157 protein-coding genes, 1 tRNA gene and 1 pseudogene (1 of these 159 running past the window's edge) are annotated in these 172575 nt (G+C 71.4%); 90 read left to right on the forward strand and 69 right to left on the reverse strand.

Features of this window, described 5'->3' with window-relative positions; all coding sequences use genetic code 11:
- From ACGFW6_RS14770 to ACGFW6_RS14780, 3 genes are all read right to left on the reverse strand, one after another.
- On the reverse strand, positions 1-543 hold the 5' portion of the coding sequence (locus tag ACGFW6_RS14770; RefSeq protein ID WP_393508378.1) for a thioredoxin domain-containing protein. 270 nt of this gene lie to the left of the window's left edge; only the first 543 of its 813 coding nucleotides appear in the window; the start codon lies at positions 541-543; the stop codon falls past the left edge of the window.
- Positions 544-620: 77 nt separating this feature from the next.
- A complete protein-coding gene (locus tag ACGFW6_RS14775) occupies positions 621-1319 on the reverse strand; it encodes a hypothetical protein (RefSeq protein ID WP_393508381.1) in 699 nt (232 codons plus the stop codon).
- 89 nt (positions 1320-1408) lie between these two features.
- A complete protein-coding gene (locus tag ACGFW6_RS14780; protein ID WP_393508384.1) occupies positions 1409-2734 on the reverse strand; it encodes a DUF2252 domain-containing protein in 1326 nt (441 codons plus the stop codon).
- A gap of 201 nt (positions 2735-2935) precedes the next feature.
- On the opposite strand from ACGFW6_RS14780, the gene dnaE reads away from it, so the two are divergent.
- Positions 2936-6475: a DNA polymerase III subunit alpha gene (dnaE, locus tag ACGFW6_RS14785; RefSeq protein WP_393508387.1), complete on the forward strand. Its 3540-nt coding sequence runs from the start codon at positions 2936-2938 to the stop codon at positions 6473-6475.
- A gap of 85 nt (positions 6476-6560) precedes the next feature.
- On the opposite strand, the gene ACGFW6_RS14790 is transcribed toward dnaE, so the two are convergent.
- Positions 6561-6725: a hypothetical protein gene (locus ACGFW6_RS14790; protein ID WP_163017019.1), complete on the reverse strand. Its 165-nt coding sequence runs from the start codon at positions 6723-6725 to the stop codon at positions 6561-6563.
- Positions 6726-6970: 245 nt separating this feature from the next.
- Here ACGFW6_RS14790 and ACGFW6_RS14795 point away from each other — a divergent pair, with 245 nt between their 5' ends.
- The 4 genes from ACGFW6_RS14795 (at position 6971) to ACGFW6_RS14810 (ending at position 11049) form a co-directional block, all read left to right on the forward strand.
- Positions 6971-8191 (forward strand): NYN domain-containing protein, encoded by a 1221-nt coding sequence (locus ACGFW6_RS14795; RefSeq protein WP_393508390.1) that lies wholly within the window; start codon positions 6971-6973, stop codon positions 8189-8191.
- 183 nt (positions 8192-8374) lie between these two features.
- Positions 8375-9349 (forward strand): ABC transporter ATP-binding protein, encoded by a 975-nt coding sequence (locus ACGFW6_RS14800; RefSeq protein WP_393508393.1) that lies wholly within the window; start codon positions 8375-8377, stop codon positions 9347-9349.
- Between the two features lie 82 nt (positions 9350-9431).
- Positions 9432-10256: an ABC transporter permease gene (locus ACGFW6_RS14805; RefSeq protein WP_393508396.1), complete on the forward strand. Its 825-nt coding sequence runs from the start codon at positions 9432-9434 to the stop codon at positions 10254-10256.
- A 34-nt stretch (positions 10257-10290) separates the two neighbouring features.
- The gene (locus ACGFW6_RS14810; RefSeq protein ID WP_393508399.1) at positions 10291-11049 is read left to right on the forward strand and encodes an AAA family ATPase; all 759 of its coding nucleotides are present in this window, start codon (positions 10291-10293) and stop codon (positions 11047-11049) included.
- A gap of 162 nt (positions 11050-11211) precedes the next feature.
- On the opposite strand, the gene ybaK is transcribed toward ACGFW6_RS14810, so the two are convergent.
- From ybaK to ACGFW6_RS14830, 4 genes are all read right to left on the reverse strand, one after another.
- On the reverse strand, positions 11212-11718 hold the full coding sequence (gene ybaK / locus ACGFW6_RS14815; protein WP_393508401.1) for a Cys-tRNA(Pro) deacylase: 507 nt from the start codon (positions 11716-11718) through the stop codon (positions 11212-11214).
- Between the two features lie 28 nt (positions 11719-11746).
- Positions 11747-12484 (reverse strand): LON peptidase substrate-binding domain-containing protein, encoded by a 738-nt coding sequence (locus ACGFW6_RS14820; RefSeq protein WP_393508404.1) that lies wholly within the window; start codon positions 12482-12484, stop codon positions 11747-11749.
- Positions 12485-12495: 11 nt separating this feature from the next.
- Positions 12496-13542: a hypothetical protein gene (locus tag ACGFW6_RS14825; RefSeq protein ID WP_393508406.1), complete on the reverse strand. Its 1047-nt coding sequence runs from the start codon at positions 13540-13542 to the stop codon at positions 12496-12498.
- A gap of 167 nt (positions 13543-13709) precedes the next feature.
- On the reverse strand, positions 13710-15299 hold the full coding sequence (locus ACGFW6_RS14830; protein WP_393508409.1) for an oxidoreductase: 1590 nt from the start codon (positions 15297-15299) through the stop codon (positions 13710-13712).
- Positions 15300-15471: 172 nt separating this feature from the next.
- On the opposite strand from ACGFW6_RS14830, the gene hisD reads away from it, so the two are divergent.
- From hisD to ACGFW6_RS14880, 10 genes are all read left to right on the forward strand, one after another.
- The gene (gene hisD / locus ACGFW6_RS14835) at positions 15472-16797 is read left to right on the forward strand and encodes a histidinol dehydrogenase (protein WP_393508412.1); all 1326 of its coding nucleotides are present in this window, start codon (positions 15472-15474) and stop codon (positions 16795-16797) included.
- Positions 16794-17900 carry a histidinol-phosphate transaminase gene (locus ACGFW6_RS14840; protein ID WP_393508415.1) on the forward strand — a complete coding sequence of 369 codons (1107 nt, stop codon included), beginning with the start codon at positions 16794-16796 and terminating at the stop codon, positions 17898-17900. The genes hisD and ACGFW6_RS14840 overlap by 4 nt, the downstream gene beginning before the upstream one ends.
- A complete protein-coding gene (gene hisB, locus ACGFW6_RS14845; RefSeq protein ID WP_030951295.1) occupies positions 17897-18490 on the forward strand; it encodes an imidazoleglycerol-phosphate dehydratase HisB in 594 nt (197 codons plus the stop codon). The genes ACGFW6_RS14840 and hisB overlap by 4 nt, the downstream gene beginning before the upstream one ends.
- A gap of 3 nt (positions 18491-18493) precedes the next feature.
- A complete protein-coding gene (locus ACGFW6_RS14850; protein WP_393508419.1) occupies positions 18494-18658 on the forward strand; it encodes a hypothetical protein in 165 nt (54 codons plus the stop codon).
- Positions 18649-19293, forward strand: a complete 645-nt coding sequence (gene hisH, locus ACGFW6_RS14855; RefSeq protein WP_393508422.1) for an imidazole glycerol phosphate synthase subunit HisH — start codon at positions 18649-18651, stop codon at positions 19291-19293. The genes ACGFW6_RS14850 and hisH overlap by 10 nt, the downstream gene beginning before the upstream one ends.
- Positions 19294-19297: 4 nt before the next feature.
- A complete protein-coding gene (gene priA, locus ACGFW6_RS14860) occupies positions 19298-20023 on the forward strand; it encodes a bifunctional 1-(5-phosphoribosyl)-5-((5-phosphoribosylamino)methylideneamino)imidazole-4-carboxamide isomerase/phosphoribosylanthranilate isomerase PriA (RefSeq protein ID WP_393508425.1) in 726 nt (241 codons plus the stop codon).
- On the forward strand, positions 20020-20412 hold the full coding sequence (locus ACGFW6_RS14865) for a RidA family protein (RefSeq protein WP_393508428.1): 393 nt from the start codon (positions 20020-20022) through the stop codon (positions 20410-20412). Before priA ends, ACGFW6_RS14865 begins: the two co-directional genes overlap by 4 nt.
- 15 nt (positions 20413-20427) lie before the next feature.
- The gene (gene hisF / locus ACGFW6_RS14870; protein WP_393508431.1) at positions 20428-21183 is read left to right on the forward strand and encodes an imidazole glycerol phosphate synthase subunit HisF; all 756 of its coding nucleotides are present in this window, start codon (positions 20428-20430) and stop codon (positions 21181-21183) included.
- A 117-nt stretch (positions 21184-21300) separates the two neighbouring features.
- Entirely contained in the window at positions 21301-21891 is a 591-nt protein-coding gene (locus ACGFW6_RS14875) for an ArsR/SmtB family transcription factor (RefSeq protein ID WP_393508433.1), read from the forward strand.
- Between the two features lie 10 nt (positions 21892-21901).
- Positions 21902-23158, forward strand: a complete 1257-nt coding sequence (locus ACGFW6_RS14880) for an MFS transporter (protein WP_393508436.1) — start codon at positions 21902-21904, stop codon at positions 23156-23158.
- Positions 23159-23161: 3 nt separating this feature from the next.
- Here ACGFW6_RS14880 and ACGFW6_RS14885 read toward each other — a convergent pair whose 3' ends face one another.
- Complete coding sequence (locus tag ACGFW6_RS14885; RefSeq protein WP_393508439.1) at positions 23162-23797, reverse strand: TIGR03085 family metal-binding protein; 636 nt, start codon at positions 23795-23797, stop codon at positions 23162-23164.
- A 130-nt stretch (positions 23798-23927) separates the two neighbouring features.
- On the opposite strand from ACGFW6_RS14885, the gene hisI reads away from it, so the two are divergent.
- The 11 genes from hisI (at position 23928) to lgt (ending at position 32844) form a co-directional block, all read left to right on the forward strand.
- Positions 23928-24335 (forward strand): phosphoribosyl-AMP cyclohydrolase, encoded by a 408-nt coding sequence (hisI, locus tag ACGFW6_RS14890; RefSeq protein ID WP_393508442.1) that lies wholly within the window; start codon positions 23928-23930, stop codon positions 24333-24335.
- Between the two features lie 11 nt (positions 24336-24346).
- Positions 24347-25834 carry an anthranilate synthase component I gene (locus ACGFW6_RS14895; RefSeq protein WP_393508445.1) on the forward strand — a complete coding sequence of 496 codons (1488 nt, stop codon included), beginning with the start codon at positions 24347-24349 and terminating at the stop codon, positions 25832-25834.
- A gap of 70 nt (positions 25835-25904) precedes the next feature.
- Entirely contained in the window at positions 25905-26549 is a 645-nt protein-coding gene (locus ACGFW6_RS14900; RefSeq protein ID WP_393508448.1) for a TIGR02234 family membrane protein, read from the forward strand.
- A gap of 219 nt (positions 26550-26768) precedes the next feature.
- On the forward strand, positions 26769-27020 hold the full coding sequence (locus tag ACGFW6_RS14905) for an HGxxPAAW family protein (protein ID WP_393508451.1): 252 nt from the start codon (positions 26769-26771) through the stop codon (positions 27018-27020).
- 78 nt (positions 27021-27098) lie between these two features.
- Positions 27099-27545 (forward strand): DUF2752 domain-containing protein, encoded by a 447-nt coding sequence (locus ACGFW6_RS14910; RefSeq protein ID WP_393508454.1) that lies wholly within the window; start codon positions 27099-27101, stop codon positions 27543-27545.
- A 135-nt stretch (positions 27546-27680) separates the two neighbouring features.
- Positions 27681-28490: an indole-3-glycerol phosphate synthase TrpC gene (trpC, locus tag ACGFW6_RS14915; protein WP_393508457.1), complete on the forward strand. Its 810-nt coding sequence runs from the start codon at positions 27681-27683 to the stop codon at positions 28488-28490.
- Positions 28491-28511: 21 nt separating this feature from the next.
- The gene (trpM, locus tag ACGFW6_RS14920) at positions 28512-28718 is read left to right on the forward strand and encodes a tryptophan biosynthesis modulator TrpM (RefSeq protein ID WP_393508460.1); all 207 of its coding nucleotides are present in this window, start codon (positions 28512-28514) and stop codon (positions 28716-28718) included.
- A 68-nt stretch (positions 28719-28786) separates the two neighbouring features.
- The gene (gene trpB / locus ACGFW6_RS14925) at positions 28787-30073 is read left to right on the forward strand and encodes a tryptophan synthase subunit beta (RefSeq protein WP_393508463.1); all 1287 of its coding nucleotides are present in this window, start codon (positions 28787-28789) and stop codon (positions 30071-30073) included.
- Positions 30070-30888 (forward strand): tryptophan synthase subunit alpha, encoded by an 819-nt coding sequence (trpA, locus tag ACGFW6_RS14930; protein ID WP_393508466.1) that lies wholly within the window; start codon positions 30070-30072, stop codon positions 30886-30888. The genes trpB and trpA overlap by 4 nt, the downstream gene beginning before the upstream one ends.
- A 128-nt stretch (positions 30889-31016) precedes the next feature.
- Entirely contained in the window at positions 31017-31790 is a 774-nt protein-coding gene (locus ACGFW6_RS14935) for a DsbA family protein (RefSeq protein ID WP_393508469.1), read from the forward strand.
- Between the two features lie 76 nt (positions 31791-31866).
- Positions 31867-32844, forward strand: a complete 978-nt coding sequence (gene lgt, locus ACGFW6_RS14940) for a prolipoprotein diacylglyceryl transferase (protein WP_393508472.1) — start codon at positions 31867-31869, stop codon at positions 32842-32844.
- A gap of 203 nt (positions 32845-33047) precedes the next feature.
- Here lgt and ACGFW6_RS14945 read toward each other — a convergent pair whose 3' ends face one another.
- From ACGFW6_RS14945 to ACGFW6_RS14975, 7 genes are read right to left on the reverse strand one after another with little or no spacing between them, the layout of a single operon-like run.
- Complete coding sequence (locus tag ACGFW6_RS14945; protein ID WP_393508475.1) at positions 33048-33902, reverse strand: HpcH/HpaI aldolase/citrate lyase family protein; 855 nt, start codon at positions 33900-33902, stop codon at positions 33048-33050.
- Positions 33899-35113, reverse strand: a complete 1215-nt coding sequence (locus ACGFW6_RS14950) for a CaiB/BaiF CoA transferase family protein (protein ID WP_393508478.1) — start codon at positions 35111-35113, stop codon at positions 33899-33901. Before ACGFW6_RS14950 ends, ACGFW6_RS14945 begins: the two co-directional genes overlap by 4 nt.
- The gene (rbsK, locus tag ACGFW6_RS14955; RefSeq protein WP_393508481.1) at positions 35110-36003 is read right to left on the reverse strand and encodes a ribokinase; all 894 of its coding nucleotides are present in this window, start codon (positions 36001-36003) and stop codon (positions 35110-35112) included. Before rbsK ends, ACGFW6_RS14950 begins: the two co-directional genes overlap by 4 nt.
- Positions 36000-37523, reverse strand: a complete 1524-nt coding sequence (locus tag ACGFW6_RS14960; protein ID WP_393508484.1) for an ADP-ribosylglycohydrolase family protein — start codon at positions 37521-37523, stop codon at positions 36000-36002. Before ACGFW6_RS14960 ends, rbsK begins: the two co-directional genes overlap by 4 nt.
- Positions 37511-38686, reverse strand: coding sequence for an ADP-ribosylglycohydrolase family protein (locus ACGFW6_RS14965; RefSeq protein ID WP_393508487.1), 1176 nt, complete (start codon positions 38684-38686; stop codon positions 37511-37513). The genes ACGFW6_RS14960 and ACGFW6_RS14965 overlap by 13 nt, the downstream gene beginning before the upstream one ends.
- A gap of 8 nt (positions 38687-38694) precedes the next feature.
- On the reverse strand, positions 38695-40155 hold the full coding sequence (locus tag ACGFW6_RS14970; RefSeq protein WP_393508490.1) for an ADP-ribosylglycohydrolase family protein: 1461 nt from the start codon (positions 40153-40155) through the stop codon (positions 38695-38697).
- The gene (locus tag ACGFW6_RS14975; RefSeq protein WP_393508493.1) at positions 40152-41213 is read right to left on the reverse strand and encodes an ADP-ribosylglycohydrolase family protein; all 1062 of its coding nucleotides are present in this window, start codon (positions 41211-41213) and stop codon (positions 40152-40154) included. The genes ACGFW6_RS14970 and ACGFW6_RS14975 overlap by 4 nt, the downstream gene beginning before the upstream one ends.
- A 272-nt stretch (positions 41214-41485) precedes the next feature.
- Here ACGFW6_RS14975 and ACGFW6_RS14980 point away from each other — a divergent pair, with 272 nt between their 5' ends.
- The 3 genes from ACGFW6_RS14980 to ACGFW6_RS14990 all read left to right on the forward strand — a co-directional run bounded on the left by ACGFW6_RS14980 (position 41486) and on the right by ACGFW6_RS14990 (position 48640).
- Complete coding sequence (locus ACGFW6_RS14980) at positions 41486-42217, forward strand: VIT1/CCC1 transporter family protein (RefSeq protein WP_393508496.1); 732 nt, start codon at positions 41486-41488, stop codon at positions 42215-42217.
- Between the two features lie 371 nt (positions 42218-42588).
- Complete coding sequence (gene gltB, locus ACGFW6_RS14985; protein WP_393508822.1) at positions 42589-47187, forward strand: glutamate synthase large subunit; 4599 nt, start codon at positions 42589-42591, stop codon at positions 47185-47187.
- Positions 47180-48640 carry a glutamate synthase subunit beta gene (locus ACGFW6_RS14990; protein ID WP_393508499.1) on the forward strand — a complete coding sequence of 487 codons (1461 nt, stop codon included), beginning with the start codon at positions 47180-47182 and terminating at the stop codon, positions 48638-48640. The genes gltB and ACGFW6_RS14990 overlap by 8 nt, the downstream gene beginning before the upstream one ends.
- Before the next feature lie 195 nt (positions 48641-48835).
- On the opposite strand, the gene ACGFW6_RS14995 is transcribed toward ACGFW6_RS14990, so the two are convergent.
- Entirely contained in the window at positions 48836-49744 is a 909-nt protein-coding gene (locus tag ACGFW6_RS14995) for a chitosanase (protein ID WP_393508502.1), read from the reverse strand.
- Positions 49741-50694, reverse strand: a complete 954-nt coding sequence (locus ACGFW6_RS15000; protein ID WP_393508825.1) for a rhomboid family intramembrane serine protease — start codon at positions 50692-50694, stop codon at positions 49741-49743. The genes ACGFW6_RS14995 and ACGFW6_RS15000 overlap by 4 nt, the downstream gene beginning before the upstream one ends.
- Before the next feature lie 144 nt (positions 50695-50838).
- Between ACGFW6_RS15000 and ACGFW6_RS15005 the strand changes: the two genes are divergently transcribed.
- Together ACGFW6_RS15005 and ACGFW6_RS15010 are read left to right on the forward strand one after the other, a co-directional pair.
- Positions 50839-51561, forward strand: coding sequence for a vWA domain-containing protein (locus ACGFW6_RS15005; RefSeq protein ID WP_393508505.1), 723 nt, complete (start codon positions 50839-50841; stop codon positions 51559-51561).
- A gap of 88 nt (positions 51562-51649) precedes the next feature.
- Positions 51650-53299, forward strand: coding sequence for a cytochrome bc complex cytochrome b subunit (locus tag ACGFW6_RS15010; RefSeq protein WP_393508508.1), 1650 nt, complete (start codon positions 51650-51652; stop codon positions 53297-53299).
- Here ACGFW6_RS15010 and ACGFW6_RS15015 read toward each other — a convergent pair.
- Both ACGFW6_RS15015 and ACGFW6_RS15020 read right to left on the reverse strand, forming a co-directional pair.
- Positions 53274-54242 carry an acyl-CoA dehydrogenase family protein gene (locus ACGFW6_RS15015; protein WP_393508511.1) on the reverse strand — a complete coding sequence of 323 codons (969 nt, stop codon included), beginning with the start codon at positions 54240-54242 and terminating at the stop codon, positions 53274-53276. The genes ACGFW6_RS15010 and ACGFW6_RS15015 overlap by 26 nt on opposite strands.
- Positions 54242-55417: an acyl-CoA dehydrogenase family protein gene (locus ACGFW6_RS15020; RefSeq protein ID WP_393508514.1), complete on the reverse strand. Its 1176-nt coding sequence runs from the start codon at positions 55415-55417 to the stop codon at positions 54242-54244. Before ACGFW6_RS15020 ends, ACGFW6_RS15015 begins: the two co-directional genes overlap by 1 nt.
- Before the next feature lie 67 nt (positions 55418-55484).
- On the opposite strand from ACGFW6_RS15020, the gene ACGFW6_RS15025 reads away from it, so the two are divergent.
- The 3 genes from ACGFW6_RS15025 to ACGFW6_RS15035 are packed head-to-tail and all read left to right on the forward strand — an operon-like array spanning position 55485 to position 58081.
- A complete protein-coding gene (locus ACGFW6_RS15025; protein WP_393508517.1) occupies positions 55485-56270 on the forward strand; it encodes an SDR family oxidoreductase in 786 nt (261 codons plus the stop codon).
- Between the two features lie 15 nt (positions 56271-56285).
- Complete coding sequence (locus ACGFW6_RS15030) at positions 56286-56897, forward strand: TetR/AcrR family transcriptional regulator (RefSeq protein ID WP_393508520.1); 612 nt, start codon at positions 56286-56288, stop codon at positions 56895-56897.
- Positions 56898-56923: 26 nt separating this feature from the next.
- Positions 56924-58081: an acetyl-CoA C-acetyltransferase gene (locus ACGFW6_RS15035; RefSeq protein WP_393508523.1), complete on the forward strand. Its 1158-nt coding sequence runs from the start codon at positions 56924-56926 to the stop codon at positions 58079-58081.
- 130 nt (positions 58082-58211) lie between these two features.
- Here the strand turns inward: ACGFW6_RS15035 and ACGFW6_RS15040 are convergent, their stop codons facing one another.
- Genes ACGFW6_RS15040 through ACGFW6_RS15055 form a run of 4 tightly spaced genes read right to left on the reverse strand, consistent with a single transcriptional unit; the run spans position 58212 to position 61623 of the window.
- Complete coding sequence (locus tag ACGFW6_RS15040; RefSeq protein WP_393508526.1) at positions 58212-59258, reverse strand: NAD(P)H-dependent flavin oxidoreductase; 1047 nt, start codon at positions 59256-59258, stop codon at positions 58212-58214.
- Positions 59258-60022 carry a CoA-transferase subunit beta gene (locus tag ACGFW6_RS15045; protein WP_393508828.1) on the reverse strand — a complete coding sequence of 255 codons (765 nt, stop codon included), beginning with the start codon at positions 60020-60022 and terminating at the stop codon, positions 59258-59260. The genes ACGFW6_RS15040 and ACGFW6_RS15045 overlap by 1 nt, the downstream gene beginning before the upstream one ends.
- Complete coding sequence (locus ACGFW6_RS15050; protein WP_393508529.1) at positions 60019-60864, reverse strand: CoA transferase subunit A; 846 nt, start codon at positions 60862-60864, stop codon at positions 60019-60021. The genes ACGFW6_RS15045 and ACGFW6_RS15050 overlap by 4 nt, the downstream gene beginning before the upstream one ends.
- A complete protein-coding gene (locus ACGFW6_RS15055; RefSeq protein ID WP_393508532.1) occupies positions 60865-61623 on the reverse strand; it encodes an enoyl-CoA hydratase family protein in 759 nt (252 codons plus the stop codon).
- A 54-nt stretch (positions 61624-61677) separates the two neighbouring features.
- On the opposite strand from ACGFW6_RS15055, the gene ACGFW6_RS15060 reads away from it, so the two are divergent.
- Both ACGFW6_RS15060 and ACGFW6_RS15065 read left to right on the forward strand, forming a co-directional pair.
- On the forward strand, positions 61678-62418 hold the full coding sequence (locus ACGFW6_RS15060; protein WP_393508535.1) for an SDR family oxidoreductase: 741 nt from the start codon (positions 61678-61680) through the stop codon (positions 62416-62418).
- Between the two features lies 1 nt (position 62419).
- Positions 62420-63325, forward strand: coding sequence for an SDR family oxidoreductase (locus ACGFW6_RS15065; RefSeq protein ID WP_393508538.1), 906 nt, complete (start codon positions 62420-62422; stop codon positions 63323-63325).
- 119 nt (positions 63326-63444) lie between these two features.
- On the opposite strand, the gene ACGFW6_RS15070 is transcribed toward ACGFW6_RS15065, so the two are convergent.
- Positions 63445-64341 carry a hypothetical protein gene (locus ACGFW6_RS15070; RefSeq protein ID WP_393508541.1) on the reverse strand — a complete coding sequence of 299 codons (897 nt, stop codon included), beginning with the start codon at positions 64339-64341 and terminating at the stop codon, positions 63445-63447.
- A 161-nt stretch (positions 64342-64502) separates the two neighbouring features.
- On the opposite strand from ACGFW6_RS15070, the gene ACGFW6_RS15075 reads away from it, so the two are divergent.
- Positions 64503-65300: a S1 family peptidase gene (locus tag ACGFW6_RS15075; RefSeq protein ID WP_393508544.1), complete on the forward strand. Its 798-nt coding sequence runs from the start codon at positions 64503-64505 to the stop codon at positions 65298-65300.
- Between the two features lie 21 nt (positions 65301-65321).
- On the opposite strand, the gene ACGFW6_RS15080 is transcribed toward ACGFW6_RS15075, so the two are convergent.
- A complete protein-coding gene (locus tag ACGFW6_RS15080) occupies positions 65322-67097 on the reverse strand; it encodes a beta-galactosidase family protein (RefSeq protein ID WP_393508546.1) in 1776 nt (591 codons plus the stop codon).
- 88 nt (positions 67098-67185) lie between these two features.
- On the opposite strand from ACGFW6_RS15080, the gene ACGFW6_RS15085 reads away from it, so the two are divergent.
- The 8 genes from ACGFW6_RS15085 to ACGFW6_RS15120 all read left to right on the forward strand — a co-directional run bounded on the left by ACGFW6_RS15085 (position 67186) and on the right by ACGFW6_RS15120 (position 77296).
- Complete coding sequence (locus ACGFW6_RS15085) at positions 67186-68085, forward strand: helix-turn-helix domain-containing protein (RefSeq protein ID WP_393508831.1); 900 nt, start codon at positions 67186-67188, stop codon at positions 68083-68085.
- Between the two features lie 11 nt (positions 68086-68096).
- A complete protein-coding gene (locus ACGFW6_RS15090) occupies positions 68097-68444 on the forward strand; it encodes a chorismate mutase (RefSeq protein WP_393508549.1) in 348 nt (115 codons plus the stop codon).
- 140 nt (positions 68445-68584) lie between these two features.
- Positions 68585-69121: a two-component system response regulator gene (locus tag ACGFW6_RS15095; RefSeq protein ID WP_393508552.1), complete on the forward strand. Its 537-nt coding sequence runs from the start codon at positions 68585-68587 to the stop codon at positions 69119-69121.
- A gap of 56 nt (positions 69122-69177) precedes the next feature.
- Entirely contained in the window at positions 69178-71685 is a 2508-nt protein-coding gene (pepN, locus tag ACGFW6_RS15100) for an aminopeptidase N (RefSeq protein ID WP_393508555.1), read from the forward strand.
- A 191-nt stretch (positions 71686-71876) separates the two neighbouring features.
- Positions 71877-73400 carry a pyridoxal phosphate-dependent decarboxylase family protein gene (locus tag ACGFW6_RS15105; RefSeq protein ID WP_393508558.1) on the forward strand — a complete coding sequence of 508 codons (1524 nt, stop codon included), beginning with the start codon at positions 71877-71879 and terminating at the stop codon, positions 73398-73400.
- On the forward strand, positions 73397-74848 hold the full coding sequence (locus ACGFW6_RS15110; protein ID WP_393508561.1) for a lysine N(6)-hydroxylase/L-ornithine N(5)-oxygenase family protein: 1452 nt from the start codon (positions 73397-73399) through the stop codon (positions 74846-74848). Before ACGFW6_RS15105 ends, ACGFW6_RS15110 begins: the two co-directional genes overlap by 4 nt.
- A gap of 386 nt (positions 74849-75234) precedes the next feature.
- Positions 75235-76911 carry a hypothetical protein gene (locus tag ACGFW6_RS15115; RefSeq protein ID WP_393508564.1) on the forward strand — a complete coding sequence of 559 codons (1677 nt, stop codon included), beginning with the start codon at positions 75235-75237 and terminating at the stop codon, positions 76909-76911.
- 4 nt (positions 76912-76915) lie between these two features.
- Positions 76916-77296: a hypothetical protein gene (locus ACGFW6_RS15120; RefSeq protein WP_393508567.1), complete on the forward strand. Its 381-nt coding sequence runs from the start codon at positions 76916-76918 to the stop codon at positions 77294-77296.
- 49 nt (positions 77297-77345) lie between these two features.
- On the opposite strand, the gene ACGFW6_RS15125 is transcribed toward ACGFW6_RS15120, so the two are convergent.
- Positions 77346-79154, reverse strand: coding sequence for a bifunctional metallophosphatase/5'-nucleotidase (locus tag ACGFW6_RS15125; RefSeq protein ID WP_393508570.1), 1809 nt, complete (start codon positions 79152-79154; stop codon positions 77346-77348).
- Positions 79155-79292: 138 nt separating this feature from the next.
- On the opposite strand from ACGFW6_RS15125, the gene ACGFW6_RS15130 reads away from it, so the two are divergent.
- Positions 79293-80006 (forward strand): SIMPL domain-containing protein, encoded by a 714-nt coding sequence (locus tag ACGFW6_RS15130; RefSeq protein WP_393508573.1) that lies wholly within the window; start codon positions 79293-79295, stop codon positions 80004-80006.
- 140 nt (positions 80007-80146) lie between these two features.
- A complete protein-coding gene (gene pyk / locus ACGFW6_RS15135; RefSeq protein WP_393508576.1) occupies positions 80147-81583 on the forward strand; it encodes a pyruvate kinase in 1437 nt (478 codons plus the stop codon).
- Positions 81584-81656: 73 nt separating this feature from the next.
- On the opposite strand, the gene ACGFW6_RS15140 is transcribed toward pyk, so the two are convergent.
- Positions 81657-81731 (reverse strand) — tRNA-Leu (locus ACGFW6_RS15140).
- Positions 81732-81832: 101 nt separating this feature from the next.
- Between ACGFW6_RS15140 and ACGFW6_RS15145 the strand changes: the two genes are divergently transcribed.
- On the forward strand, positions 81833-82489 hold the full coding sequence (locus ACGFW6_RS15145; RefSeq protein ID WP_030949406.1) for an ANTAR domain-containing response regulator: 657 nt from the start codon (positions 81833-81835) through the stop codon (positions 82487-82489).
- Between the two features lie 79 nt (positions 82490-82568).
- Here ACGFW6_RS15145 and ACGFW6_RS15150 read toward each other — a convergent pair whose 3' ends face one another.
- The 8 genes from ACGFW6_RS15150 to ACGFW6_RS15185 all read right to left on the reverse strand — a co-directional run bounded on the left by ACGFW6_RS15150 (position 82569) and on the right by ACGFW6_RS15185 (position 92066).
- A complete protein-coding gene (locus tag ACGFW6_RS15150) occupies positions 82569-83285 on the reverse strand; it encodes an ABC transporter ATP-binding protein (protein WP_030949404.1) in 717 nt (238 codons plus the stop codon).
- Complete coding sequence (locus ACGFW6_RS15155; RefSeq protein WP_393508580.1) at positions 83282-84154, reverse strand: ABC transporter ATP-binding protein; 873 nt, start codon at positions 84152-84154, stop codon at positions 83282-83284. The genes ACGFW6_RS15150 and ACGFW6_RS15155 overlap by 4 nt, the downstream gene beginning before the upstream one ends.
- A gap of 5 nt (positions 84155-84159) precedes the next feature.
- Positions 84160-85989: a branched-chain amino acid ABC transporter permease gene (locus tag ACGFW6_RS15160; RefSeq protein ID WP_393508583.1), complete on the reverse strand. Its 1830-nt coding sequence runs from the start codon at positions 85987-85989 to the stop codon at positions 84160-84162.
- A 5-nt stretch (positions 85990-85994) separates the two neighbouring features.
- Positions 85995-86924 carry a branched-chain amino acid ABC transporter permease gene (locus tag ACGFW6_RS15165; RefSeq protein ID WP_150503540.1) on the reverse strand — a complete coding sequence of 310 codons (930 nt, stop codon included), beginning with the start codon at positions 86922-86924 and terminating at the stop codon, positions 85995-85997.
- Between the two features lie 111 nt (positions 86925-87035).
- Positions 87036-88265 (reverse strand): branched-chain amino acid ABC transporter substrate-binding protein, encoded by a 1230-nt coding sequence (locus tag ACGFW6_RS15170; protein ID WP_393508586.1) that lies wholly within the window; start codon positions 88263-88265, stop codon positions 87036-87038.
- Positions 88266-88745: 480 nt separating this feature from the next.
- Positions 88746-89153: a hypothetical protein gene (locus ACGFW6_RS15175; RefSeq protein WP_393508589.1), complete on the reverse strand. Its 408-nt coding sequence runs from the start codon at positions 89151-89153 to the stop codon at positions 88746-88748.
- A gap of 92 nt (positions 89154-89245) precedes the next feature.
- On the reverse strand, positions 89246-89734 hold the full coding sequence (locus ACGFW6_RS15180) for a hotdog fold thioesterase (protein ID WP_393508834.1): 489 nt from the start codon (positions 89732-89734) through the stop codon (positions 89246-89248).
- 52 nt (positions 89735-89786) lie between these two features.
- Positions 89787-92066: an FdhF/YdeP family oxidoreductase gene (locus tag ACGFW6_RS15185; protein ID WP_393508592.1), complete on the reverse strand. Its 2280-nt coding sequence runs from the start codon at positions 92064-92066 to the stop codon at positions 89787-89789.
- 181 nt (positions 92067-92247) lie between these two features.
- On the opposite strand from ACGFW6_RS15185, the gene polA reads away from it, so the two are divergent.
- Both polA and ACGFW6_RS15195 read left to right on the forward strand, forming a co-directional pair.
- A complete protein-coding gene (polA, locus tag ACGFW6_RS15190; protein ID WP_393508595.1) occupies positions 92248-94974 on the forward strand; it encodes a DNA polymerase I in 2727 nt (908 codons plus the stop codon).
- 529 nt (positions 94975-95503) lie between these two features.
- Positions 95504-95848 carry a hypothetical protein gene (locus ACGFW6_RS15195; protein WP_393508598.1) on the forward strand — a complete coding sequence of 115 codons (345 nt, stop codon included), beginning with the start codon at positions 95504-95506 and terminating at the stop codon, positions 95846-95848.
- On the opposite strand, the gene ACGFW6_RS15200 is transcribed toward ACGFW6_RS15195, so the two are convergent.
- The gene (locus ACGFW6_RS15200) at positions 95763-96623 is read right to left on the reverse strand and encodes a DUF4184 family protein (protein WP_393508600.1); all 861 of its coding nucleotides are present in this window, start codon (positions 96621-96623) and stop codon (positions 95763-95765) included. The genes ACGFW6_RS15195 and ACGFW6_RS15200 overlap by 86 nt on opposite strands.
- 315 nt (positions 96624-96938) lie before the next feature.
- On the opposite strand from ACGFW6_RS15200, the gene ACGFW6_RS15205 reads away from it, so the two are divergent.
- From ACGFW6_RS15205 to ACGFW6_RS15215, 3 genes are all read left to right on the forward strand, one after another.
- Entirely contained in the window at positions 96939-98672 is a 1734-nt protein-coding gene (locus ACGFW6_RS15205; protein WP_393508603.1) for a lytic transglycosylase domain-containing protein, read from the forward strand.
- Positions 98673-98842: 170 nt separating this feature from the next.
- A complete protein-coding gene (locus ACGFW6_RS15210; RefSeq protein ID WP_190070545.1) occupies positions 98843-98977 on the forward strand; it encodes an SPW_0924 family protein in 135 nt (44 codons plus the stop codon).
- A 26-nt stretch (positions 98978-99003) separates the two neighbouring features.
- Positions 99004-99996, forward strand: coding sequence for a DUF3068 domain-containing protein (locus ACGFW6_RS15215; RefSeq protein WP_393508606.1), 993 nt, complete (start codon positions 99004-99006; stop codon positions 99994-99996).
- On the opposite strand, the gene hrpB is transcribed toward ACGFW6_RS15215, so the two are convergent.
- The gene (gene hrpB, locus ACGFW6_RS15220; RefSeq protein ID WP_393508609.1) at positions 99986-102466 is read right to left on the reverse strand and encodes an ATP-dependent helicase HrpB; all 2481 of its coding nucleotides are present in this window, start codon (positions 102464-102466) and stop codon (positions 99986-99988) included. The genes ACGFW6_RS15215 and hrpB overlap by 11 nt on opposite strands.
- A gap of 4 nt (positions 102467-102470) precedes the next feature.
- Positions 102471-103346 (reverse strand): class I SAM-dependent methyltransferase, encoded by an 876-nt coding sequence (locus tag ACGFW6_RS15225; protein ID WP_393508611.1) that lies wholly within the window; start codon positions 103344-103346, stop codon positions 102471-102473.
- Between the two features lie 416 nt (positions 103347-103762).
- Here ACGFW6_RS15225 and rpsA point away from each other — a divergent pair, with 416 nt between their 5' ends.
- The 4 genes from rpsA to ACGFW6_RS15245 all read left to right on the forward strand — a co-directional run bounded on the left by rpsA (position 103763) and on the right by ACGFW6_RS15245 (position 107613).
- Positions 103763-105262 (forward strand): 30S ribosomal protein S1, encoded by a 1500-nt coding sequence (gene rpsA, locus ACGFW6_RS15230; RefSeq protein ID WP_381453629.1) that lies wholly within the window; start codon positions 103763-103765, stop codon positions 105260-105262.
- 243 nt (positions 105263-105505) lie between these two features.
- A complete protein-coding gene (locus tag ACGFW6_RS15235) occupies positions 105506-106444 on the forward strand; it encodes a PAC2 family protein (RefSeq protein WP_393508614.1) in 939 nt (312 codons plus the stop codon).
- Positions 106445-106534: 90 nt separating this feature from the next.
- The gene (gene coaE / locus ACGFW6_RS15240; protein WP_393508616.1) at positions 106535-107152 is read left to right on the forward strand and encodes a dephospho-CoA kinase; all 618 of its coding nucleotides are present in this window, start codon (positions 106535-106537) and stop codon (positions 107150-107152) included.
- A gap of 80 nt (positions 107153-107232) precedes the next feature.
- Positions 107233-107613 (forward strand): tetratricopeptide repeat protein, encoded by a 381-nt coding sequence (locus ACGFW6_RS15245; protein WP_393508619.1) that lies wholly within the window; start codon positions 107233-107235, stop codon positions 107611-107613.
- 135 nt (positions 107614-107748) lie between these two features.
- Here ACGFW6_RS15245 and ACGFW6_RS15250 read toward each other — a convergent pair whose 3' ends face one another.
- Positions 107749-108087 (reverse strand): DUF6343 family protein, encoded by a 339-nt coding sequence (locus ACGFW6_RS15250; protein ID WP_393508622.1) that lies wholly within the window; start codon positions 108085-108087, stop codon positions 107749-107751.
- A 54-nt stretch (positions 108088-108141) separates the two neighbouring features.
- On the opposite strand from ACGFW6_RS15250, the gene ACGFW6_RS15255 reads away from it, so the two are divergent.
- Positions 108142-109053, forward strand: coding sequence for an acyltransferase domain-containing protein (locus tag ACGFW6_RS15255; RefSeq protein ID WP_393508624.1), 912 nt, complete (start codon positions 108142-108144; stop codon positions 109051-109053).
- Between the two features lie 89 nt (positions 109054-109142).
- Positions 109143-109607, forward strand: a complete 465-nt coding sequence (locus tag ACGFW6_RS15260; protein ID WP_393508627.1) for a DoxX family protein — start codon at positions 109143-109145, stop codon at positions 109605-109607.
- A 196-nt stretch (positions 109608-109803) separates the two neighbouring features.
- Here the strand turns inward: ACGFW6_RS15260 and ACGFW6_RS15265 are convergent, their stop codons facing one another.
- A complete protein-coding gene (locus tag ACGFW6_RS15265; protein ID WP_393508630.1) occupies positions 109804-110382 on the reverse strand; it encodes an RNA-binding S4 domain-containing protein in 579 nt (192 codons plus the stop codon).
- Positions 110383-110432: 50 nt separating this feature from the next.
- Between ACGFW6_RS15265 and ACGFW6_RS15270 the strand changes: the two genes are divergently transcribed.
- Complete coding sequence (locus tag ACGFW6_RS15270) at positions 110433-111230, forward strand: uracil-DNA glycosylase (RefSeq protein ID WP_393508633.1); 798 nt, start codon at positions 110433-110435, stop codon at positions 111228-111230.
- 37 nt (positions 111231-111267) lie between these two features.
- Positions 111268-112230, forward strand: coding sequence for a prolyl aminopeptidase (gene pip, locus ACGFW6_RS15275; RefSeq protein ID WP_393508636.1), 963 nt, complete (start codon positions 111268-111270; stop codon positions 112228-112230).
- Here pip and ACGFW6_RS15280 read toward each other — a convergent pair.
- A complete protein-coding gene (locus tag ACGFW6_RS15280) occupies positions 112227-112922 on the reverse strand; it encodes a GntR family transcriptional regulator (RefSeq protein ID WP_393508639.1) in 696 nt (231 codons plus the stop codon). The two genes, pip and ACGFW6_RS15280, sit on opposite strands and share 4 nt — an antisense overlap.
- A gap of 183 nt (positions 112923-113105) precedes the next feature.
- Here ACGFW6_RS15280 and ACGFW6_RS15285 point away from each other — a divergent pair, with 183 nt between their 5' ends.
- Together ACGFW6_RS15285 and ACGFW6_RS15290 are read left to right on the forward strand one after the other, a co-directional pair.
- Positions 113106-114596: an NCS1 family nucleobase:cation symporter-1 gene (locus ACGFW6_RS15285; protein ID WP_393508642.1), complete on the forward strand. Its 1491-nt coding sequence runs from the start codon at positions 113106-113108 to the stop codon at positions 114594-114596.
- Positions 114597-114601: 5 nt separating this feature from the next.
- The gene (locus ACGFW6_RS15290) at positions 114602-115336 is read left to right on the forward strand and encodes an aspartate/glutamate racemase family protein (RefSeq protein WP_393508645.1); all 735 of its coding nucleotides are present in this window, start codon (positions 114602-114604) and stop codon (positions 115334-115336) included.
- On the opposite strand, the gene ACGFW6_RS15295 is transcribed toward ACGFW6_RS15290, so the two are convergent.
- Together ACGFW6_RS15295 and ACGFW6_RS15300 are read right to left on the reverse strand one after the other, a co-directional pair.
- Complete coding sequence (locus tag ACGFW6_RS15295; RefSeq protein WP_393508648.1) at positions 115324-115791, reverse strand: GNAT family N-acetyltransferase; 468 nt, start codon at positions 115789-115791, stop codon at positions 115324-115326. The genes ACGFW6_RS15290 and ACGFW6_RS15295 overlap by 13 nt on opposite strands.
- A complete protein-coding gene (locus tag ACGFW6_RS15300) occupies positions 115788-116213 on the reverse strand; it encodes a RidA family protein (RefSeq protein WP_393508651.1) in 426 nt (141 codons plus the stop codon). The genes ACGFW6_RS15295 and ACGFW6_RS15300 overlap by 4 nt, the downstream gene beginning before the upstream one ends.
- Positions 116214-116550: 337 nt before the next feature.
- Here ACGFW6_RS15300 and ACGFW6_RS15305 point away from each other — a divergent pair, with 337 nt between their 5' ends.
- From ACGFW6_RS15305 to ACGFW6_RS15325, 5 genes are all read left to right on the forward strand, one after another.
- The gene (locus ACGFW6_RS15305) at positions 116551-117036 is read left to right on the forward strand and encodes a hypothetical protein (protein ID WP_393508654.1); all 486 of its coding nucleotides are present in this window, start codon (positions 116551-116553) and stop codon (positions 117034-117036) included.
- A gap of 37 nt (positions 117037-117073) precedes the next feature.
- A complete protein-coding gene (locus ACGFW6_RS15310) occupies positions 117074-118204 on the forward strand; it encodes a hypothetical protein (RefSeq protein ID WP_393508657.1) in 1131 nt (376 codons plus the stop codon).
- The gene (locus ACGFW6_RS15315; protein WP_393508660.1) at positions 118201-118443 is read left to right on the forward strand and encodes a hypothetical protein; all 243 of its coding nucleotides are present in this window, start codon (positions 118201-118203) and stop codon (positions 118441-118443) included. The genes ACGFW6_RS15310 and ACGFW6_RS15315 overlap by 4 nt, the downstream gene beginning before the upstream one ends.
- A gap of 98 nt (positions 118444-118541) precedes the next feature.
- A complete protein-coding gene (locus ACGFW6_RS15320; protein ID WP_393508663.1) occupies positions 118542-119309 on the forward strand; it encodes a nucleotidyltransferase domain-containing protein in 768 nt (255 codons plus the stop codon).
- Positions 119310-119490: 181 nt separating this feature from the next.
- Positions 119491-121389: an FUSC family protein gene (locus tag ACGFW6_RS15325; protein WP_393508666.1), complete on the forward strand. Its 1899-nt coding sequence runs from the start codon at positions 119491-119493 to the stop codon at positions 121387-121389.
- Positions 121390-121417: 28 nt separating this feature from the next.
- On the opposite strand, the gene ACGFW6_RS15330 is transcribed toward ACGFW6_RS15325, so the two are convergent.
- Complete coding sequence (locus tag ACGFW6_RS15330) at positions 121418-122371, reverse strand: endonuclease/exonuclease/phosphatase family protein (protein WP_393508669.1); 954 nt, start codon at positions 122369-122371, stop codon at positions 121418-121420.
- A 175-nt stretch (positions 122372-122546) separates the two neighbouring features.
- On the opposite strand from ACGFW6_RS15330, the gene ACGFW6_RS15335 reads away from it, so the two are divergent.
- The 4 genes from ACGFW6_RS15335 to ACGFW6_RS15350 all read left to right on the forward strand — a co-directional run bounded on the left by ACGFW6_RS15335 (position 122547) and on the right by ACGFW6_RS15350 (position 126226).
- Positions 122547-123911 (forward strand): amidohydrolase, encoded by a 1365-nt coding sequence (locus tag ACGFW6_RS15335; protein WP_393508672.1) that lies wholly within the window; start codon positions 122547-122549, stop codon positions 123909-123911.
- A 22-nt stretch (positions 123912-123933) separates the two neighbouring features.
- Positions 123934-125115 (forward strand): cytochrome P450, encoded by a 1182-nt coding sequence (locus ACGFW6_RS15340; RefSeq protein WP_393508675.1) that lies wholly within the window; start codon positions 123934-123936, stop codon positions 125113-125115.
- A gap of 82 nt (positions 125116-125197) precedes the next feature.
- Complete coding sequence (locus ACGFW6_RS15345) at positions 125198-125887, forward strand: DUF899 domain-containing protein (protein ID WP_393508678.1); 690 nt, start codon at positions 125198-125200, stop codon at positions 125885-125887.
- A gap of 153 nt (positions 125888-126040) precedes the next feature.
- Positions 126041-126226 carry a hypothetical protein gene (locus tag ACGFW6_RS15350; RefSeq protein ID WP_393508681.1) on the forward strand — a complete coding sequence of 62 codons (186 nt, stop codon included), beginning with the start codon at positions 126041-126043 and terminating at the stop codon, positions 126224-126226.
- A 22-nt stretch (positions 126227-126248) separates the two neighbouring features.
- Here the strand turns inward: ACGFW6_RS15350 and ACGFW6_RS15355 are convergent, their stop codons facing one another.
- The 3 genes from ACGFW6_RS15355 to ACGFW6_RS15365 all read right to left on the reverse strand — a co-directional run bounded on the left by ACGFW6_RS15355 (position 126249) and on the right by ACGFW6_RS15365 (position 129405).
- On the reverse strand, positions 126249-128111 hold the full coding sequence (locus ACGFW6_RS15355) for an ABC transporter ATP-binding protein (protein ID WP_393508838.1): 1863 nt from the start codon (positions 128109-128111) through the stop codon (positions 126249-126251).
- A gap of 233 nt (positions 128112-128344) precedes the next feature.
- A complete protein-coding gene (locus ACGFW6_RS15360) occupies positions 128345-128779 on the reverse strand; it encodes a hypothetical protein (protein ID WP_393508684.1) in 435 nt (144 codons plus the stop codon).
- Complete coding sequence (locus ACGFW6_RS15365; RefSeq protein ID WP_393508687.1) at positions 128770-129405, reverse strand: ATP-binding protein; 636 nt, start codon at positions 129403-129405, stop codon at positions 128770-128772. The genes ACGFW6_RS15360 and ACGFW6_RS15365 overlap by 10 nt, the downstream gene beginning before the upstream one ends.
- A 282-nt stretch (positions 129406-129687) precedes the next feature.
- On the opposite strand from ACGFW6_RS15365, the gene ACGFW6_RS15370 reads away from it, so the two are divergent.
- The 3 genes from ACGFW6_RS15370 (at position 129688) to ACGFW6_RS15380 (ending at position 131674) form a co-directional block, all read left to right on the forward strand.
- Positions 129688-130548: a helix-turn-helix transcriptional regulator gene (locus ACGFW6_RS15370; protein WP_393508690.1), complete on the forward strand. Its 861-nt coding sequence runs from the start codon at positions 129688-129690 to the stop codon at positions 130546-130548.
- Positions 130549-130803: a DUF397 domain-containing protein gene (locus ACGFW6_RS15375; RefSeq protein WP_019757219.1), complete on the forward strand. Its 255-nt coding sequence runs from the start codon at positions 130549-130551 to the stop codon at positions 130801-130803. It abuts the gene before it with no gap.
- Positions 130804-130885: 82 nt separating this feature from the next.
- Positions 130886-131674 carry an SAM-dependent methyltransferase gene (locus tag ACGFW6_RS15380; RefSeq protein WP_393508693.1) on the forward strand — a complete coding sequence of 263 codons (789 nt, stop codon included), beginning with the start codon at positions 130886-130888 and terminating at the stop codon, positions 131672-131674.
- 84 nt (positions 131675-131758) lie between these two features.
- On the opposite strand, the gene ACGFW6_RS15385 is transcribed toward ACGFW6_RS15380, so the two are convergent.
- The 4 genes from ACGFW6_RS15385 to ACGFW6_RS15400 form a co-directional block, all read right to left on the reverse strand.
- Positions 131759-132463 (reverse strand): dual specificity protein phosphatase family protein, encoded by a 705-nt coding sequence (locus ACGFW6_RS15385; RefSeq protein ID WP_393508696.1) that lies wholly within the window; start codon positions 132461-132463, stop codon positions 131759-131761.
- A gap of 134 nt (positions 132464-132597) precedes the next feature.
- On the reverse strand, positions 132598-133518 hold the full coding sequence (locus ACGFW6_RS15390) for a hypothetical protein (protein WP_393508699.1): 921 nt from the start codon (positions 133516-133518) through the stop codon (positions 132598-132600).
- Positions 133515-135812 (reverse strand): PEP/pyruvate-binding domain-containing protein, encoded by a 2298-nt coding sequence (locus ACGFW6_RS15395; protein ID WP_393508702.1) that lies wholly within the window; start codon positions 135810-135812, stop codon positions 133515-133517. The genes ACGFW6_RS15390 and ACGFW6_RS15395 overlap by 4 nt, the downstream gene beginning before the upstream one ends.
- A gap of 694 nt (positions 135813-136506) precedes the next feature.
- Positions 136507-137991, reverse strand: a complete 1485-nt coding sequence (locus ACGFW6_RS15400) for a PLP-dependent aminotransferase family protein (protein WP_393508705.1) — start codon at positions 137989-137991, stop codon at positions 136507-136509.
- A gap of 47 nt (positions 137992-138038) precedes the next feature.
- On the opposite strand from ACGFW6_RS15400, the gene ACGFW6_RS15405 reads away from it, so the two are divergent.
- Positions 138039-138560, forward strand: a complete 522-nt coding sequence (locus ACGFW6_RS15405; protein ID WP_393508708.1) for a carboxymuconolactone decarboxylase family protein — start codon at positions 138039-138041, stop codon at positions 138558-138560.
- A 112-nt stretch (positions 138561-138672) separates the two neighbouring features.
- Here ACGFW6_RS15405 and ACGFW6_RS15410 read toward each other — a convergent pair whose 3' ends face one another.
- The 3 genes from ACGFW6_RS15410 to ACGFW6_RS15420 form a co-directional block, all read right to left on the reverse strand.
- Positions 138673-140160, reverse strand: coding sequence for a glutamate synthase subunit beta (locus ACGFW6_RS15410; RefSeq protein ID WP_393508711.1), 1488 nt, complete (start codon positions 140158-140160; stop codon positions 138673-138675).
- 318 nt (positions 140161-140478) lie between these two features.
- On the reverse strand, positions 140479-140958 hold the full coding sequence (locus ACGFW6_RS15415) for a DUF1772 domain-containing protein (protein WP_393508714.1): 480 nt from the start codon (positions 140956-140958) through the stop codon (positions 140479-140481).
- Between the two features lie 371 nt (positions 140959-141329).
- Positions 141330-142025, reverse strand: a complete 696-nt coding sequence (locus ACGFW6_RS15420; protein WP_393508717.1) for a DUF2293 domain-containing protein — start codon at positions 142023-142025, stop codon at positions 141330-141332.
- Positions 142026-142230: 205 nt separating this feature from the next.
- On the opposite strand from ACGFW6_RS15420, the gene ACGFW6_RS15425 reads away from it, so the two are divergent.
- The 3 genes from ACGFW6_RS15425 (at position 142231) to ACGFW6_RS15435 (ending at position 143911) form a co-directional block, all read left to right on the forward strand.
- Positions 142231-142872, forward strand: coding sequence for a uridine kinase (locus ACGFW6_RS15425; RefSeq protein ID WP_393508720.1), 642 nt, complete (start codon positions 142231-142233; stop codon positions 142870-142872).
- Between the two features lie 55 nt (positions 142873-142927).
- Positions 142928-143341: a PPOX class F420-dependent oxidoreductase gene (locus ACGFW6_RS15430; protein ID WP_393508723.1), complete on the forward strand. Its 414-nt coding sequence runs from the start codon at positions 142928-142930 to the stop codon at positions 143339-143341.
- A 132-nt stretch (positions 143342-143473) separates the two neighbouring features.
- Positions 143474-143911, forward strand: coding sequence for a CBS domain-containing protein (locus tag ACGFW6_RS15435; protein WP_393508726.1), 438 nt, complete (start codon positions 143474-143476; stop codon positions 143909-143911).
- Between the two features lie 96 nt (positions 143912-144007).
- On the opposite strand, the gene ACGFW6_RS15440 is transcribed toward ACGFW6_RS15435, so the two are convergent.
- Positions 144008-145135, reverse strand: a complete 1128-nt coding sequence (locus ACGFW6_RS15440) for a magnesium and cobalt transport protein CorA (protein ID WP_393508729.1) — start codon at positions 145133-145135, stop codon at positions 144008-144010.
- A 336-nt stretch (positions 145136-145471) separates the two neighbouring features.
- Between ACGFW6_RS15440 and ACGFW6_RS15445 the strand changes: the two genes are divergently transcribed.
- Complete coding sequence (locus tag ACGFW6_RS15445; RefSeq protein ID WP_393508732.1) at positions 145472-146266, forward strand: methyltransferase; 795 nt, start codon at positions 145472-145474, stop codon at positions 146264-146266.
- A gap of 61 nt (positions 146267-146327) precedes the next feature.
- Here ACGFW6_RS15445 and ACGFW6_RS15450 read toward each other — a convergent pair whose 3' ends face one another.
- Together ACGFW6_RS15450 and ACGFW6_RS15455 are read right to left on the reverse strand one after the other, a co-directional pair.
- A complete protein-coding gene (locus tag ACGFW6_RS15450) occupies positions 146328-147272 on the reverse strand; it encodes a carbohydrate kinase family protein (protein WP_393508735.1) in 945 nt (314 codons plus the stop codon).
- Entirely contained in the window at positions 147269-148177 is a 909-nt protein-coding gene (locus ACGFW6_RS15455; RefSeq protein WP_393508738.1) for a pseudouridine-5'-phosphate glycosidase, read from the reverse strand. Before ACGFW6_RS15455 ends, ACGFW6_RS15450 begins: the two co-directional genes overlap by 4 nt.
- 100 nt (positions 148178-148277) lie before the next feature.
- Here ACGFW6_RS15455 and ACGFW6_RS15460 point away from each other — a divergent pair, with 100 nt between their 5' ends.
- On the forward strand, positions 148278-148706 hold the full coding sequence (locus tag ACGFW6_RS15460) for a VOC family protein (RefSeq protein WP_393508741.1): 429 nt from the start codon (positions 148278-148280) through the stop codon (positions 148704-148706).
- Between the two features lie 59 nt (positions 148707-148765).
- Here the strand turns inward: ACGFW6_RS15460 and ACGFW6_RS15465 are convergent.
- The 4 genes and pseudogenes from ACGFW6_RS15465 to ACGFW6_RS15480 all read right to left on the reverse strand — a co-directional run.
- Positions 148766-149500, reverse strand: a pseudogene (locus ACGFW6_RS15465) (zinc-binding dehydrogenase); the annotation flags it as partial.
- A gap of 169 nt (positions 149501-149669) precedes the next feature.
- Complete coding sequence (locus ACGFW6_RS15470; protein WP_393508744.1) at positions 149670-150956, reverse strand: MFS transporter; 1287 nt, start codon at positions 150954-150956, stop codon at positions 149670-149672.
- 173 nt (positions 150957-151129) lie between these two features.
- Positions 151130-151684, reverse strand: coding sequence for a methylated-DNA--[protein]-cysteine S-methyltransferase (locus tag ACGFW6_RS15475; RefSeq protein WP_393508747.1), 555 nt, complete (start codon positions 151682-151684; stop codon positions 151130-151132).
- Positions 151685-151741: 57 nt separating this feature from the next.
- A complete protein-coding gene (locus tag ACGFW6_RS15480) occupies positions 151742-152611 on the reverse strand; it encodes a glycerophosphodiester phosphodiesterase (RefSeq protein ID WP_393508749.1) in 870 nt (289 codons plus the stop codon).
- Positions 152612-152888: 277 nt separating this feature from the next.
- Between ACGFW6_RS15480 and ACGFW6_RS15485 the strand changes: the two genes are divergently transcribed.
- The 7 genes from ACGFW6_RS15485 (at position 152889) to ACGFW6_RS15515 (ending at position 161740) form a co-directional block, all read left to right on the forward strand.
- On the forward strand, positions 152889-153755 hold the full coding sequence (locus ACGFW6_RS15485; protein WP_393508752.1) for an MHYT domain-containing protein: 867 nt from the start codon (positions 152889-152891) through the stop codon (positions 153753-153755).
- 39 nt (positions 153756-153794) lie between these two features.
- The gene (gene uvrB, locus ACGFW6_RS15490; protein WP_393508755.1) at positions 153795-155942 is read left to right on the forward strand and encodes an excinuclease ABC subunit UvrB; all 2148 of its coding nucleotides are present in this window, start codon (positions 153795-153797) and stop codon (positions 155940-155942) included.
- 198 nt (positions 155943-156140) lie between these two features.
- Positions 156141-156719, forward strand: coding sequence for a TerD family protein (locus ACGFW6_RS15495; RefSeq protein ID WP_380851736.1), 579 nt, complete (start codon positions 156141-156143; stop codon positions 156717-156719).
- A gap of 64 nt (positions 156720-156783) precedes the next feature.
- Positions 156784-158853, forward strand: coding sequence for a TerD family protein (locus ACGFW6_RS15500; RefSeq protein ID WP_393508758.1), 2070 nt, complete (start codon positions 156784-156786; stop codon positions 158851-158853).
- Between the two features lie 225 nt (positions 158854-159078).
- On the forward strand, positions 159079-160080 hold the full coding sequence (locus ACGFW6_RS15505; RefSeq protein WP_030967239.1) for a TerC/Alx family metal homeostasis membrane protein: 1002 nt from the start codon (positions 159079-159081) through the stop codon (positions 160078-160080).
- Positions 160081-160221: 141 nt separating this feature from the next.
- Complete coding sequence (locus ACGFW6_RS15510) at positions 160222-160524, forward strand: hypothetical protein (RefSeq protein ID WP_393508762.1); 303 nt, start codon at positions 160222-160224, stop codon at positions 160522-160524.
- A gap of 115 nt (positions 160525-160639) precedes the next feature.
- Positions 160640-161740, forward strand: coding sequence for a calcium:proton antiporter (locus ACGFW6_RS15515; RefSeq protein WP_393508764.1), 1101 nt, complete (start codon positions 160640-160642; stop codon positions 161738-161740).
- A 23-nt stretch (positions 161741-161763) separates the two neighbouring features.
- Here ACGFW6_RS15515 and ACGFW6_RS15520 read toward each other — a convergent pair whose 3' ends face one another.
- Positions 161764-163038 carry an MFS transporter gene (locus ACGFW6_RS15520; protein ID WP_393508841.1) on the reverse strand — a complete coding sequence of 425 codons (1275 nt, stop codon included), beginning with the start codon at positions 163036-163038 and terminating at the stop codon, positions 161764-161766.
- 98 nt (positions 163039-163136) lie between these two features.
- Positions 163137-164183 (reverse strand): S66 peptidase family protein, encoded by a 1047-nt coding sequence (locus tag ACGFW6_RS15525; RefSeq protein WP_393508767.1) that lies wholly within the window; start codon positions 164181-164183, stop codon positions 163137-163139.
- Positions 164184-164287: 104 nt separating this feature from the next.
- On the opposite strand from ACGFW6_RS15525, the gene aroQ reads away from it, so the two are divergent.
- Positions 164288-164761 carry a type II 3-dehydroquinate dehydratase gene (aroQ, locus tag ACGFW6_RS15530; protein WP_393508770.1) on the forward strand — a complete coding sequence of 158 codons (474 nt, stop codon included), beginning with the start codon at positions 164288-164290 and terminating at the stop codon, positions 164759-164761.
- Positions 164762-164826: 65 nt separating this feature from the next.
- Here aroQ and ACGFW6_RS15535 read toward each other — a convergent pair whose 3' ends face one another.
- From ACGFW6_RS15535 to ACGFW6_RS15555, 5 genes are all read right to left on the reverse strand, one after another.
- On the reverse strand, positions 164827-165555 hold the full coding sequence (locus ACGFW6_RS15535; protein ID WP_393508844.1) for an amino acid ABC transporter ATP-binding protein: 729 nt from the start codon (positions 165553-165555) through the stop codon (positions 164827-164829).
- 35 nt (positions 165556-165590) lie between these two features.
- On the reverse strand, positions 165591-166508 hold the full coding sequence (locus tag ACGFW6_RS15540; RefSeq protein ID WP_393508773.1) for an amino acid ABC transporter permease: 918 nt from the start codon (positions 166506-166508) through the stop codon (positions 165591-165593).
- A complete protein-coding gene (locus tag ACGFW6_RS15545; RefSeq protein ID WP_393508776.1) occupies positions 166505-167389 on the reverse strand; it encodes an ABC transporter substrate-binding protein in 885 nt (294 codons plus the stop codon). The genes ACGFW6_RS15540 and ACGFW6_RS15545 overlap by 4 nt, the downstream gene beginning before the upstream one ends.
- 443 nt (positions 167390-167832) lie before the next feature.
- Positions 167833-168489, reverse strand: a complete 657-nt coding sequence (locus tag ACGFW6_RS15550) for an MBL fold metallo-hydrolase (RefSeq protein ID WP_393508779.1) — start codon at positions 168487-168489, stop codon at positions 167833-167835.
- A 43-nt stretch (positions 168490-168532) separates the two neighbouring features.
- The gene (locus tag ACGFW6_RS15555; RefSeq protein WP_393508782.1) at positions 168533-169219 is read right to left on the reverse strand and encodes a maleylpyruvate isomerase family mycothiol-dependent enzyme; all 687 of its coding nucleotides are present in this window, start codon (positions 169217-169219) and stop codon (positions 168533-168535) included.
- A 252-nt stretch (positions 169220-169471) separates the two neighbouring features.
- Between ACGFW6_RS15555 and uvrA the strand changes: the two genes are divergently transcribed.
- On the forward strand, positions 169472-172525 hold the full coding sequence (gene uvrA, locus ACGFW6_RS15560; RefSeq protein ID WP_393508785.1) for an excinuclease ABC subunit UvrA: 3054 nt from the start codon (positions 169472-169474) through the stop codon (positions 172523-172525).
- Positions 172526-172575 lie beyond the last annotated feature (50 nt).

Here is a 172575-nt window from a genome sequence, read left to right on the forward strand (position 1 = left end):
GGACTCCGCCGGGTGCCACTTGGCCGAGTACATCGCGGCCTTGTACTGGAGGAACGCCTCGTCGCTGACGTTCAGCGCGGCGCCCAGGGCGCTGAGGGCGTTCTTGGAGCCCTCGCCGCCCAGGCCGTTGTCGAGGAAGGTCGCGCCGACGTACTGCATCTTGAACTTGCCGTCCTCGACGCCCTTGTCGACCGTCGTGCCGACGGCCTGCTCGAAGGAGGCGCAGACCGGGCAGCGCGGGTCCTCGTACATCACGAGGGTCTTCTTGGCGCTGTCCTCACCGATGGTGACCGTCGTGCCGTTCTTGCCCGAGGTGTTGGCCGGCTTGACGAGCTTGTCGTCCTTCGCGGCCTCCCAGTAGCCGGGCTTGTTGCCCTGGACGACCGCGTAGCTGATGCCGCCCGCTATCGCGAGGACGCCGACGATGGAGCCGGCGACGATCAGTTGGCGCTTGATCTTCGCCCGCTTCGCCTCGCGCTCGCGTTCGATGCGCAGCCGCTCCCGGGCCGCCGTCTTCGCGGCCTGGCTGTTCCGCTTGCTCATGTTGGTGATCTCCATGGGGACACGCACACGTCGTGTGCGGGATTACGTATGGGTGGGCCGTGCTGCTCAGCTGCCGTTCACGCGCAGGTGAAGGCGGGGGAGCGAGGCGGTCCACGTCGTCCCAGGGAGTGCACGAGGAGGCGGCTGCGGGCGCCGCCCGTCCGGTCGGTGGGGCGCGGCAGGCGGCGGGCGGGGGCGGCCGGCGGGACCGTCACCGCGGCGACCGCCATGAGCAGCGGCCGGAACGTGGTCGCCGTGACCGCGCTCAGCAGCTGCGCCAGCGCCCGCTCGCCTCGGCGCAGCCAGGCCGCGGCGAGGAGTCCGACGCCGACGTGGGCGCCGAGCAGGAGCCAGGAGGTGACCGGGTCGACATGGGCGAGCAGGCCGCCGAGCCGCTCGGGGTCGGTGCCGGTGACCTGGGCCAGCGGGGCCCCCACCTGGGTGCCCTCGCCGCACAGCACGTCCCAGCCGACCGACGCCAGGGGACCGGCGACCGGGCCGCCCGCCCTGCCGTAACAGACGTGCTGGCCGGTGGTGAGGACCGTGTCGGCGGCCAGCTCCAGCGGCACCAGCAGCGCGGCGATCCGGCCGAAGGTCCGCTCCCGCCCGGCCAGGGCGTAGGCGAGGACGAACACGGTGGCCGTCAGCAGGGCCACCGTGTTCAGCGGCAGGGGTGCCCGGGACAGCAGCACGTGCGACGCGGTGCTCAGTGTCACGACGAGTGCCGTGAAGAGCGCCGCGCGTACGGCTCGAAGCTGGGTCCCGGATATGTCCATAGCGGTGGAGAGTGTGTCACGTGCTCCTGTAAGAGACCCCTAAAGGGTGCCTGTGAAGGGCCGGGGAGCGACCGTGAGTGACCTGTCCGTCACAGACCCGGGATCCGGCCGTTGCGGAACAGGTCCACGAAGGTCTGGTGGTCGGCACGCGCGCGGGCGCCGTAGCCGTGGGCGAAGTCGACCAGGAGCTCCCCGAAGCCGTCCTCGTCGGCCGCGATGGCCGCGTCGATGGCGCGCTCGGTGGAGAACGGCACGAGGGACTCGCCGGAGGTGTCGTCCGCCGCCGCGTGCATGGTGGCCGTGGCCCGGCCGAGGTCGGCGACCACCGAGGCGATCTCCTCCGGGTCGTCGATGTCGCCCCAGTCCAGGTCCACGGCGTACGGCGAGACCTCGGCGACCAGCTGGCCGGCGCCGTCCAGCTCGGTCCAGCCCAGCCACGGGTCGGCGTGCTGCTGCAGGGCGCGCTGGGAGATCACCGTGCGGTGGCCCTCGTGCTGGAAGTAGTCCCGCAGCGCCTGGTCCGTGATGTGCCGGGAGACGGCCGGGGTCTGGGCCTGCTTGATGTAGATCACGACGTCGTTCTCGAGGGCGTCGGTGTGGCCCTCCAGCAGGATGTTGTACGACGGCAGCCCGGCCGAGCCGATGCCGATGCCGCGGCGGCCGACGACGTCCTTGACCCGGTAGGAGTCCGGGCGGGCCAGGGACGCGTCCGGCAGCGTCTCCAGGTAGCCGTCGAAGGCGGCCAGGACCTTGTAGCGCGTGGCCGCGTCCAGCTCGATGGAGCCGCCGCCCGGGGCGAAGCGGCGCTCGAAGTCACGGATCTCCGTCATGGAGTCCAGCAGCCCGAAGCGGGTCAGCGCGCGGGCGTCGCGCAGCGCGTCCAGCAGCGGGCCCTGGGCGGTGTCCAGCGTGAACGGGGGCACCTCGTCGCTCTTGGCGCCGGTGGCCAGGGCGTGCACGCGCTCGCGGTAGGCGGCCGCGTAGATCCGCACCAGCTCGCTGATCTGGTCGTCGCCGAACGCCTTGGCGTACCCGATGAGGGCGATGGAGGCGGCGAAGCGCTTGAGGTCCCAGGTGAAGGGGCCGACGTAGGCCTCGTCGAAGTCGTTGACGTTGAAGATCAGCCGGCCGTTGGAGTCCATGTACGTGCCGAAGTTCTCCGCGTGCAGATCGCCGTGGATCCACACGCGCGAGGTGCGCTCGTCCAGGTACGGGCCGCCGCGCTTCTCGGCGTCGAGGTCGTGGTAGAAGAGGCACGCCGTGCCGCGGTAGAACGCGAAGGCCGAGGCCGCCATCTTCCGGAACTTCACGCGGAACGCGGCCGGATCGGCGGCCAGGAGCTCGCCGAAGGCGGTGTCGAAGACGGCGAGGATCTCGTCGCCGCGCTGCTCGTCGTTGAGCTGGGGGACCGACATCGCTGGGTGCCTCCTGGTGCATGTGTACGACAGCGTTTCTGTCGTATCCAACGGGTGGACCGACCGGAAAGTGCCCGCGGCCCTCGCTGTGAAGGTACGCGGGGGAGCCCCGCGAGTGTCAGTGCCGAGGCATAGACTTCGACGCTGTCCCCAGAAGTGTCCGTCCGCCTGTCACCGAGCGTTTTCCATGGAGGCCAAGCCGTGTCAAAGCCGCCGTTCACGCACCTGCACGTCCACACCCAGTACTCGCTGCTGGACGGTGCCGCGCGGCTGAAGGACATGTTCAACGCGTGCAACGAGATGGGCATGACGCACATCGCCATGTCCGACCACGGCAACCTCCACGGGGCGTACGACTTCTTCCACACCGCGAAGAAGGCCGGAGTCACCCCGATCATCGGGATCGAGGCGTATGTCGCCCCCGAGTCCCGGCGCAACAAGCGCAAGATCCAGTGGGGCCAGCCGCACCAGAAGCGCGACGACGTGTCCGGTTCCGGTGGTTACACCCACAAGACGATGTGGGCCGTGAACAAGACGGGCCTGCACAACCTCTTCCGGCTGTCCTCGGACGCGTACGCCGAGGGCTGGCTCCAGAAGTGGCCCCGGATGGACAAGGAGACGATCTCCCAGTGGTCCGAGGGGATCGTCGCCTCCACCGGCTGCCCCTCCGGTGAGCTGCAGACCCGGCTGCGCCTCGGCCAGTACGACGAGGCCCTGAAGGCGGCGGCCGACTACCAGGACATCTTCGGCAAGGACCGCTACTTCCTGGAGCTGATGGACCACGGCATCGAGATCGAGCACCGGGTCCGCGACGGCCTCCTGGAGATCGGCAAGAAGCTCGGCATCCCGCCGCTGGTCACGAACGACTCGCACTACACCTACGCGCACGAGGCGACCGCCCACGACGCCCTGCTGTGCATCCAGACCGGCAAGAACCTCTCCGACCCCGACCGCTTCAAGTTCGACGGCACCGGCTACTACCTGAAGTCCACGGACGAGATGTACGCCATCGACTCATCGGACGCCTGGCAGGAGGGCTGCGCCAACACCCTCCTGGTCGCCGAGATGGTCGACACCGACGGCATGTTCGAGGCGAAGAACCTCATGCCGAAGTTCGACATCCCCGAGGGCTACACCGAGGTCACCTGGTTCAAGGAGGAGGTCCGGGCCGGCATGGAGCGCCGTTTCCCGGGCGGTGTCCCCGAGGACCGGCAGAAGCAGGCCGAGTACGAGATGGACGTCATCATCCAGATGGGGTTCCCGGGCTACTTCCTCGTCGTCGCCGACTTCATCATGTGGGCCAAGAACAACGGCATCGCGGTCGGCCCCGGCCGAGGCTCCGCGGCCGGCTCGATCGTCGCCTACGCCATGGGCATCACCGACCTCGACCCGATCCCGCACGGCCTGATCTTCGAGCGGTTCCTCAACCCCGAGCGCGTCTCCATGCCCGATGTCGACATCGACTTCGACGAGCGCAGGCGCGTCGAGGTGATCAGGTACGTCACCGAGAAGTACGGCGCCGACAAGGTCGCCATGATCGGCACCTACGGCAAGATCAAGGCGAAGAACGCCATCAAGGACTCCGCGCGCGTGCTGGGCTACCCGTACGCGATGGGCGACCGCCTCACCAAGGCGATGCCCGCCGACGTCCTCGGCAAGGGCATCGACCTCGACGGCATCACCAACCCCTCGCACCCGCGCTACAGCGAGGCCGGCGAGATCCGGGGGATGTACGAGAACGAGCCGGACGTCAAGAAGGTCATCGACACTGCCAAGGGCGTCGAGGGCCTGGTGCGGCAGATGGGCGTGCACGCCGCCGGCGTGATCATGTCCAGCGAGCCCATCGTCGACCACGCCCCGATCTGGGTGCGGCACACCGACGGCGTGACCATCACGCAGTGGGACTACCCGCAGTGCGAGTCGCTCGGCCTGCTGAAGATGGACTTCCTCGGCCTGCGCAACCTGACGATCATGGACGACGCCGTCAAGATGGTGAAGTCCAACAAGGGCATCGACCTCGACCTGCTGTCCCTGCCGCTCGACGACCCGACGACCTTCGAACTCCTCCAGCGCGGCGACACCCTGGGCGTCTTCCAGTTCGACGGCGGACCGATGCGTTCGCTGCTGCGGCTGATGAAGCCCGACAACTTCGAGGACATCTCCGCCGTCTCCGCGCTGTACCGTCCGGGCCCGATGGGCATGGACTCGCACACCAACTACGCCCTGCGCAAGAACAAGCTCCAGGAGATCACCCCGATCCACAAGGAGCTGGAGGAGCCCCTCGAAGAGGTCCTGGCCGTCACCTACGGCCTGATCGTCTACCAGGAGCAGGTGCAGAAGGCCGCCCAGATCATCGCCGGGTACTCGCTCGGCGAGGCCGACATCCTGCGCCGCGTGATGGGCAAGAAGAAGCCCGACGAGCTGGCGAAGAACTTCGTCCTCTTCCAGAAGGGCGCCCGCGACAAGGGCTACAGCGACGAGGCCATCCAGGCCCTGTGGGACGTCCTGGTCCCCTTCGCCGGCTACGCCTTCAACAAGGCGCACTCGGCCGCGTACGGCCTGGTCTCGTACTGGACCGCCTACCTCAAGGCGAACCACCCCGCCGAGTACATGGCCGCGCTGCTGACCTCGGTCAAGGACGACAAGGACAAGTCGGCCGTCTATCTGAACGAGTGCCGGCGCATGGGCATCAAGGTGCTCCCGCCGAACGTCAACGAGTCGGTGCACAACTTCGCCGCGCAGGGCGACGACGTGATTCTGTTCGGCCTGGAGGCCGTGCGCAACGTCGGCACCAACGTCGTCGAGTCGATCATCAAGAGCCGCAAGGCGAAGGGCAAGTACGCCTCCTTCCCCGACTACCTCGACAAGGTCGACGCGACCGCGTGCAACAAGCGCACCACCGAATCGCTGATCAAGGCGGGCGCGTTCGACAGCCTGGGGCACACCCGCAAGGGCCTCACCGCGCACTTCGAGCCGATGATCGACAACGTGGTCGCGGTCAAGCGCAAGGAGGCCGAGGGTCAGTTCGACCTCTTCGGCGGCATGGGCGAGGAGGAGAGCAACGAGCCCGGCTTCGGCCTCGACGTCGTCTTCACCGAGGACGAGTGGGACAAGACCTATCTGCTCGCCCAGGAGCGGGAGATGCTCGGTCTGTACGTCTCCGACCACCCGCTCTTCGGCCTGGAGCACGTCCTGTCCGACAAGGCCGACGCGGGCATCGCCCAACTCACCGGCGGTGAGCACGCGGACGGCGCCGTCGTCACCATCGGCGGCATCATCTCCGGCCTGCAGCGCAAGATGACCAAGCAGGGCAACGCCTGGGCGATCGCCACCGTCGAGGACCTCGCCGGTTCCATCGAGTGCATGTTCTTCCCGGCCACGTACCAGCTCGTGTCGACCCAACTCGTCGAGGACGCCGTCGTGTTCGTCAAGGGCCGCCTCGACAAGCGTGAGGACGTGCCGCGGCTGGTCGCGATGGAGCTCCAGGTCCCCGACCTGTCCAACGCGGGCACCAACGCGCCGGTGATCCTCACCATCCCGGCCACGCGGGTCACCCCGCCGATGGTCAACCGGCTCGGTGAGATCCTCAGTCACCACAAGGGCGACAGCGAGGTCCGGATCAAGCTGCAGGGCCCGACCAGGACGACCGTTCTCCGGCTGGACCGGCACCGGGTGAAGCCCGACCCGGCGCTGTTCGGTGATCTGAAGGTGCTGCTCGGACCGTCCTGCCTGGCCGGCTGAGCCACGTCGTACGAGAGGGGCGCACCCCGCGCGCGGGTGCGCCCCTCTTCGTGTACCCGGGCCGCAACGGCCCGGCATTCGGATGTCAGTTGTGGCCGAAGCGCTTCTGCTTGCCCTTGCGTGCCATGTCGGCGGGAGTGACCTGCGGCATGTGCTGCTCGGTCTGCGTCTCCATCGAGGAGTGCTGCGCCTGCTGCTGGGCACGCTCGGACTGCGGCTGCTTGCGGTCCTGCTTCTTGTTCTTGGCCATGGTGATCTGCCTCCTGTGGGGACTAGGGGCCAGGGCCGGGACCAGATTCACATAGGCTGATAAAGAACGCATTTCGGATAATTACCGTCTGTGACAGCGGTTGTCGGGGCGTGAGGCATGGCGCGCCGTGGGTCCCATGCCCCGAAACGCCACGCCGAAGATCGAGTTCGGCCCGTTAACCCCCGCGCGGTCGGGCAGACTCGAAGGAAGCCCGAAGCAAACCTCCCGGGAAGAGGGTGAGTCGCGTGGACCGCTGCATCGTCCTGGTGGACGCCGGGTATCTGCTGGGGGCCGCCGCCAGCCTGCTCGCCGGGGAACCCTCCCGCTCCCGGATCACCGTCGACCACACCGCCCTGATCCACGGGCTGCGCGAACGCGCCGAGTCCGACACCCAGCAGCCCCTGCTGCGGATCTACTGGTTCGACGGCGCCCCCGACCGCGTCCCCCAGCCCGAGCACCGCCGACTTCGTGTGATGCCCCGGGTCACCGTCCGGCTGGGCGCCCTGACCCGCAGCGACGGCCGCTGGGCGCAGAAGGGCGTGGACGCCGCGATGCACGCCGAACTCACCGAGCTGGCCCGCAACCGCGCCTGTTCCGATGTGGTGCTGGTGACCGGGGACGGCGATCTCCTGCCGGGCATGATGGCCGCCAAGGAGCACGGCGTCGCCGTACATCTGTGGGCCGTGCAGGCCGCCGACGGTGACTATAACCAGTCCGAGGACCTGGTCGCCGAGGCCGACGAACGGCGCGTCCTGGATCGTACGTGGATCACCAAGGCCGTACGCGCCAAGGAACTCACCGGGGTGTGCGCGCCGCAGCCCGCGCCCCGGCCGGAGATCGCCGCGATCCTGTCCGCGCCGCTGCCCGACTCCGCCCTCGGCGCGGCGACCGAGCGGTCCCCCGCGGAGGTCGAGCACACCACGCCGGTCACGGCCTCGGAGAACGGCACCCAGGAGCGGGTTCCGGCGCCCAAGGGCGTGCCCACGCCGAAGGATCTCGCCGCCCTGCGCGCACCGGGGGTGCAACCGGCCCAGCACCCGTCGAACGCGACGCTGCGCTGGTCCTCCGACAAGGGCTGGGTCGACCGGCCCGGCGTCGCGGCGGAGTCGGCCGAGGCCGCGTCCATGCCGACGCTGGCACAGCTGACCTCCGCCGAACAGCGCTGGGCGGACCGGGAGGAGGACATCACCACGGTCGGCGGCGATCCGTACGAGGTGGGGCAGGTGTTCGCGCGGCGGTGGATGGCGCGGCTCGGGGACCAGGGCCATTTCCAGCGGCTGTCCGGGATGTATCCGCGGATTCCGCATCGCATCGACGGCGAGCTGCTCCGCTACGCGGCCCGGTTCGGGCTCCTCGCGCACAAGGACGACCAGATTGACGAGCACGACCGGTACGCGATCCGGGCCGGGTTCTGGCGCGAGATCGATGTCCGGACCGCCGCGGAGCACGCGCCCGCGGGTGAGTGAGCCGCACGGCGGCGCCCGGGCCCGGCACGTCGGACCACGCCGTGCGGCGAGCGGCTTTATGGCGGTGAGCGGCCGATTTGTGCCGAGTGGCCGCCCCGAGGACGGATCGGGCCCGTGGACCCCGTAGTCTCGTCCCTTGTGAGTACGCGCGCGGCACAGGTATTTCGGCACGAGAGTGACGTCGTGTGTGCCGTGCGCGGGCTGACCAAGACCTACCCGGCCGTGCGCGCACGGCGCGGGGCGCCCGGGACTCCCGAGGTGCGCGCCACCGACGACGTACGGCTGGACATCCGGCGCGGCGAGATCTTCGGACTGCTCGGACCCAACGGCGCCGGCAAGACCACCCTCGTACGGCAGCTGACCGGGCTGATGCGGCCCGACGCCGGCAGCGTCGAGATCCTCGGGCACGACATCGTGCGCCACCCCGAGCGGGCCGCGCGCATCCTCGCCTACCTCGGGCAGGAGTCGACCGCCCTCGACGACCTGACCGTGTCGCTCGCCGCCGAGACGACCGGACGGCTGCGCGGCCTGGACGCGCGCCAGGCCCGCGGCGAGCGGGACGCCGTACTCGACGAGCTGGGCCTCGGGCCGCTCGCCGGGCGGCCGATCAGGAAACTGTCCGGCGGACAGCGCCGGCTCGCCTGCTTCGCCGCCGCGCTGGTGGGGGAGCGGCCGCTGCTCGTGCTCGACGAGCCGACCACCGCCATGGATCCGGTGGCGCGGCGGGCCGTGTGGTCGGCCGTGGACCGGCGACGGGCGCAGCACGGGACGACCGTCGTCCTCGTCACCCACAACGTCATCGAGGCCGAGACCGTCCTCGACCGGGTCGCCGTCCTCGACCGGGGCCGCGTGATCGCCTGTGACACGCCGTCCGGGCTCAAGGAGCGCGTCGCCGGCGAGGTCCGGGTCGAGCTGCTGTGGCGGGAGCGGGCGCCGCTGGACGTGCCCGAGGTCGCCGCGCTGCAGGACCGGGTCGTGGAGTCCGGCCGCCGCTGGACGCTGCGGCTCGCCCCCGAGGAGGCCCGCGCGGTCGTCGCCACCGTCACCGGCGGGGCCGCCTTCGCCGCGCTGGACGACTTCACGCTCGCCACGCCCAGCCTGGAGGACGTCTATCTGTCGCTGGGCGGAGCCGCACAGCAGGGGCTGGTGAAGGCGTGAGCACGCAGACCGCCGCATCCGTACAGAAGGCCGTACGGGCCACCTCCCCGGTGATCCCCCGTGTGAAAGGGAGCAGCGCCACGTGAGTGTCGTACCCGCCGAGGTTCTGCCGGGCAGCGCCCTGGCCGTGGACGAGACGGCCGGCCGGGCCGCGGCCGAGCTCGGGCCGCGCGCGCGGCTGTGGCCGTCGCTGTGCGCCGTGTACCGGGCGCAGCTGTCGCGGGCCCGGGTCGCGCGCATCCCGCTGCTGTTCGTGGCGACCTTCCAGTCGATCGGGATCATGATCCTGATGCGCGGGGTCGTCGACGGCGGCGCCGAGGCGCAGGCCGTGGTCGCCGGTTCGGCGGTACTCGTCGTGGCCTTCGTCGCGCTGAACCTGCTCGCCCAGTACTTCGGGCAGCTGCGGGCCAGCGGCGGGCTCGACCACTACGCCACGCTGCCGGTGCCGCCGGCCGCGGTCGTCCTGGGGGCGGCGGGGGCGTACGCGTCCTTCACCGTGCCGGGGACCGTGGTGACCGCCGTCTTCGGATGCGTGCTGTTCGGGCTGCCGATGGCACATCTGTGGGTGCTCGTCGCGGTGATCCCGCTGGCCGGAGCCGCGCTCGCCGGCCTCGGGGCGGCGCTCGGGCTGCTCGCCCCGCGCCCCGAACTGGCCACGCTGCTCGGGCAGCTGGGCATGTCGGCGGCGCTGCTGCTGGGGGTGCTGCCCGCCGACCGGATGCCCGAGGCCGTGCGCTTCGCACGGGACCTGCTGCCCTCGACCTACGGCGTGGAGGCCTTCGCGCGGACCTTCGGGGAGCGGCCGGACTGGGCGTTCGTCCTCGGTGACCTGGCCGTGTGCGCGGTCGTCGGCGTCGTCTCGCTGGCGGTGGCCACCTGGGCGTACCGTCGAGCGGCCGTCCGGTGACGCGCCGCACAGGTCGGCCTGGCACGATGGCAGAGTGACCGCTCCGCTGACTCCTCCACCGCCGCCGCGTGAACCGTCCCCGAACGGGGGATGGCAGCAGCCCGCTGCCCGGCACGCGGCCGCCGTGCCGCCGCATGACGCGATATCCGGTGCCCCGGGCGCGATACCCGGGCATCCCGGCTCTCACGGCCCGTACGGCATGTATGGCTCGTACGAACAGGACGGTCCCGGCATGAAGACCGAACTGCGAGAGGCCGCGATCGTCACGGTGGTGGTGGCGCTCCTCGGCGCGCTGCTCGGGGTGCTGTGGTGGCGGCTGGCGCCGAGCGTGCCGCTGGTCGGGGACGTCGTCGACAACGGCTGGGTCGTCTACTTCAAGGATTCCGAGGGGGAGCAGGCCATCGGGGTGGACGGAACGTTCACTCTGCTCGCGCTGGCGTTCGGTCTGGTCAGTGCGGTCGCCGTCTTCCTGTGGCGGCGGCGCGGGGGTGTGCCGCTGGTGATCGGGCTGGCCGTCGGGGCGTTCCTCGGGTCGCTGCTCGCCTGGTGGCTCGGTGTGCGGCTGGGGCCCACGCAGGACGTGATCGCCCACGCCAAGGAAGTGGGCAAGGGCGTCGCCTTCTCCGCTCCGCTGAAGCTGGGAGCCAAGGGCGCGCTGCTGGCCTGGCCGCTGGCCGCCCTGGTGGTGCACCTCGGCCTCACGGCGCTGTTCGGCCCCCGGGACGCCGATCCGTATCAGCAGCATCCCCAGGAGCCCGGCAAGCAGGGGCCGCACGGGGCGCCGCAGGCCTAGCGCCCGGGGTGGCCCAGGGGGCTCGGGCCCCCTGGGACGGTGGAGGTCATGCCGGGCGGCGTCCGTGGTTCGAGCGGCCCTTCTTGATGCGCCACTTCCGTTTCCGCGTTTTCTTCGACATGTCCCTCGTACTTAACCGAGGACACCCCCGCCGTCGAGAGGTCACGCACGCCCGATGGGCGCCAGGACCGCTTCCGTGAGCTTCGCGAGGTCCTCGGGGGACAGCTCGACCTCCAGGCCGCGCCGGCCCGCCGAGACGCAGATCGTGGCGTGCGCGGAGGCCGAGGCGTCCAGGACCGTGCGGAGCCTCTTGCGCTGGCCCAGCGGGGAGATGCCGCCGCGCACATAGCCCGTGGTGCGTTCCGCCAGGGCCGGATCGGCCATCGCGGCGCGCTTGCCGCCGACCGCCGACGCCAGGGACTTGAGGTCCAGCTGTCCGGCCACCGGGACCACCGCCACGGTCAGAGTGCCGTCCACATCCGCCACCAGCGTCTTGAAGACCCGGTCCGGGGACACCCCCATCGCCTCCGCGGCCTCCTCGCCGTACGAGGGGTGCGCGGGGTCGTGGTCGTAGGAGTGGACGGTGTAGGCGACACCCGCGGCCGTCAGGGCGACCGTCGCGGGAGTGCCGCCGCTCTGCTGCTGGTTCTTCTTGGACTTCTTCGCCATGGTGGCCGGTTTCCCCAGGGGTCGTGCGTCAGTTGAGACTCGTCGGGCCGCGCGTCAGGTCCGACGACGGCAGCGACGGCAGGCTACGGATGATCGAGGTCTCGGTGCGAAGGAGTTTCAGCTCGTCGCGCAGCCGGGACGCGGTGTCCGGGGCCTGGAGCAGGCGCTGCTTGGTCGGGGTGTCGAGCATCATCGCGGCCGCCACCAGGTAGGAGACCACCGAGGGCTGGTCGGGCAGCTCGGTACCCGTGGACAGGGAACGTTCACGGGCGCCCGCCAGCCGCTTCTGGTATTGCCGGAACGCGCGTAGCACGCCCTCAGCCAGCGCCCCCGCCTCGTCGCCCGGCTCCTCCGCGAGCTCCTCGAGCTCCGCCGTCAGGAACGGGCCCGAGGCGTCCACCGACACCAGCCGTACCCGGGTCGTCCCCGTCGCCAGCACCTCGAAGGTGCCGTCGGCCCGCTCCCGGATCGTCGCCGCGTCCGCCACACAGCCCACCCCGTGGAAGGACTTGACCGGGTCCGCGCCGAAGCCCGCGGTGGGCCCGCGCTCGGGCAGCGCCGTGGGGTCGGGCATGCCGGGAGCGCTCGGGGCCACCTCGTGGCCGTCGCGGATCGCCACGACGGCGAAACGGCGCGGCTCCTCCTCGGGGGTCTTCAGCAGCTCGCGCATCATGGCGCGATACCGCTCCTCGAAGATGTTGAGCGGCAGCACGAGTCCCGGGAACAACACCGAGTTCAGGGGAAACAGCGGAAGGCGGACGGTCACGGCGCCAAAGCCTAGTGGTCGCCGGAGTGAACGCGTCCGCCGCGCCCACTCCGTGGATGTCCGCCGGTGGCCGCCCGCGCGGTGCCGGTGGCCGCCCGGCGCCGTACCTCGTCGCGCATCTCCAGGAACCGGCCCAGCGGATCGTCCGAGAGCCTGCTCCACGGGAAGGAGGTGGCGTGCGGCCCGATCAGCGTGAGCTGCTCCAGGGCGTCCTCCCAGCGGCCCAGCCGTACCAGGACGTACGTGAGCTTGTTGCGGATCGCGGCCGGCCACAGATCGGCCGCCGGGAACCGGGCGGACAGCGCGACGGCCCGGTCGGCCGCTTCGTCCAGCCGCTCGCGCGGCACCCCGGGACCGCAGTCGTCGTCCAGGTAGGCGAGGGCGGCCCGGGTCGGCAGCGCTTGGACGAGGGAGTCGGCGGGGGCGTCCTGCGCGGCCCGGTCGGCGAAGTCCAGGCACTCGCGGTGGGAGCCGTGCCAGGAGGAGGCCAGGTAGCGCAGGGCCGCCACGTGGCAGCCGTAGTGGAGCGGGGCGCGGCGCAGCGCCGCCTCCCACAGCTCCCCGAAGTAGGTGTGGCCGGCACGTGAGCCGCGCGCGTGGTCCAGGGCGATCCGCCAGGGCACCGGGTCGCGGTCGTCGGTGCGCGCGGCCGCGGTGATCAGCGGGCTCACCCCGCGCAGCACCTCGGCCCGGGCCGGTGAGCTCCAGGCGTGGTCCACCGCGAGCTGGGCCCTGATCAGCAGCACGTCCGGATCCTGCGGGGCGGCCGCGTACCAGGTCTGCAGCCACTCCGTCCGCGAGCGCGCGAAGGCCGCCAGACGCAGCGTGTAGCGGTCGCGGTACTCCCACTCGGCCCGCTGCCGGGTGCCGGCGAGCAGGGCGGCGGCGGGCTCGTACTCGCCGCGCCCGGCAGCGACCAGGGCGGGGCCGAGACGGTCGTCGGGCGCGTCGAGAAGCACCTCGTCGTCGGCGGGGAGTGCGACGGCGGGGTGCTCCGCGGTTCTCGTCGTTCGGGACGCACGGCCGAACGGAAGCATCAGAGCCATGGTGTCGACCATTGAAAGACCGCTGGTCACGCCGCGCCAGAGGGAACGGCCAACATGTCGAAAGTTGTACGCCCGCAGGTCAAGAACGGGTAAAGGTCAACTGTTCAACAACTGTCCGACATCGGAGTCTTCGCCTCAGTGGTCCCACACGTCCCACCGGCCCCACGGGTCTGCGCGGATCAGTTCCTCCGCAGCATCCGCGTGGCCCCCGTCGCCACCGTCGTCGCCAGGATCCAGCCGAGCAGGATCATCGCCGCCGCCAGCCACTGCCAGGCCCCGCGCAGCTGCCAGAACCCGACCTGCCCCAGGTCGATGACGGGAAGCAGCAGGTCCAGGGCGAACAGCGGCGGATTCCAGGCCGGGTGTTCGCCGCCCTTGATCGGCGGATGGTCGGCGTGTGCGAACGCCACCGAGCTGGCCGCCCAGAGCACCGCCATCCACACGGCGGCCCGCCCGGGCCGGTATCCGTAGGCGACCATCCAGTCCTGGGCGTAGCCCCACAGTTTGGCCGCCGGCGGCAGCGTCTCGCGGCGGCGGCGCTGCTTGGCGAGCAGCACCTCGCGCGCGTCCTCGTCCTCGCCGCCCGCCCGCAGCACGGAGGCGAGCCGCTCGTACGGCTCCGGGTTGTACTCGGCGGTCGCGGCGGCCACCCACTGGAGCCGCCGCTCCAGCGGGAACGGTCCGCGCGGCACGAGGTTCTCGTACGTGAAGCCGTTCATGTGCAGCAGCCCGGGGTCCGGCCAGGCGTCCGCGCGGTCCATCAGGTTCACCGTCCGCGCCCCCGACAGCACCACCCCGCCGCGCTCCGGCCGCTCCCCGAGGAAGCGCAGCTCGGGCGTCTGGATGCGGCGCAGCGACAGTTCCTGCTCGTCGGTGAAGGTGAACCGGGCCCGCTCCAGGTCGACCGCGTCCCCGAACCGCCCGTCGTCCAGCCGCACCCCGCCCTGGCACTCGAAACGCTGGATGCGCGTCCCGCGCGCGGGCGTACGGCCGCTCAGCAGCGGACTGCCGACGCCGGCCGGGGTCATGTACAGCGTGCGTCCGACGGTCAGCTGGGGCGCGTTCAGTGCGAGCCGGGTGTACGGGTTGACCAGCCGGGCGCCGCGCAGGCTCAGCGACACGCCGATGCTGGCGCCGCGCAGGCTCAGCTCGCCGTGCGACTCCAGCATCTCGGCCTGGAGGTCCTGGCCGACGCTGATGCCGTCCGCGGCGATCGAGCGCCCGCTGCGGTCCCGGTAGACGATCGCCTGGTTCAGCAGCAGATCCGTGCCGATGTGGGCGTCGGTGAGCCGTACGCCGTTGTGGAACCGGCAGCGCGGCAGATGCAGATCGCCCTCCGTGTGCACCCGGGCCGCCTCCAGCCGCGGCACCGCGCAGTCCACCAGCCGGACGGTCGTGAAGCGGGCCTCCGGCAGCAGGATCTCCCGGTCGAAGCGGCAGCCGCGCAGCTCGACGTACGGCACGACCGTGCCGCCCGCGAGGTCCATCGGGTCGCTGACGCGCACGCCGACCAGCTTCAGCGAGGACACCCGGCCCGCGAGGGCGGGCGGCCCGTCCAGCAGCAGCCAGCAGATGATCCGCGCGCGCACGGTCCGCTCCGGGCCCCAGGGATGCCCGCCGTGCGGGTCGTCGACGATGGTGTCGCCGCTGCTCAGGTCGTACACGCTGCCGTTGCGGAAGGCCTGCCACATGCCGAGCTCGGCGGCGGTCAGGTCGTTCGGCAGGTCGTCCGGCAGGTCCCCGTCGCGGAGACCGCCCCGTTCGGTCACGTTTCGCCCATCCCCCCTCAGCTACTCGCGGGTTTAGTACAACCGTTCATGCCCGCTGAGTGACGCCCCGAACGCTAGACGTGAAGAGGATCTTCCGGGTTCCGGCAGCGTTCTGTATCAGCCATTGATACGCGCGAACGACGCCGGACCCGGGTCTGAGAGAATTGCACCCGTGATCTCCCGAATCGATCTGCGCGGCGACGCCCTCCCCGAGGGCCCCGCCCTGCGCGACCTGCTGCCCCGAGCCGACTTCGACGTCTCGGCCGCCCTGGAGAAGGTGCGTCCGATCTGCGAGGCCGTGCATCATCGGGGCGACGCGGCGCTGATCGACTTCGCGGAGAAGTTCGACGGGGTCAGGCTCGACCAGGTGCGGGTGCCCGCCGAGGCCCTCGGCAAGGCCCTCGCGGAGCTCGACCCGGCCGTGCGCGCGGCCCTGGAGGAGTCCATCCGCCGCGCCCGTCTCGTCCACCGCGAACAGCGCCGTACGACGCACACGACCCAGGTCGTGCCGGGCGGCTCGGTGACCGAGAAGTGGGTGCCGGTCGACCGTGTCGGGCTCTACGCGCCCGGCGGCCGCTCCGTCTACCCGTCCTCCGTGATCATGAACGTGGTCCCGGCCCAGGAGGCCGGCGTCGAGTCCGTCGCGCTCGCCTCCCCGGCCCAGGCCGAGTTCGGCGGCCTGCCCCACCCGACGATCCTCGCCGCGTGCGCGCTGCTCGGCGTCGACGAGGTGTACGCCGCCGGCGGCGCCACGGCCGTCGCGATGTTCGCGTACGGCACCGAGTCCTGCCCGCCCGCCAACATGGTCACCGGCCCCGGCAACATCTGGGTCGCCGCCGCCAAGCGCTACTTCACCGGCAAGATCGGCATCGACGCCGAGGCGGGCCCGACCGAGATCGCGATCCTGGCCGACGCCACCGCCGACCCGGCGCACGTCGCCTCCGACCTGATCAGCCAGGCCGAGCACGACCCGCTGGCCGCCGCCGTCCTCGTCACCGACTCCGTCGAGCTCGCGGACGCGGTGGAGAAGGAGCTGGAGCCGCAGGTCGCGGCCACCAAGCACATCGAGGACCGGATCGTGCCCGCCCTCAAGGGCAGGCAGTCCGCGATCGTCCTGGTCGACGGTGTCGACGAGGGCCTGAAGGTCGTGGACGCGTACGGCGCCGAGCACCTGGAGATCCAGACGGCCGACGCCGCCGCCGTGGCCGACCGCGTGCGCAACGCCGGCGCGATCTTCATCGGGCCCTGGGCACCGGTCTCGCTCGGCGACTACGCCGCCGGCTCCAACCACGTCCTGCCCACCGGCGGCTGCGCCTGCCACTCCTCGGGCCTGTCCGTCCAGTCCTTCCTGCGCGGCATCCACATCGTCGACTACACGAAGGACGCGCTGGCCGAGGTCGCGCATCACGTGGTGACGCTGGCGGAGGCGGAGGACCTGCCGGCGCACGGCGCGGCGGTCAGGGCGAGGTTCGGCTGGAAGGTACCCGAGAGCAAGTGACCGGCATCGACGATCTCCCCGTACGGGACGAGCTGCGCGGCAAGTCCCCCTACGGCGCGCCCCAGTTGGACGTCCCCGTACGGCTGAACACGAACGAGAACCCCTACCCGCTGCCCGAGCCGCTGGTCGAGCGGATCGCCGAGCGCGTCCGCGAGGCGGCCCGCGACCTCAACCGCTACCCGGACCGGGACGCGGTGGAGCTGCGCACGCGGCTGGCCCAGTACCTCACCGACACCTCCGGCCACGAGGTCCACCTGGCCAACGTCTGGGCGGCCAACGGCTCCAACGAGGTCATCCAGCAGCTGCTGCAGACCTTCGGCGGCCCCGGGCGCACGGCCATCGGCTTCGAGCCGTCGTACTCGATGCACGGGCTCATCTCCCGCGGCACCGGCACGGGCTGGATCTCCGGCCCGCGGCGCGACGACTTCACCATCGACGTCGAGGCCGCCACGAAGGCGATCACCGAGCACCGCCCCGACGTCGTGTTCATCACGACGCCCAACAACCCCACCGGCAACGCGGTCCCGCGCGAGACCGTCCTCGCGCTGTACGAGGCCGCGCAGGCCGCCAGGCCGTCGATGGTCGTGGTCGACGAGGCATACATCGAGTTCAGCCACGGCGACTCGCTGCTGCCGCTCATCGAAGGCCGGCCGAATCTCGTCGTGTCCCGGACGATGTCGAAGGCCTTCGGCGCCGCCGGCCTGCGCCTCGGCTATCTCGCCGCGCACCCGGCGGTGGTGGACGCCGTCCAGCTCGTACGGCTGCCGTACCACCTGTCGGCCGTCACCCAGGCGACCGCGCTGGCCGCCCTGGAGCACACCGGGACGCTGCTGAAGTACGTGGAGCAGCTCAAGGCGGAGCGGGACCGGCTGGTGACCGAACTCCGCGCGGTCGGCTACGACGTCGTCGAGTCCGACGCGAACTTCGTGCAGTTCGGCAGGTTCGAGGACTCGCACACGGCCTGGCGGAAGATCCTCGACCGGGGCGTCCTGGTCCGGGACAACGGCATCCCCGGGTGGCTGCGGGTGTCCGCCGGAACCCCCGAAGAGAACGACGCGTTCCTCGACGCGGTACGTGAACTGAAGAAGGAGCAGAGCGCATGAACCGCGTAGGCCGCATAGAGCGGGTGACGAAGGAGACCTCGGTCCTCGTCGAGATCGACCTCGACGGATCCGGCAAGGTCGATGTGTCGACCGGCGTCGGCTTCTACGACCACATGCTCGACCAGCTCGGCCGGCACGGTCTGTTCGACCTGACCGTGAAGACCGAGGGCGACCTGCACATCGACTCCCACCACACCATCGAGGACACCGCCCTCGCGCTGGGCGCCGCCTTCAAGCAGGCCCTCGGTGACAAGGTGGGGATCTACCGCTTCGGCAACTGCACGGTCCCGCTGGACGAGTCCCTCGCCCAGGTCACCGTCGACCTGTCCGGCCGCCCCTACCTCGTGCACACCGAGCCCGAGAAGATGGCGCCGATGATCGGCGAGTACGACACGACGATGACCCGCCACATCCTGGAGTCCTTCGTCGCCCAGGCCCAGATCGCGCTGCACGTGCACGTGCCGTACGGGCGCAACGCCCACCACATCGTGGAGTGCCAGTTCAAGGCGCTCGCGCGGGCCCTGCGCTACGCCTCCGAGCGGGACCCTCGCGCGGCCGGCATCCTTCCCTCGACGAAGGGTGCGCTGTAACCCATGAACGGGCTGTCCACCATCCTGATCGTCGTCGGTCTCTTCCTCGTCGGCGGCATCATCTCCTTCGCCAAGCAGGGGATGCCCAAGAGCCTCATCACCCTGCTCTCGATAGGCGCCGCGATGTGTCTCCTCGCGGGCGTCCTGAGGCTGGAGGTGTGGAATTGAGCACCAGGAAGGTCGTGGTCTTCGACTACGGCTTCGGCAATGTGAGGTCGGCCGAGCGTGCCCTCGCGCGCGCGGGCGCCGACGTCGAGATCACCCGTGACTTCGACAGGGCCATGAACGCCGACGGGCTGCTGGTGCCGGGCGTCGGCGCCTTCGCGGCCTGCATGAAGGGGCTCACCGAGGCCCGCGGCGACTGGATCATCGACCGCCGGCTGTCCGGCGGACGCCCCGTGATGGGCATCTGCGTCGGCATGCAGATCCTCTTCGCGCGCGGCATCGAGCACGGCGTCGAGACCGAGGGCCTCGGCGAGTGGCCGGGCTCGGTGGAGCCGCTCCAGGCCGACATCGTGCCCCACATGGGCTGGAACACCGTGGACCCGGCCGCGGGTACCGAGCTGTTCGCCGGCCTGGACGCCGACGCGCGCTTCTACTTCGTGCACTCCTACGCCGTCCACGACTGGGCGCTGGAGGTCCGCAACCCGGCGATGACCCCGCCCAAGGTCACCTTCTCGACGCACGGCAAGCCCTTCGTGGCCGCCGTGGAGAACGGCGCCCTGTGGGCCACGCAGTTCCACCCCGAGAAGTCCGGCGACGCCGGAGCGCAGCTGCTCACCAACTGGATCGGAACCCTGTAGAGACATGGCCAAGCTCGAACTCCTCCCCGCCGTCGACGTCCGCGACGGCCAGGCCGTCCGCCTCGTGCACGGCGAGTCCGGCACCGAGACGTCCTACGGCTCCCCGCTGGAGGCGGCCCTCGCCTGGCAGCGCTCCGGCGCGGAGTGGCTGCACCTGGTCGACCTGGACGCCGCCTTCGGCACCGGCGACAACCGTGAGCTGATCGCCGAGGTCGCGAAGGCGATGGACATCAAGGTCGAGCTGTCCGGCGGCATCCGCGACGACGCCTCCCTCGCCGCCGCGCTCGCCACCGGCTGCACGCGCGTGAACCTCGGCACCGCCGCCCTGGAGACCCCGGAGTGGGTCGCCAAGGTCATCGCCGAGCACGGCGACAAGATCGCGGTGGGCCTGGACGTACGGGGCACCACGCTCCGCGGCCGGGGCTGGACCCGCGACGGCGGCGACCTCTACGAGACGCTGGAGCGCCTCAACAACGAGGGCTGCGCGCGGTATGTCGTCACGGACATCGCCAAGGACGGCACGCTCCAGGGCCCGAACCTGGAACTGCTGAAGAACGTCTGCGCGGCCACGGACCGCCCCGTCGTCGCCTCCGGCGGCGTGTCCTCGCTGGACGACCTGCGGGCCATCGCCGAGCTGGTCCCGCTCGGTGTCGAGGGCTCCATCGTCGGGAAGGCCCTGTACGCGAAGGCGTTCACCCTGGAAGAGGCCCTGGAGGCTGTGTCGTCATGACCGAAGCCGTACGGCGCGTGCAGAGTGGTAGTCCCTGGGAAGAGTCCTTCGGGTTCGCACGCGCCGTCGCGGCGGGCGACCGTGTCCTGGTCGCAGGCACGACCTCCTTCAAGGGCGACGTGCTGTACGGCGAGGGCGACCCGTACGAACAGGCCAGGGTGGCGTTCACCAACGCGGTCGAGGCGATCGGGGAGTTCGGACTCGGCGTCGAGTCGGTGATCCGTACCCGGATGTACCTGACCCACGCGCGGGACGTGGACGCCGTGGGCCGGGCCCACAAGGAGTTCTTCGACGGGGTGCGCCCGGTGGCGACGCTGCTCGTGGTGGAGGGCTTCGTGGACTCGCGCATCCTGGTCGAAGTGGAAATAGAAGCATTCAGAGGACGTTAGAGGAGCCGTGGATTCATGACCCTGGCGGTCCGAGTCATCCCCTGCCTGGACGTGGACAACGGCCGGGTCGTCAAGGGCGTCAACTTCCAGAACCTGCGCGACGCGGGCGACCCCGTCGAGATGGCCAAGGTCTACGACGCCGAGGGCGCCGACGAGCTGACGTTCCTGGACATCACCGCCTCGTCGGGCAACCGCGAGACGACGTACGACGTGGTGCGCCGCACGGCCGAGCAGGTGTTCATCCCGCTCACGGTCGGCGGGGGTGTCCGTACGGCCGAGGACGTGGACAGGCTGCTGCGCGCGGGCGCCGACAAGGTGGGCGTCAACACCGCCGCCATCGCCCGTCCCGACCTGATCCGGGAGATCGCCGAGCGCTTCGGGCGGCAGGTGCTCGTGCTGTCGGTCGACGCGCGGCGCACTGGCGAGGGGACCTTCGAGGTCACCACCCACGGCGGCCGCAAGGGCACCGGCCTCGACGCCGTCGAGTGGGCGCACCGGGCCGCCGAGCTGGGTGCGGGCGAGATCCTGCTCAACTCGATGGACGCCGACGGCACCAAGGACGGCTACGACCTGGAGATGATCCGGGCCGTGCGGAAGCACGTGACGGTCCCCGTGATCGCGTCCGGCGGCGCCGGCAGGCTCGCCGACTTCTCCCCGGCCATCGAGGCGGGCGCGGACGCGGTGCTGGCCGCCTCGGTGTTCCACTTCGGCGATCTGCGGATCGGCGAGGTGAAGGACACGCTGCGGACGGCCGGCCACGCCGTGCGCTGACGCACGCCGCTCCGAGCCCCGGCCACCGGGTGGCCGGGGCTTTCTGCCGGGCAGATCCGAAAGGGAAGTTGCGCAAAATATGTTGTGCAATTTTTCTTTCGTAACTACGGTGGCGACATGACGGGCAAAGAGCGGGACCGCCGCATCACCGACCTGGGCACGCTCAAGGCACTCGCGCACCCCCTGCGGATGCAGCTGCTGCGAGGGCTGACGATCGCCCGGGTCGCCACCGCCTCACAGCTCGCCGAACAGGTCGACGAGGCGGCCTCCCTGGTCAGTTACCACCTGCGCAAGCTCGCCGAGCACGGGCTCATCGAGGAGGCCGAGCCGCGCAGCGCCGACGGGCGGGAGCGCTGGTGGCAGCCCGCCTCCGACGGCGTGAGCATCCGGGACGAGGACTTCCGCGACGCCCCCGAGAAGGCCGCGGCACACACGGCGGCGAGCAGGCTCTTCGCCGAGCAGCGCACCGGCATGTACCGGCGCTGGCTCGACGAGCGGGCGCACTGGGGCCCCGAGTGGAACCGGGCCGCCGCCTCCTCCGAGTCCAGCCTGCGTCTCACGGCGGACGAACTGACCGAGCTGAACCGGGAGATGCTCGCCCTCCTGCGCAGGTACGACGAGCACGGCCGGGCCGCCGACGCCACCGGCGACACCGAGGGCCGCGAGACCGTCGCGGTGCACACGTACTCCTTCCCGTTCCGGCCCTGAGAGGACCGACGTGCCTTCGACGCTCACCGCACCCGAGACCGCACCGGCCGCGCAGCGCCCCGCCCATCGCGACCCCAACGTCCTGCGCTGGCTCGGCGCCTACACCTCCTCGATGATCGGCGACAGCGTCTACTACATCGCCCTCTCCTGGGCGGCCGTACAGAGCGGTTCGCCGTCCCAGGCCGGAGTGGTCATGGCGGTCAGCGCCCTGCCCAGGGCGCTGCTGATGCTGGGCGGCGGAGTGATCGCGGACCGGCTCGGGCCGCGCAGAGTCGTCATCGGCAGCGACGTCGTGCGGTGCGCGGCCGTCCTCGCGGTCGCGGGGCTGCTGTTCCTCACCACGCCGGGCCTGTGGCCGCTGGCCGTGCTCGCCCTGGTCTTCGGCACGGTCGACGCCGTGTTCATGCCCGCCGTGGGCGCACTCCCCGCGCGCGTGACGACACGCGACCAGCTCGCGCGCGTGCAGGGCATGCGGGGCCTGGGGATCCGCTTCGCGAGCGTCGTCGGCGCTCCGCTCGGCGGCCTGGCCGTCGCGTACGGCGGCGCGGCGGCCGCGTTCGGCCTCGCCGGCCTGCTGATCGCCGTGTCGGTGCCGCTGCTGATCTCCGTGCGGGTGAGGGAGCTGCCCGCCGACGACACGCCGGCCGCCCGGGGCGGCACCGCCTGGCGCGACCTGACCGCCGGCCTTCGCCACATCCGCCGCCACCGGGTGCTCGCGCCGCTCATCCTGGCCATCGCCCTCGGAGACCTCGGCTTCGTCGGCCCGCTCAACGTCGGCCTGACCCTGCTCGCCGACGAGCGGGGCTGGGGCGCCTCGGGCATGGGCTGGGTGCTCGCCGGATTCGGCGTCGGCGCGGGCGCCGTGTCCCTGCTGCTGACCGTGCGCGGACGCCTGCCGCGCGCCGGGCAGGTCGCCGGGGGCGCGATCCTCGCCGGATCGTGCGCGATCGGCGCCCTGGCCTTCGTGCCGGGCGTGGCCGCGGCCGTCGGCGTCGCCCTGCTCATCGGACTGCTCGCCGGGCTCAGCGGCGCCATGTGCGGCGCCCTGCTGCAGACCCAGGCCGACCCCGCGTACCTGGGGCGCGTCACCGCCGTCTCCGGGCTGGTCAGCCTCGGATTCGCGCCGCTGAGCATGCCCCTGTCCGCCGCCGCCGTCGGCCTGTGGGGCACCGGCCCAGTCTTCGTCGTCAGCGCGGCGGTGTGCGGGCTGGGCGGGGTGATCGCCCTGAGCGTGCCCGGCCTGCGCCGCGCCGAACTGCCGAAGTGACCCTCAGATGCCGAGCTGCTTGGACTCGTGCAGCTTGGCGACGGCGTTCTCGTCGCCGTCCAGCTCGACCTTGGCGGCGTTCTGCCGGCCGTAGGCGAACAGGAGCAGCTCCGAGGGCTCGCCGGTCACCGTGACGACCGGCGTGCCCTTGTGGGCGACCGCCGTCTGGCCGTCGGGGCGGCGCAGCACCAGCCCGGTGGGGGCGCTGCGGCCCACCAGCCGGGCCGAGCGCTCGAAACGGGACCACAGGGCGTCCTGGAAGACCGGGTCGAGCTCGCGCGGCGTCCAGTCCGGCTGGGCACGGCGGACGTCCTCGGTGTGGACGTAGAACTCGATGGTGTTCGACGCCTCGTCGATCTGCTTGAGCTGGAAGGGCGAGAAACGCGGCGGTCCGGTACGGATGAGCTGGATCAGCTCCTCGTACGGCTTCGCCGCGAACTCCTCCATCGCCTTGTCCAGGCGCGAGGCGAGCGGCTTGATCAGCAGACCGGCGGCGGCGTCGGGGCGGCGCTCGCGCACGACCACGTGCGCGGCCAGCTCACGGGTCTGCCAGCCCTCGCAGAGGGTGGGGGCCTCGGGGCCCTCGGCCTCCAAGAGGTCGGCGAGCAGAAGTCGTTCACGCTGGGCGAAGGTCGACATACAGTCAGCCTACGACCCCCCTCCCGGTCCGCCCACCCGTCACCCGGCCACCACCTCCCGACGGGGCGCGAATACGCCGCCCTCCCAATCAGTGGACAGCGGACGGTCACTGTCAGTCGCGCGCGGCACAATGGCAGGCATGACCACGAGCACGCCCCGCCGCCCCAGCGGGCTGGACCCCGAGATCGCCGCGCGCCTCAAGCGCAGCGCCGACGGGCTCCTGCCCGCCATCGCCCAGCAGTACGACACCCAAGAGGTGCTGATGCTCGGCTGGATGGACGACGAGGCGCTGCATCGCACCCTCACCACCGGCCGCTGCACCTACTGGTCCCGCAGCCGCCAGGAGTACTGGGTCAAGGGCGACACCTCCGGCCACTTCCAGTGGGTGAAGTCCGTCGCCCTGGACTGCGACGCGGACACCCTGCTCGTCCGGGTCGACCAGGTGGGAGCCGCCTGCCACACCGGCGCGCGGACCTGCTTCGACGAGGACGTGCTGCTCAAGGACGCCGATTCCGGCCCCGCGGCCGCGGATCAGTAGGGTCAGCCGCCATGGACCTCGAGACGTTCCGCAAGCTGGCCACCGACCGCCGGGTCATCCCGGTCACCCGCAAGCTCCTCGCCGACGGCGACACCCCGGTCGCCCTCTACCGCAAGCTCGCCGCCGAGCGCCCCGGCACCTTCCTGCTGGAGTCCGCGGAGAACGGCCGCTCCTGGTCCCGCTACTCCTTCGTGGGCGTCCGCTCCGCCGCGACGCTGACCGCCCGCGACGGCCAGGCCCACTGGCTCGGCACCCCGCACGTCGGCGTCCCCGCCGAGGGCGACCCGCTGGCCGCCCTGCGCGCCACCATCGAGGCCCTGCACACCCCGCGCGACCTCGCCCACGACCTGGGCCTGCCGCCCTTCACCGGCGGCATGGTCGGCTACCTCGGCTACGACATCGTGCGCCGCCTGGAGAAGATCGGCCCCGGCGAGCGGGACGACCTGGGGCTGCCCGAGCTGACCATGCTCCTCACCAGTGACCTCGCCGTCATGGACCACTGGGAGGGCTCCGTCCTGCTGATCGCCAACGCGATCAACCACAACGACCTCGACACCGGCGTCGACGAGGCGTACGCCGACGCGGTCGCCCGCCTCGACGCCATGCAGGCCGACCTGACCCGCCCGGTCGCCCAGCCCCCGGCCGTCCTGCCGCCCTCCGAGCTGCCCGAGTACACCGCCCTGTGGGGCGGCGAGGACTTCCAGGAGGCCGTCGAGGACATCAAGGAGCGCATCCGGGCCGGCGAGGCCTTCCAGGTCGTCCCCTCCCAGCGCTTCGAGACGCCCTGCACGGCGAGCGCGCTGGACGTCTACCGGGTGCTGCGGGCGACCAACCCCTCCCCGTACATGTACCTGTTCCGCTTCGACGGCTTCGACGTCGTCGGCTCCTCGCCGGAAGCGCTCGTGAAGGTCGAGGACGGCCGGGCCATGGTGCACCCCATCGCCGGCACCCGGTGGCGCGGGGCGACCCCGCAGGAGGACCAGGCCCTCGCCGACGAACTGCTCGCCGACCCCAAGGAGCGCGCCGAGCACCTGATGCTCGTCGACCTGGGCCGCAACGACCTGGGGCGGGTCTGCGAGCCGGGCTCCGTCGAGGTCGTCGACTTCATGTCCATCGAGCGGTACTCCCACGTGATGCACATCGTCTCGACGGTGACCGGCCGCGTCGCCCCGGGCCGCACGGCCTTCGACGTCCTCACCGCCTGCTTCCCGGCCGGCACCCTCTCCGGCGCCCCCAAGCCCCGGGCGATGCAGATCATCGACGAACTGGAACCGTCCCGGCGCGGCCTGTACGGCGGCTGCGTCGGCTACCTCGACTTCGCGGGCGACTCCGACACCGCCATCGCCATCCGCACCGCCCTCCTGCGCGGCGGCACGGCCTACGTCCAGGCGGGCGCGGGCATCGTCGCCGATTCCGACCCGGTCGCCGAGGACACCGAGTGCCGCAACAAGGCGGCGGCGGTCCTGCGCGCGGTGCACACGGCGAACCGGCTCGGATGAACCCACGCGGGACGACGTAGGCCGTCTCACATGAACCCCGGGTGACCGATCGCCCGGGGTTCGGGTGATAGTGGAGTACGTGACTGCTGTTCCGCACCCCCGTTCCGAAGCCCCCGGCTCCGCCCGGGCCGGCCGTATGAGCCTCGCCGTAGCCCTGCTGTGCGGGGCGGTCGGCGCGGCCGTCGCGCTCCTCGCCACCCGGCAGCGCTGGTCGGAGGGCACCGCCACGGTGGCCGGCGGCCCGTTCCCGCTGACCGCCAGGGGCAGTGACGTCACCGGCGTCCCCGCGGCCCTGGCCATAGTGGGGCTCGCCGCGCTCGTCGCCGTCTTCGCCGTCCGCCGGGCCGGCCGCTTCATGGTCGCCGGTCTGCTCGCGCTCTCCGGCGCCGGCACCGTCGCCGCCGCCCTGCTCGGCGCCTCCGACAGCACCGCGCTGGACGAACAGGCCGCCCGGGCGTCCGGCGACACCTCGGCCACCGTCGAGACCCTCACCCACACCGCCTGGCCGTACGTCGCGGCCGTGGGCGGGGCCCTGCTCCTGCTCGCCGGGCTGCTGGCCCTGCGCTACGGCCGGCTGTGGCCCGGCATGTCCGGCCGCTACGAGCGCAACGGCACGCCCCGGCCGCGCCGCAGGGCGCAGGCCGCCGTGGACCCCGACCGGCCCGAGGAGCTCTGGAAGGCGCTCGACCGGGGCGAGGACCCGACCGGCGCGTAGCCGCTCCGCGGGAAGGCCCGTGACGCGTCCGCCGGTCGGAGGGGGCCGGCCGCGTCCACGCGGCGGAGCCGCATATCGGTACAGCCCCGCGCCCCCGGGGCGTTGCCCCTCGTGGCGTCGAACCACTCGGGCTACCCCCGATCACCGCGGCCGTGCGCATGCGGGACAATGACAGCGAGCGTCCGGCTCGACACGTACTTCAGCAACGAGGAGCAAGCAATGGCGGGCAGCAGCCACGGTCACACCCCGGCCGCCTGGACCGGTGTCTCGATCGCCTTCATCGGTTTCTGCGTATCGGGCGTCTTCATGGTGCTGGCCGAGCCCGCGGGCTTCTGGGCCGGCATGGGCGTCGTGGTCCTCGGCGGCATCGTCGGCTGGATCATGAGCTCGATGGGCATGGGCCAGTCCAAGGACGCGCACAAGGCGCTGCTCATGTCGCAGGAGCGCGAGGCGGCGAGCGTCCAGAGCTGACAGCCGTACGACTTCGCTGAGGGGCGACCCGGCACCGATGGGTGCCAGGGGGCGCCCCTCTCGCATGTGCGGGGCACAATGCATGACGTGAACACCGACAGCCAGAGGGTGACACAGCCCGGTACCGGCGCCCGGTGGGGGCGTCTGGCCGTCCCGGCGGGCGTGCTCGCGGCCGTCGCCGGCGCCTTCGCCTACGTCGGCGCCGTGGACCCGAACGAACCCGGCCACTACCCGGCCTGCCCGCTGCTCCAGTACACCGGCGTCTACTGCCCCGGCTGCGGGGGACTGCGCAGCGCGCACGCCGTCGTGTACGGGGACTTCGCGGCGGCGCTCCAGGACAACGCGCTCGCCGTCGCGGGCTACGCGGTCTTCGCCGTGATGTGGACCGTCTGGGTGGTCCGCACGGTACGCGGCCGGCCCCTGCGCATCGATCTGGGGCCGGTACAGCTGTGGGCGGCCGGTGTGTTGCTGCTGGTCTTCACCGTTGTCCGGAACCTGCCCTTCGGTGGCTGGTTGCATCCTTGATCAACTGAGGATCGTCCAGGTACTGGGACCGGCGTCAACCGGATGTGAGGCCTACGCCCTGCTCCGGATACCATCGCAGTGACCGGCGGTTTCGTACCGCTTTCACAGCCCACCGTCTGAAAGGGGGCCGCTCGCGTGAGTGTGCTCGACGAGATCATCGACGGAGTCCGTGCCGACCTCGCGGAGCGGCAGGCGCGCGTCAGCCTCGACGAGCTCAAGGAGCGCGCGGCGAAGGCTCCCGCGGCCAAGGACGGTGTGGCCGCGCTCAAGGGCGACGGCGTCAAGGTCATCTGTGAGGTCAAGCGGTCCAGCCCCTCCAAGGGCGCGCTGGCCGCGATCGCCGACCCCGCCGGACTGGCCGCGGACTACGAGGCGGGCGGCGCCGCCGTCATCTCCGTCCTCACCGAGCAGCGCCGCTTCGGCGGCTCCCTGGCCGACCTGGAGGCCGTCCGCGCGCGCGTGGACATCCCGGTCCTGCGCAAGGACTTCATCGTCACGTCGTACCAGCTGTGGGAGGCCCGCGCGTACGGCGCCGACCTCGCGCTGCTGATCGTGGCGGCCCTCGACCAGTCGGCCCTGGAGTCCCTCATCGAGCGCGCGGTGTCCATCGGACTGACCCCGCTGGTCGAGGTGCACGACGAGGACGAGGTCGAGCGTGCCGTGGACGCGGGCGCGAAGATCATCGGCGTCAACGCGCGCAACCTGAAGACCCTGGAGGTCGACCGCGGCACCTTCGAGCGGGTGGCCCCGGAGATCCCCGACACCATCGTCAAGATCGCCGAGTCCGGTGTCCGCGGCCCGCACGACCTCATCGCCTACGCCAACGCCGGCGCCGACGCGGTCCTGGTCGGCGAGTCCCTGGTGACGGGGAAGGACCCCAAGTCCGCCGTCTCCGACCTGGTCGCGGCCGGCGAGCACCCCGCTCTTCGGCACGGCCGGGGCTGATCACCCGGTAGGCTGAGCCCGATGACTCCCACCGTGACCACCGTGGACCGGTACGCCCGCCTCGCGCGCGGCTGCCGCCCCAGGGGCTGCCGAGCCCCGGCGAGGCGTGTCCACGGTCGTCGGGTGCGGTACGTCATCGGTGACGAGCCCGGGCAGGTCAACGGCCGCCGATGGCAGCGCGCCCCTCAGGGGCGCGGGGAACTGCGCGACCAGCCACACACGGCCTGAGTCGTACCACAGGCTCCGCCCCCACGGCGAACAGTGTCTTTTCCACACACTCACCGTGAGGTTTTCGCATGCCCAGCGATTTCTTCTTCCCTGACTCCACCGGTCAGGTGCCCAGCGCCGAGGGCTACTTCGGCGCGTTCGGCGGCAAGTTCATCCCGGAGGCCCTCGTCGCCGCCGTGGACGAGGTGGCCGTCGAGTACGACAAGGCCAAGCACGACCCCGAGTTCGCGCGCGAGCTCGACGACCTCCTGGTCAACTACACCGGCCGCCCCAGCTCCCTCACCGAGGTGCCGAGGTTCGCCGAGCACGCCGGTGGCGCCCGGATCTTCCTGAAGCGGGAAGACCTCAACCACACCGGCTCGCACAAGATCAACAATGTGCTCGGCCAGGCCCTGCTGACCAAGCGCATGGGCAAGACCCGGGTGATCGCCGAGACCGGCGCCGGTCAGCACGGCGTGGCGACGGCGACGGCCTGCGCGCTGTTCGGCCTCGAGTGCACGATCTACATGGGTGAGATCGACACCCAGCGCCAGGCCCTCAACGTGGCCCGGATGCGCATGCTCGGCGCCGAGGTCATCGCCGTGAAGTCGGGCAGCCGCACCCTGAAGGACGCCATCAACGAGGCGTTCCGCGACTGGGTCGCCAACGTCGACCACACCCACTACCTCTTCGGTACGGTCGCCGGCCCGCACCCCTTCCCCGCCATGGTCCGCGACTTCCACCGCGTGATCGGCGTCGAGGCCCGCCGCCAGCTCCTGGAACGCGCCGGCCGGCTCCCCGACGCGGCGATCGCCTGCGTCGGCGGCGGCTCCAACGCCATCGGCCTCTTCCACGCCTTCATCCCCGACACGGACGTACGCCTCATCGGCTGCGAGCCCGCCGGGCACGGCGTCGAGACCGGCGAGCACGCGGCGACGCTGACCGCGGGCGAGCCCGGCATCCTGCACGGCTCCCGCTCCTACGTCCTGCAGAACGAGGAGGGCCAGATCACCGAGCCGTACTCGATCTCGGCCGGTCTGGACTACCCGGGCATCGGGCCCGAGCACTCCTACCTCAAGGACAGCGGCCGCGGCGAGTACCGCGCGGTCACCGACGACGCGGCGATGCAGGCCCTGCGCCTGCTCTCGCGCACCGAAGGCATCATCCCGGCGATCGAGAGCGCCCACGCGCTCGCCGGAGCCCTGGAGGTCGGCAAGGAACTGGGCAAGGACGGCCTGATCGTCGTCAACCTGTCCGGCCGTGGCGACAAGGACATGGACACGGCCGCGCGCTACTTCGGCCTGTACGACACCGACGCCGAGGTCGCCGCCGACGCCAATGGCGGCGCTGCCGAGATCCAGGGGGACGCCAAGTGAGCGGGAACATCCAGCTGTTGACGGACACCCTCAAGGCCGCGAAGGCCGAGGGCCGCTCCGCGCTCATCGCCTACCTCCCGGCCGGGTTCCCGACCGTGGACGGCGGCATCGAGGCGATCAAGGCCGCGCTCGACGGGGGCGCGGACGTCGTGGAGGTCGGGCTGCCGCACAGCGACCCCGTCCTCGACGGCCCCGTCATCCAGACCGCCGACGACATCGCCCTGCGCGGCGGCGTCAGGATCGCGGACGTCATGCGCACGGTCCGCGAGGCGCACGAGGCCACCGGCAAGCCGATCCTCGTGATGACGTACTGGAACCCGATCGACCGCTACGGCGTCGAGCGCTTCACCGCGGAACTGGCGGAGGCGGGCGGCGCGGGCTGCATCCTGCCCGACCTGCCCGTCCAGGAGTCGGCGCTGTGGAGGGAGCACGCCGAGAAGCACGGCCTCGCGACGGTCTTCGTCGTGGCGCCGAGCAGCAAGGACGAGCGGCTCGGCCGGATCACCGCGGCCGGCAGCGGTTTCGTGTACGCCGCCTCGCTGATGGGCGTCACCGGCACCCGCGAGTCCGTGGGCGCGCAGGCACAGGACCTGGTGGAGCGCACCCGGGCCACCGGCACCGACCTGCCCGTGTGCGTCGGGCTCGGCGTCTCCAACGCCGACCAGGCCGCCGAGGTGGCCGGCTTCGCCGACGGCGTCATCGTCGGCTCGGCCTTCGTCAAGCGGATGCTGGACGCGCCGGACGACGCGGCCGGAGTCGAGGCCGTCCGCGCCCTCGCCGGTGATCTGGCGAAGGGCGTGCGCCGGCAGGCATAGCCCTGACCTGCGACGGACCCCCTCCGTAGGGGACATCTTCAGAAGAAGGGCCTTCCGTACGAGTCGCTCGAACGGGTGGTCCTCAGGCCGGGGAGGCGCGCTGCGCCTCCCCGGTTCGTTCTGCGGGTGTGAGCGAAAAGAATCGTGAGGGAAAGCGGACCGCCCGTGAGCGGCTGGCGGTCGAGCGTGAGAAGCAGAAGGCCGCCGACAAGCGGCGTCGTGCGCTGATCGTGGGCGCGAGCGTCGTCTGCGTCCTCGGACTCGCGGCGGTGATCGGCGTCGTCGCGGCCAACGCCGGCAAGGACAGCGGTAGCGAGGCGGGGCCGGTCGTGGGGCCCTCGGGGGCCCAGGGCAAGGACGGTCTCGCGATCCCGGTCGGCCAGGAGAGCGCCAAGTCGACGCTCACGGTCTGGGAAGACTTCCGCTGTCCGGCCTGCAAGTCCTTCGAGGACGCCTACCGGTCGACGATCCACGAGCTGACGGACTCCGGCAAGCTCAGGGTCGAGTACCACCTGGCGACGATCATCGACGGCAACATGGGCGGCACCGGTTCGCGCAACGCCGCGAACGCCGCGGCCTGTGCCCAGGACGTCGGGAAGTTCACGCAGTACCACGACGTGCTGTACGAGAACCAGCCGCCGGAGGTCGACGACGCCTTCGCCAAGAACAGCAAGCTCTTCGAGCTCGCGGGCAAGGTCAAGGGCCTGGACACCCCGGCCTTCCGCAAGTGCGTCGAGGACGGCACCCACAACAGCTGGGTGGAGAAGTCCAACGACGCGTTCAAGAGCGGCGGCTTCAGCGGCACCCCGACGGTCCTGCTCAACGGCAAGAACATCTACCAGGACCAGACGATGACGCCGGCCAAGCTGAAGCAGATGGTGGAGGAAGCCGACAAGGGCTGAGGGCGGCGCCTGTTATGGACCCGTAGCCGGGCTGCCTGACATCGGTGCCGCCCGGCAGGGTAGCGTCGACCTTGCCATGGAACTTGCCTACATTCCCAGCCCGTCGCGCGGGGTGTACCACCTCGGTCCCATCCCGCTGCGCGGCTACGCCTTCTGCATCATCATCGGTGTCTTCGTAGCCGTCTGGCTCGGCAACAAACGCTGGATCGCCCGGGGCGGGCGGTCCGGCACGGTGGCCGACATCGCGGTCTGGGCCGTCCCGTTCGGACTGGTCGGCGGGCGCCTCTACCACGTGATCACGGACTACGAGCTGTACTTCAGCGAGGGCCGTGACTGGGTGGACGCCTTCAAGATCTGGGAAGGCGGCCTCGGCATCTGGGGCGCCATCGCGCTCGGCGCGCTCGGCGCGTGGATCGGCTGCCGCCGCCGCGGTATCCCGCTGCCCGCGTACGCCGACGCCGTCGCGCCCGGCATCGCGCTCGCCCAGGCGATCGGGCGCTGGGGCAACTGGTTCAACCAGGAGCTCTACGGCCGCGCGACCGACCTCCCGTGGGCGCTGAAGATCACTTCCTCGACCGACGGCCGGATGCCGGGCACCTACCACCCGACGTTCCTGTACGAGTCGCTGTGGTGCATCGGTGTCGCGGTGCTGGTGATCTGGGCCGACCGCCGCTTCAAGCTGGGACACGGCCGGGCGTTCGCGCTGTACGTCGCCTCCTACTGCGTGGGCCGGTTCTGGGTCGAGTACATGCGCGTCGACGACGCCCACCACATCCTCGGGCTGCGGCTGAACAACTGGACCGCGCTCATCGTGTGCCTGCTCGCGGTGGCCTACATCGTGATCTCGGCGAAGAAGCGGCCGGGCCGGGAGGCCGTGGTCGAACCCGGCGCCGGTGACTCCGCAGATGCGGTCGAGGACGACGCGGACGCCGTCGCCGTCGCCGACGCCGAGGTGAAGGACGAGGACGTCAAGGACGAGGCCGGGCGAGAGGCCGGGGAAGACGTCGAGGAAGACGTCAAGGACGAGGCCGGGTCGGCGACGAAGAAGACCTGAGGTCTGTCTCCACGACGATGAGGGCGCCCGGATGTCCGGGCGCCCTCTGCTGTGTGCGGGTGGTGCCGCGGTGGGTCGGACACCGCCGGAACGCGCCGTCGTGGCTGTGCACCGCCGCGGCGGAAAGAGAAGACGGCGGCATCAGGTGCGGCGGAAAGAGGGGACGGCGGCATCAGGTGCGGCGGAAAGAGGGGACGGCGGCATCAGGTGCGGCGGGCCAGGGACAGGGTCCGTTGCGCCGCCGACACCACCGCCGCGTCGATGAACGTGCCGTCCTTGAGGGCCTGGGCGCCCTGTTCCGTCGTGGCCGCCTTGATGATCGTCTCCGCGTGTTCCAGTTCCTCCTCCGTGGGGAGGTAGGCCCGTTCGATCACCGGGAGCTGGCGCGGATGGATGGCGGCCCGGCCGAGGAACCCGAGGGTGCGGCCGTGGGCGCAGGAGGCCGCCAGACCCTCCAGGTCGCGGATGTCGGGGTGGATCGACTGCGAGGGCGGGGGCAGACCCGCCGCACGTGCGGCAACCACGACCCGCGAGCGGCACCAGTCGAGGCCCGCGTCGCCGCGCACGCCCAGGTCGGCCCGGAGATCCGCCTCGCCGAGGGAGATGCCGTGCAGGGCGGGGTGGGCGGCGGCGATGGCGTGGGCGCGCTCGATGCCCAGGGCCGATTCCAGCAGGGCGTGCAGCGGGGTGGTGCCCGGAGCGGTGGGCGGGGTGGTCTGCGCGAGATGGATGATCTGCTCGGCGGAGGTCACCTTCGGCAGGCGCAGCGCGGCCAGACCGGGCAGGGCGGCCAGGATCGCGAGGTCCTTCGCCGCCGGCGGGGTGTCCAGGGCGTTCACCCGGACATGGACGGGGACGGGGTGCTCCGGGTCCGCGAGCAGGTCGGCCGTGGCCGCCCGCGCGTAGTCCTTGCGGTCCGGCGCGACGGCGTCCTCCAGGTCCACGATGACGGCGTCGGCGCCCGACCGGAGCGCCTTGGCCACCACATGCGGACGGTCGCCGGGGGCGTACAGCCAGGTCAGCGGGTAGGAGGCGGCGGTTGCCGCCCGGACGGTCACAGGGCGCCTTCCTCGCGCAGGGCCGCCAGGTCGGCGGGGGTCAGGCCCAGGCCGGTGAGGATCTCGTCGGTGTCCGCGCCGTGCGGGCGGCCGGTCCAGCGGATCGTGCCGGGGGTGGCGGAGAGCCGGAAGAGGACGTTCTGCATGCGCAGCGGGCCGAGTTCGGGGTCGTCGACGGTGGTGATGGTGTCCAGGGCCGCGTACTGCGGGTCCGTCATCACCTCCCGTACGTCCTGGATCGGGGCCACCGCGGCCTCCGCCTTCTCGAAGGCCGCGAGGACATCGGTGCGGGTGTGGCGGGCGATCCAGTCGCCGACGGCCAGGTCGAGGACGTCGGCGTGGCGGGCCCGGTCGGCGCCGGTCGCGAACCACGGTTCGTCGATCAGGTCCGGCCGGCCCACCAGGCGCATCACCCGCTCGGCGATCGACTGGGCGGAGGTGGAGACGGCGACCCAGGTGCCGTCCGCGGTGCGGTAGGTGTTGCGCGGGGCGTTGTTCGCGGAGCGGTTGCCGGTGCGTTCCTGGACGTAGCCGAGCTGGTCGTACCAGGTGGCCTGGGGGCCGAGCGCCAGCAGCATCGGCTCGATCAGTGCCATGTCGACGACCTGGCCCTCCCCGGTGCGCTCGCGCGCGGCCAGGGCCGTCATCACCGCGTACGCGGTCGCGAGGCCCGCGATCGAGTCGGCCAGGCCGAACGGCGGCAGCGTCGGGGGCGCGTCCGGTTCGCCGGTGAGGGCGGCGAAGCCGCTCATCGCCTCGGCGAGGGTGCCGAAGCCGGGACGGTGGGCGTAGGGGCCGAACTGGCCGAAGCCGGTGACGCGGGTGAGGATCAGCCGGGGGTTGGCGGCGGAGAGCTCCGGCCAGCCGAGGTCCCACTTCTCCAGGGTGCCCGGACGGAAGTTCTCGATGACGACGTCCGCGGTGGCGGCGAGACGCAGCAGGGTGGCGCGGCCGCCGGACTTGGACAGGTTCAGGGTGATCGTGCGTTTGTTGCGGCCGAGGACCTTCCACCACAGGCCCACGCCGTCCTTCGACGGCCCGTGGCCCCGGGACGGATCGGGCTTGTCGGGGTGCTCGACCTTGACGACCTCCGCGCCGTAGTCGCCGAGCATCGTGGCGGCGAGGGGGCCCGCGAAGAGGGTGGCGAGGTCGAGGACGCGCAGGCCGGACAGCGGAGCGGGGGGCAGCGGGCGGGTGCCGGGGGCGCTCATGACGCGTACGCCTCCTCGATCTCGGGGCGGTACGGCATCGCCACCGAGGCGCCCTCCCGCTGGACCGACAGCGCGGCCGCCGCGGCCGCCCACTTCAGGGCGTCCGGCATGGGACGCCCCTCGCCGAGCGCCACCGCGAGCGCGCCGACGAAGGTGTCGCCGGCGCCGGTGGAGTCGACGGCGGTGACCTTGGGGGCGGGCACCGTCACGGGTTCGGCGCCGCGGGTGACGTACAGACTGCCGACGGGGCCCAGGGTGACGACGACCTCGGGCACCTGCTCCAAGAGGGCGGTGGCCGCCTCGCGGGGGTCGGTACGGCCGGTGAGGGCGGTGGCCTCGTGCTCGTTGGGCACCAACAGGTCGACGGCGGCGAGGAGTTCGTCCGGGAGGGACCGCGCGGGGGACGGCGTGAGGATCGTACGGACGTCGTGGCGGCGGGCCGCCTTCGCGCCGGCGAGGACGGCGGCGAGCGGGATCTCCAGCTGGAGCAGCAGGGTGCCGGCGTCGGCGATGACGCCCTCGTCGCCGGGGCCGAGGTGGTCGAGGGTGCCGTTCGCGCCGGGGATCACGACGATCGCGTTGCCGCCCTCGTCGTCCACGACGATGTGCGCGGTGCCGGACGGGCCCTCGGCGGTGCGCAGGTCGTCGGTGTCCACGCCGGAGTGTTCGAGGTTGGCACGCAGCCGGGTACCGAAGGCGTCGTTGCCGACGGCGCCGATCATCGAGACCATGCCGCCGGCGCGGGCCGCCGCGATGGCCTGGTTGGCGCCCTTGCCGCCGGGGATCGTGCGGAACTCGCGGCCCGTGACGGTCTCACCGCGCTGCGGGGCCTTCTCGACATAGGTGACGAGGTCCATGTTCGTGCTGCCGAGCACGACGATGTCGGTCATGGGCGAGGTGCCTCCCGGGGGGTGTGCTGGTGGGTGAGGTCGTGGGTGAGCCGGGCCAGTGCGTCGAAGCCGGTGCCGTTGAAGTCGGCGACGGAGGTGGCGAGGCGGTTCTTGAGGGGGGCCGTCCAGCGGTCGGGGAGTGCGGCGGGGCTGCCGGCGAGGAGGGCGGCGACGCTGCCGGCCGTCGCGCCGTTGGAGTCGGTGTCCCAGCCGCCCGACACGGCACGGCAGACGGAGCCGGTGAAGTCGCCGTTCGCGTGGGTGAGGGCGGCGGCGATCAGGGCGGTGTTGGGGACGGCGTGGACCCAGTGGTGGGCGGGGGCATGGAGGGCGTGGAGCTCGTCGACGACCGTGTCGAAGTCCTCGTGGAGACGGGCCAGCCGGACCGCGTGCTGCACGGCCTGCGCCAGCCGTGACCTCGGCGGGATCACCGTGAGGCCGGCGTGCAGGCAGGCGTGGACGTCGTCGGGGGCCGTCGCCACCGCCGCCTCGGCGATGACCGCGGCCGTGAACATCGCCGCGTAGACGCCGTTGGCGGTGTGCGTGAGGGTGGCGTCGCGGTGGGCCTGCTCGGCGGCGGCGCCGGGGTCGCCGGGGTTGGTCCAGCCGTGGACGTCCGCGCGGATGAGGGCGCCGATCCACTCCCGGAAGGGGTTGCGCCGGCGGGCCGTGTACGGCGGCTCGATGCCGAGGAGGAGGTTGCGGTACGCGACCCGCTCGGCGGTGAAGGTACGGCCGGCCGGTAGCTCGTCCAGCCAGAGGCGGGCCACGTCGGTGGTGGTGAAGGCCCTGCCGTGGCGCTGGAGCAGGAGCAGGTCGAGCAGGGGGTAGTTGAGGTCGTCGTCCTCGGGCATGCCGTCGATGTTCTCGGCGAGCGAGGTGGAGGCGGAGCGACGGTTCCAGGGGTGGGCCGCGAGGAGTTCCGGGGGGACGCCCCTGGCCGTGAAGTACGTGTTCAGCGGCCGGTTGCCGGTGGCCGCCGCGAGCCTGCGGATCGCTTCCAGGGGGAGCTTCTCGACCGGCTTGCCGAGCAGACAGCCGACGGCCCGGCCGAGCCAGGCGGCCTCGTAGCGGGACACGGGCGGCGCGGCCGGGGGCGGGGTCGGTCGGGATGCGGTCGGTTCGGTCGCGGACGGGCGCGGGGTCGGTCGGAGTGCGGTCGGTTCGGCGGCCGGTGGCGGGGCGGGGCGGGGTGCGGTCGGTTCCGTCGCTCCTCGCCGGCTGGACGGGGGCGGGGCGGGCCAGGACGGGCAGCTTGCCTTGATCCTCGCGAGGTCGGTGGGCTCGCTGTCCGCCAACCTGCTCGGCAGGTCCGCCAGTTCGTCCAGCAGGTCCTCCGCCAGGGTCCGCAGATATCTCGACGTGGGCTCCGGTGACGCTCCCGCGCGCAGCGGCGCCTCCCCGCCGCCGGCCGCCCGCCACCTCGCCGCGATCCGTGACGGCTCCCGGCCGTCCAGGGCCGCCTGGCGCAGCTCGTGGCCGATCAGGTCCTCCGGCTGGACCCAGGTCAGTCGGAGCACGGTCGGCCCTCCAGGCTTGCGAACGCCGCCTCGTGGGCGCGGCGCCGGCGTACGTCGCGGGCGTGGATCTCCCGCGTGACCTCGGTCAGGGTGCGCGGCGGCTCCCACAGGTCCAGTCGGCTGGCCTCCGCGACCGCCTTCGACCACTCCTCCGGAACCGGTGAGCCGAGTGCGCCGGCCAGGGCGCCGGCCATCGTCGCGATCGAGTCGCAGTCACGGCCGTAGTTCACCGCGCCCAGGACCGATGTGCGGTAATCGCCGTCCGCGATCAGCAGCATGGCGAGTGCGACGGGGAGTTCCTCGATGGCGTGCAGCCGGGAGGGGCGGCGCGCGCCGAGGGAGGGCCGGCGGTAGTCCGGGCCGACGGTGTCGTACGGGGCGACGGCCTCCCGGAGCGGGATCAGCGCCGACTCGAAGTCCTGGTGGGCGCGCGCCACTTCGCAGACCTGCTCGATCGCCGTCCTCGTGCCGTCCTTCGCCAGGGACAGACAGGCCGCGACGACCGACTCCGGTGACGCGCCGGGTGCGCAGGCCGCCGCCACCGCCGCCGCGAAGACGCCCGCCGCCTCACGGCCGTACGACGACTGATGGGCGCCCGCGATGTCCAGGGCCTCCGTGTACGCGGCTCGCGGGTCGGCCGCGTTGACCAGGCCGACCGGGGCCATGTACATCGCCGCACCGCAGTTGACGATGTTGCCGACGCCCGCCTCCCGGGGATCCACGTGCCCGTAGTGGATGCGGGCCACGAGCCATTTCTCGGCCAGGAAGACGCGGTGCAGGGGGAGCGCCTCCGCCTGAAGTTCCGGGATCCAGCGCGGGTTCGTCATCAGGTCCGGGACCAGGTGGTCGGCGATCGCGTACGCGTCGAGGTGGTCGCGGACGGCGCCGTAGACGCGGACCAGCGCGTGCGTCAGCAAGGTGTCGTCGGTGACGTGCCCGTCGCCCTTGTGGTACGGCGCGATGGGGCGGGCCGTGCGCCAGGCGTCGCCGTTCCAGGGGCCGACGATGCCGTGGACCCGGCCGCCGTGGCGCTGCAGGATCTGGTCGGGGGAGTAGCCCTCCACCGGGCCGCCGAGGGCGTCGCCGACCGCCGCGCCGACCAGGGCGCCGGTGATCCGCTCGTCGAGACGCGGACCACTGCTTTCTTCTGCTTTGGGCGTCATGCCCCGAATCATCCTCCTGGTCGGGCCGGTTGTGTGGCTTCCAGGAGTTCGGCGAGTTCCACCAGGTCGGTGCCGGTGAGGCGGGGGAGTACACAGCCGGAGAGGGTGCGGCAGGTGTCGCGCCAGGACGCGGGGATCGACGCGCCGCCGCCCAGTGCGCCGGTCAGCGCGCCCGCCAGGGCCGGTGCCGAGTCGGCGACCCGGGACAGACACGCGGCGGCGGGGACCGCCTCGGCGATACGGCCGTCCGCGGCGACGGTGAGGGCGAGGGCGACCGGGACCGTCTCGGCAGCGGCGATGCCGTAGCTGTAGACGTGGTCCACGATCTGGTGTTCCAGGAGGGGGATCAGGGCGAAGGCGCTGTCGGCGGACCGGGCGAGGTGCAGGGCGTGGCGGGCGTTGCGGCCGATCTCCGTCTCCTCGGGGAGTTCGGCGAGGGCGGCTGTCACGCAGGCCGCGGCGTTCGCGCCGGTCAGGGCCAGGGACATGGCCGCCGCCATCGCCCTCGCGCCGTGCACGCCGTCGCCGTCCTGGGTGTAGCGGGCGTCGAACTCGGCGAGGTCGGCGGCGCGGCGGGGGTCGCCGGGGTGGGCCACGGCGAGGACGCAGGCGCGGACGCAGGCCGCGTCGTCGAAGTAGTGCGGGTTGTCGTGGCCGGTGGCGGGCGGGCGCAGGCCGGTGGCGAGGTTGCCCAGGCCGGCGCGGACGGAGATGCGGGCGCGCAGGGGGAGGATGGCGGACTCGATCTCCGGGGCGCGGTCGGCCGCGGCGGCGACCTCACTGGCGACGGCGTTCCAGGTCAGGTCGATGGCGGCTCGGGTACGGCGTTCCCGGCTGAGGTCGCCCAGGGCGGTGTCGTCGCCGGCCCTCAGTACGGCTTCCGCTGCGAAGGTCGCCCATTCCGCGTCGTCCGAGGGGCCGAGGCGGAGCGGCTCGGGGGGTTGGTTGAGGGCGATGGGGACGGGGAGGGTCGTTGTCGCGTTCTGCTCGGCGAAGGTGTCGAGTTCCCGGGTGAGGCGGCGGGTCCATTCCGGCATGCGGGCGGCGCGGTGGCGGGCGGCGGGCCAGCCGGCGGCGTCGCCCGCCGCGAGGCCGAGGAGGAGGCCGAGGACGCGCTGACCGGCCTCGGCTCCGCCTTCGGCCTGCTGCCTCCCACCCGCACCGCCCGTGCGGCTTTCGTCGTCGGGTGCGGGTGGCCCTGGTGGGGGGTGCTCGCCGTCGGCGGGTGCGGGTGGGTGGGGCGGCGGCGTTCGCAGGTCGCCCGGGGCCGTGAGCAGCGTGGGGCCGGTGTCGGTGGGGGCGTTTGGGGTCGGCAGGGGCGTGGGGGCGGTGTCGGGGGAGTCGGTCGGGGGCGTCAGTGGTGCGGGCTCTGTGTCCGTGGGGGTCGGGGGGTGGGCCAGGAGGGTCGGGTCCGGGTCCGGTGGGGGTGTTGGTGGGGTTTCCTCGGTCCAGGGGGTCGGTGGGGTCATCGGGCCGTTCCTTCGGGAGATGTCGAGAGGGTGGAGAGGCCGGCTGTTGCCCACTTTCTGTCCTCGCCCGGGACCAGGAGTTCCGCCACGTCCAGGACGTGGTGGCCGGCCATGGACGGCAGGCAGCTGCCGCGGGCCGGGACGATCGCCGCCGCCCAGTCCGGGGGGATCGCCGATTCGCCCTGGGTCGCGCCGGCCAGCGCTCCCGCGACCGCGGCCGTCGTGTCGGCGTCGCGGCCCATGTTCACCGCCGTCAGGACCGCCTGGACGAAGTCGCCGTCCGCCGCCGCGTACGCGCCGAAGGCCAGCGCGACCGCCTCGGGGGCCAGGTCGGTCCAGGGGTAGCCGCCGATGACGACGGCGGAGCGGACGGCGCGTTCGCCGCGGTGTGCCACCGCCACCGCCCGGCGCAGGGAGCGGGCCGTCCAGGAGTCGTCCGGGACCACGGCGAGGGCCGAGGCGACCACGGCGATCGTCGGCGCCCCCGCCATCGCCGCGGCGACGCCCGCCGCCACGGCCTGGCCGCCGTAGATGCCCTCGCCGTCGTGGCTCACCGAACCGTCGATCGCCACGAGGCGCGCTGCCTCCGCGGGCCGCCCGGCGGCGAAGACGCCGAAAGGGGCCGCCCGCATCGCGAGACCGTCGCTCCAGGCGTGCCGGTGCTGGGCGGAGATGGGGGCGGCCAGGCCCCGGCGGAGGTTCTCCAGCGTGCCGCGTTCGCTGAAGCCCGCGCCCCGGAAGGGGCCCTCGGCCCGGTCCGCGATCCACTCGTGCCAGGCCCCCTCCACATGGACCGGCGTGAGGGCCGAGCCGTGGCGGGCGAGGAGGAGGCCGGAGAAGATCGCGTACTCGGTGTCGTCCGTGCCGCAGGGGTTGTCGGTGACGAATCCCGTGACGCGGCCCCAGCGGGCGCGGATCTCGGACGGCTTCATGTTCTCCGCGGGAGCCCCGAGCGCGTCGCCGACCGCCAGGCCCAGCAGCGCGCCGCGCGCCCGTAGGCGCAGTTCGGCGGCGTCACCGGGCGCCGGAACCGAGGGGATGCAGGCGATCGATGCCATACGCGGCCTCTCCTCCGGGGGCTCCACCCAGGGCGCGGAGCCCTTTGCGGATGTGTCCCACCGTCGGCGGTTGACCTGAGCCTCGGAAGCCTCAGAGTCACCCGGTCGACATCTGAGCGCACCCGTACACGAATGATCGTTCTAGGTAAAACCGCAGGTTAGACGAGCCTTAGCTTGCTGGCGGGGTGGAATTTCCCGGCGTAGATTTGGCGTTGTCAAAGAGTAGAACTCGTCTAAAGACAGCCTTACCTGAGTACCTGGGGGACACCTTCATGGCCATCATCGAAACCGAGGCCGCGCTCCACGAGGCGCACCGTGACAACCACACGCACCGCGATGTGAACGGCGGCTGGCTGCGCCCCGCCGTCTTCGGCGCGATGGACGGCCTGGTCTCCAACCTCGCTCTGATGACCGGTGTCGCGGGTGGCGCGGTCAGCCACCAGACCGTCGTGCTGAGCGGTCTCGCCGGTCTCGCCGCCGGTGCCTTCTCCATGGCCGCCGGCGAGTACACCTCCGTCGCCTCGCAGCGTGAGCTCGTCGAGGCCGAGCTGGACGTCGAGCGCCGCGAGCTGCGCAAGCACCCCAAGGACGAGGAGGCCGAGCTCGCCGCTCTGTACGAGGCGCGGGGTGTCGAGCCCGGGCTCGCGAAGGCCGTCGCCGAGCAGCTCTCCCGCGATCCCGAGCTGGCCCTTGAGATACATGCCCGTGAGGAGCTCGGCATCGACCCCGGCGATCTGCCGTCGCCGCTGGTCGCGGCCGTCTCGTCGTTCGGCTCGTTCGCGCTGGGCGCCCTGCTGCCCGTACTGCCGTATCTGCTCGGTGCGACCACGCTGTGGCCGGCCCTGCTGCTGGCGCTCCTCGGGCTCTTCCTGTGCGGTGCGGTCGTGGCCAGGGTGACCGCGCGCAGCTGGTGGTACAGCGGATTGCGGCAGCTCGCGCTGGGTGGTGCCGCGGCCGGTGTGACGTACGCCCTGGGCAGCTTCTTCGGAACGGCCGTAGGATAGATCGGCTGGAACTTATGCGTTGGGCCGCATAAGTAGCCGTTACTCGCTGGTTTCGGATGCGTGACCACCGGGCATGAGCCGTAAGCGCTGTGGGCAATGACGCCTGGGGCGCACTCGCGGGGTCGGCGACGTCGCCTCCTCCGCCCCCAGGATCGTCGGACATGGACCTGTCCCGCTCGGTCCCCACATACTTCGAGCCATGTGCGCGGAACCCTTGCCGCAGCCTGTGGTGTCCGCATGGTGGAACGGATTATCCCGCTTCCCGAGAACCGCCCCATCATGTAACCTGCACGAAATTTTGCACTCACGCAGAGGGCCAACGTCGTCCCTCGGCAATTTGCATATGCCAGATGACGACGACGGGAGAGCCGATGCGTACGCCGCGCCAGCCGTCCCAGCACTCCACGAATGGCCAGAACTGGTCGTTCATGGATGCTCGCCCTGCTGCGCAGGGTATGTACGACCCCCGCAACGAGCACGACGCCTGTGGCGTCGGCTTCGTGGCCACCCTCACGGGCGAGGCGAGCCACACGCTGGTCGAGCAGGCGCTCACCGTTCTGCGCAATCTCGAACACCGCGGCGCCACCGGCTCCGAGCCCGACTCGGGCGACGGCGCGGGCATCCTTTCCCAGGTGCCGGACGCCTTCCTGCGCGAGGTGGCCGGATTCGAGCTGCCCGAGGCCGGTGCGTACGCCGTCGGTATCGCCTTCCTGCCGGAGGAGGGGACCCAGGACGCCGTCTCGCAGATCGAGACGATCGCGTCCGAGGAGGGTCTGACCGTCCTCGGCTGGCGCGAGGTGCCCGTCGCCCCCGAGCTGCTCGGTGCCACGGCCCGCTCGACGATGCCCGCCTTCCGCCAGGTCTTCGTCGCGGACGGTGCCTCGAAGGACATCGCCCTCGACCGCAAGGCCTTCGTGCTGCGCAAGCGAGCCGAGCGCGAGGCCGGTGTCTACTTCCCGTCGCTGTCGGCCCGCACCATCGTCTACAAGGGCATGCTGACCACCGGCCAGCTGGAGCCCTTCTTCCCGGACCTGTCCGACCGCCGCTTCGCCTCGGCCGTCGCCCTCGTCCACTCGCGCTTCTCGACGAACACCTTCCCGTCGTGGCCGCTGGCGCACCCGTACCGCTTCGTCGCGCACAACGGTGAGATCAACACCGTCAAGGGCAACCGCAACTGGATGCGCGCCCGCGAGTCGCAGCTCGTCTCCGACCTGTTCGGCTCCGACGGCAAGGCTCTGGAGCGCATCTTCCCGGTGTGCACCCCGGACGCCTCCGACTCCGCGTCCTTCGACGAGGTGCTCGAACTCCTGCACCTGGGCGGCCGTTCGCTGCCGCACTCCGTGCTGATGATGATCCCGGAGGCGTGGGAGAACCACGACTCCATGGACCCGTCCCGGCGCGCCTTCTACCAGTTCCACTCCACGATGATGGAGCCCTGGGACGGCCCGGCCTGTGTCACCTTCACCGACGGCACCCAGGTCGGCGCCGTGCTCGACCGCAACGGCCTGCGCCCCGGCCGCTACTGGGTCACCGACGACGGCCTCGTCGTCCTCGGCTCCGAGGTCGGCGTCCTCGACATCGACCCCGCGAAGGTCGTCCGCAAGGGCCGCCTCCAGCCCGGCCGCATGTTCCTCGTGGACACCGCCGAGCACCGCATCATCGAGGACGACGAGATCAAGGCCCAGCTCGCCGCCGAGCAGCCCTACGCGGAGTGGCTGGAGGCCGGCGAGATCGAGCTGTCCGACCTGCCCGAGCGTGAGCACATCGTGCACACCCACGCCTCGGTCACCCGCCGCCAGCAGACCTTCGGTTACACCGAGGAGGAGCTGCGCGTCATCCTCGCGCCGATGGCCAAGGCCGGTGCCGAGCCGATCGGCTCGATGGGCACCGACTCGCCGATCGCCGCGCTGAGCGAGCGCCCGCGTCTGCTCTTCGACTACTTCACCCAGCTGTTCGCGCAGGTCACCAACCCGCCGCTGGACGCCATCCGCGAGGAGCTCGTCACCTCGCTGAACTCCTCGCTGGGCCCGCAGGGCAACCTGCTCGACCCGACGGCCGCGTCCTGTCGCAGCGTCACCCTGCCCTTCCCGGTGATCGACAACGACGAGCTGGCCAAGCTCATCCACATCAACGCCGACGGCGACATGCCCGGCTTCAAGGCCGCGACCCTCTCCGGTCTGTACCGGGTGCACGGCGGCGGCGACGCGCTGGCCGCGCGCATAGAGGAGATCTGCGCCGAGGCCGACGCCGCCATCGAGAACGGCGCCCGGCTGATCGTCCTGTCGGACCGCCACTCCGACGCCGAGCACGCGCCGATCCCGTCGCTGCTGCTCACCGCGGCCGTCCACCACCACCTCATCCGCACCAAGCAGCGCACCCACGTGGGCCTGCTGGTCGAGGCCGGCGACGTCCGCGAGGTCCACCACGTCGCGCTGCTCATCGGCTTCGGCGCCGCCGCGGTCAACCCGTACCTGGCCATGGAGTCGGTCGAGGACCTGGTCCGCGCCGGTACGTTCCTGACCGGCATCGAGGCCGAGCAGGCGATCCGCAACCTGATCTACGCCCTCGGCAAGGGCGTCCTGAAGGTCATGTCCAAGATGGGCATCTCGACGGTCGCCTCCTACCGCGGCGCGCAGGTCTTCGAGGCCGTCGGTCTCGACGACGCCTTCGTGGAGAAGTACTTCAACGGCACGGCCACCAAGATCGGCGGCGTCGGCATCGACGTCATCGCCAAGGAGGTCGCCGCCCGCCACGCCAAGGCGTACCCGGCTTCGGGGATCGCGCCCGCGCACCGCGCGCTGGAGATAGGCGGCGAGTACCAGTGGCGCCGTGAGGGCGAGCCGCACCTGTTCGACCCGGAGACGGTCTTCCGCCTCCAGCACTCGACGCGGGCGAACCGCTACGACATCTTCAAGAAGTACACGGACCGCGTGAACGAGCAGTCCGAGCGGCTCATGACGCTCCGCGGACTGTTCGGCTTCAAGTCCGACCGGCAGCCGATCTCCATCGACGAGGTCGAGCCGGCATCCGAGATCGTCAAGCGCTTCTCCACCGGCGCCATGTCGTACGGCTCCATCTCCAAGGAGGCGCACGAGACCCTCGCCATCGCCATGAACCAGCTGGGCGGCAAGTCCAACACCGGTGAGGGCGGCGAGGACCCGGACCGTCTGTACGACCCGGCCCGCCGGTCGTCCATCAAGCAGGTCGCCTCCGGCCGCTTCGGTGTGACCTCGGAGTACCTGGTCAACGCCGACGACATCCAGATCAAGATGGCCCAGGGCGCCAAGCCCGGCGAGGGCGGCCAGCTGCCCGGCCACAAGGTCTACCCGTGGGTCGCCAAGACGCGTCACTCGACGCCGGGCGTGGGCCTGATCTCCCCGCCGCCGCACCACGACATCTACTCCATCGAGGATCTGGCCCAGCTGATCCACGACCTGAAGAACGCCAACCCGCAGGCCCGCATCCACGTGAAGCTGGTCTCCGAGGTCGGCGTCGGCACGGTCGCGGCCGGTGTGTCCAAGGCCCACGCGGACGTCGTGCTCATCTCCGGCCACGACGGCGGCACGGGCGCCTCCCCGCTGACCTCGCTGAAGCACGCGGGCGGCCCCTGGGAGCTCGGCCTCGCCGAGACCCAGCAGACGCTGCTGCTCAACGGCCTGCGCGACCGGATCGTCGTGCAGACCGACGGCCAGCTGAAGACCGGCCGTGACGTCGTCATCGCCGCGCTGCTCGGCGCCGAGGAGTTCGGTTTCGCGACCGCGCCGCTCGTCGTCTCCGGCTGCGTCATGATGCGCGTCTGCCACCTGGACACCTGCCCGGTCGGCATCGCCACCCAGAACCCGACGCTGCGCGACCGGTTCACGGGCAAGGCCGAGTACGTCGTGAACTTCTTCCAGTTCATCGCCGAGGAGGTCCGCGAGATCCTCGCCGAGCTGGGCTTCCGCACCATCGAGGAGGCCGTCGGCCACGCCGAGACGCTGGACGTCACGCGTGCCGTCGACCACTGGAAGGCGCAGGGCCTGGACCTGGAGCCGCTGTTCCACGTGCCCGAGCTGCCCGAGGGCGCGGTGCGCCACCAGCTGATCGAGCAGGACCACGGTCTGGAGAAGGCGCTCGACAACGAGCTCATCAAGCTCGCCGCCGACGCGCTGGCCGCGGACTCCGCGACCGACGCCCAGCCGGTGCGCGCCCAGATCAAGGTCCGCAACATCAACCGCACGGTCGGCACCATGCTCGGCCACGAGGTGACGAAGAAGTTCGGTGGTGCCGGTCTGCCCGACGACACCATCGACATCACCTTCACCGGGTCCGCCGGCCAGTCCTTCGGCGCCTTCCTCCCGCGCGGTGTCACGCTGCGCCTGGAGGGCGACGCCAACGACTACGTCGGCAAGGGCCTCTCCGGCGGCCGTGTGATCGTCCGCCCGGACCGGGCCGCCGACCACCTCGCCGAGTACTCGACGATCGCGGGCAACACCATCGCCTACGGCGCGACCGGCGGCGAGCTGTTCCTGCGCGGCCGCACCGGCGAGCGGTTCTGTGTCCGCAACTCCGGCGCGACGGTCGTCTCCGAGGGCGTGGGCGACCACGGCTGCGAGTACATGACCGGTGGCCACGCGGTGGTCCTGGGCGAGACGGGGCGCAACTTCGCGGCCGGCATGTCCGGTGGCATCGCCTACGTCATCGACCTCGACCGCGACAACGTCAACGTCGGCAACGTCGGCGCCGTCGAGGCACTCGACGACACCGACAAGCAGTGGCTGCACGACGTGGTCCGCCGCCACCAGGAGGAGACCGGCTCCACGGTCGCCGAGAAGCTGCTGGCCGAGTGGGACACCGCCGTCGAGCGCTTCAGCAAGATCATCCCCAGCACCTACAAGGCAGTGCTCGCCGCCAAGGACGCCGCCGAGCGAGCCGGTCTCTCCGAGACCGAGATCACCGAGAAGATGATGGAGGCGGCGATCAATGGCTGACCCGAAGGGCTTCCTCAACCACGGGCGCGAGGTCGCCAAGTCCCGTCCGGTCGACGTGCGTCTGAAGGACTGGAACGAGGTCTACGTCCCCGGCTCCCTGCTGCCGATCATCAGCAAGCAGGCCAGCCGCTGCATGGACTGCGGCATCCCGTTCTGCCACAACGGCTGTCCGCTCGGGAACCTCATCCCGGAGTGGAACGACTACGCCTACCGCGAGGACTGGGCCGCCGCCAGCGAGCGGCTGCACGCGACCAACAACTTCCCGGAGTTCACCGGTCGCCTCTGCCCCGCTCCCTGTGAGTCGGCGTGTGTGCTCGGCATCAACCAGCCGGCCGTCACCATCAAGAACGTCGAGGTCTCCATCATCGACAAGGCGTGGGACACCGGCGATGTCGCGCCGCAGGCCCCGGAGCGCCTGTCGGGCAAGACCGTCGCGGTCATCGGGTCCGGCCCCGCCGGTCTGGCCGCCGCCCAGCAGCTCACCCGGGCCGGCCACACCGTCGCCGTCTACGAGCGCGCGGACCGCGTCGGAGGTCTTCTCCGGTACGGCATCCCCGAGTTCAAGATGGAGAAGCGGCACATCAACCGCCGTATCGAGCAGATGCGCGCGGAGGGCACCCGCTTCCGCACCGGCATCGAGATCGGCCGCGACCTCAAGGCGACCGACCTGAAGAAGCGGTACGACGCCGTCGTCATCGCCGCCGGCGCCACGACCGCCCGTGACCTCCCGGTCCCCGGCCGTGAGCTCAAGGGCGTCTACCAGGCGATGGAGTACCTGCCGCTGGCCAACAAGGTCCAGGAGGGCGACTACGTCACCTCCCCGGTCTCGGCCGAGGGCAAGCACGTCGTCGTCATCGGCGGCGGCGACACCGGCGCCGACTGCGTGGGCACCGCCCACCGGCAGGGCGCGGCCTCGGTGACGCAGCTGGAGATCATGCCCCGTCCGGGCGAGGACCGGGCGCCGCACCAGCCGTGGCCGACCTTCCCGATGCTCTACAAGGTCACCTCCGCGCACGAGGAGGGCGGCGAGCGGGTCTACTCCGTCTCCACCACCCACTTCGAGGGCGACGAGGACGGCAACGTCCAGTGGCTGCACCTCACCGAGGTGGAGTTCATCGACGGCAAGCTGACCCCGAAGCCGGGCACCGAGCGCAAGATCCCGGCCCAGCTGGTCACCCTCGCCATGGGCTTCACCGGCACCGACCGGGAGAACGGCCTGGTCGAGCAGTTTGGTCTGGACCTGGACGAGCGGGGTAACATCGCCCGCGACGCCGACTTCCAGACCAACGTCCCGGGCGTGTTCGTCGCCGGTGACGCGGGCCGTGGTCAGTCGCTCATCGTGTGGGCCATCGCGGAGGGCCGCTCGGCCGCCCGCGGCTGCGACCGCTTCCTGACCGGCGCCAGCGAACTGCCGGCCCCGATCAAGCCGACGGACCGCTCGCTGATGGTCTGATCCGGAGGATCACCGAGAACGTCCCGTACAACGGCGTACGGAACACTGACGGCGCCTGCCCCTTGTCCCCGACCGGACGAATGGGCGGGCGCCGTCGCCTTTCCAGCGTTCCTCGACATGCCGTGGTTCGTCTGCGGCGCCGTCGTGGCCGGTCGCGCAGTTCCCCGCGCCCCTTCAGGGCGTTGCCCGACCCGTTCAGGACACCTCGTACGGCTCCCCGTACACCTGCCACCGCAGCGGCGTCCGCAGCTGGAGGTTGCCGTCGTACAGGAACTGCCGCTGGGCGGTGTCGATGCGGCTGGTGTCGGTGCCGGGACGTTTCTCCTTCATGGCCTCGCGACGGATGTCGAGGAAGATGTCCAGATACGCCTTCTCGGAGCCGCCCTGGGACGGGGAGTCCGCCTCACGCAGGGCACGCTCGCGCAGGACGTAGAAGCCGTCGTCGTCGATGCCGGGGCCGTGGAAGACCATCGCGTCGAAGTAGATGAACTGGCCCAGCGTGCCGAGGCCGTCGAGCTTGGCGAGGCGGACCGCCGGTTCGAAGTAGGAGCGGTCCCGCTCGTCGAGCTGGGCCTGCTGGAACGCCGGCCGCTCGGCCTCCGCCTTCCACGCGGCCGTGAAGCCGGGGTCGAGGCCCTCGTGGGAGTCGGTGCCGTCGACCGCGCGCAGGGCCGGCAGGTACTTGGCGAGCCCGTTGTCCGGGTGGTCGGCCGTGTAGCGCTCGACCAGGGTGAGCAGGTCGTTGGTGCCGGTGCAGAAGCCGATGACACCGGCCGTGTAGCCCTGGCCGTCGCCGATGTCCTCGATGTAGCCGAAGGCGCTGCGCCAGTTCAGGGTCGAGTTCTCGGCGCTGGACACCAGTTGCTGGGCCAGCGTCTTCTTCGCCGGGGCGGCGAGGCCCAGCGGCAGGCCCGCGATCAGCTTGTCGTCGGCCGACCGCTCCTGCTCGGCGCGGCTCTTGGCCTCCTGGCGGGAGGTCTGCTCCGCGGTGACGACGGAGGGCTCGGCCGGGCCGCCGGCGGAGTCGGTGGGGACGAGGAAGTAGGCGGCCGCGGTGATGGCCACCGGGACGGCCGCGAACAGCAGGATGCCGGTACGTCTCACTGGGCCACGCCTCCACCGGTCAGCTCGGACACCTTGGCGAACGCGACCGCCGCCAGCAGTACCAGCACGCCCACGCAGGCGGCCGTCTGGATCAGGGCCTGCCGCGGTCCGCGCGGGGCGTAGGCGTAGGCGAACGTCACCGCCGCGCCGGTCAGCAGTCCGCCGAGGTGGCCCTGCCAGGAGGTGAGGCCGGCGGACAGCAGCAGCCACAGCAGCAGGAAGACCATGAACCGGTTGACGGACCGCATGTCGGCGCCGACCCGGCGGGCGAGCACGTAGTACGCGGCGCCGAGGCCGAAGATCGCGCCCGAGGCGCCGACCGACTCCACGTTCACCTCGGTGAGCAGCAGCTCGAACACCGAGCCGCCCAGCGTCGCCAGCAGATACAGGGCGATGTAGCGGATCCGGCCGAGCATCGGCTCCACGACCCGGCCGAGCTGCCACAGCGAGAGCATGTTCATCACGATGTGCAGCAGCCCGAAGGTGCCCTCGGTCGGTGGCAGATGCAGGAAGCCGCCGGTGAGCAACCGCTCCCACTGTCCGGCGACGACGCCCTCGGCATGGAAGTCGGCGGGGTAGCCGGACTGGTAGAGGTAGAAGCCGCCGTCCGGCCCGACCAGCCGGGCGCTGAGCATCGAGAACCGGTCCAGGATCTCCGGGCGCACCACCTCGGCCAGATAGGCGAGGACGTTCAGCCCGATGAGCACGGACGTCACGAGCGGGGTCGCGGCGATCCGGCCGCCGACCACCGTCCGCGCCTGCCGCACCGACCGGGCGCCCTCCTTCACGCACTCCACGCACTGGTGGCCGACGGACGCCTCGCGCATGCAGTCCGGGCAGATGTACCGGTCGCAGCGGGTGCAGCGGACGTGGGACTCGACCTTGGGATGGCGATAGCAGGTCGTGACGGTGGGCCGCACGGACTCGGACTGGGTGGACTCGGGCTCCACAGCCGGCTCCTCGATGAACTGGACGAACGGTGAGCCGGTGGGGACGGCGGCGAACAAAATATCGAACACCTGTGGACGGAGGGAGGGGCGGGGCCATGGTGTCGTAATCTCGGCAGCCAGTGTGACGCGCGAGGGGGAAAGCATATGGCGGCGATCAGTCTGAGCAAGGTGGAGGAGACCGCGCCCGCGCTGGTCAACCTGTACAAGAGCGCCGGGGTGTCGCTCCGCAAGCACGGGCTCGACGGGGTGCGGGCCGCGGTCTATCTCGTGGTCGACTACTCCGGTTCGATGAAGCCGTACTACAAGGACGGCAGCGTGCAGGCGCTCGCCGACCGGGTGCTCGGGATGTCGGCGCACTTCGACGACGACGGCACCGTTCCGGTGGTCTTCTTCTCCACCGACGTCGACGCCGTCACCGACATCGCGCTCGCCGACCACCGGGGCCGGATCGAGCGGATCGTGGCCGGGCTCGGGCACATGGGCAAGACCAGCTACCACCTGGCCATGGACGCCGTCATCGACCACTACCTGGACAGCGGGTCCACGGATCCCGCCCTGGTCGTGTTCCAGACCGACGGCGGCCCCATCAACAAGCTCGCCGCGGAACGCTATCTGTGCAAGGCGGCCCGGCTCCCGCTGTTCTGGCAGTTCGTCGGGTTCGGGGATCCGACCAGCAAGCAGTTCGACTTCCTGCGCAAGCTCGACGACCTGGCGGTGCCGCGGAAGCGGGTGGTCGACAACGCCGGCTTCTTCCACGCCGGCGCCGATCCGGGCAAGGTCTCCGACGCCGAGCTGTACGACCGCCTGGTCGGGGAGTTCCCGAAGTGGCTGGTGGCCGCACGGGCGCAGGGGATCGTACGGCCGTAGAGGAGCAGACTTCCGGCCGTCGCACCGTTGGCCGGGCCCGTACCGCCATGTCACCCTGTGAGGTGATCCGACGGGAGGGCGACGATCTATGGACGGCGCGGGATCGGGGTACGGGGCGGCCGGGGCGCGACGGGCCGCTCCGCCGGGCAAGGGCGAGCGGGTCGCGGACTGGGCGGACGGGCGGCTCGGACTGTACGCGCTGGCCAAGGCCAACATGCGCAAGGTGTTTCCGGACCACTGGTCGTTCATGCTGGGCGAGGTCTGCCTCTACAGCTTCCTGGTGCTGATCCTCACCGGCGTCTACCTCACCCTGTTCTTCGAGCCGAGCACCGCCGAGGTCGTCTACAACGGCACCTACGAGCCGCTCAACGGCGTCCTGATGACCCGGGCCTACGAGTCCACGCTCGACATCAGCTTCGACGTGCGCGGCGGGCTGCTGATCCGGCAGATCCACCACTGGGCGGCGCTGGTCTTCGTCACCGGCATGCTCGTGCACATGATGCGGGTGTTCTTCACCGGCGCCTTCCGCAAGCCGCGCGAGCTGAACTGGGTGTTCGGCTGGACGCTGCTGATGCTCGGCATCATCACCGGGCTGACCGGCTACTCCCTCCCCGACGACCTGCTCTCCGGCACCGGCCTGCGGTTCGCGTACGGCGCGATCCTGTCGGTGCCGATCGTGGGGACGTACCTGGCGTTCTTCCTCTTCGGCGGGGAGTTCCCCGGCGAGGACTTCATCGCGCGGCTGTACCCGGTCCACATCCTGCTGCTGCCCGGGATCATGCTGGGCCTGGTCGTCGCCCATCTGATCCTGGTCTTCTACCACAAGCACACGCAGTACCCGGGGCCCGGCCGTGACCAGAAGTCGGTCGTCGGCATGCCGTTCCTGCCGGTGTACATGGCCAAGGCGGGCGGCTTCTTCTTCCTGGTCTTCGGCGTGCTGGCGTTCATGGGCGCCATCGCCGGCATCAACCCGGTGTGGGCGTTCGGGCCCTACCGGCCCGACCTGGTGACCACGGGCGCCCAGCCGGACTGGTATCTCGGCTTCTCCGAGGGACTGATCCGGGTGATGCCTGGATGGGAGCTCAACGCCTGGGGCCACACCCTGGAACTGGGCGTCTTCATCCCCTTCTCGCTCTTCCCACTGATCCTGCTCGCCCTCGGGCTGTACCCCTTCCTGGAGGCGTGGGTCACCGGCGACAGACGGGAGCACCACATCCTCGACCGGCCGCGCAACGTGCCGGTGCGCACCGGGCTCGGCGCGGCCTGGCTGAGCCTGTACGCGGTGCTGCTGATCGGCGGCGGCAACGACATCGTGGCCACGCATCTGCATCTGTCCATCAACGTGATCACCTGGTTCGTGCGGATCGCGGTCTTCGTGGCGCCGGTCCTGACCTACGTCGTGACCAAGCGGATCTGTCTCGGGCTGCAGCGCCGGGACCGGGAGAAGGTGCTGCACGGCCGGGAGACCGGCACCATCAAGCGGCTGCCGCACGGCGAGTACATCGAGGTGCACGAACCGCTCACGCAGGGGCAGTTGCACACCCTCACCCAGCACGAGCAGCATCCGCCGTACGAGATCGGGCCGACGGTCGACGCGAACGGCGTCCGGCGCCGGGTCACCCCGTCCCAGCGGATGCGGGCCCGGCTGGCGCGGGTGATGTTCGGGTCCGCCGCGCGGATCGAGAAGCCGACGGTGGAGGAGTACCGCGAGGTCACCAGCGGCGAGCACCACCACTGAGCACCTCGGCCCGGCACTCCTGCGGGCTGCCCCACGCGGTGCGCAGGACACGGGCCTTGGTCAGCCACAGCGACAGGTCGTACTCCGCGGTGTAGCCGATCGCGCCGTGCAGTTGCAGTGCGGTCCGGGCGGTGGCGTACGCGGCCTCGCAGGCGGTGACCTTGGCGGCGGCCACATCGGCCGGCTCCAGGGTGAGGGCCGCGCCGAAGAGCAGGGGGCGGGCGAACTCCAGCTTGATCCTCGCGTCCGCCAAACGGTGCTTGACCGCTTGGAAGGAGCCCACGGGGACGCCGAACTGGGTGCGCTGCTTGACGTACGCGACGGTCTTGTCCAGGAGCGCGAGGCCGACGCCGAGAGCCTGGGCGGCCGTGGCCAGCCGGGCCCGGGTGAGGACCTCCGCGGTGGGCGGGCCGGGGCCGAGGAGCTCGCCGCCCGGCTCCAGCGGGGTGAGGCGGCGGGCCGGGTCCAGGGACGCGCGCACGGAACCGTGGCCGGGGGAGAGGCGCACCCCCTCGGCGGTGAGCGCGAGGCGTGTCGTGGCCACGTCGCCGTCCAGGGCGTACGGCGTCCGCCAAGCCAGCGTGGCCATGGCCTCGCCCGCCGCCAGCGCGGGCAGGAGCCGCTTCGCCGGGCCGGGATCCGGCAGGCCGGCCAGCAGTGCCGCCGCCGCGACCGTCTCCACCAGCGGCCCCGGAACAGCATGGCGGCCCAGCTCCACGAAGGCGACGGCAAGTTCGACGGGCCGTACGCCCAGCCCTTCGTGGGCCTCGGGAACCGCCAGCCCGAACACCCCCGCGTCGGCGAGCCGCAACCACAGCGCACGCCCTCTCGCGTGCTCGCCCCGGCTCCACTCCCGCACCGCCGACGGGGTGTCCGCCGCCGTCAGCATCGCGTCCAGGGAGCCGGCGAAGGCACGCTGCTCGGCGTCGAGGAGGAACCTCATCAGCGGCGGCCCTTCGGCAGGCCGAGCAGCCGCTCGGCGATGATGTCGCGCTGGATCTCGTTCGTCCCGGCGTAGACGGGCCCGGCCAGGGAGAAGACGTACCGCTCGGACCAGTCGGTGCCGGCCAGCTCGCCGTCGGCGCCCAGGAGATCGAGGGCCGTCTCGTGCAGCGCGATGTCGTACTCCGACCAGAAGACCTTGTTCAGGCTGGACTGGGGGCCGATCTCCCCCACGCTCGAATCCGCTCGCGCGGGGGGACCCCCACCGCCGTCGAGGAAGCGGGAGGCGGCGGCGTAGGTGAAGAGCTGGTAGGCGCGGGCTCCGATCAGGGCGTCGGCCACGCCGTCGTGTGCGCTCCGCGGGCTGCCCTGCGCCTGCCAGAGGCGGTGCAGACGGTCGGCGCTCGCGAGGAAGCGGCCGGGGGAGCGCAGCATCAGACCGCGTTCGTTGCCCGCCGTGGACATCGCGATCCGCCAGCCCTGGCCCGGGCCGCCGATGACGTCCTCGTCGGGCACGAACACCTCGTCCAGGAACAGCTCGGCGAAGGCGGGCTTCCCGTCGAGGCGGGCGATGGGGCGGACCGTGACCCCGGGGGCCCGCAGGTCGAACATCAGGTACGTCAGGCCCTGGTGGGGCTTCGGGGTGTCCGGGTCGGTGCGGAACAGGCCGAACGCGCGGTCGGCGAAGGCGGCGCGTGAGGACCAGGTCTTCTGGCCGCTGAGCAGCCAGCCCCCGTCCGTGCGCACGCCCCGGGACCGCAGCGAGGCCAGGTCCGAGCCGGCCTCCGGCTCGGACCACGCCTGGGCCCAGACCACCTCGCCGGTGGCCATGGACGGGAGCACGCGCGCGCGTTGCTCCTCGGTGCCGTGGTCGAAGAGGGTCGCGGCCAGGAGGCTGACGCCGTTCTGGTTGACGCGGCCCGGCGCGCCCGCCGCGTAGTACTCCTCCTCGAAGAGGAGCCAGCGCACCAGCGAGGCGTCCCTGCCGCCGTACTCGGCCGGCCAGTTCACCACCGACCAGCAATCCGCGGCCAGTTCGGCCTCCCAGGCGCGGTGCGCCGCGAAACCCCTCTCGGTCTCCAGGGAGGGGAGCGGGTCGGGCGGCACATGCGCGTCCAGCCAGGCGCGGGCCTCGGCCCGGAACGCCTCGTCGGCGGACGAATGGCGAAGATCCACGTCGAGCTCCCTCCCTGCGGGGCCTGGTCGGTTCCCTAACAAGTGTTTGGTAGGTTAGCGTGCTGCCATGACAAACGTCGAGGCGCCGACGTACGTTCCCGGGCACGGACTGCTCCGCGGGCGCACGGCCGTCATCACCGCGGCGGCCGGGGCCGGCATCGGCGGGGCGACCGCCCGCCGCTTCCTCGAAGAGGGAGCGCGGGTGCTGATCAGCGACGCCCACGCACGCCGGCTGAAGGAGCACGAGGCGGAACTGGCCCGTCAGTTCGAGGGCGCGGTGAGCTCCGCGGTGTGCGACGTCACCGACGAGGCGCAGGTGCGCGCGCTGTTCGACACCGCCGTGCGGGAGCACGGCCGGCTCGACGTAGTCGTCAACAACGCCGGGCTCGGCGGGACTTCTCCCCTCGTCGACATGACCGACGAACAGTGGACGAAGGTCCTCGACGTCACCTTGAACGGCACCTTCAGATGCACCCGGGCCGCCCTGCGCAGGATGCGTGACACCGGCGGCGGGGTGATCGTCAACAACGCCTCCGTCGTCGGCTGGCGCGCCCAGGCCGGACAGGCGCACTACGCCGCCGCCAAGGCGGGCGTGATGGCGCTGACCCGGTGCGCGGCGATCGAGGCGGCCGAGTACGGCGTGCGGGTCAACGCGGTCTCGCCGTCCCTCGCCCTGCACCCGCACCTCGCGAAGGTGACGACCCCCGAACTGCTGCAGGAGCTGACCGCGCGCGAGGCGTTCGGGCGGCACGCCGAGCCCTGGGAGGTGGCCAACGTGATCGTCTTCCTGGCCTCGGACTACTCCTCGTACATGACCGGAGAGATCGTCTCCGTCAGCAGCCAGCACGCCTAGGACGACAATGGACCCGTGCCGACCAAGAAGAAGCCCCAGGTGACCGCCGCGGCCGCACGGCGTCGCGAACTCCTCGAGACAGCCGCCGAGGTCTTCGCCGAGCAGGGCTACAACGCCACCACCGTACGCAAGATCGCCGACCACGCGGGCATGCTCGCGGGCAGCCTCTACTACCACTTCGACTCCAAGGAGTCGATGCTCGAAGAGATCCTGCGGACGTTCCTCGACGAGCTGTGGAGCGGCTACGACGCCGTCCTGGAGGCCGAGCTCGGCCCGCGCGAGACGCTGGAGGCGCTGGTCACCGAGTCGTTCCGGGAGATCGACCGGCACCGGGCCGCCGTCGCGATCTACCAGAAGGAGAACCGGCAGCTCGTCGCGCAGGAGCGGTTCGCGTTCCTCGCCGAGTCGCAGCGCAAGTTCGAGAAGGCGTGGCTGTCCACGCTGGAGCGCGGGGTCGCGGCCGGGGTGTTCCGCTCCGACCTCGACGTCCGGCTCACCTACCGGTTCGTGCGCGACACGGTGTGGGTCGCCGCGTCCTGGTACCGGCCCGGCGGACAGCACAGCCCCGAGGAGATCGCCCGGCAGTACCTGTCGATGGTGCTGGACGGGATCGCCGTACGCACATAACCCACTGTTCCCACCGGGGAGTTGCCATGGCCGAGGCCTACATCGTCGAAGCGGTCCGTACGCCCGTGGGGCGGCGCGGAGGAGGGCTCAGCGGGGTCCATCCGGCCGACCTGGGCGCGCACGTCCTCAAAGCGCTCGTGCAGCGCGCGGGCATGGACCCCGCGGCCGTCGAGGACGTCGTCTTCGGCTGCCTGGACGCCGTCGGGCCGCAGGCCGGGGACATCGCGCGGACCTGCTGGCTGGCGGCGGGGCTGCCCGAGGAGGTGCCGGGGGTGACCGTGGACCGGCAGTGCGGGTCCTCGCAGCAGGCCGTGCACTTCGCCGCGCAGGGCGTGCTGTCCGGCACCCAGGACCTGGTGGTCGCGGGCGGCGTGCAGAACATGTCGATGATCCCCATCGCCTTCGCCACCCGGCAGGCCGCCGAACCGCTGGGGCTGACCGCGGGGCCCTTCGCGGGCAGCGAGGGCTGGCGGGCGCGGTACGGGCAGAAGCCGGTCAACCAGTTCGTCGGCGCCGAGATGATCGCGGGCAAGTGGGGGATCACCCGGCAGGACCAGGAGGAGTTCGCCCTGCGCTCGCACCGGCGGGCGCTGCGCGCGATCGACGAGGGCCGCTTCGAGCGGGAGACCGTGGCGTACGGCCGGGTCGCCGTCGACGAGGGGCCGCGCCGGGACACCTCGCTGGAGAAGATGGCCGGGCTGAAGCCGGTCGTCGACGGCGGCACGATCACCGCCGCGTGTTCCTCGCAGGTCTCCGACGGCGCGGCGGCGATGCTGCTGGCCTCGGAGCGGGCGGTGCGCGAGCATGGGCTCACGCCCCGGGCCCGGGTGCACCACCTCTCGGTGCGCGGTGAGGATCCCATCCGCATGCTCACCGCCCCGATACCCGCCACCGCCCACGCCCTGAAGAAGACCGGCCTGTCGATCGACGACATCGACCTCGTCGAGATCAACGAGGCGTTCGCACCGGTCGTCCTGGCCTGGCTGAAGGAGACCGGGGCGGATCCGGACAAGGTCAACGTCAATGGTGGGGCCATCGCGCTGGGGCATCCGCTGGGGGCGACGGGTGTGAGGCTGATGACGACCCTGCTGCACGAACTGGAGCGCACGGGGGGCCGGTTCGGGCTGCAGACGATGTGCGAGGGCGGGGGACAGGCGAATGTGACGATCATCGAGCGGGTGTGAGACGCCGACGGGAGTGCCGCGAGGGGGCTCAGGGCGGCCGCGGGTCCGCGGTGGCCGGTCGCGCCCACGCGGCGAAGCCGCATGTCGATACAGCCCCGCGCCCCTTTGGCGGCGCTCACGGGCCGTGCCGTCAGAGTTCTGCCAGTCGCTGCCGTGTCTCCTCCGCCTCTTTCATGATCCGTTCCACCAGTTCCCCGCACGACGGCAGGTCGTCGATCACTCCGGCGACCTGCCCGGCCGCCATCACGCCCAGGTCCGTGCGGCCGTCCACCATCGACGCCTTGAGCAGCATCGGGGTGTTCGCGGCGAGCAGCACCTGGCTCCAGGTCAGGTCCTTGCCGTGCCGCAGCGCCCGGCCGTCGAGGAGCATGCGGCGCCAGCTCGTGCCGGAGAGCTTGCGGTAGCCCGCGGCCCGGCGGACCGCCTGGAGGAGCGTCCGCGCGCGGCCGGAGCGCTCCAGCGCGTCGACCAGGTCGGTGCGCAACATGCGGTGGGGCAGGCCGTCCACGGCCGTGGTGACCGTGACGTCCCGTACGGTCGCCGCCAGATACCGCGCCTTCACCGCGTCCGGCACCGTCGAGTCCGACGTCAGCAGGAAGCGGGTGCCCATGGCCACGCCCGCCGCCCCGTAGGACAGCGCCGCGACCAGCCCCCGCCCGTCGAAGAAGCCGCCCGCCGCGACGACCGGTAGGTCCACGGCGTCCACCACCTGCGGCAGCAGCACCGTCGTCGCCACCTCGCCGGTGTGCCCGCCGCCCTCGCCGCCCTGCACGATCACCGCGTCCGCACCCCAGGCCGCCACCTTCTCGGCATGCCGCCGGGCACCGATCGACGGGATCACGACCACGCCCGCGTCCTTGAGCCCGGCCATCAGCTCACGGGACGGCGCGAGCGCGAAGGACGCCACCCGGACCCCCTCCTCGATCATGACGCGGACCCGGTCGCCGGCGTCCGAGGCGTCCGCCCGCAGATTGACGCCGAACGGCGCGTCCGTACGGGACTTCACCTCCCGGATCGCCGTGCGCAGCCGGTCGACGGTCATCGTCGCGGAGGCCAGGATGCCCAGCGCCCCCGCGTTCGCCGTCGCCGAGACCAGCCGGGGCCCCGCCACCCAGCCCATCCCCGTCTGCACGATCGGGTGGCGCACCCCGACCAGCCGGGTCAGCGGCGTCTCCATCAGGCACCGACCTCCCTGGCGCGGGTGTTGTCCGGGTCGATCACCTCGCGGATCAGCCGCAGTTCCTCCGCGGTGGGCGGGCGGGTGCTGGGCACGTCGTCCGGTACGGCCAGGTCGAACGACGTCGCTTCCTCGACCTGCTCCACGGTGACGCCCGGGTGGAGCGAGGCGAGCCGCATCGAGCGGTCGGGCGTGGCGAAGTCGAAGACGCCCAGGTCGGAGACGACACGGGGGATGCGGTGGTACCGGGCGCCCGCCGCGTGGTCGTGTCCCACCCCGCACACCAGGTCGACCTTCTCGACGAAGACCCGCCGGGAGTGCCTGGGAACCCAGTAACTCGTCGGATTGTTCAGCGTGTTGACCGGTGCTCCGCGCACCCCGAGCAGCTGCCGCTTCGGCCGCTCCCAGTCGCCGATGCACGAGATGTTCTGGTTGCCGTACCGGTCGATCTGGCTCGCGCCCATCATCACGTGCCGCCGGCCCCCGGTGACCAGGGCGAGGTGCTGACGGTACGGCAGCCAGCCCTCGACGGTGCCGTCCGCGGTGACCAGCAGTGCCTCGCCGTCGGTCAGCAGCAGGTCCGGCGCGAAGGTGAGGCGGGCCAGCCGGGCCCCGATGGACGGGATCAGGCCCATCGGGCTCGCCAGCACCTCCCCGGCGTCCCGCCATGCCTCGGCGCACGCGATCACGCACGTCTCGGCTCGGGTGGCCGGCGCGGACCCGGCGCCGCCGGCCTCGGCGACTCCACCGCCGGACTCCGTCATGCCCGCCACGTCCCCTCCCTGACCGCCGACTGGTACGCCTGCTCGTCCCCGCCGAGGAACCGTGCGGCGAAGTCCGCCCAGGGCGTCGTCGCGTACGCCTTCTGGAACACCTCGTCACGGCCGTAGTCGGGGGCGCAGGACGTGAAGTGCGCGCCGTTCGGGGCCTCGACGACCCCCGTCACCGTGTGCCGCTTGATCAGCAGCGACTGCGGGGCCGCCTCCTTGGTCAACTCGGCCGTGTCGACGATCCGTTCGCACGAGACGTACGCCGTGTCCGCGGCCTCGCAGAACAGGTCGTCGAAGTAGGGGTCGGGGCCCAGGTACCGGCCGTTGCCCTGCCGGTCGGCGCGGCCCACGTGGACCAGGGCCGCGTCCAGCCGCAGGGCGGGCACGGCCACGAACGTCTCCCCGTCGTCGTACGGCGACGTCACGGTCCGCAGTCCGGGGTTGACCCGCATGACGTCCGAACCGAGCCCGGCGCGCACCGGCAGGAACGGCAGCCGGTTCGCGGCGGCGTGCAGGCCCCACATGAACATCGCCTCGTCGATCTCCATGAGCTCGAAGGCACCGCGCTCACGGGCCGCCCGGTAGTGCGGTTCCAGCGGGATCGAGTCGAGGGTGACGAAGGGGGTGACCAGCTTGCGGATCCGTCCCGCGGCGGCCAGCATGCCGACGTCCGGGCCGCCGTAGGAGACGATCGTCAGGTCCGTGACGTCGGAGCGCAGGACCGCGCGCACCAGGGCCATCGGCTTGCGGCGCGAGCCCCAGCCGCCGATGCCGAGCGTCATCCCGCTGCGCAGCCGCGCCGCGACCTCGTCCGCGGTCGTCCTCTTGTCGCTCACTCAGCCACCGTCCCTTCCGAAGGTGTCCCGGACCCGGTCGGCGACCCCGCTGAGGCCCGCCTCGAAGGTGAAGCCCTGCTCGAAGCGGTAGCTGCGGCGGACGTCGACCGGGTCGATGCCGTTGATCGCGGCCTTGGCCAGGCGCAGCAGCCGCCCGTCCTTCGCGGCGATCTCGCGCGCCAACTCCATCGCACAGGCGCGCAGTTCCGGGCGCGGCACCACCCGCCACACCGAGCCGTGCGCGTGCAGCTCGGCCGCGGTCGCCGTGCGCGAGGTGTAGTACAGGGCGCGCATCAGATGCTGGGGGACCAGGCGGGCGAGATGGGTGGCCGCGCCCAGCGCGCCCCGGTCCAGCTCGGGCAGCCCGAAGACGGCGTCCTCGCTCGCCACGATGGCGTCCGCGTTGCCCACCAGGCCGATGCCGCCGCCCAGACAGAAGCCGTGCACCGCCGCCACCACCGGCACCTCGCACGCGTACACCGCCGCGAAGGCGTCCGCGCAGCCGTGGTTGACGCCGATCAGCGCGTCGTTCCCGTCCCGCTGGAGCTCCTTGATGTCCACGCCGGCGTTGAAGCCACGCCCCTGCGCCGCGAGGACGACACACCGGACCTCCGGGTCGCGGCCCGCCGCCCGCACCGCGTCGGCCAGGGCGAACCAGCCGGCCACCGGCAGGGCGTTCACCGGTGGGAAGTCGACCGTGACGACGGCGATTCCCTCATCTTCGGACCCCTTTTCCGGGGACGAGGTGGAGACACCCATGGCCGCATCAGCTACCTTTCCACCAAACGTTTGTTAGGTGAAGGGTAGCCGCCGATGGGGCTGGACGGGAAGGTCGTTGTCGTCACGGGGGGTACCCGCGGCGTCGGCGCGGGGGTGACGAGGGCCTTCGCCGAGGCCGGTGCGCGGGTCGTGGTCTGCGCCCGCAGACCGCCCGAAGTCCCGCTCGCCGGAACCGAGTTCAGGCCGCTGGACCTGCGCGCCCCGGTTGCCGTACGGGACTTCTTCGCCGCGCTGCCCCGGCTGGACGTGCTCGTCAACAACGCGGGTGGCACACCGTACCGGCGGTTGACGGACGCGGACGCCGAGCGGCACGCGCGCGTGATCGAGCTGAACCTCGTCGCCCCGCTGACGGCGTCCCTGGCGGCCCACGAGCACCTGGAGCGCTCGCGGGGGTCCGTCGTGATGATCGGCAGCGTCAGCGGCGGGCGCCCCTCACCAGGGTCGGCGGCGTACGGGGCGGCCAAGGCCGGGCTGGAGAACCTGGCCCGCTCGATGGCGGTGGAGTGGGCGCCGCGGGTGCGCGTCAACACCCTCGTCGTCGGCATGGTCCGCACCGAACTGTCCCACCTCCACTACGGCGGCGAGGACGGTATCGCCGGTGTCTCGCGCACCGTCCCGCTCGGTCGCCTCGCCGAACCGGCCGACGTCGGCGCGGCCGCCGTCTTCCTCGCCTCCGACGCCGCCGCCTACATCAGCGGGGCGAGCCTGCATGTGCACGGCGGGGGCGAGAAGCCCGCGTTCCTGGACGCCGCAACGGTCAACAAGGAGGCATGAGATGAGCCGGATGTGCGAGGGACGGGTCGTCGTCGTCACCGGGGCGGGCCGGGGGCTCGGCCGCGCGCACGCGCTCGCCTTCGCCGCCGAGGGGGCGCGGGTCGTCGTCAACGACCTGGGCGTCGGCCTCGACGGCACACCGGCCGCCGACGGTCCGGCCCTGCGCGTGGTGGAGGAGATCCGCGCGGGGGGCGGCGAGGCGATCGCGCACGGCGGCGACGTGGCGACGAGCGCCGGGGCCGCGTCCCTGGTGACCGCCGCGCTGGAGGCGTACGGGCGGCTCGACACCCTCGTCAACAACGCCGGGTTCCTGCGGGACCGGATGCTGGTCAACCTCGACGAGGACGACTGGGACGCCGTCGTACGCGTCCACCTCAAGGGCCACTTCCTCCCCCTGAAGCACGCCGCCGCGCACTGGCGGGCGGAGACGAAGGCCGGCCGCGCCCCGGCGGCCCGGATCGTCAACACCAGCAGCGGGGCCGGGCTGCTCGGCTCGGTCGGGCAGGCGAACTACAGCGCCGCGAAGGCCGGCATCGTCGGCCTCACCCTGGTCGCGGCGGCCGAACTGGCCCGCTACGGCGTCCAGGTCAACGTGATCGCCCCGGCCGCCCGCACCCGCATGACGGAGCGCGCCTTCGCCGACACGATGACCGCCCCCGACTCCGGCTTCGACGCCATGGCCCCCGAGAACGTCTCCCCGCTGGTCGTCTGGCTGGGCTCGGAGGCGAGCGCCGGGGTCACGGGCCGCGTGTTCGAGGCGGAGGGCGGCCGGATCACGGTGATGGAGGGATGGCGGGCAGGCCCGACGGCGGACAAGGAGGCGAGGTGGACGCCGCAGGAGGCCGGAGATACGGCACTGAAGCTGCTGGGGGAGGCGGAGACACCGGGACCGGTATACGGGGCCTGACCCGAACGCCGTGAAGGGGCGCGGGGCTGTATCAGTATGCGGCTCCGCCGCGTGGGCGCGACCAGCCTCGCAGGACCCGCAGCCGCCCGACGACACAAAGCGGCAACCCCGTCAGGCGCTCAGGTGTCACACTCGAGCACCGTCCGGCACAGCCCGCACCGCGCCCGCACCCGCCCCTTCACCGGCACCCGGATCCGCTGCTGACACGTGGGACACGGAAACGACACCCGCAACGGCCCGTGCCCGTCCGGCGTGAACGTATAGGCAACCCCGGCCTGGGGACCGGCCTCCTGATGGTCCTGCGCATGCCGCCGGTCCCGCGCGTACCGCCGGCGCCCCGCCCACCCGGCCGCCGTCAGCGGAGGCTGCTGCTCGTCGCGCCGGGCCTGCGCCACGCCCTTCCCGTACGCCGTGTACGCCTGCGGGCTGGTGAACCAGATCGACGGGTCCTCGGCGAAGACCTGCGCCCGCTTGGCCAGGACGTACCCGAACTCCTCCGGCGTCAGATAGCCCAGCTTCTGCGAGGACGCCGAGTCCTCGCGGTACGCGTCGAGCAGCAGCCAGCCCGCGCCCAGATACGTGGTCACCGTGTCCGTGAGGATCTCGTTGTCGCGGGTGCCCGGGAAGGACAGGCCGAGGCGGTGCAGATAGACGTGCGTCACCTCGTGCGCGAGGGCCGCGCCGATGTCCCGGCGATGGGTGCGGAAGCGGTCGTTCAGCTCGACGAAGTACTCGGGTCCGGCGGCGAGTTCGACGTTCGCCGCATGGCTCATCTCCCGGAAGCCGACGATCAGCCGGGCGTCCGGCAGCCGGTAGTGCCGCACCAGTTCACGGGCCACCCGCTGCGCGCCCAGATGAAGGTCGTCCGTGTCGCAGAACGCCACGTCGGCCGGGGCCACGCTGGTCGCGAAGGTCTGGACGGTGTCGTACGAGAGCCGTCTGTAGAGCGCGGTGATCGAGGCCCGCACCGTCTCCAGGTGCGGGAAGCCGTGCTGGACCGGTCCGCCGTTCGCCACGCCCGTACCCCCAAGACGCCTGGAAACCGATTCCACTCTACGGGGATGTGAGGGGATTTTCCCTGGTGAGGTTCCATGCCCGGGCCGTGAGATCCGTCCTTGCCATGGACCCCCCTTGATCTTCATACTCCGGGATCGCTCAACCCCCCACGAAAGGACGAATGTTGAGCCATCACATATCCCGGAGAACCGGCATCTCGCTGGCGAAGAGAGCCGCCGCGGTCGGCGCCGTCGCGCTCGCGGTCGCCTCCCTCCAGCCGGTCAGCGCGCAGGCCGCGTCCACCCGTATCGTCGGGGGAACGGCCGCCGCGCAGAACGAGTTCCCGTTCATGGTCCACCTCTCCATGGGCTGCGGCGGGGCGCTCTACAAGAAGGACGTCGTCCTGACCGCCGCCCACTGCATGGAGGGCTCGGGCAACAACACCAGCATCACGGTCACCGCGGGTGTCAACGACCTCAACTCCTCGGCCGCGATCAAGGTGAAGTCGAAGAAGGTCAAGGTCGCCCCCGGCTACAACGGCAACGGCAAGGACTGGGCGCTGATCAAGCTCGCCCGGCCCATCGACAAGCCGACGCTGAAGATCGCCACGACGGACCAGTACAACCGCGGCACCTTCACGATCGCGGGCTGGGGCGACACCGAGGAGGGGGCCAACACGGGCACGACCAAGCTCCGTAAGGCCAGTGTTCCCTTCGTCGCCGACCGCGTGTGCAAGCGCCACTACGGCAACCGGCTCGTGTCGAAGGAGGAACTGTGCGCCGGCCTGCAGAGCGGCGGCATCGACACCTGCCAGGGCGACTCCGGCGGTCCCATGTTCCGCAAGGACGACGCGGGCAAGTGGATCCAGGTCGGCATCGTCAGCTGGGGCGACGGGTGTGCCCGCCCGGGTGTGCCCGGCATCTACACCGAGGTCAGCCACTTCGCGAGCGACATCGCCCGCGCGGCGGCCGCCCTGTAGGCAGCCGCCGCGGCATGGTCGTCAGACGGCCCGCAGGACCGGGGTTCCGGCTTCGCCGGGCCCGGTCCGGGCCGTCCCTTCCAGCTCCAGCACCCACAGCTCGTTGCCGCCCTCGCGCAGCACGGGCCCCGGCACGTACAGGGTGCGCTGCGGGCCCGCGGACCAGTAGCGGCCCAGACCGAAGCCGTTGATCCACACGAATCCGCGGGTCCAGCCCGGCAGCTCAAGGCGGGCGTCACCGGCGCCCCGCACCGTGACGGTGCCCCGGTAGAGCCCCGGGGCACCGTCCTCGGGCAGCTCCCGCGACGGCACCGCCCGCACCGCCTCGGCGTCGTCCAGCGCCTCCAGCCGCAGCCCACGCGCGCGTACGCCGTGCAGGAACTGCCGCTCGTGCAGGACACCCCCGGTGATCCCCTTGGACTCGCCCAGCCGCGGCCCGTAGTTGACCCGGCCCAGGGACTCCACCCACAGCTCCACGCGCGCGTGCCCGGCGACGGGCTCCTTCAGGCACGGCTCCTCCTCGGTGAGCACCCCGGCCCGCTCCCCGTCGACGTACACCACGGCGAGATCCCGCAGCCCGCGCACCGACAGCGGATACGGCTCGCGCGGCCCCGGCACCGTCACCTCGTAGCGCACCAGGCCCCGCTCGATGCCCAGTTCCTCGAAGGTGGCCGGGACGGGACCGGACGCCTCCGGGCCGCCCAGCGTCTCCAGTACGTCCGGCAGGGGCGCCCAGCCGGTCAGGACGGCCTCGGCCGGGGCGCCCAACGGCACCGGTGCGGGCGGGACTTCGGGCAGCGGGCCGTCGGCGTACGCGGCGAGTACCTCGCGCAAGGCCCGGAACTTCTCGGTGGGGCGGCCGTACTCGTCGATCGGGGCGTCGTAGTCGTACGACGTCACATCGGGCTCCAGCGGCCCGTCGTGCAGCGCGCCGCCGCCCCGGTTGGCGCCCGCCCAGCCGGCGAAGCTCGTGCCGCCGTGCGCCATGTACAGGTTGACCGAGGCCCCGCACTCGAGGATCTCGCGCAGGGCCGCCGCCGCGTCCCCGGGATCCCGCACGGTGTGCTCGCCGCCCCAGTGGTCGAACCAGCCGCACCAGAACTCCATGCACATCAGCGGCCCTTCGGGGCGGTGGCGGCGCAGGGTCTCGAACGCCTCGCGCGCGTGCGAGCCGAAGTTCACCGTCGCCAGGATCCCGGGGACCGAGCCGCCGGAGAGCATGTGGTCCTCGGGGCCGTCCGAGGTGAACAGCGGGACCGTGACGCCGAGTTCACGCAGCAGACCGGCCAGGCGGCGCAGATACGCGGCGTCCGAGCCGTAGCTGCCGTACTCGTTCTCGACCTGCACCATGATCACGGGTCCGCCGCGATCGATCTGCCGGGGCGCGATCTCGGGCAGCAGCCGCCCGAACCAGTTCGACACGTGCTCCCCAAAGCGCTCGTCACAGGTACGCGCGCGTGCGCCCACCTCGGCCGTCAGCCAGTACGGCAGCCCGCCGTTCTCCCACTCGGCGCAGATGTACGGCCCCGGCCGCACGATCGCCCACAGCCCGGCCTCCCGGGCCGCGTCCAGGAACCGGCCCAGCGCGGCCACGTCCCGGGTCCGCCCCGGCGCCGGCTCGTGCAGGTTCCACGGCACGTACGTCTCCACGCAGTTCAGGCCCATCGCCCGCAGCATCGCGAGGCGGTGCCCCCACTGCGCCTCGTGCACCCGGAAGTAGTGCAGCGCGCCGGACAGCAGCCGCACCGGCCGGCCGTCCAGCAGAAAGTCTTCGTCCCCCACCGTGAACTCGCTCATGCGCCCACCCTCGCCCCTGGCGCAGGTCAGGGTCCATGGACAAAGATCGGCGCTGCTTGGACCGAAGCGATCGACGGGAGGTACGGGCATCTACCACACCTGGATGCGGTTCTTCACGCCCGGCCCCGCCCACCACCGCCTCGGCCTCGTCTGCCTCGGCGTCGGCCTCCAGTACGGCGCCCTGCCCACCGTCGGCCCCCGGGTCCTGGACCACCACGTCGCCGTCGTCATCAGCACCGGCACCGGGTGGTACGCCGACCCCGACGGCCGCCGCACACCCGTCACCGCGCCCGCGCTGCTGTGGCTCACCCCCGGCGTCCCGCACCACTACGCCCCCGACCCGGGCACCGGCTGGGACGAGGGCTTCGTCGACTTCGCCGGGCCGGCCGCCGCCTCGTACACCGAACTCGGCTACATCGAGCCGGACCGCCCCGTGGTGCCCCTCTCCGATGCCGCGGGACCGCGTGCCGTCATCGGGCGCATGGCCCGCGCCGCGCGCCGCGACAGCCCCCTGCTGGAGGTCGAGACCGGCGCCGCCGTCCACGAACTCCTCGTCGCCCTGCGCCGCGCCCGCGCCGACCTCGCCCCCGACGGCGAGGCGGTCCTGAAGGTCCTCGCCCGCGACGCCTGTCTGCCGCTGACCGTCGCCGACCACGCCGCCCGGCACGGCATGACCCCGGCCGAACTGCGCTCGGCCGTCCGCAGGGCCGCGGGATGCAGCCCCAAGGACTATCTGCTCGGCATCCGACTGGGCCGCGCCAAGGAACTCCTCGCCGCCACCGACCTGCCCGTCGCCGCCGTCGCCCGCCGCGTCGGCTACGACGACCCCGCCTACTTCTCCCGCCTGTTCACGCGCCGGGTCGGCATGGCACCGGTCCGCTTCCGCGGCCGGCAGAGCCGCGCCGTGCCCGGCGGCTGGAGCAACCAGGTCCCCGATCCCGACGATCCACCGGTGATCGGCCGAACGACGACCGAGACGGCCCCGTAGGCTGAGCGCTCATGACCAGCAACACGTCCCCAGGCGATGTCGACCCCGCGGTCCGTGAGGAGCTCGCCCGGCTGCGCGACAGCATCGACAACATCGACGCGGCCGTCGTCCACATGCTCGCCGAACGCTTCAAGTGCACCCAGCAGGTCGGCCACCTCAAGGCCCGCCACGCCCTCCCGCCGGCCGACCCGGCCCGGGAGGCCCGGCAGATCGCCCGGCTGCGCATGCTGGCCGAGAACGCCAAGCTCGACCCGGCGTTCGCCGAGAAGTTCCTGGGCTTCATCATCGCCGAGGTGATCAGGCACCACGAGAGCATCGCCGAGGACACCGTCAACGACGCTGCGCCCACGGCGAACTGACGCCGGCCGACCGGCCCGGGGGGTGACACGGCGGCCCGCGCGGTGCATGCTGCGCTGTGCACCGCATGCAGGCTGACGAGCACGCTCCGTCAGCACCCCCGGACATACCCAGGATGTCCACGCGGGAGGGACGTCGGGCCATGCCGTCGGATGCCAAGATCCTCATCGTCGACGACCACGAGGAGACGCTGTACGCCCTGGAGAGCGCCCTGGCCCCGCTGGGCTACCGGCTCGCCCGCGCCACCAGCGGAGACGAGGCGCTCAAGCAGGTGCTCCGCGGCCAGGTGGGCCTGCTGCTCCTGGACGTCCGCATGCCGGGCGTCAGCGGACTGGACGTGGTGCGGTACATGCGGCGCGTCGAGCAGACCCAGAACATTCCGGTCATCCTCCTCACGGGCTTCGGCGCGGACCAGGAACTGACCGCCACCGCCTACGGGCTCGGCGTCGCCGACCTCGTCCTGAAGCCCACCGACCCCTGGGTGCTGCGCACCAAGGTCCGCTACCTCTACGACGCCTATCAGCGCCAACGGGCCCTGGAGGAGGAGGTCCGCGCGCTACGGGCCCTGGTCAAGGGTCCCGCCGACGCCCCGGAGCCGCGCCGGCGCCCCGCTCTGCCCCACCCGGACACACGCCTCCCGCCCCAGCGCGACAGCCCCGCCGCGAAGAACCGGACATAGCGCACGTAGTGATCCACCCCTGTGCCTGGTCAGCGGCATCAGGCAGCATGTCGTGCATGTCCGTACTCACGCGCGACGAAGCGCAGACTCGTGCCCAGCTCCTCGACGTCCACCGCTACACGATCGAACTCGACCTGACGACCGGGGACGAGACCTTCGACTCCCGCACCGTCATCGCGTTCACCGCGCGCACCGGCGCGGACACCTTCGTCGAGGTCAAGCCGGCCGAGCTGCGCTCCGTGACGCTGGACGGCCGGCCCCTGGACCCGCAGACCCTGGACGGGAACAGACTGCCCCTGAAGGACCTGGCCGCCGGTGAGCACGAGCTGCGGATCGACGCGGCCATGCGCTACTCCCGCACCGGCGAGGGCATGCACCGCTTCACCGACCCCACCGACGGCGAGAGCTACCTCTACACCCAGCTGTTCATGGAGGACGTCCAGCGCGTCTTCGCCGCCTTCGACCAGCCCGACCTCAAGGCCGTCTTCGAGCTGTCCGTGACCGCCCCCGAGGGCTGGACCGTCCTCGCCAACGGCCGCACCGAGCACACCGGCGACGGCCACTGGCAGGCCGCGCCCACCCCGCTGATCTCCACCTACCTCGTCGCGGTCGCCGCCGGCCCCTGGCACTCCGTGCGCACCGAGCACCGCGGCCTGCCCTTCGGCCTCCACTGCCGCCGCTCCCTGGCCCCGCACCTGGACACGGACGCCGACGAGCTCTTCCAGGTCACCCGGCAGTGCTTCGACCGCTTCCACGAGAAGTTCGACGAGCCCTACCCCTTCGACTCCTACGACCAGGCGTTCGTCCCCGAGTTCAACGCCGGCGCCATGGAGAACCCCGGCCTGGTCACCTTCCGCGACGAGTTCGTCTACCGCTCCGCCGTCACCGACACCGAGCGGCAGACCCGCGCCATGGTCATCGCCCACGAGATGGCCCACATGTGGTTCGGCGACCTCGTCACCCTGCGCTGGTGGGACGACATCTGGCTGAACGAGTCGTTCGCCGAGTACATGGGCTACCAGATCTGCGCCGAGGCCACCCGCTTCACCGACACCTGGACCGACTTCGGGGTCGCCCGCAAGTCCTGGGGCTACGACGCCGACCAGCGGCCCTCCACCCACCCCGTGGCCCCCGAGGCAGTCGACGACACGGCCTCCGCCATGCTCAACTTCGACGGCATCTCCTACGCCAAGGGCGCCTCCGCGCTGCGCCAGCTGGTCACCTGGCTCGGCGAGAAGGACTTCCTCGCCGGCATCAACACCCACTTCGCCCGGCACAAGTTCGCCAACGCCACCCTCGCCGACTTCATCGACTCCCTCGCCTCCGCGACCGACCGCGACGTCCATGACTGGGCCGACAACTGGCTGCGCACCACCGGCGTCGACACCCTCACCCCGCAGGTCGCACGCGGCGACAACGGCACCTACAGCCTCACCGTCGACCACGCGGGCAGCCGCCCCCACCGGGTCGCCGTGGGCCTGTACGACCTGGACCTCGGCGACGACGCGGGGCGCCGGCTCACCCTGCGCCAACGCCTGGAGATCGACGTCCCGCAGAGCACGCCGCTGCCCGTCGGCAAGCGCCCGGCCCTGCTGCTGCTCAACGACGGCGACCTGACCTACGCCAAGGTCCGCTTCGACGCCGAGTCCTTCACAACCGTCCGTGAGCGCCTCTCCGGGCTGCCGGACCCGCTCACCCGCGCGGTCGTCTGGAACGCCCTGCGCGACGCGGTCCGGGACGGCGAACTGGCGGCCACCGCCTATCTGGAGGCCGCCCGCGCCCACCTGCCCCGCGAGACCGATCTCGCCGTCGTGCAGGGCGTCCTGGCCTTCGCCACCGGCCAGATCGCCGACCGCTACCTCCCCGCCGAGGAGCGGCCCGCCGCCCTGGCCACGCTGTCCGCCCTGTGCCGCGACCTGATCCGCCGCACCGAGGACGGCGACAACCCCGGCCTGCGGCTGATCGCCGTACGCCACTTCATCTCCGTGGCCGCCCATCCGGACACCATCGCCGCCTGGCTCGCCGACGGCACGGTGCCCGGCGGACCCGAGCTCGACCCCGAGCTGCGCTGGCGGGTCCTGGGCCGCCTCGCCGTCCTCGGTGCCGTGGACGAGGCCGCCATCGCCGCCGAGCTGGAGCGCGACCCGAGCGCCACCGGCCAGGAGGGCGCCGCCCGCTGCCGGGCCGCCCTGCCCGACGAGGCGGCCAAGGCACGGGCGTGGGAGGCGCTGTTCACCACCGACGAGAGCAGCGACCTGTCCAACTACCTCTTCACCGCGACCGCCCAGGGCTTCTGGCAGCCCGAACAGGCCGACCTCGTGGGCCCGTACGTGGCGCGCTTCTACAAGGACGCCCTCGCCCTCGCCGCCCGCCGCGGCCCCGCCATCGCCGACGCCGCCGGCCGCTACGCCTTCCCGGTGCACGCCGTGGACGCCGAATCCCTGCGGCTGGGGGAGGAGTGCCTGCGCGACGGCGAGCCGATCCCGGCGCTGCGCCGCAGGCTCGCCGACCAACTCGACGACCTGGCACGGGCGTTGAGGGTGCGGGAGGGCCACAAGGGCTAGTACGTCCGACGTAGGGGGCGCCGGTCGTGCCGGCCGCCCCTTACTCCGCCGAAGTCCGCACACCGGCTCCGACACGCTTTCCTCGCACGGAAGTACCCCCTTTCGGGTTCCGGTCATTGGGCTTTTCGGGCGCCGTCGTCCATCCGGGTACAAGCTGGAAGTCCTTCTCGCCCAGCGCCCGGGAGGACACGATGAGCACGCCTGCGTCGCTCGCGTCAGGCCCCGAAGGTCCGCACGCCCTGCGGCCGTTGCTGGACACCGTGCTCGACGCGCTGGACGAGGGCGCGCGGGCGCGCCGGGGGCCACTGCCGGCGGGCGGGCCGGACGCGGTGGCCGCCCGGATGCGGGCCGCGGTCGGCGACGTCCTGCCGGACCGGGGCGATCCGAACGCCCTGCACACCGTCGTCCGTGCCCTCGCTCAGACCGCGGCCGACCCCGCCGACCCCTTCTGCACCGCCCATCTGCACTGCCCGCCCCTCGCCCTCGCCACCGCCGCCGACCTCGCCGTCTCCGCCCTCAACCCCTCCCTCGACTCCTGGGACCAGGCGCCGGGCGCGTCGGAGCTGGAGGCACTGGTGACCGGGGCGCTCGCGCGGGAGGTCTTCGACGCGGGGGACCGGTCCCCCCGAGGGACGGTCGGGGACACGGGGCACCGCGAGGACGCCGGCGACCGGGCGACGCCGCTGCCGGACGGCGTCGACGGCACCCGGGCCCCGGCACCGAACGGCTCCGCCGGGGGGAGGCGCCGCGCCGCTGCCGTCCAGGAAGCCCCCGCCGCCCTGATCACCACCGGCGGCACCGAGTCCAACCAGGTCGCCCTGCTGCTCGCCCGGGAGGCGTGCGGGGCCGGGGTACGGCTGGTGCACGGGGCCAACGCCCACCACTCGCTGCCGCGCGCCGCCTGGCTGCTCGGGCTGGCCGAGCCCGTCGTCGTGCCCGCCCCGGCCGGCGCCCTCGACCCCGCGGCCCTCGACGAGGCCCTCACCGCGCTGCCCGGCCCGCACCTCGTCGCCGCCACCGCCGGCACCACCGACGCCGGGATCGTCGACCCCCTCCCGGAGATCGCGGCCGTGTGCGCGGCACACGGCGCACGGCTGCACGTGGACGCCGCCTACGGCGGCGGCCTGCTCTTCAGCGACCGCTACCGGCCCCTGCTGACCGGCCTCGCCGCGGCCGACACCGTCACCCTCGACCTGCACAAACTCGGCTGGCAGCCCGTCGCCGCGGGCATCCTCGCGGTCCGCGACGCGGCCGACCTGGCGGTGCTCCACCACCGCGCCGACTACCTCAACGCCGACGACGACACCGACGCGGGCCTGCCCGATCTGCTCGGCCGCTCCCCGCGCACCAGCCGCCGGCCCGACGCCCTCAAGATCGCCGTCACCCTCAAGACCCTCGGCCGCCGCGGCCTCGGCCGGCTGGTCGAGCAGGTCTGCGACGGCGCCCGCGAGTTCGCAGCCCTCGTCCACGACCACCCCGGCTTCGAGCTCCACGACCGGCCCACCCTCAGCACGGTCCTGTTCCGGCCCGCACACGCCGCCGACGACGACGTCGCGGCCGTACGCCGAAGGCTCCTCACCGACGGCCGAGCGGTCCTCGGCCGGGCCCGCGCGGACGGGCGCCTGTGGTTGAAGGTGACCCTCCTCAACCCCCGTACGCGCCCGGACGACCTGGCCGCCCTCCTGAAACTGGTGGAAGGAAACACCCCCCGATGAGCCCGCAGTCGAACCCCCCTGCCGACCCGCACCCCAACCCCCCGGGCCAGGACGCCGACACCCCCCGAGACCTCGTCGGCATCGGCATCGGCCCCTTCAACCTCTCGCTGGCCGCCCTCGCCCAGCCGCTCGCCGAACTCGACGCCGTCTTCTACGAGCAGCGCACCGCCTTCTCCTGGCACCCCGGGCTGCTCATCGACGGCTCCCGGCTCCAAGTGCCCTTCCTCGCCGACCTGGTGACGCTCGCCGACCCCGCCAGCCCCTGGTCGTTCCTGAACTACCTCAGGCACCGCGACCGGCTCTTCCCCTTCTACTTCGCCGAGCGCTTCCACATCCAGCGCGCCGAGTACGACGCCTACTGCCGCTGGGTCAGCGAGAGCCTCACCGGACTGCACTTCGGCCACCAGGTCGACGCGGTCCGCTTCAACCCCGAACGCGACGTCTTCGAGGTCGACTTCACCCAGATCGCGCCCGACGGGGAGGCCGAGGCGCTCGGACGCACCTACGCCCGCAACATCGTCCTCGGCATCGGCACCGAGCCGTACGTCCCCGACCCGCTGCGGCCCCTGGTCGAGGCGCCCGCCGTGCCCGTCATCCACGCCGCCGACTACCTCGACCACCGTGAGACCCTGCTCGCCGCCGAGCACATCACCGTCATCGGTTCCGGACAGTCGGGTGCCGAGATCTTCCTGGACCTGCTCCGGCACCGCCCCGCCGGCCGGGAGAGGCTGCACTGGCTCGGCCGCACCGAGGCGTTCGCGCCGATGGAGTACTCCAAGCTCGGCCTGGAGCACTTCACCCCCGACTACACCCGCTACTTCCACGCCCTCGCCGAACCGGTCCGCGACCAGCTCCTCGACTCCCAGTGGCAGCTCCACAAGGGCATCGACGCCGCCACGCTCGCCGCCATCCACGACGAGCTGTACCGCCGCACCACACACGGCGGCTGGCCCGACACCGTCCTCACCCCGGGCGTCCGCGTGCGCACCGCCGGCCGGATCGCCACAACCAAGGTCGAACTGCACCTGGAGCACCTCCAGCAGAACACCCGCTCGCGCCTGACCACCGACGCGGTCGTCCTGGCCACCGGCTACCGCGAGCGTTCCCTCGACCGCATCCTCGCCGGCCTCGACCCCTACATGCGCCGCGACAGCCGGGAGCGTCCCCGGATCGACGACCAGTACCGCCTGGTCATGGACCCGAGCGTCACCGGCTCCGGCTGCCATGTCTACGTCCAGAACGCCGAGCGCCACACCCACGGCATCGGCACGCCGGACCTCGGTCTGGCGGCCTGGCGCAGCGCCGGCATCCTCAACTCCGTCACCGGCAAGGAGACCTACGCGCTGCCGGGCCGCACCGCGTTCACCACCTTCGGCCTCGAACAGCGGCCCCGCATCCCGTCCGCACGCCAGGCACCGGTGCTCACCCCGCTGGTCGACAGGCGGTGACGACGGAGCCTCGGGGAAAACTGTGCGACCGGGGTGAAGAACCGTGGAAGGGGACGCGGAAAAGGCCGCACGGATATCCCGTGCCCCTCCCGTCCTCACGGGCGCGCTGATACCTTCCGATTCATGCGGCGGCAACGGGCGCGTCCGATCCGGGAAACGATCCTTTCGTCCGGAGGCCGGCCTGCCGATGCCACCGGCGTCGGCAACCTCCCTGCTCCGAGCGTGATCTCCGGCCCCGGCCGGTTCCCTCGCCGCCTTTTCCACGAGCGCGTGTCCGATCACCGGAAATGGCTGATTTCCGTCGTCGTCCGAATCCGAATGACGCCGCCGCTTTCGAAACGGACGCGTACGACCTGAGCGCGAAAACCGAGAGGAGGAAGAAAGCCATGACCACTCCCACCCTGAAATGCCCGCGCTGCCGCGCGGACAACGCTCGCGACTACACCGTCTGCGCCGGCTGCGGCCTCTTACGTGGCGCCGACCCGACTCAGAGCCCGGACCCAGCCCCGCCCACCGTCCCGGCCGTACCGACGCAGCCGCCTCACGCCGTCCGCCGCGGCGCCGCACCGCCGGCGCCCTCCCACGCCCCGGACACGGCCTCGTCCACCCGGTTCGCCCCGGACATCACCCGGTACCTGTGCACGGCCGTCCACACGGACACCAGGTTCGCCCGCCGGGCCGTCGAGCAGATCGTGGAGGAGCCGCGCCGCGCGGTCGCCTCCTCGCCGGGCGTCGACCTCGGCTGTGTACTGCGGCACGCCCTGGCGGCCCGGCGCCGCCAGGTGGGACGGGACGTCCTCCTCGCCGTGCTGCTGCTGATCGTGGTGATCATGCTGCCGGTCACCTTCGGCTCGGCGGTGATCCTCGGCTGGCTCGTGGCCTGGATCATCGTCGCCGTCGAGTCCCTCTCCGTGCACTACGGCGTCGTCGCCAAACAGCTCAGCCGGGAGAACTTCGCCCCGGACAAGGCCCCTGAGCCGGCCGGTCCGGAGAACCGGCGGCGGATCCAGGAGATCGAGCGGCGCGACCGCGGCAACGTCGTGATCTCCTCGATGTACGCGCCCTTCGTCGGGTACGGCGAGACGACGAGCACCTGGTCGTTCGCGCTCGACACGGCACGTCCCGCGGAGGGCAAGCAGGTCGTGCCGTTCACCGTGCACGAGCTCAACGCCCATCTCGCCGCCCGGGTCGGCGAACTGAAACTGCCCGGCGTCCACGTCGAGAACCTGCTGCTGGTCAACGGCAAGGACCTGCAGTACGCGGTGGACGACCGCACCCGCTCCGAACTGCTGCCGAACCCCGCCGGACCACCCAGCGCGAGTGTCTCGCCGGACCTCCTCGACGCGCTGCGCGAGGACGGCGCGGGCCGGGCCCGCCCCTATCTGGCGATCCGGGTGACCGGCTGGAGCGGCGAACTGGCCATCACCTTCTTCCTGCGGTGCGCGCTGATGTCCGACCGCAAGATGCTCTTCATCGAGGGCAGCAGTTCCCTGCTCGCCCCGGTGCGTGAGCGCTACCGCATCGCGGACCAGCTGCTCGACTCGCCCACCTTCCGCCAGTGGTGGGCCCTGGTGGCCCAGGCCGCCGTGCGCGCGCCCCTGCTGCTGGTCGGCTCGCCCTTCTCCGTGGCCGCGGGCGTGCTCGGGCCGCTCAACCAGCACGGCAAGCAGCGCCGCCAGGCCCAGGAGATCCGCCACCGCACCTTCAACTACGGGGCGTCCTTCAGCATCAGGGACGCGGCCAGTGACCGGCTCTACTACCGCTACTTCCAGCAGCTCGACCGGGAGTTGTACGCGAAGACGGTGGAACACCGCGTACTGGACGCCCTGGTGGAGTTCCTGGAGGACCATGACATCGACACCAACGAACTGATCCAGCGTCAGACCGCGATCTACAACACCGGCTTGTACGCGGGCGGCGACGTCACCCTCAACGGGTCCGCCGTCGGCGTCGGCGGCAGCGTCGCCGGGGTGTTCCGGCGCGGCCAGGCGACGGGAGCGGCAGGGCAACCGGCGTCCGCTCCCTCTCCTGCCGCCGCTCCGCCCGCCAACCGAGGAAGGTGACGACATGGCAGAGACCGGCGCCGGCGACAACAGCGGCATCCGGGCCGGCGGTGACATCCGCATCGACGGCAGCGCGGTCGCCGTCAACCGTTCGACCGCGACCACCGGCGCCCCGGCCGGCGTCGACCGCGAGGCGGCGGTGGCCGAACTGCGCGCCGCGGCACGGCTGCTGCTCGAACAGGTACGCGGCCACCGCGACGAGTACGAGGACGGCGAGGAACTCGTCGAGGCCGCCGAGCGCGTCGAGGCCGAACTCGCCCAGGACGAGCCCCGCCGGGGTGTCCTGTTGCGCTGGCTCGGCTTCCTCGCCCCCGGCGTGGCGGCCACGGCCGCCGTCGCGGGCGATGTGGCGGCCATCCAGGACAGCGTGACGAGCCTGTTCTGAGCGGAGCGGAGGGCCGGCGGCCGATGCGCCGCCGGCCCTCCGGCCCGTACTAGAAGACGGGTGTGCCGTTACGCGTCAGCTTCCAGTCGACGGACGCGAAGTCCTTCGGGTCCAGCACACCCTTCGCGGTCACCCACTCCGCGATCCGGGTGCGGATCTCCGTCGACTCCGACCACAGCTCCTGGGCCGACGCCACGTGCGGGAACGCGCCGCCGCCGTTGGCCCGGTAGTTGTTCACCGCGAACACGAACTTCTGCGCGTCGTCGAGAGCGGCACCGTTGTAGGTCACGTTCTTGATCCGCGAGCCGGCCGCCTGCGCGATGTCGATGTCGTACGACAGCCCGGAGACGTAGTCGTAGTTGTAGTCGGGACGGTTGCCCGCGTTCGTCAGCTTCTCGACGTCGACGGCGGCGTCGGGGGCGGTCTGCACGAAGTACTCGGCCGAGTACTCCAGGTACGCCTTGAGCTGCGCGCCCGTCATCAGCTTCGCGACCAGCGTGTTGTCGTACACGTACAGGCTCGACAGGTCCCGGATCGTCACCTCGCCGGCCGGGATCTCCGAGGTGCGCGAGAACGGGGACGCCTGCGCGATGACGGGCAGCGAGGCGTACTCCGTGCTCGCCAGGGCCGCCTTGACGACGTCCTCCTGGACCTTGGTGATCAGGTCGATGATCGGGGCGTCCTTGTAACGGGCGTCGACCGTGGTCAGGGTCGCGGTGGCGGTGCCGACGACCTGGTTGACGTACGCGACGACCTTCTCGTGCTCGTCGGAGAGCAGCTTGGTGATCTTCGGGTCGTCCTCGACGGTGTTGGAGTTGAGGACCGACGCGGCGACCTTCTCGACCGTCCAGCGGCCCTTGGCGAAGGTCAGCTCGATGTCGAACAGCGACAGCCGCTCGGCGAAGCACAGCGGCTCCGACAGCACGACGTCCTTGCCGGTCCTGGCGTTGGTGACCCGCAGCTCCGGGATCTCCACGTGCGCGTGACCGACCAGGATCGCGTCGATGTCCGGCACCTGCTGCGCGACCAGCGCCGCGGAGTTCTCGATGTACGGCAGCTGGTCACCGTAGGAGGAGGTGCCCGAGGAGCCGGAGTGCGCGGAGACGATCACCACGTCCGCGCCCATCGCCTTGAGCTTCGGCACCCACTTGGCGGCCTGCTCCTCCAGACCCGGGAAGGTCAGCTTGCCCTGCACATAGGCCTTGTCCCAGATCGCGATGCCGGGGTTGGTCAGACCGAGGACGGCGACCTTCACCGGCGGGGCGCCCTGCACCCGGAAGCTCTTGATGAAGTACGGCGGGAAGGCGGGCTTCAGTGTCTTCGCGTCCAGCGCGTTCGCACCGAGCAGCGGGAAGCGGCACTGCTCCTCGAACTTGCGCAGGGTCTCGATGCCGTAGTTGAACTCGTGGTTGCCGAGCGCCACCGCGTCGTAGCCGATGGCGTTCATCGCCAGCGCCATCGGGTGCACCGGGCCGCCCTTGGCGGTGATCGGGTCGACCTTGGCGTAGTAGTACGTCAGCGGCGTGCCCTGGATCGTGTCGCCCGCGTCGATCAGCAGGGTGTTGCGCCGGCCCCGCTCCTCGCGGATCCGGTTCACCAGCGTCGACACCCGGGCCAGGCCCTGCGCGTTGCCCTTGGCGTCGGTGTAGTCCGCGTTCTTGAAGTAGTCCCAGTTGAAGACGTGACCGTGCAGGTCGGTCGTGCCCAGCACCGTCAGCGAGTACCGCTTCTCGCACTTCTTCGCCGTCATGGCCTCCGCCTCCGCCGCCTGTGCCGTCGGCGCCGCCGCACCGGCCAGTGCCACCCCCGCCCCGGTCACGGCGGACTTCTTCAGGAACTTCCGGCGGTTCAACGGCATGAGTGCTTCTCCCGTGGGAATGGTCGACAACGCGCGTAGATTCTGACCTGCTCATGGCGAGCGGCAACAGACCTCTGAGGTTTCGATCTGGTGACCCACGGGGGCCGTAACCAAGCAAGCGATGACAGAGTGGGACGTATGACCGTGCCCTCAGAGGAACTTCAGCCGGCCGTCCCCTACGGCACCCCCGACGCCCCGCGCATCGCCGTGCGCGGCGAGGCACGTCTGGAGGTCGACCCGGAGATCGCCCGCATCGGCATCACCGTCACCTCGCGCGGCAAGGACCGCCGCGCCGCCCTCGACGACCTCACCCGCCGCAACGCCGCCGTCCTCGACCTCGTCAAGTCCTACGGCGACGCGGTCGAACGCCTGGAGACCGGCGCCTTCTCCATCAGCCCGGAGCTGAAGGACAAGGGCCGCGGTGAACGCGTGCACGCCTACCACGGCCGCGTCCACATCACCGCCGTCCTCACGGACTTCACCGCGCTCGGCGAACTGACCACCCGTCTGGCCGACTTGGACCTCACCCGCGTGGACGGCCCCTGGTGGGCCCTGCGCCCCGACTCGCCGGCCCATCGTCAGGCCCGCCAGCAGGCGGTACGGGAGGCCGTGCAGCGGGCGCGGGAGTACGCCGAGGCGCTGGGTTCGTCCCTGGCGGCGCTGGTGGAGCTGGCCGACATCGGCGCGGAGAACGCCCCGCCCTATCCGCAGGCGCCCGGCGGCCGGATGCGCTCCATGGCCTACGCCGCCGCCGAGGACGAGGCGGCGGCCCCGCTCGATCTGGAACCCCAGCGCCAGCATGTCCACGCCCAGGTCAATGCCCGATTCACCATGACGCCGCCGCAGCTGTGAATTGCCGGGGGGTATTTCGAACGCTCATCGGAGCACCCCGCCGCACAATTCAACACTTGTCAATAGCCCTTCACGCAAAGGTTGTTGAGTAGTCACGCTGGGCCAATTCTCTACCCGCCGGTAAGTCATAGAGTCGAAACATGCGCCGAGCAAAGATCGTCTGCACCCTGGGCCCTGCCACCGACTCGTACGACCAGATAAAGGCACTGGTCGACGCCGGAATGGACGTCGCCCGCTTCAACCTCAGCCACGGCAGCCATGCCGACCACGAGGAGCGCTACCAGCGCGTGCGAAAGGCCTCCGACGAGACCGGCCGCAGCGTCGGCGTGCTCGCCGACCTTCAAGGCCCGAAGATCCGCCTCGGCCGCTTCACCGAAGGACCTGTACTCCTTGAACGCGGTGACTCCTTCGTCATCACCGTCGAGGAGGGCGCGGAGGGCGACCGGGGGCAGTGCGGCACCACCTACTCGGGCCTCGCCGCCGACGTCACCGCCGGTGAGCGCATCCTCGTCGACGACGGCAAGGTCTGTCTGGAGGTCACCTCCGTCGACGGCCCCCGGGTGCACACCACCGTCGTCGAGGGCGGCATGGTCTCCGACAACAAGGGCCTGAACCTCCCCGGCGTCGCCGTCTCCGTCCCCGCCCTCTCCGAGAAGGACGAGGCGGACCTGCGCTGGGCGCTGCGCACCGGCTTCGACGTCATCGCCCTGTCCTTCGTGCGCAGCGGCCGGGACATCGAGGACGTCCACCGCATCATGGACGAGGAGGGCCGCCGCCTCCCGGTGATCGCCAAGGTGGAGAAGCCGCAGGCCGTCGAGGCGATCGACGGCATCGTGGCCGCCTTCGACGGCATCATGGTGGCCCGCGGCGACCTGGGCGTGGAGATGCCGCTGGAGCAGGTGCCGATCGTCCAGAAGCGCGCCGTCAAGCTCGCCAGGCGCAACGCCAAGCCGGTCATCGTCGCCACCCAGATGCTCGACTCGATGATCGACAACTCCCGCCCGACCCGCGCCGAGGCCAGCGACGTCGCCAACGCGGTCATCGACGGCACCGACGCGGTGATGCTGTCCGGCGAGACCAGCGTCGGCAAGTACCCGATCGAGACGGTCCGCACGATGGCGAAGATCGTCGAGGCCGCCGAGGAGGACCTGCTCGCCAAGGGCCTGCCGCCGCTGACCGAACGCAACAAGCCCCGCACACAGGGCGGCGCGGTGGCCCGTGCGGCGGCCGAGATCGGCGACTTCCTGGGCGCGCGGTTCCTGGTCGCCTTCACCCAGTCCGGCGACACGGCCCGGCGGCTGTCCCGCTACCGCTCGCCCATCCCGCTGCTGGCCTTCACCCCGGAGCCGGCCACCCGCTCGCAGCTGAATCTGACGTGGGGTGTGGAGACGTTCCTGGGCCCGCACGTGGACTCCACGGACGCGATGGTCGAACAGGTCGACGAACTGCTCCTGAAATACGGCCGTTGCCAGAAGGGCGACACCGTCGTCATCACCGCCGGATCGCCGCCCGGGGTTTCCGGTTCGACGAACCTGGTCCGCGTCCACCACATCGGCGAGGACGACAGCCCCCGATAGAGAATCCCGGAAAAGCTTTAGGGCCCCTCCTACCCGAGGGGCCCTAATTGCGACCTTGAAATCGAAGGAAAAGTGCCCCGGGTCGGACTCGAACCGACACTGTACGGGTTTTGAATCCGTTGCCTGCTGCCAATTGGGCTACCGGGGCTCGAAGAATCCAAGGTTTCCCCCGACCCTCCGCGCGTCCACCTTACCGTAGCTAGGTAGGCTCTTGTCAGCAGCACCCATGCCCCTGAACGAGGAGCCTTCGTGACCGCCCCCGAGTCGCCCCAGCCCGTAGACGCGCCCGACGACGACAAGTCGCACGTGCCTCCGCTGACGACCCGCGTCGTCATCGCCGAGGACGAGGCGCTGATCCGGCTCGATCTCAAAGAGATGCTCGAAGAAGAGGGGTACACCGTCGTCGGCGAGGCCGGTGACGGCGAGCAGGCCGTGGAGCTGGCCCGCGAGCACCGGCCCGACCTCGTCATCCTCGATGTCAAGATGCCGAAGCTGGACGGCATTTCGGCGGCCGAGAAGATCGCCGAGGAGAGCATCGCCCCGGTGCTGATGCTGACCGCGTTCTCGCAGCGCGACCTCGTAGAGCGGGCCCGGGACGCCGGCGCCATGGCCTACCTGGTCAAGCCGTTCAGCAAGAGCGACGTCGTGCCGGCGATCGAGATGGCCGTCTCCCGCTTCACGGAGCTGAAGGAGCTGGAGAAGGAGGTCGCCGACCTCACCCTGCGCCTGGAGACCCGCAAGCTGGTCGACCGCGCGAAGTCCATCCTCCAGACCGAGTACGGCCTGACCGAGCCGGCCGCGTTCCGGTGGATCCAGAAGACCTCGATGGACCGGCGCATGTCGATGCAGCAGGTCGCCGAGGCCGTCATCCAGGACGCGGACGAGAAGAAGGCCGCCAAGGGCTGACGTACCCGCGCACACGAACGAGGCCCGTGCCCCTGACCGGGGGGCACGGGCCTCGTTCGTTGGGTGATCGGCCGGGTGATCAGTCCTCGCCGAGGTAGGCCTTGCGCACCGACTCGTCGTGCAGGAGGTCCTGCCCGGAGCCGGAGAGGACGATCTTGCCGACCTCCATCACATGGCCGTGGTCGGCCAGCGAGAGCGCGGCCTGGGCGTTCTGCTCGATGAGCAGAATGGTGGTGCCCGCGGCCTTGAGCTCCTGGATGGTCGCCATGATCTTCTGCATCATGATCGGCGACAGACCCATGGAGGGCTCGTCGAGCATGAGCAGCTTCGGCCGGGACATCAGCGCCCGTCCCATGGCGAGCATCTGCTGCTCACCGCCGGACAGGGTGCCCGCGGCCTGCTTCCTGCGCTCCCCGAGGATGGGGAACAGGTCGTAGGCGCGCTGGATGTCCTTCTCGATGCCCTCCTTGTCGGAGCGCAGGAACGCTCCGAGGCGGAGGTTGTCCTCGATCGTCATGCGCGGGAAGATGTGCCGCCCCTCGGGGGAGTGGGCGAGCCCCAGCGAGACGACCTTGTGCGCGGGGACCTTCTTCAGCGACTTGCCGTCGAACTTGATCTCGCCGGACAGCGGCTGGAGCAGACCCGACAGGGTGCGCAGGGTCGTGGTCTTGCCGGCGCCGTTGGTGCCGATGAGGGTGACGACCTCGCCCGCGTCCACCTTGAACGAGATGCCCTTGACGGCCTCGATCTTGCCGTAAGCGACCCTGAGGTCCTCGACCTCGAGCAGTGCGGTCACTTGTCGTCCCCTTCCGTGGTGCTCTGCGCGTCAGCCTCCGCAGCCTCGACCTCGGCGGCTTCCGCCGCACCCGGCGCGCCCTCGAAGGGCGTGCCGAGGTAGGCGGCGATGACGCGCTCGTCGGCCTGGACGACCTCGGCGGGGCCCTCGACGATCTTCTCGCCCTGGACCAGCACGGCGACCCGGTCGCAGAGGTTCATGATGAACCGGATGTCGTGCTCGATGACGAGGACGGCGATGCCCTGGTCCCGGATGGCGAAGATGAGCTCCTCGGCCGCCCGGGTCTCCTGCGGGTTCATACCGGCGGTCGGCTCGTCGAGGAGGAGCAGACCCGGCTCGCTCGCCAGCGCCCGGGCGATCTCCAGCTTGCGCTGCTCACCGTAGGGCAGGTTGCGGGCGAGGTGGTCGGCCTTGGCGGCCAGACCGGTGAACTCCAGCAGCTCCATGGCACGGGCCCGGGAGGCGTCCTCGGCCTTCTTGAAGCCGGGCAGGCGCAGCAGCGCCGACCAGAGGCCTTCCTTGGTCCGGGTGTGCCGTCCGACCAGCACGTTCTCCAGAACGGTCATGTTGGCGAAGAGCCGGATGTTCTGGAACGTACGGGCGATGCCGGCCTGGGTGACCAGGTGCGGCTTGGGCGGCAGGACGGTGCCCTTGTAGGCGACCTTGCCCTCGGTCGGCACGTACAGACCGGTGAGGCAGTTGAAGAAGGTCGTCTTGCCGGCGCCGTTGGGGCCGATCAGGCCGACGATCTCTCCGGTGTTCACGGTGAGGTCCACGTTGCGTACGGCGGTCAGGCCGCCGAAGCGCATGGTGACACCGCTCGCGTCGAGCACCGTGGTCGTGCTGGGTGCGGTCGTGGTGGTCGTCATGGCGGTCACGCCCCTGCCTTCGCGACGCCGGTCGCGCCTTCGGGCAATGGCTTGTCCTCCGGTACGTCGAGCTGTCCGGTCTCGTGGAATTCGAGCTGCTTCCTGCGGTCGGCGACCAGGCCCTCGGGACGGAAGCGCATCAGCAGCATCAGCGCGAAGCCGAAGAGCAGCAGCTGGTACTCCGCCATGAACTGGAGCTTGGCCGGGATCAGGTAGAGCAGCGCGGCGCCGATCAGCGGGCCGCTGATGGTGCCCATGCCGCCGAGGATGACGGCGGCGAGCAGGAACGCCGAGTTCGGCGGGACGGAGCCGGCGAACTGGTACTGCTCGGGGGTCACGCTGTAGGACACGTGCGCCTGGACGGTGCCCGCGAGACCGGCGAGGGAGGCGCCGAGCGCGAAGGCGAGGAGCTTCAGGCGGAAGCCGTTGATGCCCATCGCGGTCGCGGCCGTCTCGTCCTCGCGGATGGCCACCCACGCGCGGCCGATGCGGGACTCCGCCGAGCGGCGGAAGACCATCACGACGATCGCCGTGAACAGCAGCATCAGCAGGTAGTAGTTGGCCGAGCGGGTCAGCTCGTGGCCGAGGACGTTGTGCGGGACTCCGAGGTTGAACCCGAAGATCTCCAGGTCGGGGATCTGCGGGATGCCGTTGGAGCCGTTGGTGACGTCCGGGCCGCTGTTGCCGTTCAGGTTGTTCATGGTGATGCGGAAGATCTCACCGAAGCCGAGCGTCACGATGGCGAGGTAGTCGCCGCGCAGCCGCAGGGTCGGAGCACCGATCACCACGCCGAAGATCAGCGAGGCGGCGGCGCCGGTGAGGACGGCCGCCCAGAACGGGAAGTGCACGCCGATGGTCGACGCGGGGGAGCCGGAGACCAGGGCGGCGGCGTAGGCGCCGACACCGAGGAAGGCGACGTAACCGAGGTCGAGCAGGCCGGCGAGGCCGACGACGACGTTGAGACCCAGGGCGACCGTGGCGAAGATCAGGATGTTCGCGCCGATGAGGGCGAACTGGTCGTTGGACTGGGTGAAGGGGAAGCAGATCGCCGCAGCGAACGCCGCCGTGAGGGTGACGTTGCGGTGCTTGGCGGTCAGGGCCGACAGCCGCTTCAGCAGACCGGCGCGGGTGACGGCGGTGAAGCCGAAGGCCGCGACGATCAGGAAGCCGATGAACAGCTCGGAGTACTCGGTGCTGATGCCGTACGTGAAGACGTACAGGCCGACGCCGAAGCCGGCGGCGATGACCAGGATCTCGACCCAGTTGGGCAGTTCCTTGGCGCGGCCGGGGTCGGGCGCGGTGAGCGAGTGACGGATACGGCCCCAGAGGTTCGGGGTCGGGTCCGACGGGTCGTAGGGCTGGTCGACGGGGAGGCCGAGTGCGCCGAGCACGGCGACGAGCGCGCCGATGCCGGAGACCCAGGCGCCCGGCTCCAGGTTGACCAGGCCGCCGAGCTCCTGGGTGATGGCGCCGATGGCGTAGCCCGTGGTGCCGAACACGCCGAGGGCGGCGAGGAGCACGGGGCTGTTCTTGCCGCCGGGGGTGAGCCAGCCCAGGCCGCGGATGCCGTAGCCGGAGAGGGCGAACAGCAGGGTCAGCAGCGAGCCGAAGAGGGTGAGGACCTGAAGGCCGCCCGGGTAGCCGGTGACGGTCAGGTTGCCCGGGAACTCCTCGGTCCAGGTCCAGGCGAGGAAGGTGCCTATGAGGGCGAGGGCGGAGCCGCCGACCGCCAGCCCGCGAGCCACGGCCTGCGGCAGCGGGATGATCGGGGTGGCCTCCGTGGTGGACACCTTGACGGTGTCGGAGGTCTTGTCCATGGGGATCTCGGTGGTCATGGGTATCACGCCCGATCCGCGACGCGTTCGCCGAGCAGACCTTGTGGCCTGAACAGCAGTACGAGGATGAGCAGAGCGAACGCCCACACGTCCTTCCAGGCGCCGCCGCCGAAGAGGTCCATGCCGGGGATGTCGCCGATGTAGCCGGTGGCGAGGGACTCGGCGACGCCGAGCACGATGCCGCCGAGCATGGCGCCGTAGATGTTGCCGATGCCGCCGAGGACGGCCGCGGTGAAGGCCTTCAGGCCCATCAGGAAGCCCATGCGGAAGCCGACCTGGCCGTTCTTCAGGCCGTAGGCGACGGCCGCGACGGCGGCGAACGCGGCACCGATGGCGAACGCCATGACGATGATGCGGTCGGTGTTGATGCCCATCAGCTTGGCCGTGTCCGGGTCCTGGGCGGTGGCCTGCATACCGCGGCCGGAGCGCGTCTTCGTGACGAAGAAGCCCAGGGCGAGCATGCACAGCGGCGCGGCTATGAGGACGAAGAGGTCACCGCGCTGGATGTTGGCGCCGAGGATCTCGATGGGGCCGCCGTGGAACTGCGGGAAGGGGTGGTCCTTCTTCGCGTCCGGGTACCACATCCACACGGCCTGCTGCAGGACGATGGACAGACCGATGGCGGTGATGAGGGGTGCCAGCCGTGGCGCGGTGCGTAGGGGACGGTAGGCGAAGCGTTCCGCCGCCGTGCCGACGGCGACCGAGACGAGGACGCCGCCGATGATCATGAGGGGGACTGCTGCCCCGAGGCCGAAGCCCTCGGGGAGTACCAACCAGACGGTGAGGGCCCCGAAGCCCCCGACCATGAAGATCTCGCCGTGGGCGAAGTTGATGAGCTGGACGATGCCGTAGACCATCGTGTAGCCGATCGCGATGAGTCCGTACATCGCGCCGAGGATGAGTCCATTGGCCAGCTGTTGCGGCAGTTCGTTCACCGCAGGGCCTCCGTGGAGTGGTTCGGATATGGCGCCGCGCGGGAGCGCCGATGGACGCTTCCCGCGCGGCCTGGATCAATGTGTGAGTGGGGAGTCTCTACTCGTCCCTCGTCAGCCGAGCTTGGGTTCGCCGCTGAACTCCGGCGCCCAGGCGTTGCTCTTGACCTTGTACGCGGTCATCGTGTGGTTCGTGGTGTCACCGAACTCGTCGAACGAGATGGTGCCGGTGACGCCGTCGAACTTGACCTTGGCCATGGCGTCCAGGACAGCCTTGCGGCCCTCGGACGGAACCTTGCCGTCGTTGCCCTCGACCGCCAGCTTCACGGCCTCGATGATGGCCCAGGTGGCGTCGTAGGTGAGGCCGCCGTACGCCTCGTACGCGTCCTCGTAGCCCGCCGCCTCGTAGTCCTTGATGAACGTCTTGGCGGAGTCGAGCTGCTCGACCGGCTTGCCCACGGAGGTCGCGAGGTCACCCTCGGCCTTCTTGTTCAGCTTCGGGAACTCACCGGAGTAGATGCCGTCGCCGCCCATGAGCGGGATGTTCTGGCCGCTGTCCTTGAGCTGCTGGCTCAGCGGACCGGCGGCCGGGTACTCGCCGCCGTAGTAGAGGGCCTGGGCACCGGTCTTCTTGATCTTGGCGACCACGGCGTTGAAGTCACGGTCGTCGGGGTTCACGTGGTCGGAGCCCACGATCTGGCCGCCGAACTTGGTGAAGTTCGCCTTGAAGGAGGCCGCGAGGCCGGCGCCGTAGGTCTTCTGGTCGTCGATCAGGTAGACCTTCTTCAGCTTCGCCTGGTTGTACAGGTAGTCGGCTGCGAAGGCGCCCTGGATCTCGTCCGTGGTGGCCGTACGGAAGAAGGTCTTGAACTGGCGGACCGAGTCGCCGGTCTTCCAGCCGTCGCCCTGGGTCAGCTCCGTACCGGTGTTGGCCGGGGAGACCTGGGTGAGGCCGGCGTCGTTGAACGGCTTCTGCATCTGCTGCGAGACGCTGGAGTTCAGCGGGCCGACGACACCGAGGACGTCCTTGTCGCTGATGAACTTCTGGGCGTTCTGCTGGCCCACGGAGGGCTGCGCCTGGTCGTCGAGAGCCTCGATCTTGAACTCGACGCCCTTGACGTACTCCTTCTTGTTGGCCGTCTTGGCGGCCAGGTCGGCGGAGTTCTTGATGCCGAGGCCGAGGGCCGACAGGTCGCCGGTCAGCGGGGCGTCGACACCGATCACAACCGTGGTCTTGTCGCCGTTGCTGCTGCCGCCGTCGTCGTCACGCGACCCACAAGCCGTGAGTGTCAGCGATCCCGCCGCGAGCGCGGCGGTTATGGCGATGATCGAACGTTGACGCACGAATCAGGTCCTTTCCCTGGCACGGCGGCTCCCCATGGAACTCGCCGAGTCGAGCGCTGGGCCGAAGTGACTTCGAATCCGATGGCGCGGTGACTGGCGGTGACTCTAAGCGGGGGTGGGGAACATGGAGGAGGCTCTGACCAATGCTGTGACGCTCTTGTTATGACACGGGGTAACCCTGAGCGGTACTCCGTGGGGGGAAGAGCGGATTTCCGGCCGATTCGCCCTGTCCACATTGTGAGAACTCGCAGCGTTCGCGCGTAGCTTCTTCACGAGTGTTCACGCGTTTTGGTGATTACCGGGGTCGTTGCCGGAGGCGACCAGGGGGGTGTGGGTGGCCTGTGCGAAAGAGGATCACGGCAGAGGAACTCTTGGTTCGTATTGCACCGGTATTACGCAGCGTTACGAATGTGAAAGGCGTTCGGCGCGCCCGGTCTTTTTCGTGCATAGGGCACCGAAATTGGAATGTCATTGCCTCGCTCAGCCCCATGGACCTCCGGTCGGCTCGCCCTCGCGGTACCGCTCCACGCACAACTCCCGTGCCCTGCGGTCGATCAGCCGGTCCGCCGCCCGCTCGTCCGCGCTCGCGCGCTCGGTCCGCGCGGCGTCGACGACCTTGCGCAGGATCTCGTACTGGCCGTCGGACAGGCCCATCGACTGGTAGTCGCCGTAGGTGTCGCCGGTCAGGGACCGGCGCGCCCAGTAGCCGATGAGCCGCGCGCACAGCCGCGCCGGTGAAGTGGCCGACGGAGAGGGGGAGTTGGCGCTCGCCCGGGGCTCGGAAGCGTTGCTCCCGGGTCCGGGGTCGCCGCAGCCGGCCACCGATACGGCGGCCAGCAGCGCCAGTCCGAGCGCGGCCCCCTTGCGGCGGGGCCCTCCCGTCGTCATGTCCCCGACGTTATGCCGTGGGGCGCCGGCGTTTCAACGGTCCGCGGGCGCAAGGGGGTTGTGGTCACATCGTCGTCGTCGGGGCGTAGGCGTCAGTTCGCCGACCGGAGGTGCTCCCCGTCGCCCGGCTTCACGTCCCGCAGCAGACAGGTGAGCCGCGCGCTGCACACCCGCCGCCCCTGCTCGTCGCTGATCACGATCTCGTACGTCGCCGTCGAGCGGCCCTGGTGCAGCGGCGTGGCCACGCCCGTCACCAGGCCGGAGCGCACCCCCCGGTGATGGGTGCAGTTGAGGTCGACACCGACCGCGATCTTGGAGCTGCCGGCGTGCAGCATCGACCCCACCGAACCGAGCGTCTCGGCGAGCACCGCCGAGGCGCCGCCGTGCAGCAGTCCGTAGGGCTGGGTGTTCCCCTCCACCGGCATGGTCCCCACGACCCGCTCCGCGGACGCCTCCACGATCTCCACGCCCGTGCGCGTACCGAGGTGCCCGGCGGAGAACAGTCCCGGCAGGTCGACGCCGAGCGCGGCGTACTCGTCGATGACCTCTTGCGGGAACTTCACGTGCTGCTGCTCGCCCATGGGCTCGGCTCCGTTCATGTGCTCAGTCGCTACGGGACGACTGAGCAAACGCTCAGTCGGTCGCCGATTGTTCCAGACGGACGACGACGGACTTGCTGGCCGGGGTGTTGCTGGTGTCCGCGGTGGCGTCCAGCGGGACCAGCACGTTGGTCTCCGGGTAGTACGCCGCCGCGCAGCCGCGGGCCGTCGGATAGTGCACCACCCGGAACCCGGGCGCCCGCCGCTCGACGCCGTCCTTCCACTCGCCGACCAGATCGACGTACGAGCCGTCGGCGATCTTCAGGCGCTGTGCGTCCTCGGGGTTGATCATGACCACCCGGCGGCCGTTCCTGATGCCGCGGTAACGGTCGTCGAGCCCGTAGATCGTGGTGTTGTACTGGTCGTGCGACCGCAGGGTCTGCAGCAGCAGCCGCCCCTCGGGGACCTCCGGGTACTCGACCGGGGCCGCCGTGAAGTTGGCCTTGCCGGTCGCCGTCGGGAAGCGGCGTTCGTCGCGCGGGGCGTGCGGGAGCGTGAAGCCGCCCGGTCGCGCCACGCGCGCGTTGAAGTCCTCGAAGCCGGGGATCACCCGCGCGATGCGGTCGCGGATCGTCGCGTAGTCCTTCTCGAACTCCTCCCACGGCGTGACGCTGCCCTCGCCCAGCACCCGCCGGGCCAGACGGCATACGATCGCCGGCTCCGACAGCAGATGCGCGCTCGCCGGCTCCAGCCGGCCGCGCGAGGCGTGCACCATGCCCATCGAGTCCTCGACGGTCACGGACTGCTCGCCGCTGCCCTGGAGATCGCGCTCGGTGCGGCCCAGCGTCGGCAGGATCAGCGCGCGGGCGCCCGTGACGACGTGGCTGCGGTTGAGCTTCGTCGACACGTGCACGGTCAGCCGGGCGCGGCGCATCGCCGCCTCGGTGACCTCCGTGTCGGGCGTGGCCGCCACGAAGTTGCCGCCCATCGCGAAGAAGACCTTCGCCTCGCCGTCACGCATCGCGCGGATGGCCCGTACGACGTCGAAGCCGTGCTCCCGCGGAGGCGCGAAGCCGAACTCCTTCTCCAGGGCGTCCAGGAAGGCAGGGGCGGGCCGCTCGAAAATGCCCATCGTGCGGTCGCCCTGCACGTTGGAGTGACCGCGCACCGGGCACACGCCCGAGCCCGGACGGCCGATGTCGCCGCGCAGCAGGAGGAAGTTGACGACTTCGCGGATCGTGGGCACCGAGTGCTTGTGCTGGGTCAGGCCCATCGCCCAGCACACGATGGTGCGCCGCGAGGCCAGGATCATCGACATGGCCTTGTCGATGTCCTCGCGCGTGAGGCCGGTCGCCGTCAGCGTCTCGTCCCAGTCCGCGGCACGGGCGGCCGCGGCGAACTCCTCGTAGCCATGCGTGTGTTCGCGCACGAACTCCTCGTCGACCGCGCCGTCCGTCTCCAGGATCAGCTTGTTGAGGAGCCGGAACAGGGCCTGGTCGCCGCCGATGCGGATCTGCAGGAACAGGTCCGTGAGCGCGGCGCCCTTGAGCATGCCCTGCGGCGTCTGCGGGTTCTTGAAGCGCTCCAGGCCGGCCTCGGGCAGCGGATTGACGGTGATGATCTTCGCGCCGTTCGCCTTGGCCTTCTCCAGGGCGGACAGCATGCGCGGGTGGTTGGTCCCCGGGTTCTGGCCGGCGACGATGATCAGCTCGGCCTTGTACAGGTCGTCGAGCAGGACGCTGCCCTTGCCGATGCCGATCGTCTCCGACAGCGCCGACCCGGACGACTCGTGGCACATGTTGGAGCAGTCCGGCAGGTTGTTCGTGCCGAGCTCGCGCGCGAAGAGCTGATAGAGGAACGCCGCCTCGTTGCTGGTGCGGCCCGAGGTGTAGAAGACGGCCTCGTCGGGGGAGCCGAGCGCGTCGATGTCCTCGGCGACGATGTCGAAGGCCCGCTCCCAGGTGACCGGCTCGTAGTGCGTGCCGCCCTCCGGGAGGTACATGGGATGCGTCAGCCGGCCCTGCTGTCCCAGCCAGTACCCGCTGCGCGTCGCGAGGTCCGCCACCGAGTGCGCCGCGAAGAACTCCGGAGTGACCCGGCGCAGGGTCGCCTCCTCGGCCACCGCCTTGGCGCCGTTCTCACAGAACTCCGCCTTGTGCCGGTGCTCCGGCTCCGGCCAGGCGCAGCCCGGGCAGTCGAAGCCGTTCTTCTGGTTGACGCTGAGCAGCGTCAGCATGGTCCGCTTCACGCCCATCTGCTGCTGCGCGATGCGCAGGGTGTGCCCGATGGCAGGCAACCCCGCCGCCGCATGCTGCGGCTCGGCGACCTGCGGCGCGTCCTGAACCGGATCACCCTTGGGCGGCTTGCTGGCCATCGCGCACTCCTCTTCACGTACACGTGTGAGCTACATCTCCGATCCTCGCACGCGGCACGGACAACACGGCGCGGGGTCCCGGCACCTGAGATCTCCCACCGCACGGGCCCGCACATCCCCTCCACAGCACCGCACCCCCGATGGGGACCGACTGTCAGTGGGGCGTGGCAGGATCGGGGGCGTGGCAGAGACAGCATCGAAGAAGACCGACAGCAACCCCGGGGGCAGCCGGCCCCGCCTGATGCTCATGGACGGGCACTCGCTGGCCTACCGCGCGTTCTTCGCGCTCCCCGCGGAGAACTTCACGACCGCGACGGGCCAGCCGACGAACGCGATCTACGGCTTCGCGTCGATGCTGGCCAACACGCTGCGCGACGAGGCGCCCACGCACTTCGCCGTGGCCTTCGACGTGTCCCGCAAGACCTGGCGCTCCGCGGAGTTCACCGAGTACAAGGCGAACCGCTCGAAGACCCCCGACGAGTTCAAGGGCCAGGTCGAGCTGATCGGCGAACTCCTCGACGCGATGCACGTCTCGCGCTTCGCGGTCGACGGCTTCGAGGCCGACGACGTGATCGCCACCCTCGCCACCCAGGCCGAGGCCGACGGCTTCGAGGTGCTGATCGTCACCGGCGACCGCGACTCCTTCCAGCTGGTCAGCGACCACACCACGGTGCTGTACCCGACGAAGGGCGTCTCCGAGCTGACCCGCTTCACCCCGGAGAAGGTCTTCGAGAAGTACGGACTGACACCCGCCCAGTACCCCGACTTCGCGGCCCTGCGCGGCGACCCGTCCGACAACCTCCCGGGCATCCCGGGCGTCGGCGAGAAGACCGCCGCGAAGTGGATCAACCAGTTCGGCTCGTTCGCCGAGCTGGTCGACCGTGTCGAAGAGGTCAAGGGCAAGGCCGGCCAGAACCTCCGCGACCACCTGGACGCGGTCAAGCTCAATCGCCGCCTCACCGAGCTGGAGCGCCAGGTCGAGCTCCCCAAGACCGTCACCGACCTCGCGCGCGAGCCGTACGACCGCAAGGCCGTGTCGATGATCCTGGACACCCTGGAGATCAGGAACCCGTCCCTGCGCGAGCGGCTCTTCGGCGTCGACCCCGGCGCGGAGGAGGCCGAGGCCACCCCGATCGCCACCGACGGCGTGGAGATCGACGGCGCGGTCCTCGGCACCGGCGAGCTGGCTCCCTGGCTGGCGGAGCACGCGGGCGAGGTGCTCGGCGTCGCCACCGTGGACACCTGGGCGCTGGGCACCGGCTCGGTCGCCGAGGTGGCGCTCGCGGCGGGCGGCGGCGCGGCCGGCTGGTTCGACCCGTCGCAGCTGGACGAGGCCGACGAGAAGGCGTTCGCGGCCTGGCTGGCCGACGCGGGCAGGCCGAAGGTCTTCCACAACGCCAAGGGCGCGATGCGCGTCTTCGCCGAGCACGGCTGGAGCATCGACGGCGTCCGGATGGACACCGCGCTAGCCGCGTACCTGGTCAAGCCGGGCCGCCGCTCCTTCGACCTGGACGCGCTGTCCCTGGAGTACCTCCACCGCGAGCTGGCGCCGGCCGCCGCGGCCGACGGCCAGCTGGCCTTCGGCGCGGACGACGGAGCCGAGGCCGAGGTGCTGATGATCCAGGCCCGCGCGGTCCTGGACCTGGGCGAGGCCTTCGAGGGCCGGCTGCAGGAGGTGGGCGCCGCGGACCTGCTCCGCGACATGGAGCTGCCGACCTCCGCGCTGCTGGCCCGCATGGAGCGGCACGGCATCGCGGCCGACCGGGCGCACCTGGAGGCCATGGAGCAGATGTTCGCGGGCGCCGTGCAGCAGGCCGTGAAGGAGGCGCACGCCGCGGCCGGACACGAGTTCAACCTGGGCTCGCCCAAGCAGCTCCAGGAGGTCCTCTTCGGCGAGCTCGCGCTGCCCAAGACGAAGAAGACGAAGACCGGCTACACCACGGACGCCGACGCCCTGGCCTGGCTGGCCGGCCAGACCGACAACGAACTGCCGGTCATCATGCTGCGCCACCGCGAGCAGGCGAAGCTGCGCGTCACCGTCGAGGGCCTGATCAAGACGATCGCGTTGGACGGCCGTATCCACACGACGTTCAACCAGACGGTCGCGGCGACCGGCCGCCTGTCCTCGACCGACCCGAACCTGCAGAACATCCCCGTCCGCACGGACGAGGGCCGGGCGATCCGCCGGGGCTTCGTGGTCGGCGAGGGCTTCGAGTCCCTGATGACGGCCGACTACAGCCAGATCGAGCTGCGCGTGATGGCCCACCTGTCCGAGGACGAGGGCCTGATCGAGGCGTTCACCTCGGGGGAGGACCTGCACACCACGGCCGCCTCACAGGTCTTCTCCGTGGAGCCGACCGCGGTGGACGCGGAGATGCGGCGCAAGATCAAGGCCATGTCCTACGGCCTGGCGTACGGCCTGTCGGCGTTCGGCCTCTCGCAGCAGCTGAACATCGACGCGGGCGAGGCCCGCGCTCTGATGGACGCCTACTTCGAGCGCTTCGGCGGCGTACGCGACTACCTCCGCCGCGCGGTCGACGAGGCACGGGCGACCGGCTACACGGCGACGCTCTTCGGTCGCCGCCGCTACCTCCCCGACCTCAACAGCGACAACCGCCAGCGCCGCGAGGCGGCCGAGCGCATGGCCCTCAACGCCCCCATCCAGGGCACGGCGGCGGACATCGTCAAGATCGCCATGCTGAACGTGGACCGGGCCCTGCGCGAGGAGAACCTCACCTCCCGCATGCTCCTGCAGGTCCACGACGAAATCGTCCTGGAAGTCGCCCCCGGAGAACGCGAGGCGGCCGAGACCGTGGTCCGCCGCGAGATGTCCGACGCCGTCCACCTCAGGGTCCCCCTGGGCGTCTCGGTCGGCGACGGCCCGGACTGGGAATCAGCAGCGCACTGACGCCTCCGGCCCCCGAACAGACACCCACCCCGCGCCCCACAAGGGGCGCGGGGAACTGCGCGACCGGCCACGACGAACCGGCGGTCACATCGGAACCCGGCCGGCCTCCGGCACGCCCAAGGGGCGCGGGGAACTGCGCGCCCAGCCACGACGTACCGGCAGCCGCAAAACCACAGCAGCCCGCCGGTCACATCGGAACCCGGCCGGCCTCCGGCACGCCCTAGGGGCGCGGGGAACTGCGCGCCCAGCGACAACGGACCGGCAGCCGCAAGATCACCGCGCGCCGCCGGTCACATCGGAACCCGGCCAGCCTCCGGCATGCCCTAGGGGCGCGGGGAACTGCGCGACCGGCCACGACGAACCGGCAGCCGCAAGACCACCGCGCGCCGCCGGCCACGACGGACCCGCGGTCCCAGAACCACAGCACCCGGCAGACGCAGCGGGACCCGGCCCCACCCCCGGAGGGACCGTCACCCACGTGGCCCCCGCAAACACGCTCCCGCCACCCCCCGCCCGTAAGGATGCGGGCATGGGTATACGCACGCTCCACCGCCGGACGGCACCGGCACCGGCGAACGTGGACAGCCAGGACACCCCCTCCACCAAGCCGCCCTCGGTCCCACCGTTCGCCGCCGACGCCGGCACCGCCCGCATCCCGACCGACCGCACGGCCCCCCTGCGGCGCACGGCGGCAGCCCTCCGCGACCGGCTGACCCTCGCCCGCACCGCGCTCCCGCGCTACCGCCCCGTCCGCGTCATCACGGTGTTCCTCGCGACCGCCCGTGCCCTCAGCGAGCAGCAGGGCGGCTCGGCTCCCGCCCCGCCCCACCGGCCCCCGCACTGCCCGGGCGCGGAAGAGGACGCCACACCCTGACCCCGAGGGCGTACAGCACCAGCCCGAGGACGAGCCCCGCGCCCGCACCGAAGCACAGCGTCGGAATCAGCTCCCAGTACTTCGCGGTCGATCCCCAGGACGCCCACCACCGCGACGCCCGCTGCCCGGCGGCCACCGCGGCCAGGCCGCCGATCACGGCGCCGGCCCACCAGCGGTCCCGTACGGAGAGCGCGGGAACCCCGACCGGCGCGGCCGGAACCGTCCGCCCCAGGGCCACGACCACGAACGCGGCGATGACGACCGCCGCCACCGCCGAACCGCCGTACTGGAGGTACCAGTACAGCGGCGACCCCGCGATCTCCTCGCCCAGCACGGGGAACAGCCGCATGCCCCAGCGGTCGAGATGCGTGAACGCGTCCCACACGACATGCGTCAGCGCGCCGAGCACGGCCGAGACGTACCAGCGCGCCGCCATCGAAAGCCCCACACGCGTGCGTGGCGCCCCGCAGCGCAGCAGCGTGGCCACCCGGGCCTGCCGCCCGGCCGGCAGCAGCGCCACGAGCGGTTCGCGCAGCAGGAGCCACAGGCCCACCAGCGCCCAGGCGACCACCACGTCGACCGTGAACACACCCCCGAACGAATGCGTGACGTCGCCGAACTCCATCGCCCCGGGCAGGACACTCGCCGCGTAATAGGTCATGTCGGGAGCGAACGAACCTGCCACCAGCACGGCCGGTACGAGCGTGCCCCGGCCGGTTCCGTCGGTGCGCACGCCCGGCAGCACCGCCGCCGCATGGCTGAGTGTGAACGGCAACGGGGCTCCTTGCGCGGGGTGTTGCGGGACCTGTACGTCCAGGTCGTCGGAGTAGCCAGTATGGGGGGCGTACGACGGACAGCTCTCACATGGCCAAGGGGTAAAAATCGGGCGCCAACGGGTGACCCTGCAAAGGAAGTTGTCGTAGGGTCGCCTGGGTCGCCGCGGCAGGGCATGCGGTCGAACAGATGAACAGCGACGAAGGTGCGCCGCGAGGGCAACTGTCGGGGCCGGTCGATCGTCACTACAAAGGCGAGCGCAGCGGCTCGGCAGACAGAGATGGGCGCTCGGGCGTCCGCGGGAGGGGTCCATTTCATGGCGGCGCAATTCGGCAGGCTCCGCAAGGGCGCGGTGAACACCACGGTCGCCGCGGTCGTGGTCGCGGCACTGGCCGCGTCCCAGGCTCCGGGCGTGACGACCGACGACGCCGGCAGAAAGGTCACCACCGGCACCCAGCCGTCCCCGGACACGCCCGCCGAGAACAGCGCGACCGGCAACTCGCCGTACTACACGGACCTGCCGCCGCTCAACAGCCCCAATCCCTCGCCCACCACCGGCACGCCGGCCACCCAGGGCACGAGCGAGGCGGGCATCCCCGCGACCGTCCTCGACGCCTACAAGAAGGCGGCGACCGCGCTCCAGCAGGCCAAGCCCGGCTGCAACCTCCCCTGGGAACTGCTCGCCGCCATCGGCAAGGTCGAGTCGGGACAGGCACGCGGCGGCCGGGTCGACGCGATGGGCAACACGCTCTCCAAGATCCTCGGCCCGCAGCTCAACGGCAACGGCTTCGCGAGCATCAGCGACACCGACGGCGGCGCCTACGACGGCGACAGCTCCTACGACCGTGCCGTCGGCCCGATGCAGTTCATCCCGTCCACCTGGGAGTGGGCCGGCCGCGACGGCAACGGCGACGGCAAGAAGGACCCCAACAACGTCTACGACGCCGCGCTCGCCGCCGGCCACTACCTGTGCCGCTTCGGCTGGGACCTGTCCACCCAGGCCGACCTCGACAGCGCGATCCTCAGCTACAACAACTCGCAGGACTATCTGAACCTCGTCCTGACGTGGCTGGAGTACTACCGCAAGGGCACCCACGAGATCCCGGACGGCACGGGCACCCTCCCGTCCGACCGCAGCGACGACACGGCGGGCGCGAGCCCCACGCCGACGACGCCCGGCACGCCGACCACGCCGGCGTCGCCGAGCACCCCGAAGCCGGGCGGCGGCACGACGAGCCCCGAGCCGACCTCGCCGCCGAGCACGACTCCGCCCAGCACGCCGTCGCCCACCCCCACCGACACCGTCCACCACCTGGAGGACGCGGGGACCGCCAAGCTCAGCGCCATGGCGGGCGACGCCTTCACCGAGAAGATCACCGCCCGCGCCGAGACCAAGGCCGGCAAGGCGGTCCCGAAGGTGCGGATCCGCTTCGCGGTCATCGGTGCCACCGACGCCGCCTTCAGCACCGGCGAGAAGTACGCCACGGTCCTCACCAACAGCATCGGTGAGGCGGTGGCGCCCGCGCTCAGGGCCGGCGAGAACACCGGCGAGTTCGTCGTACGCGCCACCGTCGTCGGCCGTACGGTCGCCGGCCTCGACTACACGGCCACCGTCACCGAGCGCGCCGCCGACACCCTCGCCCGTATCGGCGAGGCCGCCCTGACCTGCACCCCGGGCGGCGAGTTCGCCGACCAGGTCGAGGTGAAGGCGACCTACAAGGGAGCCGTCGCGGACAAGGTCGCGGCCACCGCCACGCTCATCAAGTCGGCGGACGACCCGGCCGAGAACGACAAGGGCCCCTACTTCAAGGACGCCGACGGCAAGACGGTGCGCACTCTCACCGGTCTGACGACGGACGCGAACGGCCTGCTGAAGCTGCCCAAGCTGTACGCCGACGACACCACCGGCACGTTCCTGCTCCGCATCAACACCGCGGGCGGCGCGACCCTGACCGTCGAGCTGAAGGTGGCGGCCGAGACGACGCCGACGCCGACCCCCTCGGAGTCGGAGTCCGGCTCGGCCACGGCGAGCCCGAGCCCCAGCGCGTAACGCCACCGGCACCCGCACCCGTACGAAGGGCGCTCCTCCGCTCCGGCGGACGGGCGCCCTTCGTCTGTGTGTGCAACGTGTTCTCATCTCGCCCGCGCGTTGCTACGGTGCCGGACCTGACGATGTATCAGATGAATGCCGCATCAGTTCCGCGGTTCCGGGAGGCCCGTATGCGCGCCCTGATCGCCGCCGCGACCGGTCTCGCCGCCGCGCTCGCCCTGGTCCTCGCGGTCACCGCGATGGGCTCGCCGGCGGGCGAGACCTCCCCGAAGCCACTGCTGACGACGGTGCCCGCACACCCGTAACCGCCCCGTCCGGGAGGGAGGCCGAGATGCGCCGCAAGGCCGGCCTGATCCTGCTCGCCCTCGCCGTGTTCTTCGCGGCCCTGTCCCCGCTGCTGCGTTGGTACGCCTTCCCGCGCCTGGCGAAGATCCCCGCGAACCAGTACCAGGACATGGTCCTGGAGGCGAAGGACGCGACCCTCCTCGACTACGGCACGATGCAGGCCCGCAAGGTCCCCAAGGTCACCATCGTGCAGACGCTGAAGGGCAACGTCGAGGAGTCGGAGAAGATCGAGAAGACGGCCGGCAAGGACGTCGTCGTCTGGGACGGCCTGTCCTATGTCGTGGGCCCCGACGGCAAGATGGTCTCCAAGATCCCCGAGCGCTACATCTTCGACGCCCACAGCCAGGAACCCGTGCACGCCACCGGCGAGATGGTCGACGGCGATCCGGTCAGGCGGCAGGGCATCGAGTTCAAGTGGCCCTTCCTGACGGAGAAGCGGGACTACGAGTACTTCGACGCCCAGGCGCGGATCACCGCCCCCATCCACTACAAGGGCACGCAGGACTTCCGCGGCGTCGAGGTCTACTACTTCGAGCAGACCATCCCGTGGACCAAGGTGACGTTCCCCAGGACGATGCCGGTCGAGGGCATCACACCGGAGTCCGTCGCCAAGACCGGCACCACCCGCTGGTACACCACCGTCCGCAAGTTCTGGGTCGAACCCCTCACCGGCGCCCCCGTCTACGGCGAGGAGATCCACAAGGAGGAACTGCGCGGCGGCACCCTGCTCGGCGGCCGCGACAAGGTGACGGCATTCGCGGGCCACGTGAAGATGCGCGAGGACTACATCGAGCACACCGTCGACCTCGTCAGCTCCAACCGCACCCTGGTCCTGCTGCTGACGTCGTACCTGCCCTGGGGCTTTCTGACCCTGGGCGTCCTCCTCCTCCTGCTCTCCCTCTATCTGGAGGCACGCGGCCGCCGCCCCGGCGACCCGGAACCGACGAGGGACACCGAGCCGGAGCCGGTCACCGCCTGAGCCGGGCGTTGGTGTGCCGGGTCGGCTCGGCGCCGGCCGGGTCCTCGGGCCACGGATGCTTCGGATAGCGACCGCGCAGCTCCGCCCGTACGCCCTTGTAGCCGTCCTTCCAGAAGGAGGCGAGGTCGGCCGTGACGGCCGCGGGCCGCCCGGCGGGGGAGAGGAGATGGACCAGGAGCGGCACCCCGGCCACGGCCGGCGACTCGTGCAGGCCGAACATCTCCTGCAGTTTCACGGCGAGCACGGGCTGCTCCGGATTGCCGTAGTCGATCCGGATCCTGGACCCGCTGGGTACGGTGATCCGCTCCGGGGCCAGCTCGTCCAGCCGCCCGGCCTCCCCCGAGGCCCACGGCAGCAGCCGCGTGAGCGCCTCCCCGGCGTCGATCCGCGCCAGATCCCCGCGCCGCCGCGCCCGTCCCAGCTCGGGCTCCAGCCACTCGTCCACACGCGCGTGCAGCGCCCCGTCGGAGACGTCGGGCCACGGCTCCCCGAGATGCAGCCGCAGAAAGGCGAGCCGCTGCCGCAGCACACCGGCATCGGCGGACCACCGCAACAGGCCGAATCCTTCCTGCCGCAGCCCTTCGAGCAGCGCGTCGCGTACGAGGCCGGGGTCGGCGTCGGTCAGGGGCCGCACCGCGAGCTCGATCGCCCCGAGCCGCTCGACCCGCCGGGCGACGACGTCCCCGTCGGCCCAGTGCACCTCCTGGCCCGAGTGATACAGCGAGGCCGCCGCCGAGCGCGCCGTGTCCTCGTCCACCACGGCGGCGAGCTGCACGCGTGCGTGCCCCTTGCCGACGGGCCGGTCCGCCACAGCGACGGCGATCCACGGCGCCCCGCGCAACGGACTCCCCTCACGGAGCTCGGCCCGCGTCCCGGAGGCCATGAGATAGGAACCCCCGTCGGCCTTGGCGACCCGCTCGGGAAACGCGAGGGCGGCCACCAGCCCGGCGACGCGGTCGTCCCCGCCGCCCCGTGCCTGCGTACTCCCGTCGTTCGCCCGCAGTCGCCGGACCTCCGCGCGCCAGCGGCCCGCGTAGGTGTCACCGCCGCGTCGGGCCGTCCGCAGGGCGGCTGCCAGGTCGTCTCCGTAGTCCCTCGGGGGCTCCTCGCTCAGCAGGGCCACGGCCTCGGCGCCCTCACCCGACGCGTCCAGGAGTGCGCGGCCCAGCCGGGGATGCAGCCCCAGGCGGGCCAGTGCGGTGCCCCGTGGTGTGGCGCGCCCGTCGGTGTCCACCGCCCCGATGGCCGTCAGGACGCTTCTCGCCGCCGCCATCGCGCCGCCGGGCGGCGGATCCAGGAGGGCCAGCCCCGTCGCCTCCGGGTCGCCCCAGCACGCCGCCTGCAGAGCGAACGCCGTCAGGTCGGCCACCTTGATCTCCGGCGACGGGAAGCGCGGCAGCCGTACGTCCTCGGCCTCCGCCCAGCAGCGGTACACCGCGCCCGGCGCCTCACGTCCGGCCCGCCCCGCCCGCTGCCGCCCGGCCGCCTGCGAGGCCCGTACCGTCGTCAGCGCGCTCAGCCCGCGCGCGTGGTCGACGCGGGGCTCCCGCGCCAGCCCGGCATCGACGACCACCCGCACCCCGGGAACCGTCAGCGACGACTCCGCCACGGACGTCGCCAGCACCACCCGGCGCCGCTCACCGCCGGCCAGCACCGCGTCCTGCACGGCCGCCGGCGCCCGCCCGTGCACCTGCAGCACCTCGACGTCCCCGAGGTCCCCGAGCTGCCCGGCCACCCGCGCGATCTCGCCCGTGCCCGGCAGGAAACACAGCACGTCTCCGGCCCGCTCGGCCAGCGCCCGCCGCACCACCGACGCCACATGCGTCAGGAGCGCCGGGTCGACCCGCATGCCGTGCGGCGGCCGCACGGGACGCGCCGGCGGCGCCCAGACCACGTCCACGGGGTACGAGGCGCCCTCGGCCTCGACGACCGGCGCGTCGCCCAGCAGCCGCGCCCACCCCTGCGCGTCCGTCGTCGCGGACGCCGCCACCAGCCGCAGCTCCGGCCGCAGCGCCTGCCGTACGTCCCACAGGAACGCCGCGACCGTGTCCGCGTCCAGATGCCGCTCGTGGCACTCGTCGAGGATCACGACGTCGACGCCCGCGAGCTCCTGGTCGCGCTGCAGGCGCTGGAGCAGCACGCCGGTCGTGACGACCTCCACACGCGCGTGCCGTCCGACGACCCGCTCCCCGCGCACCGTGTAGCCGACGCTCTCGCCGACCTTCTCGCCGAGCAGCCACGCCATCCGCCGCGCGGCGGCCCGGGCGGCGATCCGCCGCGGCTCCGCGACGACGACCCGCCGGCCCGGCCCCTCGCCGAGCAGCCCGGCCAGGGCGAGCGGCACCAGCGTCGTCTTGCCGGTGCCGGGCGGTGCGACCAGTACCGCCGTGCCGTGCCCGTCCAGGGCGTCGGTCAGACCGGGCAGGGCACCGCGTACGGGCAGCGCGTCCAGGGCGTCGTAACGGATCACCCGCTCAGTCTCTCCCCCGGCCTCCGGCCGGGAGCGCCCCCGTCTCGCTCCGCTCGCAGACGAAGATGGCCGTCCCCGGGATCAGGTTCCCGCGCAGCGGCGACCAGCCGCCCCACTCGGAGGTGTTCCAGGCCGGCCACTCCGGCTCGACCAGGTCCACCAGCCGGAACCCTCCGGCCACCACGTCCCGCACCCGGTCGCCGAGCGTGCGGTGGTGCTCGACGTAGACCGCGTTGCCCTCGTCGTCCTGTTCGACGTACGGCGTGCGGTCGAAGTAGGAGGCGGCGACGGACAGGCCCTCCGGGCCGGGCTCGTCGGGGAAGGCCCAGCGGATCGGATGGGTGACGGAGAAGACGAAACGGCCGCCCGGCCGCAGGACCCGCCGCACCTCACGCAGCACGAGTACCGGGTCGGCGACGAACGGCAGCGCGCCGTACGCCGAGCACGCCAGGTCGAAGGAGCCGTCGGCGAAGGGAAGGGCGCCCGCGTCGGCGCACACCAGGGGGAAGGCGCCCCCGATGCGCAACGAGTGCTGGAGCTGGCGGTGGGAGATGTCCAGGGCGACCGGACGGGCCCCCTGCGCGGCCAGCCAGCGCGAGCACTGCGCCGCGCCGGCGCCGATCTCCAGGACGTCCTTGCCCTCGAGCTCCTCCGGCGGGCCGAGCAGCTCGGCCTCCACCTCGTCCAGACCCTCCGGGCCCCACACGAAGCGGTCGTCGCCGAGGAAGGTGCCGTGCTCGACCTGGTACTCGTCGGCGTTGCGGTCCCACCAGCCCCGGTTGGCCCGGGAGCTCTCGGTGACATCGGCCTGACGCCGGGTGGCCTCCGGTTGGAAGGAGGCGTCGGAGGCGCCGGGTGCGCCGGGGACGCCGGCCGGCACGTCGGACGCGATCTCGGGCGATACGGGCTCTTGGATGATCGGCTCCCTCGTCGTACTCTTCCGTCACCTGAATGGCGCGGCCCCTCCCGGCGGTGTCACGAAAGGGACTGCCCAAGGCCCGCGTGGCCTCAAGAGACAGGTTTTGTGCCGGGTATGGGGCGATCCGCCCCGGGTGTGCGGCTTCGCGCATTGACCCTGTCCGGCTGCCCCCGTATGCTACAAGTTGCGCTGCGGGCCTGCGCACCTCAGACGTAGCAGGCTGCGCTCGCATCTGTTGTATGTCCCCTCGGTTGTCGAGGCGTCATCACCTTCACCGGTGGGGCGCTTCCTTGGCTGTCCGGCTTCTTCAGAGCGATACGGGCTCCCGGCGTAGCAGTACCTACGACTTCAATGTCCGTACCGGAGCCCTTTCCCACATGACGAGCAGCACCGAGACCACCGCCACCACCCCGCAGGTTGCGGTCAACGACATCGGTAACGAGGAAGCCTTCCTCGCCGCTATCGACGAGACGATCAAGTACTTCAACGATGGCGACATCGTCGACGGCGTCATCGTCAAGGTTGACCGGGACGAGGTTCTCCTCGACATCGGTTACAAGACCGAAGGTGTCATCCCGAGCCGCGAGCTCTCGATCAAGCACGACGTCGACCCCAACGAGGTCGTCGCCGTCGGTGACGAGATCGAAGCCCTTGTTCTCCAGAAGGAGGACAAGGAAGGCCGCCTGATCCTCTCGAAGAAGCGCGCCCAGTACGAGCGTGCCTGGGGCACCATCGAGAAGATCAAGGAAGAGGACGGCATCGTCACCGGTACCGTCATCGAGGTCGTCAAGGGTGGTCTCATCCTCGACATCGGCCTCCGCGGCTTCCTCCCGGCCTCCCTGGTCGAGATGCGCCGTGTTCGCGACCTCCAGCCCTACGTGGGCAAGGAGCTCGAGGCCAAGATCATCGAGCTGGACAAGAACCGCAACAACGTGGTCCTGTCCCGCCGTGCCTGGCTGGAGCAGACCCAGTCCGAGGTCCGCCAGACGTTCCTCACCACCCTCCAGAAGGGTCAGGTCCGTTCCGGCGTCGTCTCCTCGATCGTCAACTTCGGTGCCTTCGTGGACCTGGGTGGCGTCGACGGTCTGGTCCACGTCTCCGAGCTGTCCTGGAAGCACATCGACCACCCGTCCGAGGTTGTCGAGGTCGGCCAGGAAGTCACCGTCGAGGTCCTCGACGTCGACATGGACCGCGAGCGTGTCTCCCTGTCGCTGAAGGCGACGCAGGAAGACCCGTGGCAGCAGTTCGCCCGCACCCACCAGATCGGCCAGGTCGTGCCCGGCAAGGTCACGAAGCTGGTTCCGTTCGGTGCGTTCGTCCGCGTGGACGAGGGCATCGAGGGTCTGGTCCACATCTCCGAGCTGGCCGAGCGCCACGTGGAGATCCCGGAGCAGGTCGTCCAGGTCAACGACGAGATCTTCGTCAAGGTCATCGACATCGACCTCGAGCGCCGTCGCATCAGCCTCTCGCTGAAGCAGGCCAACGAGGCCTTCGGTGCCGACCCGGCGACGGTCGAGTTCGACCCGACCCTGTACGGCATGGCCGCGTCGTACGACGACCAGGGCAACTACATCTACCCCGAGGGCTTCGACCCCGAGACCAACGACTGGCTCGAGGGCTTCGAGTCCCAGCGTGAGGTGTGGGAGAACCAGTACGCCGAGGCGCAGACCCGCTTCGAGCAGCACCAGCAGCAGGTCATCAAGAGCCGCGAGGCCGACGCCGCTGCCGCTGCCGAGGGTGGCGACAACGCGGGTGCGGCTCCGGCCGCGTCCGGTGGCGGTTCGTACTCCTCCGAGGGCGCCGACAACAGCGGTGCGCTTGCCTCGGACGAGGCGCTTGCCGCGCTGCGCGAGAAGCTGGCCGGCGGCCAGAGCTGAACGCCTGCCGCTGAGGCTTAGCCTTTGACTGAGGGGCCGCACCTTTCGAGGTGCGGTCCCTTTGTCATTCGTCCGCGGCGCTGTTGTGGCTTGTCGCGCCCACGCGGCGGAGCCGCATATGGACACAGCCCCGCGCCCTCAGGGGGTTGCCCGCAGCCGGCAAGATCATGAACTCCTCGTCCTCGGGAATGCCGCCGCCCGTAAGGGTGTTGTCACGTATGGACACGAGGAGGAGCGGTCACAGTGCTTGATCCGCAGGGTTTGTACGCATGGGAGCCGAAGGGCCTCGCCGTGGTGGACATGGCGCTCGCCCAGGAGTCGGCCGGTCTTGTCATGCTCTACCACTTCGACGGATACATCGACGCGGGTGAGACCGGCGACCAGATCGTCGACGGGCTCCTCGACTCACTGCCCCACCAGGTCGTCGCCCGCTTCGACCACGACCGGCTGGTCGACTACCGCGCCCGCCGGCCGCTGCTGACGTTCAAGCGCGACCGCTGGGCCGACTACGAGGTGCCCTCCATCGAGGTGCGGCTCGTCCAGGACGCCACCGGAGCGCCCTTCCTGCTGCTGTCCGGCCCTGAGCCGGACGTGGAGTGGGAGCGTTTCGCGGCCGCCGTCAAGGAGATCGTCGAGCGGCTGGGCGTGCGCCTGTCGGTGAACTTCCACGGCATCCCCATGGGCGTCCCGCACACCCGCCCGGTCGGCCTCACCCCGCACGGCAACCGCACCGACCTCGTCCCGGGCCACAGCAGCCCCTTCGACGAGGCACAGGTCCCCGGCAGCGCCGAGTCCCTCGTCGAGTACCGGCTCATGGAGTCCGGGCACGACGTCCTGGGCGTCGCCGCGCACGTGCCGCACTACATCGCCCGCTCCCCGTACCCGGACGCCGCCCTGACCGTTCTGGAGGCCGTCACCGCGGCGACCGGACTGGTCCTGCCCGGCATCGCGCACTCCCTGCGCACCGACGCCCACCGCACGCAGAACGAGATCGACCGCCAGATCCGCGAGGGCGACGAGGAGCTCACCAACCTCGTCGAGGGCCTTGAGCACCAGTACGACGCCGTCGCCGGCGCCGAGAGCCGCGGCAACATGCTCGCCGAGCCGGTGGACATCCCGTCGGCGGACGAGATCGGCCGGGAGTTCGAACGGTTCCTGGCCGAGCGCGAGGGCGAAGGCTGAGCGGACTGCCCCGACGGCTGACCGGACGGCCGGCTCCGGGAGCCGGTCCTGCCCGGTGCGCCGTCGGTGGCAGGACCTAAGCTGTCGGTCATGCTGAAGGTGGGCCTGACCGGCGGTATCGGCGCCGGAAAGAGCGAGGTGTCACGGCTGCTCGTGGAGCACGGGGCCGTGCTGATCGACGCGGACCGGATCGCGCGGGAGGTCGTGGCGCCGGGCACCCCCGGTCTCGCCGCCGTCGTGGAGGCGTTCGGCGAGGACGTCCTCGCCGCGGACGGCAGCCTGGACCGGCCCAAGCTGGGCTCGATCGTCTTCGCGGACGCCGACAGACTCGCCGTGCTCAACTCGATCGTGCACCCCCTGGTCGGCGCCCGCTCCCGCGAGCTGGAGGAGGCCGCCGCCGGTGACGCCGTCGTCATCCACGACGTCCCCCTCCTCACGGAGAACGGCCTGGCGCCGCTGTACGACGTCGTGGTCGTCGTGGACGCGGGTCAGGACACCCAGCTCGACCGGCTGGTCCGGCTGCGCGGCATGACCGAGGAGGACGCACGCGCGCGGATGGCCGCCCAGGCGACGCGTGCACAGCGCCGGGAGATCGCGGACATCGTCATCGACAACGACGTACCACTGGAGGAGCTTCAGCGGCGCGTGAAGGACGTATGGGACGAGCTCGTGCGCAGGGCGCACGGGGACGCGTCGCCGGGCATCTGAGGGCATCCGTCCCGGGCGCCCCAGGAATAGCCCTGTTCCGTTCGCGCGTTGAACCCTCGCAGTGAGGGAAGGACTCTGCCGTGCCCGAGACCAGCGGTTCGACCGGACGTACGCCGGAGACGCATGTCATCGACTTCCGCGCCGCCGAGCAGCTGCTCGCCGCGCGGGACCCGCGGGGCGCGGTGAAGCTGCTCGACGAGGTCATCGCCGTGCACCCGGAGAACACCGCCGCCCGGCTGCTGCGGGCGCGTGCCTTCTTCGCCGCCGCGCAACTGCGGCCCGCCGAGCTGGAGTTCACGATCGTCCTGGAGCGCGAGCCGGACAACGCGTTCGCGCACTTCGCGCTCGCCCGCACCTACGAACGCCAGGGCCGGGCCGGCCAGGCCAAGCGCCACTTCCGGCTGGCGGCCGCACTCGACCCGAACCCGCAGTACCTGAAGGCGGCGCGGTTCGACGCGTGAGCGACGGCGGCCGGGGTGCCCTTGCGGCGCCCTCGGCCGGTGGCAGGGGTGATCTGACGGCTCCCTCGGCCGGTGGCAGGGGTGCCCCGGTGGTGCCCTTCGCCGGTGGCCCGGGACTTGGCGGCCCCGGCGGAGCTACGGCGGCGGCCGGTCCGGGTACTGCCGCGTCGGCGGTGCCGGGGGTGTTCCCGGCGGTGGCCGCGGTGGGCGGTAGGGACGGTTCTCGGGCGGGAGGTACGGCGGGACGTCGCGGCCCGGCTGGTAGTGCGGCCCCTGCCGGATGTGCCGCAGGATCATGGCCATGTCGATCGTGATCACCAGCCACAGCACCCCGCAGGCCGCGGCCCAGCCGGGGCGTCCCGCCAGGGCGAACGCGGCGGTGCCGAAGATCGCCCAGAGCACACCCCACACGCACAGCCAGAAACGGACCCGCAGTGCACTGCGCGCCGTCGTAGGCTCACTGCCCGTACGCATCGGATCACCACTCCTTCTTGAAACGTACTCCTCGTTCCTTCCGCAGGGGGCTCAGTGCTGCCGGACACCGATGAACTCGCCGAAGTGCTCCTCGACCTCTCCGTACCCCATGAGGACGTCAACGACCTCGTACGGATGGGCCGACGGGTGACGGACGATCCGGAGCTACGGGGGTTCCTGGAGCGGTCCGTCGACGAGCTCGTCCGGGGGATGGGCGAGGTCGGCGGCCCGGTCGACCTTCCCGACCTCGACTGGGCCTCGGGGCCCCTGCAGCGCTGCTTCCCCGTGTACGTGTTCGTCGCGGCGCTGCCGTACACCCGCGCCTACCACCGCGAGCGCGGCATACCGGCCGACGTCACCCGGCGTACCCTCGCCGACCTGGGGCGGAACATGGCCGTGCACCGCAGGCGGCACGGCCGGGCCGGCCTGCAGGCGCCGTGGTGGCTCATCCATCACTTCCGGGGCGAGCTGTACCAGCTGGGCCGGCTGCAGTTCGAGCGGGCGCGGCTCGGGCAGCGCGCCGGGACGCGGCTGGCGGCGGCGGGGTTCGACGTGGGCCCGGACTCCCTCTGCCTCAACGTCCACATACCCGACTTCCGCGGTCCGATGTCGCCGCCCGTGGTCGACCGTTCGCTGGCGCTGGCCCGGGAGTTCTTCGCGCTGCACTTCCCGCTGGAGCGGTACCGGGTGGCGACCTGCCACTCCTGGCTGCTGGACGAGCAGCTCAGGAAGTACCTTCCCGGCGACTCCAACATCGTCCGCTTCCAGGAGCGGTTCCGTCTCGCCCGCGAGGACCGGGAGCCGGCCGACACCGAGCCGGTGCAGTTCGTCTTCGGCGACCCGGAGCTGCCGATCGAGAGCCTGCCGCGCGGCACGGCCGTGGAACGGGCCGTCGGTGATCATCTGCGGGCGGGCGGTCACTGGTACATCGGCCACGGATGGCTGCCGTTCCAGGACCAGGGCTGAAATTCCCTTCGTACGGCGATGAGTTCGGGAGCGAGGGCCGGTCTACCTCTGTGACAGCACCACGGACCGCTGAACACAGGAGACCCCCGATGTCCGAGACCACCGCCTCCCTCACCACCGCCGCATCCGTCACCTCCCGCCCCGTCATCGCCGAGTCCGCGACCCCGCGCGGCCGTCGCGCCCGGATCGCCCTGCGCGGCCTGCAGATCCTGCTCGCCCTCTTCTACGCGTTCGCGAGCGCTCTGCCCAAGCTCATCGCGCACCCTTCGGCCGCCGAGGGCTTCGACGAGCTCGGCTGGGGCAGTGCGGGGATGTACACCATCGGCGCGCTCGAACTGGCCGGTGCGATCGCCCTGTTGGTCCCGGTGCTCCAGTCGGTGGCGGCGATGGCGCTGAGCGCGCTGATGGTCGGTGCGTTCGTCGTCACGATCACCGCCTACGGTGGCGAGAACGCGGCCACGCCGCTCATCCTCATCGTGCCGCTCGCCCTGATCGCCTGGGCCCGGCGCAGTTCGAACACGGATCTGCTGCGGCTGGTGCGACGGCGCGCGTGAGCCGACCGCGGCGTGCGCCGACGGGTGCGGGCCGCATGCGGTTGATCGCGCGTTTCCCCGCGCCCCTGAGCCGGCCCGACGGCCGTCGGCTCAGGGGCGCGGGCAATTGCGCGAGCGGCCCACCGGCCCCGCACCCGCCGCCGAACCCGGAAGTCCCGAGCTGCCGGGCGGCGCATGTCGGAGTCGGCGACGCATGTCAGCGTTCGCGCGGTCGCCCCGCGCTGCCGCCCATCAGACCGCGCAGCCGTTCCCACTCACGGCGGTCCCGCTTGGTGGGCCGGCCGGTGCCGCGGTCGCGGATGCCGGCCGGGGCGACGGCCTCGCGCGGCGGGGGAGGAGGCGAGTTGTCGACGAAGCACTGGGCCGCGACCGGCGGGCCGACCCGCTTGCGGATGAGCCGCTTGACGACGACGATCCGCTCCCGGTTCTCCTGCCGCACCCGTACCTCGTCGCCGATGCGCAGGCTGTGCGAGGGCTTCACGTTGTGGCCGTTGACCCGCACGTGCCCGCCCTTGCACGCGGCGGCGCCCATCGAGCGGGTCTTCACCAGGCGTACGGCCCAGATCCAGCTGTCGACGCGCACGGACTCGCCGTTCTGCACGCCGGCGGCCTGCGCCGCGGCCACGGCGTCGGCGATCTTCGGGTCGACGGGCGTGGCCGTCGGGTCGTCGGCCGGCGTGGCGCTCGGCGAGTCGGCGGGCCGCTCGGGGGCCGCCGCGTCGTGGCGCTGCCCCTCGGCGGCGTCGTCCCGCTGCTCGTCATCCTCGGCTGCCATGCCTCGACCTTAGTCCCCGTACCGACCGGGCAAGGCCGTACGGTGGAGCTGTGGACGCCCTCGACGATCTCGACCTGCGCGTTTCGGGCTGCCGGGCCTGTCCGCGGCTGGTCGACTGGCGCGAGGAGGTGGCCCGCACCAAGCGCGCCGCGTTCGCCGACCGGACGTACTGGGGCCGCCCGGTGCCCGGCTTCGGCCCGCCGGACGCCCGGCTGCTGATCGTCGGGCTCGCGCCCGCCGCGCACGGCGGCAACCGCACCGGCCGGATGTTCACCGGCGACCGCTCCGGTGACGTGCTGTACCAGGCCCTGTACGACGTCGGGCTCGCCTCGCAGCCCACGTCGGTCGCGATCGACGACGGACTGGAGCTGTACGGCGTCCGCGTCACGGCACCCGTGCACTGTGCCCCGCCCCAGAACAAGCCGACCCCCGGCGAACGGGAGACCTGCAGGCCCTGGCTGGTGCAGGAGCTGAGGCTGCTGCGGCCGACGGTCCGGGCGGTCGTCGTGCTCGGCGCGTTCGGCTGGCAGGCGACGCTGCCGGCGCTGGCCGAGGCGGGGTGGCGGGTGCCCAGGCCGCGGCCCGCGTTCGGACACGGCGTCCGCGTCGAGCTCGACGGGCTGGGAGGGGGTGATCGGCTGGGAGGGGATGACCGACTGGGAGGTGGTGATCGGCTCGGAGGGGATGACCGGCTCGGAGGTGGTGACGGCCTCGGAGGGGGCGATGGGCTCCACCTCTTCGGCTGCTTCCACGTCAGCCAGCGCAACACCTTCACCGGGAAGCTGACGCCCGCGATGCTGCGGGAGGTGCTGAGCACGGCGGCGCAGGCGGCGGGGCTCGGAAAGTGAGGGGACGCAATCGCCGTACGGACGATACGTTGCCCGGATGGGCCTGTATCCGCAGATCGAGCCGTACGAGCACGGCCTGCTCGACGTCGGCGACGGCAACCGCGTCCACTGGGAGACCTGCGGAAACCCGCACGGCAAGCCCGCACTCGTGCTGCACGGCGGGCCCGGATCCGGCTGCACCCCGTACTTCCGGCGGCTGTTCGATCCCGAGGCGTACCGGATCGTGCTGCTGGACCAGCGCGGGTGCGGGCGCTCCACACCGCGTGCGAGCGCGTACGAGACGGACATGAGCGTCAACACGACGGCTCATCTCCTCGCCGACCTGGAGCTGCTGCGGCGGCACCTCGGGATCGGACGGTGGCTGGTGTGGGGTGTGTCATGGGGTTCGGTCCTGGGGCTGCGGTACGCGCAGACGCATCCGGACGCCGTGTCCGAGCTGGTGCTGACGGGGGTCACGACCGGGTCGGACTCCGAAGTCGCCCTGCTGACAAGGGGGTTGGGGCGGATCTTCCCCGAGGCGTTCGAGCGGTTCGTGGCCGGGGTGCCGGCCGCCGAGCGGGGCGGGGACCTCGCCGCCGCCTACCACCGGCTCATCGAGTCGCCCGACCCCGAGGTGCGGGCGCGGGCGGCGCGGGCCTGGACGGACTGGGAGACGGCGATCGTTCCGGCGCCGCCACGCTCGGTGGAGCGGTTCGAGGACCCGGGATTCCGTATGGGCTTCGCCCGGACCGTGACGCACTACTGGGGCAACGGGCATTTCCTGGGCGAGGGCGATGAGGACGGGGTCGTCCTGCGGGACGCGCCCTTGCTGAAGGGCATCCCGGGCACGCTCGTGCAGGGCAGCCTCGACCTCGGGAACCTGTCGGGCATCGTGTGGCGGCTCCATCACGCCTGGCCCGGCAGCGAGTTGGTGGTGGTCGACGAGGCGGGGCACGACGCCGGCGCGCCCGGGGTGGCCGACGCGCTGGTGGCGGCCACGGACAAGTACGCGCGGCGCTAGCGGGCCTCGCCGTCCTCGCCGTTTCCCGCGAGGCTGCCTCCCGGGAGATCGTCCCCGAAGAGGTGGCGGACCGTCGAGCGGTAGTTGGCCTGCACGTGGGTGAGCGTGTGGGTACGGGCGCGCTCGGGGTCGCCGGAGGCGATGGCCTCGTACAGGTCCCGGTGCTCGGTGAGGAGCTGGGACCACTCCTCGTTCTGCCGGGTGAGCCAGCGCAGGCGGCCGTCGACCGGTTCCATGACCGAGGTCAGCAGGCTGTTGCCGGCCATGGCGAGGATCCTGTCGTGGAACCGGGTGTTGACGTCGGTGATCGCCTCGCCGTCCCCGGCCTCGGTCGCGCTCGCCGCGGCACGCAGCAGCTCCCGCAGGTCGGCGAGGTCCTCGGGCGTCGCCCGTGACGCCGCGAGGCCGGCCGCGTACACCTCGAGCGCCTCGCGCAGCTCGAAGAGTTCCTTGACGTCGTCGGGGCTCAGTCGCCGTACGACCGTGCGACGGGGCGTCTCGAAGTGGACGAACCCCTCGGCCACCAGGGCACGGATCGCCTCGCGGACCGGAACCCGGGAGACCCCGAAGCGGTCGGCCAGCTCACGCTCGACCAGGCGATCGCCCGGAAGCAGCCGGCCCGCGATGATGTCCTGCCGCAGCGTGGCCAGGACGCGCTCGCGGACCGCCCCGAGCGGTTCGATCTTCGTCATGGGGCCATCTTCGCCGACTCCGGGTGTGTTTTACGGAGCGTTAACGGCAGCGATATCTGTCAGAACGGTTGACGGGAGGACCATGGGCGCAGTTTGGTATACCAAACGCGTTGCCACGTGACCGGAAACCAGCCAAGCGACCGGAAAGCAGCCCTCCTCCGTCCCCTCCCTCCTGGAGGCCCCGTGTCCCTCGCCGACCGTGCCGAAGCCACCACCGGCACATCAGCGTTCGTCCCCGATCCCCGGCTCACCAACGAGGACCTCGCGCCCGCGGGCAAGCGCAACTGGAAGGTCTTCGACCTCTTCGCCCTGTGGATGTCCGACGTCCACAACCTCGGCAACTACACGTTCGCGGCCGGCCTGCTCGTCCTCGGCATGAACGTGTGGCAGGTCTTCACCTCGCTGCTCGTCGGCTTCGTACTCATCTACGTCGGCATGAACTGGATGGGGAGGATAGGCCAGCGCCACGGCGTTCCGTTCCCCGTCGTCAGCCGCATCAGCTTCGGCGTCTGGGGTGCCAACATCCCGGCGCTGATCAGGGCCGTGATCGCCATCATGTGGTACGGCATCCAGACGTACCTGGCCTCGGTCGCGGTGAACGTGATGCTGCTCGCCGCCTGGCCCGGCCTGGAGTCCTGGACCCACAGCTCCTTCCTCGGCCTGCACGCGCTCGGCTGGGTCTCCTTCCTCTCCCTCTGGCTCATCCAGGCGTTGATCATCAGTCAGGGCATGGAGTCGGTGCGGAAGTTCCAGGACTTCTGCGGCCCGGCGATCTGGGTCGTGATGATCGCGCTGGCGGTCTGGGTCCTGGCCAAGGCCGGCTGGACGATCTCGCTCACGTCCACCCCGCACCCGGTGTCCGTCGGTGAGCAGTGGCGTCAGTGGTTCGGCGCGATCGGCCTGATCCTCGCCACGTACGGCACGCTGATGCTCAACTTCTGCGACTTCTCCCGCTTCGCGCCCGACTACCGGACGGTCCGCAAGGGCAACTTCTGGGGCCTGCCCATCAACTCGACGGCCTTCGTCGTCGTCTCGGTGATCGTCACGGCCGGTTCGCTGGAGGTGTTCGGCGAGGCCATCACGGACCCGGCGGAGCTGGTGGCGAAGGTCGGCAACACCTGGGTGCTGGTCCTGGCCGCTCTGACGTTCGCCATCGCCACCATGGGCGTCAACATCGTCGCCAACTTCGTCTCACCGGCGTACGACCTCGCCAACGTCTGGCCGCAGAAGATCACCTTCAAGGTCGGCGGCATGATCAGCACGGTCGCGGCGCTGGTGGTGACGCCGTGGAACCTCTTCTCGAACCCGACGGTCGTCAACTACTTCCTCGGCGGTCTCGGCGCCTTCCTCGGCCCGCTGTTCGGCGTGATCATGGTCGACTACTACCTGGTCAAGCACGGCCGGGTGGACGTGAGTGAGCTCTTCGACGCCACCCCCGGCTCCCGCTACTACTACCGCAGGGGCGTCAACCCCAAGGCGCTGTGGGCGTTCCTGCCGGCGGCGGGGGTCGCGGCGGTGCTGGCGCTGGTGAAGACGTTCAGCGATGTGGCGCCGTACTCGTGGTTCATCGGGACGGCGATGGCGGCGGGTGTGTACGTGGTGCTGTGCCGCGACGAGCGGGCGGCCGGGTCTGCCGCCGCCACCCCGACCGCCGCTCCGGCGCGGGAGGTCTGACGGACGTGCGGATCGTCGTCACCAACTGCAACACCACGCAGGGGATGACCGAGGAGATCGTACGAGGTGCCCGGGCCGCCGCAGGCCCGGGCACCACCGTGCTCGGACTGACGCCCGCGTGGGGCCCCGAGTCGGCGGAGGGCTGGCTCGACAGCTACCTCTCGGCGGCGGCGGTCATGGACGCGCTGCGCGGCTACGAGGGTCCGGCGTACGACGCGGTCGTCATGGCCGGCTTCGGCGAGCACGGGCGGGAGGGCGTCCGCGAGCTGGTGGACGTACCGGTCGTCGACATCACGGAGGCCGCGGCGCATCTGGCCTGCCTCCTCGGCCGGCGCTACGGCGTGGTGACCACGCTGGAGCGCTCGTGCGGACAGATCGAGGACAGTCTGGAGCTGGCGGGGGTCGGGCGGAACTGTGCCGCCGTGATCGGCACCGGGCTCGGGGTGCTGGAGCTGGAGGACGCCGAGCGCACGGAAGCCGCGTTTCTCACGGCCGCCGAACGGGCCCGGGACGCCGGCGCCGAGGTCCTCGTACTGGGGTGCGCCGGGATGACCGGACTGCAGCAGGCCGTGTCGGAGAAGCTGGGGGTTCCGGTGGTGGACGGGGTCGGCGCGGCCGTCAGACTCGCCGAGTCGCTGGTCGGGTTGGGGCTGCGGACGAGTCGGGCCGGGGGGTACGCGAGGCCGTTGCCGAAACGGCGTGCGTGGGGCCGCCCCGACGGAGGCGCTCAGGGCGACTGAGCGTGCCCCGGCTGCCAGACGTACCGCACGTCCGGCTCCCGCTCCTCGTTCCCGCTCCCGTCCGTGTGCTCGACGGCGACGAAGCCGTGTCGCTCGTAGAAGCGGTGGGCGGGCTTGTTGACCTGGAAGGTCCACAGGCTCAGTCCACCCGGCCGGCACCGCTTGGCGAGGTCGACGAACCGGTCGCCGATGCCGCGTCCGCGCCAGTCCGGGTCGAGACAGAGCTGGGAGAGCACGCCCCCGTCGAGCACCATGAGCCCGACGACCCGGCCGGCGGCCTCGGCCACCCAGGTCTCCCGCAACAGCACCACGACCTCGCGGAAGTAGGTCCGCACCTCGTCGTCGGAACGGGGCCGGACGACCGTGGGCAGCGCGGCGGCGAAGGAGCGCAGCCAGACGTCGGCGGCGGCACCGGCGTCGGTGGGCAGGGCGCGGCGCAGGGCCACGGCGCTCACGGTCGCGCCCCGCGCGTGCTCTCGTCGGGAACGACGGCGGTCGCCGTGATCTCCACCAACTGCCCCGTGTATCCCAGGCACGCCACCCCGAGCAGCGTCGACGAATGAGGCCCGACGCTGAGCCCGGACGCCTCGACGACCTCCCAGACGGCGGACAGCACGGCGGTGTCACCGCTCACGACGTACACGTCGGTCGACAGCACCTGCGTCAAGTCGCTCCCGACGCAGCGGAGTTGCTCGTCCAGGTTGGCGATCACCTGCTCGGCCTGCCGTACGGGGTCGCCCTCCCCGACGAGATTCCCGTCGCCGTCGAGCGGCACGGAACCGGCGAGAAACGCGATCCTCGTGCCCGCCTCCACGACCGAGGCGTGGGAGTAGGTCGGGGGAGGGAACAGCGCGGGGGAGGTGACACGGCGGATCATGCGGGCTCCTGGTGGGCCGACGGGCCATGGCCCCGGCGAGGCCCCATGGCGTACAACTCGCCGATCATCCGCGCCCGCTCGACTGCGCGCATCCGAATTTCCGGCTCGGGCCGCGACCCGCGCGTTCGCATGCGGCACTGACGGGCCCACCTCTGACTGCCTTCTGGCGTGGGGCGTGAGCCCAGCAGCCGGAGCCGATGGCGGCCCGTTCGCCGGCCGACCCGTTCGAGCGGCAAGTGGGCGCCACTGATGACGAATTGGTTGTCCTGTACATTCCTTGGAGAGGTGTCGCGGTGCTCCACGGGGGAAGCGCCTGCCGACAGCCGGGGAGGAATCCATGAGCGAGCCCGCAGACCCGAGGGTGGCGTACGCGGTGACGGCGGAGCCCTCTCCCGGGCCCACTCCCGGTCCCACCCCTGGTCCCACTCCGGCCCCGTCGCCGCCCGACTCGGGTGCGGACGGCGGGAGTCCGAGTCCGGAACCGTCGCCCTCGCCGAACCCCAGCCCCCTCCCGCCGGCGCCCTGGGGCACCGATCCCGACGTCGGTGTCACCTCGTCGTTCCTGCGCAGACGGGCCGACGACTGCGAGACGGCCTCCGAGATCATCCGCAAGACACGGGGCGTGGCGGAGGACGCGAACAGCGACCTGGCCCGCGCGGCCGGCGGGTGGCAGTTCACCAGCAGTCTCGACGAGCTCCAGGGTCGCTGGGAGGCGCTGAACAACGTCGTCGTCCAGCGGCTCGACCAGGCGGCGGCCAACTTCCGCCTCAGTGCGGACGCCTATGACGCCAACGAGACGCGCACCGCCTCGCAGTTCTCCTGAGCACCACCGACCGCACCGCAATACACGGGGACAGGACATGCCCGGCTTCTACGCACTGCTGCAACTCGACGTCGCCGGACTGGAGACGTTCGCCGACGAGTGGGTGACGGTCCACCGGAAACTGACGGAGGCGCGCACGGGGTTCCACGACGACGTGGTGAAACCTCTCCACGAGGACCACTGGCGCGGCGAGGGCGGCCGGGCCGCGCAGGACTACTGCGACCGCGTCCAGATGGACATCGACGCCCTGGACAAAGAGGTCAGGGCGCTGCGGACCTTCCTGGACACCGAGGCCGACGGTGCCACCGGCCGCGGCGGCGTCAAGGGCCTCGCCGGCCTGAAGCTGCGCGCCGAGAACCTCCAGCGGGAGGCGCTGACCGAGGGAATGAACATCACGGACTCCGGCACGGTCGAGTGGGAGGTCATGTACGACCCGAACGACCCGGAGACCCCGAAGATGCTCGACGAGCGCAGGCAGACCGCCGACTCGCTTCAGACACGCGTGCGCGCGCTGCTCGACGACGCCGCCGAGGACGACGAGTGGCTGGCGAAGAGCCTCAAGGTGATCTTCGGTACGGTCGGCAACTTCGAATCCGAGAACCGGCAGTTCGGCATCGTGGAGCCCACCGCCAAGGACCGCCAGGTCTACAACCAGCTCAACAACGTCGCCGCCTACTTCGCCGTGATGAAGGGCTGGCCGACCGCGGCCGGCCTGGTCCAGCACTATCTCGACGGCAGCGGAAAGCCCGTCGAGGTCGAGCCGCAGCAGATGATGAACGACATACCCGCCTTCCGGAAGGACGTCGACGGCACGCTGGAGAGCGACGTCCGCAAACGCGGGGACGGGCCGTTCACCACCGAGTGGTCCTCCACCGCCCCCGATCCGGCCGACGGCGACCGCAGCATGGAGTGGTACTACGCGCTCAACCACTTCCAGTACCGTCTCGTCGGGGAGAAGCGGGGTGACGAGATCACGTACCACGTCGAGGTCCAGAAGCGGTACGACTGGGGCATCCCCAGCGAGCACCGCGCGACGGTGTCCGGCGGCGGGCCCGGCCCGACGGGCATGGACCTGGAGCAGGCCGACATCGCCCACCTCCACACCTCCGGCATGGCCCAGGACTTCGACGTCTCCGGCTCGTCCGACGAGATGACGGCCCGCTCGTGAGGGGCCGACACACTCCCGCCGGGCCGCCGCGACCGAAGGCGGACAGTCCTGCCCGGGCCGACTCGGGCTCCACCGCCCTTCTGAAGAAGCTGGCCCTATGGACCGGACTCGCCCTCTGCATCGCCTTCATCGCCTGGGTGGCGTGGGGGTTCGTCCAGTTCGACAACGACATCGACCATCCCCGTGAGGGCGGCTTCTCCGGCTGGCAGTGCGATGCCGGCCGCGACTGCGGCTCCTGACGAGGCGACGGGTACCACCTCGACGCCTCAGCCTCAGGGAGAGACGGGCCCGGCCTTATTGCGTGGATCCCCCTCGGGCACGTACCTACCCTGCACGCATGCCCTCTCGCGACGACGCCTCGTTCCTCGACACCACCGCCGACCGGCTGGCCGCCCTCCCCACCGTCCGGGCCGTCGCCCTGGGCGGGTCCCGCGCCGAGGGAACCCACCGGCCCGACAGCGACTGGGACCTCGCCGTCTACTACCGGGGCCCCTTCGACCCGGCCGACCTGCGCGCCCTCGGCTGGGAGGGCGAGGTGTCGGAGGTCGGCGGCTGGGGCGGGGGCGTCTTCAACGGGGGAGCGTGGCTGACGATCGAGGGGCGGCGGGTCGACGTCCACTACCGCGATCTCGACGTGGTGGAACGGGAGTTGGCCGAGGCGGAGGAAGGGCGGTTCCGGGTGGAGCCGTTGCTGTTCCATCTCGCGGGGATCCCCACCTACCTGATCGTCGCGGAACTGGCGATCAATCAGGTGCTGCGCGGCACGCCGCCGAGGCCCGCCCGCTACCCGGAGAAGCTGCGCCGCACGGCGAGCGAACGCTGGTACGGCACCGCCCGGGCCACCCTCGCCTACGCGAAGACCAACCATGCTCCCTCCGGCCGCCTCACCGAGGTCGCGGGCGCCCTCGCCACGGCCGCCGTACAGGCCGGGCACGCGGTGCTGGCGGCGCGCGGCGAGTGGGTGACGAACGAGAAGCGGTTGCTGGAGCGGGCGGGGCTGCGTGCAGCGGACGGGATCCTCGGGACACTGCGGCCGCAGCCGGCGGCCCTGCTGAGAGCGATCACCGACGCGGAGACGCTGTTCGGCACAGTCCACGCAGCGTGATTGCGTTCATAAAGAACGTGCCGTTTGCAGGCATCGTCACATCCTCGAAACCCCGGCGTCCCCTTCCCACCAGGATCCCGCCCTACCGTGGACATCAGGCCGCACCCGTGACGGCCACCGCACCGCCCGGCCACCGTCGCCCGAAGGCACCCACCCCCGCCCTCGCCCCGACAGGAGCCCTGTGTCCCGCCCCGCCCGCCCGGTTCCGGCCCTTCCGCCCTGGCTCGCCCACGCGCTCCGCGCCCAGCGCGGTCCCGTTCCCTGGAGCGCGGTCACCCGCGGGGCGTTGGCCGCGGGGCCGCTGCTGCTGGTCGCCGTACTGGTCGGCCGTACGTCCCTCGGTGTCGTCGCCGCCATCGCCGCCATGCTCTCCGGGATCAACGACCGGCCCGGGAGCCGTAGGGGCTCCGTCAGGCGGCTCGGGGTGCCCGCGGTGGTGGGGGCCGTCGGGTTGCTCGTCGGGACCTGTGCCGGGGACCGGCTCGGGGCCGTGCCGCTCACGCTGCTGTTCGCCGGGCTCGGGCTCTTCGCCGGAGGCATCAGTGCCGTCGGGCCCGTCGCCTCCGCCTCCGGCACGCAGTTGCTGGTCGCCGCCGCGATCGGGGCCGGGATGCCGTTGCCCGAGGGCGGGTGGGAGCGGGCGGTCGCCTATCTCGGCGGTGCCGCGTGGCTGCTGGCGCTGCGGCTCGCGCTGCCCACGCCCGGCTCCCTCGTCGGAGACTTCCGGTTCGACGGTGAGCGGGACGCGGTGGCCGGGGTCTACGACGCCGTCGCCGAGTTGCTCGACGCCGTCGGGAGCGAACGGGCGACCGCCCGCCGTGCCGCCCTCACCGCCGCCCTCGATCACGCCCAGGACGCCCTCACCGGCCCCCGGCTGCGGCGGCACGCCTCCTCGTCCGCCGAGCGGCGGCTGCACGCGCAGTACGCCGCCGCGCTGCCGCTCGGCGAGGCCGCCACCGCGCTCGCCTGGGCCGGCGAACCCGTGCCCGCCCGCGCCTCCGAAGGGCCCCGGCGTCTCGCCGCCGCCGTACGCGGCAACACCCACACCGGTCCCCTCCCCGCGCCCGCCCGCTCCGCACCCGCCCTGCGCGCCCTCGACGACGCCCTGCTGCACGCCGCCGAAGCCTTCGACCGGGGCAAGGGGGACAGGGACCTGCACTCCCGGCGGCGTACGGCCCGAGACGTGACGCGTGCCGTCCTCGGGGCCGGCGGCAGGGAGTACGGGCTGCGGGTCGCCCTCTGCTTCGGGGCCGGCGCCGCCATCGCGCAAGGGCTGTACCGCGCCCAGTGGTACGGGCAGCACGAGCACTGGTACTGGCTCCCGGCCACCGCGGTCTTCCTCGTCAAGCCCGACCTCGGGCCGCTCGTCTCCCGGGTGCTGTGCCGTGCCGCCGGCACCGTGCTGGGAGCTCTGCTCTTCGCCGCGTTCGCGGCCGTACTGCCCCGGCCGGAGGGGCTCATCGTGCTGGTGGCCCTCAGCGGCGCGCTGATTCCCGTGGCCACCCGCCACTTCGCCGCGCAGACCGCCGTCGTGACCGTCCTCGTGCTCGCCCTCGTGATGGTGGGCGGCGAGCCGCAGGCCTCCGTGAGCCGGATCGGGGAGACGTTGCTGGCCTGCGCGATCGTGCTCGTCGTGGGGCATCTGCCGATGCCGGGACAGCGGGGTGGGGGTGTGCGGGCCCGGCTGGGGGCGGCGGGGCGTGCGGCGTACGGCTACCTCGATCACGTTCTTCGCGAGTCCGACGGGGCCGCGCGAGGTGGGGCCGACGCCCGTGCCCTGCGCTGGACCCTCCGCCGCGAGGCCTACCGCGCGCTCGCCGAGGCCCGTACCGCCAACGCCGTGTCCGCGGCGGAACTCCCCGCGCTCGCCCGGCACACGGAAGGCGCGGACGACGTCGTCGCCACCCTCGAACGGCTCGTCGACACGACCACCGCGTGCGCCGTCCACCTGGACGACTCGGGGCGGCTCACGGCCTGGCACCTCGCTCAGCTCAACGAACTGCTCGACGAACTCGCCGAGGAACGTGACCGGGTCGGGCTGCGGATACCCGACGCCCCCGAGGTGCCACTCGCCGGGTGATGCCGCAGCCGTGTCCCCACGGCAGCCCCTAGTCCCCGATCCGCACCCAGACGGGGGCGTGGTCCGAGCCCGGCCTGCCCCGTCGTTCCTGCGGATCCGCCCCGATCGACGGCAGCTCCGGAGCCCCCGCGGCCCCCGTTCCCGCCGCCGTCACCCGCCCGATCAGGTGGTGGCTGCACAGGACGTGGTCGATCAGCTCGCGCCGGCCGGAGTTGACGCGTGAGAAGCGTTGCCCGGCCGGGATCAGCGGTGCCACGTTCCACAGGCGGACCGCGTCGCCCTTGTCCTTCACCTCGAAGCCGGGCGTGCCGATCTCCGAGCCGGGCGGGCCCAGCAGGATCTGGGTGGTCGCGGCCTGCACCTCGTCGTTCAGGTCGCCGACGACCGCCACGTCCCGCTCGCCTCCCTTTCCGGCCAGCAGTACGTCCGCCAGCGCGCGCAGCGCCGTCGCCTCGGCCGCCCGCCGGTACAGGGCGTAGGCGCCGTAGCGGGCGCGTTCGCCCTCGTCCCGCGGGTTGAAGCGGCCCCCGGGGTAGGACAGCAGTTTCGACTTGAGGTGGGCGACGGCCACCCGCAGCGGCCCGGACCCCGGCTCCGGTTCCGTCTCCACCGCGAGGAAGCCCCGGCCCGCGCCCGGGACGGTGCCGCCGTCGTCGTCCGTCTGCACCGGCTTCAGCCGCTGCGGGAAGGCGGACGTGTCGTGCAGGACGCGCAGCGCGGTGCGGCTGAGGAAGCCGACCCTTGTGCCGCGGCCGTCCGGGTGCCCGGAGAGCGCGACGTGCCAGTCACCGGACAGCATCCCGGCCAGGTCGCTCAGGGCTTCCGGGTCCCCGACCTCCTGCACGCCGAGCAGCGCGGGGTCGAGATCGGTGACGACCGCGGCCAGTGCCGCGAGCTTCGTCTCGTACGCCGCCTTGTCCTTGGGGCCGAACTCGCCGCCGGGCCGGTAGAGGTTCTCCAGGTTCCAGGTGCCGAGGAGCATGCCGGGCTCCTTCCAGAAGCCGTAGGCCGCGATGCCGCCCCGGGGCCGTGGTGCGGCCGGCGGGCAGGCCGTGACGAGGCCAGCGTGCCCGGGCGCCGGGCCCGTGCGACAGACCCCTGACCGGGATGCGCGGTTCACCTCACACGGCCCGACGACCGCGTCGTACGTTGGCGTGATGACGCCTTCTCCCGCAGAAGCTCCCGCCGACCTCGTCATCACCGGATGCACCGTCCTCGTGCACGACGATCAGGAGAGGATCGGGTTCGAGGAGAACGCCGCCATCGTCGTCCGCGACGGAGTCGTCGAAGCGGTCACGAGCGTCGACGCCGTGCGCGGGCGGGACGCCGTCGAGCGGATCGAGGCCGCCGGGCAGGTCGCGCTTCCCGGTCTGGTCAACTGTCACACGCACGCCCCGATGGTCACCCTGCGCGGCGTCGCCGAGGACCTGCCCATCGAGGAGTGGTTCAACGACGTCGTGTGGCCGATCGAGTCCAACCTCACGGCGAAGGACGTGGAATTGGGGGCGCGGCTCGCCTGTGCCGAGATGATCCGGGGCGGGGTGACCTGCTTCGCCGATCACTACTTCTCGATGGACGCCGTCGCCGCCGTCGTCGAGGAGTGCGGGATCAGGGCGCACCTCGGCGAGGCGTACTTCTCCTCCCAGGGCCCGCAAGGGCGGGAGAGGTCGCTGGAGTTCGCGCTGCGGCACCGGGGCGGCGCCGGCGGTCGCATCACCACCGCCCTGGCCCCGCACGCCCCTTACACCGTCGACGACGCCGACCTCGCCGCCACCGCCGACCTCGCCCGGGCCCACGGCCTGCCCGTCCATCTCCACGCCGCCGAGAACCGCGACCAGGCCGAGACCAGCCTCGCCCGGCACGGCGTCACCCCCATCGAGGTGCTCCGGCGTACCGGCATCCTCGACACCGACGTCCTCATCGCCCATGGCACCGGCATCCTCGACAGCGACCTGCCGCTCCTCGAAGCCGCCGAGGGCACCACGGCCGTCGCCACCGCCCCGCGCGGCTACCTGAAGTTCGCCTGGCCCACCACCACGCCCGTACGCGCCCTGCACGACATCGGCGTCCCCGTCGGCCTCGCCACGGACGGCGCCGCCTCCAACAACTCCCTCGACGTATGGGAGTCGATGGCGCTCACCGCCCTCGTCCAGAAGTCGGCCACCGGTGACCCGCGCCGGCTGACGGCACGTCAAGCCCTGCATCACGCCACGCTCCAGAGCGCCCGCGCGGTGGGACTCGGCGACCGTCTCGGCACCCTCGCACCCGGCCGGCGCGCCGACATCGTCCTGGTCGACCTCGGCGGCCCGCACACCCAGCCGGTGCACGACCTCGCCGCGACCCTCGTGCACAGCGCCCGCTCCTGCGACGTGCGCACGACCATCGTCGACGGACGGATCCTGATGCGCGACCGCGAGCTGCTCACCATCGATGTGCCGTCCGTCGTGAGGGAGTTGGCCGAGCGCATGCCCGCCCTCCTCGACCGCGGCCACGGCGGGCGGATCCAGGACTACGACACCTGAGGCCGCCTCTAGGCTGATCCCCATGGATCCCGCCGACGGCCTCATCGACCACCCCCACGACGTGTACCGGCGCCTGCGCGACACCGCGCCGGTGCACCGCATCGCCGGCGCCGACGGCAACCCGGCCTGGGTCGTCACCCGGTACCAGGACGTGCGCGAGGCACTGGCCGACCCTCGGCTCTCCGTGGACAAGCGGCACGCGAGGGAAGGCAATTACCAGGGCCTCTCGCTGCCGCCCGCCCTGGACGCCAACCTCCTCAACATGGAGGCGCCCGACCACACCCGTATCCGCCGGCTGGTCGTGCGGGCCTTCACCGCGCGCCGCGTGGAGGAACTGCGCGCGCCCATCCGCGAGACCGCCGACCGGCTGCTCGACGCCCTCGGCCCGCACGGCACCACCGATCTGATCGCCTCCTACGCGGCGCCGCTGCCCATCACCGTCATCTGCGACCTGCTCGGTGTCCCCGACCGGCACCGGCGTGACTTCCGGGTCTGGACCGACACCCTCATCGCCCCCGACCCGACGCGCCCGCAGGACGCCAAGGCGGCGGTCGTCGCCATGCTCGGCTTCTTCGGCGAACTCCTCGCCGACAAGCGTGAGGAGCCCGGCGACGACCTGCTCTCCGACCTGATCGCGGTCCGCGAGGGGGGCGACCGGCTCAGCGAGGACGAGCTGATGTCCCTCGCCTTCCTCATCCTGTTCGCCGGCTACGAGAACACCGTCCAGCTCATCGGGAACGCGGTGCTGGCCCTCCTCCAGCACCCCGGACAGCTCGCCGCCCTGCGCGAGGATCCCAAGCGCATGGCGGCCGCGGTGGAGGAGTTCCACCGCTTCGAGGGCCCCGCCCTGCTCGCCATCCGCCGCTTCCCCACCGAGGACATGACCATCGGCGGGGTCGTCGTGCCGGCCGGCGAGACCGTCCTGCTGTCCCTCGCCGCCGCCAACCGCGACCCGGCCCGCTTCCCCGACCCCGACCGCCTCGACCTCACCCGCGACACCTCCGGGCACCTCGCCCTCGGCCGCGGCGTCCACCACTGCCTGGGCGCGCCGCTGGCCCGCGCCGAGACCGAGATCGCCCTGACCGCCCTCCTGGAACGGTTCCCCGAACTCGCCCTCGCGGACGGCGACCTCCGGTGGCGCCGCTCCCTGCGCGCGCGTGGCCTGCTCACGCTGCCGGTGTCGTACTCCGCGAAGAATTTCTGAGAATTCTTCGCGCCCGGCGATGAGTTCCGCCTCCGCCCGCGGTCACCACCCCGAACGGACCGTTGCACAGGAGGGGCCTGCCATGTCGCTTCCGGAGATCGTCTCGCGCGAGCAGTGGCGCGCGGCACGTGAGGAACTGCTGGTCAAGGAGAAGGCGGCCACACGCGCGCGTGACGCCCTCAACGCCGAGCGGCGCGGACTGCCCATGGTGGAGGTCGAGGACGAGTACGTCTTCGAGGGCGGCGACGGCAAGGCGACCCTGCTCGATCTCTTCGAGGGACGGCACCAACTCGTCGTCTACCACTTCATGTTCGCCCCCGAGTGGGAGGCGGGCTGCCGCAGCTGCTCCGGGTTCCTCGACCAGATCGGGCACCTGGCGCATCTGAAGGCGCGCGGGACCACGCTCGTCGCCGTCTCCCGGGCGCCCTACACCCGGATCCTGCCGTTCAAGGCCCGCATGGGCTGGACGCTGCCCTGGTTCTCGTCGTACGGCAGCGACTTCAACCGCGACTTCGAGGTGACCCTGGAGCACGACGGCGAGCTGGTGGAGCGGCCGGGCGTCAGCTGCTTCCTGCGGGAGCGGGACCGCGTCTTCCACACCTACTCGACCTACGAGCGCGGCCTGGACGGACTGGGCTCGACCACCGGTTTCCTCGACCTCACCGCGCTGGGCCGGCAGGAGGAGTGGGAGGAACCCAAGGGGCGCGCGTCGGCACTCGGGGCGCCCGCGGGCAGCGAACGCGTCCGCTATCACGACGAGTACGACGACTGACACGGGACGTAGCGAATGATCATCGTGAGTGAGCCGGTGCTCACACAGAGCGGTGAACGAGTGTCAACTACGTCTCAGTCCCGTCACTGAGCGAGGCGATTCCCCTCCGGCAGGCGTTAACTCCTACAAGTACGACGCTTATCGGAGGTCAGGATGGTGAACGGGCGAACAGTGCTCGAACGCTTTCCCGCGGGCGGGCCGCGCGGCTCGTGGCCGGCGGAGGAGTTCGCACACGCGCGACGCATGGAGGGACTGCCCGCCGAGGTCGTCATGGACCTCGCGACGGACGCGTTCCTGGTGATCGTCCGCGGTGACGTCGCGCTGGACGCCGCCGCCTGAGCCCCGGGCAGGGGCGTGCCGGTCAGCCCGCCTTCGGCGCGGGCACCCGTGTCGTGAACTGCTCGGCCTGGAGCGAGTACAGCTCCGCGTAGACACCGCCGGTGGCCAGCAACTCGTCCGGAGTCCCGGACTCCACGAGCCGGCCCTGGTCGAGGACGTGCACCAGGTCGGCATGGCGGACGGACGCCAGCCGGTGCGTGATGAGGACGACCGTCTGCCCGGTGGAGGCCAGGGCGCGGATCTTCTCGAACACCTCCAGCTCGGCCCGTGCGTCCAGGGCCGCCGTCGGCTCGTCCACGATCAGGATGCGGCCCCGCCGGTAGGCGGCCCGCGCGATCCCGAGCCGCTGCCACTGACCGCCGGACAGCTCGTGCCCGCCGTTGAACTGGCGGGCCAGCAGGGTGTCCAGGCCGCGCGGCAGATCCGCCACCACCTCCTCGGCCCCGGCCTCGGCGACCGAGGTGGCCAGCCGTTCCTCGGTGAGGGGTGCGGAGGAGCGGCCCACGGCCACATTGACCCGGGCGGTGAACGGCCAGCGCTTGAAGTCCTGGGCCACCATCGCGATGCGCTCGGCGAGTTGGTGCCGGTCGGCGCCGGCGGCGTCGACGTCGTCCCACAGGATGCGGCCCCGGTCCGGGGTGTACAGCCCGGCGAGCAGCTTGACCAGGGTGGTCTTGCCGGAGCCGTTCTCGCCGACCAGCGCGACGATCCGGCCGAGGGGCAGGGTGAGCGTGACGTCGTCGAGGGCGGGGCGGGCGGACTCGCCCGGATAGGAGAAGCTGACGTTCTCGAAGCGGATCTCCCGGGGATCCTCGGGCAGCGCGGCACCGCCGACCGGGATCGCCCGCTCCGCCGCCTCGACGTAGAGCCGCTGCAGATCGCCCACGAACAGCGCCTCCTCGTGGAGCGCGTTGACCTCCAGGACGAGGCTGTCCAGGCTCGACGACCCGGTGCGGATGGCGATCACGGCCGTGCCCGCCACCGACAGCGCCATGGCGCCGGCGAGCAGCAGGCCGCCCAGCGTCGCGTACGTCGCCACGGTCGCGAGCCCCGTCCACGCCGCCGCGATGAGCCCGGTGCGCGCGGCGAGCCGGGCGAGCCGGGCCTGCTCCGCCTCCGCGGTCTCCGACATCGCCCGGTAGTGGCGCAGCAGGAACGGTCCGACCCCGTGCACCCGGATCTCGGGCGCGGCGGCGGGTTCCGTCAGCAGCCCGCTGATCAGATGGCCGGCGCGGGCGTGCTGGACCCAGGTGTGGAAGGACTCGTAGCGGCGCCGGGCGTTGGTCAGGGCACTCCAGGCGCTGGGCAGCGTCATGGTGGCGAGGAGCGGCAGCAGGGCGGGGTGCAGCACGGCGAGCACACCGGCCGCGGCGATCAGCGAGATGGCCGCGTTCACGACCCGGGCGCTGTAGGAGATCATGCGCCGGGCGGAGGAGGCGCCGTACTGCGCGGTGTCCAGCAGCTTGTGGAAGGCATGGTCCTCGATCGCGGCCAGCTCCACGGCCGCCGCGCGCTCCAGGTACAGCTCGGTCGCCACTCGCTCCACCTTGGGCTCCAGGCGTCCGGTGGCGTACGTCGACGCGGCCCGCAGCAGCGTCGAGACCACCATCACGGCGGCCATGGCGAGGAGTGCGGGAACGGCGCCGCGCAGCCGTTCCGCCAGCGGCCCGCCCTCGATCAGCCGCCCCAGCACGCTGTTGACGGCGAGCAGCCCGACCGCCTGCGCCAGGCCCCGGCTCACCTCGGCCGCCAGCACGGTCCGCGCCGCCCGCCGGTCGGCCTGCCAGGCGAGCCGGAAACTCGACCCCAGCAGGGACGGCAGTCGCGTCACCATGGCCCGCAGGCTCAGCTCCAGGAACGCGTCCCGGTGCTGGTTCCACCCCATGTCATAGCGCAGCGGCCCTCCGAAGAGCAGCCGCTCCGACTCCGAGACCCGAGCCTCACCGGCGCCCTGTTTCTTCCCCACCGCACACCCTCCCCCGACCACCCTCGACGACGGAGGGCCACTATGGCGGGGCGGGGACGTCCGGGGGAGGGCGTGGGTGAGGGGGAGAGGTGCACGCGGGCGTACGCCGCCGGGTGCCCGTGTTCAGGAACGACGGACGGGTCCGCCGGGCCTCACGCCGTGATCTGCTTGGACCAGCTCGGCGTCGTCCCCATGACCCTGCACAGCGCCAGATACAGCGGGATCGGCGGGGTGTACGGCACCGTGCCGTCCGGCCGGTGGATCAGCCGCGGGGTGTCGGTGGCGACCGCTCCCGTGCTGTAGCGCACCGAGGCCGGCCACTCCAGGGCGTAGTCGGAGTCCGAGGGGACGATCCACCACCAGTGCACGTCGTCGGCGTACACGCACCCCACGCGCGGCAGCCGGGGCAGGACCAGCGGACCGAAGCGGGCGGGAACCGCCACCGCGTCGCAGCCCAGGGGAGCCGTCATCCCCTCCGGAACGGGCAGGCGGCGCGGGGCGGCGGATGTGCGCATGCCGCGGCGGAAGCGGACCAGCGAATCCAGGCTCAGCACCTGACCGCCGCCGGACACGCCGCTCACAGCCATGCGGATCCCGTTCCCCTGTCGTGTCGCGCCTCGGCCTCGTCGTCCCCCGGGCCACCGGGCGGACCCGGCTTGGGCCGGGATCCCCAGCCGAGGTCGGAGCGGGGTCCCTGGTCGGTGCTCAGCAGGTCGCCGAGGGCGGTCCCGCGTGGCAGATCGGCCCAGACCACCAGTCCGGTCCCGTGTTCCCGAGCCCCCCAGGCGTGACAGAGGGCGTCTATGAGGAGCAGTCCCCTCCCGTGCTCCTCCTCGGGACGCGCCGGCGCCGGGTGTGGCTCGCCCGGCGCGCATCCCTCGTCGCGCACGGCTATGCGCACCAGATCGGTGCCGTCGTGCAGTTCGCACACTATGTGCTCGCTGGCCGTGTGCACGATCGCGTTGGTGACCAGCTCGGACACGACGAGAGCCGCCGTGTCGCAGGTGTCCTCGCACACCGACCAGCCGTTCAGCCGCGCCCTGGTCAGGCGTCTGGCCTGGGCGGGAGAACCCGGATGCGCGGCCAGTTCGAACCGGAACCGGCGCTCGGCGCCGACGCCCCGCTGGGGGCCGACTCCCGTGGGTGCACCGAGGCCGTGGGGGACCACAGTGGCGTCTGTTCCTAAGGGCGGGGACGGAATCACGCTTGCCACTATCGCCCCGCCGTGAACACTTGGCAAGTGTCACTCTGAAAAATGCAGAGTGCTGTGTGACTCTCTGGAAGGCCGTGGCACACTGCTCGCAACAGCATGTCGAACGGCGCCAGTTGGGATCACCGGAGATCCGCCGCGATCTTCGAATAGGTCTTCGAATGGCGCCGTCGGCCTGTCGGCGTTCAGTTGCTCGTCCGGGCTCCGGTCCGTCTGTCTATATTCAGTCGGTCCGACTCGGTCGGTCTGCAGGGATGCGTACGGATTCATTCGTGGAGGTGGAGCGTGAGCGAGCCGCGGTCCGCGCCGACGGTCGGTCAGGTCGTCCTGGGTCGGCGCCTGTTGGACCTGCGGGAGCGTGCCGGGCTCAAGCGTGAGGAGGCCGCCCGTGTCCTGCGCGTCGCCCCCGCGACGGTCCGCCGTATGGAGATGGCCGAGGTCAGTCTCAAGATCCCATACCTCCAACTGCTGCTGAAGGCCTACGGCATCTCCGAGGGGGAGGCCGAGGCGTTCGTGACGCTGGCCGAGGAGGCCAACAAGCCCGGCTGGTGGCAGCGCTTCCACGACATCCTGCCCGGCTGGTTCTCCATGTACGTCAGCCTGGAGGGTGCCGCGGCCCTCATCCGGTCGTACGAACCCCACTTCGTGCCCGGCCTGCTCCAGACCGAGGACTACGCGCGCGGCGTGCTCATGTCCGGCGCCATCGGCCAGACCAGCCCCGACGACATCGAGCGCCATGTCGCCCTGCGCATGCAACGCCAGCGACTGCTCACCCGGGAGGACGCGCCCCGGCTGTGGGTCGTGATGGACGAGACCGTGCTGCGCCGCCAGGTGGGCGGCCCGGAGGTGATGCGTGCTCAGATCGACAGACTGCTGGAAGCCGCGAAGCTGCCCAACGTGACGCTTCAGGTGGCCCCGTTCGCGAGCGGGCCGCACCCCGGCACGTACGGGCCCTTCGTGCTGTTCCGATTTGCCATGTCAGAACTGCCGGACATGGTCTACAGCGAGTACCTGACCGGCGCCGTCTATCTCGACGCGCGCGCCGAGGTGGCGACCCATCTCGAGGTCATGGACCGCATGGCGGCGCAGGCCGCTACGGCACATCGCACGAAGGAGATCCTGCGGGATCTCCGCAAGGAGCTGTGAATGGATCGCATCAAGCCGCGCATACGCGTCTACAACGGCATGCCCGCGCGGGACTTGGGCAGCGAGGGCTGGCACAAGCCGTGGAGCGGGGGCAACGGCGGCAACTGCCTGGAGGCGATGAAACTCGCCGACGGCCGGATCGCCGTGCGTCAGTCGACCGACCCGGACGGGCCGGCGCTGATCTACACCACGGACGAGATGACGGCGTTCATCGAGGGCGCCAAGGCGGGGGAGGCCGACTTCCTGCTGTCCTGAGCTGTTTGCCTATCTCTTCTCTCCTGCAACTTCCTTGATCTGGTGCTTAGTTGATAATCCATTGCGTGTTACGGAGTGCCTTATGACCGAGATCGACACCAGCAAGCCGCATCCCGCGCGGATGTACGACTGGTATCTCGGCGGGAAGGACAACTACCCCGTCGACGAGGCCATGGGGCAGCAGATGCTGGCCCTCGACCCGCGTGTCCCCGTGATGGCGCGGGTGAACCGGGCGTTCATGCACCGGTCCACCCGCTGGCTCGCCCGGCAGGGCGTACGGCAGTTCCTGGACGTCGGCACCGGTATCCCGACCGAGCCGAACCTCCACCAGATCGCCCAGCGCATCGCCCCCGACGCGCGGGTCGTCTACTGCGACAACGACCCGATCGTGCTGGCCCACGCGGCGGCCCTGCTGCGCGGCACGGACGAAGGTGTCACCGAGTACCTCCAGGCCGACGTGCGCGACCCGGCCGCCATCGTCGAGGGCGCCCGAAAAGTCCTGGACTTCAGCCGTCCGGTCGCGCTCTCCCTCGTCGCGCTGCTGCACTTCGTCTCCGACGAGGACGGCGCGCACGAACTGGTCGGCCGGCTGCTGTCCGAGCTCCCCTCGGGCAGCTACCTGGTGGTGACCCACGCGACCGCCGACTTCACTCCCGAGGAGTCGAAGGCGGCGACCGAGAAGCTCAAGGCGGCGGGCGTCACGCTGGCGCTGCGCTCCCGCGAGGAGTTCACCCGCTTCTTCGACGGCCTCGAACTGGTCCCGCCGGGGGTGGAGGTGCCCCACCAGTGGCACCCCGACCTCGGGGAGCCCGTGCCGGGGCAGGAGGACGGGGTCATTCCCGGCTACGGGGCGGTGGGACGCAAGCCGTAGGACGACCGAGGCCGTACCGGCAGCCACGGCTGCGGGTACGGCCCCGTGATCCACGGGGCCTCTTCGGGCCCCGCGATCACCGGTCTACAGGTACGACATGATGCGCCGCGGCGCGTCCACCAGGCGGCTGACGATCGTCACCGGCAGCGGCGGCTGCTCCGCCTTGGCCGGGCTGAGGTTCAGCCCGTACCAGATCTGCTCGATCGAGGGCGGGCCGACCGCGAGGTTGCGCCGGACCGCCTGCGACGGCGACTCCTCGCCGGTGTTCACGAGGTACGCGGCGACCATCGCGCCCGTACGGCCGACACCCGCGCCGCAGTGCACGAACACCGGGCCGGACGTCGACGAGACGACGTCGAGGAAGCGCTGCACCTGCTTGGGCGACGGCGTCTGGCCGTCACGGATCGGCAGGCGTACGACGTTGAGTCCGGCCTTGCCCGGCTCGGCCAGTTCGGCCGTGCTCATGTCCTCGGCGCGCAGGTCGACCACGGTGGTGATGCCCATGCCCTCAAGAGCCCGGTAACCGGCCGGGGAAGGTGCGGAGCCGCGCCACAGGCGGCCCTCGGAGTCCACCGGCTGGAAGTGGTTCACGCCCTGGACGGCGCGCGTTCCGGCGGGTGCGGGCGTCTCCGCGCGGGTCAGGTAGGACAGGCCCAGGATGCCGCCTGCGCCTACTGCCCACAGGACGAGGTAACCGATCAGGATGCCGATGAGGACCCGCAGCACGCGCTGGGGCAGTGGGCGCTTGCGGAGGGCAGGGCGGGGCGGGGTGGCGGAGAGGACAGCCATGGGCGACCCGGGGGACTAGGGGACGGTGGGCGCCCAGGAAGAGTACCCCCGAGATGGCGATCAATGGGCCGTATGTCCTTTTTTGTGCAATACGTCTCACTTGTCATGTCCGGTTGGCCGACCGGTCCATACGGTCACCGTGAGTCGTCGCCGGACTCCACGTCACTGACCGCCACCACCGTGAGGTGCGCGCGCTCCAGAGTCGCGTCCTCCAGGCAGCCGCGCAGCCGCATGAGGTCGTGGTCGGTCAGGGCGGGCCGGACGACCCCGGCGAACATGCCGTTCCCCAGGTCGCCGAGGGGCGCGTGCCGCAGCGGGGCGGAGGTGGAGTCCCGGCAGCCCTCCCAGATCTGCTGCGCGGCCAGCGCCCGCCGACCGGTCGACGTGTCCGGGCCCCGCAGATCGACCTGGACGAGGACCGAGGTCGCCCGGTGCTCGTTGGTCTCCTCGGAGCGGGTCTGCGTGAGGTCGGCGAGGGCCACGATCAGCACGGCGAGCAGAGCGACGGAGAGAGCGCCGACGGTGGTCACGCGGGCCATGCGGTGTCCGGCACCCCTGCCGGGCGCCGGCAGGTCCTCCAGATCGCCGGAGGCCGCCGGATCGGGCGCCGCGAGGACAGCCAGCCGTCCGGCCAGGCGCCGCTCGGCGGGCGCGGCCGTGGCCGACGCGACCTTCTGCACCACCCACGCCAGCCCGGACAGCACCACCCCGGCGACCATCAGGACCGGCACGAAGACGTACGACCGGTCGGCCGGGTCCTCCAGCCAGCGGAACCGGGTCTCCTCCCGTGCCAGGGCCGGCTCGCGCAGCCGGGCCAGCACGTCCTCCTGGCGGGCGTCCAGCTCCCGCTGACGTCGGTCGGTGTCGCGCAGCCGCCCCTCGATCCGGTTCAGCCGCCCCAGCGTCACCAGGCCGAACAGCAGAACCTCGACGACCAGCAACAGGACGCCGCAGATCATCGCGCGCTGCCACTGCCACCGGTACAGATAGACGATCAGGTAGGTGCCCGCGCCGGTCGCGGCGAGCGCTGCGAAGACATAGGCGATCTTTCTCATGGCGCGTCCCCCGGTCGTACGTCCAGCCGAACGACACCGGCGGTCCCGTCCACCGCGAGCCGCGAGCCCGGCGGGAAGCGGCGCACGGCGTCCCGCGTGCCGACGACCGCGGGAAGCCCGAACTCCCGGGCCAGGACGGCCAGATGCGACAACGGGCTGCCGGTCTGCGCCACCAGGCCGGTCAGGCCGGGCAGCATCGGGGCGAGCGCGGGGTCCAGCGTGCGGACGACCAGCACCGCGTCCGCGGGCCGAGGCCCCGACCCGTCCCATACGGTCCCGACCGCACGGCCGGCGGACACGCCCCGCACCCCGTCGTCCCGGCCGCCGTCGCGCCCGGCGGCGACGACCCGGCCGTCCGCCAGCCGGAACTCGTCCGGCAGCGGGGGCGAGGCGGGGTGCGGCACGCGCGCGTGGAGGTCGCCGGGCAGCGGGCCGCCGTCCAGTACGTGGGCCAGTTCCGTCCACCGCAGCAGTCCGACGCGTTCGGCCTCCATGTCCAGCCGCAGGGCCACCTCGCGGACGAGCCGTACCTGGAGTTCCTGCACCCAGCGGACGCGCAGGCGCAGGGCCTCTCGGGTCGGGAGGGCGGTGAGGCGTGTGTTCGCGGTGGGGCCGGGGGTTCGCGTGAACGGCGTGGCGTAGCCGGCGAGGGCCGCGCTGCTCAGGGCGTCGGCGGGCGCGGAGTGCTGTGGCCCGACGTGCGGCCGCGGGCGTTCCCCGGTGTCCGGTGTCCGTCCGGCGCCGGACGTCGGCCTGGCCGGCGGGAGCGCCGCCCGCGGCAGCCGTTCCCGGCCGCGCAGACTCGGTGCGGTGAGGGCCAGGACGACGGGCTCCGAGGCGACCACCTGATCGTCGGGGACGCCCCGGGCGCGGGCCTCGGCCAGGGCGGCCAGGGCGGTGCCGGCGGCCGTCCGGCTCCGTGCGGGTTCGCGCAGGAGGGCACCGGCGAGGGCCTCCTGGGCGTGCAGCGGGACCAGGACCCGGCGCGTCCAGCGCAGCTCGGCGGCCAGGGCGGTGCCGGACAGCGACGTCGGGGACGGGATCTCGGCGAGACGCCGGTCGACGTCGGCGACGAGGTCGGTCGCCAGACCGGGCAGGGAGGCGGCGAGACGGCCCATCCGCCAGGCCGCGCCGAGCCTGCGTGCTCCGGGCGCCGGGTTGAGCAGCGCGAGCCAGCGGTGCCGCGGCGGCACCGTACCGAGCAGGCGCAGGTCGGCGGCCGCGCGTCCGTCGACCGTCAGCACCACCGGCACCGACCTCAGCAGCCGGCGCGGCGCGGTGCCCCCGATGTCGAGCGCGGCGGCGAGGCCACGGGCCATCGGCGCCACCCACAGGTCCTCCTCCAGCGGCGCGAGCTGTCCGGGCAGCGTCTCCGCCACCGGACCGGGCCCGAGCAGCCGGGCCCCGCGCTCCGGCCGCGCCGCCATCGCGGTGATGGGCCTGCTCTGGAACAGCCACAGCCGCCCGTCGGCGTCGAAGGCGAACTCGACGTCCTGCGGCGCGCCGAAGACCTTCCGCACCCGCCGCGCGAGCCGCGCCAGCCGGAACAGCTCGGCGCGCGTGAGCGGCGGACCCGCCGGCTCCGGTGGGGCGCCCGTCGGCGCGGCCGGCCGGCTCTCGTCGGCCGGATCGGTCCGCAGCAGCCGCCCGTGTGCGCTGAGCCAGTAGCCGGTGCCGCTCCGCGTGCCGTCGACCAAGGTGTCGGGCCCGCCACGCACCGCGCTGACCAGCGTCCGGTCGGACCGCCCCGTCACCGGGTCGGCACCGAACATCACACCGCCGGCCCGGGCGGCCAGCATGGGCTGCACCAGCACCGCCATCGGCGCCGTGGACCCGTCGGGCTGCACGGCCGAGTCGAGCACGGTCCGTACGGCGGCGAGGAAGTCCCGCCAGCCGCGCACATCCAGCACCGAGGCGAACCGGCCCGCCAGCGAGGACTCCTCGGTGTCCTCCTGCGGCGACGAGGACCGCACGACGAGGGGGCGGATGCCGCCCTCGGAGAGCGCGTCCCAGGCCCGTCGCAGGGCGACCATGTCGAGCGTGTCGCCGCCGGTGCGGTGCGGGATCACGAACCCGGGGAGGACGGGCAGTCCGGCTCCGGCCGCCCGGGCGAGGTTCGCGGCCTTGGACCCCATCAGCCGCAAGAGCCCGGTGCCGGGCCGGTCCAGCGGGACCACGGCCGACGGTACCGGCGCGGGGCCGCCGTACGTCCCGACCTGTCCCAGGGCGACGTCTTCCCTGTGCTCGTCCCCGCCGCGGGCACCTTCTCCATGACGTTCGTAGAGAGTCGTCATCGCACACCCTCCAGGACCGACCGCCAACAGGGGGGACGCGCGGGGTGGCCCTGCGCCTGACGACGGAACGAAGGATGGGGGCGAGCCGGTTGCCGGCCCGGTCAGGGTGCGACTACAGCACGCCTCCTGCTCCGATGATCCCACTCCTGTTTGGCTGCATGTAGCCCGGAAGCCACTTTTCGGACAGATAGGAGAACAAATCAGAGCGCGGCAGTATGCCGGGCCGGGCCGACTCGTCCGGCGGCAGCAGACGGCGGCTCCTTCGGGGGCAGGATGCGGGGCGGGCGGCTCGTTCGCGGGCAGGAGACGGGGCGGGCGGCCGTCGGCTGTTGGCCGACGGTTGGGTGTACGTCTGGGTGCTGGGTGCTGGGTGCTGGGTGCTGGGTGCGGGGTGTGGGGTGTGGGGTGGGGGTGGGCGGAGGTCGGCTGGTTGCGGGCGGGGTGCGCTGCTGTCGGCCCTTCGGGGGCGGGATGCGTGGCCGTCGGCCCTTCGGGGGGCGGGATGCGTGGCAGTCGGCTGTTTTGACGGCTGGGTGCGCGGCTGGAGGTCTCCCGCGAGCGGGGTGCGCGCCGGGGCGTTCGTGGTCGAGGTGCGCCGGGGCGTTCGTGGTCGGGGTGCGCGCCGGGGCGTTCGCGGGCGGGGTGCCGTGAGTGGGCAGGGCCGGGCCGGCTTGCCGTCGGTGCGCTGGGCCCCTCAGGCGGTGCCGGGCGCCGGCTCCTCCGCCGGGGGCAGCACCCCGCACAGCGCGTCCAGCGCCGCCCCGTACGCGTGCTCCGAGGGCGTGCCGTAGCCGACGACGATGCCGTCGCGGGCCGGCATCTCCCTCTCGGACGCGTCCGGGTGACGGAACTCGGCGAGGCCGTCCAGGGCGACGCCCTGCCAGGTGGCCGCCTTCACCGTGGACCGCTCGGTGCCGGGCGGCAGCCGCAGCACCGCGTGCAACCCGGCGGCGACACCCGTCACCTCGACATGCGGCGCGTGCTCGGCGAGGGCGGCCACGAGACGGTCCCGGCGGCTCCGGTAGCGCTGCCGCATACGCCGTACATGACGGTCGTACGCCCCGGAGACGATGAAGTCGGCGAGGCTCAGCTGATCGAGGACGCTCGCCCACGCCTCGCGCTCGCCCTTGGCCGCGAGCACGTCGCCGACGTAGCGCTCAGGCAGCACCATCCACCCCAGACGCAACGCCGGCGACAGGCTCTTGCTGACCGAGCCGACGAAGATCACCCGCTCCGGATCGAGGCCCTGGACGGCTCCGACGGGCTTGCGGTCGTAACGGAACTCGCCGTCGTAGTCGTCCTCCAGGACCACGCCGCCACGCGCGCGTGCCCAGTCGATCACGGCGGCGCGCCGCTCGTGGTGCAGCGGGCCGCCGGTCGGGAACTGGTGTGCCGGCGTGAGCAGCACGGCCCGCTCCCGCGCCAGCCGGTCGACGCGTGCCCCGTTCTCGTCGAGAGGGAGCGGTACGGTCCGTACGCCCGCGGCGGTGAGCAGTTCCCGGTGGAAGCCCAGCCCGTACGCCTCAACGGCCAGCGGCCCGCGCAGCACGCCGCCGCCTCCGGCCCTGTCCTGCCCGAACAGCAGCCGCAGGGCGTGCGCGAAGCCGGAGCAGATCACGATCCGGTCCGGCTCGGTGCGTACGCCCCGCGCACGTGCCAGGTACTCGGTGAGCGCCTCGCGCAGTTCGACGCGCCCGGCGGGGTCGCCCGGCCCGAAGACCTCGTTCGGCGCCTGCTGCAGGGCCCGCCGGTACGAGGTCTGCCAGGCCGTGCGCGGGAACGCCGACGCGTCCGGCGTGCCCTGCCGCAGGTCGTGCCGGGGGCCACGCGCGCGTGGTGGCGCCTTCACGGGCACCCGCTCGGCGCCCCGCAGAGGCTCGGCCCGCTCCGCCACGCTCGTCCCCGAGCCCTGCCGGGCGGTGAGCCAGCCCTCCGCGACCAGTTCCGCGTACGCGTCGGCCACGGTGTTGCGGGCGACCCCGAGGTCGGCGGCGAGCGAACGGTACGGCGGCAGCCGGGTGCCGGGCGCGAGCCGCCCACTGCGCACGGCGTCGCGCAACGCACGGGTCAACGCGGCCCGCCGGCCGCCGGGCCCGGACGACTCCCCGAGGTCCAGATGCAGATCGGCACCGATCCGTCGTGCCGTGTCGGCCCAGGAATTGACCCATGAATCTGCCATGGAAATGCACCCTACAGTGGGTCTTTACGGCCCGTAGGTTGGTCCGCATGACGACGAACACGATCGAGAACAGCGCCGGTATCGACATCGCCGGGGCCATCACCGAGGCCGACGCCGCCCGCACCCGACTGGACTTCGCGAAGTCCGCCCCGAAGGTCTTCCGCGCGATCGTCGGCTTCGACGCCGCCGCCCGGGAGGGCCTCGACCCGGCCCTCGTCGAACTGATCCAGATCCGCGCCTCGCTCCTCAACCACTGCGCCTACTGCCTTCACATGCACACCAACGACGCCCGCAAGGCCGGCGAGAGCGAGGACCGGCTGCACCTGGTCGCCGTCTGGCGCGAGGCCCGCCACTTCTTCACCGAGCGCGAGCAGGCGGCCCTGGCCCTCACGGAGGCGGTGACCCTGGTCGCGGACGGAGGCGTCCCGGACGAGGCCTACGCGCAGGCGGCGGCGCAGTTCGACGACACGGAACTGGCCCACGTCCTGGCCCTGATCATGACCATCAACACCTGGAACAGGGTGGCGCTGGCCACGGGGAAGGTGGCGGGCACGGACGAGCGGCGCTGACGAGCGACACCGAGTGGCGCAGCCGGGGAGGGCCGGCGTCGCCGGGTCCCCCGACCACCGGCCCCGGGAGGCATCTCCGTCGGCTTCCGCCCCGTCGTAGACGGCCGCCGCGTCACACGGTCATGGGCCGGTCGTAGGGCGAGATCGGTGCGGGCAGCCTCGAACTCCCCGTGAGATGACGGTCGACGGCCGCCGCCACCGCCCGGCCCTCGGCGATCGCCCACACGATGAGCGACTGCCCCCGGGCGGCGTCCCCGGCGGCGAACACGCCCGGCACGTTCGTCGCGAACCCGGCGTCCCGGGTGATCGTGCCGCGCGGCTCCATCTCCAGCCCCAGCTGCTCGATCAGCCCGTCCGTCCGGTCGGGCCCGGAGAAGCCGAGCGCGAGCAGCACCAGGTCGGCCGGCAGCGTCCGCCCGGTGTCCGGCATCTGGCGGCGCTGCGCGTCCACCTCGACCAGGTGCAGCGACCGTACGTTCCCGTCGGCGTCGCCCGTGAAGCGCAGCGTGGACGCCGCGAAGAGGCGGGCGTCCGCGTCCGCCGCCGGCGCGGTCTCCAGGTCGCGCGCCTCCTCGTGCGCGGCCGAGAGCCGGTAGATCTTCGGGTACGTCGGCCAGGGCTCGGCGTCCTCGTCCCGCTCGGCGCCCGGCTGGGCGTAGATGTCGAGCTGGGTCACGGACGCGGCGCCCTCGCGCACGGCGGTGCCCAGACAGTCGGCGCCCGTGTCCCCGCCGCCGACGATGACGACATGCTTCCCGGCGGCGGACATCGGGGACGACTCCAGATCCCCCTCGCACACCCGATTGGCCAGCGGGAGATACTCCATCGCCTGCTCGATGCCGCTCAACTCCCGCCCGGGAACCGACAGTTCACGCCAGGCCGTGGCCCCGGTCGCGATCACCACCGCGTCGTACCGCGACCGCAGCTCGGCCGCCCCGATGTCCCGCCCGACCGCCGTCGACGTACGGAACTTCGTCCCCTCGGCCCGCATCTGCTCGATCCGCCGCTCCAGATGGTGCTTCTCCATCTTGAACTCGGGGATGCCGTACCGCATCAGGCCGCCGATCCGGTCGTCCTTCTCGTACACGGCGACCGTGTGCCCGGCCCGGGTGAGCTGCTGCGCCGCCGCGAGGCCCGTGGGCCCCGACCCGATGACCGCGACCGTCCGCCCCGACAGCCGGTCCGGTGGCCGGGGCGGAGTGAACCCCTCCTCCCACGCCCGGTCGCCGATGGCGCACTCGACGTTCTTGATGGTGACGGCCGGCTGATTGATCGCCAGCACGCACCCCGCCTCGCACGGCGCCGGGCACAACCGCCCCGTGAACTCGGGGAAGTTGTTCGTCGCGTGCAGCCGGTCCGCCGCCGCGCGCCAGTCCTCCCGCGACACCAGGTCGTTCCACTCGGGGATCAGATTGCCCAGCGGACAGGCGTCGTGGCAGAACGGGACGCCGCAGTCCATGCAGCGATCGGCCTGCTTGCTGATGATCGGCAGCAGCGCCCCGGGGACGTACACCTCGTCCCAGTCCCCGACCCGCTCCTCGACGGACCGGCGCGGCCAGTCCTGGCGGGGGGTGGTCATGAAACCCTTGGGATCGGCCATGGCCGTCTTCCTCGCGTGCGCGTGCGTGTGCGCGCGTGACGTGGGTGGAGCCGTGCGTCATCGGGCGGCACTCTCCCCAAAACGATACGTCTCGCAGGTCACGCGCGCAGAGGGGAGGGACAGCGCTTTCTCGGGGGATCTCGGCTCAGCCGACGACCGCCACGTGCGCCACCGGTCCGCTCAGCCGAGGGCCGGCTCGTAGGCCACCGATCGGCGCAGCGAGGGCTGGCGCGCAGCCGACGATCCGCTCAGCTGATGGCCGCCACGTAGGCCACCGATTCCCTCAGCCGGCGGCCGGCGCGTGGGCCACCGATCCGGTCAGCTGATGGCCAGTACGAACGACACCGTCGCGGCGGCCGAGGCGACCGTCCGGACGTGGTTCCACACCGTCCACTCCCGCACGTACGTCGGCCAGTAGGCGGCCGCCTCCTGGGTGCCCGCGTCCAGCTTCATCAGCGCGTCGTTGCGGGGCACGTTCGCCACCATGGTCACGCCGAACGAGCCGAACAGATACAGCGCGCTGCCCAGCAGCAACTCCACCGTCCCCTCGTCCGGCCAGAGCACGAACGTCACCACGGCGATCACCGCGCACAGCACCGCCGTCCCGATGAACACCAGCATGAACGCCGGCATCAGCGCGGTCACGTTGATCGCCTTCATTGCGGCGACGCCCTGCGCAGGCGGCAGCGCGGCGAGCCCGCGCATCACGAAGGTCGAGAACGCGCAGAAAACGCCGGCCACGAGGCCGGTGCCGACCACACCGATCACGATCAGTACGAAGTACGGCCCATCGATCATGTCAACATCAACTCCCGCATCCCGCCGAGATCCTGCCCGGCCCCGTCCGTCACCTCAAGTGAAATCCTGAACGAGATCAGTGACCATGGCCGAGCGGCGCGACGACATACGCGAACGTCCAGGGGGCCCGGGCACAGGGGAGCCGACGCGGGTGGGGGCGGGGTCTGTCGTGTGTCGCAGGTGGGCGGCCTGGCTCGGGGTCTTTCGCGTGCCAGGTGGGTGGCCTGGCTCGGGGTCTTTCGTGTGCCGGATGGGTGGCCCGGCTCGGTTCTGTCGTATGTCAGGTGGGCGGCTCGGCTAGGCGGCCCGTCTCGCTTCGGGAAGGCGGGCCCGTCGTGGGTTGGCAGCAGGAGCGCAGGCCCGTGCCCTCGTCAGCCGGCGTCCGACACCCGTTCCCGCCACGCCCCCAACGTCGTCTGCACCACGGCCGCGATCCGTCGCCGGGCCTCGTGCCGCGGCACCCCGCTCATCAGCAACTGGTCGTACGGCGTGTCCATGTGCCGCACGGACGCCACGACCGCCGACGTCACCGCCACCTCGGTCAACGCCCGCCCCGCCGCACTCCGCCCCACCCGTCCGCTGCCCCGCACCGACGCATGCCCGGCGATGTCCCGCGCCCGGTCCGTCGGACATCCCGGGAACAGCCGAAGTATCTCCGCCGCGAACGCCTCCGCGAACCGTACGTCCTCCTGAGCCCGGCGCCGCGCGTCCCGTGTCCGGCGCCGCCGCCGGGCCTCGGCGTCCGCCAGGCACCGCTCCTCGGCCCGGGCCAGCCCCGCCTCCTCGACGAGAACGCCATGCCGCTCGTAGCGGCCCCTGCGCCGGTTGAACCGGACGACCACCGCCGACAGCGCGCTCTCCTCCCGCGACCGACGCGTCAACGCCGTGTCGCCGCGCGGCAGGAACACCAGATGCCCGAGATCGGCACAGTCCAGACACCGCGGCGCACCGTCCTCCAGTACGAGCATCTGCAACGGCCCCGCATGACACTCACCGCAATGCCGCCGCTTCAGGGGCTGGAAGACGAGAAGTCCGGTGCGGTGCGGGGGAGTTGCGAGAGGTGCCATAACGGGTTCATTCCCCTCGGACCGGGGTCGAGGAACGCACCGACGGGGCTCCCCGGCTCGGGCCCGGTGCGGAGCTCGGAGGGCTCGCGGGCAACCCGTCGAGCAGCGCCGCCTCGGGCTCCCGCTGCGGCGGAACCCCTCCGACCGGGCTCCGCGGCACCCCGCCCCCGGACCGCGACGCACCCCGCCCACTCCCTGCCGCATCATGGGCCGTGTGCGACTGGAAGCGATCACCTGGGAGCGGCTCGGCGACCACCTCGCCGAGCGGTTGCTCGAACTGAAGCCGGCCGACGGCAGCCCTTGGCCGCGCGTCGCCTTCGACGGTGCCCCGGCGGCCCGCCCCGGCGACCTCGCCGAGCGCGTCGGAGAGGCACTGCGCATACGCGGCCGGCCCTCGCTCACCGTCGGTACGGAGGGCTTTCTGCGCCCCGCCTCGGTCCGCTTGGAGTACGGCCACCGCGACATCGACGCCTACTACGACGGCTGGATCGACACCGGCGCCCTGTGGCGCGAGGTCTTCGGCCCCCTCGAACCCGGCGGCGACGGCCGCGTCCTGCCCGACCTGTGGGACCCGGTCATCGACCGAGCCACCCGCAGCCCGCATGTCCAACTCCCGCCCGGCGGAATGCTGTTGCTGCACGGCCCCCTCCTGCTGCGCCACTGGTTCCCCTTCGACCTGACCGTCCACGTCCTCCTCTCGCCGGGCGCCCTGCGTCGCCGCACCCCCGAGTCCGAGCACTGGACCATCCCCGCTTACGAGCGCTACGCCGAGGAGACCGACCCGGCCGGAACCGCCGACGTCCTGGTGCGCGCCGACGACCCACGGCACCCGGCGTGGAGCGGTTGAGACGAGATCCGGGAAAGCACGTCTGTATGCACGTGCATTTAAATATCCTGTCGGCATGACGACCTCCGCGAGTGATCCGATCTCCTTCGACGACTCCGTCCGCACCCTGCTGGACGGCAAGAACTTCGCCAGCGTGGCCACCCTCGGCCCCGACGGCGCTCCCCAGAACTCGGTGGTCTGGATCAAGCGCGAGGGCGACACCGTGCTCTTCTCCTCGGTCGACGCCCGCCAGAAGGTGCGTAATCTCCGCCGCGACCCCCGCGTCAGCGTCTCCGTCTACGACCTCGCCAACCCCTATTCCTCCGTCGAGATCCGCGGCACCGCCGAGATCGTCCCGGACGAAGCCAAGCGGCTCCCCTTCGAGCTCTCGCACAAGTACCTCGGGATCGACCCACCCGCCGAGAAGGACGACGAGGCCCGTGTGATCATCCGCGTCGTTCCGCGCAAACTCGTGCGCTTCTCGGCCTGACCGCCGCACGCCGCCTCGGTGTTCCCGGCCGGTTCCGGGTGCAGGGGCCGGGCGCCGCGGCGAGAATGAAGGGCGCCGGGACTAGCGGTGCGTCCCGCGCCGCGCCGGCCGTCCGGCATCGGGAGGTAGTCCATGACCACTGCCGGAGACATCATGCACCGAGGCGCCCAGTGGATCCCGGCCCACGAGACCCTGGACCGCGCCGCCCAGCTGATGCGCGAGCTGGGTGTCGGAGCCCTGCCCATCAGCGATGAGAACGAACGGCTCTGCGGCATCCTCACCGACCGCGACATCGTCGTCGGCTGCGTGGCCATGGGCCACGACCCGAGCAGGATCACCGCCGGCGAGATGGCGCAGGGCACCCCGCGCTGGATCGACGCGAGCGCCGACATCAGCGACGTGCTCCGGGAGATGAAGGATCACCAGATCCGCCGGCTGCCCGTCATCGAGAACAAGCGCCTCGTCGGCATGATCAGCGAAGCCGACCTGGCCAGGAGCCTGCCGGAGGGCGAGATCGGTCCATGGGCCGAGAGCGTCTACGCCATGAGCGCGGCGTCCGGGACCCGTTGACTCGATGGCGCCCTGCCGTCCTCGTTCGGCCGGCCGTGCCGGACGAGGACGTCGGAGTTCCAGGGTGGGACCGGGCGGTGACAGGGGTTCGTCGCGTCAGAGCCATCCGTTGCGCCGGAAGCCGCGGTGCAGCAGCACACACGCGACGGATATCACGCCGAGGACCAGCGGATAACCGAACGTCCACCGCAGTTCCGGCATGTAGTCGAAGTTCATGCCGTAGACGCCGCACACCATCGTCGGGATGGCGATGATCGCGGCCCAGGCGGTGATCTTCCGCATGTCCTCGTTCTGCGCGACGGTCACCTGCGCCAGATGCGCCTGCAGGATCGAGTTGAGCAACTCGTCGAAGGCGAAGATCTGTTCCTTGGCCCGCAGCAGATGGTCGGAGACGTCACGGAAGTAGGCCTGTATCTCCGGCTCGACCACCCGTATGGGACCCGTGGCCAGCTCCTCCAGCGGGCGGCTCAGCGGAACCACGGCTCGCTTCAGCTCCAGCAGCTCACGCTTGAGCTGGTAGATCCGCCCCGGATCGGCCCGCGCCCCGTTCTCCGCGAACACGTCCGTCTCGACCTCGTCGATGTCCTCCTGCACGGAGTCGGTGACGCTCAGATAGTCGTCGACCACATGGTCCGCGATGGCGTGCAGCACCGCCGCCGGGCCCTTGGCGAGCTGCTCGGGGTCGGACTCCAGCCCCTCGCGCAGCGGCCCCAGCGAGCCGTGCCGCCCGTGGCGCACCGTGATCACGAAGTCGCGGCCGACGAACACCATGATCTCGCCGGTGTTCACCACCTCGCTCGTCGCCGTGAGCTTCTCGTGCTCGACGTAGCAGACGGTCTTGAACACCGCGAACAGCGTCTCGTCGTAGCGCTCCAGCTTCGGCCGCTGATGTGCCTCGACCGCGTCCTCGACCGCCAGCGGGTGGAGGTCGAAGAGTTCGGCGATGCCCGCGAACTCCCGGTCCGTCGGCTCGTGGAGGCCGAGCCACACGAATCCGCCGCCGCGCTTGCGAATGCGCTGCACCACGTCGACCAGCTCACCGGTCTCCGGGACCCGCACGCCGTCCCGGTAGGCCACGCAGTTCACGACGGAGGAGCCCAGCGGGGACCTGGCGGGGTGGCTGAGGTCGACGCGGGGGCGCCGCCGAGCCAGCCGTGCCACCTTGCGCAGGCCGCCGACCTTGTCCAGGCCCGTGACCTTCCGCAGATTCCCTGCCATGGACATCTGGGTCTCCTTGCATGGATCCTTCGCGCCGCATCTCTGCGCCTTGGCGTGCCAGTTTGCCAGCCATCGGTGAGGGCCGGGTAAGCCTGTGGGAATCACTAATTCCGCTTGGTTCCCGCCTGTGGACAACCGGCCCACCCAGGTAGGACGCAGCCTTCGCCCGGCCGGATGCACCGTCCGTCGGGGGAGTGCGCCCCCTCCCACCGGTTCCCCCGGGATGCCGTCCCGCATGCCTCGGCCCCGCACCCCGCCCGCGGGAAACCCGGCGTCCGCCATCTCGTCGTAGGCGCCGCGTCGCCCGCTCGAGACGAGCGGGGCAACTGGAATGATCGCGGCATGACGCGAAACGACGGATATCTCCTCGACAACCGGCAGACCGAGGCGGGCGAACGTTTCGACGCTTTCGCCACCCTCTTCGACCCCACGACCTTCCGGCACATCGAAGGGTTCGGCATCGGCGCCGGCTGGCGCTGCTGGGAGGTCGGCGCCGGCGGCACGTCCGTGGTGTCCTGGATGGCCAAGAAGGTCGGCCCGACCGGCAGGATCGTCGCCACCGACATCGACACCTCGCAACTCGCCGCCGCGGCCCGGCCGCCCGTCGAGGTCCGGATCCACGACGTGAGCGCCGACGAACCTCCGGGGGAGGGGTTCGACCTGGTGCACGCCCGGCTCGTCCTCGTCCATGTGCCGGACCGGGAACGGGCGTTGCGCACGATGATCGAGTCCCTGCGCCCGGGCGGACGGCTGCTCGTCGAGGACGCCGACCCCGCGCTCCAGCCCCTCATCTGCCCCGACGAGTACGGCCCCGAACAGCAACTGGCCAACCGCCTGCGGCACGGCTTCCGCAAGCTCCTCGCCGACCGCGGCGCCGATCTCTCCTACGGCCGCAGGCTCCCGCGCCTGCTGCGTGAGGCGGGGCTGCGCCGGGTCACGGCCGACGCGTACTTCCCGATCACCTCGCCCGCCTGCGCCGCCCTGGAGTCCGCCACGGTCCGCCAGATCCGCGACCAACTGGTCACGGAGGGCATCGCCACGGACGATGAGATCGACCGCCACCTCGCGAACGTCGCCTCCGGCACGATGGACCTCGCCACGGCTCCGCTGATCTCGGCATGGGGACGCAAGCCGTAGCCGTAGCCGTAGCCGTAGCCGCAGTCGTGGGCGGGGCTACGGCTGTGCCTGTAGCTGTGGCTCACCCGCCCCTCGGCGGTCTCCCACCCACCCGCTCCACCGCCAGCGCCCCCGCCCGGCACCCCTCCCCGGCTGCCTCCTGCGGAGTGGCACCCGCGAGCAGGGCGGCGAGGAAGGCGCCGGTGAAGGCGTCGCCCGCTCCGGTGGTGTCCCTCGGCGCGGCCGGCTCGGCGGGGACGTGGGCGGTGACCGTGCCCGACCGGGCCACCAGCGCGCCGTCGGCGCCCTGCTTGGCGACGACCAGCGGAACATGGCGGCTCAGCTTCGCGGCCGCGTCCACCGCGTCCGGCAACCCCGTGAGCAGGCACGCCTCGTCACGGCTCGGCAGCAGGACGTCCACGCCCTCCACCAACTCCAGGAATCGGTCGACGCCCAGCTCCACCAGGAAGCCCGCCGATGCCGGATCCAGGCTCACCGGCACGCCACGCGCGCGTGCGGACGCGAGGGCCACCGTCACCAGCTCCCGGCTCGGCGCGGAGAACAGCAGGTAGCCCGACAGGTGCAGCCATGCGACGCCGTCGAGGAGCGCGTCCGACCAGTCGCGCGGCTCCAGCCGCAGGGACGCCCCGCTGTCGGTCAGGAACGTCCGCTCGGCCGCGGCACCCGCGTCGACCAGGCAGATCACCGTCCCGGTCGGCGCCTGCGGATCGACGACGAGAGCGGGCCGCACCCCGTCCGAGGTCAGCTCCCGTTCGTGCCACTCGACGGCGTCCGCGCCCACCCGGCCCAGCAGCCGCACCTCGCGCTCGCCCCGACGCGCGGCCCAGCAGGCCACATTGGCGCCCGCCCCGCCCGGCATCGTCCGGATGGCCGCGACCGTGTCCGTGCCCGAGGCGAGTGGCCCCTGATGCCGGGCGATGACGTCCGTCACCACATCCCCGACGACCAGCAGCGCCCCGTTCCGGGCCCTCGAATCGCCCGGCGCGCCGGACGGCGTCCCGCTCATGCCCCGGCCCAGGCCGCCGCGATCCGCCCCGCCAGTCGCACGTTGCCGCGCACCGCCGCCAGGTTGGCGTTCAACGAGGCGCCGTCGGTGTGCCGTACCAGGTAGTCCAGCAGGAACGGCGTGACCGCCTGCCCGGTGACGCCCTGCTCCTCGCACGCGTGCAGCGCGTCGGCGAGCACACGCGCGTGCAGCCCGGGATCCAACTGCTCGTCCTCCGGCACCGGGTTGGCGACGATCAACGCCGACTCGGGCCCGTCGAGCGTGTCCTGAGCGCGCATCACCTCCGCCGCCTCCTCCGGCGACCGCAGCGTCCAGTCCACGGGGTGACCCGAGTCGGAGAGGTAGAAACCGGGGAACCGCTCCGTGCGATAGCCGGCCACCGCGACGCCGAGGGTCTCCAGCCGTTGCAGGGTCGCCGGGACGTCCAGGATCGACTTCACCCCGGCGCACACCACCGTGATCCGGGTCCGCGCGAGCAGTCCCAGGTCGGCCGACTCGTCCTGCGTCACCGTCCACTCCCGGTGCACACCGCCGAGCCCGCCCGTCGCGAACACCCGCACGCCGGCGAGAGCCGCCAGCAGCGCCGTCGCCGACACCGTCGTCGCGCCGCTCGCGCCGGCCGCCACCGCGAGGGGCAGATCCCGGTGCCCCAGCTTGCGGATCCCGTCCTCGTTGGCGACCCGCTCCAGCTGGTCCTTGGCCAGGCCGACATGGGGGCGCCCGTCCAGCACGGCGATCGTCGCCGGAACGGCGCCCTCCCGCCGTACGACGTCCTCCAGTTCCAGCGCCACCTGCAGATTGCGCGGGCGGGGCAGCCCATGCGCGATGATCGTCGACTCCAGGGCCACCACGGGTCGACGCGCGTCAATCGCTTCCCGTACTTCTTCCGACACCACCAGCACCACGCGCCTGCCTCCTGTCCGACGGTACTCCCTCATCTCTGGCGGGCGCCGTGCCCGATCAAACCCCTTGCAGCCTGTGGCGGACGACACCAGCCTTGGCTGCATGACGGACCACACTGCACGTCTCGACCATGTCGTCCTCTGGGTACGTGACCCTGAGGCGTCGGCCGACTTCTTCGAGAAGGCGGTCGGCATGGAGCCGGTCAGGCTCTCGGAGTTCTCCGCGGGGGCGGCTCCGTTCCCCTCCGTACGTCTCAACGAGGAGACCATCCTCGACCTCATGCCGCTCACGATGGCGGAGCGCATGAAGATGCTGCCGGGCTCCGCAGAGAGCTCCGGGCACCCGGTCAACCACGTCTGCGTGGCACTGCCCGGCGACGACTTCGACACCCTGCGCGCCCGCCTGGAGGAACACGGGGCGCCCGTGTCGGACATCTCCCGCGACTCGTTCGGCGCCCGCGGAAAGGCCACGCGCAGCTTCTACTTCCGCGACCCCGACGGCAACGTCTTCGAGGCCCGGCACTACGACTGACGGCCGCGAAAGGGGGCCACGCGTGCGTGGCCCCCGGTCTTCTGCCCGCGCCGGTGACGTCAGACCGGCTGGAGCCCGTCCAGCGCCCCGTGCGGATTCAGCACGTACTTGCGGCTGGCGCCCTGATCGAACTCGGCGTAGCCGCGCGGTGCGTCCTCGATCCCGATCACGGTCGCGTTGACCGCCTTGGCGATGTGCACCCGCTCGTGCAGGATCGCCATCATCAGACCCCGGTGGTACTGCATCACCGGGCACTGTCCGGTCGTGAAGCGGTGGCTCTTGGCCCAGCCGAGGCCGAGCCGCACCTTCAGCGTCCCGGACTTCGCGTCCGCGTCGATCCCTCCGGGGTCTTCCGTGACGTACAGGCCGGGGATACCGAGGGCGCCGCCCGCGCGCGTGATGCCCATCAGGGAGTTCAGGACGGTCGCCGGCGCCTCCTGGGCATCGGGGCCGTGGCCCCGCGCCTCGAAGCCGACCGCGTCGACCGCGGCGTCCACCTCGGGCTCGCCGAGGATCTGCGCGATCTGCTCGCCCACATCGCCCTCGGAGACATCGACGGTCTCACAGCCGAAGCTGCGCGCCTGGGCGAGGCGCTCGGGGTTCAGATCGCCGACGATGACGACCGCGGCCCCCACCAGATGCGCCGAGGCCGCCGCCGCGAGCCCCACCGGGCCCGCCCCCGCGACGTACACCGTCGAGCCGACACCCGCGCCCGAGGAGACCACACCGTGGAAACCGGTCGGGAAGATGTCCGACAGCATCGTCAGATCGAGCAGCTTCGCGCGCGCAGTTTCCGCTCATGCGTGATCGCTGTCCCTTCGGCTCCGTGTCTTCCGGATGCCAGTCGGATGCCAGCGGCTGTGCGCAGGGCGGAGTCTGCTACCGGCGCCCCGGTCCGGCCACGCTCCGCGCGGCTACCGGAGCCCACGGCCTCCGGCCTCCCCGGCAAAGCGGGACATGACGTCAGCCGGCCACTCGGGCGTCCCGTGCCCGTCGGCCCCGCGTGAACAGCGCCAGCGCCGCCAGCGGCAGCAGCAGGCACGCGGCCATGAGGTTCAGCCAGCCGTAGCTGGCCTTGGCGACCACCAGGCCCGCGACCGCTCCGCCGACACCGGCGGACGCGTTCATGATGAGGTCGGACAGGCCCTGCGCGGCGGCCCGCGCGGGCTGCGGCACCGAGTCCGTGAGCAGCGCCGAACCGGAGACGAGTCCCGCCGACCAGCCGAGCCCCAGCACGAACAGTCCGACAGCCGTCTGCCCGTGACTGCCGCCCGCCGTCCCGGCGAGGAACACCGCACACGCCAGCAGCCCCACGGCCAGCCCGATCCCCGACAACCGCCCCAGCCGGTCCGACAAGCGCCCCATGAGCGGTGCGAACGCGTACATGCCCGCGATGTGCCCGCTGATGACCAGCCCGATCAGATCGATCCCGGCGCCGTGATGTGCCAGGTCGACCGGCGTCATCGACATCACCGACACCATCGCCGTGTGCGCCACGGCGACCGTCACCACCGCGAGCCGTGCCCGCGGCGAGGCGGCCACGGCGGCCATCCCGGCGCGCAGCGAGCGGGCCGCGGGCGACCCTTCCTCGGCCGGCGCCAGCGCCCGTGCCGTCAGCAGCGGGTCCGGTCGCAGCAGTACGGCCACCACGAGCGCCGATATCAGGAAGATCCCGGCCGCCCACAGGAACGGACCCGCCGTCGCCGGTATCCCGAGGCCCGTGACACTGCGGCCGGCGGGCGCGGCTATGTTCGGGCCGAGCACCGCCCCGATGGTGGTCGCCCACACGACGAGCGAGATCGCCCGCGCCCGATGCGCCGGCTCGGCCAGATCCGCCGCCGCGAAACGCGCCTGGAGGTTCGCCGACGACGCCGCTCCGAACGCGGCCATCCCGCACAGCAGCAGCGGAAAGCTCCCCACGCGGGCCGCGACCACCGTGACGGCGGCGCCCACGGCCCCGATGAGATAGGCCAGGACCAGCCCGGGGCGGCGGCCGCGCGCGGTCATCAGCGCGGCCAGCGGCATCGACAGCACCGCGGTGCCGGCGACGGTGGCGGTGGGCGCGAGCCCGGACAGCGACTCGGTGCCGCTGACCTCCTTGGCCAGCACGGCCGCCAGCGCGATGCCGGTGGCGACACCCAGCCCGCCCAGGATCTGCGTCGTGATCAGCACGGCCGAGATACGGCGCCGCAGGGCCGGCAGCCGGTCTGCCGTGACCGGCACGGCGACCTGGCGCTCGACGGCGGTCACGCCGTACACCCGGCGCTACGACGCCTCCGACCGGCCGGCCGGGGACCGCGCACCGGACCGGCCGCGTACATGGGGGTGAAAGGTGTCGTCACAGGCGCAGTCTCCCCCCTCTTCTCCCGCCTGCCCACCCCGCCTTCTCCCGCCTGCCCACCCCGCGAAAAAGCGGGGAGCCCTCAGAACAGGGGCTCCGGCAGAACCCCCTCCAGCGCGAGCAGCTTCCGCTTGGTCTCCAGACCGCCCCCGAACCCGCCGATGCCGCCGTCGCTCTCCACGACCCGGTGGCAGGGCACGACGACCGGCAGCGGATTGGCGCCCATCGCCACGCCCACGGCCTGGGCCGCGCCCGGCTGTCCGGCCCGCCCTGCGAGATCGCCGTATCCGACGACCGTGCCGTACGGGACACCGGACGCCAGCTCGCGCAGCACCTGCCGGTTGAAGCCGGAGATCAGCGACCAGTCCAGCGGCAGCTCGAAGTCCCGCCGCGCCCCTTCGAAGTACTGCTCCATCTGGCGTATCGCCTCGGCCAGCAGCGGGGAGTCGGGCGCCTCGACCGGTTCGGTGCCCAGCCGTGAGGCCAGTCGATCGAGCATCGCCTCGCGCACTTTCTGCGTGGCGTGGAAGACGACGCTGACCAGGCCTTCGCGGGTCGCGGCCAGCATGAGTGGACCGATGTCGGTGCCGACGACGGCCCACACGACCTGCTGCTCGTACTGCCCATGGCTGTCCATGCGCCCACCGTACGGCCCACCACTGACAACGCCCCGGGAGCGGGCGCCGTGCGGGCCTCACTTCGCGGGAAAGGCGTCCCGCACCACGTCCGGGGCGTTCGTGATGATGCCGTCGACGCCGTACCCGGCGACCAGCCGGGCGATGCTCGCGTCGTCCACGGTCCAGGTGAAGACCTCCAGCGGCCTGCCGTGCGGCCCCTCGACCGCGTGGACGGCGGCGACGTAACTCGAGGAGATGGACCCGTAGGAAGGATTGACCTGGTCGGCGAAGGCCGCGTAACCGTCCAGGTCCGCCACGGCCGGTGTCCCCAGCAGCCCGGTCTTCACGGCCGGCTTCAGCTCGTGGACGGTCCGCACGCTGGCCGCGCTGAAGCTCTGCACGATCAGCCGGCTCTCCAGGTGCGGCCCGTCCAGCCACCCCTCGTTGTCCAGGACCTTGAGGGTCTGCTGCTCGATGCCCGGGTACAGCTCCGGGTTCTTGATCTCCAGCAGCAGCTTCTGGTGATGCAGCTCCACACGGTCGACGAACTGCTCCAGCGTCGGCACGCGCGCGTCCGCGTACGCCGCGCCGAACCAGCTGCCCGCGTCCAGCCGGGCGATCTCGGCGGCCGTGAAGTCCTTCACCTTCCAGGGCGCGCGGTCGGGGAAGACCTCCTCCGCGTCCGTGGTCCGCCTGAGGTTGTCGTCGTGGACGACGACCAGCTCGCCGTCCTTGGTGCGCTGGACGTCGTTCTCGACCCAGTCGACCCCCAGTTCGGCGGCCTTGTCCACGGCGTACAGGGTGTTCTCGGGGGCATAGGCGGAGGCTCCGCGGTGGGCGATGACCGTGGGCTGGGTCGAGCCCGCCCGGGCGTGGGGGGCGGGGATGAGCAGGGCGGCGGTTCCCAGGAGCGCGGTCGTCGTGGCGGCTACAGCGCGCGCGTGCATGCGTACTCCTCGCGTCGGACGATCACGAACAGCTCAACTGTGACAGCAGAGGGTCAACGGCGGAGGAGTACAGAATGACCACAGATTGAATGGAGTTGCCTGCGCCCGCTCACCTGTGCGGCACAACTGGGGCAAGGCCGTGTTTCTTTGCCGGAAAATCGTTCGACCATTCCGGTGGGGGTTACCCTCTGCCTCAACCCTGACCGTTCGGGCGGTCCTGGGAGGGGGCGCATTTCACGGAGTTCCGGGACGTAAAAGGGCGGAAGGGCAGCCGCGTATGCAGGGCACGATCGACGGATTCAGCTACGGACTCGTCACACCTGTGGTGGCCTACCTCATGGCCTGCCTCGGTGGCGCGCTCGGCCTTCGCTGCACCACCAGATCGATGCTCGTCTCGCGCTCCTGGCGTCCCGGCTGGCTCGCCCTGGGAGCGGCGGCCATCGGCTCCGGCATATGGACGATGCACTTCGTGGCGATGATGGGGTTCACCGTCAAGGAGACGCCGATCCACTACGACAAGGCCATGACGTTCGCGAGCCTCGCCGTCGCCATCGTCATGGTCGGTGTCGGGATCTTCATAGTCGGCTACCGAGGTGCCCGGGGCGCGGCCCTGTTCACCGGCGGAACCATCACCGGCCTCGGCATAGCGTCGATGCACTACCTGGGCATGGCCGGCATGCGGCTCGACGGCAAGCTGGAGTACAACACCTTCACCGTCGCCGTCTCCGTGGTCATAGCCATGGGCGCCGCCACCGCCGCCCTGTGGGCCGCGGGCCAGGTCAGAGGACTCCTGTGGAGCCTGGGCGCGAGCCTCGTCATGGGCCTCGCCGTCAGCGGCATGCACTACACCGGCATGGCCGCCCTCAACGTCCATCTGCACGGCACGGGAGACCCCGCCACCGGCGACTCGCCCGCCGCCCTGCTCGCCCCGATGCTGGTCGGCCCGCTCGCCTTCCTGCTGCTCGCGGGGGCCGTCGTCCTGTTCGACCCGAAGATGATCATGGGGCGTCCGACCGAGGCCCCCGTCGAGCACAAGCCCGGCGTCCCGGCCCACCCCGGCGTCCCGCACCAGGCCCGCCGCCACCCGCTGCGGTACCGCCGCACCGCCGGAACCCGAAGCTCCAGGACCCCGCAGAACCACTGATCGGACCGCGTTGTCAGTGGGGGGTCGTACGGTGGATCCATGCGGCCCGTTTCCAGCATCGAACGCACGGTGGCGCCCTTCGAGGTCGTCAGCCCCTACCAGCCCAACGGCGACCAGCCGGCGGCCATCGCCGAGCTCGCCCGGCGCATCGAAGCCGGTGAGAAGGACGTCGTCCTGCTCGGCGCGACCGGCACAGGCAAGTCCGCGACCACCGCGTGGATGATCGAGAAGCTCCAGCGGCCCACCCTGGTGATGGCGCCGAACAAGACGCTGGCCGCCCAGCTGGCGAACGAGTTCCGCGAGCTCCTGCCGAACAACGCCGTCGAGTACTTCGTCTCGTACTACGACTACTACCAGCCCGAGGCCTACGTCCCTCAGTCGGACACCTACATCGAGAAGGACTCCTCGATCAACGAGGAGGTCGAGCGCCTGCGCCACTCCGCGACGAACTCGCTGCTCACCCGCCGCGACGTCGTCGTGGTCGCCTCGGTCTCCTGCATCTACGGCCTCGGTACGCCGCAGGAGTACGTGGACCGCATGGTCCCCCTGAAGGTCGGCGAGGAGATCGACCGGGACCAGTTGCTGCGCCGTTTCGTGGACATCCAGTACACGCGCAACGACCTCGCCTTCACCCGTGGCACCTTCCGGGTGCGCGGCGACACCATCGAGATCTTCCCGGTCTACGAGGAGCTCGCCGTCCGCATCGAGATGTTCGGCGACGAGATCGAGGCCCTCTCCACGCTGCACCCGCTGACCGGCGAGATCATCAGCGACGACGAGCAGCTGTACGTCTTCCCGGCCTCCCACTACGTCGCCGGCCCCGAGCGCATGGAGCGGGCCGTCAACGACATCGAGAAGGAGCTCGGCGAGCGCCTCGCCGAGCTGGAGAAGCAGGGCAAGCTCCTGGAGGCCCAGCGACTGCGGATGCGCACGACCTACGACCTGGAGATGCTCCGCCAGATCGGCTCCTGCTCCGGCGTCGAGAACTACTCGATGCACTTCGACGGCCGCTCGCCCGGATCCGCGCCGAACACCCTGCTCGACTACTTCCCGGAGGACTTCCTCCTGGTCATCGACGAGTCGCACGTGACGGTGCCGCAGATCGGGGCCATGTACGAGGGCGACGCCTCCCGCAAGCGCACCCTGGTCGACCACGGCTTCCGCCTGCCCTCCGCCCTCGACAACCGCCCCCTGAAGTGGGAGGAGTTCCAGGGACGCATCGGGCAGACCGTCTACCTGTCGGCGACCCCCGGCAACTACGAGCTGTCCCGCGGGGACGGCCAGGTCGAGCAGATCATCCGCCCCACCGGCCTCGTCGACCCGGAGGTCGTCGTCAAGCCGACCGAGGGCCAGATCGACGACCTGGTGCACGAGATCCGCACGCGCGTCGAGAAGGACGAGCGCGTCCTGGTCACCACCCTCACCAAGAAGATGGCCGAGGACCTCACGGACTACTTCCTGGAGCTCGGCATCCAGGTGCGCTATCTCCACAGCGACGTCGACACCCTGCGCCGGGTCGAGCTGCTGAGAGAGCTGCGCGCGGGCGAGTTCGACGTCCTCGTCGGCATCAACCTGCTGCGCGAGGGCCTCGACCTGCCCGAGGTGTCCCTGGTGGCGATCCTCGACGCCGACAAGGAGGGCTTCCTGCGCTCCGGGACCTCCCTCATCCAGACCATCGGCCGTGCGGCACGCAATGTCTCCGGCCAGGTCCACATGTACGCGGACAAGATCACCCCGGCGATGGAGAAGGCCATCGACGAGACCAACCGCCGCCGGGAGAAGCAGGTCGCGTACAACAAGGCGAACGGCATCGATCCCCAGCCGCTGCGCAAGAAGATCAACGACATCGTCGCGCAGATCGCCCGCGAGGACGTCGACACCGAGCAGCTGCTCGGCACGGGATACCGCGCGAAGAAGGACGGCCGGGGCACCAAGGCCCCCGTACCCTCCCTCGGCGACAAGGCGGCCAAGGGCGCGAAGACGGCCAAGTCCGCCAAGGGCAAGGCCAAGGAGACGGTGCCGACCGACCGGCCGGCGGCGGATCTCGCCGAGCAGATCGAGGAGTTGACGGAGCGTATGCGCGCCGCCGCCGCGGATCTGCAGTTCGAGATCGCGGCACGGCTGCGCGACGAGGTGTCCGAGATGAAGAAGGAACTGCGTCAGATGAAGGAGGCGGGACTGGCCTGACGGGGCCGTGAGCGCCGGTCCGCACCGCGGCACCGGCGCCGCCCGCACCGCCGTCCACCCGCTGCCCGTACTCGCTGTGTTGCAAGACCGACACAAAGTGGGGACCGGGGTACGTCACTGTCAGTGTCCCTGCGTAGGGTTCTCGTCATCCGCGGACTCCGCGGCCAACAGGGGACAGTTCGAGAGGGGAATCAGCACGTGACCGTCAACATGACCAAGGGTCAGGCAATCAGTCTGCAGAAGAACGACGGAGGCAGCCTGACCGCGGTGCGCATGGGTCTCGGCTGGCAGGCGGCTCCCCGGCGCGGCCTGTTCGGCTCGCGCACGCGGGAGGTCGACCTCGACGCCTCGGCCGTCCTGTTCGCGGACAAGCAGCCGGTCGACGTCGTCTTCTTCCGCCACCTGGTGAGCGACGACGGCTCGGTGCGCCACACCGGCGACAACCTCGTCGGCGGTGTCGGCCAGGGCGGCGACGACGAGGCGATCCTCGTCGACCTCGCCCGTATCCCGGTCCACATCGACCAGATCGTCTTCACCGTGAACTCCTTCACGGGCCAGACGTTCCAGGAGGTGCAGAACGCGTTCTGCCGCCTGGTCGACGAGACCAACGGCCAGGAGCTCGCCCGCTACACGCTCGCGGGCGGCGGCGCCTACACGGCCCAGATCATGGCGAAGGTGCACCGCAACGGTCCGGGCTGGACGATGACGGCGCTCGGTACGCCGGCCAACGGCCGTACGTTCCAGGACCTGATGCCGGCGATCCTGCCGCACCTGTAGGACACGCGAGGCGGCCCGGCGGGCGGCACACGACACGACAACTGACAAGCAGGGGGACGAAGGCATGACGGCCGAGCTGGTGCGGGGGCAGAACCACCCGCTCTCCCAGGCCCGTCTGGAGATCCGGGTCTCGGGCGGCGCGCCGATCGTGGCCGCCGCCACGCTCGGCGACGAGCAGGGCAGGATCCACGGCGTGGAATGGGTGGCCCATCCCGGCACCCCGACCCTGCCCGGCCTCGAAGTCTCCCGGCAGGCGGCCGCCGACCATCGTCTCGCGGTGGATCTGGACGCCATGCCGGAGGCCGTCCACCGTGTCAGCGTGCTGCTCGCCCTGCCGACCGGGGTCGGCGGTCCGACGCGCTTCGGCGCCGTCCCCACCCCGTTCGTCGCGGTCACCGGCCTCGACGGCGCCGAGGTGGCCAGCTACACCGTCACCGGCCTGGAGGCCGAGTCCGCCGTCGTCGCCCTGGAGCTCTACCGCCGCCAGGGCGCCTGGAAGGTGCGCGCCATCGGCCAGGGGTACGCCGGCGGTCTCGCCGACCTCTTCACCGACCAGGGCCTGGCCCAGGCCCACCAGCTCGCCGGCAGCATCAACGAAGCCGTCGCCCAGGGCGTGGCCCGCTCGATCCCGGCGCCCCCGTCACGCACGGACGGCGACCGCTCCCGGCAGGCGGCCGCACCCGCCCTCGGCCCGGACCAGTCGGGCCCGGCACAGCAGGGCACCTCCGGCTCCACGGCACCGCAGCCGACCTCGCCCTACGGCACCCAGACACCCGGCCAGGCGACCCCGCCGCCGAACTCTCCGTACGGCACGCAGTCACCCGGCATGCCGGGCCAGTCCGCGCCGCAGCCGTCGTACCAGGCCGGAACCGGCCCGACCGACCCCACCCAGCCGACCGCCCCCACCTCCGGCGGCCCCATCGACTACAGCCACCCGCGCCGGCAGAACGCCGCTCCGCCGCCGCCTCCGCCGACCGCGCCCCCGGCGCAGCCCGGACAGCCCGCCCAGCCCGTCGCGGGCGACGCCACCGGCTGGTCCATGGAGGAGCGGCTGTACAACCAGGTGTGGGGCATGTTCGAGGACCTGGCCCGTTCCACCGCCGCCTACCGCAGCGCGGTCGACTTCGCCGAGTCGCGGATGGAGAAGGAGCTCGACCAGGTCCTGTCGGACCCGCGCAGCCGGATCGGCGGACAGGGCGACGCCGCCCGCGAGGCGGCCCAGGCCAAACACGCACAGCTCGTCAACCAGGCCAGGGCCACGCTCGACCGGGACCTCGCCCAGCTCACCGCGGAGGCCCAGGTCGTCGAACCGGCCCTGCCGCCCGCCTACGCCCGCTGGGACAACCCGGTCTGGCACGGCTACCGCGTACCGATGGAGATCCCCATGGCCCTGCGCCTGGGTGAGCTCCACCTGCCCGAGAGCGCCGAGCTGCGTATCCCGATGCTGGTCCGGCTACCGCTGGAGCGTGGCCTGTGGATCGACAGTGGCCGCAGCGGATCACTCGACGGCTCCTTCACCGACTCCCACGACCTGCGCCGCCTCGCGATGGAGACGGCGGTGGCGAACGCGGCCCGGCTGCTCGCCGTCTACCCGGCGGGCGAGTTCACCGTGCACGTCATCGACCCGGCCGGTTCGGGCTCACAGGCACTCGCACCCCTGGTGCAGACCGGGGTGCTCGCGGCTCCGCCGGCCGTGGGCGCGGCCGGCGTCGCGGACGTCCTCGGACGGCTCACGCAGCGCGTCGACCTGGTGCAGATGGCGCTGCGCGGCGGTGCGCCCGACTCCCTGCCGCCCGGCTTCGACACCTCCCAGCAACTGCTGATCGTCAACGACTTCCCGCACGGCTTCGACGACCGGGCCGTCAACCAGCTGCGGTACCTGGCGGACGAGGGTCCCGCCGTCGGTGTCCATCTGATGATGGTCGCGGACCGCGAGGAAGCGGCCGGCTACGGCCCGCTGCTGGACCCGCTGTGGCGTGCGCTGCTGCGTCTGACCCCCGTGGCCGACGACCACCTCGCCGACCCGTGGGTGGGGCACGCCTGGACCTACGAGCCCTCGCTCGTACCGCCCGGCAGTCAGGTCCTCCAGCAGGTCCTCACACAGGTCGCGGCAGCACGGGCCAAGCACTGGTAAAAGCCCCCTGACCTGCGAACTTGGTACTTCTTTTGCCAATCACTTTACCTTTCCTTGGTGATTGGGGTACTGTTTGTTCCACGGAGGGGAGTACTCCCTGTCTGCTGCGACGTACCCGTCAATACGGATCCGGCCAGATCCCGGGGCGTCGGCCCATCGTGGGTGGAAGAGACCTCCGGCGCGCGACGACGCTGACATCTGCCGTTACGTACTGCCGGAGGCGCAGTGGAAGTTTCTACGACCCTGTGGGTCTTGACCATCGTGGGCCTTGCCGCCCTGATCGCGGTCGATTTCTTCATCGGCCGTAAGCCACACGACGTATCCATCAAGGAAGCCGGAATCTGGACGGTCGTCTGGATCGCCCTGGCGGGCCTCTTCGGGCTCGGCCTGTTGATCTTCGGCGGCGGACAGGCCGGCGGCGAGTTCTTCGCCGGCTTCATCACCGAGAAGTCGCTGAGCGTCGACAACCTCTTCGTCTTCGTTCTGATCATGGCGAAGTTCGCCGTGCCGTCCCAGTACCAGCAGCGGGTGCTGCTGGTCGGTGTCCTCATCGCGCTGGTGCTGCGGGCCATCTTCATCGCCGCCGGCGCCGCGATCCTCGCCAGCTTCGCGTGGGTGTTCTACATCTTCGGCGCCTTCCTGATCTGGACCGCCTGGAAGCTCATCCAGGAGGCCCGGTCCGGCGACGAGGAGGAGGAGTTCGAGGAGAACAAGCTGCTGAAGGCGGCCGAGCGCAGGTTCGGTGTCGCCGACCGCTACCACGGCACCAAGCTGTGGATCCGGGAGAACGGCAAGCGGGTCATGACCCCGATGCTGGTCGTGATGCTCGCGATCGGTACGACGGACGTGCTCTTCGCCCTGGACTCCATCCCGGCCATCTTCGGCCTGACGCAGGACCCGTACATCGTGTTCACGGCCAACGCGTTCGCGCTGATGGGTCTGCGGCAGCTGTACTTCCTCATCGGCGGTCTGCTGAAGAAGCTGGTCCACCTCAGCTACGGCCTGTCGATCATCCTCGGCTTCATCGGCGTGAAGCTGGTGCTGCACGCGCTGCACGAGTCCGGGGTCCATGTCCCCGAGATCAGCATTCCGGTCTCGCTCGGCGTGATCTGCTCGGTCCTGATCGTCACCACGATCACCAGCCTGAGGGCCTCCAAGAAGCAGGCGGCGGCCGAAGCGGCGCAGGAGCGGAGCGATGGCGCTCCGAAGGACAGCATCGACGTCTGACCATGTCGGACGTAGGAAGAACCATCACCGGGGGTGGTGCTCGGCGAATTGCCGAGCACCGCTCCCGGTGCTTCTTTGGGTGCTGGATGTCCTCGCCGGGGGACACCACGGCCGGGGGTGGAGGCACCTGTGGACGCACCCATGAAGTTCGTACAGATCATCGAGTTCGAGACCGAGCGCATCGACGAGATGCGGGAGCTGGCCCGGGAGACGGACCAGCGCATCGAGGGCCGCAGCGGCGGCCCCACGCGGCGGCTCGTCATCAAGGACAGGGCGCACACCAACCGCTACCTCGTGGTGATCGAGTTCGACTCCCACGAGGACGCGATGCGCAACAGCGAGGACCCCGAGACGACCAAGTTCGCGGAGCAGATGGCCGCGCTGTGCACCAGGCCGCCGTCCTTCACGGACTGCGACGTACAGGAGATGACCGATTTCGCGTAGCGACACAAGAAGCACGGGGGCCCCGCACCCGAAGGGCGCGGGGCCGCCCGACCGCCGTCCTGACCACCGCACAGACCAGAATGCGAACCCTCAACCCCTCTGCGACGATCGCTCCATGATCGATCGGCTCAGGTCGCTCACGACGGGGTGGACGTACCTCGTGCCGGTGCTCGCGGTCGTCCTGCTGGCCTTCACCTGGGGGCGGGACCTGCCCGGCGCGGTCGTCGCCGTCGTGACGCTGGTCCTCGCGGGCGCCGTCCTGGCCGCCGTGCACCACGCCGAGGTGGTCGCGCACCGCGTCGGCGAGCCCTTCGGCTCGCTCGTCCTCGCCGTGGCCGTCACGATCATCGAGGTCGCCCTGATCGTGACCCTGATGGTCGACGGCGGCGACAAGAGCTCCACCCTCGCCCGCGACACGGTCTTCGCCGCCGTGATGATCACCTGCAACGGCATCGTCGGCCTGTGTCTGCTCGTCGCCTCGCTGCGGCACCGCACGGCGGTCTTCAACCCCGAGGGCACCGGCGCAGCACTCGCGACCGTCGCGACCCTCGCCACGCTCAGCCTGGTGCTGCCGACGTTCACCACGAGCAAGCCCGGCCCGGAGTTCTCCACGGTCCAGCTGACGTTCGCCGCCGTCTCGTCGCTGATCCTGTACGGCCTCTTCGTGACCACGCAGACCGTGCGGCACCGCGACTACTTCCTCCCCATCACCCGGCAGGGCGAGGTGATCGACGGTGACGACCACGCCGACGCGCCCTCCGCCCGCACGGCGCTGGTGAGCCTCGGGCTGCTGGGCCTGGCCCTGATCGGCGTGGTCGGCCTCGCCAAGGGAGTGTCGCCCACCATCGAGGACGGAGTGGCGGCCGCCGACCTGCCGCATGCCGTCGTCGGCGTGATCATCGCTCTGCTGGTGCTGCTCCCCGAGACGATCGCCGCGCTGCGCTCCGCCCGCCGTGACCGTGTGCAGACCAGCCTGAATCTCGCGCTCGGCTCGGCGATGGCCAGCATCGGACTGACCATCCCCGCGGTCGCCCTGGCCTCCGTCTGGCTCACAGGCCCGCTCGTCCTCGGCCTCGGCCCCACGCACATGGTGCTGCTGGCCCTGACGGTGGTGGTGAGCTCGCTGACGGTCGTACCGGGGCGGGCGACGCCGCTCCAGGGCGGCGTCCACCTGGTGCTGTTCGCGGCGTACCTGGAACTCGCGATCAATCCCTGAACCCGCCCCGGCTGCGGAGCCCGTCACCCGGTGGCGGGCTCCGCAGCCGCGACAGGCACCGGACGCGTCTCGGGCAGCAGCGTGAAACACGCCAGGCTGAGCAGCGCGACGCCGGTCAGATACGCCCCCACGCCCCACGGCACCCGACCCGAGCTCTGCTCCACCAGCGCGGTCGCCACGATCGGCGTCAGCGCGCCCCCGACGACACCGCCGAGGTTGTAGCCCACCGCGGCGCCCGTGCAGCGCACCCGTGGCTCGTACAGCTCCGGCAGATACGCGGCGATCACGGCGAACATCGTGATGAAGGCGAGCATCGCGCCGAGGAAGCCCAGGAACATCAGCAACGGCTCACCCGTGGCGAGCAGCGCGACCAGCGGGAACATCCACAGGGCGGACGCCGTGCACCCGATGAGGCACAGCGGCCGCCGCCCGTACCGGTCGCCGAGGATCGCCACCAGCGGCGTCAGCGAGCCCTTCACCACCACCGCGCCCATGATGCAGGTCAGCATGACGCCGCGGCTCACACCCAGCCGTTCGGTGGCGTACGCGAGGGACCAGGTCGTCACGGTGTAGAAGATCGCGTACCCGACCGCGAGCGCTCCGGCCGTCAGCAGCACCAGCCGCCAGTGGTCGCGTACGACCTCGGTGAGCGGCACGCGCGCGTGGTCGTCGATTTCCAGGAACCGGGGACTCTCGGCGAGCGACGACCGCAGCCACAGCCCCACCAGCGCGAGCACTCCCGCCGCCCAGAACGGCACGCGCCAGCCCCACGCGGCGAACTGCGCGTCGGACAGCGTCGCCGACAGCCCCAGCACCACACCGTTGGCGAGCAGGAACCCCAGCGCCGGCCCGACCTGCGGAAAGCTCGACCACAGTCCGCGGCGGCCAGGGGGCGCGTGCTCGACGGTCAGCAGGACGGCCCCGCCCCACTCCCCGCCGAGCCCCAGCCCCTGGAGGAAACGCAGCACGAGCAGCAGCAGGGGAGCGGCCACGCCGATCGTGTCGTACGTCGGTACGCAGCCGACCGCGACCGTGGAGGCGCCGGTCATCAGCAGTGAGGCGACGAGGACCGGCCGGCGTCCGTGCCGGTCCCCGATGTGCCCGAACAGCACCGACCCGAGGGACCGTGCCACGAAGCCCACCCCGAAGGTGGCGAAGGCGGCGAGGGTTCCCGCCACCGGCGAGAACGTCGGGAAGAACAGCGGTCCCAGGACCAGTGCGGCCGCGGTTCCGTAGACGAAGAAGTCGTAGAACTCGATGGCCGTCCCGGCGAGCGAGGCGGCCGCGAGCCGCAGCATGGACGGGGGTGACTTGACTGAGCGTACGTCGTGCATGCTGCGTCAACTACCCAGCGTGATCGCCGGTTACGGGGGCGTGCGGGCGCGCTGGAGCTCGGTCAGTACGTGACGGTGATGCGCCGGGCAGGGCCGTCGACACGGACGGTGCCGCCGTAGGGGATCACGAGTTGCGGATCGGTGTGGCCGAAGTCCACGTCGAAGACGATGGGAGTGTTCGGGGCATACATACGCATGGCCCGCAGGACGGCTTCGCGCTGGTCCGTGGCGTAACGGACAGCCTCCTCCGGGCCGTTGGGGCGCTCGAACGACCACGTCTTCGCCCGCCCCATCAGGAGGGCGGAGAAACGCTGGAGCAACCCGCGCTCGCCCATGTTCCGCAGGGTCCAGAACACCTCGTTCGCGCTCGGCATCTCCTCCGACGTCTCCAGCAGCAGCACCTCGCCGTCGTACGCGGAGAGGTCGCGCGCGATCTCCCGGTCGGCCATGAGCAGCCAGCCGACGATCTCCAGGCAGCCGCCCCAGGTCCGGCCTTCCACCACCCGGTCGCCGTTCACCCAGGTCCATCCCGCGGCGGGCCGTGTCTCCGGCTCCGCGTCGAAGGTCGCGGGGTCGGCCCAGTCGCGGTTGATGTCGTTCCAGCGCTCGGCGGGCCCGAGTTCGTACTCGCCCGACGTGAACAGCGCGGCCCGCAACGAGTCGGCGGTCTGCGGGTGCATGGCGCCCGGGCGGCCCAGCTCGCACATCACGCTCGTCCCGTGGTAGCCGACGATGCCGGTGTTGCGCAGGAACATCAGCAGGTTCGTGTTGTCGCTCATCCCGAAGAACGGCTTCGGATTGGCCCGGATCAACTCCCGGTCCAGGAACGGCAGCACGGTGATCTGGTCGTCGCCGCCGATCGAGGCGATGACCGCCTTGACACCGGGGTCGGCGAACGCCGCGTGGATGTCGTCCGCCCGCTCCTGCGGCGTAGCGCCCATCTTGCGGGTCGTCGGGTACTCGACCGGTTCGAGTCCGTACTCCTTGCGCAACCGCTCCAGGCCCAGTTCGTAGGGGAGCGGGAACAGTCCGGGCAGGCCCGCGCCGGGCGAGATGACGGCGACGCGGTCGCCGGGGGAGGGCTTGGCAGGGTACGAGATCGGGGTCATGTCCGGAGGGTAGGGGGCGATGCGTGCTCGGTGCATCGTGATAAACCGGGGTCTGAGCAGCGGTCATCGACGCACCGCCGCACCTCGAACGGACCGGAGGAACCGTGCCCCGCACCCTGGCCAACGCCCCGATCATGATCCTCAACGGCCCCAACCTGAACCTGCTCGGCCAGCGCCAGCCGGAGATCTACGGCTCCGAGACCCTCGCCGATGTCGAGGCCCTGTGCGCCAAGGCGGCGGCCGCGCACGGCGGCACGATCGACCTGCGCCAGTCCAACCACGAGGGCGAGCTGGTCGACTGGATCCACGAGGCACGGCTGAACCACTGCGGGATCGTGATCAACCCCGGCGCCTACTCGCACACCTCCGTGGCGATCCTGGATGCGCTCAACACGTGCGACGGCATTCCTGTGTTGGAGGTCCACATCTCCAACATCCACAAGCGCGAGTCCTTCCGGCACCACTCCTACGTCTCGCTGCGCGCTGACGGGGTCATCGCCGGGTGCGGTGTGCAGGGTTACGTGTTCGGTGTGGAGCGGGTCGCGGCGCTGGTGGGGGCGGGGCAGGCGACCACGTGACGCGGCCCTCCCGCGGGTGCCGGAGGGCGAAGACGTAAGGACCGCCCGCCCTTGCGAGGCGGTCCTTACAGGCGCCCGGCCTCCACGATGCGCCGCAGGAAGCGTCGCGTGCGCTCCTGCTGCGGGTCACTGAAGAGCCGCTCGGCCGTGCCGTGCTCCAGCACCACCCCTCCGTCCAGAAAACAAACCTGGTCGGCGACCTCGCGGGCGAACCCCATCTCGTGCGTGGCCAGCACCATCGTCATTCCGTCCGCCTTCAAGTCACGCACGACGGCGAGGACCTCGCCCACGAGCTCCGGGTCGAGGGCGGCGGTGATCTCGTCGAGCAGCAGCAGTCGCGGACGTACGGCCAGGGCGCGGACGATCGCGACCCGCTGCTGTTGGCCGCCGCTCAGTCGGTCCGGATACTCGCCCGCCTTCTCGGCGAGCCCCAGCCGCTCCAGCAGCTCACGCGCGTGTGCCTCGGCCTCGGCACGGGACTGCCCGTGCACCCGCCGCGGGGCGAGCGTGATGTTCTCCAGGACCGTCATGTGCGGGAAGAGGTTGTACGCCTGGAACACCACGCCGATACGGCGCCGTACGGCGTCCTGGTCGACGCGCGGATCGGTGATCTCCTCGCCGTCCAGCCAGATGGCGCCGTCGTCGATCTCCTCCAGCAGGTTCGCGCACCGCAGCAGCGTGGACTTGCCGGAGCCGGAGGCGCCGATCAGCGCGGTCACCGTGTGCGGCGCGAGCTCCAGGTCGACGTCCCGCAGCACCACCGAGCCGCCGAAGGTCTTGCGGACGGACTCCATGCGCAGCACGGGCGCGTCGTTCACGGTTGCGTCGCTCACAGGGCACCTCCTTGGGCGCGCCGGCGGTCCATCCGGGCCGTCACCCAGTCCGTGAACCGCGTCATCGGGATGGTCAGCGCCACGAAGATCAGGCCGGCGACGATGTAGGGCGTGTAGTTGAGGCTGCGGCCCACGATGATGTCCGCGGCCCGTACGGCGTCCACTGCGCCGCCGATCGACACCAGCCCGGTGTCCTTCTGCAGCGACACCAGGTCGTTCAGCAGGGGCGGCACCTGACGGCGTACCGCCTGGGGCAGGACGACGTGCCGCAGCGCCTGCCGGTTGGTCAGGCCGAGCGAGCGTGCCGCGGCGCGCTGCGAGGGGTGCACGGACTCGATGCCCGCGCGGAACACCTCGGCCACGTAGGCCGAATACGTCAGGGTGAGGGCCGTGCCGCCCAGCAGCACCGGATCGACGGTCACGCCTTGGAGCCGCAGCGCGGGGACGCCGAGGACGACGATCATGAGGTTAATGATGAGCGGAAGGCCCCGGAAGAAGTCCGTGTAGGCGGCGGCCAGCACGCGCAGCGGGAAGAACACCGGCCCCCGCAGCGTGCGGGCGACGGCGATCAGCATCCCGAGGACCAGCACGCAGGCGCCGCAGATCAGCAGCAGCCGGACGTTGAGCCACAGTCCTTCGAGGACCTTGGGCAACGCCTCGCGCGCGTATCCCCAGTCGAAGAAGGTCTCCTTGGTGCGCGGCCAGCCCGGGGCGTTGACCACGACCAGATAGAGGACGACACCGGTGACCAGGGTGGAGAGGGCGCCGATGGCCGTGGCGCGGAGGGCGCGGGCCCGCTTGTGGCGCTCCCGGTCGAGCCGCCGTTGGGAGGGGACGTAGCCGTCGTCCGCGCCGGGCATGCCGGCGTCGCCGTCCGCGTCCTCCTGGCCGGACTCCTCCTTCGTCACGGTCACTTGAGCACCGGGGCGTCCACGGCGTCGGACAGCCACTGCTGTTCCAGCCTGTCCAGGGTGCCGTCCTCCCGCAGGGCGTCCACTGCCTCCGTCACGCACGGCGTCAGCGCGCTGCCCTTGTCGAGCACGAGCCCGAACTGCTCGGGCGTACCGCCCTGGTTCTCGAACTGACCGACGATCGTCGCGTCCGTCACCTCGGCCGCGGTGATGTAGAAGGCGGTCGGCAGGTCGACCACGATGGCGTCGACCTGCCCGTTCTTCAGCGCCGACTTGGCCTGGTCGTTCTTGGCGTACGCGGCGGGCTCCTGGGTCGGCTTCACCACGTCGTCGATGTAGTTCAGGCTGGTGGTGCCGACCTGAGCGCCCAGCTTGAGGCCCTTCAGATCGGCGACGCCCTTCGCCTTGGCCGCCTTGCCGTCCTTCAGCGCGATGACGGCCTGGCGGACGTCGTAGTAGCCGGACGAGAAGTCCACGGCCTTCTTGCGCTCGTCGCTGATCGACACCTGGTTGATGTCGAAGTCGAAGGTCTTCTCGCCGGGCGCGAAAGCCTTGTTGAACGGGACGCTCTGCCAGACGACGGCGCTCTTGTCGTAGCCGAGTCGCTGCGCCACGGCGTAGGCGACCGCGGACTCGAAGCCCTCGCCGTTGGCCGGCTTGTCGTCCTTGAACCAGGGTTCGTAGGCCGGTTCGTCGGTGGCGACGGTCAGCCTGCCGGCGGTCTCGGTGCTCAACTCGCCCTTGGCGCACGTGTTTCCGGCCGAACCCGACGGCGCGTCGGCGGCCTTCTCGTCCGGTTGCGGAGCGCAGCCGAGAGCGGTGGCGAGCAGGGCGGTCGTTGCGACGGCGACGGCGCGGCGCAGCGCGCGGGGGGCAGGATGCATGGCGCGAGATTGACAGTACATCGTCGACTCTGTCGAGGTCACGACGGTGAATGTCCGCATATTGGGAACGGGTGTTGCGGTCCTGTGAACGCGTCCCGTGGGAGATCGCCGGGGCCGCCGGTCGAGGGCGGGGATGGAGAGACCGGCGGCCCTTTCCGCTCAGGAGCCGTCATCCTTCGCGGGGCTGCTTCCAGTTGACTGCGCAACAACGCGCGCCGGGAGCGCGCGCATGACACCAGCGTGTGTGAACGGTTCACACGGGGCGCGTGCGCGGGGGCGCGTGGTCGCTGACCACGCGCCCTTGAGCGTTCTCGTTCACCGACCGCACGTGTTGGCCCGGTGGGCGTTCGCCGGCCCCTGGTGTCGGTCTGTTTCGGATGCGCCGGTCCTTGGTGAGGGTCCGGTTCACATGTACCGGTCCCCCGTGCTGGACCGGTTCGCGGTCACCAGCCCCGTGCGTGCCACTCGGGCAGATGCGGGCGCTCGGCGCCCAGCGTCGTGTCGTTGCCGTGCCCGGGGTAGACCCACGTCTCGTCGGGCAGCGTGCCGAAGATCTTCGTCTCCACGTCGTGGATCAGGCTGGCGAACGCCGCCGGGTCCTTGCGGGTGTTGCCCACGCCGCCGGGGAAGAGGCAGTCGCCGGTGAAGACGTGCGGATGCCCGTGCGGGTCGTCGTAGACGAGGGCGATGGAACCCGGCGTGTGCCCCACCAGATGGCGCGCGGTGAGCTCCACGCGCCCCACCCGGATGGTGTCGCCGTCATCGACCAGGACGTCGGTCGGCACCGGGATGCCGTCGGCGTCGTCCCGCCCCGCGTACGTGCGCGCGCCGGTGCCCTCGACGACCGCGGCGAGTGCCTGCCAGTGGTCGCCGTGCTGGTGCGTGGTGACGACGGACGCGATGCCGTCGTCCCCGATCATGCCGAGCAGTGTGTCCGCGTCGTTGGCGGCGTCGATCAGCAGTTGCTCGTCCGTGGCCCGGCAGCGCAGCAGATAGGCGTTGTTGTCCATCGGGCCGACCGCGATCTTGGTGATCATCAGGTCCTTGAGCTCATGCACGTCGGCGGGGCCACCGACCGTCACCTGTCCGCTGTACGTCATGGCGGCAGCCTATAGCGGCGGGACGGCCCGTGGCCCCCCGGCGCTACAGCGGGGGGAGCGACGGCAGCGCGCCGCCCTCCGAGGTCAGCCCGGCCCCGTCGCGGCGCCCGGCGAGCCAGCCGAGCAGGTCGGGTGCGGCGCCTCGCACGGTGACCTCGGGGGCGTCCGCCTCCCGGCCCGTGCTCCACGCGTGCGTGCCGTCCGTGAGCCGGGTCGGCGGCACATCGGCGTGCCCGCTGAACCGGTCCGCGAGAAAGTCGATCTCCCGCTCCACGAACTCCGCCGGCAGGTCCTCCAGCTCGTACCCGATACCGAGGTCGACGTGGTGCAGCTCCACCTCGACCCACCGCCGGAACGGCACCCGGGCCGCCGCGTCGGTGACCCCGTTGCGCAGTTCCACCGTGCGCGCCCAGTCCGCGGGCACGGCTCCCGCCTCCTGGAAGCGGTTGCCGCTCTCGCGCACGTCCGTGAGCTGGTCGTCGAGGGGGCGCGGGGCGTCGCGGTCGATGTCGGCGTCACGGGCGGTGGCGGAGACGTACATGGGACGGCCCTGGAGGACGTTCACGAGGGCGTCCGCATTGCGGGCGATGTGCGCGAGGACATGACCGCGGCTCCAGCCGGGGAGCCGTGACGGCTCGGCCACTGACGCGTTGTCCAGTTTTGCCGCTGCGGTGAGCAGCCGATCGGTCGCTTCACGTACAGACACCAGGTCACGAGCGTGATCAATCATGGTGCTGACATTAGTCCCGCCACACCTTTGGGTGAAGGTGGTGAACGAGTGCCGTAAATCGAATGCACGTGCTATAGGCTCGTTCGTGACGTCGGGCATGCTGGATGGCCGGGGATTGTTGACGCATCCGGGAATCCGACCGGCGTTGTCAGTGGCTCCCCCTAGTCTGAGAAAGCACGGGGGGACTCGAGTCCGAGAACACACGGGGGCCTCGCCTCCGTGTCACTTCTCTCAAGAAAGGTGCGGACCGGCGTGGCCGACCGTCTCATCGTCCGTGGCGCGCGCGAGCACAATCTGAAGAATGTCTCGCTCGACCTGCCGCGCGACTCGCTCATCGTCTTCACGGGCCTGTCGGGGTCGGGCAAGTCCTCGCTGGCCTTCGACACCATCTTCGCCGAGGGACAGCGGCGCTACGTGGAGTCACTGTCGTCGTACGCCCGGCAGTTCCTCGGTCAGATGGACAAGCCGGACGTCGACTTCATCGAGGGTCTGTCCCCGGCCGTCTCCATCGACCAGAAGTCGACCTCGCGCAACCCGCGCTCGACGGTCGGCACCATCACCGAGGTCTACGACTACCTGCGTCTGCTCTTCGCGCGCATCGGCAAGCCGCACTGTCCCCAGTGCGGCCGGCCGATCACCCGCCAGTCGCCGCAGGCCATCGTCGACAAGGTCCTGGAGCTGCCGGAGGGGAGCCGCTTCCAGGTGCTCTCGCCGCTGGTGCGCGAGCGCAAGGGCGAGTTCGTCGACCTCTTCGCCGACCTGCAGACCAAGGGCTACTCCCGCGCGCGGGTGGACGGCGAGACGATCCAGCTGTCCAGCCCGCCCACCCTGAAGAAGCAGGAGAAGCACACCATCGAGGTGGTCGTCGACCGCCTCACGGTGAAGGACTCCGCCAAGCGCCGGCTCACCGACTCCGTGGAGACGGCCCTGGGGCTTTCCGGCGGCATGGTCGTGCTCGACTTCGTCGACCTCCCCGAGGACGACCCCGAGCGCGAGCGCATGTACTCGGAGCACCTGTACTGCCCCTACGACGACCTCTCCTTCGAGGAGCTGGAGCCGCGCTCCTTCTCCTTCAACTCGCCGTTCGGCGCCTGCCCCGAGTGCACCGGCATCGGCACGCGCATGGAGGTCGACCCCGAGCTGATCGTCCCCGACGAGGAGAAGTCCCTCGACGAGGGCGCCATCCACCCCTGGTCGCACGGCCACACCAAGGACTACTTCGGCCGTCTGATCGGTGCCCTCGCGGACGCGCTCGGCTTCCGGACCGACATCCCCTTCGCGGGCCTGCCGCAGCGTGCCAAGAAGGCCCTGCTGTACGGCCACAAGACGCAGATCGAGGTCCGGTACCGCAACCGGTACGGCCGCGAGCGCGTCTACACGACGCCCTTCGAAGGGGCCGTCCCCTTCGTCAAGCGCCGGCACAGCGAGGCCGAGAGCGACGCCAGCCGCGAGCGCTTCGAGGGCTACATGCGCGAGGTGCCCTGCCCCACCTGTGAGGGCACGCGCCTGAAGCCGATCGTCCTCGCGGTCACGATCATGGAGAAGTCGATCGCCGAGGTCTCCGCGATGTCGATCAGCGACTGCGCGGAGTTCCTGGGCGAGCTGAAGCTCAACGCCCGCGACAAGAAGATCGCCGAGCGTGTGCTGAAGGAGGTCAACGAGCGGCTGCGGTTCCTGGTCGACGTCGGCCTGGACTACCTCTCGCTCAACCGCGCGGCCGGCACGCTCTCCGGCGGCGAGGCGCAGCGCATCCGCCTGGCCACCCAGATCGGCTCCGGACTCGTCGGCGTGCTGTACGTCCTCGACGAGCCGTCCATCGGTCTTCACCAGCGCGACAACCACCGGCTGATCGAGACCCTCGTCCGGCTGCGCGACATGGGAAACACGCTCATCGTCGTCGAGCACGACGAGGACACCATCAAGACCGCCGACTGGATCGTCGACATCGGCCCCGGCGCCGGTGAGCACGGCGGCAAGGTCGTGCACAGCGGCTCCCTTAAGGAACTGCTCGCCAACGCCGAGTCGCAGACCGGTCAGTACCTGGCCGGCAAGAAGGCGATCCCGGTGCCCGACATCCGGCGCCCGCACGACCCGTCCCGGCTGCTCACGGTCCACGGTGCCCGGGAGAACAACCTCCAGGACATCGACGTCTCGTTCCCGCTCGGTGTGTTCACCGCGGTCACGGGCGTGTCCGGATCCGGCAAGTCGACGCTGGTCAACGACATCCTGTACACGCACCTGGCCCGCGAACTCAACGGCGCCCGCAACGTCCCGGGGCGGCACACGCGGGTGGACGGCGACGACCTCGTCGACAAGGTCGTGCACGTCGACCAGTCGCCCATCGGCCGCACCCCGCGCTCGAACCCGGCGACATACACCGGCGTCTTCGACCACATCCGCAAGCTGTTCGCCGAGACGACCGAGGCGAAGGTCCGCGGCTACATGCCCGGCCGCTTCTCCTTCAACGTCAAGGGCGGCCGCTGCGAGAACTGCGCGGGCGACGGCACCATCAAGATCGAGATGAACTTCCTCCCGGACGTGTACGTCCCGTGCGAGGTCTGCCACGGCGCCCGGTACAACCGGGAGACCCTGGAGGTCCACTACAAGGGCAAGTCCATCTCCGAGGTCCTGAACATGCCGATCGAAGAGGCCATGGACTTCTTCGAGGCCGTCCCGGCGATCAACCGCCACCTGAAGACGCTGAACGACGTCGGTCTCGGCTACGTCCGGCTCGGCCAGTCGGCGACCACCCTGTCCGGCGGTGAGGCGCAGCGCGTGAAGCTCGCGAGCGAGCTCCAGAAGCGTTCCACCGGCCGTACGGTCTACGTCCTCGACGAGCCGACCACCGGTCTGCACTTCGAGGACATCAGCAAGCTGCTGAAGGTCCTCTCCGGCCTGGTCGACAAGGGCAACACGGTCATCGTCATCGAGCACAACCTCGACGTGATCAAGACCGCCGACTGGCTCGTGGACATGGGCCCCGAGGGCGGCGCCGGCGGTGGCCTGGTCATCGCCGAGGGCACGCCCGAGGAGGTCGCCGCGGTGCCCGCCAGCCACACCGGCAAGTTCCTGCGCGAGGTCCTCGGCGCGGACCGCATCAGCGACGCGGCCTCGGTCAAGGCCCCGCGCAAGGCGGCTGCGAAGAGGACCGTCGCGGCCGGCACGGCGGCGAAGAGGACGGCGACGGCCAGGACGACGAAGGCGGCCAACAACAAGGCCACCGACAAGGCGGCCGGGGCCACGAAGAAGGCGGCCGCCAAGAAGACGACTCCCGCGAAGAAGACGACGCGGGCCCGCAAGGCCTGAGTCGGGCGACCGGCGAGTCCGAAGAAATACCGAAACGGGCGGCGCCCCGC

Origin of the sequence: Streptomyces sp. Y7 (genome assembly GCF_043195415.1) — a bacterium.
Classification (GTDB): Bacteria; Actinomycetota; Actinomycetes; order Streptomycetales; family Streptomycetaceae; genus Streptomyces.

What these genes read in the sequence shown, in the direction of transcription:
- ACGFW6_RS15250 (WP_393508622.1), bottom strand. Translation starts at nt 108,087, where the DNA reads ATGCGTACGGGCAGTGAGCCTACGACGGCGCGCAGTGCACTGCGGGTC.
- ACGFW6_RS15155 (WP_393508580.1), bottom strand. Translation starts at nt 84,154, where the DNA reads ATGACGACCACCACGACCGCACCCAGCACGACCACGGTGCTCGACGCG.
- ACGFW6_RS15390 (WP_393508699.1), bottom strand. Translation starts at nt 133,518, where the DNA reads ATGAGAAAGATCGCCTATGTCTTCGCAGCGCTCGCCGCGACCGGCGCG.
- ACGFW6_RS15280 (WP_393508639.1), bottom strand. Translation starts at nt 112,922, where the DNA reads ATGACGAAGATCGAACCGCTCGGGGCGGTCCGCGAGCGCGTCCTGGCC.
- lgt (WP_393508472.1), top strand. Translation starts at nt 31,867, where the DNA reads ATGGAACTTGCCTACATTCCCAGCCCGTCGCGCGGGGTGTACCACCTC.
- ACGFW6_RS15410 (WP_393508711.1), bottom strand. Translation starts at nt 140,160, where the DNA reads ATGGCCGATCCCAAGGGTTTCATGACCACCCCCCGCCAGGACTGGCCG.
- ACGFW6_RS15485 (WP_393508752.1), top strand. Translation starts at nt 152,889, where the DNA reads ATGCAGGGCACGATCGACGGATTCAGCTACGGACTCGTCACACCTGTG.
- uvrB (WP_393508755.1), top strand. Translation starts at nt 153,795, where the DNA reads ATGCGGCCCGTTTCCAGCATCGAACGCACGGTGGCGCCCTTCGAGGTC.
- ACGFW6_RS14990 (WP_393508499.1), top strand. Translation starts at nt 47,180, where the DNA reads ATGGCTGACCCGAAGGGCTTCCTCAACCACGGGCGCGAGGTCGCCAAG.
- ACGFW6_RS14975 (WP_393508493.1), bottom strand. Translation starts at nt 41,213, where the DNA reads ATGGCATCGATCGCCTGCATCCCCTCGGTTCCGGCGCCCGGTGACGCC.
- ACGFW6_RS14850 (WP_393508419.1), top strand. Translation starts at nt 18,494, where the DNA reads ATGAACGGGCTGTCCACCATCCTGATCGTCGTCGGTCTCTTCCTCGTC.
- ACGFW6_RS15480 (WP_393508749.1), bottom strand. Translation starts at nt 152,611, where the DNA reads ATGCACGCGCGCGCTGTAGCCGCCACGACGACCGCGCTCCTGGGAACC.
- ACGFW6_RS14895 (WP_393508445.1), top strand. Translation starts at nt 24,347, where the DNA reads ATGGACCTCGAGACGTTCCGCAAGCTGGCCACCGACCGCCGGGTCATC.
- ACGFW6_RS15055 (WP_393508532.1), bottom strand. Translation starts at nt 61,623, where the DNA reads ATGGGTGTCTCCACCTCGTCCCCGGAAAAGGGGTCCGAAGATGAGGGA.
- ACGFW6_RS15115 (WP_393508564.1), top strand. Translation starts at nt 75,235, where the DNA reads ATGACCACTCCCACCCTGAAATGCCCGCGCTGCCGCGCGGACAACGCT.
- ACGFW6_RS15025 (WP_393508517.1), top strand. Translation starts at nt 55,485, where the DNA reads ATGACAAACGTCGAGGCGCCGACGTACGTTCCCGGGCACGGACTGCTC.
- ACGFW6_RS14910 (WP_393508454.1), top strand. Translation starts at nt 27,099, where the DNA reads ATGCATGACGTGAACACCGACAGCCAGAGGGTGACACAGCCCGGTACC.
- ACGFW6_RS15265 (WP_393508630.1), bottom strand. Translation starts at nt 110,382, where the DNA reads ATGGCAGCCGAGGATGACGAGCAGCGGGACGACGCCGCCGAGGGGCAG.
- ACGFW6_RS15400 (WP_393508705.1), bottom strand. Translation starts at nt 137,991, where the DNA reads ATGGCAGATTCATGGGTCAATTCCTGGGCCGACACGGCACGACGGATC.
- ACGFW6_RS15520 (WP_393508841.1), bottom strand. Translation starts at nt 163,038, where the DNA reads ATGCTGCGGCTCGCGGCCGCCTCGCTCGCCGGGACGGCCATCGAGTTC.
- ACGFW6_RS15350 (WP_393508681.1), top strand. Translation starts at nt 126,041, where the DNA reads ATGGTGAACGGGCGAACAGTGCTCGAACGCTTTCCCGCGGGCGGGCCG.
- ACGFW6_RS15060 (WP_393508535.1), top strand. Translation starts at nt 61,678, where the DNA reads ATGGGGCTGGACGGGAAGGTCGTTGTCGTCACGGGGGGTACCCGCGGC.
- ACGFW6_RS15045 (WP_393508828.1), bottom strand. Translation starts at nt 60,022, where the DNA reads ATGACGGAGTCCGGCGGTGGAGTCGCCGAGGCCGGCGGCGCCGGGTCC.
- ACGFW6_RS15305 (WP_393508654.1), top strand. Translation starts at nt 116,551, where the DNA reads ATGAGCGAGCCCGCAGACCCGAGGGTGGCGTACGCGGTGACGGCGGAG.
- ACGFW6_RS15310 (WP_393508657.1), top strand. Translation starts at nt 117,074, where the DNA reads ATGCCCGGCTTCTACGCACTGCTGCAACTCGACGTCGCCGGACTGGAG.
- ACGFW6_RS15195 (WP_393508598.1), top strand. Translation starts at nt 95,504, where the DNA reads ATGGGTATACGCACGCTCCACCGCCGGACGGCACCGGCACCGGCGAAC.
- trpM (WP_393508460.1), top strand. Translation starts at nt 28,512, where the DNA reads ATGACTCCCACCGTGACCACCGTGGACCGGTACGCCCGCCTCGCGCGC.
- ACGFW6_RS14950 (WP_393508478.1), bottom strand. Translation starts at nt 35,113, where the DNA reads ATGAGCGCCCCCGGCACCCGCCCGCTGCCCCCCGCTCCGCTGTCCGGC.
- ACGFW6_RS15130 (WP_393508573.1), top strand. Translation starts at nt 79,293, where the DNA reads ATGACCGTGCCCTCAGAGGAACTTCAGCCGGCCGTCCCCTACGGCACC.
- ACGFW6_RS15040 (WP_393508526.1), bottom strand. Translation starts at nt 59,258, where the DNA reads ATGGAGACGCCGCTGACCCGGCTGGTCGGGGTGCGCCACCCGATCGTG.
- ACGFW6_RS15075 (WP_393508544.1), top strand. Translation starts at nt 64,503, where the DNA reads ATGTTGAGCCATCACATATCCCGGAGAACCGGCATCTCGCTGGCGAAG.
- ACGFW6_RS15185 (WP_393508592.1), bottom strand. Translation starts at nt 92,066, where the DNA reads ATGGCCAGCAAGCCGCCCAAGGGTGATCCGGTTCAGGACGCGCCGCAG.
- ACGFW6_RS15010 (WP_393508508.1), top strand. Translation starts at nt 51,650, where the DNA reads ATGGACGGCGCGGGATCGGGGTACGGGGCGGCCGGGGCGCGACGGGCC.
- ACGFW6_RS15005 (WP_393508505.1), top strand. Translation starts at nt 50,839, where the DNA reads ATGGCGGCGATCAGTCTGAGCAAGGTGGAGGAGACCGCGCCCGCGCTG.
- ACGFW6_RS15035 (WP_393508523.1), top strand. Translation starts at nt 56,924, where the DNA reads ATGGCCGAGGCCTACATCGTCGAAGCGGTCCGTACGCCCGTGGGGCGG.
- ACGFW6_RS15550 (WP_393508779.1), bottom strand. Translation starts at nt 168,489, where the DNA reads ATGACGTACAGCGGACAGGTGACGGTCGGTGGCCCCGCCGACGTGCAT.
- ACGFW6_RS15105 (WP_393508558.1), top strand. Translation starts at nt 71,877, where the DNA reads ATGAGCACGCCTGCGTCGCTCGCGTCAGGCCCCGAAGGTCCGCACGCC.
- ACGFW6_RS15515 (WP_393508764.1), top strand. Translation starts at nt 160,640, where the DNA reads ATGATCGATCGGCTCAGGTCGCTCACGACGGGGTGGACGTACCTCGTG.
- ACGFW6_RS15440 (WP_393508729.1), bottom strand. Translation starts at nt 145,135, where the DNA reads ATGTCCATGGCAGGGAATCTGCGGAAGGTCACGGGCCTGGACAAGGTC.
- ACGFW6_RS15355 (WP_393508838.1), bottom strand. Translation starts at nt 128,111, where the DNA reads ATGGGGTGGAACCAGCACCGGGACGCGTTCCTGGAGCTGAGCCTGCGG.
- priA (WP_393508425.1), top strand. Translation starts at nt 19,298, where the DNA reads ATGGCCAAGCTCGAACTCCTCCCCGCCGTCGACGTCCGCGACGGCCAG.
- ACGFW6_RS15535 (WP_393508844.1), bottom strand. Translation starts at nt 165,555, where the DNA reads ATGGAGTCCGTCCGCAAGACCTTCGGCGGCTCGGTGGTGCTGCGGGAC.
- ACGFW6_RS14905 (WP_393508451.1), top strand. Translation starts at nt 26,769, where the DNA reads ATGGCGGGCAGCAGCCACGGTCACACCCCGGCCGCCTGGACCGGTGTC.
- ACGFW6_RS14980 (WP_393508496.1), top strand. Translation starts at nt 41,486, where the DNA reads ATGGCCATCATCGAAACCGAGGCCGCGCTCCACGAGGCGCACCGTGAC.
- ACGFW6_RS15120 (WP_393508567.1), top strand. Translation starts at nt 76,916, where the DNA reads ATGGCAGAGACCGGCGCCGGCGACAACAGCGGCATCCGGGCCGGCGGT.
- ACGFW6_RS15215 (WP_393508606.1), top strand. Translation starts at nt 99,004, where the DNA reads ATGCGCCGCAAGGCCGGCCTGATCCTGCTCGCCCTCGCCGTGTTCTTC.
- ACGFW6_RS14780 (WP_393508384.1), bottom strand. Translation starts at nt 2,734, where the DNA reads ATGTCGGTCCCCCAGCTCAACGACGAGCAGCGCGGCGACGAGATCCTC.
- coaE (WP_393508616.1), top strand. Translation starts at nt 106,535, where the DNA reads ATGCTGAAGGTGGGCCTGACCGGCGGTATCGGCGCCGGAAAGAGCGAG.
- ACGFW6_RS15380 (WP_393508693.1), top strand. Translation starts at nt 130,886, where the DNA reads ATGACCGAGATCGACACCAGCAAGCCGCATCCCGCGCGGATGTACGAC.
- ACGFW6_RS15460 (WP_393508741.1), top strand. Translation starts at nt 148,278, where the DNA reads ATGACGGACCACACTGCACGTCTCGACCATGTCGTCCTCTGGGTACGT.
- hisI (WP_393508442.1), top strand. Translation starts at nt 23,928, where the DNA reads ATGGCAGGCATGACCACGAGCACGCCCCGCCGCCCCAGCGGGCTGGAC.
- ACGFW6_RS15260 (WP_393508627.1), top strand. Translation starts at nt 109,143, where the DNA reads ATGTCCGAGACCACCGCCTCCCTCACCACCGCCGCATCCGTCACCTCC.
- ACGFW6_RS14775 (WP_393508381.1), bottom strand. Translation starts at nt 1,319, where the DNA reads ATGGACATATCCGGGACCCAGCTTCGAGCCGTACGCGCGGCGCTCTTC.
- ACGFW6_RS15430 (WP_393508723.1), top strand. Translation starts at nt 142,928, where the DNA reads ATGACGACCTCCGCGAGTGATCCGATCTCCTTCGACGACTCCGTCCGC.
- ACGFW6_RS15340 (WP_393508675.1), top strand. Translation starts at nt 123,934, where the DNA reads ATGGATCCCGCCGACGGCCTCATCGACCACCCCCACGACGTGTACCGG.
- ACGFW6_RS15300 (WP_393508651.1), bottom strand. Translation starts at nt 116,213, where the DNA reads ATGATCCGCCGTGTCACCTCCCCCGCGCTGTTCCCTCCCCCGACCTAC.
- ACGFW6_RS15375 (WP_019757219.1), top strand. Translation starts at nt 130,549, where the DNA reads ATGGATCGCATCAAGCCGCGCATACGCGTCTACAACGGCATGCCCGCG.
- ACGFW6_RS15210 (WP_190070545.1), top strand. Translation starts at nt 98,843, where the DNA reads ATGCGCGCCCTGATCGCCGCCGCGACCGGTCTCGCCGCCGCGCTCGCC.
- ACGFW6_RS15110 (WP_393508561.1), top strand. Translation starts at nt 73,397, where the DNA reads ATGAGCCCGCAGTCGAACCCCCCTGCCGACCCGCACCCCAACCCCCCG.
- ACGFW6_RS15385 (WP_393508696.1), bottom strand. Translation starts at nt 132,463, where the DNA reads ATGGCTGTCCTCTCCGCCACCCCGCCCCGCCCTGCCCTCCGCAAGCGC.
- ACGFW6_RS15090 (WP_393508549.1), top strand. Translation starts at nt 68,097, where the DNA reads ATGACCAGCAACACGTCCCCAGGCGATGTCGACCCCGCGGTCCGTGAG.
- ACGFW6_RS15205 (WP_393508603.1), top strand. Translation starts at nt 96,939, where the DNA reads ATGGCGGCGCAATTCGGCAGGCTCCGCAAGGGCGCGGTGAACACCACG.
- ACGFW6_RS15160 (WP_393508583.1), bottom strand. Translation starts at nt 85,989, where the DNA reads ATGACCACCGAGATCCCCATGGACAAGACCTCCGACACCGTCAAGGTG.
- ACGFW6_RS15065 (WP_393508538.1), top strand. Translation starts at nt 62,420, where the DNA reads ATGAGCCGGATGTGCGAGGGACGGGTCGTCGTCGTCACCGGGGCGGGC.
- ACGFW6_RS15450 (WP_393508735.1), bottom strand. Translation starts at nt 147,272, where the DNA reads ATGAGCGGGACGCCGTCCGGCGCGCCGGGCGATTCGAGGGCCCGGAAC.
- ACGFW6_RS14970 (WP_393508490.1), bottom strand. Translation starts at nt 40,155, where the DNA reads ATGACCCCACCGACCCCCTGGACCGAGGAAACCCCACCAACACCCCCA.
- ACGFW6_RS15320 (WP_393508663.1), top strand. Translation starts at nt 118,542, where the DNA reads ATGCCCTCTCGCGACGACGCCTCGTTCCTCGACACCACCGCCGACCGG.
- ACGFW6_RS15475 (WP_393508747.1), bottom strand. Translation starts at nt 151,684, where the DNA reads ATGGACAGCCATGGGCAGTACGAGCAGCAGGTCGTGTGGGCCGTCGTC.
- ACGFW6_RS15360 (WP_393508684.1), bottom strand. Translation starts at nt 128,779, where the DNA reads ATGGCTGTGAGCGGCGTGTCCGGCGGCGGTCAGGTGCTGAGCCTGGAT.
- ybaK (WP_393508401.1), bottom strand. Translation starts at nt 11,718, where the DNA reads ATGGCGAAGAAGTCCAAGAAGAACCAGCAGCAGAGCGGCGGCACTCCC.
- ACGFW6_RS15545 (WP_393508776.1), bottom strand. Translation starts at nt 167,389, where the DNA reads ATGCATCCTGCCCCCCGCGCGCTGCGCCGCGCCGTCGCCGTCGCAACG.
- ACGFW6_RS15335 (WP_393508672.1), top strand. Translation starts at nt 122,547, where the DNA reads ATGACGCCTTCTCCCGCAGAAGCTCCCGCCGACCTCGTCATCACCGGA.
- ACGFW6_RS15080 (WP_393508546.1), bottom strand. Translation starts at nt 67,097, where the DNA reads ATGAGCGAGTTCACGGTGGGGGACGAAGACTTTCTGCTGGACGGCCGG.
- ACGFW6_RS15015 (WP_393508511.1), bottom strand. Translation starts at nt 54,242, where the DNA reads ATGAGGTTCCTCCTCGACGCCGAGCAGCGTGCCTTCGCCGGCTCCCTG.
- rbsK (WP_393508481.1), bottom strand. Translation starts at nt 36,003, where the DNA reads ATGACCGACATCGTCGTGCTCGGCAGCACGAACATGGACCTCGTCACC.
- ACGFW6_RS15510 (WP_393508762.1), top strand. Translation starts at nt 160,222, where the DNA reads ATGAAGTTCGTACAGATCATCGAGTTCGAGACCGAGCGCATCGACGAG.
- trpB (WP_393508463.1), top strand. Translation starts at nt 28,787, where the DNA reads ATGCCCAGCGATTTCTTCTTCCCTGACTCCACCGGTCAGGTGCCCAGC.
- ACGFW6_RS14885 (WP_393508439.1), bottom strand. Translation starts at nt 23,797, where the DNA reads ATGTCGACCTTCGCCCAGCGTGAACGACTTCTGCTCGCCGACCTCTTG.
- ACGFW6_RS15330 (WP_393508669.1), bottom strand. Translation starts at nt 122,371, where the DNA reads ATGCTCCTCGGCACCTGGAACCTGGAGAACCTCTACCGGCCCGGCGGC.
- ACGFW6_RS15395 (WP_393508702.1), bottom strand. Translation starts at nt 135,812, where the DNA reads ATGACGACTCTCTACGAACGTCATGGAGAAGGTGCCCGCGGCGGGGAC.
- ACGFW6_RS15095 (WP_393508552.1), top strand. Translation starts at nt 68,585, where the DNA reads ATGCCGTCGGATGCCAAGATCCTCATCGTCGACGACCACGAGGAGACG.
- ACGFW6_RS15500 (WP_393508758.1), top strand. Translation starts at nt 156,784, where the DNA reads ATGACGGCCGAGCTGGTGCGGGGGCAGAACCACCCGCTCTCCCAGGCC.
- pepN (WP_393508555.1), top strand. Translation starts at nt 69,178, where the DNA reads ATGTCCGTACTCACGCGCGACGAAGCGCAGACTCGTGCCCAGCTCCTC.
- ACGFW6_RS14965 (WP_393508487.1), bottom strand. Translation starts at nt 38,686, where the DNA reads ATGACGCCCAAAGCAGAAGAAAGCAGTGGTCCGCGTCTCGACGAGCGG.
- ACGFW6_RS15435 (WP_393508726.1), top strand. Translation starts at nt 143,474, where the DNA reads ATGACCACTGCCGGAGACATCATGCACCGAGGCGCCCAGTGGATCCCG.
- ACGFW6_RS15555 (WP_393508782.1), bottom strand. Translation starts at nt 169,219, where the DNA reads ATGATTGATCACGCTCGTGACCTGGTGTCTGTACGTGAAGCGACCGAT.
- gltB (WP_393508822.1), top strand. Translation starts at nt 42,589, where the DNA reads ATGCGTACGCCGCGCCAGCCGTCCCAGCACTCCACGAATGGCCAGAAC.
- ACGFW6_RS15345 (WP_393508678.1), top strand. Translation starts at nt 125,198, where the DNA reads ATGTCGCTTCCGGAGATCGTCTCGCGCGAGCAGTGGCGCGCGGCACGT.
- ACGFW6_RS15175 (WP_393508589.1), bottom strand. Translation starts at nt 89,153, where the DNA reads ATGACGACGGGAGGGCCCCGCCGCAAGGGGGCCGCGCTCGGACTGGCG.
- ACGFW6_RS14790 (WP_163017019.1), bottom strand. Translation starts at nt 6,725, where the DNA reads ATGGCCAAGAACAAGAAGCAGGACCGCAAGCAGCCGCAGTCCGAGCGT.
- ACGFW6_RS15180 (WP_393508834.1), bottom strand. Translation starts at nt 89,734, where the DNA reads ATGGGCGAGCAGCAGCACGTGAAGTTCCCGCAAGAGGTCATCGACGAG.
- ACGFW6_RS15125 (WP_393508570.1), bottom strand. Translation starts at nt 79,154, where the DNA reads ATGCCGTTGAACCGCCGGAAGTTCCTGAAGAAGTCCGCCGTGACCGGG.
- ACGFW6_RS15415 (WP_393508714.1), bottom strand. Translation starts at nt 140,958, where the DNA reads ATGATCGATGGGCCGTACTTCGTACTGATCGTGATCGGTGTGGTCGGC.
- pip (WP_393508636.1), top strand. Translation starts at nt 111,268, where the DNA reads ATGGGCCTGTATCCGCAGATCGAGCCGTACGAGCACGGCCTGCTCGAC.
- ACGFW6_RS15445 (WP_393508732.1), top strand. Translation starts at nt 145,472, where the DNA reads ATGACGCGAAACGACGGATATCTCCTCGACAACCGGCAGACCGAGGCG.
- ACGFW6_RS14865 (WP_393508428.1), top strand. Translation starts at nt 20,020, where the DNA reads ATGACCGAAGCCGTACGGCGCGTGCAGAGTGGTAGTCCCTGGGAAGAG.
- ACGFW6_RS15525 (WP_393508767.1), bottom strand. Translation starts at nt 164,183, where the DNA reads ATGACCCCGATCTCGTACCCTGCCAAGCCCTCCCCCGGCGACCGCGTC.
- pyk (WP_393508576.1), top strand. Translation starts at nt 80,147, where the DNA reads ATGCGCCGAGCAAAGATCGTCTGCACCCTGGGCCCTGCCACCGACTCG.
- ACGFW6_RS15420 (WP_393508717.1), bottom strand. Translation starts at nt 142,025, where the DNA reads ATGGCACCTCTCGCAACTCCCCCGCACCGCACCGGACTTCTCGTCTTC.
- ACGFW6_RS15425 (WP_393508720.1), top strand. Translation starts at nt 142,231, where the DNA reads ATGGGCCGTGTGCGACTGGAAGCGATCACCTGGGAGCGGCTCGGCGAC.
- hisF (WP_393508431.1), top strand. Translation starts at nt 20,428, where the DNA reads ATGACCCTGGCGGTCCGAGTCATCCCCTGCCTGGACGTGGACAACGGC.
- hisB (WP_030951295.1), top strand. Translation starts at nt 17,897, where the DNA reads ATGAACCGCGTAGGCCGCATAGAGCGGGTGACGAAGGAGACCTCGGTC.
- ACGFW6_RS14825 (WP_393508406.1), bottom strand. Translation starts at nt 13,542, where the DNA reads ATGGTCGACACCATGGCTCTGATGCTTCCGTTCGGCCGTGCGTCCCGA.
- ACGFW6_RS14875 (WP_393508433.1), top strand. Translation starts at nt 21,301, where the DNA reads ATGACGGGCAAAGAGCGGGACCGCCGCATCACCGACCTGGGCACGCTC.
- rpsA (WP_381453629.1), top strand. Translation starts at nt 103,763, where the DNA reads ATGACGAGCAGCACCGAGACCACCGCCACCACCCCGCAGGTTGCGGTC.
- ACGFW6_RS15405 (WP_393508708.1), top strand. Translation starts at nt 138,039, where the DNA reads ATGACGACGAACACGATCGAGAACAGCGCCGGTATCGACATCGCCGGG.